Genomic DNA, 179,799 nt, shown 5'->3' on the forward strand with positions numbered 1-179,799 from the left:
GTTGGGCAACTGCAGCAGGCTGCGACTGCCGACCTCGTTGTATCCATACGTGGTGGTGGCGCCGCCGCGAACGACGGTGGCCAGTCGATTCAGCGCGTCGTAGGTGTAGGCGACGTCCTGGCTGGCGGTGGTCATGCGCAGGCGGTTGCCCATCGGATCGTACTGATACGCGATGGCCACGCCGTCGGCCTGCACGACCGAGTTCAGGCGGTCGCCGGCATCGTAGCCGTAGCTTGCGGTGCCGGCGCCGTCGGTACGCGTGGCGATCTGCCCCGTAGCGGTGTACGTGGTGACCGCGCCGGAGCCGTCGGCATGCCGCACCTCCAGCTCTCGATTCATCGCGTCGTAACGGAACTGACGCTGCGCGCCGTTGAAGTCGACATGGCCGACGCGATTGCCGTTGCCGTCGTACGCCCAGGTTTCGACCTGCCCGCCCGGCAAGGTCCGCGCGACCGGGCGGCCGGCGTCGTCGTAAGCCCATTGCGTGACGCGCCCCAATGCGTCGGTCTGCGCGATCTTGTTGCCCATCTCGTCGTAGGCGAACGTGGTCCGGCTACCCGCGGCATCCACCACCGCCGACAGTTGCCCGGTCGGCGTGTACTCGAAGGCGGTGACACGACCCATTTCGTCGGTCGTGCTGGATTTCCGGCCCTGGGCGTCGTAGCCGAGAAGGCTACGCGGGTTGTCGGTGTCGGCGGTCGTCGTGTCGGGATGGAGGGTCTCGACCAGTCGGCCCAGCGGGTCGTAGACGAACTTGGTCGTACGCGCCAGCGCGTCCTTGATGCTGGCTTTGGTGCCGTTGACGTTGTAGGCGGTGGTGGTCGACCGCCCCAGCGCGTCGGCCACGACGGTCTGGCGTCCGGCATCGTCGTAGGCGATGGTGGTGGCGTTGCCGCGCGCATCCTCGCGCCGCACCTCGCGTCCGGCCTTGTCGTAACCGATGCGACTGACCGCGCCGTCGGGCAGATGGGTCTCGATCAAGCGGCCCGCCGCGTCGTACACCATGGTCGTGGTGCGCCCGGCGCGGTCGATCGTGGCGATCACGCGGCTCTCCGCGTCGTACACCGAGCGGTCGCGGGTGCCGTCCGGATGGCGCGTCTCGACCAATTGGCCGAACGCGTCGTAGTCCATCTCGGTGCGGTTGCCGTTGGCGTCGATGTCCGCCGACTGCTTACCGATCGCGTTGTACTCCCAACGCGACACCTGGCCGGTCGGATCGGTGGTGGAGGTACGGTTGCCCTTGGCGTCGTAGGTGTGGCGGGTGACCAGCGAGCGGGTGCCGCCGTCCGCCGCCGTGCGCGTACGCGTCTCGGTCAAGACGTGGCCGGCATCGTCGTAGGTGTACACGATGACCGCGCCCAGGGCGTTGGTCTCGCGCGTCTTGTTGCCACGACTGTCGTAGGCGTACGACGTGGTCGTCCCGTCCGGCAAGCGCACGCTCGCCAAGTCGCCGCTGGTGGCGTAGGTGTACTCGGTCTTCTGGCCCAGCGCGTTGGTGGACGACGTCAACTGGCCGTTGCGGCTGTTGTAGACGTTGTTGGCCACCGTCGCGCCGCTGGCGTCGGTCTGGGTCAGCACCTGGCCGCGGCTGTCGTAGGTCCAGCGCGTGGTCTGATTCAGCGGATTGGTTTCGCTGATCTTGTTGCCGGCGGCGTCGTACTCCCAGCGCCAGACCTCGCCCTCGCCGTTCTCGCGGCTGAGCTCGTTGCCGTACGCGTCGTAGCCGTGCTTGGTGACCTCGCCCAGCGGATTGATTTCCTGGGTCACGCGACCGTTTTCGTCGTAGGCGTAGGTCGTCGACTGGCCCAGGCGGTTCTTGACCACCTGGGTGCGGCCGACCAGATCGACGGTGTATTCGATCCGCCTGCCTTCCGCGTCGATATGCGCGATCAGGCGCCCGTTCTCGTCGTACTCGCTACGCGAGGCGCGGACGCCGCGCGGATCGATGATGTCCTGCAGATAATGCGGGAAACGGCCTTCCAGGTAGCCGTAACGGGTGACCTCGCCGCGCTGGTCCACCGACGCGGTCAGGTTGCCCGCGAAGTCGTAGGTGTAGTCGATGAAGTTGCCGTCGGGCAGGCGGATGGTGGAGATTCGACCCGCGCTGTCGCGGATGAACTGCACGCCCACGCCGCTGGAATGCACGATGCCGTCGCGGGTGTAGGTCAGGGTGTTGCCGTCCAGGTCGGTGACCCGGCGGATGCCGACGCCCTGGCGCAGGTCGTAGCGCATGCCCTCCTTGGTGGTCAGGGCATAGTCGTTCGGGTCCGCCGGACCGATCTCGCCCAGATCGATCAGCTGGTTGCCCGCCAGCCTGACGCTGCCCAGGGTGGTCTGCTCCAGCTTGGAGGTCGTCCCCGGCAGGGCCTCGAACACGATCTGCACGTCGATGTTGGGCACGATGAACTGGCACTCCGGCATCGCCTTGGCGCGGAACTTCTCCAGCTTGCCGTCCGGCAACGCGACGGTGACGATCGGATCGCCCTGCGGCTGCACGCACCAGTTGCTGAAGAAGCCCGAGCGATACTCGTTCAAGCTCCAGCCCAGGCCGATCGTGCGCGATTCGTGCACGCGCACGTTCTGATAGTCGACGCTCCAGCCATAACCGAAGTCGAGCTTCTCGTGGCTGCGGCGGGTGTCGTAGGTGCGCGTGACGGTGATCGGAATACCCATCACCGGGATCGACACGTCGGGGAAGCTCAGGCTGAAATGCCCCAGCTTCATCTCGCCGTCGACCACGATGCTGCTGAACGCCTTGGACTGATGGCCGGCGCTGTCCCAGGCTTCCAGCACGACCACGTACTGGCCGTTGAGCAGGCGCGTGGGATCGAGTTGCCCCAGCGTGCCGGACACCGCGGCGGTGCCGCTGGCCAGCTGCTGCGCATTGCTGCCGTCGCGGTCGACCAGATACAGCTTCCAGCCCGCCAGATCGGTGTCCTGCACCGAGCCGGTGATCGTTGTCGGCGCGGTCACCACCGCGTCGTCCGCCGGTGCGGTCAGGGTCAGGGTCGGCCCCTCGCTGCTGTTGGCGTCCAGAACGGTGAACTCGCCGCTGACCTCGACCGTGTCGGTGCCGTCGCTGACGATCGCCACCAGGGCATGACGCCCGATCAGGGTGGTCTGCACCAGCGCGCGCAGGTTCGCGTCCACCGGCACCAAAGCGCCGTCCATGCGCAGTTCCACGCTGACCTGCGAGCCGGCATTGACCGGCAACACCTGCACGGTCACCACTTCGTTCGGGCCGACCTGCGACGGCTGCACATCCAGGGTCGCGCTGAAGGCCAGGCCCTCGACCACGCGCAACAGCCAGGCCTGCTCGGTCCACAGCGCGCCGTCGCTGACGCGCAGACGAACCGGGTAGTCGCCGATCTGGGTGGGCTGCCAGTCGATGCGGCCGGTCTGGGCGTCGATCGTCATGCCGGCCGGCGCCTGGGTCAGGCTGTAGGCCAGCAGATCGCCGTCCGGATCCAAGGTCAGCACGTCGTAGCGGTAGGCACGCCCCAGCTTGGCCGAGGTGGCCGGCGCGCTATGGATCACCGGCGCGCCGTTGCCGCCGCCGCTGCTCTGCTCCACCACTTCCACGCTGAAGGTTTGCCAGGCCACGCCGCCGCGGCCGTCGGCCACTTGCACCTTGAGCGCGTGCTGCCCGATCTGATTCAGCGCCGGCGTCCACTCGATGCGGCCGGTGTCGGCCGCCATCGCCATGCCGCGCGGGTACTCGAGCAAGCTGTAGCTCAGCGCGTCGCCATCGGCGTCCTCGGCCGCGACGTCGTAGACGTAGGCCTGGCCGACGATCGCGCGCGGATTGGGCGTACTGACGATCTGCGGCGCATGGTTGACCGGATCGTTGACGTACACCGTGAAGGTTTGCCGCGCCCAACCGCCGCGGTCGTCGCGCACTTCCAGTTCGAACTCGACCGCGCCGGTCTGCGCGGCGCTCGGCGTCCAGCGCACGGTCGAAGCCGGGCCGATCGCGGCACCCGCGGGCAGGCGGTTCCAGACGTAGCTCAACGGATCGCCGTCCGGATCGACGGCGGCCGCGGCGTATTCGTAGTCCTGGCCCAGCGTCATCGACAAGCCGGGCGTACTGGTGATGGACGGGGCGCGGTTGGGCGTGGCGTAGACCTTGATCGCGTAGGCCTGTTCCGCGCGCGCGTTGCGCTCGTCGGTCGCGACCACCTTGACCGCGACCGGCGTGGCCGGCGCGGTACTCGGTTGCCACAGCACGGTGCCGGTGCGCGCATCGATCTGCATGCCCGCCGGCGCGCCCTCCAACGAATAGCGGATGCGTTGGCCTTCCGGATCGGTGGCGCGCACGTCGTAACGGTAGACCTGATCCACCGTCGCGGCCGTTATCGCGGTCGAAACGATCGTCGGCGCCTGGTTGGGCTCGGTCGAGGCCGCTACGTCGACGGTCCACGATTGCTGGGTGGCGTTGCCGTTGAGGCTGCGCGCGGCCAATACGAAGGTAAAGCGACCGACCTGGCCCCAGCGCGGGACCCAGGTCAGCTCGCCGGTGCGCGGATTGACCACCGCGCCGTCCGGCGCGCTGCTCAACTCGTAGGTCACCGCGTCGCCCAGGTGCGGCGAGGTCGCCGCGGCCTGGTAGCGGTAGGCCTGATGCTCGATCGCGTTGCGCGGCGCGGTGCTGGTGATGCTGGGCGCGAGCATGCGCTCGCTGACCGCCACCACCCACAGCAGCCGGGCCTGCAGCCCGCCGTGATCGGCGACAGCGATCGACGCGACCCGGCCGGACGCCATGTTGTTGCCGACTTCGCACTCGTTCTCGTCGGCGGCGGCGAGGATCACCGCGGTGACCTCCTCGTTGCCGACCGCCTCGATCGTGGTCGCCAGCTGCGCGGCCACGCTTTGTCCGGGCGCGACGGCCGGCACGGTCGCCTTGCCGATCAGACTTCCGGCATCGACGCCGCCCCGATAGAACGCGACCTCCAGCGGGCGGCTGCCGGCCGTGCCGCGATTGACGACGTCCGCGGTCAGGGTCAGGCCGGCGGCGTTCTGCACGCCGTACGGCGCCGAGACGCGCAGGTCGGAGCGGAACGTGGTGGCCTGGGTCACCGCCTGACGCTGGCCCTGCACATACAGGGCCGCGGGCGGGCGCGAAACATCGGCGGGGGTCGGCCGCAGATCGCTGCGGACCTGATCCAGCGCGAAGGCGCTCTGATGCAGCACGCGCGAGCCCGCATGCCAAGGCAGTGTGGTCGAGCCGTAGGCACGCAGGGCGTTGCTTTCGCTGACCAGCAGCATGGCATTGCCGTCGCCGTCCAGGTCCACCAGGGTCGGCGTGTGCGAGTGATGGTCGCTCATGCCGGTGAAGCGCCACAGCACCGCACCGGTACGTCCGGCCACAACCTGCACATAGCCCGGGTTGGTGGTGAAGATTTCCAATTCGCCGTCGCGGTCGATATCGGCCGCCATCGCGGCGCGCGAATTGTTCGCGCTCCAGTTGGTCGCGCCGCTGATATCCCACAGGGTCTCGCCACCGGCGCTGGAATGCAGGCGACCGGATGCGGCCACGAAGATGTCCTCGCTGCCGTCGCCGGTGAAATCGGCGACCAGCAGCGGGCCGGCCGTGGAGCCCTGCGCGGTACGCAACCACACGTTGTTGCCGTCGGCGTCCACCAGGCTCAAGCGATAGCCGCGGCTGGTGTGTTCGCTGATCGCGATGTGCGCACGCGCGCTGCCGGCCACGCGCACCGGCGCGTAATACGCATAATTGACGGTGCCGTCCAAGGCGCTGGGCAGCTTCTTGCGCAGCGCGCCGTTGGCATCGCGGATCTCGCCGCGATACAGCACTTCGCGACGGCCGTCCTGATCCAGGTCGATCGCCAGGGCCTGACCGCGGCTGTCGGCGCTGGCCGGGAACTGCCACTTCAGGGTGCCGCCTGCCGTAAACACCGACGGACCGATCAGGATCTCCGCGGTTCCGTCGCCGTCCAGGTCGCTCACGCTGATCGCGTTGTAGTTCAGCGCATTGGCGGCCACCGGCACGTTACTGACCCAGCGCGGGCTGCCGTCCGGGCGCAAGGCGACCAGGTAGCGCTGGCTGTCCACGAACAGGATCGAGACATTGCCCTGCCCTTCCAGATCGGCCATCGCCGGCTGGATGTACCAATCCGGCGTGCGCTGGTTATAGCTCCACAGGGTTTCGCCGGTGTGGGCATCGAAGGCATGCAGGCGGCGATTGCCGACGGTGGTGTCGGTCCAGCTGATCGCCACCACCGCGGTGAGGTCGGCCGAGGTCAGCTGGCCGTCCATGTTGGTGTCGAGGATCGGGCCCACCAGCGGCTGGGTCGGAAACCGCACCTTGGTGTTGGCCCAGCGCGAACCGGGCGCGAACTCGCCCAGCGCCGGGTCGCGCGCCAGGCAGAACGGATTGGCCGCCGCCATTGCGGCCGGATAGCGCGAGCTCACCGAGGCGGCGGGCCAGTTCAAGCGCCCGCTCACGCCATCGACGTCGGAACCCGGCGGCAGGATCGTGCCCTGCCACGCGAACTGCTCCAGCACGTTGACGTCGCTGACGGTGGGCGAATACGAATACGCCGAACCCAGCGTGGCCTGCAGCGCCGGCGAATTGGTGATGCGCGGCGCCTGATTGGGCAGATCGCCAAGCAAGGTGTAGACCTGCAGATCGTAGTTGCCGTGCTGGTCGCGCACGCGCAGCACCACGCGCTCGCTCTTGCCGGCGAACGCGGCGGGCACCTGCCACTGCACCGCGCCGGTGGCGGCGTCGATGCTCAGACCGGCCGGGCCCATGAAGACGTCGTAGCGCAGCTCGGACGACGGCGCCGCGGTAACTTGCGTCGCGTAGGCGTAGAGCGTGCCCTGCACCGCCCGGCGCTCGGGTTCGGAGACGAAGCGAGGCGGCAGGATCGCAGCATCCACGCTGAGCGTGTAGCGCTGGCGCGCCTCGGCGCCGGCTAGGTCGCGCACCACCAGTTCCACCGTGTGCGTCCCGGCTTGCGAGGCATCCGGCACGAAGGTGAGTTCGCCGGTCAGGCGGTTGACCGCCATGCCGATGGGCGCGGTCGCCAGGGCGTAGGACATCGCGTCGCCGCGGTCCGGGTCCGCCACCGTCGGCGCGTAGACATAGCGTCGGCCGACGCCGGTGGTCGCCGCCGGCATCGAGGTGATGGTCGGCGCCTGATTCTGGTCGATCACCTGCACCGAGAAACTCTGCTCGGCGTACAGGCCGGCGCGGTCGGTGACGCGCGCGCGCACCCAGGCCACGTCCAGCGCGTTGTTGTCGGTGGCGCACTCGGCGACCTGCGTGGGTACCAGGATGCGCGCGCTCAGGCGGCCCGGCTCGGCGCCGGCCTGCACCCACCACGGAACGGTCAGATGCGAGAGCGCGCCGGCCGCCAGGTCCGGCACGGCTTCCACCGACACCAGTTGGTCGTCGGCGAAGATCTGCACGGCGATCGCGTCGCCCACCGGCGCCAAGCCGCGGTTGCCGATGTCCAGTTCGATGGTGGCGCCGTTGGACGTCAGGCCGTGCACATAGACGTCGGGCAGATTGCGGGTGGGCAGCTGCTGCAGGATTTCCTGCACCTTGATCTTCAGCAGCGCGTTGGTGAACGACTGCGCCACTCGGCCGCCGTCGCGCAGGACTTCGATGTCCCAGGCCGCGCCGCCGGTTTCCAGGGCCATGTTGACGTAATCGGCGATCGTGGTGCCGTCGCCGCCGTAGGCGCTGGCGTTGGCGCAGGTCAGGAAGCCGCCGCGGCCATCGGCCTTGTAGCCGACCTTGTGCTGGCCCAAACCCAGGGCCGCGCTGCCGTCGCCGCACTTGAAGCGGGCATTGACGACCGCGTTGAGCACGGCCTTCTGCGTGCGCATCTCGCCCAGCAGGGACGCGTAGGTGATCGACGCATCGGTGTTGTCGCGGTCTTCGTCGGTGACCAGGATGATGTTGCGCGCGGTGGTTTCGCGCAGCGGGTACTGGAAGATGGCGTGGCGCACCGCGCGCCAGCCATCCTCGGTGCCGCTGCCGCGCAGCGCCAATTGCGCGCTGGCGGTGATGAATTGGCGGTAGTCGCCGGTCAGGGTGGTGCCGACGTTGATCGGCAGCGGCACCGGGTCGTAGGCCAGCAGACCGTAGCGATTGGGGACGGCGCCGTCGCCGACGCCGTTGGTGGTCAGGTGCGCTTCCAGCGGCGCGGCGAAGTCGGCGATCCAATCGTGCTCGCCCGACATCGAACCGGATTCGTCGACCACCACCACCACGTCGGCGGCCGCGGCCAGGCTGGAGGTACGCTCGCCGCCGGCCATGCACATCGCGTTCGGCAGGCGGTTGTTGCCGGCCCAGCCGGCGCCGTTCCAGGCTATATCGCCGGTATCGGACGCGATGGTCATGCCATCCGGGCGCTTGAGCAGTTCGTATCGCAGCAGATCGCCGAGGTCCGGATCCTGCGCGCGCAGCGGGTACAGATACCCCTCCAGTTCCGGCGCGTCGTGCACCGCCGAGGTCACGATCAGCGGCGGACGGTTGCTGCGCTCCACCACTACCACGAAGGACTGCGCATCGCTGGCGCCGGCGCGGTCGGTGACCGCCACAGTCACCGGGTGCTCGCCGGCCTGGTCGACGCCGGGCGACCATTCGATCAGGCCGCTAGCCGGATCGATGCGCATGCCTGCGGGCGCGTTCACCAGCGAATACGTCAGCACGTCGCCGACGTCGATGTCTTCGGCCGTAACCGGGTAGCGGTACGGCGTATTGTCCAGCGCCCGCAGCGGCGGCACGCTGGTGATATGCGGCGGGTCGTTGACCGGCGTCACTTCGATCGCGACGGTGGCCACGTTGGAGTCGAACTCGCCGTCGTTGCTGCGGAAGGTCAGGCGGTCCGGGCCGTTGTAGTTGGGCGCCGGGGTATAGACCAGGTCGGGCGCCGTGCCGCTGAGCGTGCCGTGCTGCGGCTGCTCCAGCACTTGATAGGTCAAGCTGTCCGACTGGGTATCGGTGGCGGTGAGGCTGAGCGCCAACGCGGTGTCTTCCGGCGTCGACAGGTTCTGGTCCTGCGCGACCGGCGGCTGGTTGTAGCAACGCTGGTAACCGCGGAACTCGAGGCTCAGCCAGCCATGACCGGTCAGTTGGTAATCGCGCAGGCGAATCACCGCGAACTGCTGGACGCGGTAGTCGTAGCGGCTGCCCTGTCCGCGCGTCTGCGAGTACGCGGGCACGACGATGTCGCGCCCCACCAGGGCGGCCATGTTCTGCCGCACCTGTGCGGCGTTCATCGAGCCGGGCGCGCCTTGCGCCCAGTCGCCGATGTCCAGTCGCTGATCCTGGGCGTCATCGGGGTTGCGATAGGTATCGCTGTCGCCCGGCGGTACCAGGCTGGCGGCCAGGGTGGGCGCGCTGGGTTGGCCGGACCAGGTCAGCCAGCTGTAGTTGCCGGCCCCGGTGCCGCGCGGCATGCGCTCGAACACCGTACCGGGCGCCGCGCCTTGCAGCAGCGAGGCCGGAACCGCGATCGGATAGATGGCGCAGAAGTTCGAGTCCGGCGCGGAGGCGCCGAAGGCCTCGATCAGCCGCTGCTGGGCGCCCGACGCGAGTACCGCGCCCGCCACCACCACCGCGCCCAGGAATCCCCAGGCGAACGTACGCAAACTACGGCCACCGCGACCGTTTTCCCTGTTCATACCGCTCTCCCCAGAGCATAGCCATCCAAGCAGTCATCGCCATCCATGGCCCGATCAGGGAGCCCGGCAGAACGCTGCCAATACCCGACCTCCCGCCGACAGTCGACGAGAGGCCGCTACGAATCATGAAAGGACGAGCGATCGGCTCGCCAGCCCCTCTTCCCTACGGCACAGAGGGGACGTTCGCGTGTGCCCGTCGCCGAAGCCACCGGCCGCCCGCGCCGCAATGAACTGCGCTTACGGGCCCCGGCACGAAGCCGCGCCAGCCCGGTAAGACGCCTTACGATCCCCCTCTATCAGGGTAGCGCATCGGATATTACGAACAGAAGTGCATCCGCGGTCGGCTGGCCTTGTGCCTCGCCCCCAGCCCCTGGAATCGAAATGCCGCGCCGTCGAACGCGCTTTAGGGGATGCGTGAAACAGGCACCGCACCCGGGGAGCCACGACGGCGGAGTCTGGACCCCGCCGATGGCCGCGTCGGCCCAAACTCAGCGCGTGCGGTTCGCCCGCAGCCCCGCGAGCAGACGCCCGCGCGGTCTGCGCTGCGTCCGCTAGCCCATCGCCTTGCGATGCTCCGGCTGCTCGGTGGTCTGCGCGGCAGCGAGCTGGGTCTGCGCCTGGGGGCTGACTTGGGCCTGCCCCGCGACGCTCGCTGCGTCCTGCTCGCGTACCCCGCGCGCCTGATTCTCGCTGACCATCGCGTAGTTCGGACCGGTCGGGCCCTTGCTGCCGTCGAACACGAACAGGTTGCGGTCCGGCTGGCCGTTGGCGTCGACCACGGCGTTGCCGGGCTGGATGCCGGTCACCGTGTCGAAACCTTTGAGCTTCGCGCCCGCATACAAGTTGGCCGCCACCTGATCGTCGGCCATGCCGTGCGTGCGCATCGCCGCGACCACCTGCCCGTACATCGGATCCTCGCGCATGCGTGCGACGTTCGGATCCAGCGCGGCCAGCGCAGTACGCTCGCCGGGCGCCGCATCGGGGGTGTTCAGGCTGACCCGGCTGTCGGTGGACACCGCGCCCGGCGTCGGCAGCTTGGGGCCGATCACGTCGTCCGGCGACAGGCCGTGCTGGCCCACGCGCACGCGGTCGCTCCACTCCATGTTGCCGCCGCTGTTCATCACCACCAGCTTGCCCTGATCCAGTTGCTGCCCGATCAGGTTGGCCAGCTCCTGCGGCGTCGCATTGCGATTGGCCGCGCCGATCTGGTTGCCGATGGAGTTGTTGTACAGGTCCATCGCCTCGCGGTTGGCCCAATTGCCGGGCAAACCCTCGTGCGCTGTGGTGAAGGCCTTGCCCCATTCCGGGCCGTACTCCTGCGCCAGACGCGCGCTCCAGTACGCATGCCGGAACGCGTCGCGATGACCGTCGTTGCCCTGCCACTCGCGCGCACGGTCTGCGGGAACGCCGGCCGGCACCGGATTGTCGGGGAAGCGCCGCTCGCCCTCGGCGAAAGCTTCGCGGGCGATGTCGCGGAACCCGCTCAGCCCCACCAGGCCGCGGTCGCGGGTCAGGCGGTCGAGCAAGGCCCCTTCGGTCTTGGTCATCTCGCGGCCGTCGGTGAACGGGATATCGAACGCACCGAACGCACGCGGACGATAGGTGATGACCTCATCGTCGGCGACCTGATAGTTCGTCCGGATATCGTTGAGGTTGGGACGTGGATCCGGCATCGCGCTCTCCTTTTCGCTTGCGTTCGTTCGTCGCCGCGCGATCCGCTCCCCGCGATCGGCGGCGGCTGGCCTTATCTGCGCGCCCAGCGGCGCGATGCGACGCGCCCGTCCTGGTAGCGGACCTCGTAATACTCTTCGTCGATGCCGGCGTCGGAGACGCCCAGTTCGTAGATGTCCATGCCGGTCGCGGTGTTGCTGGAGTCGGGCTCGCCCAACACCATGATCACCTCATCGCGGGTCATGCCGTCGGTGATCGCCTTGGCCAGCGCGGGCACCATCGAGCCGCGTCGGTTATCCAGCGGCTTCGCGCCGCGTTGCGATTTCCAGGCAGCCGAATCGAAGTTCGCAGTCTCGTGCATGGCGCAGGCCGTCAGTAGGAGGGGGATCAACAGGACGCCTACCCGCACACGCCGCAGCGCGTGCCGGGCGGTAACCCCAAAGGTGATCGATTGCTTGCGCATGAACCGTCCTTGGAGATGGTTGGCGTCCAGATGGCAAGAGCCTAGCATGGTCGTTTGAGACCGTCGTGAAAGCAGAAAACCTGCACCTTTACCGCGATTTCGACGCCAATCCTGAGTTGCGACCGCATCCGCGCCACCGGCACCAGATCTTGACCCACCACCGAACCGCGACCGTCGCATGAAGCGTTGCCTGCTGCCCTACCCCTGATCGGATTCTTGCGCCGCCTCCGGCCGCCAGGCCGTCGGCTAGCCTCGGATGCCCGCAGTCGACGCTAGGTGCGTTCGCGCCCAAGGCAGTAGCGCAGATCGCGCACCAGGGTGAACACCATCGCCAGCGCAAACAACAGGTGCAAGGCTCCGATCACCACGGTGCCCCAAGGTGCGGCCCATACGTCCACCAGCGCCGCCGCACCCCAGAAGCCCAGCGGGAACAATGGCAGCACCGGCACCACGCTGACCCCACCCCGCAGCTCCTTGGCGACGCCCTCACGGAGTTCCTTCGCGCGCAACTCGGCGATGGCCGCGAACGCCCAAAGCGACCAGACCGCGAACAGCAGCAGCGGTAGCCACCAGTGGGGGGGCGTGATCATAGGACCAGAGCCATCGCGAATGCCCCACTACGCGCTGGGGCGTTCGCGCATCGTAGCGCCCGCCCCCCAGCGAAACCATCGACCGGCCTACGGTTCGGCGGCGCGCGGCGCCGGCAGGCCGTCCGCGCGGCGCCATTGGCCACATAGACGTCCGCAGCCGAGGTCGATCGACGCGCCCATCCCTGTCGAACACCGCTCGGGGCGTCGCATCATCGGGCGCGGCCTGAGCTAGCCAAGCAAGCAGACTCGGCCTGTCGGTCGACACAGGCCAACGCGAGCACTGCGCTGTTGCGCCCTCAATCAAGCGCGAGCTCGCTCCGCAGCGCCCCGACATAGACGCGTCCCACCGGCAGCTCCGCACCGTCGCCCAGCACCAGCCAGTAACGACTGCCCGAGCCGGCATGCAGGGTGCGGACATGGCGCAGGTTGACCAGGTAGGAGCGGTGGCAGCGCACGAAATCGGGTGGCAGCACGCCGGTCAGGCCGGCCAGGGATTTGTCGTGCAATTCGCTGCGACCGTCGCGCATGCGCAACTCGCTGTAGTCGCCGTCCGCGCGGATCCACACCACGTCGGCCAGTTCGACCAATGCCGTGCCTTGGGCGCGCCAGATGCCGAGGTAGCGGGCACGGCCGGAGCGATAACGACCGACATCGAGCAAGCGCTCGAGCGCCTGGCCGAGGCGTTCGCGCGAGAACGGTTTGGGAACGAAATCCAGCACGCCGTGCTCGAAAGCCTGCAGCGCGCGTTCGCGATGGGCCGAGACCACAACGCAGTGGTAGCGTCCGGCTACCGCACGCCGCAGCAGTTCGAAACCATCCTCGCCCTCAAGGTTCAGATCCAGCAAGATGCCGTCGTAGACGCTGCGCTGAAGTCTGTCCCCGGCCGATTCCAGGTCCGCAACCGCATCGAAACGCGCACGCGCGCCGGCCAGTTCCGTGCTCAGGCGCAACAGACGCTGGCGCACCAGCGGTTCGTCCTCGACGATCAGGATGCGCATGTCAGCTCGATCCGACCGCACCAATCGGCGCCATCGACGCCCTGGACGAAGCGCCAGCCGTCGGGATAGGCGGTAGCCAGGCTAGCCTCGATATAGCGCGTGCCGGTGCCGCGACCGCGGTGCGGCGCCGATCCGCGAGCGCTGCGCAATTCCAGGGTCCAGCGATCGTTCTGGCGATGTACGCGCAATCGGAACGGACGCTGCGCGCAGGCCCCGGTGCCGGCGTGGGTCAGCGCATTCTCGATCTGGGCATGGAGGATGCCCGGCGGCAACGACAAGCGAGTGTCGTCGGCATCGACCTGGAGCGACAGCGGGTGATCGGAGGCCAGACCGACGATGTCCAAGTGGCTGCGACACAAGGCCAATTCGTCCTCCAGCGAAACGCTTTGGCGGGTGCTGCTGTCGCGCAGCCGGTCGAACTGCTCGGCCAGCGACTCGACCAGACGGCTGGCGCGCGGCGGCGCCTGCTCGATCAACTCCTGCAGGCAGGTCAAGGTGTTCATGAGCCAGTGCGGATGGATGCCCCGCTGCAACAGCTGCAGAGAAAGCTGGGCGCGCTCTTCGCGTAGCTTCGCGTTATGGCGATCCAAGGCACGCAGCTGCGCGGCGTGGCGCAAGAGCAGGAAGCCCATCAGTATCGCCAGCAACAGGAAATACGGACCGTCGAGGAAAGCGCCGTGCGCGACCGCCATCGCCAAAGCCCCGGCAAGCACCAGTGCCAGGATCGGCCCACGTTCCTCCTGCGCGCCATGGACGCGCAGCAGCACGCCCGCCGAGGCGAGCAGGCTCAACAGCAGTACCGCAGCGGAACGCGCATCGAAGCCGGGCATGAACGCCGCGACCGCCACCAGCGTCGCCAGATAGGCGATGCGCACGCCCATGGGCACGGACAGGCCGAAGTGGCGCGCCAGGTAGGCCGGCAGCAACATCGCCGCCGCCAGGTGCAAACCCAGCAGAACGAACAGGCGCGGGCCATGCCACGGATAGGCATAGCCCACCAGCGCGCGCCAACCCTCGATCATCGGCAAGGCCAGTCCGACGGCGCAGAGCGCGAGCAGCAGCCGAGCGCCAGGCCTGCGCCGACGGCCGCGCTGGACCGCCAGGAAATACAGATACGCCGCCGCGAGCGCACCGGTGGCGAAGGCGGCAATCAGCCACGGCCGCATGGCCTGGCCGTAGAGCAGCTCAGCGGGAGCCACCACGGCAAAGGCATCGGCACTGAGCAGCCGCAGGCCTTGATGCTGACTGGAAGCGAGCACGACCAGCTCATCCGTCCCGGCCCCGGCCGATGGCGGCAGCACGCGCACAATGTCGAGGCGGCCCGGACGTTCCTCCGCGACGGTGCGGCCCACGATGCCGTTGCCCGCCAACGGCTGACCGTTCCAGTAGAGCCGGCTGGCGCCGCGCAGCGAAAAGCGCAAGGCGCGGTCGGCACCGCCCTGCGTCGCCGGCGCGGTCGATCGCCAGCGCAGCCAATAGGGGTCGCGCCAACCCGCAAGCACGCGTTGATCGAGCGGACGCCAATCCGCGTCGGCCGGTGGGCGCTGCGGTAGTTCGCCGGCCGCCGACATCGTCGCGGGCGCCATTTCCCCGGTCAGGATCCGCACCGTCTTCATGTCGGGCTTCGCAACGACCAGCCACGCGGCGACGGCGGCTAGCCACACGACGAGTACGGCCAAGGTGGTGCGCGAGATCTGCATGCCTCCATCTTATCGGCGGCACGGAGACACTGGACAGCCGTTTGGAGCTGTTCGGCGGACCGGCGCAGCCTGGCCGCGGCGTCGAAGCGGATGCTGATCCCGTGGCGAAGGCCACGTCCAGATCCTCTCCCAATCGGAGCTCGCCATGTTCGGAAAATCGCTATTCGTTGTCGGCAAACGCGGTACGCCCCCGCATCGGGCCGGACGCCTGGCGGCGCTGTGTATCGCACTGGCCTGCGCATCGCCGGCACTGGCCCGCGATGCGCAGGCGCCGCTGGTGTTCAAGCCCTACGCGATGGAGACCAAGGGCAATGGCACGATCGCGACCGAGGAAGCGTTTCTGGAGGTGCCGCGCAGACACAGCCAGCCCGACGGACCGCGCATCCGTCTGCGCGTGGTGCGCCTGCCCGCGACCGGTGGCGACGGCCGCAGCGCACCCGTGGTCTACCTGGCCGGTGGCCCGGGCGGCTCCGGCTTCGGGACGGCGCTGGGACCGCGCTGGCCGGTGTTCGACCGTATCCGCCGCGAGACCGATGTGCTGCTGCTCGACCAGCGCGGCACGGACTTTTCCGACATGCCCCCGGAATGCTCGCACGCGCATCGCTTCGACGACGCCCAACCGCTGCAGCGCGAGGCCGCGCTGGTAGCGCTGCGCGCAACCGCCGTCAGCTGCATCGCCGAATGGCGAAACAGCGGCGTCGACCTGGCCGCCTATACCACGGCCGAAAGCGCCGACGACATCGAATCCCTGAAGCGTGCGATGGGCCTGAAGCGCATCAGCCTATGGGGAATGAGCTATGGCACGCATCTGGCGCTGGCCACCGTGCGCCGACACGGCCCAAGCCTTGAGCGTGTGGTGCTGATGGGCTCCGAGGGGCCTGACGATACGATCAAGTTGCCGTTGGCCGCGGATGCCTTGTTGGCGGATCTGGCCGTCATCGCCAAGAAGGACGGTTTCGACGATCTGCAAGGATCGGCCCGACGCGTGCTGGAAACGCTGCGTCGTCAACCGGGCCAAGGCAGCAGTTCCAAGCACGGCGGCAGAAAAGTCACCATCGGCGAGTACGACGCGAAGCTGGCGATCGCCATTGCGCTGGGCCGACGCTCCACTCAGCGGATGCTGCCGCTGATGTTGCGCGAAGCCGAAGCAGGCGACTATGGCCTGCTGGCGAGCTTCGTCCTGATGGTGCGCGAGGAACTGGGCGGATTCCGGGCCATGCCGCTGGCGATGGATGTGGCATCCGGCCAGAGTCCCCAGCGCCGCGCGTTGGTCGAGGCACAGGCGCGCGAAAGCATGCTCGGCGACGCCTTGAACTTCCCGTTCCCGGAACTCGCCGACGGCCTCGGACTCGTCGATCTGGGTGAGGCATTCCGCGCACCGCTGCGCAGCGATGTACCGGTGCTTTTCGTCAGCGGCACGCTGGACGGCCGCACACCGCACGCCAACGCGCAGGCGCTGCGGCCTGGCTTCAGCCAGGGCAAGGAATTGCTGGTTCGCGGCGCCAGCCATGACAACGAGCTGTGGCTGGGCAACGCGGGCATTGCCGAGAGCATCGCCAACTTCCTCGCCGGCCGGCCGATCGCCGATGAAGTGCTGGACGTGCCGTTGCCGGTGTTCGTCACCAGCAAGTCCGAGCTGTAAGCGTTCGAAGCGCCGCCGGGGCAGCCTGGCGGCGTTGAACGCAACCGCTTCCAACGCGAAGACGACGCAAATGCTCCTCGAGCGCTGTCCGCTCGGAACTCGCAGTGGCTACAGGAACTTCTGGCCCGCCGATCACGACCAATGACTGCCCGCTTGCTCTCTGTGGGAGCGACCGCAGCGGTGAGAACGGACTCTGCCTTGGGCCATCGGGCCTGAACGGCGCCGTCAAGCGGCCGGCGGCGGGGCGGCATTCACCGCCCACTGCGCGGCGAACGCGCGCTGATAGGCGGGCCGTGCTTCGCCGCGGGCCACATAGGCGGCCAGGCTCGGGAACTCGTCGAGCAAGCCCGACGGCCTCAGCCGCAGCAGCACCGACACCATCATCAGGTCGCCCGCACTGAACGCACCGTCGAGCCAGTCGGCATCGCCCAGCCGCGCCGCCAGCTGCACCAGCCGGGCGCGGATACGGTCCATCACCAGCGGCAGCCGTTCCTGCGCCCAGGGCTTGTCGCCTTCCTGGAACTTGACGACGACGATATCGAGGATCGGCGGTTCGACGGTATTGAGCGCGGCGAACATCCAGGCGATCGCGCGCGCCCGCGCATTGGCGTCGTCCGGCAGCAGGCCCGGCCGGCTTTGGGCGAGATGGAGGACGATCGCGCCGGTTTCGAACAGGACGAGGTCGTCCTCCTCCAAGGTGGGAATCTGGCCGAAGGGATGCAGGCGCAGGTGCGCGGGCTCCTTCATGTCGCGGAACGACACCAGGCGAACCTCGTAAGGCTGCCCCACTTCCTCCAGCGCCCAGCGCACGCGCGTGTCGCGCGCCAGGCCCTTGCCCCCGTCGGGCGATCGTTCGAAGGCGGTAATGGTGATGGTCATCGGCGTGCTCCTGGTGGCATGGGGGAGATTTGGCTGCTTACACCATGGCGACGAACAGGCGGACCCGAATTCGACATGAGCCCGGGAAGGATTTCGCACACATCGGCCCTCAGCTTCGACCTGGATCGCCCTCGCCCCGCGATAGTACGGTCAGGACGCCTGGGCGCCGGTGGGCGGCGACTCGGCCGTTGACCTTGAGTCTGGGCCGCTGGACTATCGATCCGTGCCCCGCTCCCATCAGCAATCGACGCCGGCGTCGCCCATCCGTCCTTCCCGGCGCGATTCAACCCAGCTCCAGGAGACCTCATGACCATCAAGCGCATGGACAACGTCGGCATCGTGGTGGACGACCTCGACGCCGCCATCGAGTTCTACACCGAACTGGGCCTGGAGCTCGAAGGGCGTGCTCCCATCGAAGGGGCTTGGGCGGACGGCGTCACCGGCCTGCGCGACATGCGCGTCGAGATGGCCATGATGCGCACGCCGGACGGCCACAGCCGGCTCGAACTTTCCCGATTCCTCGCGCCGCCCGTGATCGCCGATCACCGCAACGCTCCGGTGAACGCGCTCGGGTATCTGCGCGTCATGTTCACCGTGGTGGACATCGACGACACGCTCGCCCGGCTGCGCAAACGCGGCGCGACGCTGGTCGGCGAAGTGGTCCGGTACCAGGACGTGTATCGGCTTTGCTACATCCGGGGGCCCGAGGGGATACTCATCGGGCTTGCGCAAGAGCTCGGGCGATAGAAGCCGGTCGAATGCCAAATCGAGCGATCTTGAAGCGGCGTCAATCGGCACGGCCCTGCTGAGCGCGATACCTGGCACTAGTTCCGACCGCAAGGCCCCGCCGGTCATGCGCAGCTTCGGGCATGCCGCACGCAAGCCTCGCGCGACAAGCCTAATCGCCGGACCGTACAAGACCTGGCCGGGCGCGGTCTCACGCGGCAGTTAGTCGCCAGCCGCTGTGGCAGGCGTCGTCGTGTACTCCACGCAAGACCGCGGTTCAAGCCATGCGCGCTTCGGAACCGATCGTCAGGCGCCGTTGTCGCGGTCGTTGCGGTACTGATCGCTGATGCGGGGTCCGGCCAGGGCCTGAGCATGCCGCTTCTTTTCGCGAGAGACGCTGAAACAAGTGCCGGCGATGGCGACGACGAGCACGATGGGCCAGACGAGGACCCCAACGATTTGGCCTGCCCGGTAGGACGAGTCGACGTCCGTCCCCATCATGCCTCCGATGACGCCACCGGCGATCACGCCGACTATGGCCGCGGCGAAGAACCACTTTACGAACGCAAGCAATGCGTGCCCCATCACAGCCCCCCGTCGGCGTGGAATACGGGGGGAAGTCTGGTCTCGACGGAGGAAACGTGTCAATGCGATGCATTTGGCACAGGAGCTGTGCGAAAGCCAGTGGCTGCCGAACGGTGAATAGACGTTGGAGTCGGCTTTTAGAAAGTTGACCCCACCCTGCCCCCTGTTTCGGCGATGCCGAACTGGCGCGTGGGCGGATTAACAGTCCGCCGCCCCCTCGGACCGGCGGACTCATTTGCGAAGCCCTACCCCACTGGTTAGCATCCTTGCGCGGTGCCGATGGGGACAGCCACAGCACACCCGGCGCCGTAGGGCTTTCAAAACTACGCATACAGGGGGATGTATGAATCGGATTTTGATCGTAACGGCCTTGGGGTTGGCCGTGTTTTCCGGACAGGCTGCGGCGGGTGAGCCGGTGTACGGCGTCGACAAGGACCTCGGCGTCGCTCTGGAAAAGAGCGTCGCCGCCGTCGAGAAAGCCGCCATCGCGCACGGCACCTGCGTATCCGCCTATCCGTCGCTCGACACCTGTGAGGAGTCGGCGAAGTTCGCGGGCTATTTCCAGTGCAAGGCCATCCGCGCCAACCACAAGGGCAGCTGCGCCAACAAGCCTTCGGACCTGGACAATCTGATCAAGGCGGCGAACGGCCTGAGCGGCCCGGCCGCCAAAGCCTTCTTGGCGGGAGGCCAGTGATGAACGCCAGAAAGCCGAAGGCGATCGCACCGCTCCTCTTGGGGACACTGCTAGCGCTGTCATTGCCAGCCTATGCCGGCGTCGTCGTGACCGGCGATGGCGCTACGCTGGAAGAAGCGATGGCCGCCGCCACCCGCAATGTCGAGGCCGCCGCCAAAGCGGCGAAGCGCTGCGTGAGTACGTACCCGAAGCTCGATACCTGCGTGCAGTTGGAGAACGGGATGTTCCGCTGTCGCGGAGTTCGCGCCAAGCACAAGGGCAGTTGCAACTAGGCGCCACGCGCGCCAGCTCTGCTCCAGGCCCATCGTTGGATTTGCAGCGGCTCGGTCACAGCCTTGACCGAGCCGCTTTTGTTTCGCCCCAATGCCAACCCGCCGCGGGCCAGGTACGCCGACGCGAAGCGTTCCATGAGGCGATAGGCATCGCGCAAGGATACGAGGCGATCGAAGGCGTGATCTGTCAGTGCGGGTGGGAGCATAGGGTGGGCTTACCAAGCTTTTGAAGGCGACGGCTTCCCGAACGCATCATCCACATCCGATTAGACGGGCTCGCAGATATGTTTCGCCGCGTCGCCCAGGGCGTTCATGGCGTACTGCATCGCGGCGGCGGCCTGATCGGCCGGCTTCGGTGCGACGAACGAGAGGCGGATCTTCACTATCCTGCTGGGCGACTCGCCTATCCACAGAACGGTGCCGACGTCCTCGTTCTCCTTGGTCCACCGGTAGAGCCCCAACTGCCCAGGGGCGGGGTGACCCGCCAAGACGATCTGCGCAAAGTTGCGCGTAACGATTTCCATGCCTGGATGCGCCGCCACGATTTCGGTTTCGGCCCCTCTGAATTCCGTTTCCACGCTGGCGGACCGCGATTTGTCCATGAGGTATACCGTCAGCGCGGTCCGGTAGGGGCGCGCGTTATAGCCGAAAATTTTCCCCAGGCGATCCCGGCGCAGCGCGTCGTGATCCTCTTTCGAGAAGCTGAAGGCCTCCAGATCGCCGATGCGCACAGGAAAGCACGCGCTTGGAACCGGCTCCGATTTGGCTTCGCCTACGAACGTCACACCGGCCGCGCCACACATGGCGAACGCCATTACCCAACGTCTCATCGCTTCCCCCCGACTTTTCATGCATTGACAGGCATCTCGCCCGCGTCAGCGACGATCAACCTCTACTGCAGGACACCTGCACTTCGCCCTGCGCGTCCATCGAACCCAACGGGATCGTGACCATGCTCCGCCCGTCGAACCGGAGGATGCGCTTTGTATCCGAGTTCTTGCGGGCTCTCATGGCATCCAACGTGGCCTGCCCATGGGCGACCGTGAACGCGGGATGGTCGGAGGAAAGGAACTTCGACGAGTTGAACCGGACTTCGATCAAGTCGCCTTGCAGCGACCAGGTGCCGGTGTTGCGGGTTTCGGTGCGGATTTGCAGGCCTTCACGGGTGTAGGTGACGAAGCTGTGCTCGGTGAAGTAGCCGTTGTCGGAGTAGACGCGACGGTCGATGGTCGAAGCCGAGAGGTCGGGGCCGGGTGTTTCGTAGGGGCCGCAGGTCCAGGCGCCGACGATGTCGGGGGCCTGGGGAGCGGCTAACGCTGCAAGTGGGAGCGCCAGCCCTAGCGTGAACGACAGGAATCGAAAACGCATGGGAGCTCCTGGATGGATTGGGTGGTGCGTTCTGGGAGTGTAGCGACAGGGTGATGCGATTGGCGGCGGCGCGGGGGTTATGAAAGTTCCGAGGCGGGCCTGAGGCTCGGCTTTGGTTTAGGCGGACGGTGGGGCAAGAGCAAATCCTCCCCAGCCCTCCTTTTTCAAAGGAGGGGGCTAGAAGCGCCAAGCGGGGGATCGGTGTTTTTGCGGCAGGTGGGGTTCGTGGTCGCGGCTTGCGCCGCTCCTACCCGGAGGTCGGGAGGGGCAGGACCGGGACACCTACCTTTGGGCCCGACTTTGTTGCTCCCCTTCCGCACCGGCACCCCATCTGCCGGGCTGAGCTTTTCTGATAATCCCGCCGTCAACCCGCTCCCGAACGCTGGATCCTCAGAGGGCGTTCCACTGGAGCCGACTTTCCGGTGCCGTACTCGAAGCGCAGTTCGCGCATGCCGTCCTTCACGTCGGGCAGGAGCGGCTCCGCGCTGGCACACCCGTCGTAAAGCCGCCCCTGTAGCGACAGGGCAATGGCCTGCGTATCGGCCGCCGTGGGATGCGACGGGTCGCGCGCGACGACGCGGCCGGGCAGTACCCATGCCACCGCTACGCCGTTGAGCGACGAAGTGATCAGCGCCTTCTCCGGCGGTTTCGCATCCTTGGCCAGGGCTTCGATCGGCGGCGGCGACCAGCAGTTGCCTGTGCTGCTGATCTGCAGCCGCGGCAGCATGCTCTGCGCGAACTGTTCCAGATCCTGGCGCAGTTGGGCGCGCGTGTGCTTCGCTGCTTCGGCGCTGTAGCGAAACTTGATGGCGTACATGCGGTCGACGGCGAACATCATCGCCGAGCTGAGCGCCTTGCCGTCGCGCACATAGGCGAAGTCGACGGCGTAGACGGTGATGTCATCGGCCTTGGCGCCGTGCGTGGCCTTGCCCTTGGCTCTTGCTTGGATCGGCACAGCAAATGCCTTCAACGCCGTCATGTCCTGCGGACCCGTCATCGTCTTTCCCCAAGCATCGAGTAGGTTCTGGCGCTCGACGCCGGCCATCTGCGCAACTTCCGCGTCGGTCAGCACGCCGACCGGGTAAAAGTAGACGTCGATCCAACCCTGTTTGTCACCCGCCCGCTGGAAGCGAACGGAGGCGCCGGCTTCCTGCGTGTCGTAGCGCTGTTCGCCCCGCATCTCCCACCCCTCGACCTTGAGGGGATATACCACGTGCGATTCACGCAGGAAGCCGCCTAGGAACGGCTGCTTGGACGGTCTGGACGCATCGACAGGGCCGTCGGTAGCGGAGGCGCTGTCGCATTTCTTCTCCACGATCGGCGCCAAATACGCACGTAACCTGCCCGCGTCCCGCTTCGCGATCAGCGCGTCGAGGTGGGGCGCCCTCGCCTTCGCGTCCTTGGCGAGGAACGCGGCATACGCGCGCAGCGTGCTTTCGACCGCGGCGACCTGTTTCGACAACTCATCGGATTTCGCGCCGTTTTCGACTTGGAACGCGGCGTTTCCGTAAATCGACTGCAGCAACAATTCACTGGTATTGGGTACCGTGTCCCCGTCCGATTTGACGAGATCGAGTACGTCGCAAACATTGACGACGTAATCGGGCGTCTCGTCCGCCCATTTCGTCAGCCATTGGCGGAGTTCACGCGCCTCGGCGCTATCAGGCGATGTCTCAAGTGCGCGCGTGTAGCGCACGACCCTGGCGGCATCCGATTCCAGCGGCGCGGCGGTTGCGGCAGTCGGCGTCTGCGCGCCAACGACCGCGGACACGAAAAGCAACGAAAATGTCAGCCCGACGTTCAGAACGGCGCTGCGCACTACCCGTGATGCCATTTTTCTAGTCCTTTCCGTCGCGCGTTGCGACCCCCTACCAGAAGGTTATCAGCGGATACGCCGCTGTAAGCTTCGGCCCACAGCATCGACATTCGCATCGTCGCGCAGCACCAAAAAAAAGGGCTTGCAGGCCGAGATCGCGCTGCAAGCCCTTGATTTTTATGGTGCCGGAAATAGGAATCGAACCTACGACCTACGCATTACGAATGCGCCGCTCTACCAACTGAGCTATTCCGGCGGTGTTGCGGGCCCTGGCCTTGCGGCGTGGGCGTCCGCGGGCGGGCCGCGGGGGTGTGAATTGTAGGGTTGGGCACCGGGGCGGGTCAATTCAGCCGGGCCGTAAGGCGCCCTGCCCGCTCCCGGCCTCAGCCGACCAGCCGTAGGCGCAGTTCCTTGGGCAGGGCGAAGACCATGTCCTCGGGCTCGCCGTCGAGCTCGTTGACGCGCTGCGCGCCGAGTTCGCGCAGGCGCTCGATGACGCCGCGCACCAGCACTTCCGGGGCGGAGGCGCCGGCGGTGATGCCGATGCGCTTGCGGCCCTTGACCCATTCGGGGTCGATCTCGACCGCGCCGTCGATCAGGTAGGCCTCCACGCCCTCGCGCTCGGACAGCTCGCGCAGGCGGTTGGAGTTGGAGCTGTTGGGCGAGCCGACCACCAGCACCAGGTCGCACTTCGCGGCCAGTTCGCGCACGGCGTCCTGGCGGTTCTGGGTGGCGTAGCAGATGTCGTCGTGGCGCGGGCCCTGGATGGCCGGGTACTTGGCGCGCATGGCTTCGATCACGCTGCGGGTGTCGTCCACCGACAGCGTAGTCTGGGTGGTGTAGGCCAGATTCTCGGGCTGGTCGACGTCGAGCGCGGCGACATCGTCGGCGTCCTCGACCAGGTAGATGCGGCCGGAGCCGGCTTCGCGCCGCCACTGGCCCATGGTGCCTTCGACTTCGGGATGGCCTTCGTGGCCGATCAGGATCACGTCGCGGCCGGCGCGGCAGTGGCGGGAGACTTCCAGGTGGACCTTGGTGACCAGCGGGCAGGTCGCGTCGAACACTTTCAGGCCGCGGCGCTCGGCTTCCTCGCGCACGGCCTTGGACACGCCGTGGGCGCTGAAGATCACGGTGGCGCCGTCGGGCACTTCGTCGAGTTCTTCGACGAAGATCGCGCCGCGGTGCTTGAGGTCGTCGACCACGAAGCGGTTGTGCACGACTTCGTGGCGCACGTAGATGGGCGCGCCCAGGGTCTCGATCGCGCGTTTGACGATCTCGATCGCGCGGTCGACGCCGGCGCAGAAACCGCGGGGATTGGCGAGCAGGACGTCCATGGGCCGATTGTACTCCTGCCCTAGCCCTTGGGCTTGGCCGGGGGTGTCGCGAACAGGCCGACCAGGGCGATCCCGACCGCGCCGGCCACGATCGCCGAGTCGGCCAGGTTGAAGGCCGGCCAGTAGTGCTCCTGCCAATGCCACTGGATGAAATCGACCACGTGGCCGTGCAGCAGGCGATCGATGACGTTGCCCAGGGCGCCGCCGATCACCAGCGCGTAGGGCAGCGCGGTCTTCCAGTCGCCGCGCGCGGTGCGCCGCAGCCAGGCCGCGAGCAGGCCGCTGATGGCCACCGCCAGCACCACGAAGAAGTACTTCTGCCAACCGCCGGCGTCGCTGAGGAAGCTGAAGGCGGCGCCGGTGTTGTAGGTGCGGTACCAGTTCCAGACGCCTTCGATGACCGGGATGGCGGTGTACTCGGGCAGCGAGGACAGCACCCAGGCCTTGCTGAGCTGGTCGAGCACGATCACCACGACCGAGACGATCAGCCAGGGCAGCGCGTTCTTGCTGGGGAGTTGCGACATCGTGTTGCGCTCCTGGTTCCGGCGGGGCCGGAAGCCCGGTGAAGAGGTCCGCGGGGGACCCGGTGATTCGGCTATCGCTCCGCATCGGGTCGACGCGGAGCGGATGAGGGACGAGGGTTCAGAACCAGCGACGGTCCTCGCCCGCGCCGGCGACGTTGTCTACGCAGCGGCCGCACAGTTCCGGATGCGTGGGGTCGCTACCGACGTCGGCACGGTAATGCCAGCAGCGCACGCACTTGCTCTTGGCGGTCGGCGCGGCGGTCACCGCGATGTCCTTGATCGCATCGTCGGCGACGATTTCGACGTCGCCGCTGATGAACAGGAAGCGCAGCTCGTCGGCGAACGGCGCCAGCCAGTTCTGATCGGCGACGCCGCAACGCAGCGCGATCTCGGCCTCGAGCGCGGCGCCGATCTTGCCTTCGGCGCGCATCGGTTCCAGGGTCTTGCTGACGTCGTCGCGCAGGGCCAGCAGGCGGGCGAAGTCCTCGGCCGACAGCGGCGCCTCGTCGGACAGCAGGGCCAGGCCGTCGTACCAGGTAGTGAACAGCACGTTGCCTTCGCGCGCGCCCTGTTCGGTGTTGGCCGGCAGGTGGCGCCACATCTCGTCGGCGGTGTAAGCCAGGATCGGCGCGATCCAGCGCACGAAGGCCTCGGCGATGCGGTACATCGCGCTCTGCGCCGAACGGCGGCCGCGCGAGTTCTCCTGCATCGTGTACAGGCGGTCCTTGGTCACGTCCAGGTACAACGAGCCCAGGTCGACGCTGCAGAAGTTAGACAACGCCTGCACGATCTCGGCGAAGTCGTAACGCTCGTAGGCGGCGGCGATGCGGTCCTGCAGTTCGGCCGCGCGATGCACGATCCATCGGTCCAGGGCGACCATGTCGCCCAGCGCGACCAGATCGCGCGCGGGGTCGAAACCGCTGAGGTTGCCGAGCAGGAAGCGCGCGGTGTTGCGGATGCGGCGGTAGACGTCGGCGTTCTGCTTGAGGATCTTGTCGGAGACCGTCATCTCGTTGCGGAACTCGGTCGAGGCCACCCACAGGCGCAGCACGTCGGCGCCCAGGGTGTCGGTGACCTTGTCCGGCGCGAGCGCGTTGAACATCGACTTCGACATCTTCTTGCCGTGTTCGTCGACGGTGAAGCCGTGGGTCAGCACCTGCCGGTACGGCGCCACGCCGTCCATCGCCACGCCGCTGAGCAGCGCGCTGTGGAACCAGCCGCGGTGCTGGTCGGAGCCTTCCAGGTACAGGTCGGCGGGCTTATGCAGACCGTCCTGCGGACGCTGCGCGAGCACGCACTCGTGGCTGGTGCCGGAGTCGAACCAGACGTCGAGGATGTCGTTGACCTTCTCGTAGTCCGCGGCTTCGTCGCCCAGCAGTTGCTCGGCGGTCATCGCGTACCAGGCGTCGGTGCCCTCGCGTTCGACCGCGTCGGCGACCTGACGCATGATCTCGCCGGTGCGCGGATGCGGCAGCCCGGTCTCGCGATGGAAGAACAGCGCGATCGGCACGCCCCAATAGCGCTGGCGCGAGATCGTCCAGTCCGGACGGCCCTCGATCATGTTGTAGATGCGCGCCTCGCCCCAGCCCGGCACCCAGGACACGCCGCCGATCGCGGCCAGCGCGTCGCGGCGCAGGCCGGCCTGCTCCATCGAGATGAACCACTGCGGGGTGGCGCGGAACACCACCGGCGTCTTGTGCCGCCAGCAATGCGGGTAGCTGTGCTTGATGCGGCCGGCGGCGAGCAGCGCGCCGCGCGCGCGCAGCACCTCGACGATGACCGGATCGATCTTGAAGATGTGCTGGCCGGCCAGCGCATGGCCGTCGGCCGGCGGCGTCGACGGCAGGTACAGGCCGCGCGCGTCGACCGGATTGATCTGGGCGGCGCTGTAGCGCTCGATCAGGCCGTACTTCAGGCCGACCGCGTAGTCCTCCTGGCCGTGGCCGGGCGCGGTGTGGACCGCGCCGGTGCCGGCGTCGACGGTGACGTGGTCGCCCAGCAGCACCGGGATCTCGCGCTCGTAGAACGGATGCTGCAGGCGCAGGCCCTCGAAGGCGACGCCCGGCTGCGGGCCCCACTCGCTCGCCTGCACGCTCGCGCCCTGCTTCAGCGCGTCGCGGTTGGCCAGCGTGGTCAGGAAACCCGCGGTGAGGTCGTGCGCGACCAGCAGGTATTCGGGGCGCTGAGCGTCCTCGCGGAACAAGCCTTCCGCGCCCGCCTCCAGCTTGACCAGCATGTAGTTCACTTCCGGGCCCAGCGTGACCGCCAGGCTGGCCGGCAGCGTCCACGGCGTGGTGGTCCAGATCGGCACCGACAGCGGCGCGCCGTCGTCGGCGATGCCGAAGGCGTCGAACACGCGCTTGCGGTCCAGCACCGGATAACGCACGTAGATTTCGGTGGATTCCTTGTCCTGGTATTCGATCTCGGCCTCGGCCAGCGCCGAGCCGCAGTCGAAGCACCAGTGCACCGGCTTGGAGCCGCGCACCAGGTGGCCGCGATCGACGATCTTGGCCAGCGAACGCATGATGTCCGCCTCGTAGCGGAAATCCATGGTGCGATAGGGGTTGTCCCAATCGCCGGTCACGCCCAGGCGCTTGAAGCCGCGGCGCTGGATGTCGATCTGGCTGGTCGCGTACTCGCGGCACTTGGCACGGAATTCGGCGGCGTCGAGCACGCGTCCGTCGACGGTGCTGCCGACCTTGCCGAATTCCTTCTCGACCTTGTGCTCGATCGGCAGGCCGTGGCAGTCCCAGCCCGGCACGTAAGGCGCATCGAAGCCGGCCAGCAGCTTGGACTTGACCACAATGTCCTTGAGCACCTTGTTGACCGCGTGGCCGACATGGATCTCGCCGTTCGCGTACGGCGGGCCGTCGTGCAGCACGAAGCTGCGCTCGCGGCCGCCGGTCTTCTCGCGAATTCGCTGATACAGGCCTTCGCTCTCCCAGCGCGCCAGGGTTTCCGGCTCGCGCTTGGGCAGATCGCCACGCATCGGGAAATCGGTCGCCGGCAGCAGCAGGCTGGCCTTGTAGGCGTTGCCGGGGGCGGGTTGGCTGGGGTCGTTGGTCACAGCGGGTCTCAGGCAGTTTTCTCGGCCGCGTCGGCGGCCCGAGCTGGCGACGTAGACGCACGTCGAGGGTCGTGGTGCGGAAGTTCGGTGTGCATCGGTTGCAGCGAGCGGCGCTGCGCATCCAGCACCAGCAGCTCGCGCGCCTGGGCGGCGTCGCGGTGCATCTGCTGGGTCAGCGAAGCCAGATCGGGGAACTTGAGCTCGGCGCGCAGGTGGGCGACGAACTCGACCTCGATGCGACGACCGTACAGGTCGCCGTCGAAGTCGAACAGATGCGCTTCCAGCAGCGGTTCGACGCCGTCCACGGTCGGACGCGTGCCCAGGCTGGACACCGACGCGCGCGGACGCTCGCCGACGCCGTGCACCCAGGTCGCGTAGATCCCCGACAAGGCCGGGGTCTTGCCGCCGAAGCGCAGGTTGGCGGTCGGGAAACCCAGGGTGCGGCCGAGCTGCTGGCCGCGCACCACGCGCCCGCCGATCGCATAAGGGCGCCCGAGCAGGCCGGCGGCGGCGGCGAAGTCGCCGGCCAGCAGCGCGGCGCGGATGCGGGTGCTGGAGACGCGTTCGCCGTCGTGGTGCACGGGCTCGATCTCGTGCGCCTCGAAGCCGCACTCCTCGCCGAGCCGGCGCAGCACGCCGATATCGCCGCCACGGGCCTTGCCGAAACGGAACTCGGGGCCGACCCAGACCTCGCGGGCGCCCAGGCGCTCGACCAGCACGCGGCTCACGAAGGTCTCGGCGTCCAGGCCGCTGAGGCGGGCGTTGAAACGCAGCAGGCCGACCTGGTCGGCGTCCAGCGCGAGCAGGCCCTCGGCCTTGGCGCGCGGCAGCAGCAGGCGCGGCGGCGGCGCCGACGGGGCGAAGAATTCGCGCGGCAGCGGCTCGAAGCTCAAGGCCACCGCCGGCACGCCCAGCGCGTGCGCACGCGCGACCGTGTGGCGCACCAGCGCGCGATGCCCGAGGTGCAGGCCATCGAAGGCGCCGATGCAGACCACACTGCCGTGCGGGCAACGGGGCCCGCCCTCGACGTCACGAAACAGCCTGCTCATGGGATTGCGTGGGGGACCGGCTCGAAAGGAGCGTTCAAAAGGATGAATCAGGAAGTATAGCCGGCGCGGGCGACTCTCAAGCCGCCTGCGCCGGACTCAGTGCCCGCGCAGGTCGCGCGGGCGGATGCCCTGTAGCCACAGCATCGCGGCGTAGACCGCGCCGCCTGCACCCACCGTCACCGCGAGCTTCCAGCCGCGCTCCCACCACGGCCACGCGGTCCAGCCCTGCCACAGCCACAACAGGGCCAGCACCACCGCGCTCATCGCCACTGCGGCCACGCCGATCTGGCGCAGAAAACGGCCCCAGCCGGGCTGGCGCGCATAGACCCGCGCGCGCCTCAGGTACCAGGCCAGTTGCAGCGCGTTGACCCAGCCGGCGATCGCGATCGCCAGCGCCAGGCAGGCATGCGCGCCGGGCACGTAGCCCAGGGCTTCGCGCAGATGCCCGCCGCTGCGCAGCAGCGCGGCCTGGCCGGCCTCGGTGAAGTACAGCGCGCTCAGCAACAGGGCCACGGTCGCGACCAGGTTCACGATCACCGACACCACCGCCGATTTCACCGGGGTCTTGGTGTCCTGACGCGAATAGAAGGCCGGCGCCAGCACCTTCACCAGCAGGAAGGCCGGCACCGCGGTGGACTGCGCCATCAGGCTCAGGCGGATCATCTCGGTGTCGGTGGCGCTGAGGCGGCCGTACTGGAACAGGGTCGCGATCAAGGCCTCGGCGCACAGCACCAGGCCCAGACAGGCCGGAATGCCGATCAGCAGGCACAGCCGGAAACCCCAATCCAGCCCCTTGGAAAAGCCCTGCGGATCGGTCGCGGCGTGGCGCTTGGACAAATGCGGCAGGATCACGGTGCCGATCGCGACGCCGAACATGCCCAGCGGGAATTCCAGCAGGCGGTCGGTCAGATACAGCCAGGTCACGCTGCCGGCGATCAGGAACGAAGCCAGCGCGGTGTTGAGCAGTAGATTGAGCTGGGCCACCGAGGAGCCGAACAAGGTCGGCACCATCAATCGCATGATCTTGCGCACGCCCGCGTGCGCCCCGCCCCAGCGCGGCCGCGGCAGCAGGCCCAGCTTGGACAGCGCCGGCAACTGGAACACCAGTTGCAGGATGCCCGCCACGAACACGCCCCAGGCCAACGCCAGCACCGGCTCCAGGCCCAGCGGCCGCATCAGCGGCACCGCGCACACCGCGGCGGCGATCATCGACAGGTTCAGCAGCACCGGCGACAGCGCCGGAATCGCGAAGCGCTCATAGCTGTTCAATACCCCGCCGACCAGCGAGGCCAGGGAGATGAACAAGGCGTATGGGAAGGTGATCTGCAGCATCTGGGTGGCCAGGCGGTACTGCTCGGTGCCCGGCTCGAAGCCCGGCGCGAACAGCTGCATCACCCAGGGTGCGGCCAGCACCACCGCCGCGGTCAGCACCAGCAAGGCGGCGGTCAGGGTGCCGGTGACCCGGTCGACCAGTTCCTTGACCGCGGCGTGGTCCTGCTTTTCCTTGTACTCGGCCAACACCGGCACGAAGGCCATCGAGAACGAGCCCTCGGCCGAGAGCCGACGCAGGAAATTCGGGATCCGGAACGCGATGAAGAACGCGTCCATGGCCGGGCTGGCGCCGAACTGCCAGGCGTAGACCTGGTCGCGGACCAGGCCGGAGACCCGCGAAATCAGGGTCATGGCGCTGAAAACCACCGAGGAACGCAACAAACCGGCCTTGCTCATCGCCCGCCCCCGGCCATTCCCGCGGCGGCGCCTGCCCAGTTGACGCAAGTCACTGAATCGGCCATACTTTTGGGTCTGATTTTCCGCAATTGCATTTTTGCACCCAGTTCCATCACAGCTTTCAACCAAATTTTCCAGGAAACCACCCGTGGCAAACATCAAGTCCGCCAAGAAGCGCGCCAAGCAGACGGTCGTCCGCAATGCCCGTAACGCCAGCCAGCGTTCGATGCTGCGTACCGCCGTGAAGAAGGTGCTGAAGGCCCTCGGCGAGAACGACGCCGCCGGTGCCAAGTCCGCGTTCGACGTCGCTCAGCCGATCCTCGACCGCTTCAGCTCCCGTGGCCTGATCCACAAGAACAAGGCCGCGCGCCATAAGAGCCGCCTGTCGGCCCGCATCAAGGCGCTGTCCGCCGCCTGATTGCGACGCGATTGCGGTTAGCGCCGCAGCAGCATGCGAAAACCCGGCTTCGGCCGGGTTTTTGCTTTTTGCGGGCAGGCGATTCACGACGCACGCGGCCGCGCTTGCGGAAACATTCGCGACGGAGCTTGCGCAGCGTGCATGTTGAGGCATGCAGCGCATCGTCGGCGCCGCGCGTGAAGCGAGCAAGAAGCGTTGCGCGCCCTCGCCTCGCGCGGCGACGGCGCGGCCGGCGATGCGCGCGGCCAAGTGCGGCGCGCGACGAGCGCCGCTTAGGGTCGAAATTGAACGCCGAGCCCGCGGCTCAGGGCGCATGTTCGCCGGCGGCGTTCGCGGCTTCCAGCGCCTCTTCGCGCTGACGGTCGAAGAAGGCCATCACGTCCAGCATGATCGGCCAGGTGCCGTCGCGGCCGATCGCCGAGACCAGGTACCAGCGATCCTTCCAACCCAGTTCGTCGACGATCGCCTGCGCCGCGGCCTGCTGCTCTTCTTCCAGCAGCAGGTCGGCCTTGTTGAGCACCAGCCAGCGCGGCTTGGCCAGCAGTTCGGGATCGTGCTTGGCCAGTTCGCGCTCGATCGCGCGCACCTGCTCGGCCGGGCTTACGCCCTCCACCCCGCCTTCCATCGGTGCGATGTCGACCAGGTGCAGCAGCAGACGCGTGCGCTGCAGATGGCGCAGGAACTGCGCGCCCAGGCCGGCGCCGTCGGCGGCGCCTTCGATCAGGCCCGGAATGTCGGCGATCACGAAGCTGCGGTGCGCTTCCACGCTGACCACGCCCAGATTCGGATACAGCGTGGTGAACGGATAGTCGGCGACCTTGGGCGTGGCCGCCGAGACCGCGCGGATCAGGGTGCTCTTGCCCGCGTTCGGGAAGCCGAGCAGGCCGACGTCGGCCAGCAGCTTGAGTTCCAGCTTGAGTTCGCGCTGCTCGCCCGGCAGACCCGGCAGGGCCTTGCGCGGGGTGCGGTTGGTCGAACTCTTGAAATGCATGTTGCCCAGGCCGCCCTTGCCGCCGCGCGCGACCAGCAGACGGTCGCCGCTGGTGGTCAGGTCGCCGATCACCTCGTCGGTCTCGACGTTGGTGACCACGGTGCCGACCGGGACCACGATGACCAGATCGTCGCCGCCCTTGCCGTAGGCCTGCCGGCCCATGCCGTTCTCGCCGCGTTGGGCGCGGAACTGCTTCTGGTGGCGGAAATCGACCAGGGTATTGACGTTCTCGTCGGCGACCAGCCAGACGCTGCCGCCAGCACCGCCGTCGCCGCCGTCCGGCCCGCCCAGCGGGATGAACTTCTCGCGACGGAAGCCGATGCAGCCGTTGCCGCCGTTACCGGCGATGACTTGGATTTCTGCTTCGTCGACGAGTTTCATAGGAGCCGGGATTCGTGATTCGGGATTTGGGATTCGTAGAGCAAAAACGGGGCCACTGAGGATTGTAGCGGGAGCGGGAAGTCCGGGTTTTCGCTGTTGCGAATCCCGAATCCCGAATCCCCATTCCCGGCTTAGAAACGAAAAGCCCCGCCGAAGCGGGGCCCTTCGCGTACCGCGCGTCGCGCTTAGGCGACGACGCTGACGGTGCGACGCTTCTTCGGACCCTTGGTCGAGAACTCGACCTTGCCGTCGACCAGCGCGAACAGGGTGTGGTCGCGGCCGAGGCCGACGCCGGCGCCCGGATGGAACTGGGTGCCGCGCTGACGCACGATGATGTTGCCGGCCTCGATGGCCTGGCCGCCGTAGATCTTCACGCCCAGGTACTTCGGGTTGGAGTCGCGGCCGTTGCGGGTAGAACCTACGCCCTTTTTGTGTGCCATGGCTGCTGCTCCTTACTTGTTGTCGCCACCGGCGATGCCGGTGATCTCGATTTCGGTGTAGTGCTGACGGTGGCCCATCTGCTTGCGATGGTGCTTACGACGGCGGAACTTGACGATGCGCACCTTGTCGGCGCGGCCGTGGCCGACGACCTTGGCGGTGACGCTGGCGCCCTTGAGCGCGTCGCCGAGCTTCACACCTTCGCCATCGCCCAGCATCAGGACGGTGTCAAACTTGATCTCGCTGCCGGCTTCGACATCGAGCAGCTCGACGCGGAGCGTCTCGCCTTGCATCACGCGGTATTGCTTACCGCCGGTGACCAGTACTGCGTACATGACCGGTATTCCTCTGTAGTTATTTTGGTCGCTGCCGCACCCAATAGCGGGCGGACAGAAGCGGAATTGTAGGTGCTTCAGCGGGTTAGGGCAACTATCCCGGTCCGCCGGACGGCACTGCCCCGCCCCCGGGGCCGCCTGTCGCGGCCTTAACGCGTCTCATGCTGTAGTGAGCACGCTACGAAGGACCCCGTGGCCGCCCTTCCCCACGGGATCGCCGCATGTTCGAACATCTGCTGGACCAGGTCGGGAGCCGTCACGGCCTCAACCCGGACCAGGCCCGGCGCCTGCTGGGGGCCTGGCTGGACCGTATTTTCGACCCCGCCCGGGGCGGGACGGCGGGCTTCGTCCAGGCCTTCCGGGCCCAGGGGCTGGAGCCGCTGGCGACGTCCTGGATCGCCCCAGGCCCGAATCGGCCGCTGACCGCGGACCAATTGGAGCGGGTGTTCGGCGAGGCCGAGATCGCCGCCCTCGCCCGCGCCCTGGAGCTGCCCGCTGTGGCCGTGGCCAGCGCCTCGGCCGCGATTCTGCCCGAAGCCGTGGACGCCCTGAGCGAGGACGGCCGCTGGCGCGGTGGCCGCGCGGCGAGCGGCGAATCGAGAGGGCCCGGCCCTGACGAGCACGGGCTGCACACGCCGCCCATCGACGACGCGCCGCGCCCCGAGCCGCCCGCGCTCGAATCGATCGCACCGCAACCGATCCGCGACACCGCACCGGGACCGCTGCCTTCCGAGCCCGCGCCGCTGTATCGCGCGAACGACGGGCCGCCGCTGCCTTCGGCGAAATCGTTCGCGCGCCGCGCGTTGCCGTGGCTGCTGATCGCCGCACTGCTGATCGCATTGGCGCTGCTGTTGCGCGTTTAACGCGAAGCCAACGCGCCACAACGCGAATTGCGCCGCAATCGTGGGGCGACGCAGTTCACACTATCGACATGGCGTTCGCGCGCTGCGGTCGGCGCGATTCGCGCCTGCCGCGCGCCCGTTCGTGTTTGTGAAGAGCGGCATTTTTCGCAACGAATTCAGCATCGCATTCGATTTGCGGCATCGCAGGCGCATCCACGTTACATGCGGCGTTACATATCCGCGCATCGCCGGTGCCTGCTTTAGTCGTAGTGCATGCCACTTGCGCGCATCGCAGCGCTTGAATTAGCTTGCCATGGACGCGCCTGCAGGGGGTCGCGTCGGGATCGAACCAGCATGGATGCTGAGTCGCACGCAGCGCGCGCGACATCGGCGGAGATCGCCGGTTCCACACTCAGGGGGCCTCTGCATGCGACTGGAGTCATCCAGCCTTCCCGCATCTCACCGCGACGGCGAGCGCAGCGCGTGCGCGGCTCATTACCCTGTTTTGCACGATGCGTGCGCGCGCGTCGCAGCCACAGCGACGCCGCTACGCGAAGCTGCGTTCCTTCGTTCTAGTTCCCCCATTACCGCGACTGCGCGACGCCCCGGACGGGCGCCCGCGCGCAGCCTGCGCACCGAAGTCCCGCGGCGAGGAAAGATGCCATAGCCGCGGACCAGCGCCCGACGCTATCAGGGGATGCGTCGGGGATCATGAGCTACGAAATCAAGGATGTTTGTCATGACTCGCAAAGCACGTTCTATGAAATGGACCGCACTGGCCATCGCCACCGCGATCGTGATCGCGCCCGCGGCCTATTCCGGCGGCAAGCTGCCGACGGCCAACAAGACCAAGGTCTCGACCTTGTCCCCGCAGGCGGCGAAGGCGGCTAAGGAACAGCCGGCCCAATACGACCGCTACATCATCACCTTCAAGGGCACCAGCAACGCCAAGGGCGTCGCCGCGGCCAAGGTCGGCACCCAACTCGCCAGCGCGTCGAAGGCGCTGGGCCTGGGCATCGCGCCGATGCGCACGCTGGCCACCGGCGCCGCGCTGATCCGCACCGAGCGCAAGCTCGACAGCGTGGCCAGCAAGCAGCTGATGATCGAGCTGATGAAGGACCCGAACGTGCTCGCGGTCGAACCCGATCGTCTGCGCAAGCCGCTGCTGGTCCCGAACGATCCGGGTTACGCGCAGCAGTGGCATTACAAGAACGGCCCCGGCGGCATCAACGCCGAGCCGGCTTGGGACCTGAGCACCGGCGATGGCGTCGTGGTCGCGGTGCTCGACACCGGCATCACCCCGCACGCCGACCTGATCGGCAACCTGGTCGCCGGTTACGACTTCATCATCGATCCGGACGTTAGCGTCGACGGCGACGGCCGCGATGCCGACCCGAACGATCCGGGCGATTGGCACGACGGCGAATGCAACATCTTCGGCATTCCCGAGGACAGCAGCTGGCACGGCACCCACGTCAGCGGCACCATCGCCGCCTCGACCAACAACGGCGTCGGCGTGGCCGGCGTCGCGTTCGGCGCCAAGGTCCAGCCGGTGCGCGTGCTGGGCAAGTGCGGCGGTTACGAGTCCGACATCATCGACGCGGTGACCTGGGCCTCCGGCGGCACTGTCACCGGCGTGCCGGCCAACGCCACCCCGGCCGAAGTCATCAACCTCAGCCTCGGCGGCGGCGGTGCGTGCTCGGTCGCCGAGCAGGCCGCCTACACCGCGGCGGCCGGTCGCGGCACCACGGTCGTGGTGGCGGCGGGCAATTCCTCGGCCGATGCGGCCGGCTACTCGCCGGCGAGCTGCAACGACGTGATCACCGTGTCCGCGGTCGGCCCGACCGGCACGCTGGCCGGTTATTCGAACTTCGGCGCCGTGGTCGACGTGGCCGCGCCCGGCGGTTCGGGCGTCACTCCGGCGGCCGACAACATCCTGTCGACCTTGAACCTGGGCCTGCAGGGCCAGGAAGGCGACGGCTACGCCTGGATGGCGGGCACCTCGATGGCGGCTCCGCACGTCGCCGGCGTGGTCGCGCTGATGCAGGCCGCGGCGCCGACGCCGAAGACCCCGGCGCAGATCAAGAAGATCCTCGAGAACACCGCTTACGCGTCCGGCGGCTTCCCGAGCGGCTGCAACTACGACAAGCCCTGCGGCGCCGGCATCGTCGACGCCCGCTACGCGGTGGCCGTGGCTTCCGGCGCCGAAGCGCTGCCGGCCGATCCGCCGCCGCCGCCGGCGCCGGAACCGGCCACCCCGCTGTCCAACGGCGTCACCGTCACCGGCATCGAAGTGCTGGCCGGCGGCAACGTGCGTTACCAGCTGCTGGTGCCCAACGGCGCGTCCAACCTGTTGTTCGCCATGTACGGCGGCACCGGCGACGCGGACATCTACGTCAAGCGCGGCACCCCGCCGACCAACACCTCCTACGACTGCCGTCCGTTCAGTTCCGGCAACAACGAGAACTGCTTCTTCCCGGCACCGCAGGGCGGCATCTGGTACGTGACGATCAAGGGCTTCAGCAACTCCGCCGGCGTGTCGCTGTACCCCAGCTTCACCGACGCCAACTGGCCGCGCGCGGTCGAGGCCGAGGCGACCCCGCTCACCAACCACCGCACCCGCGTGGATCTGACCTGGCAGGCGGGCAAGCGCAACATCGACGTCTACCGTAACGGCGCGATCCTCAAGACCGTGCGCAACAACGGCGCCACCACCGATACCTTCCGGATCATCGGCACCGGCACCATGAGCTACAAGCTGTGCAATAACGGTACGCAGGAATGCGCCGACCCGGTGGAGATCGAGTACGCCTCCTCCAAGCGCTGATCGCGGCATGCAACACGGAGGGCCCGGCATGCCGGGCCCTCCGCTACCGGGCCGCGACCCGCCGCGCATGCGCGGGGCCGCCGACCCGTCGTTCCCCTGCTACCGTTCTGGAGTCTGCATGCATCCCCACACCCCATTCCCGCGTCGGCATCGCGTCGGCGCCGTCTTGCTGACGCTGGCCTGCGTGGCCGGCCTGGCCGCCTGCAACCGCGGCCCCGCCGGCAGCGAGGCGCAGACAGCCAAGACCGCCGAGGCCGCGCCGGTGCCGCGTTACGACGCCAAGCTCAGCCTGGTCAACAACAACGGCAATCTGCGCTACGACGGCAACGTCGACAGCGAGGCCGCCAAGCAGGCGGTGATCGCCGCACTCGCCCACGCCTACGGCGCCGAACGGGTATCCGGCGACCTCGCCGTCGATCCCTACGCGCGCCCGGCCACCTGGGCCGCCAACCTGCCCAAGTTCGCCACCGCCTTCCAGCAGCCCGGCGCCGCGGTCAGTTTCCAGGGCCAGCGCATCGAGCTCAGCGGCCAGGTCGCCGAGGCCGATCGCGCCGCCCTTCTGGAACAGGCGCGCACGCTCTACCCCGGCTACGCCTACACCGGCCTGTTCGAGGGCGTGGGCGCGGGGCCGGCCAACGCCGCCCTCGCCGCGCTGGACAAGCAGGCCAGCGCCGCCGAGGTGGTCCGGGCCCTGAACCAGACCCCGATCGCGTTCGAAGGCGACAGCGCGCGCATCGCCGCCGCCAGCCTGGACGCCCTGGGCGATGCCGCCAAGGCCATCCAGGCCGCGCCCGCGCAGACCCGCGTGGAGATCTACGGCCCGCCCGGCGGCGGCGCCAGCGAGGAGGAGCAGGCGCTGTCCAAGGCGCGCGCGGAAGCGGTCAAGGTGCTGCTGGTCGTGAACGGCGTCAGCCCGGGCGCGATCGAGACCAAGGCCGCGGGACCCGACAGCGGGCGCGGCATCAGTTTCAAGCTGGTCAAATGACACGGCGGCCGGCAGCGCGGCGGCCGCCCCCGATTACGTAACCGGCCTCTCTCCAGGCCCTCGCCGGCGAGTTGTTTGCGCCGGCGTTTTTTTGGGCGGGGGACGGGAAAAGCAAATCCCCCTCAATCCCCCTTTTTCAAAGGGGGAAGACAAGCTAGCCCTTAAGAATCGGAGCAGCTTCCCTCTACTGAAGTAATCCAGCCGTTCCCCCCCCTTTGAAAAAGGGGGGCTAGGGGGGATTTGCTCTTCCCCAATGCTCGATCCAGTACACCCGATCCCGCAGCCGCCCTCCGCCGCTCTTCGCCGCAAACGAAACCACCGTCGCGATCAGGCCTGCGACAGGTCCCCTTCGCGGCCCTTCCGTTCCGCGGATTTGCCCCCATCTTCCGCACTCGATACGCTCTTCTGTTCGCCGTCGCCTCGGGCGCCGGCGCCCTCCCCCATTGCAGGCAAACGATGGCGCTGGATTTCATCCGCATCCGCGGCGCGCGGACGCACAACCTCAAGAACATCGACCTCGACCTTCCGCGCGACAAGCTGATCGTGATCACCGGCCTGTCCGGCTCCGGCAAGTCGTCGCTGGCGTTCGACACGATCTACGCCGAAGGCCAACGCCGTTACGTCGAGTCGCTGTCGGCGTATGCCAGGCAGTTCCTCAGCGTGATGGAGAAGCCCGATGTCGATCACATCGAAGGCCTGTCGCCGGCGATCTCGATCGAGCAGAAGTCGACCTCGCACAACCCGCGTTCGACGGTAGGCACGATCACCGAGATCTACGACTACCTGCGCCTGCTGTACGCGCGCGTGGGCTCGCCGCGCTGCCCGGACCACCACTATCCGCTGGAAGCGCAGACGGTCAGCCAGATGGTCGACCAGGTGATCGCGCTGGACCCGGAGCAACGCTACATGCTGCTGGCGCCGGTGGTGCGCGAGCGCAAGGGCGAGCACGCCCAGATCTTCGAGCAGCTGCGCGCGCAGGGCTATGTGCGCGTGCGCGTGGACGGCGCGCTGTACGAGATCGACGCGGTGCCGCCGCTGGCGCTGCGCGTGAAGCACACCATCGAGGCGGTGATCGACCGCTTCAAGCCGCGCGAGGACATCAAGCAGCGCCTGGCCGAATCCTTCGAGACCGCGCTCAAGCTCGGCGACGGCATGGCCCAGGTGATGTCGCTGGACAAGGCCGACGCCGCGCCGCTGCTGTTCTCGTCCAAGTACAGCTGCCCGGTCTGCGACTACTCGCTGCCGGAGCTGGAACCGCGCCTGTTCTCGTTCAACTCGCCGGTCGGCGCCTGCCCGACCTGCGACGGCCTGGGCGTGGCCCAGTTCTTCGATCCCTCGCGCGTGGTCGTGCATCCGGAGCTGTCGCTGTCGGCCGGTGCGGTGCGTGGTTGGGACCGCCGCAACGCCTACTACTTCCAGCTGATCCAATCGCTGGCCAAGCACTACAAGTTCGACGTCGACGCGCCCTGGCAATCGCTGTCCGAGAAGGCCCGCAACGCCGTGCTCTACGGCAGCGGCGACGAGCAGATCAACTTCAGCTACATCACCGAGAACGGCGGCCGCAGCCAGCGCAAGCATCGCTTCGAGGGCATCGTGCCCAACCTGGAGCGCCGCTACCGCGAGACCGAATCGGCCGCGGTGCGCGAGGAGTTGGCCAAGTACATCAGCGAGCGCGCCTGCACCGAATGCGGCGGCGCGCGCCTGAACCGCGCCGCGCGCAACGTATTCGTGGCCGAGCGCCCGCTGCCGGAACTGGTGGTGCTGCCCGTGGACGAGGCGCTGAGCTTCTTCAAGTCGCTCAACCTGCCGGGCTGGCGCGGCGAGATCGCCGTCAAGATCGTCAAGGAAATCGCCGACCGCCTGCGCTTCCTGGTCGATGTCGGCCTCGATTACCTGACCCTGGAGCGCAAGGCCGACTCGCTGTCCGGCGGCGAAGCCCAGCGCATCCGCCTGGCCAGCCAGATCGGCGCCGGCCTGGTCGGCGTGATGTACGTGCTGGACGAACCTTCGATCGGCCTGCACCAGCGCGACAACGAGCGCCTGCTGGGCACCCTGACCCGCCTGCGCGACCTCGGCAACACGGTGATCGTGGTCGAGCACGACGAGGACGCGATCCGCCTGGCCGACTACATCGTCGACATCGGCCCCGGCGCCGGCGTGCACGGCGGCGAGATCGTCGCCCAGGGCCTGTTCCCCGACATCCTCAAGGCCCCGCGCTCGCTGACCGGCCAGTACCTCAGCGGCAAGCGCCGGATCGAGATCCCCAAGACCCGCCACAAGCCCAATCCCAAGACCAGCCTGCATTTGCGCGGCGCCAGCGGCAACAACCTCAAGGACGTCGATCTGACCATCCCGTCGGGCTTGTTCACCGCCGTCACCGGCGTGTCCGGCTCGGGCAAGTCGACCCTGATCAACGACACCCTGTTCGCGATCGCGGCCAACGAGCTCAACGGCGCCTCGCACACGCCGGCGCCGTACAAATCGGTCGAGAACATCGAGCTGTTCGACAAGGTCGTGGACATCGACCAGTCGCCGATCGGGCGCACGCCGCGTTCCAACCCGGCCACCTACACCGGCCTGTTCACGCCGCTGCGCGAGTTGTTCGCGCAGGTGCCCGAAGCGCGTTCGCGCGGCTACTCGCCGGGCCGCTTCAGCTTCAACGTGCGCGGCGGCCGCTGCGAGGCCTGCCAGGGCGACGGCCTGATCAAGGTCGAGATGCACTTCCTGCCCGACGTGTACGTGCCCTGCGACGTGTGCGGCGGCAAGCGCTACAACCGCGAGACCCTGGAGATCCTCTACAAGGGCTACAACATCAACGACGTGCTGGAAATGACGGTCGAGGATGCGCTGGGTCTGTTCGAGGCGATCCCGGCGATCTCGCGCAAGCTGGAAACGCTGATGGACGTGGGCCTGAGCTACATCAAGCTGGGCCAAAGCGCGACCACCCTGTCCGGCGGCGAGGCGCAGCGCGTCAAGCTGTCCAAGGAACTCTCGCGCCGCGACACCGGGCGCACGCTGTACATCCTGGACGAGCCGACCACCGGCCTGCACTTCCACGACATCGAGCACCTGCTGGCGGTATTGCACCGCCTGCGCGACGACGGCAACACCGTGGTGGTGATCGAGCACAACCTGGACGTGATCAAGACCGCCGACTGGGTCATCGACCTGGGCCCGGAGGGCGGCCATCGCGGCGGCAGCATCCTCGCCACCGGCACGCCCGAGCAAATCGCCGCGCTGCCGCATTCGCACACCGGCCACTTCCTGGCGCCGCTGCTGGGCCTGGCGCCGGCCACGCGCACCATGCCCAAGCCCGCACGCAAGACGGCGGCCGCCGCCAAGCCCGCCGCGGCCAAGGGCAAGAAGAAGTCCGCCGCATGACCGAAACCACCGACACCGCCGCGCCCGTGCTGTTCCGCATGCCGATCGAGCTGCGCTGGCGCGATCTGGACGCGTTCAATCACGTCAACAACTCCAACTTCCTGACCTACCTCGAGGAAACCCGCATCCGCTGGTTCGCGAGCTGGGACGGCGAATGGGTCAGCGAGACCAACGCGCCGCTGCTGGCGGCCGTGCAGTTGAACTACCGGCTGCCCATTCCCTATCCGTCGGCGGTGGCGGTGGAGCTGTACACGCAGCGCGTGGGCAGCACCAGCCTGACCATCGGCCACCGCATCGTGGCCGAGGACGGCAGCGCGCTGTACTGCGACGGCCATGTGGTGGTGGTCTGGATCGACCGCGCCAGCGGCCGTCCCGTGCCGCTGCCGGCGGCGGTGTTGGAAGCGATCGAGCGCTGAGGCGCTCGCAGGCAGCGCACGGCGAACCCCTGGTCATCCGTCCTGCCAGCGGGCATAGCACGTTGGCGTTCGGTCGTGCACGAAGTGGCGGTTCGACAACGCGCGTCCGCATCCGTTGTCGACGGGAGATAGACGAGCGCGTTGTCGTCGTGGGCGGTGGCGATCAGCGCACCGGCGTTGCTTCAAGGCTTGCGCGCTTCCAGCTCGCCGCGCAGCACCCCGCCGCCCTTGAGCGCGAACTCCACCACCACCTTGCTGCCCGGCTTCAGCGACGCATGCGGCTGCATCAACATCAGATGCATGCCGCCGGGTTTGAGGGTGGCGTTGCCGTCGGGCGCGATCCGCAGTTCCGGCAGCGCGCGCATGCGGCTGATGCCGTCGACGATGCGGGTTTCGTGCAGCGAGGAGTCGCCGAAGGCCGGGCTGCTGACACCGACGATGGTGATCGGGGTCGGGCAGCGGTTCTCGATGCGGCCGAAGCCGGCCATCATCGGCATCTGCGCGGGCGGCAGGCGTACCCAGCCGTCGACGATGCGCGCGGTGCAGCCACGCGCCTGCGCCGACGGCGCGACGCACAGGGCGCACAGCAGCGCCAGAACGTGAAAGGCGGTGCGAGAACGGGGCGGCTTCATCGGCCTATGATAGCGCCTGAGCTTTCCGTCCCGAATCGCCGCGCAGGAGCGCCCATGAGCCTAGTCACCGCCACCACCCACGGCGAAATCGTCGAGTTGCAGCTGGCGCGCGCGCCGGTCAATGCGCTCAACCCCAGCCTCTGCCAGGACCTGCGCGCCGCGCTGGGCCAGGCGATCGCGGACGGCGCCCAAGGCATCGTGCTGTCCGGCGGCCCCAAGGTGTTCTCGGCCGGTCTGGACGTGCCGCATCTGTTGTCGCTGGGTGCGGACCGCGACGCGCTGATGGCCGCCTGGCAGGCCTTCTTCGACACCGCGCTGGCGCTGGCCGCCAGCCCGGTGCCAGTGGTGGCCGCGCTGGCCGGCCATGCCCCCGCCGGCGGCTGCGTGCTGGCGCTGTGCTGCGACTACCGCGTCATGGCCTCGGGCCCGTTCCGGATCGGCCTCAACGAAACCCAGGTCGGCCTGGTCGCGCCGGAAGGCATCCAGCGCCTGATGCGGCGCGTGGTCGGCAACTACCGCGCCGAGCGCCTGCTGGTCGCCGGCGAAATGCTGGACGCCGAACAGGCGCTGCAAGCGGGTCTGGTCGATGAGCTGACCGATATCGACAACGTCGCTACCCGCGCCCGGGTCTGGCTGGAGCACCTGCTGGCGCTGCCGCGTGCGGCGATGCTGCAGACGCGCTTGATCGCGCGCGCCGATCTGATCGAGGCGCTGCAACCGGAGTACATCCGTCTGCAGCACTTCATCGAGGCTTGGTATCAGCCTTCGACGCAGGGGGCGTTGCAGGCTTTGGTGGCGAGGTTGGGCAAATGATGATCGGGCGCGCCGTTGTGGTTGTGGCTTTGGCCGCATCGCCTGTAGCGATCGGCGATGCGGTGGCTCAGGAAAAGGCCAAGACGATCCGCTCGACGAGCTCGATCCTGTCAGCCGAATCCTGGGGCTGGGACGGCACCGATCAATGCAGTACTTCGCCCCAACGTATCCGCTTCTCCGAAGACGGAAAGCGGATGCACCTGTCGCAGTACGCGGAGGGCGAGAACGGCAAGCCAGGCAAGCGCATAGAGACGAGCTATACAGTCGGGGGGCAATCCGGAGACAGCCTGGCGATGGTCATGGACAACGAGACCCGCACCGATGATGCCGGCCGCAAGATCAGCTGGAACCTGATCCTGCTGGATGAGGAAAGCTACTGCTGGCAACGCAGCGACTGGGAGTCCACGGAATGCACGAAGCTGGTACGTCGTTGCGAGGTCGAGAGCAAGCCCTGACGCAGGCGCGACACCACGCAAACGTAGGGTGCGGTGATAACCGCACCGGCGCGTGGGCCCGGATGGTGCGATGGTGCGATGGTGCGATGGTGCGGTTCGCGTTCGCTCACCACACCCTACGGTCGTGGTGAGTTTGTCGGATCGTCTGCGTAGGCACCGCAAAGCAAATCCCCCTCAATCCGTCCGGCCAGCGGGCACAGCCCGCCGGCGTTCAGTCGCGCACGAACCTGCGGTTCGTAAACGCACGCCTTCACCCTTTTTCAAAGAGGGAAGACAAGCAGGGGCGAAGCAGGGGCTGGGGCTGAGGCTGGGTTTTAGGCTTCGCCGGTCGCGATCGGGCGCGAGGGATCGTCGATCCAGCCGCTCCACGAGCCGGTGAACAAGCCCGCGCCCGGCAGGCCGGCATGTTCCATCGCCAGCAGGTGATGGCAGGCGGTGACGCCGGAGCCGCACATCACCACGGTCTGTTGCGGCGCGTGCTCGCCCATCACCGCGGCGAAACCCTGCGCGAGTTCGCCGGCCGGCTTGAAACCGCCGTCCTGCAGGTTCTGCGCATACGGACGGTTGCGCGCGCCGGGCACGTGGCCGGCGACGCGGTCCAGCGGTTCGACGTCGCCGCGGAAGCGTTCGGCCGCGCGCGCGTCGATCAGCAGGCCACCGGCGTCGAGATGCGCGCGCACGGCATCGGCGTCCAGCAGGCGGTGCTGGTCGAAATTGCCCGGATAGCGGCTCGACTGCGGCGTCGGCACCATGGCGTCGGTCGGCAGACCGAGCGCGGTCCAGCGCTGCCAGCCGCCGTCGAGCACGGCCACGCGCCGATGCCCGAGCAGGCGCAGCAGCGCCCACAGGCGCGCCGCGGCCAGTGCGCCGTCGCCGTGGTCGTAGGCCACGACCTGGTCGTCGGGCGACACGCCCCAGCGCTCCAGGGTGGCCGTGAAGTCGGCGGCGTCGGGCCAGGGGTGGCGGCCGGCGTTGCGCTTGCGGTGATCGGACAGGTCGCGGTCCAGATGCGCGTAACGCGCGCCCGGGATATGCGCCTGCGCATACGCCGCGGGGCCGGCCTCGGGATCGCCCAGGCCGGAGCGCGCGTCGATCACGATCAGATCCTCGCGGCCCAGCTGCGCGGCCAGGTCCTGCGCGGACACCAGGGTGGTCCAGTCGGTCATGCGATCGCCTCCAGGCGTTGCCGCAGGTTCAACAGCATCGAGGCGGTCGCGCCCCAGATGCGCTGGTCCGGATAGCGGAACTCCAGCACCTGGCGCGCGCGGCCGCGGTAATCGAGGGTGTGCGTGGTCAGGTTGGCCGGATCCATCAGATAGGCCAGCGACACTTCGAACACATCCGCGACTTCGTTCGGGTCCGGCCGCGCCACGTAGTCGCGGTCTATCGTCGCCACCACCGGCAGCACGCGGAAGCCGGTGATGGTGGCGAGCGGATCGAGATAACCCAGCGGCGCGATCTGCGCCGGCGCCAGGCCGATCTCCTCGCCGGTTTCGCGGATCGCCGCGGCCACCGCGTCGGCGTCGGCGGTTTCGATGCGACCGCCGGGAAAGCTGACCTGGCCGCCATGCTGGCGCAGCGCATCGGTGCGGCGCGTAAGCAGCACGCGGGTGCCGTCCGCGCGCGGGACCAGGCCCACCAGCACCGCGGCGCGCGCGGGCTCGGCCTCGGGCAGCAGGCCGTGCAGTTCGTCCAGGTTCCAGGCGTCGCCGGCGGGCTCGCGGGCAAGGGGGTACAGCGCCTCGCGCAGCCGCGGATAGTCGATCGGATGATCGGGCGGCGACGCGCTCACCGGCGTCGCGACTCGCGGTCGGGCAGCACGTGTTCCATCAGCCGCAGACGCTCGTCGTCGTTCATCTGCGACCAACGCGCGATCTCGGCCGTGGTGCGGTGACAGCCTTCGCACAGGCCCTGCTCATCCAGCGTGCAAACGCCGATGCAAGGGCTTAGTACCGCACGAAATTGGAAGCTCATTCGCCACACCACCAAGCCGCGCATCCTCGCGCGACCGTCAGGGCGGCCGCAGGGGCCGCATCGCACCGGCCGTGGCCGGGTTCAACGCCCCGCCGGCGGAGCCGACGGGTGATTCGCAAACTACTCCGGCCAGGCCGGTGGACTGCTCAAAAAAGTTGCGCCGGCAGGGCCGGCGCAACCTGACAACTCAGCGATCGGCTTACTTGGTGCTGATCAGCTTGATTTCGAACTGCACCGCCACGTTCGGCGGGAACGGCGTGCGCGGATCGGCGCCGTAAGCGGACGCCGGCGGCAGGGTCACTTCCCACTTCGAACCGGTCGGCATCTGCAGCAGCACTTCGCGCATCGCGGCCATTTCGATCTCGCTGACCTTGATGGCGGGGATCGCCTGCGCCGGACGCGCCTGCGCCGGACGCTCGCCCCAAGCGTAGGGGCCCGCGACTTCCAGCTGCACGGTGTTGGTCTGGGTCGGCTTGGCGCCGGTGCCGACTTCGATCACGCGGTACTGCACGCCGCTGGGCAGGGTCTTCACGCCGGCCTTGGCCTTGTTCTGGGCCAGGTAGGTGTCGCTCTTGGTCTTGTTCTCGGCGGCGGCCTTTTCCCACTCGGCCTTGGCCTTGTCCTGCTGGCGCTTCTGCATGTTCTGCACGGCGGTGCGCAGCTGGTCGACCGGCACCGACGGCTGCTTCTTGCCGTAACCGTCCTGCAGGCCCTTGATGATGGTGTTCACATCGACCTGCTCGCCGCTTTCGACGGCGTTGCGGCCGAGGTCGTAGCCCAGCGCGTAGCTGAGCTTGCCTTTCTCGGACGAAGTGTCCTGCGCGACGGCGTTGCCGGCGGTCAGAGCCAGGGCCGCGATGGCGGCGGCAGCAATCAAACGCAACTTCATTCGTTGGAATCTCCGTAATGACACGGGGCGGATAAGACCGCCCCGATAGAAAGGCCCATCGGGTCGTATGCCCCCAGATGGACGGGGTAGGATAGCGGCCGCAAGGCTTAACCGCCACTGACATCCCGGGCTCTGACCCCGCGGACGCCTCGGAGTTCCTGCCTGGCGGCCGTGCCCTTCCCTACAGATACCTATTCATATGTCCTCATCGCCCCTGCTGACCACCGACCGCGGCGCCGTTCGCGTGATCGCCGTCAACCGCCCCGACAAGCTGAACGCCCTGAACGCGCAGACCCTGGACGCGCTGTACCAGGCCTTCGAGGCCGCGGCCGCCGATCCGGCGGTGCGCTGCGTGGTTCTGACCGGCAGCGGCCCCAAGGCCTTCGTGGCCGGCGCCGATATCTCGGAGATGAACGGCCTGACCCCGGTCCAGGGCCGCGATTTCTCGCTGCGCGGGCAGAAGCTGATGCGCCGGATCGAGAAGATGCCCAAGCCGGTGATCGCGATGGTCAACGGCTTCGCCCTCGGCGGCGGCCTGGAGCTGGCGATGGGCTGCCACCTGCGCATCGCCGCCGACAGCGCCAAGGTCGGCCAGCCCGAGATCAACCTCGGCCTGATCCCCGGCTTCGGCGGCACCCAGCGCCTGCTGCGCCTGGCCGGCCGCGCCGCGACCCTGGAGCTGTGCCTGGTCGGCACGCCCATCGACGCCGAACGTGCGCGCCAGCTGGGCATCGTCAATCGCGTGGTGCCGGCGGCCGAACTGGAGGCCGAGACCTTCAAGCTCGCCGAACAACTGGCCGCGTCCGCGCCGCTGGCGCTGCGCGGCGTGCTGGACTGCGTCGCGGTCGGCGGCGAGTGCGGCATCGAGGAAGGCCTGGAATACGAGACCGCGCAGTTCGGCCTGATGTTCGCCACCGACGACATGCGCGAAGGCACGACCGCCTTCCTGGAACGCCGCAAGCCGGTGTTCTCCGGCACGTGAGCGCGGCGGCGCCCTGCCGCTGCGGTTGCGCCGACGCCACCGCTGCGGGCACGCACGCGATCGCGATCGCGCTGGCGAGCGACGATCTCGATTGCGCGCTCGCTTTGGGCCTGCTCGACTGCGCCCCTTGCCAACACTGCACGACGCAATGCCGTGCCGACGTGATCGCCGCACGCGATGCGCGCCGCAACGCGCTCGCCGCGCGGGCGCGCTATCGCGCACGCAACGCGCGCCTGGCGCAGCGCGCGCAGGAGCGCGCGGCGCAACGCGCCGGCGCACGTGCGCAGATCGAGGCGACGCCGCTAGAAGTCGCCGCGTCCGGAAGCGCGGCGCCGGCGGCAGCCGCACCGGTGGCGCGCTCGGCCCTGCCCACGGCGGCGGCGGCGGCGTTGGCGCGCGCGAAGGCCAAGGCCGCGGAGCGCCAGAAGCCGTGAGCCCCGCACGCAAGCCCATGCCCGCCGCCGGCAAACGCGGAGCGAGCAAGAACGCCGCCGGCGCGGGCACGAAGGCGCCTGCCAAGACCAAGCCCAAGGCGGCCAAGCGCGTCGCCCGTCTCGGCGCGGCCGAAGCCGAGGAGATGTTCGCCCGGCTCAAGGCGCTCAACCCCACGCCGACCACCGAGCTCGAATACAGCACGCCGTACGAGTTGCTGGTCGCGGTGGCGCTGTCGGCGCAGGCCACCGATGTCGGCGTCAACAAGGCCACCCGCAAACTGTTCCCGGTCGCGAACACGCCGCAGGCGATCGTCGCGCTGGGGGTCGAAGGGTTGAAGCCCTATATCGCCACGATCGGCTTGTACAACACCAAGGCCGCCAACGTGGTCGCGCTGTCGCAGCGCCTGCTGGACGAGCATGCCGGCGAGGTGCCGCGCGAGCGCGCCGCGCTGGAGGCCCTGCCCGGGGTCGGTCGCAAGACCGCCAACGTGGTGCTCAACACCGCCTTTGGCGAGCCGACCATGGCGGTGGACACCCACATCTTCCGGGTCGCCAACCGCACCGGCCTGGCGCCCGGCAAGACCGTGCGCGCGGTCGAGGACGGCCTGCTCAAAAGTGTGCCTCCGGCCTACCTTCAGGACGCGCACCACTGGCTGATCCTGCACGGACGTTACGTCTGCAAGGCACGAAAACCCGACTGCCCGCACTGCGCGATCCGCGACCTTTGCCGCTATCCGGACAAGACCCCAGGCGAGCCGGAGCCCGTCGCAGCTTGATTTGCGTGGATCGGCGGGCCTGGGCGGGAGCGCCTGCGCGACCGTCATCCACCGGTCATGGCAGCGAAATAAGTCAGTCCTGTCATATTTACGCAACTTTCACACCCTAGCCTGCGCGGCATCCAACCACGCCCTAGGGCCCCGCCATGAAACTCTCCCGCAGCACCCTGTCCGTCGCGCTGCTCGCCGCGCTCGTCGCTCCGGCCGCGCACGCCGAGGTCGCCCTCGACGTGATCGGCAACTCCGAAGTCAGCTTCGAAGGCCTGCTCCAGGCCGACTACTACAGCTACGGCAACGACCTCAAGAACCTCAACGTCGACGCCCCGGACGGCACGGACTCGGACAACGAACTGCGTCGCGCCGAGCTGGTGCTGAAGGGCAAGGGTCCGGGCAACTTCGAGTGGGTGCTGGGCTACGACGCCAAGGACGACAAGTTCCTCGACGCCAACGTCAAGTACAAGTTCGGCAACAACGCCAACCACTTCATCCAGGTCGGCCAGTTCAAGCAGCCCAACAGCATGGAAGAGCTGTCCTCGACGAAGAACAACGACTTCGTCGCCAAGGGCTCGATCACCAACACCTTCGGCATCGCGCGCCGCGTCGGCGTCGGTTACTACTACGGCGACGTCAACTGGGGCGTCAACGCCACCTATTTCAGCCGCGAGCTGACCCGCAACCGCAAGCACGGCAACGGCTTCGGCCTGCGCGGCACCTGGGCGCCGATCCTGGACGCCGGCAACATCCTGCACTTCGGCCTGTCGCACGTCGATTACGACGCCGACCTCGGCGGCACCGCGGCGCTCAACACCGGCGATACGGTTTCGTTCAGCGCCCGTCCGCTGGCCGACATCTCGCAGACCCTGGTCAGCACCGGCAGCATCACCCGCTCCGACCGCGTCGCCACCACCGGCTTCGAAGGCCTGTGGGTGCACGGCCCGTTCAAGCTGCAGGGCGAGTACATGAAGACCAGCGTCAAGCGCTACGGCACGGCGCAGGACGTGGACTTCGACGGCGGCTACATCAGCGGCCTGTGGAACATCACCGGCGAAACCTGGACCTACAAGTCCGGCGCCCCGGTCACCGGCCTGCCGGATAACCCCGCCTCGGGCATGTGGCAGCTGGGCCTGCGCTACGACACGATCGACCTCAACGACGGCAGCGGCAACCTCACCACCGGCGCCACCACCGGCGTGCTCGGCGGCGAGCAGGACGCGTGGACCCTGGGCGTGAACTGGTACTGGCGTTCGAACTTCAAGTTCATGCTGAACTACGTCAAGGTCGACAGCAGCAAGTGGGTCGGCGGCACCACCCGTCGCTACGTCGACGACAACCCGAACATCACCGAAGTCCGCATGCAGTTCTACTGGTAAGTCGTAGCGCTCTCTCTCCCCCACTGGCTGTACCTTCGCGAATCGCCTCGGGGCGCGGCCACCGCCGCGCCCCTTTTTGCGTCCGCATTCCGGCCCCGCCAGCGGCCATGCGTGTCAGCCACATGTCGGATGTCACCGACCTGTCACATAGCCGACCCGCGACTGTCATCGAACCGTTATGAAATGCGCCCAGAGCGGGTCAATGCCCGCCGTCTCTCTCCAGGAGCCCTCCGTGTTCAAGTCCATCCGCTTCCGCCTGGCCGCACTCGCGCTCGCGACTGCGTTCGTCGCCAACGCTCAGGCCGCCGACGTCACCGGCGCCGGCGCGTCCTTCGTCTATCCCATCATGTCCAAGTGGTCGGCCGACTACGCCAAGGCGACCCAGAAAAAGGTCAACTACCAGTCGATCGGCTCCGGCGGCGGCATCGCCCAGATCAAGGCCGCGACCGTGGACTTCGGTTCCTCCGACGCGCCGATGAAGCCCGACGAGCTGGCCAAGTTCGGCCTGGCCCAGTTCCCGTCGGTGATCGGCGGCGTGGTGCCGGTGATCAACGTGCCGGGCGTGGCCTCGGGCGCGCTCAAGCTCGACGGCGACACCCTGGCCAAGATCTTCCTCGGCAAGATCACGATGTGGAACGACCCGGCCATCGTCGCCCTCAACGGCGGCGTGCAGCTGCCGGCCAAGAAGATCACCGTCGTGCACCGCTCGGACGGCTCGGGCACCACCTTCAACTTCGTCAACTACCTGTCCAAGGTCAGCGCCGAGTGGAAGAGCTCGGTCGGCGAAGGCACCGCGGTCAAGTGGCCGGTCGGTATCGGCGGCAAGGGCAACGAAGGCGTGGCCGCTTACGTCAAGCAGATCCAGGGCGGCATCGGCTACGTCGAGCTGTCCTACGCGCTGCAGAACAAGATGGCCTACTCGCGCCTGAAGAACGCCGCCGGCAACTACGTGCTGCCCAGCGACGAGACCTTCCAGGCCGCCGCCGCCAGCGCCGATTGGGCCAGCGCCAAGGACTTCTACCTGGTGATGACCAATGCCCCGGGCGAGAAGTCCTGGCCGATCACCGCGACCAACTTCATCCTGATGTACAAGCAGCCCAAGAACGCCGCCGGCGCCAAGAACGCCAAGGAATTCTTCCGCTGGGCCTACGCCAACGGCGACGCCCAGGCCAAGGCCCTGGACTACGTGCCGCTGCCGGACGCGCTGGTCAAGCAGATCGAGACCTATTGGTCGGCGAACATGAACTACTGATCCTGACGAGGATCGGCTTGCAAGGAACGGGCCTTCGGGCCCGTTCTGCGTTTCGGGGGGAGAATTCTTCGTCTGGCGGCCGGCCCTCACCCCAACCCCTCTCCCGCAAGCGGGAGAGGGGCTTCATGCGTAGGGCCTTGGATTCCCTTCTCCCGCTCGCGGGAGAAGGTGCCCGAAGGGCGGATGAGGGCCCGGGACGAGGTTGGAGCCGCGCCCGCGCGCCGGGCCCTCACCCCTCTCCCCGCAGGCGGGTGATGCTCCCCACGCAGGGCTTTTTGACACCGCCCTCACCGCCCTCCGACGCCCCGCCCCACTCTGCCGGCCCCGCCGCTGCGATCTTTCAGGCTTTCACTACAAATTCGTTACCGAACGATGTCATAGCGCTGTAACAAAAAGATCATCAAATGGCGCAGCCCCGCCGGCCAGTCTCGTCGGCACCCTCATGGAGTTGCGCATGAAATCGTCGCCGGCCCGCATCGCCGCCCTTTCCCTCGCCCTGACGCTGGCCGTGGCCGCGTGCAAGCCCGGCGCCGACGCCCCCAAGGCGGCCGCCGACGGCGCCGCGCCCACCGACACCGCCGCTGCGGCCGGCGACAAGACCGCCGCCATGATCACCGGCGCGGGCGCGACCTTCATCTACCCGCTGCTGTCGAAGTGGTCGGACGACTACAACAAGGCCACCGGCGCCAAGGTCAACTACCAGTCGATCGGTTCCGGCGGCGGCATCGCCCAGATCAAGGCCGGCACCGTCGACTTCGGTTCCTCCGACAAGCCGCTGTCGGCCGAGGAACTCGCGGCCGCGGGCCTGGGCCAGTTCCCGTCGGCGATCGGCGGTGTGGTGCCGGTGGTCAACGTCGAAGGCCTGGAACCCGGCAAGCTGCGCCTGACCGGCCCCGTGCTGGCCGACATCTTCCTCGGCACCGTCACGATGTGGAACGACCCGGCGATCGCCGCGATCAATCCGGGTACCGCGTTGCCGGCGACCAAGATCAACATCGTCCACCGCTCCGACGGCTCGGGCACCACCTTCAACTTCGTCAACTACCTGGCCAAGGTCAGCCCGACCTGGAAGAGCAAGGTCGGCGAAGGCACCTCGGTGCAGTGGCCCGGCGGCGTCGGCGGCAAGGGCAACGAAGGCGTGGCCTCGTACGTGAAGCAGATCAAGGGTTCGATCGGCTACGTCGAGCTGTCCTACGCGCTGCAGAACAAGATGGGTTACGCGCAGTTGCAGAACGCCTCGGGCAACTTCGTCCAGCCGAGCGCCGAGTCCTTCCAGGCCGCCGCCGCCAGCGCCGACTGGGCCAACGCCAAGGACTTCAACCTGGTGATCACCAACGCCAGCGGCGCCGACGCCTGGCCGATCACCGCGACCAATTTCATCCTGATGTACAAGCAGCCCAAGGACGCCAAGCGCAGCGCCGACACCCGCGCCTTCTTCAAGTGGGCGTTCGAAAACGGCCAGGCCCAGGCCAGCGCGCTGGACTACGTGCCGCTGCCGCCGGAGCTGGTGAAGCAGGTAGAGGCCTATTGGGCGGCGGAGTTCAAGTGAGGTCGCGGCCCGCGCCCGCGGTTGCGGGCGCGGCTTTGCCGGAACGTCATCCCCGCGAAAGCCGGCTCCGCTTCACTTCGGCGGAGCCGAACATCCAGTGACTTAAGCGCGTCGTACCGAACCGCACACCGCTCCAAGCCCCACCACCCCACGCGCCCCACGGACCCTCGATCGCAATGAACGCGACCACCCTCCCCGCAGTACCGCTAGCGCGCGACCACGCCGACGCGCGCAACGATCGTCTGTTCCGTTACGTCCTCACCGCGACCGTGGTCTTCGTCCTGATCGCGCTCGCCGGCGCGGCGCTGTCGATGCTCTGGGGCGGCCGCGCCGTGCTGGCCAAGGAAGGCATCGACTTCTTCATCACCGCCGAGTGGAACCCGGTGGAGGACCAATACGGCGCGCTGGTTCCGATCTACGGCACCATCGTCACCGCGCTGATCGCGATGCTGATCGCAGTGCCGGTCAGCTTCGGCATCGCCTTCTTCCTGACCGAGGTCGCGCCGCGCTGGGCACGCGGCCCGATCGGCACGGCGATCGAACTGCTGGCCGGCATCCCCTCGATCATCTACGGCATGTGGGGCCTGTTCGTGCTGGTCCCGGTGATGACCGAATACGTGACCCCGTGGCTCAACGACAACCTCGGCACCTGGCCGGTGATCGGCCCGCTGTTCCAGGGCCCGCCGCTGGGCATCGGCATGCTCACCGCCGGCATCGTGCTGGCGATCATGGTGATCCCCTTCATCTCCTCGGTGATGCGCGAAGTGTTCCTGACCGTGCCGACCCGGCTCAAGGAATCGGCCTACGCGCTGGGCTCGACCAAGTGGGAAGTCAGCTGGGACATCGTCCTGCCCTACACCCGTTCGGCGGTGATCGGCGGCGTCTTCCTCGGCCTCGGCCGCGCCCTGGGCGAGACCATGGCGGTGGCCTACGTGATCGGCAACAGCGTCAACTTCTCGGTGTCGCTGCTCGAACCGGGCACCACCATCGCCGCGGTCATCGCCAACGACTTCGGCGAAGCCACCGAAACCTACCGCTCGGCGCTGCTGCTGCTGGGCTTCGTGCTGTTCATCGTCACCTTCGCGGTACTGGCCGTGGCCCGGCTGATGCTGATGCAACTCTCGCGCAAGGAGGGCAACTGATGGCCGCCGTCACCCCGCAGATGCGCGCCGCCGACGCGCTCTACCGCCGTCGTCGCATCGGCAACGCGGTCGCTATCGTGGCCGCCTGCGCCGCCGCCGCGTTCGGCCTGTTCTTCCTGGGCTGGATCCTGTGGACCCTGGTCGCCAAGGGCATAGGCGGCATCAACTGGGCGCTGTTCACCCAGATGACGCCGCCGCCGCAGCAGGAAGGCGGCCTGCTCAACGCCTTCTTCGGCAGCGCGGTGATGTGCACGATCGCGATCCTGATCGGCACCCCGCTCGGCATCGCCGCCGGCACCTGGCTGGCCGAGTACGGCAACGCGCGCAAGTTCGGCACCGTGGTGCGCTTCGTCAACGACATCCTGCTGTCGGCGCCGTCGATCGTGCTGGGCTTGTTCATCTACTCGCTGGTGGTGGCGCAGATGGGCCAGTTCTCGGCCGTGGCCGGCGCCCTGGCGCTGGCCTTCATCGTGCTGCCGGTGGTGGTGCGCACCACCGACGAGATGCTGCGGCTGGTGCCCAGCCAGATGCGCGAAGCCGCATTGTCGCTGGGCGTGCCGCAGTGGAAGGTGATCGTGCAGGTGCTGTATCGCAGCGCCTCGGCCGGCATCGTCACCGGCATCCTGCTGGCGCTGGCGCGCATCTCCGGCGAAACCGCGCCGCTGCTGTTCACCGCGCTGAGCAATCAGTACTGGAGCATGGACATCTTCCGCGAGATGGCCAGTGTGCCGGTCACGATGAACAACTTCGCCAACAACCCGGACGCGAACTGGAACACCATCGCCTGGGCCGGCGCCCTGGTCCTGACCTGCTTCGTCCTCTTCGTCAGCCTGTTCGCGCGGACCGTGATCCTGCGCAAGCGAATCTCCAATGACTGACCTCACCCTTCGCAACCTAGACCGGACTCCGGCCATGAACGACGCCCGCCTCAATCTCGCCACGCCCGAGCGGGAGAGCACTGCCGCCGCCCCGGCGCCGGTCAAGCTCGCCGCGCGCGGGCTGGATTTCTACTACGACAAGTTCCATGCGCTCAAAAGCATCAACCTGGAGATCCCCGAGAAGCAGGTCACCGCGCTGATCGGCCCCTCCGGTTGCGGCAAGTCGACGCTGCTGCGCATCTTCAACCGCATCTACGCGCTGTATCCGAAACTGGAAGCGCGCGGCGAAGTGTTGCTGGACGGCGACAACATCCTCGACCCCAAGTACCCGATGAACCGCCTGCGCAGCAAGGTCGGCATGGTGTTCCAGAAGCCGGTGCCGTTCCCGATGACCATCTTCGAGAACGTCGCCTACGGCATCCGCCACCACGAGAAGCTGTCGAAGTCGGAGATGAACGACCGCGTCGAGCACGCCCTGCGCCAGGGCGCGCTGTGGGACGAGGTCAAGGACAAGCTAGGCCAGAGCGCGCTGGGCCTGTCCGGCGGCCAGCAGCAGCGCCTGTGCATCGCGCGCGCGGTCGCGCTGCGCCCGGACGTGCTGCTGCTGGACGAACCGACCTCGGCGCTGGACCCGATCTCCACCAGCCGCATCGAGCAGTTGGTCGAGGAGCTCAAGAAGGAATACACGATCGCGATCGTGACCCACAACATGCAGCAGGCCGCGCGCGTATCGGACTTCACCGCCTTCATGTACCTGGGCGACCTGATCGAGCACGGCCCGACCGAAACCATCTTCTCCAAGCCGAGCAAGCAGCAGACCGAGGATTACATCACGGGACGTTTCGGCTGATACCGCTTTGAGCCCCTCTCCCGCTCGCGGGAGAGGGGTTGGGGTGAGGGCACGCAGGACGCAGGTCGCATCGTTAACCGGGCCAGGAGGCCCTCATCCGCCCTTCGGGCACCTACTCCCGCCCGCGGGAGAAGGGAAGCGCACACAGGACACTTATATGAGCACCCACATGCACGACCACATCGTCAAGAGCTACGACGACGAGCAGCGCCGCCTGCTCGACGAAACCCTGCGCATGGGCGAGATGGCCGCGTCCCAGCTCGAAGCCGCGCTCGACGTGGTCGAACGCCGCGACGACAAGGCCGCCGAGCGCATCATCGCCAACGACGAGGCGATCGACGCGCTGGAGCAGGAAATCAGCCACGACGTGATGAAGCTGGCGCTGCGCGGGCCGATGGCGCGCGACCTGCGCGAGATCCTGGCCGCGATCCGCATCGCCTCCGACATCGAACGCGTCGGCGACTACGCCGCCAACGTCGCCAAGCGCTCCACCGCGCTGAACCTGTCGCCGCCGCTGCCGCACATCGCCGGCCTGCATGCGCTGGGCACGCTTGCGGTCAAGCAGCTGCGCGACGTGCTGTCCGCCTACCGCGAGAACGACGTCGAGCTGGCCCAGCGCGTGCGCGCGCGCGACGCCGAGATCGACACCGCCTACACCGGCCTGTTCCGCGAGCTGCTGACCTACATGATGGAGGACGCGCGCAGCATCACCCCCTGCACGCACCTGCTGTTCATGGCCAAGAACATCGAGCGCATCGGCGACCACGCCACCAACATCGCCGAGAACGTCTGGTTCCTGGTCAAGGGCGAGGAGTTGCTGCCGCCACGCGAGAAGCGCGACGACACCAACACCACGGGCGCGCTCTGAGCGCCCCTGCTCGGCCGCGCGACCGCGTGGGCCGGGTCGCGGCGCCCGCACCGGGCGCCGCAGCGGTACGCTGCAGCGCAGCAAATCTGCAAACGTTTTCAGCGTTCGCTAACTGAACGCAAACCCAACATATCCGGCAAGACCGCCTCCGCCGCGAACCGTTTGCCGTAACCCCTAACTCTTGGTACATGTCCGTAGCGCCCCGCTACGGTCTGGTAGCAAGGATTCGGAGGGATACGAAGGGCATGAGCGTTTCGATGGTCCATGGCGATTTGGCAGCGGCCCGTTCGGGCGACCGCGACGCGCTCGAGCGCGTGCTGGTGCGTTCGCGCCAGGACCTGCGTCGCTACGCCGAATTCCACTGCGTCATCAACGACGTCGAGGACGCTGTCCAGGAAACCCTGATCACGGTCTCGCGCAAGCTGCGCGACCTGCGCTCGCTGGAGTGCTTCGTCTCCTGGACCTTCCGCATCGTCAAGCGCGAATGCAACCGGCTCAAGCGCGGCATGCGCCTGCTGACCGGCGACGCGATCACCGAGAACATAATGCCGGTGGTGTTGCCCGACCCCTGCGAGTGGCGCCACGACGTCGCCGCCGCGCTGGAGTCGCTGCCCGCTCACTACCGCCAAGTCGTGCTGCTGCGCGATCTGGAAGGCCTGAGCATCGCCGAAATGGCCGCGCGCCTGTCGCTCACCCGCGAAGCGGTCAAGGCGCGCCTGCACCGCGCGCGCGCGCTGGCGCGAGAATATCTGGATCCATGAACAGTTTTCACACGCGGAACCGGGCACACTGCGCCGGCTTCCGCCCCGACTTTTTAACCGGCGGGCCTGCCCCGTCATCATCGCCAACGTAATGGAGAGCAAGCGCATGTCCAAGCAGATCAAGAAACCCGTCGCCCTCGCGCTAGGTGCCGCCCTGGTCGGCGGCCTCAGCCTGTCCGCGTCCGCCTTCGCCATGAGCGACCTCTCGCAGGGTTACCTGCTCGGCGCCCAGCAGGCGCAGACGGCCGAGAAGGCCGCCGATGCCAAGGCCACCGACGCCAAGGCCGCGGAAGGCAAGTGCGGCGCCGACAAGAAGCATGCCGAAGGCAGCTGTGGCGCCGACAAGGACAAGAAGCACGCCGAAGGCAGCTGCGGCGCCGACAAGGACAAGAAGGCCGCCGAAGGCAAGTGCGGTGAAGGCAAGTGCGGCGCCGACAAGGACAAGAAGAAGGCCGCCGAGGGCAAGTGCGGCGAAGGCAAGTGCGGCGCCGACAAGGACAAGAAGAAGGCCGCCGAAGGCAAGTGCGGCGAAGGCAAGTGCGGTGGCTCGGTCTGAGCCACGCAGCATGGACGGCGTGCGTCCGCTGAACGCGGACGCCGTCGGCCTCGGTTTGCGGCGGGCCCTGCTGGGCCCGCTGCGATCGGCTGCGGCCACCGATTTCGATTTCCTCGAGCTCGCGCCCGAGAACTGGATCGGCGTCGGCGGGCGCTACGGCGACGCCCTGGGCGAACTCGCCGCTCGCCACCCGCTGGTCTGCCACGGCCTGTCGCTGTCGCTGGGCGGCACCGAACCCTTGGACGAGACCTTCCTGACCCGGGTCCGGCGCTTTCTGGACCAGCACCAGGTCCGCCTGTACAGCGAACACTTGAGCTACTGCAGCGACGACGGCCATCTCTACGACCTGCTGCCGATCCCGTTCACCGAGGAAGCGGTGCATCACGTGGCCGCGCGCATCCGTCAGACCCAGGACATCGTCGGCCGCCGCATCGCGCTCGAGAACACTTCGACCTACGCCACCCCACACCAGGAGATGAGCGAGATCGATTTCACCAACGCGGTGCTGGCCGAGGCCGACTGCGAGCTGCTGCTCGACGTCAACAACGTCTACGTCAACTCGATCAACCACCGCTACGACGCGAGCGCGTTCCTGGCCGCGCTGCCGGGCGAACGCATCGCCTATATCCATGTCGCCGGCCACTACGACGAGGCCGACGATCTCAAGATCGACACCCACGGCGCGCCGGTCAAGGACGCGGTGTGGTCGCTGCTGGGCGAGGCCTACCGCCGCTTCGGCGCGCGCCCGACCCTGCTGGAGCGCGATTTCAATTTCCCGCCCTATGCCGAACTCGTGAGCGAGCTCGACACCGTGCGCGCGGTCCTGCGCGAGCACGCGCCCGCCGCCGCGCGCCAGGCCCATGGCTGAGCCGCGCAGTCAGGCGCCCGCGCGGCTGCGCGCGCAGCAGTTCGAACTGACCCGCCACCTGCGCGATCCGCAGGCCAGCCCCGCGCCGGCCGGCATCGAGGAACGCCGCCTGGAGGTCTATCGCGGGCTGCTGTTCAACAACATCGAAGGCCTGCTGGCCGGCAACTTCCCGGTCATCCACGAGCTGCTGGGCGAGCAACGCTGGACCGCGCTGGTGCGCGATTTCTTCCGCGACCACCGCTGCCGTACGCCGCTGTTCCCCGAGCTTGCGCGCGAATTCCTGCGCTACCTCGAGGATCGCGAGGACCTCGCCCCCGCGTTCCTGACCGAGCTGGCGCATTACGAATGGGTCGAGCTGGCCCTGCAGCTGTCGGACGCCGGCCTGGATGCGTCCACGATCGACCCTCAGGCCGATCTGCTCGACGGCGTGCCGGCGCTGTCGCCGCTGGCCTGGCCGCTGGCCTACGCCTGGCCGGTGCACCGCATCGGCCCCGCGTTCCAGCCCGAAGCGCCGCCACCGCAACCGACCCTGCTGCTGTTGCGGCGCGAGGCCGACGGCGAGGTGCGGTTCTCCGAACTCAGTCCGCTGGCCTATCGCCTGGTCGAACGCTTGGGCGAAGCGCCCGAACTCAGCGGCCGCGAGCAGTTGCGCGCGCTCGCCGCCGAGGCCGGCAGCGACGACATCGACGCCTTCGTCGCCCAGGGCCGCGCCTTGCTCGAGCAGATGCGCGCCAGCGGCGTGGTCCCTGGCGTGCTCGCGAACCGTTCGGCCTGATCTGCGCCTCTGTAGGGAAAGCGCTGGCGGTACCAGCGCGTTGCCTGCCGGAGCACGCCATGCCATTCCTCTCCCGCTGCGCCCATGCGCTGCGCGATCGCCTAGAAGGCCTGGGCGCCTGGACCGCCCCGCTGGGCCTGCGCCTGGTCCTGGCCTGGGAGTTCTACGAATCCGGACGCGAGAAACTGCAGGGGCAGAACTGGTTCGCCGAGGTCATGGCCGCGTTCCCGTTTCCGTTCGACCGTATTCCCGCCGACTTGAGCTGGTCCCTGGCGACCTGGTTCGAACTGCTGGGCGGCATCGCCCTGCTGATCGGCCTGGGCACGCGCTTCTTCGCCGCCTCCCTGTTCGTGCTGACCGTGGTCGCGATCGCGGCTGTGCATTGGCCGCAGGACTGGATGGGCCTGAGCCAGCTCGCCCAGGGCTACGCGATCACCGACCAGGGCGCCGGCAACTACAAACTGCCGCTGCTGTTCCTGGCGATGCTGTGGCCGCTGATCCTGCGCGGCCCGGGTCGCCTCAGCGTCGATGCGCTGATCGAGCGCGCGCTGCGCCTCGCGCCGGCGCAGGCGCGCAACGACGCCCTGGGTTGGGGCGCCGGCCTGCTGCTGTTCGGCACGGTCGCGGCGATGCTGCTGCCCCTGCCGGGCCTGGTTCTGGCCGCGGTCGGCCTCGTCCTGTTGACGGCTAGCCGACTGCGTCCGCACACGCGTTAACGCCCCGCCCCGCCGGCCTCTTCCCGCTTGCGAGAGGCGGCGGGGCGCGGGCACCGCAGCAGCCCCGTCACCGCCGTCTGCTAGGCTTTCCGCATGATCGACGCCGGCCTCGCCCCCCAAACCGCCCCCACTCCGCCCCGCCTGTGCAACCGTTTCCGCGGCTTCCTGCCGGTCGTGGTGGACGTGGAAACCGGCGGTTTCGACTGGAACCGCCACGCCCTGCTCGAGATCGCCGTGGTGCCCCTGGAACTGGACGACCAAGGCCTGCTGTACCCCGGTACCACCTTCAGCGCGCACGTGGTGCCGGCGCTGGGGACCGAGATCGACCCCAAGTCGCTGGAGGTCACCGGCATCGACATCGACCACCCATTCCGCGACGCCAAGCCCGAGCGGGTCGCGCTCGAAAACGTGTTCGCGCCGGTGCGCGAGGCGATCAAGCGCCACGCCTGCCAGCGCGCGATCCTGGTCGGCCACAACGCCCATTTCGACCTCAATTTCCTCAACGCCGCGGTCGCGCGCAGCGGCCACAAGCGCAATCCCTTCCACCCTTTCAGCGTGTTCGACACCGTGACCCTGGGCGGCCTGGCCTACGGTCAGACCGTGCTCGCACGCGCGGTCCAGGCCGCAGGCTTCGAATGGAACGCCGAGGAAGCGCATTCGGCGGTCTACGACGCCGAACGCACCGCGCAGCTGTTCTGCAAGGTGGTCAATGCGTGGCCGCGCAACTGAGTCACGCGGCGGCGCGTCCTGAACCGCTCGCATAGACCCGCAAGCCGCGCCGCATGCCTGTCGCAGCCCGACCCTATCTGTGGATGCCCGGCCAAGGCCCCGACGCCGAAGCGCTAGAGCGCTTGCGCGAACGCAGGCCGCCGCCGAAAGAGCCGATGGGCGAGGCCTGGTTCATGGGTAGCGAGCGGGAGATGTACACCGGTCTGATGCAATCCGATCCGCAGGACTGGCCCAGTCGCGAATTGCGGGACGCACTAGAGGCGCTGACGACCGGGCCGAAGGCTTTCGGCCATATCGACGAATGGAGCGAGTGGTTCGAGTTCCTGCTGCCGCGCGTACTCGAGCGCGCCGACGATCGCGATGTCTACGAGCTGCTGGTCAGCGCGGTGTTCGTGCATTGCCTGGACCCGGCCCTGCCCGAGTTCCCGCCTCGCTTCCGCATGGACCTGCTCGACACCTTGGGTCGCAGGTTGATGGCGCCGTCGTGCTGGAGCGATGGTCACGCAGGCGGCAGCGACGGGCTGTTGCAGCCGCTGTCCAACACCTATTACGGGCTCGAAGCCCATGGTGCCTTCTCGGCGGCCTGTTGCTTGGTGCTGCGATACCTGGACGCCGAAGCCGTCGACGGCTGGCTCGCATCGGTGCTCGCCATCGACGACGCGGCTTGGCGTTGCGTCTTTGTGGTCTGGCTCGCGGGCGCCAGCACCTTGGTGCTCGATGCCGGGCAGCCCGATCGCCTGGAAAACCCGCAGCATCTGGATATCGACTGGAATTGGTCCTTCTTGCACGACGGCAGCGATCCCTCTCGCAAACTTGAGCCTGATGCGCCGCAGTTCGCCTTCTTTCCCGAACCGCAGGCCCAAGCCCTGCGGGCGGCGCTCAAGCGACACCTGGACCTCGCCACGATGGTGCGCTGGGGCGAGCAACTGACCGCCCTGCCCCTGGCCGACGTTGATCGCACCACCACCCTGTGGCAATACGACGCCGCCGTACTGCATGTGGTCGAGCGCTACGGTCTGAACTGAGCCTAGCGATCACAAGCGCTCGTCGGTCCGCGCGAGATCGGTGCCAGCGCGGCACCAATCTCGCGAACCGCAGACTAGACCTGAGCCCCGGACGGCACGCCGCGCGCCGCCTTCGCCTTCACGATGGTCGAGGACCGCATCGTCGCGATCCAGATCATCGCCGACCCGGCGCGGATGGCCGCAGCGAACGTCGCGCTGCTCGATTGATGCTTCGAACATGGACGCAGCGGCGGCTTGTTCGAAGCCGCCGCCGCAGGTGCCGCGGTCACTGTATGGGATCGCAGCGCCGGTTGTTCGGAATGCAGCCCTTGCCGGGACAGGGCCTTGTGCAACGTGCGCAGCTCGCGCAGGCGGACAAGGCGCCGCCGCTACGAATCTCAGGGAGTGGCGAGCTTCAAGCCGACCAGGCCGGCCACGATCAGCAGCACGCTGATCACGCGCAGCGCGTTCACGGGCTCGTGGAACAGCACGATGCCGAGGATGACGGTGCCGACCGCGCCCACGCCCACCCAGATCGCATAGGCGGTGCCGACCGGCAGCGTCTTCATGGCGATGCCGAGCAGGCCCAGGCTGATCGCCATAGCGGCGACCGTGCCCACGGTGGGCCAGAGCTTGCTGAAACCGTCGGTGTATTTGAGGCCGATGGCCCAGCCGACCTCGAACAGGCCGGCGAGTACGAGAATGATCCAAGGCATGACAGGTCTCCTTCGCGATGGGGCCGTCCCCGGGCGACTGGAGAGGCGGGGTCGTCCCCGCTTCCTGCTTGCCCGTGGATTATTTCACGGGCGCCAGGCGCTGGCGCACCGCTTCGAACAGGGTCACGCCCGTGGCTACGGATACGTTCAGGCTCTCGACGGAGACGCCGTCGGCGCCGCCCGGCATCGGGATCTTGACCAGTTGGTCGCAGTTCTCGCGGGTCAGGCGGCGCAGGCCGTCGGATTCGCCGCCCAGCACCAGGCCGACGTTGCCGCGCAGATCGATGTCGTAGAACGAGGCCTCGGCCTCACCGGCCAGGCCGTACAGCCACACGCCCAGCTCCTGCAGCTCGCGCAGCGAGCGCGCTAGGTTGGTGACCGGAATGATCGGCACGCTGTCGGCGGCGCCGGCCGAGGTCTTGCGCACGGTGGCGTTGATCTGCACCGCGCGGTCCTTGGGGATCACCACCACGGTCACGCCGGCCGCGGCCGCGCTGCGCAGGCAGGCGCCGAGGTTGTGCGGGTCCTGCACGCCGTCCAGCACCAGCACCAGGGCACGGCCCTGCGCGGCTTCGATCAGGCCCTGCAGCTCGTTCTCGCTCCAGGTCTTGGCGGCGGCGTAGCGCGCGACCACGCCCTGGTGGCGCAGGCCGCCGGCAACGCCGTCCACGGCCTGGCTGGCGACCTTGCGCACGTCGATGCCGACGCGGCGCGCATTGCTTTCGATCTCGGCCAGGCGCGGGTTCTTGGCGCCGGCTTCGATCAGCACCTCGCGCACGTTATCGGCGTCGTGCTCGATCGCCGCCGAGACTGCGTTGATGCCGGCGATCCATTGTTTCTGGCTCATGGGGGTTCCGTAGACGGGAGCAACGCCGGCCGGCACGGGCCGGGCGGCGGGAGGACGAGGGGGGAGATTCTAAGCCAGCGGGGCGCGGGAGGCCCGTTTGCGGCGCTTCCTCCCCCGCCGCGCGAGGTTCCCCCCTCGAAAAAGGGGGCTACGGGGGAATTGCTTTTGCTCTGGCCCCGCGAACAGCAAATCCCCGGCGCCCCGCCTTCAGCACCCGCATCGAGACTGAGCTGGGCGCTCGCCCCCCGTCGACAACGGGGGGGCGAAGGCTACCGCTCAGTACTTCTGCTTGCTGCGTTTGGCCGGCTGGCCGCGCGGCGGCAGCGGCTTGGCGCCGCGGTCCTCGACCAGCTTGAAGTCGATCTTGCGGTCCTCGACGCTGGCCTTCATCACCACGATCGAGACCCGGTCGCCGAGACGGAACTCGCGCGCGGTGCGCTCGCCCTGCAGCGTCTTGCGGATCGGATCGAAGTGGTAATAGTCGTGCGGCAACTGGGTGACGTGGATCAGGCCGTTGACCTTGGATTCGTCGAGCTCGACGAACAGGCCGAAGCTGGTCACGCCGCTGATGGTGCCCTCGAACTCGCCGCCGACGTGCTGCTCCATCCAAGCCGCGCGGTAACGCTCGTCGACCTCGCGCTCGGCTTCGTCGGCGCGGCGCTCGCGCTCGGAGCACTGCAGCGCCAGCGCCGCCATCTCGCGCGGCGAGTACAGGAATTGGTCCGGGCGCGCGCCGGTCAGCGCGTACTTGATCGCGCGGTGCACCAGCAGATCGGGATAGCGGCGAATCGGCGAGGTGAAATGCGCGTACGCCTCCAGGGCCAGGCCGAAGTGGCCCAGGTTGCCGGGCGCGTACACCGCCAGGCTCTGGCTGCGCAGCAGCACCGACTCGATCAGGGCCGCGTCGGGGCGCTCGCGCACCTTCTTCAGCAGCTCGGTGAAGTCGCGCGGCTGCACCTGCGGCCACGGCGGCATGCGCAGCTTGAACTCTTTGAGGAACTCCTGCAGATCGGCGTACTTCTGCTCCGGCGGGCGCTCGTGGTTACGGTACGGCGCCGGCACCTGCGCGCCGATCAGGTACTTCGCGGCCTCGACATTGGCCGCGATCATGCATTCCTCGATCAGCTTGTGCGCGTCGTTGCGCTGGAGCATGCCGGCCTGCACGACTTCGCCGCGCTGGTCCAGCACGAAACGCACTTCGCTGGATTCGAACTCGATCGCGCCGCGGCGCTGGCGCGCCTTGGACAGCACCTGGTAGAGCTGGTGCAGGCGTTGGATGTTCGGCAGCAGCGACCCGATCTGGCCCAGCGCCTCCTCGCGCGCTTCCGGCTCGACGCCCTCGCCCACCGCGTTCCAGACCTGGGTGTAGGTCAGGCGCGCGTGCGAGTTCATCACCGCTTCGTAGAACTTCGAATGAGCGACCAGGCCTTCGCGATCGATCTGCATGTCGCAGACGAAACACAGGCGATCGACCTTGGGCTTGAGCGAGCAGATGCCGTTGGACAGCGTCTCCGGCAGCATCGGCACCACGAAACCCGGGAAGTAGACCGAGGTCGCGCGGCGGATCGCTTCTTCGTCCAGCGGCGTGCCCGGACTTACGTAATGCGAGACGTCGGCGATCGCGACCACCAGACGGAAGCCGTCGCGGTTGGGTTCGCAATAGACCGCGTCGTCGAAGTCCTTGGCATCCTCGCCGTCGATGGTGACCAACGGCGTCGCGCGCAGATCGACGCGCTGCGCGGCCACCGCCGGCGGCACGGTCAGCGGCACCGCGGCGGCCTCGTCCAGCACCGGTTGCGGGAACTCGTGCGGCAACTCGTGGCCGTGGATCGCGGCCTGCACCGCCAGCGACGCAGTCAGGCGTTCGCCCAGCACCGTCAGTACGCGGCCGATCGGCGGGCGCTTGGCGTCCGGCGCCTGCACCAGCTCGCAGACCACCAACTGGCCGTTCTGCGCCTCCAGGCGCGAGTCCGGCGGAATCTGCACGTTGCGCTGGATGCGGCGGTCGTCGGGCACCACGTAGCTGATGCCGGACTCGACCGTGTAGCGGCCGATCAGGCGGTTGAGGCGGCGCTCCAGCACTTCCACGATCGCGCCTTCGCGGCGGCCGCGGCGGTCGACGCCGGTGACGCTGGCTAGCACGCGGTCGCCGTGCATGGCCTTGCGCATCTCGAACGGCGGCAGGAACAGATCGTCGCCGCCGCCGGCTTCCGGACGCAGGAAACCGAAGCCGTCGGGATTGGCGATCACCACGCCCGGGATCAGGTCCATGCGCGCGGCGGGCGCGAATTCGCCTTTGCGGTTCTGCAGCAGCTGGCCTTCGCGCAGCATCGCGGCCAGGCGCTTGCCGAGCGCGTCGAAACGGTCCGGCGCGCTCAGGCCCAGGGTCTCGGCCAGCGCCTCGGCGCGCATCGGGCCGTCGGCGCCGGCCAACAGCTGCAGGATGGCTTCGCGGCTGGCGATGGGCTGCTCGTAACGGCTGGCTTCGCGTTCGGCGTAGGGATCGTTGTAGGCCGGCGCGGCGCCGCGCGCGCGCGGCGCGGAGGCCGGGGCCGCATCGCCCTTGCCGCGCTTGCCGCCCTTGCCGGGTGGGCCGTGTTGCAGAGTGTCGGGCAGCCAGGGCGGTCGCGGTGCGGCGCTCTTCTTGCCGCCCCCGGGCTTACCTGCGCCGGGCTTGCCTTTCGCCGGCTTGCTGCCGGCCTTCGCGCTGTTCGCGCGGGTGGGTGTGCCGGGCTTGCCCCCGGCCGGGGTCTTCTTACTCATCGCGGCATGGTCGCACATCGCCATGAAAGCGGCGTCGTCGGGCGCGTCCGACGACGTCGCGCCGCAGGGCGGGATCAACCCATGCGATGGCCGCCGCGCGAGGGCGCGTCCTGGCCGCCCTGGCCCTGGGTCTGTTGCTGGCTCTGCTGTTGGCTTTGCTGCGCGCCGATCTGTGCCAGCTGCTCATAGCTTTGGCTGGCGGGCACGCGCGCGGCCTGGCCGGCCTCGACGTGGCTGTAGAAGTGCGGACCGCGCTCGCCCGACGGCGAATGCATGGCGAACACATGCACCTCGCCGGTCGCGGTCGGGTGGCCGATCGCGACCCGTTCCAGCGCCAGACCTGGAGAGTCGAGGCGATGCCGGCACAGCAGCTGCGCGGAGATGTTGTCGCACTGCTCCGGGGTCCAGCGCCCGTCGGCCGCAAGCACGCCGTTTATCCGGCCGAGCGCGGCCTGTTCGACGTGCCCGACGCCCGGCGCGCCGTCGCCGTCCAGGGACAGGTCCGCGCGCCGCTGGCCGGGGCGCAGCGCGGGCATCCGCGGATCGACGGTCAACAGGCACTTGGGCCCGCCGCCCCGGTCCATGTTGAGATCGATCACGCCGTTACCGCGATTGACGCGCTGCAAATCGTCGCGATCGACCGCGCTCCAACCGCCGTTCAAGTAGGCGTGGCCGTTACCGCGGGTATCCCAGGTCACGAAATTGTTGCCGGACGCGTACACGCCGTTGCTGACGAAACGCCCGGGCTGCTCGCGACTCAACTGGGCCTGCTGATAAGAGCCGCCGCGATCCAAGGCATCGATGAAAGGCAGCGCCTGCTGGTAGTTGGCGAACAGGCGCCGCACCGTACCGTACTCGCCGGGCAGATTCGGGTGCTGAGGATCCCGGTCCAGCCGGTTGGGGCGGACCAACGGATTGTCCAGCACGTTGTCCCAAGCCGCGTGCAGGGGATTGCCGGGGTGCGAATTGCGCAGCGCGTTGACCACGCGTGCGCCTTGCAAGGCCTTGTCGCGCCCCTCCTCCAGATAATCGGTGCGCGAGGAACTGATGGCGCCGATCGCGTTGCTGACCTGGTCGACACCGCGATAACCGCCGCGCGCGATCGTGTTGAGGATCGGGCCGGCCTCGTTTTCGTTCTGGTTGTAGACCTTGGCGACCATGGCGACCAGACGGACCTGATCGTCCTCCGAGGCGTTGCGGTAGAGCTGGCTGCGTCGCAGCGGCTCGATCGCGTTGTCCATGAGCTTCTCGACCTGGGCCACGTCGCGGTTGTGGCCCCAGGTCACGCCGGCGTCGGAGGCCAGAAAGCCGTTCAGGCGCCTGCGCACGTCGGGGTCGAGATCGGTACCGCCCTGCCGATTGATCTCATGCCCTTGCCGGCCCAGATCGGAAATCGCCTCCGCGGCTTCTGCCGGGGTCAGGACCGCCGCCTGCCGGCTCTGGCGCGCCCAGGCCTGGTAGGCGTTGACCAGGTCCGCGGGCACGTTCTCGCCGCCGCGAACGCTGGGTTGATAGTGCTGGCCCAGATCGATCTGCACGGTACCGAAGGTGTAGCCGCTGTTGGCGGCCACCTCGATCCGGGGAGTGCGCGGGTTATCGCCCGCCACCGCGAGCCGGAAGGGGGTCTCGCCGCTCTCGGAGGTCACGCCGACCGCGAAATAGATGGTGGCGCGGATCTCGTTATCGGTCAGACCGCGGCGCGCGGCAGGCTGCTGGTTGTTGTCGGTCATGGGCGCCCCTCCTGGGCTCACTCATCGCAGACTTCTTCCGAATCGGTGACCGGCACCTGATTGGCAGGCTGACGATCTAGGGTGAGATATTCGTCGACCATTTCGCCTTCCCGGCGATACCACACCAATCGCTCGCCGCTGCGAACGAAATAAGCGGTGTTGGGCGTATAGGCCGGACAGCGCGCGTAGCCGCCGCGCTGCTCGGTCGTCGTGCAAGCATCTACTTCCAGCTTGCCGTCCTTTTGCGCGCCGCGAAAACTGCCGTCCGAGCCCCAGATGTCGGTGCCGTCGCTCCAGGTCCCGGTATAGCCATCGCCATCGCGCGTGAGCGTGATGCCGACATAGTGGCCCTTGTAGCAGCGGGTGCTGAAACCCCAGTCGCCGGCGAACGCATCGGCGCCGGCGTCCGTCGCGGCCGCTTTCGTCGTCGGTCGCTTGTGCTGCGCCGAGCAAGCGCCGCCCGACAAGGCCAAGCCGGCCAGGCACAGCATCGTCCAGGCCTTGCGCCGGACGCTTCGATCGAACATTCCGTTCTCCTTGTGGCTGCCGCGCGCCTCGAAGCCGCAGGCGGCCTCGTTCCACTGGCCACAGGATAGCGCCGGTCGCCGCCGGCGGGCAGGCACGGGCGCCAGCATGCGGCGGGCCGACGCGCTGCGCGCGCGGCGTTCCCCGCCTTGGAGCACTCAGCGGCAGTAACGGCCATGGCAATGATCCGCCTGCAGGTCGGGGAACGTTTCAAGGAAATCCGCAGGTCCGTCGGCGAGACCGTTGCAAGCATCCGCAGCTAATTCCCTGAGCAGATGCACGGGCCACTGCCTGGCTGCCCGACGGGTCTGCAAGCGGCTCGCGCGGCAGATATTCGAAACCGCCCGCGTCGACGCCCGTGGCGATACTGGAAGCGCTGTGGGTGCTGTTCCGTCGTCGGCGAGATCGTCGCCGCGGTGTTGGATGTCGTCGGTGTCGTCCGTCGACGCAGATCAAGCCGTCGTCGCCGGGGCCGACTGTGATTACCGGGCCGCTACCACGAGGCGGCCGCCACGCCAATTGCAGCGGCGAGTCGTTCCTGCGCCCGATCGGCCTCGGCGACCCGGTGGCCGCGTTCGTGGTGCGCTCGATCGAGGGCGGTCCCGCCGGCTGTTCGCCGGGGGCCACTGCGCGGCACCGCGCTGTCGCCGCTGCGGGGCGCCGCGCTGCGCAACTAAGACCAAGTGCGCTATCCATGCGCCGGTGCGCGCCGGGCCCTGAAAACGAAAAACCCCTGATTTCTCAGGGGTTTTTCTGAATAGTGGTGCCCAGGAGAGGACTCGAACCTCCACGGTTTTACCCGCTAGTACCTGAAACTAGTGCGTCTACCAATTCCGCCACCTGGGCCTATCGCAACGCCGTTGGCGCTGCGAGGAGGCGTATGTTGCGTTGCGGTGAGGCGGCTGTCAACGGTTTTGTCACAACGCCGGCTCAACGCCGAAATCGGCAAGGCCGGCGCTCGGCCGGGGCTGGGCACAGGCCCCCTACACCGCGCCGCGCAGGTTACGGCGCCGCGCGTGCGGACCAGGCGAAATCGCAGCCACGGCTCAGTACGGCGACGAGTAGAATCGTGAGGTCACGCCTTAGCGAGTTGATTGCGTTCCATGACTGACTCCGTACGTCCGGTGTTCCACGGCTTCGAACAGATCCCGCTGCGCGAGTACGCCGAGCGCGCTTACCTCGATTATTCGATGTACGTGGTGCTCGACCGCGCCCTGCCCTTCCTCGGCGACGGCCTCAAGCCGGTCCAGCGCCGCATCATCTATTCGATGAGCGAGCTCGGCCTCAACGCCGGCGCCAAGCCCAAGAAGTCCGCGCGCACCGTCGGCGACGTGATCGGTAAGTACCATCCGCACGGCGACAGCGCTTGCTACGAGGCCATGGTCCTCATGGCCCAGCCGTTCTCGTACCGTTACCCGCTGGTCGAGGGCCAGGGCAACTTCGGTTCCAGCGACGATCCCAAGTCGTTCGCGGCGATGCGCTACACCGAGTCCAAGCTGACCCCGATCGCCGAAGTGCTGCTGGGCGAGCTCGGCCACGGCACGGTCGATTGGGTGCCGAACTTCGACGGCACCCTGGAAGAGCCGACCTGGATGCCCGCGCGCCTGCCGCATCTGTTGCTCAACGGCACCACCGGCATCGCGGTCGGCATGGCCACCGACGTGCCGCCGCACAACCTCAACGAAGTCGTCAGCGCCTGCGTGCGCCTGCTCGACGACCCGGACGCGACCACCCGCGACCTGTGCGAGCACGTGCTGGGGCCGGACTATCCGACCACCGCCGAGATCATCACCCCGCGCGCCGACCTGATCGCGATGTACGAAACCGGCCTGGGCAGCGTGCGCGCGCGCGCCACCTGGGTGAAGGAAGCGCAGAACTTCGTGATCACCGCGCTGCCCTACCAGGCCTCGCCGGGCAAGATCATCGAACAGATCGCCCAGCAGATGCGCGCCAAGAAGCTGCCTTGGCTGGAAGACCTGCGCGACGAATCCGACCACGCCAATCCGACCCGGATCGTGCTGGTGCCGCGCTCCAACCGCGTCGATGCCGAACAGCTGATGGGCCACCTGTTCGCGACCACCGACCTGGAAAAGAGCTACCGCGTCAACATCAACGTGATCGGCCTGGACGGCCGTCCGCAGGTCAAGGGCCTGAAGACGCTGCTCAGCGAGTGGCTGGTGTTCCGCACCGACACGGTGACCCGCCGCCTCACCCATCGTCTGGAAAAGGTCGAGCGCCGCCTGCACCTGTTGGAAGGTTTGCTGATCGCGTTCCTCAACCTGGACGAGGTGATCCGCATCATCCGCAGCGAGGACGAACCGCGTCCGGTGCTGATGGAGCGCTTCGGGCTCAGCGAGGACCAGACCGACTACATCCTGGAAACCAAGCTGCGCCAGCTCGCGCGCCTGGAGGAAATGAAGATCCGCGGCGAACAGACCGAGCTGGCCAAGGAACGCGAGCAGCTGATCGCCACCCTGGGCAGCAAGGCCAAGCTCAAGAAGCTGGTGAAGGACGAGCTGCTGGCCGACGCCAAGAAGTTCGGCGATGCGCGCCGCTCGCCGCTGGTCTCGCGCGACGCCGCGCAGGCCTTGTCGGAAACCGAGCTGGTGGCCAGCGAGCCGATGACCGTGGTGCTCAGCGAGAAGGGCTGGGTGCGCGCGGCCAAGGGCCACGACATCGACGCGGCCACCCTGAGCTATCGCGACGGCGACGGCCTGCTGGGCTCGGTCAAGAGCCGCAGCACGCAACAGGTCGCGTTCCTGGATTCGACCGGACGCGCCTACTCGACCGTGGTCCATGGCCTGCCCTCGGCGCGCGGCAACGGCGAGCCGCTGACCGGGCGCTTCTCGCCCGCGGCCGGCGCTTCGTTCCAGGCCCTGGCCAGCGGCGACAACGACAGCCGTTTCGTGCTCGCGTCCAGCCATGGCTACGGCTTCGTGACCCGTTTCGAAAACCTCACCGGCCGCAACAAGGCCGGCAAGGCCATGCTGTCGCTGACTCCGAACGCCAAGGTCCTGCAGCCGGCCGCGGTCGGCACGGTCGAGGCCGACCGGGTGGTCGCGGTGACCAACGTCGGCCACCTGCTCGCGTTCCCGGTCTCGGAGCTGCCCGAGCTGGACAAGGGCAAAGGCAACAAGATCATCGACATCCCCAAGGCCAAGCTCGGCACCGAGCGCGTGGTCGCGGTGGCGGTGGTCGCGCCGGGCACGACGCTCAGCGTGCGCTCGGGCACGCGCACCATGAGCCTGTCGTGGAAGGACCTGGACGCCTACGTCGGTGCGCGCGCGACCCGCGGCGGCCTGCTGCCGCGCGGATGGCAGAAGGTCGAAGGCCTGTCGGTCGAGTGAGCGCAGCGGCATGAACGCGGAATTCTGGCAACAGCGCTGGCGCGAGCGACAGATCGGTTTCCACCAGGACCGTCCGTCGCCGCTGCTGCTCAAGCATTGGCCGTCGCTGGGGCTGGCGCCGGACAGCCGGGTGTTCGTGCCGCTGGCCGGCAAAACCCTGGACATGGCCTGGTTCGCGTCGCAGGGCCATCGCGTGCTCGGCGTCGAGCTGTCTCGGATCGCGGTCGAAGAGTTCTTCGCCGAGCACGGCCTGACGCCCGAGGTGGAGATGTCGCGCTACGGCCGCCACTACCGCGCCGGCGCGATCGAGCTGATCTGCGGCGACGCCTTCGCGCTGGACGCCGCACTGCTGGCCGATTGCGCGGCGGTGTTCGACCGCGCCGCCTTGATCGCCCTGCCGACGCCGCTGCGCGAGCGCTACGCGGGCGAGCTCTACCCTCGCCTGCCGTCGGGCTGCCGCGGCCTGTTGATCACTCTGGAGTATCCGCAGCACGAGAAGCAGGGCCCGCCGTTCTCGGTCGTAGAGCAGGAGGTCTACCGCCTGTATGCGCCGGACTGGCGGCTACGCACGCTGGAACGCCGCGACATCCTCGCCCAGCAACCGGCCTTCATCGCCGACGGCGTGACCGCGTTGGACACGGTGGTTTACGCGCTAGAGCGCAACTGAGGCCCGAGGCCGCCTCGCTGTGGGCGGCCGGCGGCGCCCGCGCCCCTCGCTTGGCCTGACGCAACTCTCGATTGGCCCGATGCCGCGCCGCGCGCGCGATGCGACGAAGCGCCGGAATCGTGGCATGAACGACGGCCACGACGACGCCTGAAGATCCGACACTAGGCACGACGGCCATGCGGCCGTCTTTGCCGCCGGCGACGGCCACCGACGCGCATGCGAAGGTCCCGCCGCAGCGCTCCTTCGGACGCTTCGGTCAGGAACGGCCGCTGCCGGCATTACCCACCTAAGAACGCAAGGATCTGCGTCCATGAAGCATTCCCACTCTCGCCTCGCCCTGATCGCCGCGGCCCTGTTGCTGCCCCTGACCGCCGCGGCGACGCCGCCGCCGGACGCCACCGAGCGAATCCCGATCTGCAACGGCGGCTACTTCGCCGAAATGTCGCTGGACTTCGGCAACACCGGCACCACCGCTACCGTGGCCGCCAAGGCCAAGGTGGTCAGCTCACCGGTCGGCCCCTTTCCGCCCGCGCCGCCGTATTACGCGGTCTACGCCGCGGCTTCGCACCGTCCGGACGCGGGCTCGGCCTGGTCCACCAACGACCAGAACCTGGAAGGCGTCTCGTCCTACCCGGCCTCGCCGGCCAGCGCGACCAAGATGGCGTTCCGCTCCGCGACCTGCGAACTGGCCGGCAACGCCGTGGTCAGCGTGCATTGCCCTAGCGGTCAGTGGGAGTACAAGACCCTGGAACGCATCTGGGTCGGCTGCGGTCTTTAAACGCGTTTGAGCCGTCGCCACGAACGGGCGCCGCCGATGCGGCGCCCGTTTCGTATGCGAGCGCGATGGCTCAGGCCTTCGCGGCTTCGATCAAGCCCTGCGCGATCGCCTCGGCGTTGGAGCGCAGCAGGCTGGGATTGACCTGCATCGCGAACTCGCCGGTTTGCGGATGCGGCCGGGGCAACAACAGACCGCGCTGCTTGGCGCGCTCGCGGAAGGCCTGGGGGTCGCCGGACACCGCCAGGAAATAGCGGCTGGTGCCCGCGGGCAGCTTGCGCGATTTGAAGCGACGATCCTGCGCGAGCAAGGCCAACAAGCGATCGGTGAGCTGCCAGGCCTGCGCGTAGTCGGTCTCGTAACGGTCCACGTACTGCGCGGCCACCGCGACCGCCGGCCAGGCCTGCGGCAGGGAGCCGCCGAACATGCGCCGGGTGTGATACAGGCCGTCGATGAAAGCCGAGTCGCCCGCCAGGATGGCCCCCGACATGCCGTTGAAGTGCTTCCACAACGACACGAACACGGTATCGAACAAGGCCGCGTGTTCCTGCAGGCTGCGCCCCGAGTGGTACGGCAGATTGAACAGCCGCGCGCCGTCCAGATGCAGACGAATGCCCTCGCCGCGCGCATAGGCGCTCAGACGCACCAGCTCGTCGTAATCGGCCATCTCGTGATCGCGGCGCCGCACCGGCGACTCGATCGAGACGACGCCGATCTTCATCGGCACGCGCCCCCCGGCGGAACGCCCGACCCAGTCGCGCGCCTCGTCGACGGTGATGGTGCTGCGCCCCGGCGCCAGCGGCACCAGGTTGAGCCCGCTGAGGATCTCGCCGCAGTCGCCGCTGTCGTTGTAGAAATGGCTTTCGGCCTGCACCAGCACGCGCCGGTCGGCGCCGGCCAGCTTGCGCAGCGCGATGTGGTTGGCCAGCGTACCGGTGGGCACGAACATCGCCGCCTGCTTGCCCAGTTTCTTGGCGAAGCGGGCTTCCAGCTCGGCGACGATGCCGCCGTTGGAATAGTTATCGGCCTCGATACCGGCGCCGGCGCTCATGCGCTCCAGCAGCACCGCGTACTCGCGCGAACTCAGACCCAGGCCGTCGTCGTAGAAATTGATGTGTTTGAACAAGTCCGCGTCGGCGTCGCCGGCCGCGGCCGGCGCGGCCGTCGCTTGCGCGAGCACGGGCGAGACCGCCGTCAAACCGCTTACCGCGATGAATCGGCGTCTGTCCATGCGCGCATCCGGAATTGGGGTGTGCGCGATCATACTCCAGCGCATTCGTTGCGCAGTTCGCGTGCGAATAGGCACGCGGCGAAAACCTTGTGCCGCGCGCGCGACAACCCAACGTCGGCGCCGATGGCGTCGCCCGGTTGGAAACTGCTGGACGACCGCAAATCGCGCACGTCGCGTCGCTCTGGAACGCTAGACTCGATCGCGATGCGCGCCACGATGCGCGCGTCGCCACGGCCGGCGACGGCGTCCGGCACAGGAGCGCCGGACAAGAAGATTCGCTGTCGCCGACGCTACCCATACCACGCTAAGGATCAGCCGCATGAATCAGCACCGCACCCGCGTTTCCGCCGCGATTGTCGCCGCATCCCTGCTCGCCCTGCCCCTGGCCGCCGGCGCCACGCCGCCGCCGGATGCGAGCAGCGATATCCTCGTCTGCAACGGCAAGTATCTGGTGAGCCTGGACCTGGACTTCGCCGAAGGCGGCGTCGATGTCAGCGTCGCCGCCAGCGCCGACCTCAACCCGGCCGACGGCTTCAGCCCGCCGCCGGAACCGCCGCGCTGGTACTCCGCGTACGTAGTGAGCTCGCATCGCGACAGCGCGCACCCGACCTGGGACAGCCACAGCGAAACCGTTAGCGGCAACGGCTCCTATCCCTCGCAGGCGCCGATCGCGAGCTACTGGACTTGGATCGGCGCCGGCTGCGAACTCAAGGGCACCGCCACCGTCAACGTCGGCTGCCCCGGCGGCAGCAGCGAGACCAAGACCCTGACCCGCACCTGGGTCGGCTGCGGCTTCTGACGACCGCATCGCAGCGGCGTTGGCGCCGCTGCGACCCGTCGCGCACGGGCGCGGCCACTGCCGCGCCCGTTCCGTCGTACGGCAGGCTCAGACCAAGGCCGCTTGATGCACGCCGGCGACCGCACGCCCCGACGGGTCGGCGGCGTTGGCGAAGGCCGCATCCCAGGCGATCGCGGCCGGCGAGGAACAGGCGATCGACTTGCCGCCCGGCACCGTCTCGGCGCAGGCCGTGCCCGGGAAATGGCGCTCGAAGATCGAGCGGTAGTAATAGGCCTCCTTGGTCTGCGGCGGGTTGATCGGGAAGCGACCCGGCGCCGCGGCCAGGTCGCGGTCGCTGACCTGGGCCTCGGCATGCGCCTTGAGCCCGTCGATCCAGCCGTAGCCGACGCCGTCGCTGAATTGTTCCTTCTGCCGCCACAGGATGGAATCGGGCAGATAGCCTTCGAAGGCCTCGCGCAGCACCGCCTTCTCGATCCGGCCCTTGCCGGCCATCTTGGCCTGCGCGTCCATGCGCATCGCCACCTCCAGGAACTCGACGTCCAGGAACGGCACCCGCGGTTCGACACCCCAGGCCATCATCGATTTGTTCGCGCGCAGGCAGTCGAAGCTGTGCAGGGCGTCGAGCTTGCGCACCAGCTCTTCGTGGAACTCGCGCGCGTTCGGCGCCTTGTGGAAGTAGAGGTAGCCGCCGAAGATCTCGTCGCTGCCCTCGCCGGACAGCACCATCTTCACGCCCATGGCCTTGATCCGCCGCGCCAGCAGGAACATCGGCGTGGACGCGCGGATGGTGGTGACGTCGTAGGTTTCGATGTGCTGGATCACGTCCGGCAGCACGTCCAGGCCTTCCTCGAAGGTATAAGTGAAGCCGTGGTGCACGGTGCCCAGCGCCTGTGCCGCGATCTCGGCCGCGGCCAGATCGGGCGAGCCGGCCAGGCCGATCGCGAACGAGTGCAAGCGCGGCCACCAGGCCTCGGCCTGGTCGTCCTCTTCGATGCGACGGCGCGCGAACCGCGCCGCGCAAGCCGCCACCAGCGATGAATCCAAGCCGCCCGACAGCAGCACGCCGTAAGGCACGTCGCTCATCATCTGCCGATGCACGGCGCGCTCGAAGGCGGTACGCAATTCTTCCTTGCTGACCTCGACGCCGCGCGTGGCCTCGTAGTCCCGCCACGGCCGCTGGTAGTACTTCACCGGCACCCCGACCTCGCTGTCGTAGTAGTGGCCGGGCGGGAACGCGGCGACGTCGTCGCACAGGCGCGCCAGCACCTTCATTTCCGAGGCCACCCACAGGCGGCCGTCGGCGTCGTGCCCCCAGTACAGCGGGCACACGCCGAAGGGATCGCGCGCTATGACGTAACGCCCGCGCGCCGCGTCCCACAGGGCGAAGGCGAAGATGCCGTTGAGGCGGTTCAGCAGCTCGCCCAGGTCGCCGCCCTCGCGGTAGAGCGCGTTGATGACCTCGCAGTCGGACTTGGTCTGGAACGCGTAGGGCGCGCGCAGCTGTTGCTCGAGTTCGCGGTGGTTGTAGATCTCGCCGTTGACCGCCAGCGCGAGCTCGCCGTCGGCCGAACGCAGCGGCTGCGAACCGCCGGTGGGATCGACGATGGCCAGCCGCTCGTGGACCAGCAGCGCGCGCGGATCGACGCTGACGCCGGACCAGTCGGGCCCACGGTGGCGCTGGCGCGCCGACAGGGACAGGGCCAGCGGCCTGAGCGGTCTCAGGTCGGCGCCGGGGCGGAGGTCGAACAGGCCGAGGATCGAGCACATCGGGGGAATCTCCAGTGAGGTTGAATTGCTTTTCTTTGAATCCCCGGCCATGGATGGCCGGGCTCTTGTTCAAGGACGAACGATCAGTAAACAACCCAGAAACGAAAAAGCCCGCGCTTTTCGGCGCGGGCTTCGTTGACGATTAAGAGCGTATGTTGCGCGCGCTAATCGCCGGCCCGCGGGAGGCTGGCGTTATTGCGATTGTTATTGTTCGCCGCGGCCACGGCCGCGCGGCCGCGGAGGGCGGCGCTGCGGCTCAGGGCAGTGGCGAAGGGACGGGTCATGGCCCGATCCTGCTTGAGGCCGGGACGGTTTGCAAGCGTCCGGGGCTCCCGCCCGCCCGGTCCGCTCGCCTAAGGCCAACGCAGCCCCCTGGACGGAGCGGCCAATCGGCTAAGCTGCGCCGCGGAGGGCACCTCATGGCACATTGGATCAAGCGCGGCCTGCTCGCGCTGCTGGTAATGGGTTTGATCGCGGGCGCGGGCGTCTGGTGGCTGCTGCGCGGCAGCCTGCCGCAACTGGACGGCGAACTGGCGCTGCAGGGTCTGTCGGCCCCGGTGAGCGTGCAGCGCGACGCGCAGGGCGTGGTCACCATCGACGCCGCCAACGAGACCGACGCGATCCGCGCGCTGGGCTACATCCATGCGCAGGAACGCTACTTCGAAATGGACCTGCTGCGCCGCACCGCGGCCGGCGAGCTGTCGGCGTTGTTCGGCCCGATCGCGGTCGAGGTGGATCAACGCCGGCGCGTGCATCGCCTGCGCGCGCGCACCGAGCAACAGCTGTCCAGTTTCGCCGGCGAGCAGCGCCCGCTGCTGCAGGCCTATACCGACGGCGTCAACGACGGCCTGGGCGCGCTGCGCGCGCGGCCCTGGCCCTATCTGCTGCTGGGGACGCAGCCGCAGCGCTGGCAGCTGGCCGACTCGGCCCTGGTCGGCTACGCGATGTACTTCGACCTGCAGGACGCCGACAACGTGCGCGAACGCGCGCTGTGGAAGCTGCGCCCGGCCCTGTCGCCGAACCTGTACGCACTGCTCACCCACGGCAGCAGCAGCTGGGACGCGCCCCTGTTCGGCAATCCGCACGGCGATGTGCAGTTGCCCGATGCGGCCACCATCGACCTGCGCAGCATGCCGATACCGGCCGACGAAGCGCCGGTGGAAGTCCCGCGTCGCAACGAGGTCGGCAGCAACAACTTCGCCGTCGCCGGCAGCCGTACCCGCGACGGCCGCGCGATCGTCGCCGACGACATGCACCTGGGCCTGCGCGCGCCCAATCTGTGGTTCCGCGCGCGCCTGCGCTACGCCGACGCGCGCGTGGCCGGCGGCCGCATCGATGCCGGCGGCTTCACCCTGCCCGGCCTGCCGGCGCTGGTGGTCGGCAGCAACGGCCATGTCGCCTGGGGCTTCACCAACAGCTACGGCGACTGGCTGGACTGGGCGATCGCGCCCGGCTGCGCCGGCCCCGCACCCAAGGCCTGCGCCGGGCTGCGCACCTACGAAGAACGCATCGAGGTCAAAGGCGAAGCCGCGCGCGTGCTGCGCGTGCGCGAGACCGCCTGGGGCCCGCTGATGCACGATAACGCCGACGGCAGCGCGCTGGCGTTGCGCTGGTCGGCGCATCTGCCCGGCGGGCTCAATCTGGGCCTGGCCAAGCTGATTCGCGCGCAGTCGCTGGACGAGGCCATGCGCGATGCCCAGGACGTGGCGATGCCGGTGCAGAACCTGCTGGTCGGCGACCGCGAAGGCCGCATCGCCTGGCGCCTGCTCGGCCCGATTCCGCAGCGCGCGCCGGGCTGCACGCCGGCGGTGCCCATGGCCGCCGACGCGGCCTGCCCGCCGTGGACCCTGCGCAGCGACGTCGCACCGCAACTGATCGATCCGCCCGGCGGGCGTCTGTGGACGGCGAACTCGCGCACGCTCGAAGGCGCCGAGCTGGCGCGCATCGGCGACGGCGGCCTGGTCCTGGGCGCGCGCGCGCAGCAGATCCGCGACGACCTGATGAGCAAGTCGCGCCTGGACGAACGCGACCTGATGCGAATCCAGCTCGACGACCGCGCGGTGTTCCTGACGCGCTGGTGGACGCTGCTGCGCGAGCAGGCGGCGCGCTCCAAGGATGCGCCCGCGATGAAGGAGCTGGCCGCGGCGTCCGCGCATTGGGAAGGCCGCGCCGTGCCCGAATCGGTGAGCTACCGCCTGGTGCGCGCCTGGCGCCTGGCCGTGCACGATCGCTTGATCGACGGTCTGACCGCGCCCGCGCGCGTGCGCCAGGGCCGCGATTTCGAGATGCCCGAACTGCCGCAATTCGAAGGCGTCGCCTGGCCGCTGGTCACCCAGCGGCCGCCGCACCTGCTGCCGCGCCGCTATCCCTCCTGGGACGCGTTGTTCGAGGACGCCGCGCGCCAGGTCCGCGACGATCTCGCCAAACAGGGACCGCTGGCGCAGCGCCGCTGGGGCGAACGCAACACCGCCGCGATCTGCCACCCGCTCGCGCGCGCCCTGCCCGAATTCGCCAAACCGGTGCTGTGCATGCCTGCGGACGAACTGCCCGGCGACGTCGCCATGCCGCGCGTGCAGCGCCAGGACTTCGGCGCCTCCGAGCGCATGGTGGTGGCACCCGGGCACGAAGCCGAGGGCATCATCCAGATGCCCGGCGGGCAAAGCGGCCACCCGCTGTCGCCGTACTGGGGCGCCGGTCACGACGACTGGGTCCAGGGCCGCCCCTCGCCGTTCCTGCCGGGGGCGACGCAGTACACCTTGACGCTAAAGCCGCGCTGAGGCGCGGCAGGTGGAGCGGCGTGAGCCGCGATTAGAACCCACACGACGCAACGCGAATCCCAGCCCGCGCGCCCAATTCCCGGCGCCGAGCGTTTAAGCGTTCGGCACCAGCAAACGCTCGATCAAGGCCAGATACAAATCCGGCAGCGCTTCCAGATCGGCCACCGACACGTGCTCGTCGACCTTGTGGATGCTGGCGTTGACCGGCCCGATCTCGATGCACTGCGCGCCCAGCGGCGCGATGAAGCGCGCATCCGAAGTACCGCCGCCGGTGCTTTCTTCCGGCGCGGCGCCGGCGAAACGCGCCAGCACTTCGCGCGCGGCCGCGCGCAGCGGCCCCTCCGGGGTGTAGAACGGCTCGCCGCCGCGGAACCAGCGGATCTGGTATTCCAACCCGTGCGCGCGCAGCACCTGCTCGCATTCGCGCTCCAGGCCCTCGGCGTTCCAGCTCGGGTTGTAGCGCAGGTTGAACAATACCTGCAGCTCGCCCGGAATCACGTTGTTGGCGCCGGTACCCGCGTGCACGTTGCTGATTTGGAAGCTGGTTGGCGGGAAGGTCTCGTAGCCTTCGTCCCAACGTCGCGCCGCCAGCGCCGACAGGGCCGGCATGGCCTGATGGATCGGGTTGCGCGCCTTGTCCGGATAAGCGACGTGGCCCTGCACCCCGATCACGTTCAAGGTCGCCGACAAGGTGCCGCGACGGCCCACGCGCAGCAGGTCGCCGAGCTTGGCGGTCGACGAGGGCTCGCCGGTCACGCACCAGTCCAGGCGTTCGCCGCGGGCGCCGAAGGTCTCGGCGACGCGGCGCACGCCGTCGATGGCGTCGCCCTCCTCGTCCGAGGTCAGCAACAGCGCGACCCGGCCCGGATGATGCGGATACGCGGCGACGAAGCGTTCCAGCGCGACCACGAACGCGGCCACGCTGCCCTTCATGTCGGCCGCGCCGCGGCCGTACAGCACGCCGTCGCGGATCTCGGGCACGAAGGGATCGCTGGCCCAGGCCTCGCGCGGGCCCGAGGGCACCACGTCGGTATGCCCCAGCAGCACCAGGGTCGGGCCGTCCTCGCCGTGCACGGCCCAGAGATTGTCGACCTCGCCGTAACGCAGATGCTCGCAGCGCAAGCCCGCTCGCTGCAGGCGTTCGGCGATCAGCGCCTGGCAACCCAGGTCTTCCGGCGTCACCGACGCGCGCGCGATCAGATCGCGGGTCAGCTGCAGGACATCGCTCACTTACCCACTCCGAAGCGCAGCTTGAAACCGTTGTCGCTGAAGCCCTGGGTGACGGTGCCGTCGTCGGTGACCACCACCGGGCGCCGGATGAGCTGCGGATACTCCTTCAGCAGCAGCTTCCATTCCGCATCCGAGGCCGGCTCCTTGCGGTTCGGCGGCAGCGTGCGCCAGGTGGTCGAGGACTTGTTGATCATCGCGTCCCAACCGCCGAGCTGGTCGCGCCAGCCCAGCAGCGTCTCCGGCGTCTGACGGTGGTCGCGATAGTCGACGAAGCTGTGCGCGACGCCGAAGCGGTCCAGCCACTTACGGGCCTTCTTGCAGGTGTCGCAGTTGTTCAAGCCATAAAGCGTGGTCATTGCTGCCCCGTCGAATTGCGTTTGAGTGCCGCGATGCGGTCTTGCAGTTGCTTGATCTGCGCGGGCGCTCCGTACGGCATCCCGTCCAGGAAGGTGTCGCGCAGGAGAAAGACGATCTTATCCCCGAACTTTCCCGGAACGCAGAGCGTCAGCGTCAGGCGGACCAGGGTGCGCCAGCGGGCCGAATCGACGGCGACCACGTCGCGCAGCTGCACCGTGTCCTCGACCCCACCGTTGCGGACCAGCAAGCGGTCGCCGTCGTCGTAGACCTCGTCCAGCACGTCGCGCAGGTAGCGATAGGTCACGACTCCGCCGACCACGATGGCGACCGCGAACACCCCCACCGTCTCGACCGGCACCGGGCGCTGCAACAGCGCGGCCACCAGCGCGGCGGAAAAGGCACCGAACATCACCATGGGGAAGGTGCGTTTGAAATGGTAGGACATCGACGATGAGATGCGGCGCACGGTCATGAATATTCCGCCCGATTCAAATCGGCGCCCCAGCTATCGGCCCGTATTGCACCGACATGCTCCCTGCACATGCGGATGTTCTTATCGGCGCGACGGCCCCTCGAAACGTAGATGCGCATCATTCGCTCTGACTCAGCCAGACGGCGATCGAGCGCCTGCCGACGCGATGGAACCTAAGGCGGCGGTCATGGCGACGCGTTCGCGCAGCGCGCGGCTGACGTCGCTGCCGCCGGGCGAGCCGAACGGCGAATTGGGCTTCGGGAAGAATTCGATCCGTCGCCCGAACTTGGTCGAACTTCGTAGGGACAACACCACTTTTCGGGTCCGCCACTCGATCTGCTCGGACACCTTGGCGATGTCCGAGATCGGTATCAGCTCTTCCAGCCCCCGACGCCGCACCCGCAATGCATCGCCCGCCTCTTCTACGCTATCGGCGAAACGCCGCGTATACAGCCACCAAGTCACGCTATTGAGCGTCAGGAGACCCAGCATAAACCAGATCTCTAGCGGTAATCGGTAGAGGCCGAGCACATGACCTATTGCGAGTGAGGCGAGTGCGACAACCAGAGCACCCGCCGTCCACGAGGTGATTGCCCTTGCCACCACCGTGTTGGCGGACAGACGCGCCATCGGCTGACTCAGTCCGCCAACCCGCGCAGCAACTCATTGATGCTGGTCTTCGACAGCGTCTTGGCGTCGACCTGCTTCACGATCACGGCGCAGTACAGCGAGTGCGAGCCGTCCTTCGCCGGCAGCTGGCCGGACACGACCACGCTGTAGGGCGGCACGTAGCCGTAGCTGATCTCGCCGGTGGCGCGGTTGTAGACGCGGGTGCTCTGGCCCAGGAACACGCCCATGCCGATCACGCTGTGGTGGCCGACCACGAAGCCTTCGACCACTTCCGAGCGCGCGCCGATGAAGCAATGGTCCTCGATGATCGTCGGCGAAGCCTGCAGCGGCTCCAGCACGCCGCCGATGCCGGCGCCGCCGGACAGGTGGCAATGCTTGCCGACCTGGGCGCAGGAGCCGACCGTGGCCCAGGTGTCGACCATGGTGCCTTCGCCGACGTGGGCGCCGATGTTGACGAAGCTGGGCATCAGCACCACGTCCTTGCCGATGTGGGCGCCGCGGCGCGCGATCGCGCCGGGCACGACGCGCGCGCCGAGCTTGCGGAAGTCGCTCTCGCCGTAGCCTTCGAAGCGCGCCGGGACCTTGTCCCAGAACGGCGCCGGGTCGGCCTCGACCAACTGCATCTCGTTGACGCGGAAGTACAACAGCACCGCCTTCTTCAGCCATTCGTTGACGGTCCAGCCGCCCTTGCCGTCCGGCTCGGCGACGCGGAATTCGCCCTGCTCCAGGCCCGAGATCACCCGCTCCACGGTCGGCCGCGTCGATCCCTCGATCTCGTCCGGCGTCAGCATGCTGCGGCGCTCGAAGGCGCTGTCGATCATGAACTTGAGTTCGTCGATGCCCGGCGCCTTGGGCGCGGTCTTCTTGCGGACGGTCTTCTTGGCGGTCTTGGCGGGGCTCATCGGTGGTCTCCTTCCAGGCAGGCGAGCAGCGCGTCGCGCAGCGCCTGCTGTTGCGTTTCGTCGAGCGCGCGATCGCGCCCGTCGGTGTCGGGGCTGGTGATCTGGAACATGTCCTCGGCGCGTTCGCCGAAGGTGGCGATGCGCGCGTCGTGCACGCGCAGCGCCTGGTTGCGCAGGGTCATGGCGACGTCGGCGAGCAAGCCCGGCCGGTCGGTGCAGACCAGGCTGAGCAGGGTGCGCTCGCCGGCGCCGCCGGCGCTGTCGCTGCCGGATTTGTCGACCGTGTTGAAGCCGATCTGCGGCACGATGCGGAAATGCTTGAGGTGGCGCGGCTGGGCGCGGCGCGCCGGCCGGACCCGGTCCAGCGGCGCAGCCAGGGTCGCGGCCAGACGGCGCTCGACGTCCTCGGCCGAGGGCGGATGGCGCGGGTCGGTGGGCACGACTTCGAAGGTGTCGAAGATGGTGCCCTGCGGGCCGTCGAGCACGCGCGCCTGCTGGATCGCCAGGCCGAGGCGGTCCAGGGTGGCCACGATCGCGGCGAACAGGCCGTCGCGGTCGGGCGAATGCACGAACACTTCCAGCGCACCGGCCAGCGCGCTGACCGGACGCGCACGCACGCGGGTGTCGCCGACCAGCACGCCGCGCAGCGAAGCGGCTTGCCAGGCGATCTGATCCGGGCGCCCGCGCTGGAAGCCGATGTCCGGCATGCGCGCGAACAGCGCCGCGATCTCGTCGTCGCCGCTGCCGAACGCGGCCAGCATGGCGTGCGCGGCGGCGCGGGTCTCGGCCGCGCGCTCGGCGCCCGCGACCGGGTGCTCCAGCCCGCGTCGCAGCGCCAGGCGGGTGGCGGTGTAGAGATCGGCCATCAGCCGGTCCTTCCACGCGTTCCACAGCTTGGGCGAGGTGCCGGCGATATCGGCGCAGGTCAGCAGATACAGATGATCCAGACGCTCGCGGTCGGCGACCTTGCCGGCGAAGCGGTAGATCACTTCCGGATCGGCGATGTCCTGCTTCTGCGCGGTCACCGACATCAGCAGGTGCTGGCGCACCAGCCATTCGATCAGAGCGGTGTCGGCCTCGCTCAGGCCCATCACGGTGCCGAACGCGCGCGCGTCGTCGCCGCCGAGCTCGGAATGGTCGCCGCCGCGGCCCTTGGCGATGTCGTGGAACAGGCCGGCCAGCAGCAGCAGTTCGGGCTTGCGCAGGCGCGGCCAGACTTCGTGGGCGATGCTGAAACGCTCGTCGGCCACGCCGGAGGCGAAGCGCGCCAGATTGCGCAGCACCGCCAAGGTGTGTTGATCGACCGTGTAGACGTGGAACAGGTCGAACTGCATGCGCCCGGAGACTTTCGAGAACGCCGGAATCCAGCGCCCGAGCACGCCCAGGCGCGCCATGCGTTCCAGCGCGTGGACCGGATGCGGGCCGCGCAGGATCGCCAGGAAGCGCTCGCGCAAGGCGGGGTCGGCGGCCTCGAAACTGGGGATGCGCGACAGCGACTCGGCCAGCGCGCGCGCGGTGCGCGAGTGCAGGCCGCGCACGCCGTCGTGCTCGGCCCAGGCCGCGAACAGGGCGAAGATGTCCTGCGCGTCGCGCGGCCACTGCGGCGAGCGCGCGGCGATGTAGTCGCGGCGCAGCTCGAAGGCCTCGAACGCGCCGCGCATCGGCACCGGCGCGGGCTCGCCCTCGATCTGCTCTTCGTAACGCTGCAGCAGGCGCTCGCCGATCCGCAGCACCAGCGCGGCGCTGCGGTAGAAGCCCTGCATCATCTGCTCGACGGCAAGGGTGTCGGCGTTGTCGACGTAGCCCAGGCGCTCGGCCAACAGTTTCTGGTAGTCGAAGCGCAGGCGCTCCTCGCGCTTGCGCGCGACCAGGTGCAGGCCGAAGCGCAGGCGCGACAGGGCGCGGCGTTCGCGCTCCAGCGTGCCCAGTTCGTCGACGCCGAGCTGGCCGATCGCGACCAGCGATTCCAGGTCGGCGGTGCCGATGATGCGCAGCGCCATCCAGTGCAGGGTCTGAACGTCGCGCAGGCCGCCCGGGCCTTCCTTGAGATTGGGTTCGAGATTGTCGGCGGTGTCGCCGTAGCGCGCGTGGCGCTGCCGCAGTTCCTCGCGCTTGGCCAGGAAAAACTCGCGCGCCGGCCACACGTACAGCGGCGCGATCGCGGCCTGCAAGGTGGCGCCGGCGTGATGGTCGGCGGCCAGCGGGCGCGCTTCCAGCATCGCGGTAAGCACGGTGATGTCGGCCGCGGCCTCGGTGCATTGCGCGGCCGAGCGCACCGCATGGCCGACCGGCAGGCCGCCATCCCACAGCAGGGTGAAGAAGCGGCCCAGGGCCTCGGCGTGATCGGCCTGGGCCTGCGACTCGGCCAGCACCAGCAGGTCGATGTCGGATTGCGGGAACAGTTCGCCGCGGCCGTAGCCGCCAACCGCGAACAGCGCCAGCGGCGCGTCGGCCGGAACGCTGTCGCGCCAGGCCGCGCGCACTTCGGCGTCGACGGTGTCGGCGCGCACGCGCAGCAGGCGGTCGATGTCGATGCCGTCGGCGGGGGTGTCGGCGCCGGCGTCGAAACGTTGCGCCAGCGCCGCGTCGACCGCGTTCAATGCGGTGCGGATCGACGCCGCCCGCTCGGCGCTGTGCGCCGTCGCGCCCGGCTCCGCCAGGCCAGAGCCGGCGGCGGCGCTACCGGTCATAGGTCGTTGTCGTCGCCGGGCAGCCGGGTCAGGATCTCGACGCCGTCGTCGGTCACCGCGACCGTGTGTTCCCACTGCGCCGAGAGCTTGCGGTCCTTGGTGACCACGGTCCAGCCGTCGGGCAGCAGCTTGGTGTGGCGCGCGCCCTCGTTGATCATCGGCTCGATGGTGAAGGTCATGCCCGGCTTCAGCACCAGGCCTTCGCCGGCGCGGCCGTAATGCAGCACCTGCGGGTCTTCGTGGTAGATGCGGCCGATGCCGTGGCCGCAGTACTCGCGCACCACGCTGAAGCGTTCGGATTCGGCGTACTGCTGGATCGCCGCGCCGATGTCGCCCAGAGTCGAACCCGGCTTGACCGTGCGGATGCCGCGGAACATCGCTTCGCGGGTCACGTCGACCAGGCGCTTGGCCATGACCGAGGGCGCGCCGACGATGTACATGCGGCTGGTATCGCCGTGCCAGCCGTCCTTGATGACGGTGACATCGATATTGACGATGTCGCCTTCCTTCAGGATCTTGGACTCGCTGGGAATACCGTGGCAGATGACGTTGTTGACCGAGGTGCAGACCGTCTTGGGGAAACCCTTGTAGCCGACGTTGGCCGGAATCGCCTGCTGCACGTTCACGATGTGGTCGTGGCAGAGCTTGTCCAGGGCCTCGGTGCTGACGCCGGGCTTCACGTGCGGAGCGATCATCTGCAGCACCTCGGCGGCCAGGCGGCCGGCGACGCGCATCTTCTCGATCTCGTCCGGAGTTTTGATGGTGATGGGCATGCGGGCATTATCGCCTATTCACGCCCCGCGATCATGGCGGCGCGCGGTCCACAGCGTGCCGCCGTCGTCCTCGCCCGTCCCCATCGGAGCCATCCGCATGCCGCTGCGCCGCGTTTCCGTCGTCTCTCTCGTCCTGGCCCTGGTGCTGAACGGGCCGGCCCCGGCCGCCGAGCCCGCAGCGGCCTGGGTCGAACTCGCCCCCGGCCTGTCGGCCTGGAGCGGCCCGGCCACCACCGTGCTGCTGGCCGAAACCGAGCACGGCGCGCTGCTGGTCGACAGCGAAACCGCCAAGGCCGCGCCGGCGCTGGGCCAGGCCCTGGCCGGCCGCAAGCCGCTGCGCTATGTGGTCAACACCCATTGGCACGGCGACCACGCCGGCGGCAACGAGGCCCTGGCCGCGACCGGCGCGACCCTGATCGCGCACGAGAACGCGCGCCGGCGCATGGCCGAAGCGACCTTCCTCAAGCACCACAACCGGGTCATCCCGCCCCTGCCCGCCGCCGCCCTGCCCGGCGTGACCCTGGCCGGCGACGGCCGCATTCGCCTGGACGGGCTGGAGGCGCGGCTGATCCAAGTCCCCGCCGCGCACACCGACGGCGATCTGCTGGTGCATTTCCCGGCCGCCAACGTGCTGCACATGGGCGACTGCTACTTCAACGGCTTCTATCCGATCATCGACACCGGGGTCGGCGGCACCGTCGACGGCCTGATCGCGGCCCTGGACCGCGGCCTGGCGCTGTCCGACCCGCGCACCCGGATCGTCGCCGGGCATGGCCCGATCGGTACCCGCGCCGATCTCAAGGCCGCGCGAGACATGCTCGCGGAGGTGCGCGAGCGCGTCGCCAAGCTCAAGCGCGCCGGCCGGACCCGCGAACAGGTGCTGGCGGCCGCGCCCACCGCCGATCTGGACCCGGTCTGGGGCCAGAACTGGGTCAAGCCGGCCCAGATCGTCGGCTCGGTCTACGACAGCCTGCCCTGAGCGGCCCCATCTAGGAGCGGAGCGAATCCTCCTCACCCCCTTTTCAATGGGGAAGACCAGCCGCTGCGAAGGGGTTGGGCACCTCCGGTTGCCGCAAAGCCCTGATCCGGCTACACTTCCGCGGCTATGCGGAGGCCCCAGGGCTTTCGCGCCGCCCACGCCGGGCGTCACCGGCGAATACACACCCGCTGCCACAGCCCGTGCCGGGGTGCCTCGTACAGCTGATTCGTACGCGGTTCGGACACGGAAGCAGCGGGGAGGCCCAACCCCGGAACCACGCACCGCCGGCCCCGCCTGCGGCGCACCGCCCTCATTCCTCGTGGCGGTCGGTTCCACTGCCTATCGGAGTCATGCAATGCCCCAGATCACCATGCGCCAGATGCTGGAAGCCGGCGTCCATTTCGGCCACCAGACGCGCTACTGGAACCCCAAGATGGGCCCGTACATCTTCGGCGCCCGCGGCAAGATCCACATCATCAACCTCGAGAAGACCGTTCCGCTGTTCAACGACGCGATGAACTTCATCTCGGGCATCGCCCAGAAGCGCGGCACCATCCTGTTCATCGGCACCAAGCGCTCGGCGCGCGAGTCGATCAAGGAAGAGGCCGAGCGTTGCGGCATGCCGTACATGACCCAGCGCTGGCTGGGCGGCACCCTGACCAACTTCCGCACCGTCAAGCAGTCGGTGTCGCGCCTGAAGGAACTGGAAGCCGGCGAAACCGACGGCACCTTCCAGAAGCTGGTCAAGCACGAAGTGCTGGGCCTGCGCCGCGAGCGCGAGAAGCTGTTCGCCTCGCTCGGCGGCATCAAGGAAATGAACCGCCTGCCCGACGCGCTGTTCGTGATCGACATCGGTCATGAAGACATCGCGATCAAGGAAGCCAAGAAGCTCGGCATCCCGGTCGTCGCGGTCGTCGACACCAACTACGATCCGGCCCTGGTCGACTACGCCATCCCGGGCAACGACGACGCGATCCGCGCCGTGCAGCTGTACGCCCGCGCCGCCGCCGACTCCGTGCTCGAAGGCAAGGCCGCCGCGCCGGCCGTCGGCGTGCGCGAGGAAGAGTTCGTCGAGCTCGACGCCGAAGGCAACCCGATCGCGAAGGAAGACCGCAAGGCCGCTCCGCGCGGTCGCGCCCCGGCCAAGAAGGGCCCGGCCCCGGCCGGCGCCAAGAAGGACGCTCCGGCGGCCGAGTAAGCGCTTTGTCACGCAGCCGCGCGAGACTGCGCGGCTGCGTCTCTCACGCATCCGACCCAGTAGGAGCGGCGTACGCGGCGATCGCCGCCGCGCGTTCCTATTCGGCTACACGAATCACCTGAGGTAACCCCATGGCAGAAATCACCGCTTCCCTGGTCAAGGAACTCCGCGAGCGCACCGGCGCCGGCATGATGGAGTGCAAGAAGGCCCTGACCGAAAACAACGGCGACATCGACGCCGCCGCCGAGTGGCTGCGCAAGTCCGGTCTGGCCAAGGCCGACAAGAAGGCCGGCCGCATCGCCGCCGAAGGCCGCATCGCGGTCGCCCAGGACGGCGGCAAGGCCGTGCTGGTCGAGATCAATTCCGAGACCGACTTCGTCGCCAAGGACGCCAACTTCCTCGGCTTCACCGAGACCGTGGCCCAGGTCGCGCTGAGCTCGGGCGCCGCCGACGCGGAAGCGCTGAAGGCCGCCAAGGTCGCCTCGGGCGAGACCATCGAGGAAACCCGCGCCGCCGTCATCGCCAAGGTCGGCGAGAACGTGCAGGTGCGTCGCCTGGTCCGCATCGACAGCCCGAACAACGTCGCCGCCTATGTGCACGGCGGCCGTATCGGCGTGCTGATCGAGGTCAAGGGCGGCGACATGGACCTGGCCCGCGGCCTGGCGATGCATGTCGCGGCGATGAACCCGCCGCACATCAAGGCCAGCGACGTCCCGGCCGAGTTCGTGGCGAAGGAAAAGGAAATCGAACTGGCCAAGATGACCGACAAGGACAAGGCCAAGCCGGCCGACATCCTGGAGAAGATCATCGGCGGCAAGATCGCCAAGATCGTCAACGAAGTCACCCTGTACGGTCAGCCCTACGTGCTGGACACCAACCAGACCGTCGAGCAGGTCCTGAAGGCCGCCGGCGCCGAGGTCGTGACCTCGCAGCGTCTGGCCGTGGGCGAAGGCATCGAGAAGCAGACCGACGACTTCGCCGCCGAAGTGATGAAGCAGGCCGGTCTGGCGTAAGCCGCCGCTGTTTCGAGTCGAAGAAGGCCGCGGACCTCCGCGGCTTTCTTTTGGGCGTGGTGCGAGCAATCAGCGCGGAGTGAAGATGCAAGCGGACATCGAGCGGAAAATCCATCCCGACGACGGCATGTGGCAACCGGCGGAAAGCTGGTACTTCGCGGTCGGGCGCAGCGCCCTGCGCCTGGTCGATCTGGCCGCGCGGGCCTCGTGGCTGCCCAAGATCGGCAGCATCCTCGACCTGCCCTGCGGGCACGGCCGGGTCGCGCGCCACCTGCGCGCGGGTTTTCCCGACGCCGAGCTGTACTTCTGCGATATCGACCATTCCGGCGCCGACTTCTGCGCCGAGACCTTCGCCGGCACCGCCATCCACTCCAAGCCCGAGCTGACCGAGGTCGCCCTGCCCAAGGTGGACCTGATCTGGGTCGGCTCGCTGTTCACGCACGTCGACCTCGACCGCACGCGGCGCTGGCTGCGCTACCTGAGCGAGCACCTCAATCCCGACGGCGTGCTGGTGGCGACGTTCCATGGCGATTGGAGCCTGCGCATGCAGGAGATCTACCAGATGATCGACCCGCCGTCTTGGGAACGCATCGTCGCCGACTACCAGGCGACCGGTTACGGCTATGCGCCTTATCGAGACGTGGACATGGGCGATTACGGCATTTCCCTGTCGCGTCCGGAGGCGATCATCGCCGCGGTGCGCGATATTCCGGGCGTGCGCCTGGCCGGCTACATGGAGCGCGGCTGGGCCGACAATCAGGACGTCGCGATGATCGCGCGCGAGGATCGCGAGATTCCGTGGACGCCCGAGTTCCGTTCGCGGAAGTAAATCGCGCGGAGCAACGCCGCCGTTCGTTCGAACCAAAAAAGGCCGCGGATTCCGCGGCCTTTTTGTCGCAGCGCCAGCGACGCCCTCACCCTTGCCGATCGCGCAAGCGCGAACGGGGAGACCGGGCCGCCGTGCTCAGCCCTGCTGCTGGAAGTACACCTCTTCGTAAGGCTGCACCACCACCCAGCCGTTGCCGGAGAACTTGAGCTGGATGCTCTCGCCCGAACCGCGGCCGAGCAGCGTGCCCAGCGAGATGTCGGTGACGATATCGGGGCTGAGATTGCCGGACCAGGCCACGGTCGCGTTGGGGTCGGTGAAGACCGGCTGGTCCGGGGTCACCGCCAAGGTCAGCGGCTCGTAGTGCGAGGTGATCGCGACCACGCCGCTGCCGGACAGCTTCATGTTGAACAGGCCGCCGGACATCATGCCCGAGACCTTGCGCATCATCTTGATCTCCGAGGCGATGCCATCCTCGTAGGCGAGGATGTCGTTGCCGTTGACGAAGATCGACTCGCCGGCCAGGCGCAGCAAGGTGATCTTCTTGCCGGCGTCGGCGATGTAGACCCGGCCCTGCCCTTCCATCTTCATCATCTGGGTGCCTTCGCCGCTGATCGCTTTCTTCAGCAGGTTGGTCAGGCCCTGTTCGAGCATGCCCTGGCGGATGAACTTCACGCCGCCGCGGTAGGCCACCATCGAGCCGGACTTGGCCCAGATGCGGCCGTTGAGTTTGACTTCGAGCAGATGCGAGCTCTCGAGTTCGAAGGTCTCCGGGCTGAGATCCTTCTGGCTGCTGGTTTCGACGAAATCCTTGAGGTTCTTGATGCTCATATGCGGTCCTGCGCCAATGGAAGCGGCAGCATAAGCGACCGCGCGCGCGTCGGCATGACAAAAAAAGGCCGCCTGCGAGGCGGCCAGAGGTGTTGGGAGAGATCCCGATCTTGCGACCACGCGCCGGGCATCCTTGCCGCCCGGCGGTCCGTCGCCGCGGCACGGCGGCCGTGGCCGCCGTGCTCGCCACCGTCGTGCGACGGTCAGAACTGCAGGGAATAGCGCGCGTTCACCGCGTGATCGCGCGCTTCGTCGGCCCACTGGCCGCTGTAGGTGAACTCGAGCAGGCCGTTGGCGCCCAAGCGCGCGGCCAGCCCGGCTTCGAACACGGTCGCGTCCTCGGCCAAGGGCGCGCCGTGCACGTCGAAGGCCGCGCCGTTGCGCCAGGCCACCGTGGCCGACGGGGTTTCGGCGCCGCCGGCATGGCGCCGGCCGATGCCGCCGCGCAGGTTCAGCCAACTGCTGTCCTGCTGCGCGCCCTTGAGGCCGACGTTGAAGCGCAGGCCCAGGGTGGACAGGTCCAGACGCTGGTCGGCGCTGGTACCGCTGAGCGCGGCCACGCCGCCGCTTTCCTGGAAGCCGTCGCTGCCCACGCGCACGTGCGCGTACTGCGCGTAGGGTTCCCATTCCCAGGCGCCGGTGGCGATGCGGTACGCGCCCTCGACGAAGACCTGGCGGGTATCGCCGTCGTAATCGGCGCGGGTGCGGTCGGCGAAGCCCGGGAAGCTCACGTTGCGCTCGATCTCGATGTCGTGGCGCGCGTAGCTGGCGCCGGCGCGCAGGCCGAAACCGCCCCAGTTTTGGCCCAGGTACAGGCCCAGGTGGCGGGAGCGGACTTCGGCGCGCGAACTGCGCGCGTCGAGCTTGGCGTCGCTGCGACCGACGCCACCGAGCACGCCCAGGCGCCAGCCGTTGGCGAAGCGGTAGTCGTAGCCGAGCAGACTGGCGTCGCCGTTGTAGCCGACTTCGCCGGCGTTGCCGTCGGCGTGCAGGGTGCCGCCGTTCTTGAGCAGCTGGATCCAGGCCGCCGACTCGGACTCGCCTTCGGCGGCCGCGTCGAACGCGCCGTTGCCGGCCTGGGCACGCGCCAAGGCGGCCTCGCGCACATGCCGGCTGCCGTCCACCAGCACCGAGCGCGTGCTCGCGTGCAGTTCGCCGCTGAGATCGTCGAGCGCATCCAAGGCCTGCGCCGGGAACAACTGGGTCAGCGGTTGCGGCAGGCCCTGGCCCATCGCCAGCGCATCGACCGCGCCCGCGGCCGAACGCTGGTTGTAGGTGTTGGCGGCGCTGGCCATGCTGGCGCCGCGCACCACGTCCACGGTCACCTTATTGGCGGCGTAGGCGAGGTCGAACTTGAGGAACGGCGAGAACGCGCTGTGGTCGATGGCGGCGAAACGGCCGTCCACGCCCAAGCTCGCCGAGAGAATGTCGTAGCGCTGGCCGAGCAGATAGGTGCCCGGCCCCTGGAACACGCGCACGGTGCCGCCCAGCAGGGTCGCGCGGCCGTTGACCAGCAGCAGGTCCGACGCCGACGGCGCCGCCAGTTCGACCTGGTAGGTCGATCCCACGGCCTGGGTGTAGTCGCCGTCGATGGTCAGGGTGCCGATCGAATTGCCTGGCGCGATCGTGCCTTCGACCCGGGTCGTGCCCAGGCGACCGGTGCCGGCGAGCATGCCGCCGGCGCCGATCACGGTGCTGCCGCCTTGCTGCGTGCCGTTGAACGCGACCTTGCCGCCGTTAACGGTGAGGTCGACGTTGTCGAGCACGCCGCTGCTGGCCACCAGGCCCCAGCCGCCGTCGAGCTTGAAGGCCAGATCGTGGAGACCGCCTTCGATGCGGGCCACGCCGGAGGCGACGTTCAAGTCGGTGCTATGCAGATCGCCGGTCAGCAGCAGATCGCCACCGGCGACGTCGACCGCGCCGGACAGCTTGTTGCCGCCGGCCAATTCCAGACGGCCCTGCGCCACGGTGGCGCCAGCGAAGCTGTTGTCGCCGCTCAGGCGCAGCCAGCCGGCGCCGGACTTGGTGAGGCGGCCGGGGCCGGAGATGTCGTTGCTCCAGTCGTCCCAGGCATCGCCCTCCCAGACCTTGGTGCCGCCCGCGCGCTGGTTCATGACCACGTCGGTGTCCACGCGCAGCTGGCCCGGTCCGTCGATCGCCTTCTTCAGATCGATCAGGCCCCAGCCGTAGAACTCGTCCACGCCGGCATCGCCCAGGTCGGTGGCGGTGGTCAGCAGCACGTCGCGGATCTGCGGATTGTCGAGGTAGGGATAGCGCTCCATCAGCAGCGCCAGCGCGCCGGTGACGTGCGGCGAGGCCATCGAGGTGCCGGTCTTGTAGCCGTACCCGTAGTCCGGATGGGCCGCGTCGATTTCCAAATTATAGGAACCGTCGGGATTCTGCTCGACGCGACCGTCGATCTGGCCCTCGATCACCGTCGACAGAATGTCGGTACCCGGCGCGGCCACGCACCAGTCCTTGCTCAGGCCGCAGATGCTGGAGCTGCCGTCGAGGTTGAGGTCCTCGCCGAGGTTGACCACGCTGAGCCAGTACTGCTCGATCTCCGGCGCGAAGCGCGGCAGGGTGGCGTAGGCGCCGGCGATGTTGCCGTAGTCGTTGCCCGCGGCCCAGACATTGATCATGCCGGTGCGCAACGCGGCGTCGGCGAACAGGCGGTAGTAGTCGTGGTAGGTGTCGTATTCGAGGTCCATGTCCTCGGGCGTGGTCGGCTCGATGCCGTTGCCCCAGCTGTGGTTGATCGCGCGCACGCCCTGCGCGGCCATCTGGTCGAAAATGCTGTTGAGCGCGTCCTCGCCCGGGCCCTGGGTCAGCAACCGGCTCGGGTAACCGTCGCCGTCGGCATAGAACTCGTTGATGCGGTTGAAGAACAGCTTGGAGGTGGTCAGGCTGGCGCCGGTGGCCACGCCGTGGGAGCCGTTGCCGTCGCGGTTGGCGACCATGGTGCCGGCGACGTGGGTGCCGTGGCTGTTGTATTCCATGAACATACGCAAGCCTTCGCCGTCGAAGGAAAGATCCGGCGGGACCGTGTCGTTGATGTAGTAGGCATCGATCTGCGCGATCTCGCCGTCGGACAGGAAGCAGGCGTTGGGGCCGTTGATGGCGCTGCTGGCGACGCAGCCGGGATCGCTGATGCGGATGGCGCGGTGGTCGCGGCCGCCGAATTCGGAATGCGCAAGCGCGGCGCCGCTGTCGAACACGCCCAGACGGATGCCGCGTCCGGTGAGGCCGCGCGCGTACGCGTACTCGGCGCCGATCGCGCCCAGGCCCCAGTCGGCCTTGAACTCGTCGCTGCGCCAGCTGTCGGCGTCGCCGATGACGCCGCTTTCCTGATACGCGTCCTGCGCGAACGCGGGCGCGGCCGCGCCCAGCAGCAAGCCGCAAAGGATCGCCGCCGACAACGCCGAACGGGCGTGGCTGCGAGGGTGACGACGAGGTGTGCCTGTTGCGCTTGCACTGCTTTGCATGCTGCCGATGCTCCTGTGGCGGCGCGATCGAATCGCGTGGGGGATGGGGAGGGGTGCGCTGCGACGCGAGCCGCTCCCCTGATCGACGGTGGATGCGGACCGTCGCCAACGCGACCCCTGATAGGAAATAACGCAAGCGCGCCGGGTCCCCCTACCCTGGCGCATCGCCGGCCCCGTGCCGTCTTCGCTGTATTCAACGCGAAATGCGCTAAAAAGATGCCAACACGCGTAAACGAAACACCTACCGTACGTCAGAAGCGGTAAGCCGCGCTCAGCAGGAAGTAGCGACCGCGCGGATCGTCGTAGGCGATGTCGTAACCGCCCTTGCTGACGTCGTAGTTGACCGGCGTGCGATCGCCGAGGTCGTGCACGTTGAGCGAGAAGCGCCAACGTTCGACGTTGTAGTCGAGGTTGAGATCGAGCGTGGTCGAGCCAGGATTGCGGCAGCGGCCGGCCAGCACGTAGAGCTTGTCGCAGTCCTGGCCGGGCTGCCCGATCCGCGACGAGCCCAGCGCGCGCGCGTTCACGGTAGTGCTCCAGTTGCCGTAGGCCCATTGCAGCCCGGCCAAGGCGGTGCGATCGGGCGCGCCGTAGCCGGCGTAGTCCAACACCGGATTCTCGGTATCCACGCGCCGCGACAGCTGATCGAGATAGTTGCCGGCCAAGCGCAGCGTAAAGCGTCCCCAGCGCTGGGTTTGCACGCGGTACTCGGCATCGAACTCCCATCCGCGCACGTGGGTTTCGCCGATGTTGTCGTAATAGTCCTGCACGCCGATCAGATCGCCTTCGTCGTCGCGCTTGGCCGCGCGCGTCGACATGAGGTCGCCGGCCAGGCCGTTCACCACCGTGATCTCGTTGCGGCGGCGGATGTCGAAATGATCCAGGGCCAGACTGAAGCGGGAATTCGGCGCCCACACCAGGCCCAAGGTGTAGCTGCGCGAGGTTTCCGGCTTGAGGTCGGTGTTCTCGAACGCGCTGCGCGAGACCACACATTGGGTTTCGCCGTTCGGGCCGACGATGGGGTTGTCGCAGGGTCCGAATCCCTGCGTGTTCTGCACCACCGCGGACTGATCCGCCACGTTCGGACGCCGCAGTTCGTACAACGAGGGCGCGCGATAACCGGTCGCCCAGGTGCCGCGGAAGGTCAGAGTATCCAGCGCGTTCCACTTCAGGCCCAGCTTGGGCGAAAGCTTGTGGCGGTAGCCCTCGCGGTAATCGGCGCGCAGTGCGAATTCGCCCTGCAGGTGCGAGGCCAGAGGCGCGCTGAGTTCGGCGTAGAGCGAGGCGGTGCCCTGGTTCTCGTCGACGCGCACTTTGGGCGGACTGAGCGCGACGTCGTGTTCGACCATGCGCGGGTCGGGCCGGTTGTCCAGCGAATCGCGGCCCAGCTCCAGGCCGGCGGCCACGCGCGTGGGACCGGCCGGCAGCGAGAACCAGGGGCCGTTGACGCCCACCGTGACCTGGTCGAGCTCTGCCTTGCCGCGCGCGATCAAGCGGGGCGAGAACGCGGCCATGGTCTCGGGACTGTTACGAGTGTTGAAGCGATAGCTGAGGTTGCCGACCAGCTCATAGAACGCGCTCAAGCTGACCAAGCCGTCGATGCGGTTGACCACCGAGTTCTCGTGGTGGGCGTAGGCCGCGCTCCACTCCCAATCGCCGCGGTAGCTCTTGATGCCCACGCTCAGATCGACGGTTTGGGCCACGCTGCGGGTGCGGATCTGTCCGGCGTCGTAGAAGGCGTAGTACAGCGAGGTCATCTCGCCCGGATAGAACGCGTCCGGATGCTCCTCCGGCAAGCTCACGTTGGCGTAAAACGGCGCACCCAGCAGTTGCTGCGACACCTCGCCCACGCGCAGATCGGCGTAGGCCTCGGTGTCGGCGCCGAAGGGCTGGCGCCAGTGGGCGTAGAACGAAGTGCGCTCGGACTCCGGCTGCAGGCTGATCTGCTTGGCGGTGTCGAGAATGCAGCGGCCCTGGCGGTCGCGGTACTGGCGCGGACAGGCCCACCAGAAATTATTGGTTTCGTAACCGATATAGCCCAGCGGTATTCGCCAATCGCCAAGGCCGTCGGCGCTGCGATCCATGGTCCGCCACGAGCGCTGCGCGCCGGACAGGCCGTCCTGCTGGAAGTAGTCGGCGCTGAGGAACAGGTTGCCGCCGCGCTTGAGGTCCACGCCGGAGCTGACCGAGATGCGCCGCTGCTTGGCGTCGTTGCGGTCGGACACGCCCAGGCGCGCGATCACCTCCGAGCCCTGCTGGTCCTTCTTCAGGATGATGTTGACCACGCCGGCCATGGCGTCGGCGCCGTAGATCGCCGAGGCGCCGCCGCGGATGATCTCGATGCGCTCGACGATGCTCAGCGGGATCCCGTCCAGATCGGTCAGGCCGCCCAGATCGGCCGAGATCAGGCCGTAGTTGGCGATGCGCTGGCCGTCGACCAGGAACAAGGTGGCGCGCGGGCCCAGGGCGTTGAGGCTGGTGGTGGCCGCGGCCGCGAACGGCTGCTGATAGGGCTGCCCGCCCTCGGCCGCCACCGCGACCGGGTGATGGCCGACCATGCCGGGCTGGAAGCGCAGCAGTTCGAACAGGGTCTGGTGGCCGCTGGCCTCGATTTCCTCGCGGCCGATCAGGGTCATCGGCGAGACCGGCACCGATTCCAGGTCGCTGCGCGGGATGTGACTACCGGTGACGTGGACCGGGCCCAGGTTGGTGGGCTCTTCGATCCGCGGCGGCGGTGGCGGCAGCGGGCGCGGCGGCTTGGGTTTGGCCACGGCCGCCGGCGGCGGCGCCAACTGCAGCAGGAAGGTGTCGTCATTGACCCGGACCGCGCGCAGGCCGCTGCCCTGCAGCAGGCGCTCCAGCGCCTGCGCCGGCGGCAGTTCGCCGCGCAGGCCGGCGCTGCGCTTGCGCGCGACCAGGGCCGGGGCGTACAGAATCTGGACCCGGCTCTGAGTGGCCAGGGACTGCAGGGCGTCGTCCAGCGCGCCGGGCTGGATCGCGAAACGAGTCGGCGCCGAAGGCGCGGCCGCAGCGGTCTGCGTGCCCTGCGCAGCGAGGCACAACAAGAACGCACTCGAGATGGCTAACGTGTGCCTAACTTTGGCCATTCATCCGGTGCGTCTATCCCCCTAACCGGCCACCATACGGAAGCCTGCGTAGGCCTGCAACGCGACGCCACTATTGGTTGCGAAAGCTCGGGGCCGATCCGATCCGGGCGTCACTGGCGCGCGGTCTGGAGCACGATCTCGTGCTCGCCCACGCGCCGCGCCTGCAGCGCCCAGCCGCGTTCCAGGGCCGCCAGCAGCGCCTCCTGATCGTCGATGTGGAACACGCCGCTGACCTTGAGCGCGCCCAGCGCCGGCTGCTCCAGCCGCAGTTGGGTCTTGGAGTAGCGGTTCATCTCGTCCAGCAGCTGGTCGAGACGGCGGTTCTTGAACACCAGGTCGCCGCGCGGCCAGGCCTGGGCCACGGCCAGGTCCAGCGGCCGCTTGGGCGCCAGCGTGCCGCCGCTCTCGATGCGGACCTGCTCGCCCGGGGCCAGGGTACTGGTGACGCGGGTGGCGCCGGCGCCGCCGACCGCCACTTCGACCTCGCCCTCGATCAGGCCGACGTCGACCGCGCCGCCGTCGCGACTGACCTGGAAGGTGGTGCCGATGTCGCGGATGGTGCCGCCGCCGGCCTTGACCAGGAACGGACGCGGGCCGCGCCGGTTGTCGCTGTCGCGGCCGACCGCGAACTGGACCCGGCCCTGGGCGACCTCGACGGTGCGGCTGTCGCGGTCGAAACGCGTGGTTACCGCGCTGTGGGTGTCCAGCAGCAGGGTGGTGCCGTCGCTGAGGGCGATGGTGCGCTGCTCGCCGATCGCGGTGACGTAGCGGTCGGTCTGCACCGGCGGCGCGCGCTGGATCCACGCCGCCACGCCGATCGCCACCGCCAGGGTCGCGGCGATCGCCGCGCCCGGGGCCAGCCAGGGATGGAAGCGGCTGCGGGTCGCCGCGCTGTCGCGCCGCGCCGCGCGGGCGGCCGCGCGCAACAGGTCGTCGTCGCCCAACTGGGCCGACAGCAGATGGATCTGCTCGACCTCGCGGTAGTCGCGGGCGTTGGCCGGCGACTGCGCCAGCCAGCGCTCGAACGCCTCGCGGTCGTGGGTGTCGCTGTCGGGCGCGTTCAGGCGCGCCACCCAGGCCTCGGCCTGGTCCTGATCGTCGTATCGGTTGGAATTCGCGCTAGCCGTATTCATGCGCCACCTGTCGTGTCTGACAGATTTTCCCGCAGACGCAAGCGCAACAGCACCAGCGCACGGCCGATATGTTTCTCCACAGCCTTGACGGAGATCCCACAATGGCGCGCGATCTCGGTATAGCTCATGCCTTCGATGCGGTTGAGCAGGTAGACCTGCCGGCACTTGGTCGGCAGCCGCAGGATCGCCTCACGCACGCGCGCCAGCTCCTGTTGGTTGGCCACGCGCTGGTCGTGGGCGAGATCCGCCGACGGCAGGCCGTGGAAATGCTGGTCGAAGCTCACGTGCGCGGACGCGTGCTGGCTCTGCTGGCGGCGGCCGCGGTCGTTGAGCTCGTTCATCGCGATCCGGTACATCAGCAGCTTGAGCTGCTCGGCCGGCTGGCCGCGGTAGCGCATCAGCCGGACCAGGCTTTCCTGGGCGATGTCCTTGGCGTCTTCCTCGCCGGTGCGCTTGCACAGGAAACGGATCAGCGCATCGCGGTGCTCGAGCACGAAACGCTCGAAGCCGTCGTCGGCGCGCGGGTAGGTCTCCGGACGGCCGGGCGCGGGGCGGTCCGGCGCGGGCGGATCCGGGAAGACGTCCATCTGGGCCTGGTGCACGGGGCGGGCCAAGGCCTAAACCACCGCCGTGGCGCGCCGGGGGCGCGGCCGACCGCGGCCTGTGGCGCCGGTCGCTGTGCTGGAAACCTGATCGTTCATCTGCACCTGGCCCCTGTTGCGGGTTGCTTGGTAGCGCCGGAGCGGCCGCGCGGGGCGGCGAACCGGCATGCGCTAGCTTTGTAACATGGAATCCGCTATGTCAAAGGCTGGCGCCAGGCTATGCGCAAGCCGGCGTAGCGCGACGCCGATCGCAATCCGGCAAGCTGGCCCGGCTCGTGGAACCCGCCCCACTCGGCTAGAATCGCTGGGTTTGCTCACCCGGAGGTCCCTATGTCCCAGCTCGCCTGTCGCCGTGTCCTGCTCAAGTTGTCCGGCGAGGCGCTGATGGGGGACGAGGACTACGGCATCGACCCCAAGGTGATCGGCCGGCTCGCGCGCGAGGTGGTCGAGGCCCAGCACGCCGGTGCCGAGGTCGCCCTGGTGATCGGCGGCGGCAACATCTTCCGCGGCGCCGGCCTGGCCGCCGGCGGCATGGACCGGGTCACCGGCGACCAGATGGGCATGCTGGCCACCGTCATCAACGCCCTGGCCATGCAGGACGCGCTGGAGAAGTTGGGCGCCAAGGCGCGGGTGATGAGCGCGATCAAGATCAACGACGTCTGCGAGGACTACATCCGCCGGCGCGCGATCCGCCACCTGGAAAAGGGCCGTCTGGTGATCTTCGCCGCCGGCACCGGCAACCCCTTCTTCACCACCGACTCGGGCGCCGCGCTGCGCGCGATCGAGATCGGCGCCGACCTGTTGCTGAAGGCGACCAAGGTCGACGGCGTGTACGACAAGGACCCCAAGAAGCACAGCGACGCGGTTCGCTACGACAAGCTCAGCTACGACCAGGTGATCGCGCGCGATCTGCAGGTGATGGACACCGCCGCGTTCGCCCTGTGCCGCGACAGCGACCTGCCGCTGCGCATCTTCGACATGAGCCAGCCGGGCGTGCTGCTGCGGATTTTGCGCGGCGAGAATATCGGTACGTTGGTGCAGGGGCGCGGGTAAAAGCAAATCCCCCTAACCCCCCTTTTGCAAAGGGGGGGAACCTGCGACGAAGGGGGATATGAAGCTCCCCTCATCGGATGAGGAAGCGGGCTCACATGGCGCCGTCGGCGCTGCTGTAATAGTGTCCCCGCGCGCCGCGTGACACGATCGCGGCATGCACTCGCACAGCCACGATCACGCCGCGAACGGCACCCGCGCGTTCGCCTTCATCACCCTGATCAACCTCGCCTACACGGCGATCGAGGCCGGCTACGGCTTCGCCACCAATTCGCTGGCGCTGCTGTCCGACGCCCTGCACAACCTCGGCGACGTGCTCGGCCTGGGCCTGGCCTGGGGCGCGGCGGTGCTGGCCAAGCGCGCGCCCACCGACCGTCACACCTACGGCTGGCGCCGCGCCACCCTGCTCTCGCCGCTGGCCAACGCGCTGCTGCTGGTCGCGTTCTCCGGCGCCCTGGCCTGGGAAGCGATCCGCCGCTTCAGCGCGCCGCCCGAGATTCCGGCCCTGCCGGTGATGGTGGTGGCCGCGCTGGGCATCGCGGTCAACCTCGGCGCGGCCTGGTTCGTGCGCGACGGCCACGCCCAGGACCTCAACCGCCGCGGCGCCTTCCTGCATCTGGTCGCCGACGCCGCGGTGTCGCTGGCCGCGGTGCTGGCCGGCGCCGGCATGTGGTGGCTGGGCTGGGCCTGGCTGGATCCGGTGATCGCACTGCTGATCGGCGTGGTGGTCGCGGTGGGCGCGTTCGGGCTGCTACGCGAAAGCTTCAACGCGGCCATGGACGCGGTGCCGCGCGGCATCGACCAGGCCCAGGTCGCGGCCTTCCTGGCGCAGCAGCCGGGGGTGACCGCGGTGCACCATCTGCATATCTGGTCGCTGGGCGCGGGCGAGATCGCGATGACCGCGCACCTGGTGCGCCCCGACGACGCCGACCACGACGCCTTCATCGACCGCCTCAACCACGAACTCGACCGGCGCTACGGCATCAACCACCCGACCCTGCAGGTCGAACACGGGCGCGCCTGCGAGCACGATCGCCACGACCGCGCGCCGCACGGCGAACACTCGCACGAGCATTGAGGCCGGGCCCGCGCCGGGGCCCCTGGACCGCTGCGGGCCGCAAAAGCGGCCCGGGCCTATATAATCCCGCGATTACCGTTCATAAGGACCGGAGCCGGCGATGCTCAACGACATCAAGAAAGACGCCCAGACCCGCATGGCCAAAAGCGTCGAAGCGTTTCGCCACGACCTGACCCGGGTCCGCACCGGCCGCGCCTCGACCGCGCTGGTGGACCATCTGAAGGTCAATTACTACGGCTCCGACATGCCGCTGTCGCAGGTCGCCAGCGTCGCCATCTCGGATGCGCGCACGCTGATGATCACGCCCTGGGAAAAGCAGATGGTCGGCCCGGTCGAGAAAGCGATCCTGGCCTCGGACCTGGGCCTGACCCCGAACACCGCCGGCACCGTGATCCGGATCAACCTGCCCGCCCTCACCGAGGAGCGCCGCAAGGAACTGAGCAAGCACGTGCACAGCGAAGGCGAGACCGCCAAGGTCGCGATCCGCAACATCCGCCGCGACGCCAACCACCAGGTCAAGGAGCTGCTGAAGGACAAGCAGATCACCGAGGACGAGGCCGGCCGCAGCGAAACCGATATCCAGAAGATCACCGACAGCGCGATCAAGGACGTCGACGAGGTGATCAAGGCCAAGGAACAGGAACTGATGGCGGTCTGAGCCCGTGCCGGCCGCGCAAGCCCGCCTGCGCGCGGCCGCGCCCCGGCCGGCATCGAACTTTCGCCGGCGCCGCCGGTCCGCTACTGACCTGCTCGGGCAGGCCCGGCACGCCGGGCCCGCGACGGCGCACCGCGCCACCGCCCCGAACCCGCTTACTTGAACCCGCTTCCAGGTCCCGCCGCCGGCTCCATGCCTTCCGATCCCGCCCACGCCGCGCCGCGCGTCCCGCGCCACCTCGCCGTCATCATGGACGGCAACGGCCGTTGGGCCGAGCGCCGCCGTCGTCCGCGCATCATCGGCCACCGCGCCGGCGCGCGCGCGGTCGACGTCTGCATCGATTTCTGCATCGCGCGCGGGATCCACGCCCTGACCCTGTTCGCCTTCTCCAGCGAGAACTGGGGCCGGCCCGAGGACGAGGTCGGGGCGCTGATGAAGCTGTTCCTCAACGCCCTGGAACGCGAGGTCGACGAGCTCGACCGGCGCGGCGTGCGAGTGCGCTTCATCGGCGAACGCGAGCGCTTCGCCGCGCCGATCCGCGAGCGCATGGCCGCGGCCGAGCGCCAGACGCTGAACAACGACGTCCTGCACCTGACCGTGGCCGCCAGCTACGGCGGGCGCTGGGACATCGCCCAGGCCGCGCGTTCGCTGGCCCAGGACGTGGCCGCCGGCCGGCTGGCGCCGGAGGCCATCGACGAGGCCGCCCTGGGCGCGCGCATGGCCCTGGCCGACCTGCCGGCGCCGGACCTGTTCATCCGCACTGGCGGCGACACCCGGATCAGCAATTTCCTGCTCTGGCAGCTGGCTTACACCGAGTTGTGGTTCACCGATGCGTTGTGGCCGGAACTGGATGCGGCCACACTCCAGCGCGCCCTGGACGACTTCGCCGGCCGGGAACGCCGTTACGGCCTGACCGGCGCGCAGATCGCCGCGCGCACCCACGACACCGACGAGACCGCTGAATGACCCGAACCCGCCTGCTCGCCGCGTTGGTGATGGCCCCGATCGCGATCGCGGCGATCCTGCTGCTGCACACCCCCTGGGTGATGGCGCTGGCCGCGGTGCTGTTCCTGATCGGGTTGTGGGAATGGTTCGACCTGGCCGAAATCGAGGACACCCTGTCGCGCACCGTGCTGCTGGCGGCCAACCTGGCGCTGATGGTGGCGATCGTCTGGGCCTCGCGCTCGGGCGCGCCCGAAATCGCCGGCGTGCCCTCGATGGTGCTGTTCAAGATCGCCTCGCTGGTCGGCGTGATCTGGTGGCTGCTGGCCCTGCTTTGGCTGCAGCGTTATCAATTCGCGAGCAATCACGAGTCCTACGCGCGCGCGTTCAAGCTCGCCGCCGGCACCCTCAGCGTGATTCCGGCCTGGTGCGCGCTGGCCTGGATCCATGCCGGCCAGCCCAACGGCCACCGCTGGCTGCTGACCGCGCTGGCGATCGTGTGGGCCGCCGACAGCGGCGCCTATTTCGCCGGGCGCAAGTTCGGTCGCCTCAAACTGGCGCCGCGGGTCAGCCCCAACAAGACCATCGAAGGCGTGGTCGGCGGCGTGCTCGCCGGCGTCGCGGTCGGTATCGCCTTCGCCAGCTTCGCCGGCGCCCAGCCCTATCAGCTGCCGGCGGTGGCGCTGGTCGCGTTCGTGGCGGTGCTGTTCTCGGTGGTCGGCGACCTGTTCGAGAGCCTGCTCAAGCGCCATGCCGGGGTCAAGGATTCCGGTCATCTCATTCCCGGCCACGGCGGCATCCTCGATCGCGTCGATGGCGTGCTCGCGGCGCTGCCGGTCTTCGCGCTCGGCAAGGCCGTGCTGGACTTCTGAACATGCAGCACATCGCCGTACTCGGCGCGACCGGCTCCATCGGCACTTCGGCCCTGGACGTGATCGCGCGCCATCCCGAGCGCCTGCGCACCAGTGTGCTCGCCGCCGGCGCGCGCGTCGACGACTTGCTGACGCTGTGCGAGCGCCACCGACCCGCGCATGCGGTGATCGCCGACGCCGCGTGCTACGCCGCGCTGCGCGACGGCCTGCGCGCGCGCGGCCTGGACACCCAGGCGCACTGCGGCGACGAGGCCCTGGTCGCGCTGGTCTCCGGCGACGCCTGCGACACCGTGGTCGCGGCCATCGTCGGCGCGGCCGGCCTGGATTCCACCCTGGCCGCGGCGCGCGCCGGCAAGCGCCTGCTGCTGGCCAACAAGGAATCGCTGGTGCTGGCCGGCGAGCTGCTGATGCGCGCCGCGCACGAAGCCGGCGCCACCATCGTGCCGATCGACAGCGAGCACAACGCGATCTTCCAATGCCTGCCCGATGCGCACGCGCATGCCGGGTTGGCGCGGATCCTGCTCACCGCCTCGGGCGGGCCGTTCCGCGGCCGCGACCGCGCATCCCTGGCCCAGGTCACCCCGGAACAGGCGGTCGCGCATCCGAAGTGGTCGATGGGCCCGAAGATCTCGGTCGACTCGGCCACGCTGATGAACAAGGGCCTGGAAGTGATCGAGGCCCACCACCTGTTCGGCGTGTCCGGCGAGCGCATCCAGGTGCTGGTGCATCCGCAAAGCCTGGTCCATTCGCTGGTCGAATTCGTCGACGGCTCGACCCTGGCCCAGCTCGGCCTGCCCGACATGCGCACCGCGCTGGCGGTGGGCTTCGGCTGGCCGGAGCGGATCGCCTCGGGCGTGTCCGGACTGGACCTGCTGGCACACGGGCGGCTGGACTTCGAACCGCCGGACCTGGACGCCTTTCCCTGCCTGGGCCTGGCTTTCGCGGCCCTGAGCGCGGGCGGCACCGCCCCGGCGGTGTTGAACGCCGCCAACGAAGTGGCGGTTTCAGCGTTTCTTCAGCGGCGTATCGGTTTCCTAGCGATACCGGCGCTGGTCGAGGACACCCTCGCCGCGCTCCCCTCCACCCCGGCGACCTCGCTGGCGGCCCTGCGCGATGCCGATGCGCAGGCGCGCCGGTACGCCGCGCAAGCCATCGATGACAAGGCGTAGCGCATGGGCCTGACCCCAAGAGTGGAACTCCCATGAGCGAATTCATCGGCTCGGTCTGGTGGCTGCTGGTCAGCCTGGGCGTGCTCGTGACCTTCCACGAGTTCGGCCATTACTGGGTCGCGCGCCGCAGCGGGGTCAAAGTGCTGCGCTTCTCGGTCGGCTTCGGCAAGCCGCTGTGGATGCGCCGCAACCGCCACGGCACCGAGTTCGCGATCGCCGCGATTCCGCTGGGCGGCTACGTCAAGATGCTCGACGAGCGCGAGGGCGACGTCGATCCGGCCGAGGTCGCGCAGGCCTTCAATCGGCAGAGCGTGTTCAAGCGCATCGCGATCGTGGCCGCCGGCCCGATCGCCAACCTGATCCTGTGCGTGGCGCTGTTCTGGCTGATGTTCGTGATCGGCCGCCCGGACTTCGCGCCCGCGGTCGGCAAGGTCGAGGGCCTGGCCGCGCAGTCGGGCCTGAGCCGCGGCGACATCATCGTCGCGGTCGGCGACCGCGCCACCCCCACCACCAGCGAAGCCGCGCTGGCCCTGCTGTCGGCGGCGCTGGACCGCAGCGACGTGCCAGTGCAGGTGCGCGGCGAGGACGGCCGCGAGGCCACCCGCACCCTGCGCCTGTCGAAGCTGCCGGCCGATATCGACGAACGCCAGTTGCTCAACCACACCGGCCTGATCTGGCGCCATCAGCTGACGCCGGCGGTGATCGGCCGCGTGCTGCCCGACCGCCCGGCCTGGGGCGTGCTCGCCGAAGGCGACCGCGTGACCGCGATCGACGGCGAGCCGGTCGCGTCCTGGGGCGACATCGGCGGCCTGGTCGATGCGCTGGGCAAGCGCGGCGGCGAGGCCATGGTCGAAGTGCAGCGCGGCGGCGACCGCCTGGCGTTCCCGCTGACCCCGTTGAAGGCCAAGAATCCCGAAACCGGCAAGCAGCAATGGCTGCTGGGCCTGGAAGTGGCCAAGGGCGAGCCCCAGCCCGATGCGGTGCTGCGCTACGGCCCGATCGACGCGATCCCCGCCGCGTTCCGCGAAATGGGCCGTCAGACCCAGGACATGGTGGCGATGATCGGACGTGCGTTCAGCGGCCGTCTATCGGTGCAGAACACCGTCGCCGGCCCGATCACCATCGCCCGAGCCGCCAACGGCCATGCCCAGCACGGTCCGGCGTGGTACCTGCAGATGCTGGCCCTGCTGTCGCTGAGCCTGGGAATCCTGAACCTGCTGCCGATCCCGATCTTGGACGGCGGTCACCTGCTGTATTACCTTATCGAGCTGGTCAAGGGCAGCCCGGTCAGCGAGCGCGTTATGGCCGCCGGCCAGTATGTCGGCCTGGCGCTGATCGTCAGCCTGATGGGTTTGGCGTTCTACAACGACATCGTGAACAACCTGGTGCGCTGATGCCGGCCCTGCCTATCGACCCGATGCCTCGATCGCTCGAAGCCTCGAACCGGCGCCCCGTTACGGGCGTCAACGAACCCCAACCGGACGTAATGATGACGCGAACCCCTCCTCGCCGCATGCTCGCCCTCGCCCTCGCCTCGGCGCTGACCTCGGCCGCGGCAGCTCCAGCGTTGGCGCAGTCGGCCGACCCGTTCGCGCTACCCGGCGCGCCGGCCCCGGCCCCGGCACCGGCAGCGGGTTCGTTCACCGTCAGCGACATCCGCGTCGACGGCCTGCAACGCATCTCCGCCGGTACGGTGTTCACCTACCTGCCGATCGAGCGCGGCGACACCATGGACGGCGCCAAGGCCGGCGACGCGATCCGCGCGCTGTACAAGACCGGCTTCTTCGAGGACGTGCAGGTCGGCCGCCAGGGCACCATCGTCGTGGTCACCGTGACCGAGCGTCCGGCGATCAACAAGCTGACCCTGACCGGCAACAAGGACATCAAGAGCGAAGACCTGCTGCGCGGCCTGAAGGAAGCCGGCCTGGCCGAAGGCGACACCTTCGACCGCCTGGCCCTGGACAAGGTCACCCAGGAGCTCACCAAGCAGTACAACAACCGCGGCAAGTACAACGTCGAGATCACCCCGACGGTGGCGCGCCTGGACCGCAACCGCGTCGACCTGACCATCACGGTCAAGGAAGGCAAGGCCGCCAAGATCCGCCACATCAACCTGGTCGGCAACGAGAAGTTCGCCCAGGAAGACATCGTCGGCGGCTGGGAATCGCGCGAGCACAACTGGCTCAGCTGGTACCGCCGCGACGACCAGTACTCGCGCGAGAAGCTCTCGGGCGACCTCGAGAAGCTCAACAACTACTACCTCGATCGCGGCTACGTCGACTTCAACATCGAGTCGACCCAGGTCGCGATCAGCCCCGACCGCCAGGACATGTTCATCACCGCCGGCGTCAACGAGGGCGAGCAGTACAAGGTCACCAAGGTCGAGGTCACCGGCGACACCGTGCTGCCGAAGGACCAGATCGAGCGCCTGGTGATCGTCAAGCCCGATCAGATCTTCTCGCGCCGCCTACTCGAGATCAGCTCCGACGCGATCGTCGCCACCCTGGGCAACGTCGGCTACGCGTTCGCGCAGGTCAACCCGATTCCGGACGTGGACCGCGAAGGCAAGACCGTCGCCATCAACATGCAGGTCGTGCCGGGCCCGCGCGTCAACGTGCGCCGGGTCGTGTTCAAGGGCAACACCCGCACCGCCGACGAAGTGATGCGCCGCGAAATGCGCCAGTTCGAAGGCAGCTGGTACTCGCAGGCCGCGATCGACCGCTCCAAGATCCGTCTGCAGGGCCTGGGCTACTTCGAGACCGTCGACGTCGAAACCCAGCCGGTGCAAGGCAGCAACGATCAGGTCGACGTGGTCTACAACGTCAAGGAAACCACCTCGGGCAGCTTCGTGTTCGGCCTGGGCTTCTCCCAGCTGACCGGCCTGACCACGCAGATCCAGCTGTCGCAGGCCAACTTCCTGGGCAGCGGCAACCGCGTGTCCGTGCAGGCCAGCCGCAACGACTACCTGCAGCGTTACGACTTCTCGTACACCAACCCGTACTTCACCGACGACGGCATGTCGCTGGGCTACAACCTGTGGTGGCGCGAGTTCGACAACTCCGACTACAACACCGCCCAGTACTCCACCACCAGCGGCGCGGCGCAGGTCGTGCTGGGGCTGCCGATCACCGAGACCGACACCGTCTCGGCGATGTTCGGCATCGACAGCAACGAGATCCTGACCAGCCGCGGCGGCACCGCCTTCAGTCTGGTCGACTACATCGACGCCCTCGGCACGCGCACCTTCCACGCCTGGCGCGCGGAGTTCGGCTGGTCGCGCAACTCGCTGGACAACCTGCTGACCCCGACCCGCGGCCTGCAGCAGCGCGTCTGGCTGGAAATGACCCTGCCCGGCTCGACCGTCGAGTACTACAAGCTCAACTACAACATCTCCAAGTTCTGGCCGATCTCGCGCCACTTCGTGCTCAACACCCGCGCCGAACTCGGCTACGGCGACAGCTACGGCGACGCGGTCACGCGCGTGATTCCGGACCCGGACGGCGCCGGTCCGCTGACCGGTCGCACGGTCACCGCCGACGGCCTGCCGTTCTTCGAGAACTTCTACGCCGGCGGCGTGCGCTCGGTGCGCGGCTTCACCGACAACACCCTGGGTCCGCGCGAAGGCCCGTCGCCGGGCAGCACCTTCACCCAGCCGATCGGCGGTTCGTTCAAGACCGTCGGCTCGCTGGAAATGTACTTCCCGACCCTGCTGGACACCCCGCAGGCGCGCGTGTCGGCCTTCATCGACGTCGGCAACGTCTACAAGAATTACGACGAATTCGACGCCGGCGACCTGCGCGCGTCCACCGGCATCTCGCTGATGTGGCGTTCGCCGATGGGCCCGATCTCGATCAGCTACGCCTTCCCGCTGCGCAAGGAGGACGCCGTGTTCAACGCCTCCGGACAGAAGATCAAGGAAGGCGACGAGCTCGAGCGCCTGCAGTTCACCTTCGGCGGCACGTTCTGACGGCGGCGGTCGCGCCGGGCGCCCCGTGTTGACGCCTGATTACACCGCCCGCGAATTGGCCGAGCGTTTCGCGCTCGGCCTGCGCGGCGACGGCGAGGCGCGCGTGCGCGGCGTCGGCACGCTGGCGCGCGCGCATGCCGATCAGCTCGCGTTCCTGGCCAATCCCAAGTACCGCGGCCAACTGGCCGACAGCGGCGCCGGCGTGGTGGTGATGCGCGAGGACGACGCCGACGGCTATGCCGGCACCGCCCTGATCGCGCGCGATCCCTACGTCGCCTTCGCCCATCTAGCCGCGCTGTTCGAACCGCGTCCGCTACGCGAGGCCGGCATCCACCCTTCCGCCGCGATCGACCCCAGCGCCCAGATCGCCGACGACGCCCACATCGGCGCCTTCGTCAGCATCGGCGCGCGCAGCCGGGTCGAATCCGGCGCCAGCGTCGGTCCCGGCTGCGTGATCGGCGACGACTGCGTGGTCGGCGCCGGCAGCGAACTGGTCGCGCGCGTCACCCTGGTCACCCGCGTGCGCCTGGGCCGACGCGTGCTGATACACCCCGGCGCGGTGCTCGGCGCCGACGGCTTCGGCCTGGCCTTCGAGCGCCTGCCCGACAGCGAGCCGCACTGGATCAAGGTGCCGCAGCTGGGCGGCGTGTCGATCGGCGACGACTGCGAGATCGGCGCCAACACCACCATCGACCGCGGCGCGATCGAGGACACCGTGCTCGAGGACGACGTCCGCCTCGACAACCAGATCCAGATCGGCCACAACGTCCATATCGGCGCCCACAGCGCCATGGCCGGCTGTTCGGCCGTGGCCGGCAGCGCCCGCATCGGCCGCTACTGCATGATCGGCGGCGCCGCCGGCGTGCTCGGCCACCTGGAGATCTGCGACCGGGTCACGGTCACCGCCATGAGCCTGGTGACCAGTTCGATTCGCGAGCCCGGCGAGTATTCCTCGGGCACCCCGTTGATGGACAATCGCAGCTGGCGTAAGAACGCCGCCCGCTTCAAGCAGCTCGACGCGCTCGCACGGCGGGTGGCGGCTGCCGACAAGGAACCGAAATGAGCCAACCCGTGCAACTCCCGATCGACGTGCCCGCGATCCAGCATTTGCTGCCGCACCGCTATCCCTTCCTGCTGGTCGACCGCGTGGTCGAGTTCGAGCCGCACAAGCGCGTGCTCGCCTACAAGAACGTGACCGCGAACGAGCCCTTCTTCAACGGCCACTTCCCCGGCCACCCGGTGATGCCGGGCGTGCTGGTGGTCGAGGCCCTGGCCCAGGCCGGCGGCATCCTGACCCAGCTGTCGACCCAATCCAGCGCCGATGGACGCCTGTTCTACCTGGTCAAGATCGACGGCGCCAAGTTCGTCAAGATGGTCGTCCCCGGCGACCGCCTGGAGCTGGACGTGACCGTCAAGCGCATGATCCGCAACGTCGCCATCTACACCGGCATCGCCCGCGTCGACGGCGAGCAGGTGGCCTGCGCCGAGATCGTCTGCGCCGAGTCCAAGGCCTGAGCGTACGCATGAGCGATCTGATCCACTCCAGCGCGGTGATCGAGCCGGGCGCCAAGCTCGGCGCCGGCGTGCGCGTGGGCGCCTTCAGCTACATCGGCGACGAGGTCGAGATCGGCGACGGCACCGAAATCGGGCCGCATTGCGTGATCCGCGGCCCGACCCGGATCGGCCGCGACAACCGCTTCATCGGCCAGTGCGCGATCGGCGGCGAGCCGCAGGACAAGAAGTTCGCCGGCGAACGCACCGAGCTGGTGATCGGCGACCGCAACACCTTCCGCGAGTTCGTCACCGTCAACCGCGGCACCGGCAACGGCGGCGGCGCAACCCGCATCGGCGACGACAACTGGCTGCTGGCCTACGTCCACGTCGCCCACGACTGCGCGGTCGGCAATCAGTGCGTGTTCTCCAACAACGCGACCCTGGCCGGCCACGTCGAGGTCGGCGATCACGTGATCCTCAGCGGCTTCGCCGGCATCCATCAGTTCTGCCGCATCGGCGCGCACGCCTTCATCGGCATGGGCGCGTTCGTCAACGGCGACGTGCCGCCGTTCGTGATGGTTGCCCAGGACGGTTACGGCCGTCCGCGCGGCATCAACAGCGAAGGCCTCAAGCGTCGCGGTTTCGACGCCGAGCGCATCGCCGCGATCAAGCGCGCCTACCGCGCCCTCTACATGTCCGGCACTTCCCTGGAGGAAGCGCGCGGCAAGCTGATCGCGCTGGCCGGCGACAGCGACGACGTGCGCGCGCTGCTGGCCTTCATCGACGCCGGCGAGCGCCCGCTGCTGCGCTGAGCCGAGCGCGGTCCGGCGCGGTTGCCGGGTGGCGCCGGCCCGTGCAGCCCACCCTTCTCCGGTCCGGCACCGCTGCCATGGCGGTCGCGACCATCGCGGCGTGACCGCCTGCCGCTCGGAAGCGGACCGCCATCACCTGCTTTGGCAGGATGTGACCCACTAGGACGACGATGGCCGCCCGGCAGGGCACAATGCCGCCGACAGCTCAGCCCCCGAGCTGAAGCCCGTGGCGCGCTGTGTGTTCGAGCGCGCGCCCTACGAGCACGTACTGGAGCGCCACTCGCCCGATGAACGCCACCGCCCCTGCCGCCGCCATCGACGACATCTTCCCGGCCCCGCCGCCGCCCCCGCTGCGCATCGCCCTGGTCGCGGGTGAGGCTTCGGGCGACCTGCTCGGCGCCGGCCTGATCGCCGAGCTCAAGCGCCGCCACCCGGGCGCGCTGTTCGTCGGCATCGGCGGCGAGCAGATGCAGGAAGCCGGCCTGGACGCGTGGTACGACGCCTCCGAACTGGCGGTGATGGGCCTGGTCGAAGTGCTCAAGCATCTGCCGCGCCTGCTGCGCCTGCGCGGCGAGTTGCGCAAGCGCGTGCTCGACTGGAAGCCGGACGTGTTCATCGGCATCGACGCGCCCGACTTCAATCTCGGCGTGGAGCGTTGGCTCAAGCAGCGCGGGGTGAAGACGGTGCACTACGTGAGCCCCTCGGTCTGGGCCTGGCGCGAGAAGCGCGCCGAGAAGATCGGGCAATCGGCCGATCGCGTGCTGTGCCTGTTTCCGATGGAGCCGGCGATCTACGCGCGCCACGGCGTCGACGCGCGTTTCGTCGGCCACCCGCTGGCCGACGAAATGCCGCTGCATCCCGATCGCGATGAGGCGCGCATGTGCCTGGGCCTGGACGACGAGGCGCCGGTGCTGGCCCTGCTGCCCGGCTCGCGGGTCGGCGAAGTCGAACGCCTGAGCGGCGATTTCCTCGCCGCCGCCGCGCGCCTGCGTGCGGCCGAACCGCGCCTGAGCATCGTCGCGCCGATGGCCAACGCGCAGGCGCGTGCCGCATTCGAGCGCGTGCTGGCCGCGCATCCGGATGCGGCCGCGTTGCGCCCGGCGCTGCACGTCACCGACGGCGGCGCGCGCACGGTGATGACGGCCTGCGACGTGGTCCTGCTGGCGTCCGGCACCGCCACCCTGGAAGCGATGCTGGCCAAGCGCCCGATGGTGGTCGCCTACAAGATCGCGCCGCTGACCTACACCCTGGTCAAGACCTTCGGCCTGCTCAAGACCGACACCTATTCGCTGCCCAACGTGCTGGCCGGCGAACGCGTGGTGCCGGAGCTGATGCAGGCCGACTGCACGCCCGAGAAACTGGCCGCAGCCACGCTCGCGCTGCTGCGCGACGCCGGCCGCGCCAGCACGCTGCCGGCGCGCTTCGAACAGATCCACCTCAGCCTGCGCCGCGACGCCTCCGCGCGCGCCGCCGACGCGGTCGCCGACCTGCTGCCCAGCGGCCATGGCTAAGGCGAGCGGCCAACTCGCGCTGGACCTGAGCCTGGCCCGCGGCGCCCAACGCATCGCCGGCGTCGACGAGGCCGGGCGCGGCCCGCTCGCCGGCCCGGTGGTGGTGGCCGCGGTGGTGCTGGGCCCGGGCCGCACGCCGGTCAACGGACTGGACGATTCCAAGCAGCTCAGCGCCGAGCGCCGCGAAGCGCTGTACGCGCGCATCGTCGAACGCGCCGTGGCCTGGAGCGTGGTCTACGTCGAGGTCGAGGAAATCGACCGCATCAACATCTTCCAGGCCACCCTGGCCGGCATGCGGCGCGCGGTCGAGGCGGTCGCGCATGCGGCCGAACTGGCGCGCATCGACGGCAACGCCCTGCCGCGCGGCCTGCCCTGCCCGGCCGAGGCCCTGATCGGCGGCGACGCGCGCGACCGCGCGATCATGGCCGCCTCGATCCTGGCCAAGGTCGCGCGCGACCGCCACATGCGCGAGCTGCACGCGCAATGGCCGCAATACGGTTTCGACGAACACAAGGGATACGGCACGCCCGCGCACCTGGCCGCATTGGCCGCGCACGGCCCCTGCCCGCAGCACCGCCGCAGCTTCGCGCCCGTGCGCGCGGCGCTGGCGTTACAGCCGTTGGTCGGAACGGTCGCGGTTGGCTGACGGAAAGGGCGAGTCCGTCGAACCGCTGGCGACTGCCCGCGCGGGCTGAAAACAAATCCCCTCGATCCCCCTTTTTTCAAAGGGGGAGACCGGCGCCGCGATTTCCAGCCTCTGCGGCTGGCGCGCCGACCGCCCGTCGGCTGAACAGCCCATACCTGCCCTAGGTCACGGCGACTTTCCGCAGGTGCGATCACCCTAGGCAACCACGCATGCTGCCGCGGCATCTCTAAGGATGAGGGTCGACGCACTCCGGCCGTGCCCGACGCCCGCCCCCATGGCCGGAACCGGAGGTGCTCCATGCGCATGCCCCATCCGACCCCGACTTCCCAGCCCCTGCCGTTCGAGTCCGACCGCGCCCCGGTGCCGTCGCTGGAACCGGCCATGGCGGTCACGCCCGCGGCGATCGCCGCCTTCGACGCCCTGGTGCACGAACTCCACCCCGATGCCGCGCGCGTCGACGCCACCCGCCTGCAACGCCTGGCCACCTGGTTGAGCGCGATGCCCAAGGAGGACGCGCGCGCCGTGGTCGATCAACGTCTGCAACGCCTGCAGGAATTGCGCGCGATGCTGGCCGACCCCGACTGGGACTGCGAGCCCGGCGTGCGTGCGCGCCTGGACAAATTGCTGGCCTATGTCGACGACGGCGACGACCTGATCCCGGACCGGATTCCGCTGCTGGGCCTGCTCGACGACGTGCTGCTGATCGAACTGGCCTGGCCCGCCTTCGCCGAGGAGGCCGAGGACTACCGCGACTTCTGCGCCTACCGCGAACTCCGCCATCCGCACGCCAACGGCGCCGAGCTGCGCGCGTCCTGGGTGCGCGAGCGCCTGGACGAGATCGCCCTGCTGCAACAGCGCGTGCGCGTCCACGAACACCACTACGCACCGGCCTTCCATGCCGCGCAGTCGCCGTTCCGGGTGACCTGAAGCGAGCGCGTTCGAGCCGGCCTGGAGCGCTCGAACGCACACGAAAGCGCGGCGATCGGCGCGCAACGGCGCCGATTCGCGCGCTCCCGCGCGCGCCAGGCGCGGCCGCCGCGATGTCAAGCCTTGTACGCGGCGGCCGGGCTGCTAACCTGCTGGCTGTCACGCCGGTTGTCGCATGTCCGCACGCTTCGTTCATCTCCACCTGCACAGCGAGTATTCGCTGGCCGACTCGACGATCCGCATCGACGAGTTGGTCAAACGCTGCGCGAGCCTGGGTCAGCCCGCGGTCGCCCTGACCGACCTCGACAACCTGTTCGCGACGGTCAAGTTCTACAAGGCCGCCGAGAGCGCGGGCCTGAAGCCCATCATCGGCGCCGACGTCGGCTTGGCCGACGGCAACGAAACGCCCTCGCGCATGACCCTGCTGTGCCGCGACCGCGGCGGCTACCTGACCCTGTCGCGCCTGCTCAGCCGCGCCTGGCTGGAAGGCCACCGCGTCGACGGCGTGGTGCTGCGCCCGGAATGGCTGCGCGAGGACAACGGCGGCCTGTTCGCTTTGGCCGGCCGCCACAGCCTGGGCGGGCGCCTGGCGATCGGCGGCCGCCACGAACTGGCCGAAGCCTGGATCGCCGACTGGCAGAGCGTGCTCGACGACCGCCTGCACCTGGAGCTCACGCGCAGCCGCCGCGACGGCGAGGACGCGTTCAACGCCTTCGCCCTGCACGCCTCCAGCAAGCGCGGTCTGGCCGTGGTCGCCAGCAACGACGCGCGCTTCCTCGACCGCGACGGTTTCGAAGCCCACGAGGCGCGCGTGTGCATCGCCTCGGGCCGCGTGCTCGACGATCCCAAGCGCCCGCGCGACTACAGCGAAGAGCAGTACCTGAAATCGTCCGAGGAGATGGCCGAGCTGTTCGCCGACATCCCCGATGCGATCGACAACGCAGTGGCGCTGGCGACGCGCTGCAACGTCGAACTCAAGCTGGGCGAGTACGCCCTGCCGGCGTTCCCGGTGCCCAGCGAGCACACCATCGAGAGCTGGCTGCGCAACTCCGCGCGCGAGGGCCTGGAAAAGCGCCTGGAGAAGGCCCCGCTGGCGGACGGCAAGAGCCGCCAGGACTACGACGACCGGCTCGAGATCGAGCTCGACGTCATCATCAAGATGGGCTTCCCCGGCTACTTCCTGATCGTCGCGGACTTCATCAACTGGGCCAAGGACCACGGCATCCCGGTCGGTCCGGGCCGCGGTTCGGGCGCCGGCTCGCTGGTGGCCTGGGCGCTGGGCATCACCGATCTGGACCCGCTGCCCTACGACCTGCTGTTCGAGCGATTCCTCAATCCCGAACGCGTGTCGATGCCCGACTTCGACATCGACTTCTGCATGGATCGGCGCGACGAGGTGATCGACTACGTCGCCGCCAAGTACGGCCGCGACCGTGTTAGCCAGATCATCACCTACGGCACCATGGCCGCCAAGGCGGTGGTGCGCGACTCCGGACGCGTGCTCGGCCATCCCTACGGCTTCGTCGACGGCATCGCCAAGCTGATCCCGAACACCCTGGGCATCAGCCTGGACGACGCGCTGGGCAACACCGACGCGGCCAAGCAGAACCCGATGCTGGCCTCGGCCGACCTGATCGACCGCTACCGCACCGAGGACGACGTACGCGACTTGCTCGACCTGGCGTTGAGCCTGGAAGACCTGACCCGCAACGCCGGCAAGCACGCCGGCGGCGTGGTGATCGCGCCCTCGCCGCTGAGCGACTTCTGCCCGCTGTTCGCCGAACACGACGGCGAAGGCCGCGGCCGCAACCCGGTCACCCAGTTCGACAAGGACGACGTCGAAGCCGTCGGCCTGGTCAAGTTCGACTTCCTCGGCCTGCGCACGCTCACGATCATCGATTGGGCGGTGAAGGCGATCAACCTGCGCCGCGCCGCGGCCGGCGAAGCGCCGTTGGACATCACCGCGCTGGAGCTGGACGACAAGCTCAGCTACGAGCTGTTCGCGCGCGGCGACACGGTCGCGGTGTTCCAGTTCGAATCGCGCGGCATGCGCGAGCTGCTCAAGCGCGCCAAGCCCGACACCTTCGAAGACATCATCGCGCTCGCCGCGCTGTTCCGTCCCGGCCCGCTGGGCTCGGGGATGGATCGCGAATGGGTCGATCGTAAGCACGGCAACACCGAAGTCAGTTATCCGCACGCCTCGCTGGAACCCGTGCTGTCGCCGACCTACGGCGTCATCGTGTACCAGGAACAGGTGATGCAGATCGCCCAGGTGCTGGCGGGCTACACGCTCGGCGGCGCCGACATGCTGCGCCGCGCGATGGGCAAGAAGAAGCCCGAGGAAATGGCGAAGGAGCGCGCCAAGTTCGAGGCCGGTTGCGCCGAACGCGGTATTCCGGCCAAGCAGGCCAGCCCGATCTTCGACTTGATGGAGAAGTTCGCCGAGTACGGCTTCAACAAGTCGCACTCGGCCGCCTACGCCCTGGTCGCGTATCAGACCGCCTGGCTGAAGGTGCACTACCCGGCCGAATTCATGGCCGCGGTGCTGTCCTCGGACATGGACAACACCGACAAGATCGTCGGCTTCCTCGACGAAGCGCGCACCATGGGCCTGGACGTGCTGCCGCCGGACGTGGACGCCTCGGCCTACATGTTCGAGGCCAAGGACGCGCGCACCATCCGCTACGGCCTGGGCGCGGTGAAGGGCGTCGGCCGCGGCGCCTGCGAGGCCATCGTCGATGCGCGCCGCGCCGGGCCCTTCGACGATCTGCTGGATTTCTGCAAACGCGTCGACAGCGGCAAGCTCAACCGGCGCGCGCTGGAAGCGATGACCCAGGCCGGCGCCCTGGATCGGCTGGGCAAGAACCGCGCGAGCCTGATGCTGCAGCTGCCGGAGGTGCTCAAGGCCACCGACCAGCTCGCGCGCGAGCGCGACGCCGGCCAGGTCTCGCTGTTCGGCGGCTTCGAGGCGGCCGCGCCGGCGCTGCACCTGGACCTGTCGGAAGCCGACGAGTGGCCGCTGGCGCAGTTGCTGGCCGGCGAACGCGAAACCCTGGGCCACTACCTCAGCGGCCATCCCTTCGACCCCTATCGCGACGAATTGCGCGGCCTGGTCGGCAACGATCTGGGCGAGCTCGACCGGATCTGGGAGAACCGTCCCGAGAGCGCGCGCAGCGGCTGGCGCCCGGAACTGGAAGTGGTGGTGGCCGGCCAGGTCGTCGGCCTGCGCAAGAAGGGCGACAGCCAGATGTTCGTGCAGATCGAGGACGGCCGCGGCCGGCTCGAATGCGCCTTCTTCGCCGAGACCTACGGCGAGTTCGCCTCCCTGCTCGCGCGCGACCGCCTGCTGATCGTGCAGGGCGGCCTGCGCGAGGACGCCTTCAGCGGCGGCTTCGCCTTGCGCGCGCAGCGCTGCTGGGAGTACTCGCAGGTCTGCGCCAAGCACGCGCAGCGCCTGTCGATGCGCCTGGACCTGCGCGTGCCCGGCACCTGGCAACGCGTGGACGCGCTGCTGGCCAAGAACCGCCCCGGGCAGACGCCGATCCGCCTGGACCTGCTGCGCGCCGGCGCGGCCGGCATGCTCGATCTCAACGGCGGCCAGTCGGTGCGCGTGGACGCCGACCTGGTCGGCACGCTGCGCGCCCAGCCCGGCGTGCGCGCGGTCAAGCTGACCCTGGCCAAGCCCTGGGCTGGGGGCTAGAAGCGAGAAGTGAGCGTAGAGGAGTGAGGAGTGAGCAAGGGCGGTACCAGCTTTCGCCCACTCCTCACTCCTCTCCGCTCACTCCTGCCCCTCCCCCCTACCCCTCGGTACGGTCCGCCCCCCTGGGCTAGACTGTGCCCCTTTCCGGCCCCGGCCCGAGCATGAATCCGAACTACCTCGACTTCGAGCAGCCCATCGCCGACCTGGAAGCCAAGATCCAGGAACTGCGCCACGCCAACAGCGGGCCGGCGGTCGACATCGATTCCGAGATCCACGCCCTGCAGGACAAGCTGCGCCTGCGTACCGCGCAGATCTTCCGCGACCTCAGCCCCTGGCAGATCTCGCAGCTGGCCCGCCATCCGGCGCGCCCCTACACCCTGGACTACATCCGGGTGATCTGCGACGAGTTCCAGGAACTGGCCGGCGACCGCGCCTTCGCCGACGACGCCGCCATCGTCGGCGGCCTGGGCCGCATCGACGGCCGTCCGGTGGTCATCATCGGCCACCAGAAGGGCCGCGACACCAAGAGCAAGATCCGCCGCAACTTCGGCATGCCGCGCCCCGAGGGCTACCGCAAGGCGCTGCGCCTGATGAAGATGGCCGAGCGCTTCAAGCTGCCGCTGCTGACCTTCATCGACACCGCCGGCGCCTGGCCGGGCATCGACGCCGAAGAGCGCGGCCAGTCCGAGGCGATCGCGCGCAACCTGCTGGAAATGGCCGAACTCAAGATCCCGGTGATCTGCACCGTGATCGGCGAAGGCGGCTCCGGCGGCGCGCTCGCGATCGGCGTCGGCGACCGCACCCTGATGCTGGAATACAGCACCTACTCGGTGATCACGCCCGAAGGCTGCGCCTCGATCCTGTGGAAGACCGCCGAGAAGGCCAAGGACGCCGCGGAGCAACTGGGCCTGACCGCCAAGCGCCTGTTCGAGCTGGGCCTGATCGACAAGATCGTGCGAGAGCCGATCGGCGGCGCCCACCGCAACCCCAAGCAGATGGCCACCCGCCTCAAGGCCGTGCTGCTGAACGAGCTCGACGCCCTGGAACAGATCCCGGCACCGGAACTGCTGCAGCGCCGCTACGAGCGCCTGCGCGGCTACGGGGCTTACGAGGCCGCGTAAGCGCGCGGCCCGGGACGTGAGCGGCTGGCCGAAATGGATCGTCGGCACTGTGGCGCTGCTGGCCGTCTTGTTCGTTTGCCTGATCTACGGCTTGTACTGGTACGGCGCCAGCGCGTTGCCGGCTGAGCTGCCAACGGCGCAGCGTGCATACCCCCCCGAAGTGCGGCAGGCGTACTGGCGGTCTGAGAGCGGTCGCGAGCCAATCGAGATCGAACGCATGGACCCGTTAAAGCTGGTCTGGCGCGTTTTCGTCCTCACTCGCGACGAGCACATCCCCAAACCTACGGCAGAGGAGCGAGTGTTAACGCACGCTTCGCGTCTAGCGACGATCCGGAGAACGGATCACATTTCGATGACGCGCCATCATCTGGCTAGCGTCGCGTCCTGGATACGTTTCAGCAACGAAAGGACGCCGGAACAGATCATCGACCTGCTCTTGGAGCAGTCGGCATTCGGACGCGACGCCTTCGGCTACGATGCGGCGGCCGAGGCCTACTTCGGCCTGCCCGCACAGCGACTAACCAGAGCGGAACAGCTCGCTCTCTTTACCGTGATGGGCAATCCCTCGATCAACGATCCGGATCGCCATCCGGATCGCTTTCGTAGGCATTACTTGCGCATCGCCGAACGGTCGGGCGTCGATACCTCCACGATCGACTTCGAACGCGATTTGGCGCGTTTGAAGCCTGCCTCGAAGCCGGCCGCCCCATGAGTGCGTGGCCGAAATGGATAGTCGGCACGATCTTGGTACTGGCTGCGGCGTTCGTGTCGATGGTGTATGGCCTCTATTGGCAAGGCGCCAGCGCACTGCCGCGAGAGTTGTCGCGCGCGCAGCATCAGTACTCGGACGATGTACGCGGTATCTATTGGGCATCGCTGGGCGGCGAAGGCCCGATGCGCGTGGAGCGCCTGGACCCGCTGAAGCTGTGCTGGAAGGTATTGCACGCAGTCAGTATCGACGGCCGAGAGCCGCTCGGCCCGCGCGCATCGCACTCCCTGATGAGCGAAGCGGCGCGCTTGATCTTATCCCGGGCTCGCACTGATTCGCGCCCCGCCAACCGGATAGTTGCGGAAATCGCAGCGATGATCCGTCTGAGCAACGAGTGGCGGCCGGAGCAGATCGCCGACTACAGTCTGGATACGGCTTGGTTCGGCCGGAATGCGCGTGGATTACGAGCCGCCGCGCCCGCTTACTTCGGCGTTCCGGCTGATCGACTGACGCGAGCCGAAACCATCGCATTAGTCGGGATGATGAAGTTCCCATCCCGCGAGCCTATGCGTAATCGCGAGCAGTTCAACGAACGTTACGCTTATCTCGCCGGCGAGCTCGGAATCGACCCTGCGCATATCGATCCGCAGCGAGATTTAGCCCGCCTCACTCCCGCCGCAGTCACGCAGTAATCGCAGCTCCAAGATGAAGATCAACACAACGCACATCGACGTGCATTGGCATCACGCCGAGCCCGACTACCCCATCCGTCTGGTCTCGGAAATCGACGCCGACGGCTACGAGACCCGCAAGCTCGAATTCTTCCTCGATGGCCGGGTCGCATCGGCTTCGAGCCGTGAAGACGACTTTTCGGACACTCGACTGGGCGAGGTTCCTGTCCCATCGCTGCTAGAGATCAACAGCGATCCACAGTTTGAAGGCATCGCCATCAGTGCAGCCGTGTTCGAAGCCTTGTGGGCGGAACACGTACCACGCTAGCCGCGGCGACGGACTACCAAGCCCGCAAATACTGATCCGGCCCATGCAGCTCCGCGCCCAGCTCCGCCGCCGCGCGGCGCGGGAAGTACGGGTCGCGCAGCAGTTCGCGCGCCAGCAGCACCACGTCCGCCTCGCCGCTTTCGACGATGCCTTCGGCTTGCGTCGCATCGGTGATCTGGCCGACCGCGCCGGTGGCGATGCCGCCCTCGCGGCGGATGCGCGCGGCGAACGGGACCTGATAACCGGGGCCGACGGGAATCCGCACGTTGGGCATGAGTCCGCCGCTGGAGACGTCGATCAGGTCCACGCCCAGCGATTTGACGATGCGCGCCAGCTCGATGCTCTGCTCGATGTCCCAGCCGCCCTCGACCCAGTCGGTGGCGGACACGCGCAGCCATAGCGGCAGACGCTCGGGCCAGACCTCGCGCACCGCCGCCAGCACTTCGCGCAGCAGGCGCGTGCGGCTGTCGAAGTCGCCGCCGTAGCCGTCGTCGCGGCGGTTGCTCAGCGGCGACAGGAATTCGTGCAGCAGATAGCCGTGCGCGGCATGCACTTCGATCAATTGGAACCCGGCCGCGAGCGCGCGATGCGCGGCCGCGGCGAAATCGTCGATCACGTTGGCCAGGCCGCAGCTGTCGAGCGCGCGCGGCGCGACATGGCCGTCGGCGAACGGCAGCGGCGACGGCGCCACCGGCGTCCAGCCGCCGTAGCCCGGCGCGATCGCGCGTCCGCCCAGCCACGGCGGCTCGACGCTGGCCTTGCGCCCGGCGTGCGCCAGCTGCATGCCGGGCACCGCGCCGTTGGCGCGTATGAAGCAGGCGATTTCAGACCAGGCCTCGCCTTGGCGGTCGTTCCAGATGCCGGTGTCGCTGGGCGAAATGCGGCCTTCGGGCGAGATCGCGGTGGCCTCGGTCAGCACCACGCCTGCCCCGCCTACCGCGCGGCTGCCCAGGTGCACCAGGTGCCAGTTCTCGGGCATGCCGTCGATCGCCGAGTACTGGCACATCGGCGACACCGCGATTCGGTTGCGCAGGGTCACGGAGCGTTGCGGGTACGGGTCGAACAGGCGGGCCAACGGAGCGTCTCGATACGGGGTGAGGAAACAGTAAGCGCGCTCCGGCGCGGTAACAGCGCCATCGATGGGTTGCTCCGTCCCACCACCGTGGCACCATCGGCGGATGCCGTCTTCGCCCCCCACCCCGCTGCTCCAGGCCCTGCACGATCTGCCGGACGGGCCGCTGTGCGTGGGCTACAGCGGCGGCCTGGATTCCAGCGTGCTGCTGCACGCGCTGGCGGCCACACCCGCCGCGCGCGCGCAGGGCCTGCGCGCCTGGCACGTGCACCATGGCCTGCATGCGCAGGCCGACGCCTGGGCCGCCCAATGCGCCGAAATCTGCGCGGCACTCAGCGTTCCGCTGACGGTGTCGCGGGTGAACGTGGCCCACGATCGCGGCGACGGGCCCGAGGCCGCGGCGAGGCGCGCGCGCCATGCCGCGTTCGAGGCCGGATTGCACGCGGGCGAGACCCTGGCGCTGGCCCACCACCGCGACGACCAAGCCGAGACCTTCCTGCTGCGCGCGCTGCGCGCCTCCGGCCCGGACGGGCTGGCGGCGATGCGGCGCTGGCGCGATTGCGGTGCCGGCCGGCTGTGGCGGCCCTTGCTGGCGCTGCCGCGCAACGCGCTGGAGGCCTATGCGCGCGAGCACGGACTGCGCTGGATCGAAGACCCCAGCAACGCCGACGACGCCTACGACCGCAATTTCCTGCGCCGGCGCGTGCTACCGCTGCTGCGCGAACGCTGGCCCCAGGCCGATGCCGCGTTGGCGGCCTCGGCCGGCTTGAACGCGCAGGCGGCGACGCTGCTGGAGCGCGAGGATGCGCTGGCCCTGGCCCAGGTGCGCAGCGCCGACCCGCAGGCGCTGTCGCGCGCGGGGCTGCGCGCACTGGCGCCCGCGCGCCGCGCACGCGTGCTGCGGCGCTGGATCGCCGACCTGCGCCTGCCGCCGCTGCCGGCCCAGGGCGTGGCCCGGATCGAGGCCGAGCTGCTGGACGCGCGCGACGACGCCGAGGCCGAATTCGTCTGGAGCGGCGCGGTGATCCGCGCCTGGCGCGACCTGCTGCATGCGCAGGCGCAAACGCCGGCGCTGGCGCAGGACTGGCGCACGCATTGGGATGGCCGCGCACCGCTGGCCCTGCCCGGTGGCGGCGAACTGCGGCTGGAAGGTGCAGCGGCCCTGGAGGCGCCCTGCGAGGCGCATGCGCGGGTCGGCGGCGAGCGCATTGTCCTGCCCGGCCGCGCGCACGGCCACAGCCTCAAGCAGGCCCTGCAGAGCCTGGGCGTGCCACCCTGGGAGCGCCGACGCCTGCCGCTGTTGTCGCGCAACGGCGCGCTGCTGGCGGTCGGCGACCTGGCCTACTCCGCCGAGTTCGACGGCTGGCTGCGCGAACGCCGGGCGCGCCTGGTCTGGCGGCCCTGAGCGCGGCGCGCGACGCGCGCACGCGTTGACCCCGCGCAGCCCGCGCCGCACACTTGCCGCATGCCACGTAAAGCCGCCAACGAGCCCTCGCCCGTGACCGATTTCGAGCAATCGCTGGATGCGCTCGAACAGTTGGTCGAGAAGATGGAACACGGCGAGATGAGCCTGGAAGATTCGCTCGCCGCCTACGAACGCGGCGTGGGCCTGTACCGCCGCTGCCAGACCGCGCTGGAACAGGCCGAGCTGCGCGTACGCCTGCTCAGCGACCCGCAGGACCCGGCCAGCGCCGAACCCTATTCCGGCTCGCCCAACGCCTCCGATGCGTGATCCGCGCCTGGCCGTCTGGCGCGAACGCGCCGACGCCGCGCTCGCACGCGCGCTGCCCGACCCGAACGCCTCGCCGCAGGCGCTGCACGCGGCCATGCGCCATGCGGTGCTGCTGGGCGGCAAGCGTCTGCGCCCGCTGTTGGTCTACGCGGCCGGCGCGCTGTTCGATGCCGACGAGGCCGCGCTGGACGCGCCCGCGGCCGCGGTCGAACTGATCCACGCCTATTCGCTGGTCCACGACGATCTGCCCGCCATGGACGACGACGCCCTGCGCCGTGGCCAGCCGACCGTGCACGTGGCCTACGACGAAGCCACCGCGATCCTGGCCGGCGACGCGCTGCAGTCGCTGGCCTTCAGCGTGCTGGCCGAGACCGCGGCTGGCGACGGCGTACGCGTGGCCCTGCTGCGCAGCCTGGCCGAGGCCGCCGGCGCTTCGGGCATGTGCGGCGGCCAGGCCCTGGACATCGCCGCCACCGGCACCGGCGCAGCGCTGGACCTGTCCGCGCTGGAACGCCTGCACGCGCTCAAGACCGGCGCCCTGATCCGCGCCGCGGTGCGCATGGGCGCGCTCTGCGGTGGCGCCGATGCGGCGGCGCTGGACGCGCTGGACCGCTACGCGCACGCCCTGGGCCTGGCTTTCCAGGTCCGCGACGACATTCTCGACGTCGAAGGCAGCAGCGCCACGCTGGGCAAGACCGCCGGCAAGGACGCCGCCCAGGACAAAGCGACCTTCCCCGCCCTGATCGGCCTGGACGGGTCGCGCGCGCGCCTGGACGCGCTGCTGGAAACCATGCGCGCCGCGCTGGCGCCCTTCGGCACCAAGGCCGTGGCGCTGACCGAACTAGGCGAGTTCGCGGCGCGACGCAATCATTGACTCGCGCGAGCGACGCTCGCGCAACCGCAGGCTCCACACGGCAATGTGGTTGCCAAAAATCCGCAGCACCCGCTCGGAGCGCGCCTCGTAGGATGCGGTGACAACCGCATCATCGCGATCACCCGGAGTCCCGCGACGATGCGGTTCGCCTAACGCTCACCGCATCCTACGGCCTAGGCGAGTCCGCGACGCGATCATCGATTCGCGCGAGCGACGCTCGCGCGACGGCAGGCTCCACACGCAATGCAGTTCGCCCAAACATCCGCAGCGCCCGCTCGGAGCGCGCCTCGTAGGATGCGGTGACAACCGCATCATCGCGATCACCCGCAGCCCCGCGACGATACGGTTCGCCTAAGGCTCACCGCATCCTACGGGCGAATAACGTCGCAGTTTCGGCCACGATCTAAAGCCACTGGATCCCCCGCTTTCTCGGGGATAACGGCAAAGGAGCGAAGCGCGGAGCTTGCGGTTACGAGTGCCGTTGCCGTTGCCGTTGCCGCGGCATTGAAGCCCAAAAGCCCCGCACTCACTCGACCAACCGTAGACCCGAAGGGCGGCGCGCAGGACGCGCGCCGTTTTTCGAATGGACAGGGACGTCCATTCGAAAAATCCCCGCGCTAGCCCCGAACTCGCAAGGGAGGGTTGGTCACGCTAGCCCTTCTCTTTGGTTACTTTTGACCGAAGGGAATCCAGACGGACTCTTGGGCTAGCAAGAGAAAGYAAATCCTCCCCAACCCTCCTTTTCCAAAGGAGGGAGCTAAGGGCAAGAGCTTGCTAGCGTTCAGCCGTGCACGAACCTGCGGTTCGTAAACGCACGGCTTCACCCTTTTCCAAAGGAGGGAGCTAGAAGCAAAGAGGAGGGAGCCAGAAGCGAAGCGTGGGACTCGTCTGTAGAAGGGCGCCAAAGACACCAGCCCCCCGCCTTCGCGGAGATAGCGAGCCCCCAAAACGCAACGGGCCCGGCAATGCCGGGCCCGTCGGGCACTACGTTTGCGCGATCGATTACTTGATCAGGCGCAGCGCGAACGGATAGCGATAACGCTCACCGTTGTTGGCCTTGATGCCGCCGATGATGAACAGCACGATCGAACCCAGCCAGACCAGCCAGATCAGGATCGACAGAACGCTACCCAGACCCAGCGTGACGATCGTGAGGATCGTGATGACCACGGTCAAGATGACATAGACGATCAGCAGCGTGATGTTGAAGTTCAACGCTTCCTTCGCCTGATCGATCAGGAACGACTTCTCCGGCTTGTCCTTGTTGATCAACCAGATGATCAGCGGGACCACGAAGCCAGCCACGATGGCCGACAGATGGGTGATCAGCGCCAGGGTGCGGTCTTCGGAGTTGCCGTCGGCCGATGATTCGTTGATATCGCTCATTCCTTGTTTCCCCTTTCCAGTTCCCGTTTGGATGGCATTGGCGACGACCGTACGGGTCGCCCCAGCCGGCCCACTCTCAGCCGCGTAGCCACCGCTGTCAAGGACGGCGGCGCACGGTCCGCAGGGCGCGACCTTCGTAGCAACGCAAGCACCGCCCGGCAACGGCCAGGCGGCTGCGCTGGCGCAGCATGACCGGTCGGGATGACAAGCCGGCGTCGGCGTCGGGCTCAGCCCTCGCCGGCGTCGCCGGCGACGGTCATGCGCCCGACCAGGATCGAACCGGTGTGCAGGTGCGAACGCGGATCGACGTCGCTGCCGACCGCCTCGATGGCCTCGAACATGCGCTTGAGATTGCCGGCGATGGTGATGCCGTCGACCGGATGCTGGATCTGGCCGTGCTCGACCCAGTAGCCGGCCGCGCCGCGCGAGTAATCGCCGGTCACCGTGTTCACGCCCTGCCCCATCAGTTCGGTCACCAGCAGGCCGCGCCCCATGCCGCGCAGCATGGCTTCGAAATCGCCGGCGTTGGCGGCGACCTCCAGGTTATGCACGCCGCCGGCGTTGGCGGTGCTCTGCAGACCGAGCTTGCGCGCCGAATAGCTGCCCAGGATGTAGCGCTGCAGTACGCCGTCGCTCACCAGCGCCGATTCGCGCGTGGCCACGCCCTCGGCGTCGAAGGCGCTGGAGCGGAAGCCGCGCTGCAGGAACGGCCGCTCGCGGATCGAGAACCACTCCGGAAACAGGCGGGTGCCGGCGGAATCCAACAGGAAACTCGCGCGCCGGTACAGCGCGCCGCCCGACACCGCGCCGAGCAGGTGGCCGATCAGGGAACGCGCGGATTCGGCCGCGTACAACACCGGGTACTCGCCGGTCGCGATCTGCCGCGGCGCCAGGCGCGACACCGCGCGTTGCGCGGCATGGCGGCCGATCGCGGCGGTCGTTTCCAGGTCGTTCTCGGCCAGGGCGATGCTGTACCAGCCGTCGCGCTGCATGGCCTCGCCACGGCCGGCGATCAGGGCGCAACTCAGGCTGTGCTGGGTGCTGCCCTCGCGGCCGATGAAGCCGTGCGAATTGGCGTACACGCCCAGGCTGGCGCCGGTGCCGATCGAGGCGCCGTCGGAGTTCTCCACCCGCGCGTCGAACTCGCGGCCGGCGGCCTCGCAGGCCAGGGCCAGATCGACCGCGCGGTCGGCCTCCAGCATCCACGGATGCCAGCTGTCGAACGCGCGCCAGCCGCCCTGGTCCTGGGCGGGGGCCATCAATTCGGCATCGGCGAGACCCGCGGCGGGGTCGTCCTCGGTGTAGCGCGCGATCGCGCAGGCCTGCTCGACGGTGGCCTCCAGGCTGTCGTCGCGCAGGTCGGCGGTGCTGGCGCTGCCCTTGCGGCGGCCGAAATAGACCGTGATCGCGATACCGCGGTCGCGGGTGGCCTCGACGGTCTCGACCTCGCCCATGCGCACGTTCACGTTCAGGCCCGCCTCTTCCGAGCACGAGACCTCGGCCTGGCTGGCGCCGCGCGCGCGCGCGGCCTCGAGCAGGCGCTGGGACAAGCCGGACAGAGCGTCCAGGCGCGCCTCCGGATCGGTGATGACGTGGGCCGGAGCGGTCTGACGGAGGGCGACTGCGTTCAATGTCTTATCCTTAGCTGCCGTGACGCCGTGGCGTCGCGGGATTTCGATTCGGTTTGACGGTAGGAGAGGTGGTAGCGATGCGCGGCAGAGACGACGAAACCGGCGAATTTTTCAGCCCCAGCCGCAGCCAGAACCGGCGCGAGGCGCTGGAAGTGCTGTCCCTGGGCGAACAGTTGTCCAAGCTGACCGACGCCCAGCTGGCGCGGCTGCCGATCCCGGAGGGCCTGCTGCCGCATATCCGCGAATGCCGGCGCATCACCGCGCACATCGCCCACAAGCGCCAGCTGGCCTACCTGGCCAAGCAGATGCGGCGCGAGGACGACGCCACCCTGGAAGCGATCCGCGACGCGCTCGACGTCAACGGCGAGGCCGGCCGGCGCGAGGTCGCGGCCATGCACCGCGCCGAGTCCTGGCGCGACCGCCTGCTCGAAGGCGGCGACGCAGAGCTGGCCGAACTGATCGACGAACACCCGCAGGCGGATCGCCAGCGCCTGCGCCAGCTCGTGCGCAACACCCTGGAAGAGCGCAAGCGCAACAAACCGCCGCACTCGTTCCGCGAGCTCTACCGCGAACTGCGCGCGGTGATGATGGGCGGCAACGATGCCGGCGGCGACGACGACGAGGCCGAATAAACCCCGTCTCGAACCAGCCGACACAGGCGCCGCCGTGGCGATTTTCGAACAATTGCGCCGCATCGAAGCCTGGCGCGCCCGCTTCCTGGACACCGGAATCGAGGTCATCGAGGCCTTCGGGCTGTAATACCCAGCGGCGGACAAGAAAGCGCTCAAGCGGCTGGTGCAACAAGCGCAGGCGACGCACCGCAATTACGGCACGCCGCGCCGATGGTTGCGTTACCTGCGCGCCCTGGACGATGCGCGCGGTATCCCATGGCGCGACTCACGACTGCGTGCCGCCCACCGTCAGCCCTTCGATCAGCAGCGACGGTTGCCCCACGCCCACCGGTACGCTCTGCCCGTCCTTGCCGCACACGCCCACGCCCTCGTCCAGGGCCAGGTCGTGGCCGATCATGCGCACCTTCTGCATGGTTTCCGGGCCGTTGCCGATCAGGGTCGCGCCCTTGACCGGCGCGGTGATCCTGCCGTCTTCGATCAGGTAGGCCTCGGTGGCCGAGAACACGTACTTGCCGCTGGTGATGTCGACCTGGCCGCCGCCGAAATTGACCGCGTACAGGCCCTTTTTGACCGAACGGATCATCTCTTCCGGATCGTGCTGACCGGCGAGCATGTAGGTATTGGTCATGCGCGGCATCGGCAGATGGGCGAAGGATTCGCGGCGGCCGTTGCCGGTCGGCGCCATGCCCATCAGGCGCGCGTTGAGGGTGTCCTGCATGTAACCGACCAGCACGCCGTCCTCGATCAGGGTCGTGCAGTTGGTCGGCGTGCCTTCGTCGTCGATGTTGAGCGAGCCGCGCCGGCCCGGCAGTGTGCCGTCATCGACGATGGTCACGCCGGGCGAGGCCACGCGCTGGCCCATGCGGCCGGCGTAGGTCGAGGTGCCCTTGCGGTTGAAGTCGCCTTCCAGGCCGTGGCCGACCGCTTCGTGCAGCAGCACGCCCGGCCAACCGCTGCCCAGCACCACCGGCATCACCCCGGCCGGCGCGTCGATCGCCTCCAGGTTCACCAGCGCCTGGCGCAGCGCTTCGCGCGCCAACGCCTCGGGCTTGCCGCCGGCGAACAGCTCGGCGTAGCCGTAGCGTCCGCCGCCGCCGGCGTAGCCGCTTTCGCGGCGGCCGTTATGTTCGACCAACACTTGCACGTTCAAGCGCACCAGCGGACGCACGTCGGCAGCGAGCACGCCGTCGCTGCGCGCGACCAGGATGGTGTCGACGCCACCGGACAGGCTGACGGTGACCTGCTGCACGCGCGGGTCGGCGGCGCGCACCAGCTGATCCAGCCGGCGCAACTGCTCGACCTTGTCTTCGTTGCCGATGCCGTCGATCGGATCCTCGGCCGGATACAGCGAACGGCCGCCGCCACGCACCAGCGCGCGCGCGCTGTGCGCGGCGCCGTCGCGGGCGATCGCGCGCGCGGATTTGGACGCCGCCAGCAAGGCGTCGCCGTTGATTTCGTCGGAATAGGCGAAGCCGGTCTTCTCGCCGCTGATCGCGCGCACGCCCACGCCCTGCTCGATCGAATGCGAACCGTCCTTGACGATGCCGTCCTCGACCGTCCAGCTCTCGCGGCGGCCGTGCTGGAAATACAGATCGCCGAAATCCACGCCCGGCCCGAGCAGGGTGCCGAAGGTGCGTTCCAGGCCGCTGGCGTCCAGACCGGCGGGCAGCAGCAGGCGGGTTTCGGCGAGTTGCAGGGGCAGCGTCATGGGGGATCCGGGGGCGGCGAAAGGGACATGCTAACCAACCGACGCCGGCGTGGCCTGGGCGGCGGCCGGGCGGTTGGGGCTAGTAAGAAGATGGAGCCGGGGCGGCACGGCTTCAACCGTGGGTTTTTGCCGCGGCGGGGCGTGTCGCTCCGCGCTTGCGGGCGGCTTTGCCACGCAAAGCGGCAATGGGCCGCGATCGTGCGCGGGCCGCCTAACCCGCGGGAGGCGCCTCGCGCCCGGCATTGCGGGTCTGCTCGCGGGTCATCACCTCGACCTTGGGCTCCTTCCAGGGGCCGGTCACCCGGTAGGTCTTGGCGCCGATCTGGCTCAGCGGCTTCTGCAGCACGGTGCCGGCGGCCGCGCCGATCGCCGCGCCGACCGGGCCGGCCGCGATCGCGCCCACCGCGGTCAGCAGGTTGCCGGTCTTGGGCCGGACCTCGATGGTCTGGTCGTAGCTCTGCGCGCGCAGGTTGGTGGAGCCGCGGATGTTCACGGTCGCGGCCGGGCCGTCCATGACCAGATCGTCGCTGCGCGCGCTGCCGGCGCCGATCGCGATATGCCCGCCGACGCGGTTGAAAGCGAAGCCCTTGGAGAACAGGTCGCGGAAATCCAGGCCCAACCGCCGCGGTAACTGGGCGATGCTGAGCAGGCCGATCACGCGCCCGGTGCCGGGCTCGACCTCGAGCAAGCGTCCGTCGCGCACGTCCAAGCTCAGGCCGCCGTCCAGCGAGCCCAGCGCGAACGCGGCCGGGCTGCCGGGCCAACCGGCATCGAAACGGATCTTGGCCTTGCCGCCGGCGACCAGGCCGCCGAAGCCGAAACCGGTGAGCAGCGCGCCGGTGTCGCCGCTGTCGATGTTCATGGTCAGGCGCGTGCGCGCGGCCGCGCCGCGGCCGTTCCAGTCGCCGCTGAGGTCGATGGCCTGCTTGTCGCCGCGGGTCTGGATCTGCTCCAGGCGCATGCCGGTCGCGGTCGGACGGGTGCGCACGCGCGCGCTGCCCATGCGCGCATCGCCCAGGCGCAGGTCGGCGATGTCGATGGTCAGCGGCGGCACTTTGGCCGGGTCGAAGCCGTTGTCCACGGCGCCCGCGGCCGGCGCCGGATTCGCGGGCGCCGCGGTCAGCGCGTTCATCGCGCTGGCGTTGCCGGAGGCCGACGCGGCCGGCGCACGCCAGTACACGCGCTCGAACTTGCCGGCCAGCGGCGCGGCCGGATCGGCCGGCGCCAGCACCGCCCCCTCCAACGACGGGCCTTCGACGCGCACCGCGGTGGCGCCGCGCGGGGCCGGCGCCACCACCAGGCGCGTGTCGGCGAACACGCCGCCCAGCAGTTGCAGCTTCTGCGCGGTGACGTCGATGCGCTGCAAGGGCAGGCCCTCGCCTTCGCCCTGCTTGCCGCCTTCGGCGAACGCGAGCCATTCGATCGCGTCCAGGTTGCCGGTGCGGCCGCTCGCGGTCAGGCCGTGCGCGGGCGGCGCTTCGTCCACGCGTGTGGCGCCCAGGGCGACCCGCACGCCCGTGCGGCCATTGACGGTGCGCGCGCGCAGCGCCATCACGTTGCCGAACCCGACCCGGATGTCGCCGCTGCCCACCGGCAAGGGCGTTTCCACCGTGGTCGCCAGGCTGCCCGCGGCCGGTTTGCGCAACGGTGCCGGCAGCTCCAGCGCGGTACCGACCAGGTTGGAATGCAATTGCAGCAGGGTCGGCGGGGCGACGCCGGCCTGCGCCGTCGGAATGGCGATACCGATGGTCCAGTTGGAGCGCCCGTCCAGATAGGGCTTGAGCCAGCCCAGTTCCGGCGCGCGTTCGATCAGCGACTGCGCGCCGACGCTGGCATCGAGCCCGGCTTCGAAGACGTTGCCACGATCGCGCACGTAGTCGCCCGCGCGCAGCGAGAGCTTGCCGGGCTGGCCTTCGTGACGCACCGACAGATCGTTGGCGCCGAAGCCGCCGCGTGCGTACTCGGCGCGGCCGCGCACTTCGTCGAAGGCGAGTTTCCAGCGCGCATCGGCGAGCTTGGCGCCGCCCAGATCGACCGAGCCCGAAATCGCGGTGACGCTGCCCGGCTTGAGCGGCAGCTTCATGTCGAACGCGACCTGGGCCGGGCCGCTGGCGCTGAGATTGGCGAAGGTGTCGGCGTGCTGCTTCTGCAGCGGACTCTGGCGCAGCAGGGTCAGCAATTGCGCGGCGTCGGACGCGGCCTGCGCCTGCACGTTAAGCGCGCCGTCCTTGTAGTGATCGATGCCGGCGTGGATTTTCTGGATACCGACGCCGGCGAGCTTGCCGACGCCATCGACGCTGAAGCCGTCGGCGATGAAGGCCACGTCCGCGTCCAGGCCTTCGGCCGCCGGCCATTCGGGCTGGAACTTGACCACCGCCTGGTGCAGTTTCGCGGTCGCCTCGAAACGGCCGTTGCGGTCGCGGAACGGCCAGTCGTCGAGATCGCCGGACACGATCGCGTGGCCGTTGCGCACGCTGCCGCCGATCAGGGCCGAGTCCAGCCAGCGCACCAGGTTCGGCGACATGCTGTGGCGGACCCAGAAACCCTTGGCCACCGGCACCGCGGCTTCGTCCAGGTCGGCGGCGATGTCGATCCACGGCCGCGTGCCGTCGCCCTGCCACCACATGCCGCCGCGCGCGCGCGCGCCGAAACCCTCGCCCTTGATCGTCAGCGCGTGCGTGCCGATGCGCCAGCCCGCGCCTTCGCGCCAACCAGCGACCGTGCCGTCCAGGCTCACGGTGTGGGCCACGCCGAAACCCGACGGCCAGTCGAAGCGCATCGGCGAGGCCTGGTCCAGGCGCAGGCTGAAACCGTCGGCGTCGCCTTCGATATCGCCGGACAGACCGCTCAGGCCCGGGGCGGTGCCGACCGCGGCGAAGCCGAGGCCGTCGATGCGCGCGCTCGCGCGCAGCGGACCGTCGCGACGGCCGGACAGCGAGATGCGCTGCAGCGACAGCTGCGGCCGAGTCTGGTGCAACCAGCGGCGCAGGCCGGCGGGCACGCGGTCGCTGAGCGCGGCGGCCTGCAACAAGGGGCCGGCGTCGATGCGATCGGCGAGCAGGGCGTAACGCCGACCGCCGGCGATCGCCAGGCCGTCCAGCACCTGTTGTTTGGCGCCGCCGCCGATGCGCAGGCGCGGCGCGTCGAAGCGCCAACCGCCCTCGTCCAGGCGCCAGCGCGCGCGTGTCTCGACGCTGTCGAAACGGATCCGCGGCACCGCGTCGTCGCCATCGCCCAGCGGCGCGCCGCGCAAGGCGAGCCGTTCCAGCGCGGCGTCGACGGTGACCATGGCGACGCGGTGACCGCGCAGCTCGGCCCAGGCCTCGGCGCGGCCCTGCCCGCTCTCGGCGCCGATGCCGGCGACCTGCAGCAGCGCCGCCCAGGCGCTGAGATCGGCGCGGCGCGCGCCGGCATAGGCGCGGCCGTCGCCGCGCTTGCGGTCGAAATCCAGGGCCGCGTCCAAGGGCGACGCCGGCGCGCCGGCGACGCCGACGCTGGGCCAGGCGCGCAGGCCCGCGCGCACGCGGTCGCCGTCCACGCGCAGGCGCAGATTGATCTTGGGAATGCGCGCGTCCACGCCGAGCTTGGGCGCGATCACCGCCAGCTTGCCGTCGATCACCTGCAATTCTCCCAGGCCTTCCAGCGCGGCCAGCGGGTCCTTGCTCGGCTGCTCCTGTCCGGGCAGGCCGCGCACCTTCCAGCGTCCGTCGTCGGCGCGCTCCAGGGTCAGGTCCAGGCCGTGCAGGCGCAGCTCCGAGAACGAATGGCCCGGCAGTAGGCCGGCGTAGATCGACACCAGCATTTCGGTATCGCCGACCACGAAGGCCTGCGCGCCCTCGCCGACCCGCAATCCGTCCAGACGCAGCAGCGGACCGCGCCGCGTCCATTGGGTCTCGACCCGATCGAACGCGACCGGCCGTCCGGCGCGCTGACTCAACCACGCCGCGATCTGGTCCGGATTGCGCTCCGCCATCGGCAGAATCTGACTGGCCACGCCCAGCAGCACCGCCAGCAACACCAACAGCACCGCGCCCGTATAGGCCACGCTACGGCGGGCGAAACGCAAACGGCGGCGCAGCGGGGTGGGCATCAGCGTCGCGCTCCGCGCGCCGCCGGGATTCGGGATACGAGATTCGGGATTCGACAAGACCAAGGCCGGGATCCCCTCAAACGAATCCCGAATCCCAAATCCCAAATCCCGGCTTTAAAGCAACACGACATCGAACTGCTCCTGCGCGTACTGGTCGTCCGGCTGGAACCGGATCGACTTGCCCAGGAACTCCTCGAGTTCGGCCACCGCCGCCGACTCTTCGTCGGTGATGCGCGCGACCACTTTCGGCGAGGCGATCACCAGCAGCCGCGGGGCGTCGAACTGACGGACCTGGCGCACGATGTCGCGGAAGATTTCGTAGGTCACCGTCTCCGGCGTCTTCAGCGTGCCGCGGCCGCCGCACTCGTGGCAGGGCTCGCTGAGCTGGCGCTCCAGGCTTTCGGTGGTGCGCTTGCGGGTCATCTCGACCAGACCCAGCGGCGAGAATTCGTAGACCGTGGTCTTGGCGTGATCGCGCGCCAGCGACTTTTCGAGCTGGCGCAGCACCTGGCGCTTGTGCTCGGCATCGGTCATGTCGATGAAGTCGATGATGATGATGCCGCCGAGGTTGCGCAGGCGCAGCTGTCGGGCCACCGACTGCGCCGCTTCCAGATTGGTCCGGTAAACGGTCTCCTCCAGATTGCGTTGCCCCAGGAAGGAACCGGTGTTGATGTCGACCGTGGTCATGGCCTCGGTCTGGTCGATCACCAGGTAGCCACCGGATTTCAGCGGCACCTGCTTGTCCAGGGCGCGCTGGATCTCGTCCTCGACCCCGTACAGGTCGAAGATCGGACGCGCGCCGGTGTAATGCTCGATCTTCTCGTCCAGGCCCGGCATGTACTGGGCCGCGAACACGCGCAGGCGCTCGCAGGTCTCGCGCGAATCCACCTTGACCTTCTCGACGTCGCGCCGCATCAGGTCGCGCACCGCGCGTAGCGGCAGGCTCAGGTCCTCGTACACGCGCTCGCCCACGCGCGAGCTGCGCGATTTCTCGGAGATCAGCGCCCAAGCCCGGCCCAGGTACGCCACGTCCTCGGCCAGGGCCTCGGCGGGCTGGCTTTCGGCATTGGTGCGCACGATATAGCCATGGTTCTCGCCGGCCGGCGCCAGCGCGGTCACGTGCGCCTTCAGGCGTTGGCGCTCGGCCTCGTCCTCGATGCGCGCCGATACCCCGACCACGCGCGTGCGCGGCAGCAGCACCAGATAGCGCGAGGGAATGCTGAGCTGGGTGGTCAGGCGCGCACCCTTGCTGCCGATCGGGTCCTTGACCACCTGCACGATGATTTCCTGGCCCTCGCGCAGCAGTTCGGCGATCGGCCGGGTCGGAGTGGGCGGCAACGGGGCCTGGTCGCCCTCGCCTTCGCTGACCTGGGTGGGCTTGACGATGTCGGCCGCGTGCAGGAACGCGGCGCGCTCCAGGCCGATCTCGACGAAGGCCGCCTGCATGCCCGGCATCACCCGCTGGACCTTGCCCTTGTAGATATTGCCGACCACGCCGCGCCGCCAGCCGCGCTCGATGTGCAGCTCCTGCAACATGCCGTTTTCGACCACCGCGACTCGGGTTTCGCGCGGGGTGACGTTGACGAGTATTTCTTCGGTCATGGCGTGGAAGGCGCTCTGCGGGTCGTCAACGGTGGAGGGAAGGCAGCGCGGCGGCCGACGCGCGGGTCACGCATCGAGTCCGGCCTCGCGCAGCAGGCGCACGGTTTCGTGCAGGGGCAGGCCCATCACGCCGGAATAGCTGCCCGACAAACGGGTCACGAAGGCCTCGGCCCGGCCCTGGATGGCGTAGGCGCCGGCCTTGCCCCGCCATTCGTCGCTGGCGATGTAGGCGGCGATGCGCGCCTCGTCCAGGGCCTCGAATTCGACGTCCGACACCGATACGGTCTGCGACTCGCGCGCCGGCGAGACCAGCGACACCGCCGAGATCACCCGGTGGCTGCGCCCCGACAGCCGGCGCAGCATGGCCGCGGCATCGTCGCCGTCGCGCGGCTTACCGAACACTTCGTCGTCCAGCACCACCTCGGTGTCGGCGCCCAGCACCAGCGCGCTCGGGTTGGCGACCACGGTCAGCAGACCGGCGCCGGCCTTCTCGCGCGCGACCCGGCGCACGTAGTCCTCGGCGGGCTCGCCGGGCTGGCGATGCTCCGGGATATCGAGGTCCAGCACCCCGAACGGCAGGCCCAGGCGGCTTAGCAATTCGTGGCGTCGTGGCGATTTGGAGGCGAGATAGAGCATCCTGCGAAGCATAACCCGCGCTGACTGAGCGCCGCCCCACGCGGGTTACAGCAACCCCGCCGTGGATCACGATTCGTTCACTGGATCGGCAACACCCTAGTTCCCATCTCAACAGGAGTTGAATATGTCGTCCTCGCCAAGCCGGCACCACGCCTCGCCGTCCCGTTTCGCCCTGCGCCCCCTGGTGCTGGCCGCCACCCTCGCCTTCGGAGCCGTCACCGCCATGTCCGCCACCGCCCAGACCGCCCCAGCCTATGTGGCCAGCGACGGCACGCTGCTCTCGGTTTCGGCCCAGTCCGAGGTCAAGCGCGTCCCCGACATCGCCGTGATCTCGACCGGTGTGGTCACCCAGGCCGCCGACGCCAACAGCGCCATGCGCGCCAACGCCGAGCAGATGGCCAAGGTCGTGGCCGCGATCAAGGCCGCCGGCATCGCCGACCGCGATATCCAGACCAGCGGCGTGAACCTCAACCCGCAGTACCGCTACGCCGAGAACCAGCCGCCGGTGATCACCGGTTACCAGGCCAGCAACACGGTCAATCTGACCGTGCGCGACATCGCCAAGCTCGGCAAGATCCTCGACGCCCTGGTCGCCACCGGCGCCAACCAGATCAACGGACCGACCTTCGACATCGACGACAAGGTCAAGGCCGTGGCCTACGACGAGGCCCGCCGCGGCGCGGTCGAAAAGGCTCAGGGGCGCGCCGAGATGTACGCCAAGACCCTGGGGCTGAAGGTGCGCCGCATCGTCAGCATCAGCGAGGGCGGCGGTTTTCAGCCGCCGGTGCCGATGATGGCCATGCGCATGGAGAAGGCCGGCGCCGCCGCCGACACCTCGATCTCGCCAGGCGAAAGCGCGTTGTCGGTCAATCTGGATGTGGTGTTCGAGCTGGGCAAGTGAGCGCCATGACCGCCCCCGACCCGCGCAAGCCCGCGCCCGGTTACCCGGAGCCGCAGCCGCGCAACCCGGACGACGCGCGCCAGCCGCACCCCAAGCGGCCGCCGAACCCGGACGAGGGCGGTCTGGACCGAGAACCGGTGACCGAGCCCGATCCGTCCAAGGATTGAGCAAGCCGCTTTGTCGTACCGAAGGCCCGCGCAAGCGGGCCTTCGGCTGTGTGGGGCTTGCAAAAAATGGGGCGCCGCGCCTGCGTGCCCTCCGCGTCGTCCGCGCCTGGATAGGCGGGCACGACGGCGCCTCACGCGCGGGCCAGCGCCCCGCCCGGCCGGCCTCGTGGCCGCCCCGAAAAAAATTTCGTCGCGCTTAACCCCACCCGCAATTCCGGTCCGTTTCGATTCGTGCAGACCACTCCAGGAGAGCTTCCATGGCGCACGCGATCGAACACCCCGACCGTCAACTGGACCCCAGCCGCATCATCGGCACCGCGGGCGCGGTCGCCGTCAATGCAGTGCTGCTGATGCTGCTGCTTGTGCCGATGTCGGCGCCGCAGTTTTCCGAAGCTCCTGATGTGATCGTCCCCGACGTGATCTGGCGCGACAAGCCCAAGCCGATCGTTCCGCCGCCGACGGTGGTCGAACGCGAGATCCGCAAGGAGACCAAGCCCAACCCGACGATCGTGCCCAAGCCGATGGTGGAAACGCCGCCGCAGCCTGTGGTCGACCCGATCGAAAGCGACAGCGTCTATGTGCCTGAAGCCCCGCCGCAGCCGGAGGTGTTTGCGCGCAACGATATCGGCCGCGGCGAAGTCCTCACCGGCGTGACCTTGCAGGTGGTTAACAACCCGCCGCCGACCTATCCCGGCGAGGCGGTGCGCAATCAACTCACCGGCACGGTGATGCTGGAGATCCTGGTCGGCATCGACGGCAAGCCGATCGAGGTGACCGTGGTCAAGAGCAGCGGCCACCGCGTGCTCGACCAGGCCGCCAAGCGCGTGGTGCTGTCGCGCTGGACCTTCCAGCCGGCGATGGAAGGCGGCCAGCCGGTGCAGGCACGCGGCCGGGTGCCGATCGAATTTACCCTGGAACGTTAAGTCCTTTGGCGAGGGGCGGCCCGGGCCGGTATGGCCGGGCCGTTTTTTTTCGCAGGCTGGGAGAAGCAAATCTCCCCCGTCCCCTCTTTGCAAAGAGGGCAGACCAGCAAAGGCAACACCCGCCACAGCGAAAACGCCGCAGTTATCCCCCCCTTTGAAAAAGGGGGGTTAGGGGGGATTTGCTTTTGCTCTGCCCTCCCAAAAAGCGAAAAGCAAATCTCCCCCGGCCCCTCTTTACAAAGAGGGGAGACAAGCAGAGGCCAGACCCGTCACAGCGAAAACGCCGCTGTAATCCCCCCCTTTGAAAAAGGAGGGTTAGGGGGGATTTGCTTTTGCTCTGCCCTCCCAAAAAGCGAAAAGCAAATCTCCCCAGGCCCCTCTTTACTAAAGAGGGGAGACAAGCAAAGAGCGGCGACGAGCAGATAGGGGGGACGAGAAATGAGCGCGCAGCGCCAACAGCCAAGCCCACGCTCAAGCGCGGTGATACGGGTGATTCGCCAGCAGCGCCGCTGCGCGATACAGCTGCTCGGCTGCGACCAATCGCACCAGCATGTGCGGCAGCGTGAGCGGGCCCAGCGACCATTGCTCGTCCGCGCGCGCCAACACGTCCGGCGCGTGGCCTTCGGGGCCGCCGATCAGGAACGCGAGATCGCGCCCCTGTCCGCGCCAATGCTCCAGGCGCTGCGCCATCTGCTCCGAGGTCCACAGCCGCCCGCGCCCTTCCAGCGCGACCACGCATGCGTTCTTGGGCAAGGCCGCGATCACGCGCGCGCCTTCGTCGGCGGTCGCGCGCGCGGCGTCGCGCCCTTTGCCGCGCAGGCCGGGTTCGATTTCGACCAGTTCCAGCGGCAGCCAATGCGAGAGCCGCTTCTGGTACTCGCCGAAACCCTCGGCGACCCAGCGCGGCGCGCGTTCGCCGACGGCGATCAGTTTCGCTTTCATCGCCACATGGTAGCGGTCCGCGACGCAGGCACGGACTAAAGGCCGCCTGCGTCGCATTCAGACGCGATGTCGCCGAGGTGTCATCGAACGGTTACCGCGCCGACCTAGCGTGCAGGCTCCCCCAGCCAGCAGGAGCCGCACCATGGATGCTTTCGATCCCTCCCGCCGCCAGGTCCTCAAGGGCAGCGCCGCCGCGATGGCGATCGGCGCGATGGGCACGCTAGGCGCGCTGTACTCGCGCCAGGCGCTCGCCGCCCAAGACCCGACCCGGCTTGCCCCCGTCCCCAGCCGCTACGGCCCGCTCGCCCCGGTGGCCGACCGCAGCACCGGCCTGCCGCTGCTGCAACTGCCGCGCGGCTTCAGCTACCGCTCCTTCGGTTGGAGCGGCGATCGCATGGACGACGGCCAGCCCTGCCCCGACCGCCACGACGGCATGGCCGTGGTCGGCGTGCGTCCCGGCCGACGTCGCCCGCACGGCCTGGGCGCCGAGCGCTTCCGTCCGCACGGCCCCGAGTACGTGCTGATCCGCAATCACGAGCGCGGCGCGGCCAGCCCGATCCAGGCCCCGGGCATGTACGACACCGGCGACCTCGGCGGCGGTCAGCGTGCCGGCGGCGGCACCACCACCCTGAGCTACCGCAACGGCGAATGGGGCAGCCTGGAACCCAGCCTGGGCGGCACCCTGGTCAACTGCGCGGGCGGCCCGACCCCGTGGGGCACCTGGCTGAGCTGCGAGGAGATCAAGAGCGACGCGGTCTCCAGCACCGGCCGCAAGCACGGCTACGTGTTCGAGGTGGATCCGCGCAGCGAGCGCACCAGCGGCCGGCCCCTGATCGGCCTGGGCCGTTTCAGCCACGAGGCGGTCGCGATCGATCCGCGCACCGGCATCGTTTATCTCACCGAGGACGACCGCAACAAGGCCGGCCTGTATCGCTTCATTCCCAACGACCGCGCCGGCCGCTACGGCTCGCTGGAGCACGGCGGCCGCCTGCAGGCCGCACGCGTGCGCGGGCGCCGCAACGCCGATCTCACCGTCGCCAGCATCGGCACCGAGTACGCCTTGGAATGGGTGGATGTGCCCGATCCGGATCTGGACTCGATCGCCGCGCCCGCCGGCTACCCCGATATCTCCGCCGGCGAAACCCTGAGCGGCACCTTCGCCCAGGCCTGGAGCGAAGGCGCGCTGCGCATGAGCCGCGGCGAAGGCATCTGGTACAGCTACGGCAAAATGTTCATCGTCGACACCAGCACCGGCGTCGACGCCCAGGGCCGCAAGGGCCGCGGCAACGGCGCGGTGTGGGTGCTGGACCTGGCCAGTCAACGCCTGCGCGCGCTGTTCGTAAGCGGCAACCAACTCGCCGCGCACAACCCCGACAACATCAGCGTGAGCGCGCGCGGCGGCGTGATCCTGTGCGAGGACGGCGGCGAGAGCCCCGACGAATACGGCCCCGGCGCGCGCCTGATCGGCCTGACCCGCGCCGGCGAATCCTTCTACTTCGCCAAGAACAACGTCGCCCTGACCTCGCAGCAGATCGCCGACGCCGGCAAGACGGTGCCCGAAGGCGACTACCGCGACACCGAGTTCTGCGGCGCCTGCTGGGATCCGTTCGCGCGCACCTTGTTCGTGAACATGCAGACGCCGGGGATCACGGTGGCGATCACGGGGCCTTGGGAACGCGGGCCGTTGTAGGGCTGCGGAGCGAAAGCAAATCCCCCCTAGCCCCCCTTTTTCAAAGGGGGGAACAGGTACGGGCCTCCCCCTTTGAAAAAGGGGGATCGAGGGGGATTTGCTCTTAGGCCATCGCGCAAACGAAAACGGCGCCCATGGGCGCCGTCGTCCGTCGCGAACGGGAATCACGGTGGCGATCACGGGGCCTTGGGAACGCGGGCCGTTGTAGGGCTGCGAAGCGAAAGCAAATCCCCCTAGCTCCCACTTTTTCAAAGGGGGGAACAGACGCCCCAGATTGTCTTCCCCTTTGCAAAGAGGCGCGCGCTCCTGCTTGTCTTCCCCCTTTGAAAAAGGGGGATTGAGGGGGATTTGCTTTTGACCCACGACCCAAACGAAAACGGCGCCCGAGGGCGCCGTTTTCCGCAGCGAACGAGGAACGGCTTACAGCCGGTCTTCCTCGTCCGTCTCCAATTCGTCGTCGTAGCTGGGCGGCTGGTCGCCGACCGTCCACAGGCGCTCCAGCGCATAGAACTCGCGCACGCGCGGCAGCATCACGTGCACGACCACGTCGCCCAGGTCGACCAGCACCCATTCGGCCTCGCGCTCGCCTTCCACGCCCAAGGGCATGACGTCGAGGTTCTTGGCGAACTTGACCACTTCGTCGGCGATCGACTTGACGTGGCGGGTCGACGTGCCCGAGGCGACGACCATGTAGTCGGTGACGCTGCTCTTGCCGCGCACATCGATCTCAACGACGTCCTTGGCTTTGAGTTCCTCGACCGCGGCGCGCACCGTGCTCAATAGCGCGTCGGTGGACGGGGGCGGGGTCGGCATGCGGGTCTTGATGACGTGGGCTTGGCTGGTCAAGGAAAGGACTCTGGGGCTCGAGGGGGTGCCGGGAGATTATAGCGGAGCGCCGACCGCAGCCTGTCCCGCGTACAGGCCATGGCGCTCGATATAGACCGCCACGGGCGCCGGCACCAGGTCCTGCCAGGGCTGGCCGGCGGCGATGCGCTGGCGTACCTGACTGGCCGATTCGGCGTGCAGGGGCTGGTTCAGGCGCAGCACCCGCCCGGCCGGGGCGCCACGCAGGGCGTCCGCATCGGCGGCCTCGCGCCCGCCGATCTGGGCCGCCAGCTCCGGGGCCAGGCCCTGCTCCAGCGAGCTGCCAGGGCGCTGCGCGACCACGAAATGGGCCAGATCGAACAGGGCCCGCCACTCGTGCCACTGCGGCAGGCCCAGGAAGCTGTCGGCGCCCACCAGCAGCGCGACCGGCGCGTCCGCGCCGATCTGCGCGCGCAGTTCGCGCAGGGTTTCGACGGTATAGGAACGGCCGGCGCGCGCGAGTTCGCGCGTATCCACGACCAGGCCCGGCTCGCCGGCGACCGCGAGGTCGAGCATGCGCGCGCGCTGGGCCGCGTTGGCGCCCGGCGGGGCGCGATGCGGCGGATCGGCGGCGGGCATCAGCCGCACCGTGGCGTCCAAGGCGTCGCGCGCGGCGCGCGCGATCGCCAGATGGCCGTCGTGGACCGGGTCGAACGTGCCGCCGTAGAAGACCAGCAGGCTCACGGCGCCGCCGTCGCGGCGCGGCGGTCGCGCGGGCCGTGCCCGTTCACGCGCCGCCCGCGGTCAGCAGTCGCGCCGCGCGCGGTTCGGCCACGGCCAGCAGCAAGCGCTCCAGCGCGACCCAGGCATCGCCGGCCTCGCGGCCCTTGGCCATGCGGTCGACGCGGCCGGCCTGGGCGACGAACACGTCCCAGCGCCGCGCGTCGTGGCGCTGCAATGCGCGCCGGTACATCGGTTGTTTGGAATCCCACACGCGCTGGGCCTTGAACTCCGCCGACAGGTTGCCGCCGCGCGCGTTCACGCGCGCCAGCGCGGCGCCGCGTTGCAATTCGATCACCACCATGCCCAACAGCGCCGGCACCGCTTCGCCTTCGGCGCGCAGTCCGGCGAGCATGCGCGAGACCTGCGCGCCCTGCCCGTTCATGGCCGCATCGACCACCCGGAACACGTCGTAGCGCGCGGCGTCGGCGACCAGGGATTCCATACGCGCCAGGTCGATGCTCTCGCCGTCGGACAACAGGGCGAGCTTGTCGACTTCCTGGGCGGCCGCGAGCAGGTTGCCCTCGACGCGGTCGGCCAGGCTCTGCACCGCGTCGCGGTCGGCGCGCAGGCCGCGCGCGCGCAGGCGGCGCTCGATCCATTCGGGCAGCTCGTGCGGCTTGATCTGCCAGGCGATCGCGACCCGGCCGACGCGGCCGATCGCTTCGCTCCACTTGCCACCGTGCTGCTTGCTCCACTCCCCGCACGTCACCAGCAGGCACACGTCCTGGGGCGGGTCGGCGCAGAAATCGGAAACGACTTCGGCGCCGTCCTTGCCGGGCTTGCCGGTGGGCAGGCGCAGCTCGACCAGGCGCCGGCTGGCGAACAGGCTGGGCGCGCGGAAACTGGCCTCGAGCGCATTCCAGTCGGGTTCGCGCTGGTTGCCCTCGGCTTCGAACACTTCGCGCTCGGCGATGCCCTGCTGGCGCGCGGCGGCGCGCACGGCGTCGGCGGCTTCCAGCACGCGCAGCGGCTCGGGGCCGGCGATCAGGTAGGCGGGACGCAGCGGCTCGGACGCGACTTGGGCCGCCAGCTGTTCCGGCTTGAGCTCCATCGTCAGCGCGGCTTGGGCGGTGCCGGTTCGGTCTGGGCGGGAGGCTGCGGCGCGACCGATTCGGCCGCTTCCATCGCCGCCTGCGCGGCATCGGTGGCAATCGGCCGTTCGCGCGCGCTGGGCGCGGCGTCGGCGCCGCCATCGACTTTCTTCACCACCGCGTCGATGCGACGCAGCACCGAGGCGCTCATCTCGCGGCGCATTTCGCGCTGCAGGACTTCGCGCTCGCCTTCGGTGCCCAGCGAGTTGACCGGGTTGGAGACGTAATCGCGCGACAGTTCGACGGTCTGGCGCGGCACCAGGGCGGTGCCGTCGGCCTTGCGCAGTTCGAAGATCACCGCATAGCGCAGGCTGTATTCCTGGGTACGGCCGAGCTGGTCCAGCGCGACCGGGGTATCGCCCCAGCGCTCGGACAGCAGGTCCAGCACCGCCGCCGATTCGGTCTCCGGCGTGGCCGGGACCGCGCCGGCGCGGGTCAGCGCGGTGGCCAGCGATTCGGCCAGCGGACTGTAGCGGTCCACCGACACCACGCGCACCGGACCCAGGTCCGGCGGCAATGTCAGCGCGCTGCGCAATTGGAAACCGCAAGCCGACAAGGCCAGCACGAGGGCAGCCGTAGCGGCGGCGATGAACGGACGACGGGTCATGCGCGAAGTCTGGACGAGCGGGCCGCGCGCATCAATAGCGGGGCGGACTTGGGCTGAACGAGGCTTCAGGGGTTGCGAGAAGCAAATCCCCCCTGGCCCCCCTTTTCCAAAGGGGGGAACAGCAAAGGCGGATCAGCTGATTGCTCGCTCGGCTTTGCTTCCCCCGTTGAATAGGGCGAAGGCGTGCGTTTACGAACCGCGGGTTGGTGCGCGACCGAACGCCAGCGGGCTATGCCCGCTGGCCGTAGGGGGATATGCGCGTGGGCTCAGCTCGCGACGATGTTGACGATCTTGCCCGGCACCACGATCACCTTGCGCACGCTCAGGCCTTCCAGGTACTTGAGCACGTTCGGCTCGGCCAGGGCCAGGCGTTCGGCCTCTTCCTTGGCGACGTTGACCGCGACCTCGATGGTGCCGCGCAGCTTGCCGTTGACCTGCACCGCCAGGGTGACCGCGTCGCGCTGCAGCGCCGAACGATCGGCCTGCGGGAAGCTCAGGTCCTCCAGCAGGGTCTCGGCGTGGCCCAGGACCTGCCACAGGGCGTGGCTGGCGTGCGGGGTGATCGGGTTCAGCAGCAGCACCGCCGCGGCCAGCGCTTCCTGGCGCAGGGCGCGGCCGTTGGCGCTGGCATCGTCGAACTTGGACAGATGGTTCAGCAGTTCCATCACCGCGGCGATCGCGGTGTTGAAGCTGTGGCGGCGGCCGTAGTCGTCGCCGACCTTCTGGATGGTCTCGTGCAGCTGGCGGCGCAGGGTCTTCTGCGCGGGGTCCAGCGTGGCCAGATCCAGCGCCGGCGCGGGGCCGTCGGCGACGTGCTTGTGCACCATCGTCCACAGCCGGCGCAGGAAGCGCGCCATGCCTTCGACGCCGGCCTCGTTCCACTCCAGCGACTGCTCCGGCGGGGCGGCGAACATCGAGAACAGGCGCACCGTGTCGGCGCCGAACTTGCCGACCATCAGCTGCGGATCGACGCCGTTATTCTTCGACTTCGACATCTTCTCGGTGCCGCCGATCTCGACGGGCCGGCCATCGGCCTTGAGCGTCGCGCCGGTGATGCGGCCGCGCTCGTCGCGGATCACGTCCACGTCGGCCGGATTGAACCAGTCCTCCGAGCCCTTCGGGCCGCGGTAGAAGGTTTCCGCGATCACCATGCCCTGGGTCATCAGGTTGACCGCCGGCTCGTCGCTGTCGACCAGGCCCTGGTCGCGCATGAGCTTGTGGTAGAAGCGGAAGTACATCAGGTGCAGGATCGCGTGCTCGATGCCGCCGATGTACTGGTCCACCGGGGTCCAGTACTTGGCGCGCTCGTCGACCTGCGCGGCCGCGCCCGGCGAGGTGTAGCGCGCGTAGTACCAGCTCGACTCCATGAAGGTGTCGAAGGTGTCGGTTTCGCGCTCGGCGTCGCCGCCGCAGCTCGGGCAAGTGGTCTTGCGCCACTGCGGGTCGGATTTGATCGGCGAGGCCACGCCGCTGAATTCCACGTCTTCGGGCAGCACCACCGGCAGTTGGTCCTCCGGCACCGGCACGTCGCCGCAGCGCGGGCACAGGATCACCGGGATCGGGCAACCCCAATAGCGCTGGCGGCTCACGCCCCAGTCGCGCAGACGGTAGTTGACCCGGCGCACGACCCGGCCGTCGTCGCCGTAACGGGCGGCGATCGCGTCCAGGGCCTGCTGGAAATCCATACCGTCGAAGTCGCCCGAGTTCACCAGCCAGCCGCGCTCGGTGTAGGCGCTTTCCTCGGCGATGCGGCGCTGGAAGTCCTCGACCACCTGCACCGCGGCGCCGGTGTCGTAGACGTCGACCGCGCCGGCCTCGCCCAGCGCGCTGCGCATCGGGTCGTCGTGGCGTGCGACGTGACGGCCGATCTCGTCCAGCGCGTCGCGCACTTCGTCGGGCACCACCACCATCTTGATCGGCAGCGCGTAGCGCAGGGCGAATTCGTGATCGCGCTGATCGTGGCCGGGCACGGCCATGACCGCGCCGGTGCCGTAGTTCATCAGCACGAAGTTGGCCACGTATACCGGCAGCTCCTCGCCGGTGACCGGATGCAGCGCGCGCAGGCCGGTGTCCATGCCGCGCTTTTCCTGGGTCTCCAACTCGGCCTCGGTGACGCCGCCGCGCTTGAGATCGGTCAGGAACGCGGCCAGGTCCGGATCGCTTTCGGCGGCACGCAGCGCCAGCGGATGCTCGCCGGCGATCGACACATAGGTCACGCCCATCAGGGTGTCGGGACGGGTGGTGAACACCGTCAGCGGCTCGACCGCGTGGCCGGCTTCGTCGCGCACGTCGAAGCGGATCTCCAGGCCCTCGCTGCGGCCGATCCAGTTGCGCTGCATGGTCTTGACCGCATCCGGCCAGCCCGGCAGCGCGTCCAGGCCGTCCAGCAGCTCCTGAGCGTAGTCGGTGATCTTGAGGAACCACTGCGGGATCTCGCGCTTCTCCACCAGCGCGCCGGTGCGCCAGCCGCGGCCGTCGATCACCTGTTCGTTGGCCAGCACGGTCTGGTCGACCGGGTCCCAGTTGACCACCGAGTTCTTGCGGTAGGCCAGGCCCTGCTTCATCAGGCGCACGAACATGCGCTGCTCGTGCACGTAGTAGTCCGGACGGCAGGTCGCGAACTCGCGCGACCAGTCGATCGCGTAGCCCATGGTCTTGAGCTGCGCCTTCATGTGCTCGATGTTGGCGTAGGTCCACTTGGCCGGCGCGGTCTTGTTCTTGATCGCGGCGTTCTCGGCCGGCAGGCCGAACGCGTCCCAGCCCATCGGCTGCAGCACGTTATGGCCGGTCATGCGCTTGTAGCGGCTGATGACGTCGCCGATGGTGTAGTTGCGCACGTGGCCCATGTGCAGCGCGCCCGAGGGGTACGGCAGCATCGACAGGCAGTAGTACTTGGGCTTGTCGGAGCGCTCGTCGACCTCGAAGGCGCGGGTACCGTCCCAGTAACGCTGGGCGGCGGCCTCCACGGACTTGGGGTCGAAGGCGTGGCTGTCGGTGGGGGCTGGTGCGACGTCGCTGGACACGGAGGGGGTCTGGCAGGGCAAGGAAAGACCCGAAAGCCTACCGCAGCGCACAAAAGCCCGCCATGGCGGCCGGCTCGGCGCGACGCCCGCAAGCCTCTCAGGAGCGGTTTACGCGCGTTTTCGCCGATGTTCCCGCGTGCCGCGCACCGGCCCAGCCGCCGCCGGCGAGGGTCGCCACCGCCTCGGGCCGGCGGCGCAATGCGCCGCGGCCGGCCGGTGCCGGCCGCGGCGCGCCTTACGGTGCGGCGGATTCAGCGCTTGGTGCACACCCAGGCAATCACCTTGCCGTTGCTGTCGTATACCGGCGTCGCCCTTTGCCCGATCGGGCACAGGAGCAGAGGCTGGGTGGTCGCCAGGGCCAGGGTCGGCAACACCGCGACGACGGCGAGGAGCAGACAGAGCGTCAGTTTCATGGACGAACTCCTGTTGATTTCCGCAAAGGTTCGCTTGCATGCTGCGGCGGCCCATTCCCGGGCCGCGCGGGCGATTGTCACCGCATTCGGACCGGCATGTGCGAAGTCGGTCGCATTCTCTTTCGGTGCGCTAGCGTATGGCGCGCCCCATTCTTCACGTGCACAGCCGGAATCCACGATGACTCGTCCGTCCGCCGCCGTATCGTTCGTCCTCGCCGCCCTCCTCGCCCCGCCCGCCTTCGCCGCCGAAGCCCCGACCGCGCTGCACTGCGGCAAGTTGTTCGATGCGCGCAGCGGCCAGCTGCTCGACGCCCGCACCGTGGTCGTGCGCGAGGGCAAGGTCGCCGAGGTGCTGGCGGGCCGCGCCGAGGTCGCCGGCGCGCGCGCGATCGACCTCAGCAGCCACACCTGCACGCCGGGCTGGACCGATCTGCACGTGCACCTGGGCTCGCAGTCCAGCCCGCAGAGCTATTCGGAAGGCTTCCGCCTCGACGACGTCGACTTCGCGTTCCGCTCCGTCGGCTTCGCCAAGAAGACCCTGATGGCCGGCTTCACCAGCGTGCGCGACCTCGGCGGCGAAGTCAGCCCGCATCTGCGCGACGCGATCAACCAGGGCCTGGTCGACGGGCCGCGGATCTGGGCGGCGGGCAAGTCGATCGCCACCACCGGCGGCCACGCCGACCCCACCAACGGTTACAACGACGCGCTCTCGCACCTGATCGGCCCGCCCGGCCCCACCGAGGGCGTGATCAATTCGATCGACGACGCGCGCCAGGCGGTGCGCCAGCGCTACAAGGACGGCAGCGACGTGATCAAGATCACCGCCACCGGCGGCGTGCTGTCCTACGCCAAGTCCGGCGACGCGCCGCAGTTCACCGTCGAGGAGGTCAAGGCCATCGTCGACACCGCCAAGGATTACGGCTACCGCGTCGCCGCGCATGCGCACGGCGAGGAAGGCATGAAGCGCGCGGTGCTCGGCGGCGTCACCAGCATCGAGCACGGCACCTACATGAGCCCGGACGTGATGTCGCTGATGAAGCAGAAGGGAACCTGGTACGTGCCGACCATCTACGCCGGCCGCTTCGTCGCCGAGAAGGCCAAGATCGACGGCTACTTCCCGGAAGTGGTGCGCCCCAAGGCCGCGCGCATCGGCGCCCAGATCCAGGACACCGCCGGCCGCGCCTACCGCGGCGGGGTCAAGATCGCGTTCGGCACCGACATGGGCGTGGGCCCGCACGGCGACAACGCCCGCGAGTTCGTCTACATGGTCGAAGCCGGCATCCCGGCCGCGACCGCGCTGCAGGCCGCGACCATCCGCGCCGCCGAGGTGTTGGGCGTGGACGACCAGGGCGTGATCGAAGCCGGCAAGCGCGCCGACATCGTCGCCGTGCCCGGCGACCCGATCGCCGATATCAACGCGGTGATGAAGGTCGACTTCGTGATGAAGGACGGCAAGGTCTACCGCCAGCCCGGCGCGACCGACTGAGGTCGCCCGCGATGCGGCGCCTGGCGGCGCTGATCCTCGCGCTGGCGCCGGCCTGGGCCAGCGCGGCCGACAGCGTCTGCTACGGCACGCCGGGCAAAGGCCGGCTCGAGCACGGCGTGCAGCTGCCGGGCTCGGGCCGCAATTTCGTGCCCTACAGCAGCGTCGGCGTGGGACTGGGTCGCACCTACGCGCATGCCAAGGTGCGACGCTCGATCGTCGATGCCTACGCGGAGCTCGCGCGTACGCGCCCCGCGACCACCTACATGTACGGCGAATCCGGCTGGGCCGTGGGCGGCCGCATCCAACCGCATCGCACCCACCAGAACGGTCTGGCCGTGGATTTCATGGTGCCGGTGCTGGACGCACGCGGACGCTCGGTCGCCTTGCCCACCAGCATCGCCAACCGGTTCGGCTACGACATCGAGTTCGACGCCCAGGCACGTTACGGCGAGCTGAGCATCGATTTCGAGGCGATCGCCGATCACCTGCACGCCGTGCAGGTCGCGGCCGCGAAACAGGGCGTCGGCATCTCCCGCGTTATCTTCGAACCGGCCTACCTGCCGCAGTTGTACCGGACCCGGCGCGGCGCCTACCTCAAGCGGCATATCCGCTTCATGCAGGGCCAAGCCTGGGTGCGCCACGACGAGCACTACCACATCGACTTTCTGCTGCCCTGCAAACCCTTGCGGGGCTAGCATCAGCTTCGGCATCCAGGCCGGGCAACCACGGGGAGCGCCGCGATGGATCTGGAATGGATGGGTTACGTCGCCGCGACCCTGACCACGCTGTCGTTCCTGCCGCAGGCGGTGAAGACCATCCGCAGCCGCGACACGCGCGGCATCTCGCTGGGCATGTACGTGGTGTTCACCCTCGGGGTCGGCTTCTGGTTCGGCTACGGCCTGGCCCTGCACTCGTGGCCGATGATCGTGTCCAACGCGATCACCTTCGCGCTGGCGGCGACCATCCTGGGCCTGAAACTCAAATACGGCTGAGGCTCAGCGAGGCGCCGCCCGTGCGCGCGCCGCGACCAGCCACCACAGCAGCCAGGTCGCGAACGCTGCGCGCTGGGCCAGACCCGCCGGCAGCAGCGACGGCAGCACCAGCGCGAACAGCAGCACCGCCAGCGCGGCAACCAGGCTGGCCAGGCTCAGCGTGTGCAGCTCCGGACGCGCGCGGCTGCGGCTGCCCAGCGCGATCGCGAATGCGCCCGCGGCGAAGGCCAGCCACCACAGCAGCCACACCGTCGCATGCAGGCGGCTGGGCGCGGAGTCGAAGTCCTGCGTGTCCAGCGGCAGCAGGCCCTGCGCGGCGAAAGCCAAGGCCGACAGCAGCACCAACTGGGTGCCCACGCGTACGCTCCAACGGGTGCCGGCCAGCGCTTCGCGCAGCCCCAGCGCCACCGCCGCGGCGAGCAGGCCCGGCAGCACGAACGCGAACAGATTGAACCACCGCGCGTAAGGCACGCCCGAGCCGCCCAGCCACGCGACCGGATGCTGGGTATGCGCATAGCCGTCGAACGCCGCGCCGAAACCCGCCAACGCCAGTACGAAGGACAGCAGCGCGGCCGCGGCCGCGATCGATTTCCAGGATTTCACGGCAACTCCCATACGAATACGTCCTCGACGCCGACTTCGAACGCGCGCGCGATCCGGAACGCCAGTTCCAGCGACGGCGCGTAGCGTCCGGCCTCCAGCGCGATGATGGTCTGGCGGGTCACGCCGCAGGCGTCGGCCAGCGCCTGCTGGGTCATTTCGCCGCGCTCGAAGCGCAGGCGGCGGATGTGGTTGCGGATCGGGGTGGCGACCATGCGCGCGCTCAGTGCCGATCGCGCCAGTAGTAGACCGCGCTGGCCGCGTACTCGCACAGCCAGCCCCACATCAGCGCGAACACCAACAGGCTGGACACCATCGCCGGCGTCGCCCAGGCCAGGCGCGAGGCCGGGCTCAGGCCCAGCGTCACCGCGATCCCGATCACGCCGAAGATCAGCGCGCCGTGGCCCCAATCGGCGGCGTGACGGGCGATCTCGCGGTCGCGCTCGTCCTCGCCGACCGCGCCGCGCCAGCGCGAGCCCAGCGCCTGCGACAGCACCGCCCAAGCGATCAGCAGCAGCACCAGATGCCGCCCGACCGCGCCGGCGTCCGGATTGCGCCACAGCTCGGCGCCCTGGAACACCTGCACCTTGGCCAGGTAATAGGCGACCGCGACGAGCATGAAGCCCAGGCCGATCCAGGCCCGCCACTCGCCGAGCGCGGCGCGGCCCTCGAACTCGGAACGCGGTACCCGATGCAGCAACAGCAACGAGCCCCAGGCCGCGGTGACCAGCAAGGCCACCCCGACCTTGCCACCGTCGAAGCCCAGCACCGCCGACGGGTTGGCGATCAGCAGCCACAGCGACAGCCCCGCCACCGCCAGCAACCCGGCCAAGCCCCAGCTACGCGTCATCATGGTGTCTTCCCCGCCAGACAATATGTACGCTGTACGTTACATTCGCTCCAACGCATGTCAAGTATTTTTTACATGTCTTGGATTCGCCCCGGGCTGGCACCATGTCCGGCTGATCGTTTACGCAGGACCGCCCATGACCGTCTCCGCTCCGCAGCCGCACGTCTTCGACGCCACCACCGACCGCTTCGAGGCCGAGGTCCTGCAGCGTTCGCTGCAGACGCCGGTCCTGGTCGACTTCTGGGCCGCCTGGTGCGAGCCCTGCAAGACCCTCGGCCCGCTGCTGGAAAAGCTGGCCGGCGAGTACAACGGCGCCTTCGTCCTGGCGAAGGTCGACGTGGACGCCGAGCAGCAGCTGGCCGGCATGTTCCAGATCCGCTCGATCCCGACCGTGTACCTGGTCAAGGACGGTCAACTCGTCGACGGCTTCCCGGGCGCGCTGCCCGAGGGCCAGCTGCGCGAATTCCTCAGCCACCACGGCATCCAGCCGGCCGCCGCCGTCGAGGAACCCGTGGCCGAGGCGCCGGAGCCCACGCTGGACCCGCATGCCGAAGTGCTGCGCCTGCGCGCCGAAGTCGCGGCCGAGCCCGATCAGGACGAGCGCAAGCTCGAACTGGCGCTGGCCCTGCTGCGCACCGGCGCCGCTCACGAGGCCGAGCAACTGCTGGACGCGCTGCCCGCCAACCTGGCCACCGACGACCGCGCCCTGCGCGCCCGCGCGCGCCTGGGCTTCGCCGCCCTGCTCAAGGACGCGCCCGCCCCGGAAGTACTGGAGGCGGCGATCGCCAGCGACGAGACCGACCTGCGCGCACGCCACCTGCTCGGCGCGCACCGCCTGATCGGCGGCCAGTCCGAAGCCGCGCTGGAGCAGTTCATCGAGATGCTGCGCCGCGACCGCGCCTACCAGGACGGCCTGCCGCGCAAGGCCTTGATCGACGCCTTCCGCGTGGTCGAGGACGAAGACCTGGTCGGCCGCTACCGCCGCAAGATGTCCTCGCTGCTGTTCTGAGCCGCCCCGTCCCCAGGAGCGAGCGCCCGCCTTCGCTCGCTCCTCACTCCTCCAAGCTCACTCCCCGCCCTTGACTATACGCATGCGTATGGCAGGCTGAACGCCCCCGCCCGCCGCGACCGCGCATGAAAGCCAACACCCTCAAACTCGGCCTCAACCTGTGGCCGCCGTTCCTGTTCAGCGGCATCCGGGTGCGCGAGATCGCGCCCGACTACCGTCACGCGCGGGTCGAACTGCGGATGCGGCCGTGGAACCGCAACTACGTCGGCACCCACTTCGGCGGCAGCCTGTTTTCGATGACCGATCCGTTCTGGATGCTGCTCGCGCTCAATGCGCTAGGCCGCGACTACATCGTCTGGGACAAGGCCGGCGCGATCGAATTCGTGAAGCCCGGCCGCGGCACGGTGCACGCCAAATTCGCGCTCGACGAGCAGGTGTTGCAGGAGCTGCGCGAGGCCACCGCCGGCGGCGAGAAAACCCTGCGCTGGTTCGACACCGACGTGATCGACGGCGCCGGCGAGGTGGTCGCGCGCGTGCGCAAACAGCTCTACGTGCGCCGCAAACCCGGCCGCGACTGAGGCACGGCGCTGTGCGCAACACGTCGGCAAGCAGGATGTGAAGACCGGCTACGGTCTATTTCTGACGTAATAGGGCCATTCCCGACACACTCCAGGTGCTTGCGCGCCTGTCGCACGCGATGGCCTGTCGCCTTGCGCTTGCAACGAGGCACAATGGGCGTGCGCGACAATGGATGGCGCGTCTTCACGTAATTTGCGTGATGTGAGTGTGGTCAGTCCCGGCACGCATCAGCGTATGCTGGGCACTCGCGACAGGGGGCCGCGATGTCCAGGTCTACACAAAATCCGCACGAAGACTCAGCGCCGTTGCCGGAGATCGCCGGCTATCGCCTGCGCCGCGTGATCAATCACGGCGGCATGTCGACGGTATACCTGGGCGAACAGATCGGCTTGGCGCGCGAAGTCGCGATCAAGGTCATGCTGCCGTTGGCGCTGTCGGACGAAGTCAGCCGCCGCCGCTTCGAAAACGAAGTGCGCACCATCGCAAGACTCGAACACCCCAACGTCGTGGTGATCCACGAAGTCGGACGCACCCGCGAAGGGCTGCCCTATTACGCCATGCCGTATCTGGCGCGCGGCCATCTGGGTCAGCGCGATCTGAGCAAGGACGAGCCGCGCGCGATCTCGATCATGGAGACGCTGCTGTCGGCGCTGGACTACGCGCATGCGCGCGGCGTCGTGCATCGCGACGTCAAGGCCGAGAATGTGTTGTTCGACGACGCCGAGCGCCCGCTGTTGGCCGACTTCGGCATCGCCCTGCGGCGCGGCTTCGGCCCGCGCGTGACCGCGGCCGGCCTGGCCGTGGGCAGCACCGCCTACATGGCGCCGGAACAGGCGCGCGGCGAAGACGTCGACGGCCGCGCCGACCTTTACAGCCTGGGCGTGCTGGGCTGGGAAATGCTGACCGGCCGCCTGCCCTTCGAGGCCGCCGACGCGCTGTCGATGGCGGTGATGCACGCGCAGGATCCGATTCCCAAGCTGCCGCAGCACCTGCGTCACTGGCAGCGCTTCATGAATCGCGCGTTGGCCAAGCAACCCGGCCAGCGTTTCCAGGACGCGGCCGAAATGACCGAAGCGCTGGCCGATGTGCAGCGCAGCGGTTTCGTGCACAGCCTCAAGCGCCTGATGCCGCGCCGCAACCGCCTGCGCCAGTGGGCGGTGCCGCTGTGGGCCGGCGTGGCGGTGGCCGCGGTGGCGGTGGTCGCGATCGGCTTCGGCCTGAGCAGCGCCCAGGACGACGAATTCTTCCGGGTCGAACGCGCGGCCGCCGCGCCGGCCAGCGCGGTGACCAGCCCTGTCGCCGGCGACCCCACCGACGCCATGCTCGCGCCGCTGCCGGAAGCGCCGCTGCAGCGTTCGCTGGAGGAAGCGCGCCGCTACATCCGCCTGGGCAAGCTGACGGCGCCGGCCGACGGCAACGCCTACAACAGCCTGCTCACCGCCTGGCACGCCGACAGCACCAGCCCGGACGTGCGCGCGGGCGTGACCGAACTCACCCGCGCGCTGGGCGACCAGCTCGCCGCGGCCGTGCGCGAGCGCAACGATCAGCGCGCGCGCGAACACATGCTCAACGCCACCACCCTGGCCCAGCAGACCGGCAGCGCCGACTCGCCCGCGATGCGCGCGTTGCGCGAACAGGCTGTGGCCGCGCTGCAGGCGCGCATCGAACTGGACGGCAAGCGCAACGATCGCGAGGACGCGCAGCGCTCGGCCGCGCTGGCGGCCGAGCTCGACCTGCCCAAGGCCACCTCGGCGCGCCTGATCGCGCAAGCCAAGGCGATCGGCGGCCTGCGCGCCGGCGAGACGGTCGCGGTCGGCAGCCTGACCCAGGACAACAGCCGCATCACCGTCGCGCTGAGCCCGCGCCCGGTCAGCCGCGCCGAGTACGCACGCTTCGCCAGCGCCAGCAACCGCAGCCCGGCGCTGTGCCGCGAGCGCGCGTCGCTGCTGCGCGTGCTGGCGCCGCGCAACTGGGAATCGCCGGGCTTCAAGCAGGGCGACGGCGAGCCGGTGGTCTGCGTCTCGCAGGCCGACGCCGAAGCCTATGCGCAGTGGTACAGCCAGCAGACCGGCCGCCGCTACCGCCTGCCGACCGCGGCCGAGGCCGAGAACCTCAACGACACTCCCGGCCGCGCGCTGTCGATGTGGCTGCGCGACTGCGGCCGCGACTGCCAGCAGCGCCAGGCCAGCGGCGCTTCCTGGCGCAGTCGCCAGGCCCAGCGCCCCCTGGCCGCCGCGCGCGGCTACGACGACGTCGGCTTCCGACTGGTGCGCGAGCGCTAAGCGCGCGTCGGCGGAGCCCTTGTAGGATGCGGTGAGCCAAAGGCGAACCGCATCGTCGCGCGGCCGCCCCGACGACGACGGCCCGATTCTCAATGCCTGTGGCCCCTGTGGCCGCCCCCGGCTCGTCCGAAGCGCGCGGCCCGCGCCCACCGCAAACCCAAGCCCCCATCGCGGCACCGCCGCGCATGCCCGCGCTCGCCTACAATCTGGCGCCATGCGCATGTCCAACCTGCAACGCCTGTTCCTCACCGGTCTGCTCACCCTGCTGCCGATCTGGCTGACCTGGGTGGTGGTCAAGTTCGTGTTCGTGCTGTTGTCCGACACCAGCCGGCCGCTGATCGACCCGCTGCTGGCCAACCTGGCCGCGACCAATCCGCAGGCGCTGGGCTGGCTTACCGAGCGCTGGTTCGCCACCGCGCTGGCCCTGGCCGCGACCTTGGGCGTGATCCTGCTGTCGGGCGTGATGGCGCGGCGCGTATTCGGCCAGACCTTGTTGCGCGGCTTCGAGGCGCTGATCAAGCGCATCCCGCTGGCCAGCACGATCTACTCCAGCGCGCGCCAGTTGCTCGACATCCTGCAGACCAAGCCCGACGGCACCCAGCGCGTGGTGCTGATCGACTTCCCGCATACCGAGATGAAGTCGATCGGCTTCGTCACCCGCGTGCTCAAGGAACAGGGCACCGGCCGCGAGCTGGCGGCGGTGTACGTGCCGACCACGCCCAACCCGACCTCGGGCTATCTCGAGATCGTGCCGGTGGAAAAGATCACCCCGACCGATTGGAGCGTCGACCAGGCGATGAGCTTCATCATCTCCGGCGGCGCGGTATCGCCGGAGACGATTCCGTTCTCCGTTCCCGTCGCCACCGACGCACCTAACGCGAACTAACAGCCATGAGCCAGCACGGACGCATCCACCCCGCTCTTTCTTCGCTGTTCCCCCCTTTGAAAAAGGGGGGCTGGGGGGATTTGCTGTTCGCCGTGCGCAAAGCAAAAGCAAATCCCCCGCCGTCCGCTTCGCGGACGTCCGCCCCCTTTTTCAAAGGGGGCGTGTTGTTGGCGCTGTTGACATCGATGCAGGCCCTGCCGGCCGCGGCGACCGAATCGGTCGCCCTGTTGCCGCAGACGATCAAGCTGGACGACGGCCGCAGCTTCAAGCTCACCCTGCCGGCCAATCTCGAAGTCGTGCCGGTGGCGCAGGGCTACAAGCGCATCCGCTTCTTCGCGCGCAGCCCCGATGGCCGCATCTTCCTCACCGACATGCGCGACCTCAGCGACAACCGCAAGGGCCGCGTGCTGATCCTGGACGGCTGGGACGAGAAGAAGGCCAAGTTCGCCCGCATCACCCCCTACCTGACCGAACAGCGTAACCCCAACAACCTGGCCTTCCACACCGACAAGCAAGGCCAGCAGTGGCTGTACCTGGCGCTGACCGACAAGCTGGTGCGCTACCGCTATCGCGCCGGCGATCTCGCGCCCAGCTCGGCGCCCGAGACGCTGGCGACGTATCCCGACTACGGGCTTAGCTACAAGTACGGCGGCTGGCACCTCACCCGCACGGTCGCGTTCGCCAACAACGGCAAGATGTACGTCTCGGTCGGCAGCAGCTGCAACGCCTGCATCGAGAAGGAGCCGGTGCGCGCGACGGTGATGGAATACAACCCCGACGGCAGCGGCGCGCGCGTGTACGCGCGCGGCCTGCGCAACGCGGTCGGCCTGATCGCCCACGACGACCGCCTGATCGCGACCAACCAGGGCTCCGATCACCTGGGCCTGGACAAGCCCGACGAGACCTTCTTCAAGCTGACCGACGGCGCCGACTACGGCTGGCCGCATTGCTACCACAGCCGCGGCAAGGTCTACGCCGATCCCAAGTTCCCGCGCGCCGCCGGCTGCGCCAAGGTGCCGCGCGCGTTCGGCTGGTTCCCCGCGCATGCGTCCGCGCTGGGCGTGGACTGGTTCCCGGCCGGCGACGACAGCCTCGCCAACCAGTACGTGGTCGCCCTGCACGGCTCCACCAACGCCAAGATCGGTCACGGCTACAAGCTGGTGCGGGTCAACGCCGACGGCAGCAACGGCGGCGACCTGATCACCGGTTTCCTCGACGGCGCCAAGGTCAACGGCCGCCCCTGCGGCGTGCTGCGCATGGGCCGCGACGCGTTCCTGTTCACCGACGACAAGTACGGCGTGATCTATTACGTGAGACCGAAACGATGAGCGCAGCCGCGCCCGGGATCGTGACCAAGACGCTGGAAGACCGCGCGCTGCGCTTGTTCATCGTGCTGTCGGCGTTCTTCTGCGTGAACGCGGTGCTGGCCGAGTTCATCGGGGTCAAGATCTTCGCGCTCGAGGACACGCTCGGGATCGCGCCGCTGCAGTGGAACCTGTTCGGCCAAAGCGGTTCGCTGAGCTTCACCGCCGGCACCCTGTTGTGGCCGGTGGTGTTCCTGATGACCGACGTCATCAACGAGTTCTTCGGCCGCCGCGGCGTACGCACGATCTCCTGGCTGGCCGCGCTGCTGATCGTGTACGGCTTCGTGTTCGCGTTCGCCGCGATCTCGCTGGCGCCGGCCGGCTGGTGGGTGAAGGCGGCGCAGTCGCAGGGCGTGGCCGATTACCAGGCCGCGTTCGCGGCGGTGTTCGGCCAGGGCCTGTGGACCATCGCCGGCTCGCTGGTGGCCTTCATGCTCGGCCAGCTGATCGACGTGGCCGTGTTCCACCGCATCCGCAACGCCACCGGCGAGAAGCACATCTGGCTGCGCGCGACCGGCTCCACCGCGGTCTCGCAGCTGGTGGACAGCTTCGTGGTGCTGTACATCGCCTTCGTGCTGGGCCCGCAGAAGTGGCCGACCTCGCTGTTCCTGGCGGTCAGCACGGTCAACTACGCCTACAAGATGCTCGCGGCCATCGCGATGATTCCGCTGATCTACCTGGTGCGCGCGGTCATCGTGCGCTACCTGGGCGCGGCGCGGGCGCAGCAATTGCGCGACGAAGCCGCCGCCTGAACGCGACGCGCGCCGCGATTGCGCGCATCCGGGGCCGCGCCGGCCGCGATCCGTGACTTCCGACCGGGGCGGCTGCGCGGCCGCTCGGCCATGCTGGGGGACTCATCGCTCCTGGGAACCCGTAATGACCTTGCGCCCGCTCGCTCTCGCACTCGCTTTGACGGTCGCCGCCGCGGCCATCGCGCCCGGCTACGCAGCCGAAGCCCCCAAGGCCGCCGCCGCCGACCAGGCCAAGGCCGCCAAGCTCACCGCCCTGTACGGCCAGTACTGGGAAGAAGTGCTGAAGCTCAACCCCGTCCAGGCCACCTTCCAGGGCGACAACCGCTACAACGATCAGCTGCCCGATTTCGGCACCGCCGAATACCGCAAGGAATCGCACGATTTCACCGTGCGCTGGCTCAAGACCGTGCAGGACATCGGCCCGGCCGGCCTGCAGGGCCAGGACCTGCTGAGCTACGAGACCTTCGTGCGCGATGCCAAGAGCTCGCTGGACTCCGAGCAGTTCCCCGACTGGATGATGCCGATCAACCAGATGGGCAGCATGGCCAGCTTCGCCGTGCAGCTGGGCTCGGGCACCGGCCCGCAGCCGTTCAAGACGGTCAAGGACTACGACAACTGGCTCGCGCGCGGCAACAAGCTGCCGGTGCTGTTCGACACCGCGATCGACAACATGCGCCAAGGCATGAAGGCCGGCGTGGTCCAGCCCAAGGCGCTGATGATCAAGGTGATCCCGCAGCTGGACGCGCTGATCAAGGACAAGCCGGAAGAGACGCTGTTCTGGGGCCCGATCACCAACCTGCCCAAGGACTTCTCCGACGCCGACAAGCAGCGCCTGACCGCGGCCTACCGCGAGATGATCGCCAGCCGCCTGCTGCCGGCCTACAAGAAGCTGCGCACCTTCATCAACGACGAATATCTGCCGGCCACGCGCGACAGCGTCGGCATCGACAAACTGCCCAACGGCCAGGCCTGGTACGCGTTCAACGCGCGCCAACGCACCACCACCAACCTCAGCCCGGCGCAGATCCATCAGATCGGCCTGGATGAGGTCGCGCGCATCCACGGCGAAATCCGCAAGGTGATGACCCAGGTCGGCTTCAAGGGCTCGCTGCAGGACTTCTTCAAGTTCATGCAGACCGATCCGCGCTTCAGCTTCAAGAGCGAAGACGCCCTGCTGGCGCACTACCGCGCGCTGGAAGCCAAGATCAACCAGAAGATCCCGCAGCAGTTCTCGCTGGTGCCGAAGGCGCCGTTCGAGATCCGCGCGGTCGAACCCTTCCGCGCCCAGTCCGCGGCCGGCGGCGAATACCGCAGCCCCAGCGAGGACGGCAGCCGTCCGGGCGTGTTCTACGTGAACACCTACGACCTGCCCACGCGCAAGACCTGGGACGCCGAGGATCTGTACCTGCACGAGGCGATCCCGGGCCACCACTTCCAGCTCGCGCTGCAGCAGGAGCTGACCGGCATTCCGGCCTTCCGTCGCTTCGGCGGCGAAACCGCCTTCATCGAGGGCTGGGGCCTGTACGCCGAATCGCTGGGCAAGGACCTGGGCGTCTACACCGATCCCTACGACTACTTCGGCTACCTGCAGAACGAGCTGTGGCGCGCGATCCGCCTGGTCACCGACACCGGCCTGCACAGCAAGGGCTGGACCCGCGAGCAGGTGATCAAGTACATGCTCGACAACTCCGCCGAAAGCGAAACCCAGTCCACCGCCGAGGCCGAGCGCTACATCGCCTGGCCGGGTCAGGCGCTGGCCTACAAGATCGGCGAGCTCAAGATCCAGGAACTGCGCCGCAAGGCGGAAAAGGAACTGGGCCCGAAGTTCGACGTGCGCGAGTTCCACGCCGAAGTGCTGAAGGACGGCTCGGTGGCGCTGGACGTGCTGGAGCAGAAGATCGACCGTTGGATCGCCAGCAAGAAGGGCTGATCGGGCCCGCGATCGGACAGAAGAAGCCGGGCTTGCCCGGCTTTTTCTTTGCCTGGCTTTCCTGGCGGGCTTGGGCGCCGCCCGTCCCGGTCTCCGTCCAGGCCTGGCCTGCCGACCGCAGCCGCGGCCCGAGACCATGCCCGACGTGTCCATTCAGCTTCAGCGCTCGGGCGCAGCCCCCCCCTTGCAGACCCCGCGCCTGCCGCCCTGAGCGGCCTGCGCCAGGGCCGGCGCCGCCCCGTCGCCGCCCTGAGGGGCCACCACCGCGCCCACACCCAAGGCGGCGAAAAAATCGCCACAAGGCACCGTCAACCCGCATAATAGTGCGCGGCCCGTCACATTTTGGGCTCGATATCCTGCCCTAGCCCATAGCGCCAGCCACGGAAGACGGATGTTCGCCATTGCAGTGCCGACCCACCACGCCAGGCGATGGCGTCCGCTGGGCCGATTTCTTGTCGCCCTCCTGATCACCCTCGTACTGTCCGCCACGGCCTCGGCCCAGGAGTGGACCTATCGAGTGCGACCGGGCGACAACCTGTGGGAGCTCAGCGCACGCCATCTGCGCACCGACGTCGACTGGCGCCGTCTGCAGCAACTCAATCGCGTCGCCGATCCGTATCGCCTGCCGCCCGGCACCCTGCTGCGTTTCCCGGTGTCCTGGTTGCGCATCGAACCGGCCAAGGCGCGTCTGGTCGCGCTGCGCGGCGCGGTGCGCGCGCAAGTGTCCTCGCGCGCCAGCGTGACCTCGGCCAGCCAGGGCTTGCGCCTGAGCATCGGCGGTTGGTTGGAAACCGGGCCCGGCGCCAGCGCCACCCTGGAATTCGCCGACGGCTCGCGCCTGATGCTGATGGACAACAGCCGCATCGTGTTCGACCGCCTCAGCGCCTACGGCCAGACCGGCATGGTCGACACCCGCATGCGCCTGCAGCGCGGCCGTGCCGCTAACCGGGTGATCCCCGCGCGCGGTCCGGCTTCGCGCTACATCATCGAAACGCCGTCGGCGACATCGAGCGTGCGCGGCACCCGTTTCCGCGTGAACGCGGGCGGCGACGCGCAGCCGGGCAGCACCGAAGTGCTGGAAGGCAAGGTCCAGGTCGGCGGCGCCCAGGGCGCGGGCGTGCTGGTGCGTCCCGGCTACGGCAGCGTCGCCGCCAGCGGCGCGGCGACCTCGGCGCCGACCCGGCTGCTGCCCGCGCCGACGCTGGAGGACGCCGCCACCCAACTGGCCTCGCTGCCGATGACGCTGAGCTGGGCGGCGATGCCCGACGCGGTCGCGTACCGGATCGAAGTGGTGCGCGACGACGCGCCCGACGTGCTGCTGTTCGAAGCGCTCACCGCCGCCACCCGCCTGCGCATCGCCGACCTGCCGCCCGGCCGTCATCGCGTGCTGCTGCGCGCGGTCGCCGCCAACGGCCTGGGCGGCGAAGACGTCGAGCGCGGCTTCGAAGTCAGCGACCACCCCTTGCCGCCGCTGACCCTGCGCCCGCTCGACGGCGAGACCGCGCACACGCCGCGTCCGCGCTTCGAATGGGCGCGCGTCGAGGACGCCGCCGGCACCACCCTGGAACTGGCCGACGATCCGGCATTCGAGCGCCTGCGCCTGCAGACCCGAGTGGACGGCCAGCGCTATCGCCCGTCCGAACCGCTGCCGCCGGGTCGCTACTACTGGCGTCTGGCCTCGCGCGACGGCAACGGCCGCAGCGGTCCTTACGGCGACGCACTGACGTTCGACGTCAGCGATGCGCCGGTGGATCCGGGCCTGCAGCCGCCCGAAGCCGCGCAAGGCCAACTGACCCTTCGCTGGAAGGACGCGGCGCCGGGCCAACGTTTCCATATCCAGATCGCGCGCAAACCCAACTTCGCAAAGCCGCTGCTGGATCGCGAAGTCGAGCAGCCGCAGGTCAGCCTCGACCGCCCCGGCGGCGGTCGCTGGTACGTGCGCGTGCAGACCATCGACGACGACGGCTACGTCGCGCCATACAGCCCGGCGCAACAGATCCGGCTGCCCTGCCGCGTGTGCTACGCCGGCGCGGGCGCCACCTTGCTGTTGCTGCTGGCCTTGTGAACATCCGCGCGTCGTCCTGGCCCCTGCGTATCGCCGCGGCCTTCGCCGCCGCGGGCCTGGCGGCGCTGATCAGCGCCAGCGGCGCGTTCTGGTGGCTGGACGACGCCTTCTACGACCAGCATCTGGCGGCGTGGACCTACCCGCCCGACGACGACGTCATCGTGGTCGCGGTCGACGACCAGAGCCTGGGCGAACTCGGCCAATGGCCCTGGCCGCGCGACCTGCATGCGCAACTGCTGGACCGCCTGCACCGCGCCGGCGTGCGCGGCGTCGCCCTGGACCTGGTGTTCGCCGAACCCGACCGCAGCGGCGAGGCGCACGACTTCGCGCTCGCCGACGCGCTGCGCCGCAACGGCCGCGTGGCCTTGCCGGTGATCGCCGCCGCGCCCAGCCAGAACGGGCCGCCGGTGGAAGTGTTGCCGACGCCGGTGCTGGCCGCGGCGGCGGCCACGCTGGGCCACACCGACATCGAACTCGACGCCGAAGGCACCGCGCGCGGCCTGTACCTGCGCGCCGGGCTGGGCGAAGCGCGCTGGCCGGCGCTGGCGCTGGCGACCATCGGCCTCGACCCGGCGTATGCGCGCCGACCGCTGCCCGGCCTGCGCCGGCCCGCCAGCGAAGGCGGATCGCCCTATCAATGGACGCGCGACCACTATGTGCGCATCCGCTACGCCGGCCCGCCGGGCAGCTTCGCCCAGGTCTCCTACGCCGACGTGATCTCCGGCCGCGTGCCGATCGAACTGCTGCGCGGGCGCTGGGTCGTGGTCGGCGTGACCGCGGCTGGGCTGGCGCCGCCGTTTCTGACCCCGATGTCCGACGAGTTGCGCATGCCGGGCGCCGAGTACCAGGCCAACGTGATGGAGATGCTGCTGCACGGTCGCGCGATCGTGCCGCTGGCGCCGCAATGGGGCGCCGCGCTCACCGCCGCGGTGGTGCTAGTGGTGGTGCTGTGCATCCTGGTGCCCGGTTTCCCGCGCCCCTTGCTGCTGACCTCCGCCTGCGTCTTCGCCACCCTCGCCGCCAGCATCGCGCTGCTGCGCATGGGCAATCTGTGGTTTCCTCCCGCGACCGCGATCGTCGCGATCGCGCTGGCCTACCTGGCCTGGATGATCGGGCACCTGCGCCATTGGCGTCGCCAGGCCCATCTGGACACCCTCACCCGCCTGGCCAACCGCCGCCGCTTCGATCATGTGCTCGAGCGCGAACTCGCCAGCGCGCGCCGCACCCGCGCGCCGTTGACCCTGGCCCTGATCGACGTCGACCACTTCAAGGCCTACAACGACGCCGAAGGCCACCGCGCCGGCGACAAGGTGCTGCGCCAGGTCGCCCACATCATCGCCGCGCACGCGCGCCGCCCACGCGACCTCGCCGCGCGCTTCGGTGGCGACGAGTTCGCCATCGTCCTGCCCGACACCGCCGCCGAGGGCGCGGCCCTGGTCGCCGCAGCCCTGCTCGCCGACATGCGCGCGCTCAACCTGCGCCATGGAGACGCCCTGGGCGGCGCCAAGGTCAGCATCAGCATCGGTTTGCATACCTGCGTGCCCGGCAACCACACGCGCGAACGCACCTTGTTCGATGCGGCCGACGCCGCCCTGTATCGCGCCAAGGAGAACGGGCGCGACGGCTATGCGGCGACGCGATCGGTCGAGGCCGAGTAGCCGCGGACCGCGCTCATCGCATCATTCCTCGGGCATGCGATCGGCGGGAATGTAGTCGCGCAAGCGCCGCATCAGCTCGCACTGCGCCGCAGCGCGATCCGGAAACGTCTCCCGCCAACGCGTCTGTATGTTCGAAACGCCGGATTCGGGCTCCACATCGAAGTCCAAGCCGATACCGAATCCGGACTTCACCGGCGCGATGTGCAACCTGTATTCGAACCCATCTTTCGCGGTGATCGTCCGCAACGGCGCCGACGCGAAGACCGGACAATTTTTCAGATAGGCTTCGTCGCGAAAGACGACGATCTTCATCGCCAGCGCAAGCACCGCGACGAAGGTGACGAGCAAAAGCGCTGCCCACCAACCGATGAGCCAGGCGCCCGCCAAGATCATGAGCGGGCCCAGCACCAGCAGAACGAAGAAGGCTCGGTACCGGAAGCAGACGAAGGCCAGCGCGAGCACGAACCAGCCCGCCACGAAGATCGCGCCGCCAAAATCGCCAAGACCGGCTGTCATCATCGTTGCTCGACCATTCGCACCAACAGCTCGAATGCGCTGCTCTGTGCAGCCTCGACTGTACCGCCGATCGCGTCCCAACCCGTCCGCCAGGCTTCGTCGTACAGCGCTTCGTCGCCGTCCACCGCCTGCTCGGCGATGCGCCGTACTTTGCGCCAGGTCTTCTCGAACTGGGCTTGGCTCCGGGCCTGCGAAAAATCGACGCCGGCGCGCTCCAGTGCAGGCACGACCACCGCGTCTACCCTGGGCGTAAGGCCCTCGTGCACCGCAAGCAGGATGCGTCCATGCATCGTGCGGGTGGCGATGGACAACACCTCAGACGTCACGGGGTTCCAATCTTCGGCCAGCGCCGGGTCGGTGGCGATCGCGGCAACGGCGGCCGAGCCGGCACTGTCTCCTGCTGCGGTCGATTTGATGGCCTGCGAGGCAGCCACGCCCAGCACCGAAGCCTGCTCGCTCGCCACCGCCAGCTGCGTGCTGTCGGTCACGCGCGACACCCTGTCGAAATAGGCATCGGGAAGGACACTGCAGGCGACCGAGATCGTCCTCATTTGCGAACGCGTGCTTGCGGCGAAGGGAGCTCCCTTCAACGATGGCGCTCGCAGGCCTCGCAATGCAGTCGCGTGCTCGGCCAGCTGCGGCCTTCCATCGGCCTCCAACCACAACGGCGCGTACTCGCGCACCAGCCAATCCAGCGCCTGGATACGGCGCGCGGTCTGCACGCCTGCGCCCGACCGCGTATCGCGCACCACGCCCTCCAGCGGCTGCAGCCAATGTCGGCCCTGGTCATCGGGCATGGATTCGCACCAAGTCTCCAGAAAGGCCGCGATCGCAGGACATGTCGCGTGCGCGGGATCGTTCCAGTAGCGATGCATGTCCATGCTCAATTCCATTCGCGTTGTTTATCGGCTCGGCCGCAGCTCGGGTCGCAACTCACTGCCGATGCTCCGCGGGCTCAACCTCCATAACGGGGATAGCTCGCGGGGAAGGCGACCGGGCCGCGCTGTCGCCGCTTGCCCGCGTCGCGCTTGGTGGTGGCCTTGGCGCAGTCGCGCGCGGCCCGTTCCGTGCCCGGCGGATCGGCGGCGTCGATGCAGACTGTGCGGCCAGCAACGACCATCAGGGCCTGCCCGCCGCCGTAGTCCTTGATCTGGTCGTACTTGAATTCCGTCAGCGGACGTCCGTCGGCATCGAGCAGGGCGATGCGCTGCGCACGCCAGACCGCGGTGAGTCCGCTCAGGTCCCAGGTGTCGTTGATATCGCTCTGGTCGTACACCCGCTTGCCATGCGTATCGAACAACTCCAGCCGATAACGTTCGTCGTTGGCCTTGCGCCACTGCATCCGTTCGTACTGATTGAGCGCTTCCGGCTCCGGATTGAGCAAGCTGCTGTAGCCCACCGTGCGCCCGTAGTAGCTTCCGCCTAGCCTGGTCATACGCAGGCCAGTGATGAAATTGACGGTGAAGCTCTTGTACTCCTGCTCGGACACTCGGACCCAACCATGGTCGAGGCCATCGACCGCGTAGCCCGGCGAAATCTCGTAGTACTCGATCGGCAGCACGACCCGCCCCTGGGCATCGAGCATGCCGCGGCGAACCTTTCTCGGCTCTCCCGGCCGAGCGATATCGCGCTGCACCTGATACCAGGAGACGTCCGGGCGCAGCTTCGTCCTGACTCCGACGATGTTGAGGTACTCGAACGGGATGACGGTCTTTCCGTCCTGGCCGATGACGCCGTAGAGATCGTCCCTGAAATCCCCGCCCGAGGGCCGGATGGTCGCGATCGCCTGGCCGTTGACGAAGTGCAGCTCATCCTCGAACACGGTGGCCGATACTTCATTGCCCTGCCGATCGAAGTGGCGCACGCTCTGCAAGCCGATAGCGCTCAGGCCCTGATCGCCCAGATCGGTGATGTGCTGATAGCCGATCGGGATCACGACGAGCTTGCGTCGGTCCACCACGCCGTAGGCCGCATCGCCCTTGCGGTCGATGCGTACCAGATACAGCCCGTCGCCGAGCGTCGCGACTTTGTGATGCGAGGGCGCGCGCTGTCCGCGCTCCACGATGGCGGTCGCCTTGGGCTCCGGCATCTCCTTGCCGGTCATGGCCTGGTAGTAGCGGACGGGCGCGCACGCCGTCAGCGAAAAAAGCGCAACGATTGCGGCGATCCTGGCCAGCTTGCTCATAGGCCTGATGTTTGCATGCTCAGGCGCCCGCGCGAAAGAACTTCACGCGATCGCGTTGCCGGCCATTGCAACAGCGGGCATCTCCCCGCGACGCCTCAGAAACGCTCGCCGACCGGCAGATAGCGCCACTCGCCCAGCGGCATCTTGCTCAAGGAAATGCGGCCGATGCGCAGACGCTTGCTGGACACCACCTGCAAACCGACTTGCGCGCACATGTGCCGCAGCTGCCCACCCATCACGTTCTTGATCGCGAAGCGCAGCCGGTTCTCGTTCGCCCAGCTGACCTTGCACGGCGCCAGCGGACGGCCGCGGTATTCCAGGCCCTGCGCCAACCGCTTCAAGCCGTAGGGGCCGAGCTCGCCGCTCACCTCGACCACGAACTCCTGCTCGATCTGGGGGTAGTCCTCGGTCAGGCGGCGCCAGGTGCGGCCGTCCTGGCTCAGCACCACCAGGCCGGAGGCCTCGGCGTCGATCGGCATCAGCGGGGTCAGGTTGTGGAAATGGCGCTTGAGCAGGCGCACCCCGGACAGATCGCCCTCGGCGTGCGTCGCCGCCAGGGCCAGGCCGGGCGTGTCCTTGAAGTCCATGCCGGCCGGCTTGTGCAGCAGCATCGTCGCCGGCTCGGCCGGCTCCAGCCGCGCCTGAGGATCCAACTCGACCCGTTGGCTCGAGATCGGCGCTTGCGGCTCTTCCACCACCTCGCCGTCGACCAGGACCCAACCGCCCTCGATGTACTGCTGGGCCTGCGCACGCGAACAGCCCGTCAATTCTGCGACACGTTTATCTAGACGTAGGGGCTCGGACATGGAAAAAGTCGGCGGGGAAGGCGTTAAGTGTAAAGATACGCCGGTGCCCGGTGGAAAACCCCTCTTCACCGGACCGATTGCGCTCATAGGACTAGATGAAGACTCCCTCCGGCTTGCAGGCGCTGATCGACGACGGCGTGATCGATGAAGTGATGCGCCCGCTGAAAAGCGGCAAGGAAGCCGCGGTCTACGTGGTCCGCTGCGGCAGCGAAGTGCGCTGCGCCAAGGTCTACAAGGACATGGCCCAGCGCAGCTTCCAGCAACGCGTGCAGTACCAGGAAGGCCGCAAGGTGCGCGGCAGCCGCGAGGCGCGCGCGATCGGCAAGGCCACCAAGTACGGGCGCAAGCAACAGGAAACCGCCTGGAAGAACACCGAGGTCGACGCGCTGTACCAGTTGCGCGACGCCGGCGTGCGCGTGCCCGAACCCTACGGCTACTTCCACGGCGTGCTGGTGATGGAGCTGGTCACCGACGCCGACGGCCACTCCGCACCGCGCCTGGGCGAGGTCGAACTGGCGCCGGACCAGGCCCGCGGCTTCCACCGCTTCCTGGTCCGCCAGGTAGTGAAGATGCTGTGTGTGGGTCTGATCCACGGCGACCTGTCCGAATACAACGTGCTGGTCGCGCCGGACGGCCCGGTCATCATCGACTTCCCCCAGGTCGTCAGCGCCGCCGGCAACAACGCCGCGCGCGCGATGCTGCTGCGCGACGTCAACAACCTCACCGCCAGCCTGGGCGCCTGGGCGCCGGAGCTGCTGGACACCTGGTACGCCGAGGAAATGTGGGCCCTGTTCGAGGCCGGCGAGCTGCACCCCGACAGCGAACTCACCGGCACCTTCGTGCACGACGAATCGACCGTCGACCTGGGCAGCGTGCGCGACGCGATCAACGACGCGCGCGAGGAAGCCTTGATCCGGCAGCAGGGGCGCGAAGCGGCGGCCGCGGAAGAGTGAGTGTCGGCGCGCCGTGCGCGCGCACCATCGCGATGCCGGCCGTTGGCGAGACGTGTCGCGGTTCGAGCGGGCTCCGACGGGGCGCCCCACGCGGCAAACCGGCACACACGAGCCTGGCTGCTCGCATGCGCGGTTCCGACTCGCGCATACAGCCCCATGACCGTCGCGAAGACCAGCCGAACCGAGCAACGCGATGCGGCACGCCGATGACGCCCGGGTCGGCGTGCCGATCCGAAGCCGAAGCCAATCCGCATAATTTCAAGCGCCATTCGAGTGCCTGACTGCATTCATTAGCCGCGCAATTGGCACAAATAGCGCGTTCATACTTCTGAACCAAGGAAGGCATCGCCCACCCGGCGCAATGAGTGGGGGTGATCGCCTCGTGTGACGTTCTATCCCTTGCGGCACGACCAAGCGCTGCGCCCCCCCGCACGCCCACGACCCAGCGCCTGAGCCAGACCCGCCGCAACCGTTGTACGCATCCTTCTCTTTAGCTAAGGAGCTTTCGGATATGCGCAAGTTCAGTATGTCGGTTATCGCTGCGACCGCAGCCATGTTGGTTTCCGGTGCGGCCCTCGCCGCCGACGACCTCGCCCCCGCGTTGAAGTCGGCCATGCAGCGCGACTTGGGACTCTCCGGTGCCCAGCTGGCCCAGTACCTCAAGGCCGAACGCTTGGCCGGGCAACAGGAAAAGTCCGCCGAGAGGCAGCTCGGCCGCAACTTCGCCGGCGCCTGGCTGGAGCGCAAGGCCGATGGCTCGTTCGGCTTCGTGGCCGCCAGCACCTCGGCCAAGGGCAAGGTCGCCGGCGTCGAAACGCGGCAGGCCCGTTACAGCCTGGCCGCGCTGAATTCGGCCAAGGGCCAGCTCGACAGCCAGCTCGCCCGCAACGCCCGCGCGCCCAAGGGCGTGTACAGCTGGGCGGTGGATGTGCCCAGCAACAGCGTGGTGTTGGGCGTCGCGCCGGGCGCGGAAGAGGCGGCCGTCGATTTCGTCGCCCGCAGCGGCATCGACGCGAGCACCGTGCGCTTCGAAACCCTCAACGAAGCCCCGCAGCGCCGCATCGCGATACAAGGCGGTCGCGGCTACCTGCGCGATCCCGGCGACGGCTACGTGTACGCCTGCTCGGTCGGCTTCACCGTGACCCAGGGCAGCTCCCCGGGCTTCGCGACAGCCGGCCACTGCGGCACCACCGGCGAGGTCGTCTATCACGAAGTCTCGCAGTGGACGCCGGGCGTGAGGATCGGGTCCTTCGCCGCCTCCACCATGCCCAACGGCAATCAGACCGGTCCCGACCGCGGCTGGGTCAAGGTGGATAGCACGCACACGCTGTCGCCCAGCGTGTACGGCTACGGCAGCGGCGACGTCAACGTGCGTGGCAGCACCGAAGCCGCCGTCGGTGCGGCGCTGTGCCGTTCCGGCCGTACCAGCGGCTGGCGTTGCGGCGCGATCCGCAGCAAGAACATGACCGTGTCCTATGTGGACGACGCGGGCAATCCGGACGGAACGGTGACCGGCCTTACCCAAACCACCGCTTGCGCGGAAGGCGGCGACTCCGGCGGTTCCTTCATCACCGGCGTCGGCCAGGCCCAAGGCGTGCTGTCGGGCGGTAGCGGCAGCTGCAAGGGCCGTCAGGGCCGGACCGGCGGCGGCAACAGCTATTTCACGCCGATCAACTCCATCCTCAGCAGCTACTCGCTGACCCTGCGTACCAGCCCCTGATCCAAGGGCGCAGGTACCGACTCGAGCGCCCCGGTTCTCCGGGGCGCTTTTTTCTGCGCGCGCGGGCCACCGAGCGGGCGCGCTCGACTCCGTCATCCGTCGCATGCTCTGTTATCTCCAGTGCCTGTGCCTGGCGCCAAGGCGCCACGCCGATCGACAGCGGCGCCTCGAGCGCGACGGACAACGCTACGACATAGTCAGCGACGTCCTACGCGGCGAATCGGCGGTCGCCCCGGGCGGTGTGCGCGACGCGATCAACGGCGCGTACGAGGGCGCAGAGACGGGGCGCGGCGGGAAGACCGACAGCGTGCGCCGACAGGGCCAGAACCGCGTCAAGGACGCCCCATCGCGTGGCCGCGCAGGCTAGGACGAAACCGACAGGCCGCCCGGCTGCTCCGCCAGCCATTTGCTCCAGTGGTACAGCGCCAGCCCCACACCTTCGGAGGCCTTATCGCTGGCGCGGGTGATCGGCATCGCCTCGATCCAGGCTGCATTCGACAGTTCCTGCAAGGTGCTCTCCGGCGCCTGGCAGAAGCCCATGTGCCAACGCTCGAATTGCCGTTGCGCCACGGGGCCGTGCAAGAGTTCGATCAGCTCCCGATGCCCACGCGCGTTACGGATGCGCTCGTAGACCTGATTCAGGCCGGCCGCCTCGCCTTCGATGTACTGGAAGAAGCGCCCATCGTGATGGAACAGCACGCCGGTCACGCCCACCGCGGCGTTGAACACGCGCGCATCCACCAGCAGCGCGTCGAGTTCCGCGGAAGACAGCCGCCGCGTGGCGGAGCTGCGATAAGCGATGGCGACAAGATCGGTCATGCGATTACCCTAGCACGCGCCAGTCGGGGCCTGCGCTCGACCGCAGCCTTCGCACGGTGGCGCCGGCCGTGCTCGAACCGACTGGCCGAATATGAACGTCCGCGCGATCCGGGCCGCCCTCACAGCGCCGCCTGCTGCAGCAACTTCGCCACCTCCAGGGCCTGCGCCTTGGTCAGCCGGAACGGCACCATGCTGATCGCCAGCGGCGCCTTGGACACCACCGACAGCGCCACGAAGCCCTGACCGTCGGAGTCCTCCATGCGGATCACGTTGAACGTCTGCGAGGTGAACGCGCCTCCGGTCAATTCGACCTTGCCTACTTCGCGCTTGATGGTGCCGCCCAGCAGCGCGCCGGTCAGGCTGCCGCTGCGCACGTAGCGAAAAATGAAATAGGCCACGACGCCGAGAAACAGGATGGGAAACAGGTAGTCCATTCGAGCCTCGTTCTTGGAGGGTCTTCCGCGATTGCGGCAACCAGCGATGCATCGCCGCCATCGCAACCGATCGATGCGTCTAGCGACTCCGCAACCCGGCACCGATACGCAAGGCGTCGATGGTGTTGGCTTGGAAACGCAGCGCTTTCACTTTCATATCCGGCTGAGTGGTACGTCCGACGAACAGCACCGCGGGCGTGCGCTTTTGCCCGGGCATCGGGTCGACATTGCCGTCTATGACGATGGTGTGGTCGAAGGTCGCCTGAAACGACTTGCCGTCGGGCGCCAGGACGATGTCATGGACGTCCCAGGCATAACCCCAGAACAGCTGACCCGGTCGCGTCGGGTCCTGCATGGCCGGGTGGAAATCGACGATACGCCGATAGCCGCCCTTGCGGTCGCGCCGGTAGAAGGAATAGTCGATCCCGTCCTCGAAACCGTAGGCGATCACGCGCAGGCTGGGATCGGCTTCGAGCTTCCACTCGTAGCACATGCCGTCGCCGGGATTGGCGCAAAAACCCGAGTTCGCGGGCACCGGCGTCATCGCGCGGGGGGCGGCGATCGCTGGGGTACACAAGGCGCCGCACAACGCCAGTGGGATCGAAACTACCGAAGTCAGGAATCTCATCACACTGTTCCAATGCCTAGTATCGAGACTAGGGTGTCAATCGCAGTTGTGGGTGGGGCCACTTCTCACCCTGCGCACGCAAGTCCAGTGTCGCCTTGTAGTCCCGCTCGCCGAAATAGGCCGTCACCTCGACACGCTGTGGCAGCAGCTCCGAGTCTTGCGGCTCAAACCACATCCGGCAGTTCGCGTAGAGCTCCGCCTCTTTAGGCAGCAACGCCAGTTCGCGCTCCTGGCAGCTCACGTCCATCGCAAAAGTGAAACGGCCCTTGTCGTGATCCCAAAACGAGTAGTTGCCCGAGAGGAATACCATACGGCCCTGAGCCAGTCGGAAGGAATACGCCTCGTGTTTGCGCCCCTTACCGACCATGAATTCGCAGTCGAACCCTTCGCCTGCACGGTCGCACCGCAACTCGGTATAAGTGCCGTCGCGATAGGTATGCCGCACGCTCTTGGGGATCTTAGCGATGGCCGCTGCCGCAAACGCCGGCGCGACGAGACTGAGCGAAAGAGCTACGCACGCAATCGCGCGTAACGACCAGCGAGTGATCTGGCCTACGTCCAATCGTCCCCCCATAACTTTCCCCAAAACCATCTACGCCCCGGCCATCCTAGCGTCCGACCGGTGGATCTTGTCCAGTCGCCCAAAGAAAAAGGCCGGCAATGCCGGCCTTTTTCATCGACGCTGCGAAACGCTTACGCGCCTTCGCGACGCTGGCCGCTGCCCGAACCCGTGCGGCCGCCGCTGCGGTGCTGCGGACCGGCGTGGGCGTGGCGCGGGGCCGGCTTGCCGTGCGGACGGTGGGCCGGCTTGCGCGGGCCGTTGTTGCCGCCCGGACGCTGGCCGCCGGGGCGACGCGCGCCCGGAGCGTCCGAACCCATGCGGATCGGACGGCTCGGCTCGAAGCCTTCGACCGTGACCATCTGGATGTCGTCCTTGAGGATGCGCTGGATCTGGCGCAGCAGGCCGCCTTCGTCCGGCGACACCAGCGACAGGGCTTCGCCGGTCGCGCCGTTGCGGCCGGTGCGGCCGATGCGGTGCACGTAGTCCTCGGCCACCATCGGCAGGTCGAAGTTGATCACCAGCGGCAGGCTGGGGATGTCCAGACCGCGCGCGGCGACGTCGGTGGCGACCAGCACGCGGGCCTTGTTGGCCTTGAAGTCGCGCAGGGCTTTCTGGCGCTGGGCCTGGCTCTTGTTGCCGTGGATGGCGACGGCCTTGAAGCCGGCGTCTTCCAACTGTTCGGCCAGGCGGTTGCAGCCGTGCTTGGTGCGGCCGAACACCAGCACCTGGTCGGTGCTGCGCTCGGCGAGGATGCGCACCAGCAGATCGCGCTTGCGGCCGCCGTCGACCGGATGCGCCTTGTGGGCGATGGTGTCGGCGATGGTGTTGTTGGCCGCGACCTGGACCTGCTGCGGCTCGCGCATGAACTCCAGCGCGAGCTTCTTGATCTCGGCTTCGAACGTGGCCGAGAACAGCATGGTCTGGCGCTGCGGCGGCACGCGGCCGAGGATGCGCTTGATCGCGGGCAGGAAGCCCATGTCGAGCATGCGGTCGGCTTCGTCCAGGACCAGGATTTCGATCGCGTCGAGCTTGGCGGTGCCGCGCTCCATGTGATCGATCAGGCGGCCCGGGGTGGCGACCAGCACGTCGACGCCGCGACGCAGCATGTCGACCTGCGGACCCATGCCGGCGCCGCCGTAGATCGAGCAGATGCTCAGACGCAGGTGCTTGGCGTAGCTGCGCAGGCTGTCGTTGACCTGCACCGCGAGTTCGCGGGTCGGCACCAGCACCAGCGCGCGCGGCTTGCGCGGGCCGTTGCTGCCGGTGAGCTTGGACAGGCGGTTGAGCAGCGGCAGGCCGAACGCGGCGGTCTTGCCGGTACCGGTCTGGGCGCCGCCCAGCAGGTCGTGACCGGCCATGGCCAGCGGAATCGCTTCGGCCTGGATCGGGGTCGGGGTGTTGTAATTCTGCTCGACGAGCGCGCGCAGCAACGCGGGCGCAAGCCCGAGGGATTCAAACGTCATGTGGAACTCCAAGTACTGATGATCCGCGGACCGAAGTCGCGGAGTCACTCGGAGCGTTCCCTAAAACCGCGCTGCGAGTAATCGAAATGACGGTGCCGGATGCTCCGGACCGTGTCGGCGCTACGAAAGACGTGCGGGATAAAGCCGATCGCCTAAGAGCAGTGGACTCTTGCGATGCGGCGGGCAACCTGGGAAACGTACCCCTTGCGGGGAGGCAGCCGTGCGCTGAACAGGCGGCATGCTACGCGAAAGCCCGCCTGTGCGCTAGCGCTAAATTCTTGTCGGGACAGGAAAAACCCGCCCTGGGAGACGCGGGAGCCCGTGCACGGCGGCACAACCGGTTCGTACCTGAACGAAAGGCTTGCCTGTCCCTGCCTCGCCGACGAAGCCTAGGCGCCGGCGCCGCCCCTCCTATCTGGTCGGCAACCGCAGGCCTGCAGCCGGCGCTACGGCACGATGCCTTGGGCGCCATCGTGACCGCGCGCTCCGGTCTGTCACGGCTGCGGCGCAAACCGGCGCCCTACCCCTAGCCCGCTCCGCGGAACGGGCTGAGCCGCGACGATCTGTTCCTAGCCGCGTGGGCAGCGACCGCAGTGGCGACGAGAGCGCCGCCGCTCTGGTCGATCGCAGGGTATGCATGATCCGGCCAGTCCTTCGTCGTCGACCCAGCCCGCGGATCAGGGCCGCCAGGAGCATCGCGCCGTGCGGGGTCGTGCCCGTGCAGGGTCATGCAGGATTGCGCGCGGGCTGGTAGAAAGGGGCGTAGCCGCGCGTCCGCCGGGCGCACGGCGCGGCAATGCCGGATCCACCGCAGCCTGGGGAGCGGGCCATGGACAATCGCAGTCTCGCCACCACCGCACGCACGCTGATCGCGAGCGTCTTCATCGTCATGGGCCTGTACCGCCTGCTCACGGCCTGGGGCGGCGCGGCGATGCCGGTCGCGAGTCTGGTCTTCAGCGCGGTCGAACTGGTGCTGGGCCTGCTGATCGCCAGCGGCTGGAAGCTGCGCTGGACGGCCGGCCTGGCCGCCTTGCTGATGGCGGTGGACGCGGCGATGTCGCACCCGTTCTGGAGCCTGTCCGGCGTTGAGCGCGGCGCCCAGCTGCTGCACTTCATGAAGAACGTGGGCCTGATCGGCGGCCTGTTGCTGCTGATCGCGCACGCCGGCCACCCGCCGCGACGTTGAGCCGGACCGCAGCATGAGCACCGTCGTCCGTTCCCTACTGCGCAACCGCAACACCAACGGGCACGGTCGCGTGACCATGGTCGAGCTGTTCTTCGACCTGGTGTTCGTGTTCGCGGTGACCCAGCTTTCGCACACGCTGCTCGCGCACCTGAGCCTGCTCGGCGCGCTGCAGACCTTGCTGCTGTTTCTGGCGGTGTGGTGGGTGTGGATCTACACCTCCTGGTGCACCAACTGGCTGGATCCGGATACCGCGCCGGTACGGCTGTTGCTGTTCGCCCTGATGCTGGGCGGGCTGCTGCTGTCCAGCGCGCTGCCGGAGGCCTTCGGCGAGCGCGGCCTGCTGTTCGCCGCGGCCTACGCCGCGATGCAGGTCGGACGCACGCTGTTCATGGTGGTCGCGCTGCGCGGCGTGCATCCGACCTTGTGCCGCAATTTCCTGCGCATCGCGGTGTGGCTGATGGTGTCGGGCGCGCTGTGGATCGCCGGCGGCCTGGCCGACGGCGAAGCGCGCTTCGCCTGGTGGGCGGGCGCGCTGCTGATCGAGTTCTTCGGGCCGGTCGCATTCTTCTGGGTGCCGGGCCTGGGTCGTTCGAGCATCGGCGACTGGGACGTGGACGGCGGCCACCTGGCCGAGCGCTGCGGCTTGTTCGTGATCATCGCGCTGGGCGAATCGATCCTGGTCACCGGCGCGACATTCGCCGGGCTGCCGCTGGACGCCAGCCACACGGCCGCCTTCGTGATCGCCTTCGTCGGCAGCGTGGCGATGTGGTGGCTGTATTTCGACAGCGGCGCCGAACGCGCCAGCCATCGCATCGCCCATGCCGCCGACCCCGGACGGCAGGCGCGCATGGCCTACACCTACCTGCATCTGCTGATCGTGGCCGGCATCATCGTCTGCGCGGTCGCCGACGAAATCGTGCTGATGCATCCGGGCCATGCCGACAACGCCGGCATCGCCGCGATCCTCGGCGGCCCCGCGCTCTACCTGCTAGGCAACGCGTTGTTCAAGTGGACGACGAACGACCGCCGGACGCCGCCCTTGTCGCATCTGGCGGGTTTGGTTCTGCTGCTGGCGACAGCGCTGGCGGCGCGGCCGCTGCATCTGTCGGCGCTGGCGCTGGGCGGCGCCACCACCGCGATCCTGGTGCTGGTGGCCGCATGGGAGTGGCTGGCGCTGCGGCGCGTGGCGCGACCGGCGCACTGAGCGCGGGCGCCGGCGTTTGCGAGAGACCTGGCGCAGGCGCGGGACGCTCGAAAAAGCCCGGACGCGGCCCCGACTGACCGGCAGGCGGACCTGCGCTTGCGCGATCAGACGTCCAGGCTCATGCCCGGCCGCACCAGCACCGGGGTGACGCCGTAACGTTCGCCGACTTCGCCCGCCAGCGCCTCGCGCGCCTTGTCCTCGCCGTGCACCAGCGCCAGCGGCGGATGACCGGCGATCGCGCCGTACCACTCCATCAAACCGTGCTGATCGGTATGCGCCGAGAGGCCGCCGACGGTATGACGCTGGGCGTTGACGCGCACGTCGCGACCGTGGATGCGCGCCCACCGGGCGCCGTCGACCAGACGCCGGCCGAGGGTGCCTTCGGCCTGATAACCGACGAACACCACCCGCGTCTCGCGCCGCTCCAGGCGTTGCCGGAAGTGATGCAGGATGCGGCCGGCGTTGGCCATGCCGGAGCCGGCGATCACGATCGCGCCGCGCTCGATGCGGTTGATCGCCATCGAATCCTCGGTCGACTCGGTCAGACGCAGATTCGGCAAGCTGAAGGGATTGGGCCGGTCGCGCCAGACCTGTTGCGCGTCCTGGTCGAACAGATCGGTGTGGCGGTCGTAAACGCCGACCACCTTGGCCGCCATCGGGCTGTCGAGGAAGATCCGCCAGCGCGCCATCTGCCACTCGTCCCAATGCTTGGCGAACCAGTACAGCAGCTCCTGGCTGCGCCCGACCGCGAACGCCGGAATCAGCACGTTGCCGCCGTCGCGCCAGGTCTCCTCGAGGATGCGCCCGAGTTCGCGGATGGTCTCGGCGCGGTCGCGGTGCAGGCGGTCGCCGTAGGTCGATTCCATCAGCACCAGGTCGGCGCTGTCGATGCGCGCCGGATCGCGCAGGATCGGCGTGCCCTTGGGCCCGAGATCGCCGGAGAACACCAGCTTGCGCCCCTCGGCATACACCTCGACCGCGGACGAACCCAGGATATGCCCGGCCTCGCGGAACGCGATCTCGACGCCGGGCAGGATCTGGCTGCGCTGGTCGTAGGGCAGCGGGCGTACCCGCGCCATCGCGGCCTCGACATCGGCCTGGGTGTACAGCGGCACCGCTTCGGGCTCGTCGTCGCGGCGGCGGCGGTTGCTGCGCTCGGCCTCGCTCTGCGCGATGTGGGCCGAATCCAGCAGCATGATCCGCATCAAGTCGGCGGTCGCGGCCTGGGCATGGATCTGGCCGCGGAAGCCGCGTTGGACCAGCAGCGGCACGCGGCCGATATGGTCGATGTGCGCATGGCTGATCACCAGCGCGTCGAGCGCGGCCACATCGAACGGAAACGGATCGGCGTTGCGGCGCTCGGCCTCGGGACTGCCCTGGGTCATGCCGCAGTCCAGCAGCAGGCGCCGGCCGGCGGCCTCGACCTCGTGCAGCGAGCCGGTGACCTCGCCGGCGGCTCCGTGGAAATGCACTTTCATCGCGATGCTCCGAGGGCGGGGCCGTAGCGGCCGTAGTCCGCACCTTCGCGCATGCGCGCGGGCTCCACAAGACCGAAGGCCCGCGCGAGGCGGGCCTTCGGGGCAAAGCGGACCGGCGTGGACTCAGCGGCCCGGGACTCGGCAGCAGCGAGCGGTCGCGGTGACCGTTCCGGCCGAGGCACTGTCGTTGACCATGTTGCAATGCGAGGTCCAGCTACCCGCCACGCGCATGCCGAAGATCGAAGGACGGCACTGCGTTTCGACCGCCGTATAGCCTGCGGGGCAGCTGCCCGCGAAGGCGTTGCCGGCCGCGCCAGCGGCGAGATTGAGCACCGTGCCGTCGACTTCGACGCACTGCAGCGCGGTCGCCTGCGGATTGATGAAGTAGCCGATGATGTCGCCGACCAGGTGGGTCTGGGCGAACGAGTACACGCTCAGCTCATTGGCCGAAGCGCCCTGATCCAGCGCGACCGTGGCGAGGTTGCCGCGGATGTCGCCGCCGCCGTAGTTCACCGTCGCCGCCAGCGGCTGGGTGGTGCCGAACGGGAAGGCGGTGATGTAGCCCGCGGCCGACGGCGTGACGGTGGTGAAGTTGATCACCGCCGCGGCGAACGAGCCGGCCGCGCCAACGCCGTTGCAGTTGCTGGCGGCGCCGCCCTGGAAGCTATAGTCGGAGACCGCGGTGACGTCGAAGCTGCGCACGGTGTTGGCCGCGATCGCGCCGCCGGCCAGGCGGGTGTCGAACAAGCGGCAGGGCGAGATCGGCACGAACACCAGATCGGTGGCGGCGTCGCCCAGCGCGTTCGGC

The 179,799-nt window shown here is 68.7% G+C and carries 150 protein-coding genes, 2 tRNA genes and 2 pseudogenes (1 of these 154 cut by a window edge); 81 read left to right on the forward strand and 73 right to left on the reverse strand.

The window, feature by feature from the left end:
• From ASD69_RS07630 to ASD69_RS07655, 6 genes are all read right to left on the reverse strand, one after another.
• Positions 1-9,660 carry the 5' portion of a putative Ig domain-containing protein gene (locus tag ASD69_RS07630; RefSeq protein WP_082576328.1) on the reverse strand. The gene continues 1,602 nt to the left of window position 1, outside the view, so only the first 9,660 of its 11,262 coding nucleotides appear in the window; the start codon lies at positions 9,658-9,660; its stop codon lies beyond the left edge, outside the window.
• A gap of 551 nt (positions 9,661-10,211) precedes the next feature.
• Entirely contained in the window at positions 10,212-11,333 is a 1,122-nt protein-coding gene (locus ASD69_RS07635) for a hypothetical protein (protein ID WP_056175886.1), read from the reverse strand.
• Positions 11,334-11,404: 71 nt separating this feature from the next.
• Positions 11,405-11,794 (reverse strand): hypothetical protein, encoded by a 390-nt coding sequence (locus tag ASD69_RS07640; protein ID WP_157499076.1) that lies wholly within the window; start codon positions 11,792-11,794, stop codon positions 11,405-11,407.
• A 272-nt stretch (positions 11,795-12,066) separates the two neighbouring features.
• On the reverse strand, positions 12,067-12,384 hold the full coding sequence (locus ASD69_RS07645) for a hypothetical protein (protein WP_056175893.1): 318 nt from the start codon (positions 12,382-12,384) through the stop codon (positions 12,067-12,069).
• Between the two features lie 296 nt (positions 12,385-12,680).
• On the reverse strand, positions 12,681-13,382 hold the full coding sequence (locus ASD69_RS07650; protein WP_056175896.1) for a LytTR family DNA-binding domain-containing protein: 702 nt from the start codon (positions 13,380-13,382) through the stop codon (positions 12,681-12,683).
• Entirely contained in the window at positions 13,370-15,082 is a 1,713-nt protein-coding gene (locus ASD69_RS07655; protein ID WP_056175900.1) for a sensor histidine kinase, read from the reverse strand. Before ASD69_RS07655 ends, ASD69_RS07650 begins: the two co-directional genes overlap by 13 nt.
• A gap of 145 nt (positions 15,083-15,227) precedes the next feature.
• On the opposite strand from ASD69_RS07655, the gene ASD69_RS07660 reads away from it, so the two are divergent.
• Positions 15,228-16,724, forward strand: coding sequence for an alpha/beta hydrolase (locus tag ASD69_RS07660; RefSeq protein ID WP_082576329.1), 1,497 nt, complete (start codon positions 15,228-15,230; stop codon positions 16,722-16,724).
• A 225-nt stretch (positions 16,725-16,949) separates the two neighbouring features.
• Here the strand turns inward: ASD69_RS07660 and ASD69_RS07665 are convergent, their stop codons facing one another.
• Positions 16,950-17,603 (reverse strand): glutathione S-transferase family protein, encoded by a 654-nt coding sequence (locus tag ASD69_RS07665; protein WP_056175902.1) that lies wholly within the window; start codon positions 17,601-17,603, stop codon positions 16,950-16,952.
• Between the two features lie 306 nt (positions 17,604-17,909).
• Here ASD69_RS07665 and ASD69_RS07670 point away from each other — a divergent pair, with 306 nt between their 5' ends.
• A complete protein-coding gene (locus tag ASD69_RS07670; RefSeq protein WP_056175904.1) occupies positions 17,910-18,350 on the forward strand; it encodes a VOC family protein in 441 nt (146 codons plus the stop codon).
• Positions 18,351-18,635: 285 nt separating this feature from the next.
• On the opposite strand, the gene ASD69_RS07675 is transcribed toward ASD69_RS07670, so the two are convergent.
• The gene (locus ASD69_RS07675; RefSeq protein ID WP_056175908.1) at positions 18,636-18,914 is read right to left on the reverse strand and encodes a hypothetical protein; all 279 of its coding nucleotides are present in this window, start codon (positions 18,912-18,914) and stop codon (positions 18,636-18,638) included.
• A 343-nt stretch (positions 18,915-19,257) separates the two neighbouring features.
• Here ASD69_RS07675 and ASD69_RS07680 point away from each other — a divergent pair, with 343 nt between their 5' ends.
• Both ASD69_RS07680 and ASD69_RS07685 read left to right on the forward strand, forming a co-directional pair.
• Positions 19,258-19,608, forward strand: coding sequence for a hypothetical protein (locus ASD69_RS07680; protein WP_157489555.1), 351 nt, complete (start codon positions 19,258-19,260; stop codon positions 19,606-19,608).
• On the forward strand, positions 19,608-19,880 hold the full coding sequence (locus tag ASD69_RS07685; RefSeq protein ID WP_057159611.1) for a hypothetical protein: 273 nt from the start codon (positions 19,608-19,610) through the stop codon (positions 19,878-19,880). The genes ASD69_RS07680 and ASD69_RS07685 overlap by 1 nt, the downstream gene beginning before the upstream one ends.
• Before the next feature lie 266 nt (positions 19,881-20,146).
• On the opposite strand, the gene ASD69_RS07690 is transcribed toward ASD69_RS07685, so the two are convergent.
• The 9 genes from ASD69_RS07690 to murJ form a co-directional block, all read right to left on the reverse strand.
• A complete protein-coding gene (locus ASD69_RS07690; RefSeq protein WP_056175915.1) occupies positions 20,147-20,695 on the reverse strand; it encodes a hypothetical protein in 549 nt (182 codons plus the stop codon).
• Between the two features lie 70 nt (positions 20,696-20,765).
• The gene (locus tag ASD69_RS07695; RefSeq protein WP_056175917.1) at positions 20,766-21,248 is read right to left on the reverse strand and encodes a hypothetical protein; all 483 of its coding nucleotides are present in this window, start codon (positions 21,246-21,248) and stop codon (positions 20,766-20,768) included.
• 364 nt (positions 21,249-21,612) lie between these two features.
• The gene (locus ASD69_RS07700) at positions 21,613-23,082 is read right to left on the reverse strand and encodes a hypothetical protein (protein WP_157499077.1); all 1,470 of its coding nucleotides are present in this window, start codon (positions 23,080-23,082) and stop codon (positions 21,613-21,615) included.
• A gap of 162 nt (positions 23,083-23,244) precedes the next feature.
• A tRNA-Thr gene (locus ASD69_RS07705) sits at positions 23,245-23,320 on the reverse strand.
• Positions 23,321-23,447: 127 nt separating this feature from the next.
• A complete protein-coding gene (gene ispH, locus ASD69_RS07710) occupies positions 23,448-24,398 on the reverse strand; it encodes a 4-hydroxy-3-methylbut-2-enyl diphosphate reductase (RefSeq protein ID WP_056175923.1) in 951 nt (316 codons plus the stop codon).
• Positions 24,399-24,418: 20 nt separating this feature from the next.
• Positions 24,419-24,922, reverse strand: coding sequence for a signal peptidase II (gene lspA / locus ASD69_RS07715; RefSeq protein ID WP_056175926.1), 504 nt, complete (start codon positions 24,920-24,922; stop codon positions 24,419-24,421).
• Between the two features lie 118 nt (positions 24,923-25,040).
• Positions 25,041-27,911, reverse strand: coding sequence for an isoleucine--tRNA ligase (gene ileS / locus ASD69_RS07720; RefSeq protein ID WP_056176717.1), 2,871 nt, complete (start codon positions 27,909-27,911; stop codon positions 25,041-25,043).
• 86 nt (positions 27,912-27,997) lie between these two features.
• Complete coding sequence (locus tag ASD69_RS07725; protein ID WP_056175929.1) at positions 27,998-29,038, reverse strand: bifunctional riboflavin kinase/FAD synthetase; 1,041 nt, start codon at positions 29,036-29,038, stop codon at positions 27,998-28,000.
• A gap of 96 nt (positions 29,039-29,134) precedes the next feature.
• A complete protein-coding gene (gene murJ / locus ASD69_RS07730; protein ID WP_056175930.1) occupies positions 29,135-30,766 on the reverse strand; it encodes a murein biosynthesis integral membrane protein MurJ in 1,632 nt (543 codons plus the stop codon).
• A 148-nt stretch (positions 30,767-30,914) separates the two neighbouring features.
• On the opposite strand from murJ, the gene rpsT reads away from it, so the two are divergent.
• Positions 30,915-31,184, forward strand: coding sequence for a 30S ribosomal protein S20 (rpsT, locus tag ASD69_RS07735; RefSeq protein ID WP_056175933.1), 270 nt, complete (start codon positions 30,915-30,917; stop codon positions 31,182-31,184).
• 304 nt (positions 31,185-31,488) lie between these two features.
• Here the strand turns inward: rpsT and cgtA are convergent, their stop codons facing one another.
• The 3 genes from cgtA to rplU form a co-directional block, all read right to left on the reverse strand.
• On the reverse strand, positions 31,489-32,556 hold the full coding sequence (gene cgtA, locus ASD69_RS07740) for an Obg family GTPase CgtA (protein ID WP_056175936.1): 1,068 nt from the start codon (positions 32,554-32,556) through the stop codon (positions 31,489-31,491).
• Between the two features lie 185 nt (positions 32,557-32,741).
• A complete protein-coding gene (rpmA, locus tag ASD69_RS07745; RefSeq protein WP_056175940.1) occupies positions 32,742-32,996 on the reverse strand; it encodes a 50S ribosomal protein L27 in 255 nt (84 codons plus the stop codon).
• A 12-nt stretch (positions 32,997-33,008) separates the two neighbouring features.
• Positions 33,009-33,329, reverse strand: a complete 321-nt coding sequence (gene rplU, locus ASD69_RS07750) for a 50S ribosomal protein L21 (protein ID WP_036113830.1) — start codon at positions 33,327-33,329, stop codon at positions 33,009-33,011.
• Between the two features lie 221 nt (positions 33,330-33,550).
• Here rplU and ASD69_RS07755 point away from each other — a divergent pair, with 221 nt between their 5' ends.
• The 5 genes from ASD69_RS07755 to ASD69_RS07775 all read left to right on the forward strand — a co-directional run bounded on the left by ASD69_RS07755 (position 33,551) and on the right by ASD69_RS07775 (position 41,780).
• On the forward strand, positions 33,551-34,192 hold the full coding sequence (locus ASD69_RS07755; protein ID WP_056175941.1) for a YidB family protein: 642 nt from the start codon (positions 33,551-33,553) through the stop codon (positions 34,190-34,192).
• Positions 34,193-34,931: 739 nt separating this feature from the next.
• Positions 34,932-36,998 (forward strand): S8 family peptidase, encoded by a 2,067-nt coding sequence (locus tag ASD69_RS07760; protein WP_056175944.1) that lies wholly within the window; start codon positions 34,932-34,934, stop codon positions 36,996-36,998.
• A gap of 118 nt (positions 36,999-37,116) precedes the next feature.
• Positions 37,117-37,983 carry an OmpA family protein gene (locus ASD69_RS07765; protein ID WP_162250625.1) on the forward strand — a complete coding sequence of 289 codons (867 nt, stop codon included), beginning with the start codon at positions 37,117-37,119 and terminating at the stop codon, positions 37,981-37,983.
• 456 nt (positions 37,984-38,439) lie between these two features.
• Complete coding sequence (gene uvrA / locus ASD69_RS07770; protein ID WP_056175950.1) at positions 38,440-41,364, forward strand: excinuclease ABC subunit UvrA; 2,925 nt, start codon at positions 38,440-38,442, stop codon at positions 41,362-41,364.
• Positions 41,361-41,780: a thioesterase family protein gene (locus ASD69_RS07775; RefSeq protein ID WP_056175956.1), complete on the forward strand. Its 420-nt coding sequence runs from the start codon at positions 41,361-41,363 to the stop codon at positions 41,778-41,780. Before uvrA ends, ASD69_RS07775 begins: the two co-directional genes overlap by 4 nt.
• 182 nt (positions 41,781-41,962) lie before the next feature.
• On the opposite strand, the gene ASD69_RS07780 is transcribed toward ASD69_RS07775, so the two are convergent.
• Positions 41,963-42,412 carry a copper chaperone PCu(A)C gene (locus tag ASD69_RS07780; protein WP_056175959.1) on the reverse strand — a complete coding sequence of 150 codons (450 nt, stop codon included), beginning with the start codon at positions 42,410-42,412 and terminating at the stop codon, positions 41,963-41,965.
• A 54-nt stretch (positions 42,413-42,466) separates the two neighbouring features.
• On the opposite strand from ASD69_RS07780, the gene ASD69_RS07785 reads away from it, so the two are divergent.
• Together ASD69_RS07785 and ASD69_RS07790 are read left to right on the forward strand one after the other, a co-directional pair.
• Positions 42,467-43,225, forward strand: coding sequence for an enoyl-CoA hydratase/isomerase family protein (locus tag ASD69_RS07785; protein WP_056175963.1), 759 nt, complete (start codon positions 42,467-42,469; stop codon positions 43,223-43,225).
• Positions 43,222-43,680 (forward strand): hypothetical protein, encoded by a 459-nt coding sequence (locus ASD69_RS07790; protein ID WP_056175966.1) that lies wholly within the window; start codon positions 43,222-43,224, stop codon positions 43,678-43,680. Before ASD69_RS07785 ends, ASD69_RS07790 begins: the two co-directional genes overlap by 4 nt.
• 314 nt (positions 43,681-43,994) lie before the next feature.
• On the opposite strand, the gene ASD69_RS07795 is transcribed toward ASD69_RS07790, so the two are convergent.
• The 3 genes and pseudogenes from ASD69_RS07795 to ASD69_RS07810 form a co-directional block, all read right to left on the reverse strand.
• Complete coding sequence (locus tag ASD69_RS07795; protein ID WP_056175969.1) at positions 43,995-44,846, reverse strand: sulfurtransferase; 852 nt, start codon at positions 44,844-44,846, stop codon at positions 43,995-43,997.
• Positions 44,843-45,678 (reverse strand): annotated as a pseudogene (locus ASD69_RS07800) (DUF1289 domain-containing protein). Before ASD69_RS07800 ends, ASD69_RS07795 begins: the two are co-directional and overlap by 4 nt.
• 175 nt (positions 45,679-45,853) lie before the next feature.
• Positions 45,854-46,543: an FKBP-type peptidyl-prolyl cis-trans isomerase N-terminal domain-containing protein gene (locus tag ASD69_RS07810; protein WP_056175978.1), complete on the reverse strand. Its 690-nt coding sequence runs from the start codon at positions 46,541-46,543 to the stop codon at positions 45,854-45,856.
• 199 nt (positions 46,544-46,742) lie between these two features.
• On the opposite strand from ASD69_RS07810, the gene ASD69_RS07815 reads away from it, so the two are divergent.
• The 17 genes from ASD69_RS07815 (at position 46,743) to ASD69_RS07895 (ending at position 62,074) form a co-directional block, all read left to right on the forward strand.
• A complete protein-coding gene (locus ASD69_RS07815) occupies positions 46,743-47,525 on the forward strand; it encodes an enoyl-CoA hydratase-related protein (protein ID WP_056175981.1) in 783 nt (260 codons plus the stop codon).
• 59 nt (positions 47,526-47,584) lie between these two features.
• Complete coding sequence (locus ASD69_RS07820) at positions 47,585-47,959, forward strand: hypothetical protein (protein WP_082576364.1); 375 nt, start codon at positions 47,585-47,587, stop codon at positions 47,957-47,959.
• A 143-nt stretch (positions 47,960-48,102) separates the two neighbouring features.
• Positions 48,103-48,735 (forward strand): endonuclease III, encoded by a 633-nt coding sequence (nth, locus tag ASD69_RS07825; RefSeq protein WP_056176723.1) that lies wholly within the window; start codon positions 48,103-48,105, stop codon positions 48,733-48,735.
• Between the two features lie 146 nt (positions 48,736-48,881).
• On the forward strand, positions 48,882-50,105 hold the full coding sequence (locus ASD69_RS07830; RefSeq protein WP_056175987.1) for an OprO/OprP family phosphate-selective porin: 1,224 nt from the start codon (positions 48,882-48,884) through the stop codon (positions 50,103-50,105).
• Positions 50,106-50,337: 232 nt separating this feature from the next.
• Complete coding sequence (gene pstS / locus ASD69_RS07835; RefSeq protein WP_162250626.1) at positions 50,338-51,357, forward strand: phosphate ABC transporter substrate-binding protein PstS; 1,020 nt, start codon at positions 50,338-50,340, stop codon at positions 51,355-51,357.
• Between the two features lie 454 nt (positions 51,358-51,811).
• A complete protein-coding gene (pstS, locus tag ASD69_RS07840) occupies positions 51,812-52,906 on the forward strand; it encodes a phosphate ABC transporter substrate-binding protein PstS (RefSeq protein ID WP_056176726.1) in 1,095 nt (364 codons plus the stop codon).
• Between the two features lie 176 nt (positions 52,907-53,082).
• On the forward strand, positions 53,083-54,048 hold the full coding sequence (pstC, locus tag ASD69_RS07845; RefSeq protein ID WP_056175992.1) for a phosphate ABC transporter permease subunit PstC: 966 nt from the start codon (positions 53,083-53,085) through the stop codon (positions 54,046-54,048).
• A gap of 20 nt (positions 54,049-54,068) precedes the next feature.
• Positions 54,069-54,926, forward strand: a complete 858-nt coding sequence (gene pstA, locus ASD69_RS07850) for a phosphate ABC transporter permease PstA (protein WP_056176729.1) — start codon at positions 54,069-54,071, stop codon at positions 54,924-54,926.
• A 34-nt stretch (positions 54,927-54,960) separates the two neighbouring features.
• Positions 54,961-55,776 carry a phosphate ABC transporter ATP-binding protein PstB gene (pstB, locus tag ASD69_RS07855; RefSeq protein WP_056175996.1) on the forward strand — a complete coding sequence of 272 codons (816 nt, stop codon included), beginning with the start codon at positions 54,961-54,963 and terminating at the stop codon, positions 55,774-55,776.
• A gap of 157 nt (positions 55,777-55,933) precedes the next feature.
• Positions 55,934-56,644 (forward strand): phosphate signaling complex protein PhoU, encoded by a 711-nt coding sequence (gene phoU, locus ASD69_RS07860; protein ID WP_056175999.1) that lies wholly within the window; start codon positions 55,934-55,936, stop codon positions 56,642-56,644.
• Between the two features lie 245 nt (positions 56,645-56,889).
• Complete coding sequence (locus ASD69_RS07865) at positions 56,890-57,405, forward strand: RNA polymerase sigma factor (protein ID WP_056176002.1); 516 nt, start codon at positions 56,890-56,892, stop codon at positions 57,403-57,405.
• 106 nt (positions 57,406-57,511) lie between these two features.
• Positions 57,512-57,961 (forward strand): hypothetical protein, encoded by a 450-nt coding sequence (locus tag ASD69_RS07870; protein ID WP_056176732.1) that lies wholly within the window; start codon positions 57,512-57,514, stop codon positions 57,959-57,961.
• A gap of 10 nt (positions 57,962-57,971) precedes the next feature.
• A complete protein-coding gene (locus ASD69_RS07875; protein WP_056176005.1) occupies positions 57,972-58,829 on the forward strand; it encodes a DUF692 domain-containing protein in 858 nt (285 codons plus the stop codon).
• Positions 58,822-59,604 carry a putative DNA-binding domain-containing protein gene (locus ASD69_RS07880; protein WP_056176008.1) on the forward strand — a complete coding sequence of 261 codons (783 nt, stop codon included), beginning with the start codon at positions 58,822-58,824 and terminating at the stop codon, positions 59,602-59,604. Before ASD69_RS07875 ends, ASD69_RS07880 begins: the two co-directional genes overlap by 8 nt.
• Before the next feature lie 59 nt (positions 59,605-59,663).
• Positions 59,664-60,320 carry a DoxX family protein gene (locus ASD69_RS07885; RefSeq protein ID WP_056176011.1) on the forward strand — a complete coding sequence of 219 codons (657 nt, stop codon included), beginning with the start codon at positions 59,664-59,666 and terminating at the stop codon, positions 60,318-60,320.
• A 93-nt stretch (positions 60,321-60,413) separates the two neighbouring features.
• A complete protein-coding gene (rnt, locus tag ASD69_RS07890; RefSeq protein ID WP_056176014.1) occupies positions 60,414-61,049 on the forward strand; it encodes a ribonuclease T in 636 nt (211 codons plus the stop codon).
• Positions 61,050-61,204: 155 nt separating this feature from the next.
• A complete protein-coding gene (locus ASD69_RS07895) occupies positions 61,205-62,074 on the forward strand; it encodes a hypothetical protein (RefSeq protein ID WP_157499080.1) in 870 nt (289 codons plus the stop codon).
• A 74-nt stretch (positions 62,075-62,148) separates the two neighbouring features.
• Here ASD69_RS07895 and ASD69_RS21820 read toward each other — a convergent pair whose 3' ends face one another.
• The 7 genes from ASD69_RS21820 to ASD69_RS07925 all read right to left on the reverse strand — a co-directional run bounded on the left by ASD69_RS21820 (position 62,149) and on the right by ASD69_RS07925 (position 69,480).
• A complete protein-coding gene (locus ASD69_RS21820; RefSeq protein ID WP_157499081.1) occupies positions 62,149-62,406 on the reverse strand; it encodes a hypothetical protein in 258 nt (85 codons plus the stop codon).
• A gap of 45 nt (positions 62,407-62,451) precedes the next feature.
• Positions 62,452-62,769 carry a quaternary ammonium compound efflux SMR transporter SugE gene (gene sugE / locus ASD69_RS07900; RefSeq protein ID WP_056176021.1) on the reverse strand — a complete coding sequence of 106 codons (318 nt, stop codon included), beginning with the start codon at positions 62,767-62,769 and terminating at the stop codon, positions 62,452-62,454.
• Positions 62,770-62,848: 79 nt separating this feature from the next.
• The gene (rlmB, locus tag ASD69_RS07905; protein ID WP_056176024.1) at positions 62,849-63,616 is read right to left on the reverse strand and encodes a 23S rRNA (guanosine(2251)-2'-O)-methyltransferase RlmB; all 768 of its coding nucleotides are present in this window, start codon (positions 63,614-63,616) and stop codon (positions 62,849-62,851) included.
• A gap of 276 nt (positions 63,617-63,892) precedes the next feature.
• Positions 63,893-66,403, reverse strand: a complete 2,511-nt coding sequence (rnr, locus tag ASD69_RS07910; protein ID WP_343123525.1) for a ribonuclease R — start codon at positions 66,401-66,403, stop codon at positions 63,893-63,895.
• Positions 66,404-66,453: 50 nt separating this feature from the next.
• Positions 66,454-68,109 (reverse strand): hypothetical protein, encoded by a 1,656-nt coding sequence (locus ASD69_RS07915; protein ID WP_056176027.1) that lies wholly within the window; start codon positions 68,107-68,109, stop codon positions 66,454-66,456.
• A 17-nt stretch (positions 68,110-68,126) separates the two neighbouring features.
• Entirely contained in the window at positions 68,127-68,744 is a 618-nt protein-coding gene (locus ASD69_RS07920) for a hypothetical protein (RefSeq protein ID WP_056176030.1), read from the reverse strand.
• Between the two features lie 651 nt (positions 68,745-69,395).
• Positions 69,396-69,480, reverse strand: a tRNA-Leu gene (locus tag ASD69_RS07925).
• 257 nt (positions 69,481-69,737) lie between these two features.
• Here ASD69_RS07925 and parC point away from each other — a divergent pair.
• The 3 genes from parC to ASD69_RS07940 all read left to right on the forward strand — a co-directional run bounded on the left by parC (position 69,738) and on the right by ASD69_RS07940 (position 73,426).
• Positions 69,738-71,981, forward strand: a complete 2,244-nt coding sequence (gene parC, locus ASD69_RS07930; protein WP_056176034.1) for a DNA topoisomerase IV subunit A — start codon at positions 69,738-69,740, stop codon at positions 71,979-71,981.
• 10 nt (positions 71,982-71,991) lie between these two features.
• Positions 71,992-72,648, forward strand: a complete 657-nt coding sequence (locus ASD69_RS07935) for a thiopurine S-methyltransferase (RefSeq protein WP_056176039.1) — start codon at positions 71,992-71,994, stop codon at positions 72,646-72,648.
• Between the two features lie 310 nt (positions 72,649-72,958).
• Positions 72,959-73,426, forward strand: a complete 468-nt coding sequence (locus ASD69_RS07940) for a hypothetical protein (protein ID WP_056176042.1) — start codon at positions 72,959-72,961, stop codon at positions 73,424-73,426.
• Positions 73,427-73,496: 70 nt separating this feature from the next.
• Here the strand turns inward: ASD69_RS07940 and ASD69_RS07945 are convergent, their stop codons facing one another.
• Complete coding sequence (locus ASD69_RS07945; RefSeq protein WP_056176045.1) at positions 73,497-74,654, reverse strand: beta-eliminating lyase-related protein; 1,158 nt, start codon at positions 74,652-74,654, stop codon at positions 73,497-73,499.
• Positions 74,655-74,973: 319 nt separating this feature from the next.
• Between ASD69_RS07945 and ASD69_RS07955 the strand changes: the two genes are divergently transcribed.
• Complete coding sequence (locus ASD69_RS07955) at positions 74,974-75,453, forward strand: hypothetical protein (RefSeq protein ID WP_056176051.1); 480 nt, start codon at positions 74,974-74,976, stop codon at positions 75,451-75,453.
• 87 nt (positions 75,454-75,540) lie between these two features.
• On the opposite strand, the gene asnB is transcribed toward ASD69_RS07955, so the two are convergent.
• Positions 75,541-77,220, reverse strand: coding sequence for an asparagine synthase B (asnB, locus tag ASD69_RS07960; RefSeq protein WP_056176054.1), 1,680 nt, complete (start codon positions 77,218-77,220; stop codon positions 75,541-75,543).
• Between the two features lie 419 nt (positions 77,221-77,639).
• Between asnB and ASD69_RS07965 the strand changes: the two genes are divergently transcribed.
• Positions 77,640-79,997, forward strand: a complete 2,358-nt coding sequence (locus ASD69_RS07965) for a penicillin acylase family protein (RefSeq protein WP_056176056.1) — start codon at positions 77,640-77,642, stop codon at positions 79,995-79,997.
• A gap of 93 nt (positions 79,998-80,090) precedes the next feature.
• Here the strand turns inward: ASD69_RS07965 and dapE are convergent, their stop codons facing one another.
• The 7 genes and pseudogenes from dapE to map all read right to left on the reverse strand — a co-directional run bounded on the left by dapE (position 80,091) and on the right by map (position 87,051).
• On the reverse strand, positions 80,091-81,227 hold the full coding sequence (gene dapE, locus ASD69_RS07970) for a succinyl-diaminopimelate desuccinylase (protein ID WP_056176059.1): 1,137 nt from the start codon (positions 81,225-81,227) through the stop codon (positions 80,091-80,093).
• Positions 81,224-81,583, reverse strand: coding sequence for a Spx/MgsR family RNA polymerase-binding regulatory protein (locus ASD69_RS07975; protein ID WP_056176064.1), 360 nt, complete (start codon positions 81,581-81,583; stop codon positions 81,224-81,226). Before ASD69_RS07975 ends, dapE begins: the two co-directional genes overlap by 4 nt.
• Positions 81,580-82,056 (reverse strand): hypothetical protein, encoded by a 477-nt coding sequence (locus ASD69_RS07980; RefSeq protein ID WP_056176067.1) that lies wholly within the window; start codon positions 82,054-82,056, stop codon positions 81,580-81,582. Before ASD69_RS07980 ends, ASD69_RS07975 begins: the two co-directional genes overlap by 4 nt.
• Before the next feature lie 132 nt (positions 82,057-82,188).
• On the reverse strand, positions 82,189-82,686 hold the full coding sequence (locus ASD69_RS07985) for a hypothetical protein (RefSeq protein WP_056176070.1): 498 nt from the start codon (positions 82,684-82,686) through the stop codon (positions 82,189-82,191).
• Between the two features lie 8 nt (positions 82,687-82,694).
• Positions 82,695-83,648, reverse strand: a pseudogene (gene dapD / locus ASD69_RS07990) (2,3,4,5-tetrahydropyridine-2,6-dicarboxylate N-succinyltransferase); the annotation flags it as partial.
• Entirely contained in the window at positions 83,585-86,278 is a 2,694-nt protein-coding gene (glnD, locus tag ASD69_RS22655; RefSeq protein WP_056176075.1) for a [protein-PII] uridylyltransferase, read from the reverse strand. The pseudogene dapD and the gene glnD, both read right to left, overlap by 64 nt.
• Entirely contained in the window at positions 86,275-87,051 is a 777-nt protein-coding gene (gene map, locus ASD69_RS08000; protein ID WP_056176078.1) for a type I methionyl aminopeptidase, read from the reverse strand. The genes glnD and map overlap by 4 nt, the downstream gene beginning before the upstream one ends.
• Before the next feature lie 97 nt (positions 87,052-87,148).
• Here map and ASD69_RS08005 point away from each other — a divergent pair, with 97 nt between their 5' ends.
• From ASD69_RS08005 to ASD69_RS08020, 4 genes are all read left to right on the forward strand, one after another.
• Complete coding sequence (locus tag ASD69_RS08005) at positions 87,149-88,030, forward strand: MBL fold metallo-hydrolase (protein WP_162250627.1); 882 nt, start codon at positions 87,149-87,151, stop codon at positions 88,028-88,030.
• Between the two features lie 355 nt (positions 88,031-88,385).
• Positions 88,386-89,228 carry a 30S ribosomal protein S2 gene (gene rpsB / locus ASD69_RS08010; RefSeq protein WP_056176081.1) on the forward strand — a complete coding sequence of 281 codons (843 nt, stop codon included), beginning with the start codon at positions 88,386-88,388 and terminating at the stop codon, positions 89,226-89,228.
• A gap of 131 nt (positions 89,229-89,359) precedes the next feature.
• Positions 89,360-90,241, forward strand: a complete 882-nt coding sequence (tsf, locus tag ASD69_RS08015; protein WP_056176086.1) for a translation elongation factor Ts — start codon at positions 89,360-89,362, stop codon at positions 90,239-90,241.
• 85 nt (positions 90,242-90,326) lie between these two features.
• On the forward strand, positions 90,327-91,070 hold the full coding sequence (locus tag ASD69_RS08020; protein ID WP_157499082.1) for a class I SAM-dependent methyltransferase: 744 nt from the start codon (positions 90,327-90,329) through the stop codon (positions 91,068-91,070).
• 135 nt (positions 91,071-91,205) lie between these two features.
• Here ASD69_RS08020 and ASD69_RS08025 read toward each other — a convergent pair whose 3' ends face one another.
• The 5 genes from ASD69_RS08025 to ASD69_RS08045 form a co-directional block, all read right to left on the reverse strand.
• The gene (locus tag ASD69_RS08025; RefSeq protein ID WP_056176092.1) at positions 91,206-91,898 is read right to left on the reverse strand and encodes an AIM24 family protein; all 693 of its coding nucleotides are present in this window, start codon (positions 91,896-91,898) and stop codon (positions 91,206-91,208) included.
• Between the two features lie 203 nt (positions 91,899-92,101).
• Positions 92,102-95,317 (reverse strand): autotransporter domain-containing protein, encoded by a 3,216-nt coding sequence (locus tag ASD69_RS08030; RefSeq protein WP_056176095.1) that lies wholly within the window; start codon positions 95,315-95,317, stop codon positions 92,102-92,104.
• 317 nt (positions 95,318-95,634) lie between these two features.
• Positions 95,635-98,448, reverse strand: a complete 2,814-nt coding sequence (locus tag ASD69_RS08035) for a TonB-dependent receptor (RefSeq protein ID WP_056176098.1) — start codon at positions 98,446-98,448, stop codon at positions 95,635-95,637.
• A gap of 152 nt (positions 98,449-98,600) precedes the next feature.
• The gene (locus ASD69_RS08040; protein ID WP_056176101.1) at positions 98,601-99,623 is read right to left on the reverse strand and encodes a FecR domain-containing protein; all 1,023 of its coding nucleotides are present in this window, start codon (positions 99,621-99,623) and stop codon (positions 98,601-98,603) included.
• A complete protein-coding gene (locus tag ASD69_RS08045) occupies positions 99,620-100,237 on the reverse strand; it encodes an RNA polymerase sigma factor (RefSeq protein WP_235567162.1) in 618 nt (205 codons plus the stop codon). Before ASD69_RS08045 ends, ASD69_RS08040 begins: the two co-directional genes overlap by 4 nt.
• Positions 100,238-100,555: 318 nt before the next feature.
• On the opposite strand from ASD69_RS08045, the gene pyrH reads away from it, so the two are divergent.
• The 19 genes from pyrH to ASD69_RS08140 all read left to right on the forward strand — a co-directional run bounded on the left by pyrH (position 100,556) and on the right by ASD69_RS08140 (position 121,877).
• Positions 100,556-101,278 (forward strand): UMP kinase, encoded by a 723-nt coding sequence (pyrH, locus tag ASD69_RS08050; RefSeq protein WP_056176104.1) that lies wholly within the window; start codon positions 100,556-100,558, stop codon positions 101,276-101,278.
• Positions 101,279-101,432: 154 nt separating this feature from the next.
• Positions 101,433-102,353 carry a cation diffusion facilitator family transporter gene (locus tag ASD69_RS08055; protein WP_056176107.1) on the forward strand — a complete coding sequence of 307 codons (921 nt, stop codon included), beginning with the start codon at positions 101,433-101,435 and terminating at the stop codon, positions 102,351-102,353.
• A gap of 100 nt (positions 102,354-102,453) precedes the next feature.
• Positions 102,454-103,011, forward strand: a complete 558-nt coding sequence (frr, locus tag ASD69_RS08060) for a ribosome recycling factor (RefSeq protein ID WP_056176110.1) — start codon at positions 102,454-102,456, stop codon at positions 103,009-103,011.
• Positions 103,012-103,200: 189 nt separating this feature from the next.
• Positions 103,201-103,974 carry a polyprenyl diphosphate synthase gene (gene uppS / locus ASD69_RS08065; protein WP_056176111.1) on the forward strand — a complete coding sequence of 258 codons (774 nt, stop codon included), beginning with the start codon at positions 103,201-103,203 and terminating at the stop codon, positions 103,972-103,974.
• Positions 103,971-104,822 carry a phosphatidate cytidylyltransferase gene (locus ASD69_RS08070; protein ID WP_056176114.1) on the forward strand — a complete coding sequence of 284 codons (852 nt, stop codon included), beginning with the start codon at positions 103,971-103,973 and terminating at the stop codon, positions 104,820-104,822. The genes uppS and ASD69_RS08070 overlap by 4 nt, the downstream gene beginning before the upstream one ends.
• 2 nt (positions 104,823-104,824) lie before the next feature.
• Positions 104,825-105,991, forward strand: coding sequence for a 1-deoxy-D-xylulose-5-phosphate reductoisomerase (locus tag ASD69_RS08075; RefSeq protein ID WP_056176118.1), 1,167 nt, complete (start codon positions 104,825-104,827; stop codon positions 105,989-105,991).
• A gap of 32 nt (positions 105,992-106,023) precedes the next feature.
• Positions 106,024-107,385 (forward strand): RIP metalloprotease RseP, encoded by a 1,362-nt coding sequence (gene rseP / locus ASD69_RS08080; RefSeq protein ID WP_056176122.1) that lies wholly within the window; start codon positions 106,024-106,026, stop codon positions 107,383-107,385.
• 95 nt (positions 107,386-107,480) lie between these two features.
• Positions 107,481-109,958 (forward strand): outer membrane protein assembly factor BamA, encoded by a 2,478-nt coding sequence (gene bamA / locus ASD69_RS08085; protein WP_056176744.1) that lies wholly within the window; start codon positions 107,481-107,483, stop codon positions 109,956-109,958.
• 25 nt (positions 109,959-109,983) lie between these two features.
• Complete coding sequence (gene lpxD / locus ASD69_RS08090) at positions 109,984-111,021, forward strand: UDP-3-O-(3-hydroxymyristoyl)glucosamine N-acyltransferase (protein ID WP_056176125.1); 1,038 nt, start codon at positions 109,984-109,986, stop codon at positions 111,019-111,021.
• On the forward strand, positions 111,018-111,473 hold the full coding sequence (gene fabZ / locus ASD69_RS08095) for a 3-hydroxyacyl-ACP dehydratase FabZ (RefSeq protein ID WP_056176128.1): 456 nt from the start codon (positions 111,018-111,020) through the stop codon (positions 111,471-111,473). The genes lpxD and fabZ overlap by 4 nt, the downstream gene beginning before the upstream one ends.
• 8 nt (positions 111,474-111,481) lie before the next feature.
• A complete protein-coding gene (gene lpxA / locus ASD69_RS08100) occupies positions 111,482-112,264 on the forward strand; it encodes an acyl-ACP--UDP-N-acetylglucosamine O-acyltransferase (RefSeq protein WP_056176131.1) in 783 nt (260 codons plus the stop codon).
• Between the two features lie 287 nt (positions 112,265-112,551).
• Positions 112,552-113,775: a lipid-A-disaccharide synthase gene (gene lpxB / locus ASD69_RS08105; RefSeq protein WP_082576338.1), complete on the forward strand. Its 1,224-nt coding sequence runs from the start codon at positions 112,552-112,554 to the stop codon at positions 113,773-113,775.
• A complete protein-coding gene (gene rnhB, locus ASD69_RS08110) occupies positions 113,768-114,421 on the forward strand; it encodes a ribonuclease HII (RefSeq protein WP_056176132.1) in 654 nt (217 codons plus the stop codon). The genes lpxB and rnhB overlap by 8 nt, the downstream gene beginning before the upstream one ends.
• A gap of 297 nt (positions 114,422-114,718) precedes the next feature.
• On the forward strand, positions 114,719-115,348 hold the full coding sequence (locus tag ASD69_RS08115; protein ID WP_056176135.1) for a hypothetical protein: 630 nt from the start codon (positions 114,719-114,721) through the stop codon (positions 115,346-115,348).
• 175 nt (positions 115,349-115,523) lie between these two features.
• Positions 115,524-119,048 (forward strand): DNA polymerase III subunit alpha, encoded by a 3,525-nt coding sequence (dnaE, locus tag ASD69_RS08120; RefSeq protein WP_056176138.1) that lies wholly within the window; start codon positions 115,524-115,526, stop codon positions 119,046-119,048.
• 161 nt (positions 119,049-119,209) lie between these two features.
• A complete protein-coding gene (locus ASD69_RS08125) occupies positions 119,210-120,169 on the forward strand; it encodes an acetyl-CoA carboxylase carboxyltransferase subunit alpha (RefSeq protein ID WP_056176141.1) in 960 nt (319 codons plus the stop codon).
• A 16-nt stretch (positions 120,170-120,185) separates the two neighbouring features.
• Complete coding sequence (locus ASD69_RS08130; RefSeq protein ID WP_157499083.1) at positions 120,186-120,881, forward strand: transglycosylase domain-containing protein; 696 nt, start codon at positions 120,186-120,188, stop codon at positions 120,879-120,881.
• Entirely contained in the window at positions 120,878-121,570 is a 693-nt protein-coding gene (locus ASD69_RS08135; RefSeq protein ID WP_056176150.1) for a transglycosylase domain-containing protein, read from the forward strand. Before ASD69_RS08130 ends, ASD69_RS08135 begins: the two co-directional genes overlap by 4 nt.
• A gap of 13 nt (positions 121,571-121,583) precedes the next feature.
• Positions 121,584-121,877: a hypothetical protein gene (locus tag ASD69_RS08140; protein WP_056176153.1), complete on the forward strand. Its 294-nt coding sequence runs from the start codon at positions 121,584-121,586 to the stop codon at positions 121,875-121,877.
• Positions 121,878-121,890: 13 nt separating this feature from the next.
• Here the strand turns inward: ASD69_RS08140 and ASD69_RS08145 are convergent, their stop codons facing one another.
• Positions 121,891-122,952 carry an NADH:flavin oxidoreductase/NADH oxidase gene (locus ASD69_RS08145; protein ID WP_056176156.1) on the reverse strand — a complete coding sequence of 354 codons (1,062 nt, stop codon included), beginning with the start codon at positions 122,950-122,952 and terminating at the stop codon, positions 121,891-121,893.
• Positions 122,953-123,055: 103 nt separating this feature from the next.
• Here ASD69_RS08145 and tilS point away from each other — a divergent pair, with 103 nt between their 5' ends.
• Genes tilS through ASD69_RS08160 form a run of 3 tightly spaced genes read left to right on the forward strand, consistent with a single transcriptional unit; the run spans position 123,056 to position 125,555 of the window.
• Positions 123,056-124,354, forward strand: coding sequence for a tRNA lysidine(34) synthetase TilS (gene tilS / locus ASD69_RS08150; RefSeq protein WP_056176158.1), 1,299 nt, complete (start codon positions 123,056-123,058; stop codon positions 124,352-124,354).
• A gap of 60 nt (positions 124,355-124,414) precedes the next feature.
• A complete protein-coding gene (locus tag ASD69_RS08155) occupies positions 124,415-124,681 on the forward strand; it encodes an exodeoxyribonuclease VII small subunit (RefSeq protein ID WP_056176161.1) in 267 nt (88 codons plus the stop codon).
• Complete coding sequence (locus tag ASD69_RS08160) at positions 124,674-125,555, forward strand: farnesyl diphosphate synthase (RefSeq protein WP_056176164.1); 882 nt, start codon at positions 124,674-124,676, stop codon at positions 125,553-125,555. Before ASD69_RS08155 ends, ASD69_RS08160 begins: the two co-directional genes overlap by 8 nt.
• A 1,002-nt stretch (positions 125,556-126,557) precedes the next feature.
• On the opposite strand, the gene ASD69_RS08165 is transcribed toward ASD69_RS08160, so the two are convergent.
• Positions 126,558-126,941, reverse strand: a complete 384-nt coding sequence (locus ASD69_RS08165) for a DUF4870 domain-containing protein (RefSeq protein ID WP_056176167.1) — start codon at positions 126,939-126,941, stop codon at positions 126,558-126,560.
• Between the two features lie 227 nt (positions 126,942-127,168).
• Positions 127,169-128,530, reverse strand: coding sequence for a metalloprotease PmbA (pmbA, locus tag ASD69_RS08170; protein WP_157499107.1), 1,362 nt, complete (start codon positions 128,528-128,530; stop codon positions 127,169-127,171).
• A 119-nt stretch (positions 128,531-128,649) separates the two neighbouring features.
• Between pmbA and yjgA the strand changes: the two genes are divergently transcribed.
• The gene (gene yjgA / locus ASD69_RS08175; RefSeq protein ID WP_056176173.1) at positions 128,650-129,204 is read left to right on the forward strand and encodes a ribosome biogenesis factor YjgA; all 555 of its coding nucleotides are present in this window, start codon (positions 128,650-128,652) and stop codon (positions 129,202-129,204) included.
• 265 nt (positions 129,205-129,469) lie between these two features.
• Here yjgA and tldD read toward each other — a convergent pair whose 3' ends face one another.
• From tldD to ASD69_RS08195, 4 genes are all read right to left on the reverse strand, one after another.
• Positions 129,470-130,912: a metalloprotease TldD gene (gene tldD, locus ASD69_RS08180; protein WP_056176176.1), complete on the reverse strand. Its 1,443-nt coding sequence runs from the start codon at positions 130,910-130,912 to the stop codon at positions 129,470-129,472.
• 211 nt (positions 130,913-131,123) lie between these two features.
• Entirely contained in the window at positions 131,124-135,002 is a 3,879-nt protein-coding gene (locus tag ASD69_RS08185) for a YhdP family protein (protein WP_056176179.1), read from the reverse strand.
• Between the two features lie 114 nt (positions 135,003-135,116).
• Positions 135,117-136,604 carry a ribonuclease G gene (gene rng / locus ASD69_RS08190; RefSeq protein ID WP_056176183.1) on the reverse strand — a complete coding sequence of 496 codons (1,488 nt, stop codon included), beginning with the start codon at positions 136,602-136,604 and terminating at the stop codon, positions 135,117-135,119.
• Between the two features lie 66 nt (positions 136,605-136,670).
• Positions 136,671-137,240, reverse strand: coding sequence for a Maf family protein (locus ASD69_RS08195; RefSeq protein ID WP_056176186.1), 570 nt, complete (start codon positions 137,238-137,240; stop codon positions 136,671-136,673).
• A gap of 124 nt (positions 137,241-137,364) precedes the next feature.
• Between ASD69_RS08195 and ASD69_RS08200 the strand changes: the two genes are divergently transcribed.
• The 3 genes from ASD69_RS08200 (at position 137,365) to ASD69_RS08205 (ending at position 139,231) form a co-directional block, all read left to right on the forward strand.
• Complete coding sequence (locus ASD69_RS08200; RefSeq protein WP_056176189.1) at positions 137,365-138,141, forward strand: SIMPL domain-containing protein; 777 nt, start codon at positions 137,365-137,367, stop codon at positions 138,139-138,141.
• Between the two features lie 5 nt (positions 138,142-138,146).
• Positions 138,147-138,308: a hypothetical protein gene (locus ASD69_RS21825; protein ID WP_157489549.1), complete on the forward strand. Its 162-nt coding sequence runs from the start codon at positions 138,147-138,149 to the stop codon at positions 138,306-138,308.
• Between the two features lie 257 nt (positions 138,309-138,565).
• Positions 138,566-139,231 (forward strand): energy transducer TonB, encoded by a 666-nt coding sequence (locus tag ASD69_RS08205; RefSeq protein WP_056176192.1) that lies wholly within the window; start codon positions 138,566-138,568, stop codon positions 139,229-139,231.
• Between the two features lie 471 nt (positions 139,232-139,702).
• On the opposite strand, the gene rlmH is transcribed toward ASD69_RS08205, so the two are convergent.
• On the reverse strand, positions 139,703-140,173 hold the full coding sequence (rlmH, locus tag ASD69_RS08210) for a 23S rRNA (pseudouridine(1915)-N(3))-methyltransferase RlmH (protein WP_056176196.1): 471 nt from the start codon (positions 140,171-140,173) through the stop codon (positions 139,703-139,705).
• A gap of 142 nt (positions 140,174-140,315) precedes the next feature.
• On the opposite strand from rlmH, the gene ASD69_RS08215 reads away from it, so the two are divergent.
• On the forward strand, positions 140,316-141,863 hold the full coding sequence (locus ASD69_RS08215; protein WP_056176200.1) for an alkaline phosphatase PhoX: 1,548 nt from the start codon (positions 140,316-140,318) through the stop codon (positions 141,861-141,863).
• 420 nt (positions 141,864-142,283) lie between these two features.
• Here ASD69_RS08215 and rsfS read toward each other — a convergent pair whose 3' ends face one another.
• The 6 genes from rsfS to ASD69_RS21830 form a co-directional block, all read right to left on the reverse strand.
• Entirely contained in the window at positions 142,284-142,709 is a 426-nt protein-coding gene (gene rsfS, locus ASD69_RS08220; protein WP_056176203.1) for a ribosome silencing factor, read from the reverse strand.
• 36 nt (positions 142,710-142,745) lie between these two features.
• Positions 142,746-143,411, reverse strand: a complete 666-nt coding sequence (gene nadD, locus ASD69_RS08225) for a nicotinate-nucleotide adenylyltransferase (protein WP_056176206.1) — start codon at positions 143,409-143,411, stop codon at positions 142,746-142,748.
• 43 nt (positions 143,412-143,454) lie between these two features.
• Positions 143,455-144,501, reverse strand: a complete 1,047-nt coding sequence (holA, locus tag ASD69_RS08230; RefSeq protein ID WP_056176210.1) for a DNA polymerase III subunit delta — start codon at positions 144,499-144,501, stop codon at positions 143,455-143,457.
• Between the two features lie 2 nt (positions 144,502-144,503).
• On the reverse strand, positions 144,504-145,148 hold the full coding sequence (gene lptE, locus ASD69_RS08235; RefSeq protein ID WP_082576339.1) for an LPS assembly lipoprotein LptE: 645 nt from the start codon (positions 145,146-145,148) through the stop codon (positions 144,504-144,506).
• Positions 145,149-145,414: 266 nt separating this feature from the next.
• A complete protein-coding gene (gene leuS, locus ASD69_RS08240) occupies positions 145,415-148,171 on the reverse strand; it encodes a leucine--tRNA ligase (protein WP_056176213.1) in 2,757 nt (918 codons plus the stop codon).
• A gap of 251 nt (positions 148,172-148,422) precedes the next feature.
• Complete coding sequence (locus ASD69_RS21830; protein ID WP_157489547.1) at positions 148,423-148,584, reverse strand: hypothetical protein; 162 nt, start codon at positions 148,582-148,584, stop codon at positions 148,423-148,425.
• 178 nt (positions 148,585-148,762) lie between these two features.
• Between ASD69_RS21830 and ASD69_RS08245 the strand changes: the two genes are divergently transcribed.
• The 3 genes from ASD69_RS08245 to ASD69_RS08255 are packed head-to-tail and all read left to right on the forward strand — an operon-like array spanning position 148,763 to position 151,062.
• Positions 148,763-150,070 carry an amidohydrolase family protein gene (locus ASD69_RS08245; RefSeq protein WP_056176217.1) on the forward strand — a complete coding sequence of 436 codons (1,308 nt, stop codon included), beginning with the start codon at positions 148,763-148,765 and terminating at the stop codon, positions 150,068-150,070.
• An 11-nt stretch (positions 150,071-150,081) separates the two neighbouring features.
• Complete coding sequence (locus ASD69_RS08250) at positions 150,082-150,765, forward strand: penicillin-insensitive murein endopeptidase (protein WP_056176220.1); 684 nt, start codon at positions 150,082-150,084, stop codon at positions 150,763-150,765.
• A gap of 45 nt (positions 150,766-150,810) precedes the next feature.
• Positions 150,811-151,062 carry a SemiSWEET transporter gene (locus ASD69_RS08255; RefSeq protein ID WP_056176222.1) on the forward strand — a complete coding sequence of 84 codons (252 nt, stop codon included), beginning with the start codon at positions 150,811-150,813 and terminating at the stop codon, positions 151,060-151,062.
• 3 nt (positions 151,063-151,065) lie between these two features.
• Here ASD69_RS08255 and ASD69_RS08260 read toward each other — a convergent pair whose 3' ends face one another.
• From ASD69_RS08260 to ASD69_RS08270, 3 genes are read right to left on the reverse strand one after another with little or no spacing between them, the layout of a single operon-like run.
• Positions 151,066-151,665 (reverse strand): DUF998 domain-containing protein, encoded by a 600-nt coding sequence (locus ASD69_RS08260; protein ID WP_235567163.1) that lies wholly within the window; start codon positions 151,663-151,665, stop codon positions 151,066-151,068.
• Positions 151,662-151,862: a helix-turn-helix transcriptional regulator gene (locus tag ASD69_RS08265; protein WP_343123526.1), complete on the reverse strand. Its 201-nt coding sequence runs from the start codon at positions 151,860-151,862 to the stop codon at positions 151,662-151,664. Before ASD69_RS08265 ends, ASD69_RS08260 begins: the two co-directional genes overlap by 4 nt.
• Positions 151,863-151,885: 23 nt before the next feature.
• Positions 151,886-152,515 (reverse strand): hypothetical protein, encoded by a 630-nt coding sequence (locus ASD69_RS08270; RefSeq protein WP_056176231.1) that lies wholly within the window; start codon positions 152,513-152,515, stop codon positions 151,886-151,888.
• A gap of 133 nt (positions 152,516-152,648) precedes the next feature.
• Here ASD69_RS08270 and trxA point away from each other — a divergent pair, with 133 nt between their 5' ends.
• The 9 genes from trxA to ASD69_RS08315 all read left to right on the forward strand — a co-directional run bounded on the left by trxA (position 152,649) and on the right by ASD69_RS08315 (position 165,037).
• A complete protein-coding gene (trxA, locus tag ASD69_RS08275) occupies positions 152,649-153,521 on the forward strand; it encodes a thioredoxin (RefSeq protein WP_056176234.1) in 873 nt (290 codons plus the stop codon).
• A gap of 125 nt (positions 153,522-153,646) precedes the next feature.
• Positions 153,647-154,099, forward strand: a complete 453-nt coding sequence (locus ASD69_RS08280) for a DUF4442 domain-containing protein (RefSeq protein WP_056176238.1) — start codon at positions 153,647-153,649, stop codon at positions 154,097-154,099.
• Between the two features lie 264 nt (positions 154,100-154,363).
• A complete protein-coding gene (locus ASD69_RS08285) occupies positions 154,364-156,382 on the forward strand; it encodes a bifunctional serine/threonine-protein kinase/formylglycine-generating enzyme family protein (protein WP_082576340.1) in 2,019 nt (672 codons plus the stop codon).
• A gap of 214 nt (positions 156,383-156,596) precedes the next feature.
• The gene (locus ASD69_RS08290) at positions 156,597-157,268 is read left to right on the forward strand and encodes a DUF502 domain-containing protein (RefSeq protein WP_056176243.1); all 672 of its coding nucleotides are present in this window, start codon (positions 156,597-156,599) and stop codon (positions 157,266-157,268) included.
• A gap of 167 nt (positions 157,269-157,435) precedes the next feature.
• Entirely contained in the window at positions 157,436-158,596 is a 1,161-nt protein-coding gene (locus ASD69_RS08295) for a PQQ-dependent sugar dehydrogenase (protein ID WP_200943950.1), read from the forward strand.
• A complete protein-coding gene (locus ASD69_RS08300; RefSeq protein ID WP_056176246.1) occupies positions 158,593-159,384 on the forward strand; it encodes a queuosine precursor transporter in 792 nt (263 codons plus the stop codon). Before ASD69_RS08295 ends, ASD69_RS08300 begins: the two co-directional genes overlap by 4 nt.
• A gap of 124 nt (positions 159,385-159,508) precedes the next feature.
• Positions 159,509-161,314, forward strand: coding sequence for a DUF885 family protein (locus tag ASD69_RS08305; protein ID WP_056176249.1), 1,806 nt, complete (start codon positions 159,509-159,511; stop codon positions 161,312-161,314).
• A 391-nt stretch (positions 161,315-161,705) separates the two neighbouring features.
• Positions 161,706-163,379: a FecR domain-containing protein gene (locus ASD69_RS08310; RefSeq protein WP_056176252.1), complete on the forward strand. Its 1,674-nt coding sequence runs from the start codon at positions 161,706-161,708 to the stop codon at positions 163,377-163,379.
• Complete coding sequence (locus tag ASD69_RS08315; protein WP_200943968.1) at positions 163,376-165,037, forward strand: CHASE2 domain-containing protein; 1,662 nt, start codon at positions 163,376-163,378, stop codon at positions 165,035-165,037. Before ASD69_RS08310 ends, ASD69_RS08315 begins: the two co-directional genes overlap by 4 nt.
• Before the next feature lie 21 nt (positions 165,038-165,058).
• On the opposite strand, the gene ASD69_RS08320 is transcribed toward ASD69_RS08315, so the two are convergent.
• The 4 genes from ASD69_RS08320 to ASD69_RS08335 form a co-directional block, all read right to left on the reverse strand.
• Positions 165,059-165,556 (reverse strand): hypothetical protein, encoded by a 498-nt coding sequence (locus ASD69_RS08320; RefSeq protein ID WP_056176255.1) that lies wholly within the window; start codon positions 165,554-165,556, stop codon positions 165,059-165,061.
• Positions 165,553-166,434: a hypothetical protein gene (locus ASD69_RS08325; protein ID WP_157499084.1), complete on the reverse strand. Its 882-nt coding sequence runs from the start codon at positions 166,432-166,434 to the stop codon at positions 165,553-165,555. The genes ASD69_RS08320 and ASD69_RS08325 overlap by 4 nt, the downstream gene beginning before the upstream one ends.
• 74 nt (positions 166,435-166,508) lie before the next feature.
• Positions 166,509-167,738 (reverse strand): WG repeat-containing protein, encoded by a 1,230-nt coding sequence (locus ASD69_RS08330; protein ID WP_056176261.1) that lies wholly within the window; start codon positions 167,736-167,738, stop codon positions 166,509-166,511.
• A gap of 95 nt (positions 167,739-167,833) precedes the next feature.
• Positions 167,834-168,544, reverse strand: a complete 711-nt coding sequence (locus tag ASD69_RS08335; protein ID WP_056176264.1) for an rRNA pseudouridine synthase — start codon at positions 168,542-168,544, stop codon at positions 167,834-167,836.
• A 95-nt stretch (positions 168,545-168,639) separates the two neighbouring features.
• Between ASD69_RS08335 and ASD69_RS08340 the strand changes: the two genes are divergently transcribed.
• A complete protein-coding gene (locus ASD69_RS08340; protein WP_056176267.1) occupies positions 168,640-169,497 on the forward strand; it encodes a PA4780 family RIO1-like protein kinase in 858 nt (285 codons plus the stop codon).
• Between the two features lie 511 nt (positions 169,498-170,008).
• Positions 170,009-171,217 carry a S1 family peptidase gene (locus ASD69_RS08345; protein WP_057159676.1) on the forward strand — a complete coding sequence of 403 codons (1,209 nt, stop codon included), beginning with the start codon at positions 170,009-170,011 and terminating at the stop codon, positions 171,215-171,217.
• A 363-nt stretch (positions 171,218-171,580) separates the two neighbouring features.
• Here the strand turns inward: ASD69_RS08345 and ASD69_RS08355 are convergent, their stop codons facing one another.
• The 5 genes from ASD69_RS08355 to ASD69_RS08375 all read right to left on the reverse strand — a co-directional run bounded on the left by ASD69_RS08355 (position 171,581) and on the right by ASD69_RS08375 (position 175,123).
• On the reverse strand, positions 171,581-172,036 hold the full coding sequence (locus ASD69_RS08355; protein WP_056176275.1) for a BLUF domain-containing protein: 456 nt from the start codon (positions 172,034-172,036) through the stop codon (positions 171,581-171,583).
• 119 nt (positions 172,037-172,155) lie between these two features.
• Positions 172,156-172,470, reverse strand: a complete 315-nt coding sequence (locus tag ASD69_RS08360) for a hypothetical protein (RefSeq protein WP_056176278.1) — start codon at positions 172,468-172,470, stop codon at positions 172,156-172,158.
• 79 nt (positions 172,471-172,549) lie between these two features.
• The gene (locus ASD69_RS08365; protein WP_157499085.1) at positions 172,550-173,098 is read right to left on the reverse strand and encodes a hypothetical protein; all 549 of its coding nucleotides are present in this window, start codon (positions 173,096-173,098) and stop codon (positions 172,550-172,552) included.
• Positions 173,099-173,126: 28 nt separating this feature from the next.
• Positions 173,127-173,660, reverse strand: coding sequence for a hypothetical protein (locus tag ASD69_RS08370; protein ID WP_157499086.1), 534 nt, complete (start codon positions 173,658-173,660; stop codon positions 173,127-173,129).
• A 131-nt stretch (positions 173,661-173,791) separates the two neighbouring features.
• A complete protein-coding gene (locus ASD69_RS08375) occupies positions 173,792-175,123 on the reverse strand; it encodes a DEAD/DEAH box helicase (protein WP_056176287.1) in 1,332 nt (443 codons plus the stop codon).
• Between the two features lie 829 nt (positions 175,124-175,952).
• Between ASD69_RS08375 and ASD69_RS08380 the strand changes: the two genes are divergently transcribed.
• The gene (locus ASD69_RS08380; RefSeq protein ID WP_056176290.1) at positions 175,953-176,309 is read left to right on the forward strand and encodes a DoxX family protein; all 357 of its coding nucleotides are present in this window, start codon (positions 175,953-175,955) and stop codon (positions 176,307-176,309) included.
• Positions 176,310-176,322: 13 nt separating this feature from the next.
• Positions 176,323-177,513 (forward strand): low temperature requirement protein A, encoded by a 1,191-nt coding sequence (locus tag ASD69_RS08385; RefSeq protein ID WP_056176293.1) that lies wholly within the window; start codon positions 176,323-176,325, stop codon positions 177,511-177,513.
• 104 nt (positions 177,514-177,617) lie between these two features.
• On the opposite strand, the gene ASD69_RS08390 is transcribed toward ASD69_RS08385, so the two are convergent.
• Together ASD69_RS08390 and ASD69_RS22205 are read right to left on the reverse strand one after the other, a co-directional pair.
• On the reverse strand, positions 177,618-178,991 hold the full coding sequence (locus ASD69_RS08390) for an MBL fold metallo-hydrolase (RefSeq protein ID WP_056176296.1): 1,374 nt from the start codon (positions 178,989-178,991) through the stop codon (positions 177,618-177,620).
• Positions 178,992-179,114: 123 nt separating this feature from the next.
• Positions 179,115-179,799: hypothetical protein (locus ASD69_RS22205; RefSeq protein ID WP_056176299.1), on the reverse strand; the 685-nt coding region annotated here is incomplete at its 5' end.

This window comes from Lysobacter sp. Root604, assembly GCF_001427505.1.
Lineage (GTDB): Bacteria > Pseudomonadota > Gammaproteobacteria > Xanthomonadales > Xanthomonadaceae > Lysobacter.

Coding starts and splice junctions, on each gene's coding strand:
- ASD69_RS07635 (WP_056175886.1), bottom strand. CDS start 11,333: ATGCCGGATCCACGTCCCAACCTCAACGATATCCGGACGAACTATCAG.
- ASD69_RS07640 (WP_157499076.1), bottom strand. CDS start 11,794: ATGCGCAAGCAATCGATCACCTTTGGGGTTACCGCCCGGCACGCGCTG.
- ASD69_RS07645 (WP_056175893.1), bottom strand. CDS start 12,384: ATGATCACGCCCCCCCACTGGTGGCTACCGCTGCTGCTGTTCGCGGTC.
- ASD69_RS07650 (WP_056175896.1), bottom strand. CDS start 13,382: ATGCGCATCCTGATCGTCGAGGACGAACCGCTGGTGCGCCAGCGTCTG.
- ASD69_RS07655 (WP_056175900.1), bottom strand. CDS start 15,082: ATGCAGATCTCGCGCACCACCTTGGCCGTACTCGTCGTGTGGCTAGCC.
- ASD69_RS07660 (WP_082576329.1), top strand. CDS start 15,228: ATGTTCGGAAAATCGCTATTCGTTGTCGGCAAACGCGGTACGCCCCCG.
- ASD69_RS07665 (WP_056175902.1), bottom strand. CDS start 17,603: ATGACCATCACCATTACCGCCTTCGAACGATCGCCCGACGGGGGCAAG.
- ASD69_RS07670 (WP_056175904.1), top strand. CDS start 17,910: ATGACCATCAAGCGCATGGACAACGTCGGCATCGTGGTGGACGACCTC.
- ASD69_RS07675 (WP_056175908.1), bottom strand. CDS start 18,914: ATGGGGCACGCATTGCTTGCGTTCGTAAAGTGGTTCTTCGCCGCGGCC.
- ASD69_RS07680 (WP_157489555.1), top strand. CDS start 19,258: ATGAATCGGATTTTGATCGTAACGGCCTTGGGGTTGGCCGTGTTTTCC.
- ASD69_RS07685 (WP_057159611.1), top strand. CDS start 19,608: ATGAACGCCAGAAAGCCGAAGGCGATCGCACCGCTCCTCTTGGGGACA.
- ASD69_RS07690 (WP_056175915.1), bottom strand. CDS start 20,695: ATGGCGTTCGCCATGTGTGGCGCGGCCGGTGTGACGTTCGTAGGCGAA.
- ASD69_RS07695 (WP_056175917.1), bottom strand. CDS start 21,248: ATGCGTTTTCGATTCCTGTCGTTCACGCTAGGGCTGGCGCTCCCACTT.
- ASD69_RS07700 (WP_157499077.1), bottom strand. CDS start 23,082: ATGGCATCACGGGTAGTGCGCAGCGCCGTTCTGAACGTCGGGCTGACA.
- ispH (WP_056175923.1), bottom strand. CDS start 24,398: ATGGACGTCCTGCTCGCCAATCCCCGCGGTTTCTGCGCCGGCGTCGAC.
- lspA (WP_056175926.1), bottom strand. CDS start 24,922: ATGTCGCAACTCCCCAGCAAGAACGCGCTGCCCTGGCTGATCGTCTCG.
- ileS (WP_056176717.1), bottom strand. CDS start 27,911: ATGCGTGGCGATCTGCCCAAGCGCGAGCCGGAAACCCTGGCGCGCTGG.
- ASD69_RS07725 (WP_056175929.1), bottom strand. CDS start 29,038: ATGAGCAGGCTGTTTCGTGACGTCGAGGGCGGGCCCCGTTGCCCGCAC.
- murJ (WP_056175930.1), bottom strand. CDS start 30,766: ATGAGCAAGGCCGGTTTGTTGCGTTCCTCGGTGGTTTTCAGCGCCATG.
- cgtA (WP_056175936.1), bottom strand. CDS start 32,556: ATGAAACTCGTCGACGAAGCAGAAATCCAAGTCATCGCCGGTAACGGC.
- rpmA (WP_056175940.1), bottom strand. CDS start 32,996: ATGGCACACAAAAAGGGCGTAGGTTCTACCCGCAACGGCCGCGACTCC.
- rplU (WP_036113830.1), bottom strand. CDS start 33,329: ATGTACGCAGTACTGGTCACCGGCGGTAAGCAATACCGCGTGATGCAA.
- ASD69_RS07755 (WP_056175941.1), top strand. CDS start 33,551: ATGTTCGAACATCTGCTGGACCAGGTCGGGAGCCGTCACGGCCTCAAC.
- ASD69_RS07760 (WP_056175944.1), top strand. CDS start 34,932: ATGAAATGGACCGCACTGGCCATCGCCACCGCGATCGTGATCGCGCCC.
- ASD69_RS07765 (WP_162250625.1), top strand. CDS start 37,117: ATGCATCCCCACACCCCATTCCCGCGTCGGCATCGCGTCGGCGCCGTC.
- uvrA (WP_056175950.1), top strand. CDS start 38,440: ATGGCGCTGGATTTCATCCGCATCCGCGGCGCGCGGACGCACAACCTC.
- ASD69_RS07775 (WP_056175956.1), top strand. CDS start 41,361: ATGACCGAAACCACCGACACCGCCGCGCCCGTGCTGTTCCGCATGCCG.
- ASD69_RS07780 (WP_056175959.1), bottom strand. CDS start 42,412: ATGAAGCCGCCCCGTTCTCGCACCGCCTTTCACGTTCTGGCGCTGCTG.
- ASD69_RS07785 (WP_056175963.1), top strand. CDS start 42,467: ATGAGCCTAGTCACCGCCACCACCCACGGCGAAATCGTCGAGTTGCAG.
- ASD69_RS07790 (WP_056175966.1), top strand. CDS start 43,222: ATGATGATCGGGCGCGCCGTTGTGGTTGTGGCTTTGGCCGCATCGCCT.
- ASD69_RS07795 (WP_056175969.1), bottom strand. CDS start 44,846: ATGACCGACTGGACCACCCTGGTGTCCGCGCAGGACCTGGCCGCGCAG.
- ASD69_RS07810 (WP_056175978.1), bottom strand. CDS start 46,543: ATGAAGTTGCGTTTGATTGCTGCCGCCGCCATCGCGGCCCTGGCTCTG.
- ASD69_RS07815 (WP_056175981.1), top strand. CDS start 46,743: ATGTCCTCATCGCCCCTGCTGACCACCGACCGCGGCGCCGTTCGCGTG.
- nth (WP_056176723.1), top strand. CDS start 48,103: ATGTTCGCCCGGCTCAAGGCGCTCAACCCCACGCCGACCACCGAGCTC.
- ASD69_RS07830 (WP_056175987.1), top strand. CDS start 48,882: ATGAAACTCTCCCGCAGCACCCTGTCCGTCGCGCTGCTCGCCGCGCTC.
- pstS (WP_056176726.1), top strand. CDS start 51,812: ATGAAATCGTCGCCGGCCCGCATCGCCGCCCTTTCCCTCGCCCTGACG.
- pstC (WP_056175992.1), top strand. CDS start 53,083: ATGAACGCGACCACCCTCCCCGCAGTACCGCTAGCGCGCGACCACGCC.
- pstA (WP_056176729.1), top strand. CDS start 54,069: ATGCGCGCCGCCGACGCGCTCTACCGCCGTCGTCGCATCGGCAACGCG.
- pstB (WP_056175996.1), top strand. CDS start 54,961: ATGAACGACGCCCGCCTCAATCTCGCCACGCCCGAGCGGGAGAGCACT.
- phoU (WP_056175999.1), top strand. CDS start 55,934: ATGAGCACCCACATGCACGACCACATCGTCAAGAGCTACGACGACGAG.
- ASD69_RS07865 (WP_056176002.1), top strand. CDS start 56,890: ATGAGCGTTTCGATGGTCCATGGCGATTTGGCAGCGGCCCGTTCGGGC.
- ASD69_RS07870 (WP_056176732.1), top strand. CDS start 57,512: ATGTCCAAGCAGATCAAGAAACCCGTCGCCCTCGCGCTAGGTGCCGCC.
- ASD69_RS07875 (WP_056176005.1), top strand. CDS start 57,972: ATGGACGGCGTGCGTCCGCTGAACGCGGACGCCGTCGGCCTCGGTTTG.
- ASD69_RS07880 (WP_056176008.1), top strand. CDS start 58,822: ATGGCTGAGCCGCGCAGTCAGGCGCCCGCGCGGCTGCGCGCGCAGCAG.
- ASD69_RS07885 (WP_056176011.1), top strand. CDS start 59,664: ATGCCATTCCTCTCCCGCTGCGCCCATGCGCTGCGCGATCGCCTAGAA.
- rnt (WP_056176014.1), top strand. CDS start 60,414: ATGATCGACGCCGGCCTCGCCCCCCAAACCGCCCCCACTCCGCCCCGC.
- ASD69_RS07895 (WP_157499080.1), top strand. CDS start 61,205: ATGGGCGAGGCCTGGTTCATGGGTAGCGAGCGGGAGATGTACACCGGT.
- sugE (WP_056176021.1), bottom strand. CDS start 62,769: ATGCCTTGGATCATTCTCGTACTCGCCGGCCTGTTCGAGGTCGGCTGG.
- rlmB (WP_056176024.1), bottom strand. CDS start 63,616: ATGAGCCAGAAACAATGGATCGCCGGCATCAACGCAGTCTCGGCGGCG.
- rnr (WP_343123525.1), bottom strand. CDS start 66,403: ATGGCGATGTGCGACCATGCCGCGATGAGTAAGAAGACCCCGGCCGGG.
- ASD69_RS07915 (WP_056176027.1), bottom strand. CDS start 68,109: ATGACCGACAACAACCAGCAGCCTGCCGCGCGCCGCGGTCTGACCGAT.
- ASD69_RS07920 (WP_056176030.1), bottom strand. CDS start 68,744: ATGCTGGCGCCCGTGCCTGCCCGCCGGCGGCGACCGGCGCTATCCTGT.
- parC (WP_056176034.1), top strand. CDS start 69,738: ATGACTGACTCCGTACGTCCGGTGTTCCACGGCTTCGAACAGATCCCG.
- ASD69_RS07935 (WP_056176039.1), top strand. CDS start 71,992: ATGAACGCGGAATTCTGGCAACAGCGCTGGCGCGAGCGACAGATCGGT.
- ASD69_RS07940 (WP_056176042.1), top strand. CDS start 72,959: ATGAAGCATTCCCACTCTCGCCTCGCCCTGATCGCCGCGGCCCTGTTG.
- ASD69_RS07945 (WP_056176045.1), bottom strand. CDS start 74,654: ATGGACAGACGCCGATTCATCGCGGTAAGCGGTTTGACGGCGGTCTCG.
- ASD69_RS07955 (WP_056176051.1), top strand. CDS start 74,974: ATGAATCAGCACCGCACCCGCGTTTCCGCCGCGATTGTCGCCGCATCC.
- asnB (WP_056176054.1), bottom strand. CDS start 77,220: ATGTGCTCGATCCTCGGCCTGTTCGACCTCCGCCCCGGCGCCGACCTG.
- ASD69_RS07965 (WP_056176056.1), top strand. CDS start 77,640: ATGGCACATTGGATCAAGCGCGGCCTGCTCGCGCTGCTGGTAATGGGT.
- ASD69_RS07975 (WP_056176064.1), bottom strand. CDS start 81,583: ATGACCACGCTTTATGGCTTGAACAACTGCGACACCTGCAAGAAGGCC.
- ASD69_RS07980 (WP_056176067.1), bottom strand. CDS start 82,056: ATGACCGTGCGCCGCATCTCATCGTCGATGTCCTACCATTTCAAACGC.
- ASD69_RS07985 (WP_056176070.1), bottom strand. CDS start 82,686: ATGGCGCGTCTGTCCGCCAACACGGTGGTGGCAAGGGCAATCACCTCG.
- glnD (WP_056176075.1), bottom strand. CDS start 86,278: ATGACCGGTAGCGCCGCCGCCGGCTCTGGCCTGGCGGAGCCGGGCGCG.
- map (WP_056176078.1), bottom strand. CDS start 87,051: ATGCCCATCACCATCAAAACTCCGGACGAGATCGAGAAGATGCGCGTC.
- ASD69_RS08005 (WP_162250627.1), top strand. CDS start 87,149: ATGCCGCTGCGCCGCGTTTCCGTCGTCTCTCTCGTCCTGGCCCTGGTG.
- rpsB (WP_056176081.1), top strand. CDS start 88,386: ATGCCCCAGATCACCATGCGCCAGATGCTGGAAGCCGGCGTCCATTTC.
- tsf (WP_056176086.1), top strand. CDS start 89,360: ATGGCAGAAATCACCGCTTCCCTGGTCAAGGAACTCCGCGAGCGCACC.
- ASD69_RS08020 (WP_157499082.1), top strand. CDS start 90,327: ATGCAAGCGGACATCGAGCGGAAAATCCATCCCGACGACGGCATGTGG.
- ASD69_RS08025 (WP_056176092.1), bottom strand. CDS start 91,898: ATGAGCATCAAGAACCTCAAGGATTTCGTCGAAACCAGCAGCCAGAAG.
- ASD69_RS08040 (WP_056176101.1), bottom strand. CDS start 99,623: ATGAATACGGCTAGCGCGAATTCCAACCGATACGACGATCAGGACCAG.
- pyrH (WP_056176104.1), top strand. CDS start 100,556: ATGTCCCAGCTCGCCTGTCGCCGTGTCCTGCTCAAGTTGTCCGGCGAG.
- ASD69_RS08055 (WP_056176107.1), top strand. CDS start 101,433: ATGCACTCGCACAGCCACGATCACGCCGCGAACGGCACCCGCGCGTTC.
- frr (WP_056176110.1), top strand. CDS start 102,454: ATGCTCAACGACATCAAGAAAGACGCCCAGACCCGCATGGCCAAAAGC.
- uppS (WP_056176111.1), top strand. CDS start 103,201: ATGCCTTCCGATCCCGCCCACGCCGCGCCGCGCGTCCCGCGCCACCTC.
- ASD69_RS08070 (WP_056176114.1), top strand. CDS start 103,971: ATGACCCGAACCCGCCTGCTCGCCGCGTTGGTGATGGCCCCGATCGCG.
- ASD69_RS08075 (WP_056176118.1), top strand. CDS start 104,825: ATGCAGCACATCGCCGTACTCGGCGCGACCGGCTCCATCGGCACTTCG.
- rseP (WP_056176122.1), top strand. CDS start 106,024: ATGAGCGAATTCATCGGCTCGGTCTGGTGGCTGCTGGTCAGCCTGGGC.
- bamA (WP_056176744.1), top strand. CDS start 107,481: ATGACGCGAACCCCTCCTCGCCGCATGCTCGCCCTCGCCCTCGCCTCG.
- fabZ (WP_056176128.1), top strand. CDS start 111,018: ATGAGCCAACCCGTGCAACTCCCGATCGACGTGCCCGCGATCCAGCAT.
- lpxA (WP_056176131.1), top strand. CDS start 111,482: ATGAGCGATCTGATCCACTCCAGCGCGGTGATCGAGCCGGGCGCCAAG.
- lpxB (WP_082576338.1), top strand. CDS start 112,552: ATGAACGCCACCGCCCCTGCCGCCGCCATCGACGACATCTTCCCGGCC.
- rnhB (WP_056176132.1), top strand. CDS start 113,768: ATGGCTAAGGCGAGCGGCCAACTCGCGCTGGACCTGAGCCTGGCCCGC.
- ASD69_RS08115 (WP_056176135.1), top strand. CDS start 114,719: ATGCGCATGCCCCATCCGACCCCGACTTCCCAGCCCCTGCCGTTCGAG.
- dnaE (WP_056176138.1), top strand. CDS start 115,524: ATGTCCGCACGCTTCGTTCATCTCCACCTGCACAGCGAGTATTCGCTG.
- ASD69_RS08125 (WP_056176141.1), top strand. CDS start 119,210: ATGAATCCGAACTACCTCGACTTCGAGCAGCCCATCGCCGACCTGGAA.
- ASD69_RS08135 (WP_056176150.1), top strand. CDS start 120,878: ATGAGTGCGTGGCCGAAATGGATAGTCGGCACGATCTTGGTACTGGCT.
- ASD69_RS08140 (WP_056176153.1), top strand. CDS start 121,584: ATGAAGATCAACACAACGCACATCGACGTGCATTGGCATCACGCCGAG.
- tilS (WP_056176158.1), top strand. CDS start 123,056: ATGCCGTCTTCGCCCCCCACCCCGCTGCTCCAGGCCCTGCACGATCTG.
- ASD69_RS08155 (WP_056176161.1), top strand. CDS start 124,415: ATGCCACGTAAAGCCGCCAACGAGCCCTCGCCCGTGACCGATTTCGAG.
- ASD69_RS08160 (WP_056176164.1), top strand. CDS start 124,674: ATGCGTGATCCGCGCCTGGCCGTCTGGCGCGAACGCGCCGACGCCGCG.
- ASD69_RS08165 (WP_056176167.1), bottom strand. CDS start 126,941: ATGAGCGATATCAACGAATCATCGGCCGACGGCAACTCCGAAGACCGC.
- yjgA (WP_056176173.1), top strand. CDS start 128,650: ATGCGCGGCAGAGACGACGAAACCGGCGAATTTTTCAGCCCCAGCCGC.
- tldD (WP_056176176.1), bottom strand. CDS start 130,912: ATGACGCTGCCCCTGCAACTCGCCGAAACCCGCCTGCTGCTGCCCGCC.
- ASD69_RS08185 (WP_056176179.1), bottom strand. CDS start 135,002: ATGCCCACCCCGCTGCGCCGCCGTTTGCGTTTCGCCCGCCGTAGCGTG.
- rng (WP_056176183.1), bottom strand. CDS start 136,604: ATGACCGAAGAAATACTCGTCAACGTCACCCCGCGCGAAACCCGAGTC.
- ASD69_RS08195 (WP_056176186.1), bottom strand. CDS start 137,240: ATGCTCTATCTCGCCTCCAAATCGCCACGACGCCACGAATTGCTAAGC.
- ASD69_RS08200 (WP_056176189.1), top strand. CDS start 137,365: ATGTCGTCCTCGCCAAGCCGGCACCACGCCTCGCCGTCCCGTTTCGCC.
- ASD69_RS21825 (WP_157489549.1), top strand. CDS start 138,147: ATGACCGCCCCCGACCCGCGCAAGCCCGCGCCCGGTTACCCGGAGCCG.
- ASD69_RS08205 (WP_056176192.1), top strand. CDS start 138,566: ATGGCGCACGCGATCGAACACCCCGACCGTCAACTGGACCCCAGCCGC.
- rlmH (WP_056176196.1), bottom strand. CDS start 140,173: ATGAAAGCGAAACTGATCGCCGTCGGCGAACGCGCGCCGCGCTGGGTC.
- ASD69_RS08215 (WP_056176200.1), top strand. CDS start 140,316: ATGGATGCTTTCGATCCCTCCCGCCGCCAGGTCCTCAAGGGCAGCGCC.
- holA (WP_056176210.1), bottom strand. CDS start 144,501: ATGGAGCTCAAGCCGGAACAGCTGGCGGCCCAAGTCGCGTCCGAGCCG.
- lptE (WP_082576339.1), bottom strand. CDS start 145,148: ATGACCCGTCGTCCGTTCATCGCCGCCGCTACGGCTGCCCTCGTGCTG.
- ASD69_RS21830 (WP_157489547.1), bottom strand. CDS start 148,584: ATGAAACTGACGCTCTGTCTGCTCCTCGCCGTCGTCGCGGTGTTGCCG.
- ASD69_RS08245 (WP_056176217.1), top strand. CDS start 148,763: ATGACTCGTCCGTCCGCCGCCGTATCGTTCGTCCTCGCCGCCCTCCTC.
- ASD69_RS08250 (WP_056176220.1), top strand. CDS start 150,082: ATGCGGCGCCTGGCGGCGCTGATCCTCGCGCTGGCGCCGGCCTGGGCC.
- ASD69_RS08255 (WP_056176222.1), top strand. CDS start 150,811: ATGGATCTGGAATGGATGGGTTACGTCGCCGCGACCCTGACCACGCTG.
- ASD69_RS08270 (WP_056176231.1), bottom strand. CDS start 152,515: ATGATGACGCGTAGCTGGGGCTTGGCCGGGTTGCTGGCGGTGGCGGGG.
- trxA (WP_056176234.1), top strand. CDS start 152,649: ATGACCGTCTCCGCTCCGCAGCCGCACGTCTTCGACGCCACCACCGAC.
- ASD69_RS08280 (WP_056176238.1), top strand. CDS start 153,647: ATGAAAGCCAACACCCTCAAACTCGGCCTCAACCTGTGGCCGCCGTTC.
- ASD69_RS08285 (WP_082576340.1), top strand. CDS start 154,364: ATGTCCAGGTCTACACAAAATCCGCACGAAGACTCAGCGCCGTTGCCG.
- ASD69_RS08290 (WP_056176243.1), top strand. CDS start 156,597: ATGCGCATGTCCAACCTGCAACGCCTGTTCCTCACCGGTCTGCTCACC.
- ASD69_RS08300 (WP_056176246.1), top strand. CDS start 158,593: ATGAGCGCAGCCGCGCCCGGGATCGTGACCAAGACGCTGGAAGACCGC.
- ASD69_RS08305 (WP_056176249.1), top strand. CDS start 159,509: ATGACCTTGCGCCCGCTCGCTCTCGCACTCGCTTTGACGGTCGCCGCC.
- ASD69_RS08310 (WP_056176252.1), top strand. CDS start 161,706: ATGTTCGCCATTGCAGTGCCGACCCACCACGCCAGGCGATGGCGTCCG.
- ASD69_RS08320 (WP_056176255.1), bottom strand. CDS start 165,556: ATGATGACAGCCGGTCTTGGCGATTTTGGCGGCGCGATCTTCGTGGCG.
- ASD69_RS08325 (WP_157499084.1), bottom strand. CDS start 166,434: ATGGACATGCATCGCTACTGGAACGATCCCGCGCACGCGACATGTCCT.
- ASD69_RS08330 (WP_056176261.1), bottom strand. CDS start 167,738: ATGAGCAAGCTGGCCAGGATCGCCGCAATCGTTGCGCTTTTTTCGCTG.
- ASD69_RS08335 (WP_056176264.1), bottom strand. CDS start 168,544: ATGTCCGAGCCCCTACGTCTAGATAAACGTGTCGCAGAATTGACGGGC.
- ASD69_RS08340 (WP_056176267.1), top strand. CDS start 168,640: ATGAAGACTCCCTCCGGCTTGCAGGCGCTGATCGACGACGGCGTGATC.
- ASD69_RS08345 (WP_057159676.1), top strand. CDS start 170,009: ATGCGCAAGTTCAGTATGTCGGTTATCGCTGCGACCGCAGCCATGTTG.
- ASD69_RS08355 (WP_056176275.1), bottom strand. CDS start 172,036: ATGACCGATCTTGTCGCCATCGCTTATCGCAGCTCCGCCACGCGGCGG.
- ASD69_RS08360 (WP_056176278.1), bottom strand. CDS start 172,470: ATGGACTACCTGTTTCCCATCCTGTTTCTCGGCGTCGTGGCCTATTTC.
- ASD69_RS08365 (WP_157499085.1), bottom strand. CDS start 173,098: ATGAGATTCCTGACTTCGGTAGTTTCGATCCCACTGGCGTTGTGCGGC.
- ASD69_RS08375 (WP_056176287.1), bottom strand. CDS start 175,123: ATGACGTTTGAATCCCTCGGGCTTGCGCCCGCGTTGCTGCGCGCGCTC.
- ASD69_RS08380 (WP_056176290.1), top strand. CDS start 175,953: ATGGACAATCGCAGTCTCGCCACCACCGCACGCACGCTGATCGCGAGC.
- ASD69_RS08385 (WP_056176293.1), top strand. CDS start 176,323: ATGAGCACCGTCGTCCGTTCCCTACTGCGCAACCGCAACACCAACGGG.
- ASD69_RS08390 (WP_056176296.1), bottom strand. CDS start 178,991: ATGAAAGTGCATTTCCACGGAGCCGCCGGCGAGGTCACCGGCTCGCTG.